This window comes from Streptomyces sp. NPDC007991 (assembly GCF_042958445.1).
Taxonomy (GTDB): Bacteria; Actinomycetota; Actinomycetes; order Streptomycetales; family Streptomycetaceae; genus Streptomyces.
In genome coordinates this window covers 115,344-332,278 of the sequence record NZ_JBIBJD010000013.1, presented here as the reverse complement: position 1 = coordinate 332,278, position 216,935 = coordinate 115,344, and the positions used below count along the sequence as shown (strand labels likewise).

The 216,935-nt window shown below is 71.4% G+C and carries 176 protein-coding genes, 5 tRNA genes, 3 pseudogenes and 1 riboswitch (1 of these 185 only partly in view); of the genes and pseudogenes, 57 read left to right on the top strand and 127 right to left on the bottom strand.

Annotated elements, in window-relative coordinates; genetic code table 11:
- Nucleotides 1-279: 279 nt before the first annotated feature.
- From ACFZDA_RS34045 to thyX, 3 genes are all read right to left on the bottom strand, one after another.
- Nucleotides 280-1,965 (bottom strand): RNase J family beta-CASP ribonuclease, encoded by a 1,686-nt coding sequence (locus ACFZDA_RS34045; RefSeq protein WP_391089077.1) that lies wholly within the window; start codon nucleotides 1,963-1,965, stop codon nucleotides 280-282.
- Between the two features lie 154 nt (nucleotides 1,966-2,119).
- Complete coding sequence (gene dapA, locus ACFZDA_RS34040) at nucleotides 2,120-3,019, bottom strand: 4-hydroxy-tetrahydrodipicolinate synthase (RefSeq protein ID WP_391089075.1); 900 nt, start codon at nucleotides 3,017-3,019, stop codon at nucleotides 2,120-2,122.
- A 211-nt stretch (nucleotides 3,020-3,230) separates the two neighbouring features.
- Nucleotides 3,231-3,971: an FAD-dependent thymidylate synthase gene (gene thyX / locus ACFZDA_RS34035; RefSeq protein WP_391089074.1), complete on the bottom strand. Its 741-nt coding sequence runs from the start codon at nucleotides 3,969-3,971 to the stop codon at nucleotides 3,231-3,233.
- A gap of 175 nt (nucleotides 3,972-4,146) precedes the next feature.
- Here thyX and ACFZDA_RS34030 point away from each other — a divergent pair, with 175 nt between their 5' ends.
- Complete coding sequence (locus ACFZDA_RS34030) at nucleotides 4,147-4,389, top strand: hypothetical protein (RefSeq protein ID WP_020273645.1); 243 nt, start codon at nucleotides 4,147-4,149, stop codon at nucleotides 4,387-4,389.
- A 112-nt stretch (nucleotides 4,390-4,501) separates the two neighbouring features.
- On the top strand, nucleotides 4,502-5,056 hold the full coding sequence (locus ACFZDA_RS34025; RefSeq protein ID WP_391089072.1) for a hypothetical protein: 555 nt from the start codon (nucleotides 4,502-4,504) through the stop codon (nucleotides 5,054-5,056).
- Between the two features lie 96 nt (nucleotides 5,057-5,152).
- Here the strand turns inward: ACFZDA_RS34025 and ACFZDA_RS34020 are convergent, their stop codons facing one another.
- From ACFZDA_RS34020 to rpsO, 5 genes are all read right to left on the bottom strand, one after another.
- On the bottom strand, nucleotides 5,153-5,608 hold the full coding sequence (locus ACFZDA_RS34020; RefSeq protein WP_391089070.1) for a hypothetical protein: 456 nt from the start codon (nucleotides 5,606-5,608) through the stop codon (nucleotides 5,153-5,155).
- A 13-nt stretch (nucleotides 5,609-5,621) separates the two neighbouring features.
- On the bottom strand, nucleotides 5,622-6,374 hold the full coding sequence (gene dapB / locus ACFZDA_RS34015) for a 4-hydroxy-tetrahydrodipicolinate reductase (protein ID WP_391089068.1): 753 nt from the start codon (nucleotides 6,372-6,374) through the stop codon (nucleotides 5,622-5,624).
- 27 nt (nucleotides 6,375-6,401) lie between these two features.
- The gene (locus ACFZDA_RS34010; protein WP_391089066.1) at nucleotides 6,402-7,781 is read right to left on the bottom strand and encodes an insulinase family protein; all 1,380 of its coding nucleotides are present in this window, start codon (nucleotides 7,779-7,781) and stop codon (nucleotides 6,402-6,404) included.
- On the bottom strand, nucleotides 7,778-9,994 hold the full coding sequence (locus ACFZDA_RS34005) for a polyribonucleotide nucleotidyltransferase (protein ID WP_086563210.1): 2,217 nt from the start codon (nucleotides 9,992-9,994) through the stop codon (nucleotides 7,778-7,780). Before ACFZDA_RS34005 ends, ACFZDA_RS34010 begins: the two co-directional genes overlap by 4 nt.
- 304 nt (nucleotides 9,995-10,298) lie before the next feature.
- Nucleotides 10,299-10,586, bottom strand: coding sequence for a 30S ribosomal protein S15 (gene rpsO, locus ACFZDA_RS34000; protein ID WP_010042739.1), 288 nt, complete (start codon nucleotides 10,584-10,586; stop codon nucleotides 10,299-10,301).
- Nucleotides 10,587-10,881: 295 nt separating this feature from the next.
- Between rpsO and ACFZDA_RS33995 the strand changes: the two genes are divergently transcribed.
- From ACFZDA_RS33995 to ACFZDA_RS33965, 7 genes are all read left to right on the top strand, one after another.
- Entirely contained in the window at nucleotides 10,882-11,184 is a 303-nt protein-coding gene (locus tag ACFZDA_RS33995) for a DUF397 domain-containing protein (RefSeq protein WP_391089065.1), read from the top strand.
- Between the two features lie 482 nt (nucleotides 11,185-11,666).
- A complete protein-coding gene (locus ACFZDA_RS33990) occupies nucleotides 11,667-15,281 on the top strand; it encodes an SCO5717 family growth-regulating ATPase (RefSeq protein WP_391089064.1) in 3,615 nt (1,204 codons plus the stop codon).
- Between the two features lie 295 nt (nucleotides 15,282-15,576).
- Nucleotides 15,577-17,430 (top strand): ABC transporter substrate-binding protein, encoded by a 1,854-nt coding sequence (locus ACFZDA_RS33985; protein ID WP_391089062.1) that lies wholly within the window; start codon nucleotides 15,577-15,579, stop codon nucleotides 17,428-17,430.
- A gap of 19 nt (nucleotides 17,431-17,449) precedes the next feature.
- Nucleotides 17,450-18,496: an ABC transporter permease subunit gene (locus ACFZDA_RS33980; RefSeq protein ID WP_391089060.1), complete on the top strand. Its 1,047-nt coding sequence runs from the start codon at nucleotides 17,450-17,452 to the stop codon at nucleotides 18,494-18,496.
- Entirely contained in the window at nucleotides 18,493-19,407 is a 915-nt protein-coding gene (locus ACFZDA_RS33975; protein WP_391089058.1) for an ABC transporter permease subunit, read from the top strand. The genes ACFZDA_RS33980 and ACFZDA_RS33975 overlap by 4 nt, the downstream gene beginning before the upstream one ends.
- The gene (locus tag ACFZDA_RS33970) at nucleotides 19,353-20,423 is read left to right on the top strand and encodes an oligopeptide/dipeptide ABC transporter ATP-binding protein (protein ID WP_391089056.1); all 1,071 of its coding nucleotides are present in this window, start codon (nucleotides 19,353-19,355) and stop codon (nucleotides 20,421-20,423) included. The genes ACFZDA_RS33975 and ACFZDA_RS33970 overlap by 55 nt, the downstream gene beginning before the upstream one ends.
- A complete protein-coding gene (locus ACFZDA_RS33965) occupies nucleotides 20,420-21,484 on the top strand; it encodes an oligopeptide/dipeptide ABC transporter ATP-binding protein (protein ID WP_391089054.1) in 1,065 nt (354 codons plus the stop codon). The genes ACFZDA_RS33970 and ACFZDA_RS33965 overlap by 4 nt, the downstream gene beginning before the upstream one ends.
- Here ACFZDA_RS33965 and ACFZDA_RS33960 read toward each other — a convergent pair.
- The 9 genes from ACFZDA_RS33960 to rimP form a co-directional block, all read right to left on the bottom strand.
- Nucleotides 21,481-22,434: a bifunctional riboflavin kinase/FAD synthetase gene (locus ACFZDA_RS33960; RefSeq protein ID WP_391089052.1), complete on the bottom strand. Its 954-nt coding sequence runs from the start codon at nucleotides 22,432-22,434 to the stop codon at nucleotides 21,481-21,483. The genes ACFZDA_RS33965 and ACFZDA_RS33960 overlap by 4 nt on opposite strands.
- A gap of 168 nt (nucleotides 22,435-22,602) precedes the next feature.
- Entirely contained in the window at nucleotides 22,603-26,085 is a 3,483-nt protein-coding gene (locus ACFZDA_RS33955) for a trypsin-like peptidase domain-containing protein (RefSeq protein ID WP_391089051.1), read from the bottom strand.
- A 255-nt stretch (nucleotides 26,086-26,340) separates the two neighbouring features.
- On the bottom strand, nucleotides 26,341-27,246 hold the full coding sequence (gene truB / locus ACFZDA_RS33950; protein ID WP_391089049.1) for a tRNA pseudouridine(55) synthase TruB: 906 nt from the start codon (nucleotides 27,244-27,246) through the stop codon (nucleotides 26,341-26,343).
- The gene (rbfA, locus tag ACFZDA_RS33945) at nucleotides 27,243-27,695 is read right to left on the bottom strand and encodes a 30S ribosome-binding factor RbfA (RefSeq protein ID WP_391089047.1); all 453 of its coding nucleotides are present in this window, start codon (nucleotides 27,693-27,695) and stop codon (nucleotides 27,243-27,245) included. The genes truB and rbfA overlap by 4 nt, the downstream gene beginning before the upstream one ends.
- 44 nt (nucleotides 27,696-27,739) lie before the next feature.
- The gene (locus ACFZDA_RS33940; RefSeq protein WP_391089046.1) at nucleotides 27,740-28,033 is read right to left on the bottom strand and encodes a DUF503 family protein; all 294 of its coding nucleotides are present in this window, start codon (nucleotides 28,031-28,033) and stop codon (nucleotides 27,740-27,742) included.
- A gap of 255 nt (nucleotides 28,034-28,288) precedes the next feature.
- Nucleotides 28,289-31,390, bottom strand: a complete 3,102-nt coding sequence (gene infB / locus ACFZDA_RS33935) for a translation initiation factor IF-2 (RefSeq protein ID WP_391089044.1) — start codon at nucleotides 31,388-31,390, stop codon at nucleotides 28,289-28,291.
- A gap of 146 nt (nucleotides 31,391-31,536) precedes the next feature.
- Nucleotides 31,537-31,833: a YlxR family protein gene (locus ACFZDA_RS33930; RefSeq protein WP_086561166.1), complete on the bottom strand. Its 297-nt coding sequence runs from the start codon at nucleotides 31,831-31,833 to the stop codon at nucleotides 31,537-31,539.
- Between the two features lie 102 nt (nucleotides 31,834-31,935).
- Nucleotides 31,936-32,946 (bottom strand): transcription termination factor NusA, encoded by a 1,011-nt coding sequence (gene nusA, locus ACFZDA_RS33925; protein ID WP_391089042.1) that lies wholly within the window; start codon nucleotides 32,944-32,946, stop codon nucleotides 31,936-31,938.
- Nucleotides 32,947-32,948: 2 nt separating this feature from the next.
- A complete protein-coding gene (gene rimP / locus ACFZDA_RS33920; RefSeq protein ID WP_306963062.1) occupies nucleotides 32,949-33,449 on the bottom strand; it encodes a ribosome maturation factor RimP in 501 nt (166 codons plus the stop codon).
- Nucleotides 33,450-33,811: 362 nt separating this feature from the next.
- Here rimP and ACFZDA_RS33915 point away from each other — a divergent pair, with 362 nt between their 5' ends.
- The 3 genes from ACFZDA_RS33915 to ACFZDA_RS33905 are packed head-to-tail and all read left to right on the top strand — an operon-like array spanning nucleotide 33,812 to nucleotide 35,739.
- Entirely contained in the window at nucleotides 33,812-34,330 is a 519-nt protein-coding gene (locus ACFZDA_RS33915) for a hypothetical protein (RefSeq protein WP_391089040.1), read from the top strand.
- Entirely contained in the window at nucleotides 34,327-34,791 is a 465-nt protein-coding gene (locus tag ACFZDA_RS33910) for a DUF4439 domain-containing protein (RefSeq protein WP_391089038.1), read from the top strand. The genes ACFZDA_RS33915 and ACFZDA_RS33910 overlap by 4 nt, the downstream gene beginning before the upstream one ends.
- 48 nt (nucleotides 34,792-34,839) lie before the next feature.
- Nucleotides 34,840-35,739, top strand: coding sequence for an aminoglycoside phosphotransferase family protein (locus ACFZDA_RS33905; RefSeq protein WP_391089036.1), 900 nt, complete (start codon nucleotides 34,840-34,842; stop codon nucleotides 35,737-35,739).
- Between the two features lie 40 nt (nucleotides 35,740-35,779).
- Here ACFZDA_RS33905 and ACFZDA_RS33900 read toward each other — a convergent pair whose 3' ends face one another.
- From ACFZDA_RS33900 to ACFZDA_RS33870, 7 genes are all read right to left on the bottom strand, one after another.
- Nucleotides 35,780-37,480: a proline--tRNA ligase gene (locus ACFZDA_RS33900; protein ID WP_391089034.1), complete on the bottom strand. Its 1,701-nt coding sequence runs from the start codon at nucleotides 37,478-37,480 to the stop codon at nucleotides 35,780-35,782.
- Between the two features lie 104 nt (nucleotides 37,481-37,584).
- Nucleotides 37,585-38,115 carry a GNAT family N-acetyltransferase gene (locus ACFZDA_RS33895; RefSeq protein ID WP_391089033.1) on the bottom strand — a complete coding sequence of 177 codons (531 nt, stop codon included), beginning with the start codon at nucleotides 38,113-38,115 and terminating at the stop codon, nucleotides 37,585-37,587.
- Between the two features lie 30 nt (nucleotides 38,116-38,145).
- Entirely contained in the window at nucleotides 38,146-38,994 is an 849-nt protein-coding gene (locus tag ACFZDA_RS33890; RefSeq protein WP_391089030.1) for a GNAT family N-acetyltransferase, read from the bottom strand.
- Nucleotides 38,995-39,175: 181 nt separating this feature from the next.
- A complete protein-coding gene (ispG, locus tag ACFZDA_RS33885) occupies nucleotides 39,176-40,333 on the bottom strand; it encodes a flavodoxin-dependent (E)-4-hydroxy-3-methylbut-2-enyl-diphosphate synthase (RefSeq protein WP_391089029.1) in 1,158 nt (385 codons plus the stop codon).
- A gap of 168 nt (nucleotides 40,334-40,501) precedes the next feature.
- Complete coding sequence (locus ACFZDA_RS33880) at nucleotides 40,502-41,794, bottom strand: site-2 protease family protein (protein ID WP_391089099.1); 1,293 nt, start codon at nucleotides 41,792-41,794, stop codon at nucleotides 40,502-40,504.
- Nucleotides 41,795-41,802: 8 nt separating this feature from the next.
- Nucleotides 41,803-42,984, bottom strand: coding sequence for a 1-deoxy-D-xylulose-5-phosphate reductoisomerase (dxr, locus tag ACFZDA_RS33875; RefSeq protein ID WP_391089097.1), 1,182 nt, complete (start codon nucleotides 42,982-42,984; stop codon nucleotides 41,803-41,805).
- Between the two features lie 345 nt (nucleotides 42,985-43,329).
- Nucleotides 43,330-45,270: an acyl-CoA dehydrogenase family protein gene (locus ACFZDA_RS33870; RefSeq protein ID WP_391089027.1), complete on the bottom strand. Its 1,941-nt coding sequence runs from the start codon at nucleotides 45,268-45,270 to the stop codon at nucleotides 43,330-43,332.
- A 344-nt stretch (nucleotides 45,271-45,614) separates the two neighbouring features.
- On the opposite strand from ACFZDA_RS33870, the gene ACFZDA_RS33865 reads away from it, so the two are divergent.
- The 3 genes from ACFZDA_RS33865 to ACFZDA_RS33855 all read left to right on the top strand — a co-directional run bounded on the left by ACFZDA_RS33865 (nucleotide 45,615) and on the right by ACFZDA_RS33855 (nucleotide 50,065).
- Nucleotides 45,615-46,628 (top strand): substrate-binding domain-containing protein, encoded by a 1,014-nt coding sequence (locus tag ACFZDA_RS33865; RefSeq protein WP_391089025.1) that lies wholly within the window; start codon nucleotides 45,615-45,617, stop codon nucleotides 46,626-46,628.
- 94 nt (nucleotides 46,629-46,722) lie between these two features.
- The gene (locus ACFZDA_RS33860; RefSeq protein WP_391089023.1) at nucleotides 46,723-48,765 is read left to right on the top strand and encodes a TIM-barrel domain-containing protein; all 2,043 of its coding nucleotides are present in this window, start codon (nucleotides 46,723-46,725) and stop codon (nucleotides 48,763-48,765) included.
- Nucleotides 48,766-48,877: 112 nt separating this feature from the next.
- Nucleotides 48,878-50,065: a sulfotransferase gene (locus tag ACFZDA_RS33855; protein WP_391089022.1), complete on the top strand. Its 1,188-nt coding sequence runs from the start codon at nucleotides 48,878-48,880 to the stop codon at nucleotides 50,063-50,065.
- Between the two features lie 32 nt (nucleotides 50,066-50,097).
- Here ACFZDA_RS33855 and ACFZDA_RS33850 read toward each other — a convergent pair whose 3' ends face one another.
- From ACFZDA_RS33850 to ACFZDA_RS33820, 7 genes are all read right to left on the bottom strand, one after another.
- Entirely contained in the window at nucleotides 50,098-50,811 is a 714-nt protein-coding gene (locus ACFZDA_RS33850) for a hypothetical protein (RefSeq protein WP_391089020.1), read from the bottom strand.
- Nucleotides 50,812-50,846: 35 nt separating this feature from the next.
- Nucleotides 50,847-53,036: a glycoside hydrolase N-terminal domain-containing protein gene (locus ACFZDA_RS33845; RefSeq protein WP_391089018.1), complete on the bottom strand. Its 2,190-nt coding sequence runs from the start codon at nucleotides 53,034-53,036 to the stop codon at nucleotides 50,847-50,849.
- Nucleotides 53,033-54,997 (bottom strand): beta-galactosidase, encoded by a 1,965-nt coding sequence (locus ACFZDA_RS33840; protein WP_391089016.1) that lies wholly within the window; start codon nucleotides 54,995-54,997, stop codon nucleotides 53,033-53,035. The genes ACFZDA_RS33845 and ACFZDA_RS33840 overlap by 4 nt, the downstream gene beginning before the upstream one ends.
- Nucleotides 54,997-57,195, bottom strand: a complete 2,199-nt coding sequence (locus ACFZDA_RS33835; protein WP_391089014.1) for a WD40/YVTN/BNR-like repeat-containing protein — start codon at nucleotides 57,193-57,195, stop codon at nucleotides 54,997-54,999. Before ACFZDA_RS33835 ends, ACFZDA_RS33840 begins: the two co-directional genes overlap by 1 nt.
- 125 nt (nucleotides 57,196-57,320) lie before the next feature.
- Entirely contained in the window at nucleotides 57,321-58,271 is a 951-nt protein-coding gene (locus ACFZDA_RS33830) for an ABC transporter permease subunit (RefSeq protein ID WP_391089012.1), read from the bottom strand.
- Nucleotides 58,268-59,317, bottom strand: a complete 1,050-nt coding sequence (locus ACFZDA_RS33825) for an ABC transporter permease subunit (RefSeq protein WP_391089011.1) — start codon at nucleotides 59,315-59,317, stop codon at nucleotides 58,268-58,270. Before ACFZDA_RS33825 ends, ACFZDA_RS33830 begins: the two co-directional genes overlap by 4 nt.
- Before the next feature lie 26 nt (nucleotides 59,318-59,343).
- Complete coding sequence (locus tag ACFZDA_RS33820; protein ID WP_391089009.1) at nucleotides 59,344-61,023, bottom strand: extracellular solute-binding protein; 1,680 nt, start codon at nucleotides 61,021-61,023, stop codon at nucleotides 59,344-59,346.
- Nucleotides 61,024-61,348: 325 nt separating this feature from the next.
- On the opposite strand from ACFZDA_RS33820, the gene ACFZDA_RS33815 reads away from it, so the two are divergent.
- Nucleotides 61,349-64,186 carry a glycoside hydrolase family 3 C-terminal domain-containing protein gene (locus ACFZDA_RS33815; RefSeq protein WP_391089008.1) on the top strand — a complete coding sequence of 946 codons (2,838 nt, stop codon included), beginning with the start codon at nucleotides 61,349-61,351 and terminating at the stop codon, nucleotides 64,184-64,186.
- A gap of 111 nt (nucleotides 64,187-64,297) precedes the next feature.
- On the opposite strand, the gene ACFZDA_RS33810 is transcribed toward ACFZDA_RS33815, so the two are convergent.
- From ACFZDA_RS33810 to ACFZDA_RS33800, 3 genes are all read right to left on the bottom strand, one after another.
- Entirely contained in the window at nucleotides 64,298-65,743 is a 1,446-nt protein-coding gene (locus tag ACFZDA_RS33810; protein ID WP_391089006.1) for an aldehyde dehydrogenase family protein, read from the bottom strand.
- Between the two features lie 122 nt (nucleotides 65,744-65,865).
- Nucleotides 65,866-67,539, bottom strand: a complete 1,674-nt coding sequence (locus ACFZDA_RS33805; protein ID WP_391089004.1) for a PucR family transcriptional regulator ligand-binding domain-containing protein — start codon at nucleotides 67,537-67,539, stop codon at nucleotides 65,866-65,868.
- A 152-nt stretch (nucleotides 67,540-67,691) separates the two neighbouring features.
- On the bottom strand, nucleotides 67,692-69,839 hold the full coding sequence (locus ACFZDA_RS33800) for an ATP-binding protein (RefSeq protein ID WP_391089002.1): 2,148 nt from the start codon (nucleotides 69,837-69,839) through the stop codon (nucleotides 67,692-67,694).
- Nucleotides 69,840-70,091: 252 nt separating this feature from the next.
- Between ACFZDA_RS33800 and gabT the strand changes: the two genes are divergently transcribed.
- Entirely contained in the window at nucleotides 70,092-71,426 is a 1,335-nt protein-coding gene (gabT, locus tag ACFZDA_RS33795) for a 4-aminobutyrate--2-oxoglutarate transaminase (RefSeq protein ID WP_391089000.1), read from the top strand.
- 103 nt (nucleotides 71,427-71,529) lie between these two features.
- Nucleotides 71,530-71,744: pseudogene (locus ACFZDA_RS33790) on the top strand (phosphoesterase); the annotation flags it as partial.
- A gap of 19 nt (nucleotides 71,745-71,763) precedes the next feature.
- On the opposite strand, the gene ACFZDA_RS33785 reads toward ACFZDA_RS33790, so the two are convergent.
- Nucleotides 71,764-73,536 carry a DapH/DapD/GlmU-related protein gene (locus ACFZDA_RS33785; RefSeq protein ID WP_391088999.1) on the bottom strand — a complete coding sequence of 591 codons (1,773 nt, stop codon included), beginning with the start codon at nucleotides 73,534-73,536 and terminating at the stop codon, nucleotides 71,764-71,766.
- A gap of 65 nt (nucleotides 73,537-73,601) precedes the next feature.
- On the opposite strand from ACFZDA_RS33785, the gene ACFZDA_RS33780 reads away from it, so the two are divergent.
- Nucleotides 73,602-74,270: a phosphatase PAP2 family protein gene (locus ACFZDA_RS33780; protein WP_391088997.1), complete on the top strand. Its 669-nt coding sequence runs from the start codon at nucleotides 73,602-73,604 to the stop codon at nucleotides 74,268-74,270.
- A 63-nt stretch (nucleotides 74,271-74,333) separates the two neighbouring features.
- Here ACFZDA_RS33780 and ACFZDA_RS33775 read toward each other — a convergent pair whose 3' ends face one another.
- Genes ACFZDA_RS33775 through ACFZDA_RS33750 form a run of 6 tightly spaced genes read right to left on the bottom strand, consistent with a single transcriptional unit; the run spans nucleotide 74,334 to nucleotide 81,499 of the window.
- The gene (locus ACFZDA_RS33775) at nucleotides 74,334-75,761 is read right to left on the bottom strand and encodes an FAD-dependent oxidoreductase (protein ID WP_391088996.1); all 1,428 of its coding nucleotides are present in this window, start codon (nucleotides 75,759-75,761) and stop codon (nucleotides 74,334-74,336) included.
- Nucleotides 75,762-75,779: 18 nt separating this feature from the next.
- A complete protein-coding gene (locus tag ACFZDA_RS33770; RefSeq protein WP_391088994.1) occupies nucleotides 75,780-76,580 on the bottom strand; it encodes an ABC transporter permease subunit in 801 nt (266 codons plus the stop codon).
- The gene (locus ACFZDA_RS33765; RefSeq protein ID WP_391088992.1) at nucleotides 76,581-77,510 is read right to left on the bottom strand and encodes an ABC transporter permease subunit; all 930 of its coding nucleotides are present in this window, start codon (nucleotides 77,508-77,510) and stop codon (nucleotides 76,581-76,583) included. It abuts the gene before it with no gap.
- Nucleotides 77,510-78,664: a polyamine ABC transporter ATP-binding protein gene (locus tag ACFZDA_RS33760; protein WP_391088990.1), complete on the bottom strand. Its 1,155-nt coding sequence runs from the start codon at nucleotides 78,662-78,664 to the stop codon at nucleotides 77,510-77,512. The genes ACFZDA_RS33765 and ACFZDA_RS33760 overlap by 1 nt, the downstream gene beginning before the upstream one ends.
- Complete coding sequence (locus tag ACFZDA_RS33755; RefSeq protein WP_391088988.1) at nucleotides 78,661-79,908, bottom strand: extracellular solute-binding protein; 1,248 nt, start codon at nucleotides 79,906-79,908, stop codon at nucleotides 78,661-78,663. The genes ACFZDA_RS33760 and ACFZDA_RS33755 overlap by 4 nt, the downstream gene beginning before the upstream one ends.
- Nucleotides 79,909-79,963: 55 nt before the next feature.
- Nucleotides 79,964-81,499 (bottom strand): aminobutyraldehyde dehydrogenase, encoded by a 1,536-nt coding sequence (locus ACFZDA_RS33750; RefSeq protein WP_391088986.1) that lies wholly within the window; start codon nucleotides 81,497-81,499, stop codon nucleotides 79,964-79,966.
- A 200-nt stretch (nucleotides 81,500-81,699) separates the two neighbouring features.
- Here ACFZDA_RS33750 and ACFZDA_RS33745 point away from each other — a divergent pair, with 200 nt between their 5' ends.
- Nucleotides 81,700-82,269: an NADAR domain-containing protein gene (locus ACFZDA_RS33745; RefSeq protein WP_391088985.1), complete on the top strand. Its 570-nt coding sequence runs from the start codon at nucleotides 81,700-81,702 to the stop codon at nucleotides 82,267-82,269.
- 42 nt (nucleotides 82,270-82,311) lie between these two features.
- Here ACFZDA_RS33745 and ACFZDA_RS33740 read toward each other — a convergent pair whose 3' ends face one another.
- Together ACFZDA_RS33740 and ACFZDA_RS33735 are read right to left on the bottom strand one after the other, a co-directional pair.
- Nucleotides 82,312-82,776: a DUF4190 domain-containing protein gene (locus ACFZDA_RS33740; RefSeq protein WP_391088983.1), complete on the bottom strand. Its 465-nt coding sequence runs from the start codon at nucleotides 82,774-82,776 to the stop codon at nucleotides 82,312-82,314.
- Nucleotides 82,777-82,845: 69 nt separating this feature from the next.
- A complete protein-coding gene (locus ACFZDA_RS33735) occupies nucleotides 82,846-83,460 on the bottom strand; it encodes a DUF4190 domain-containing protein (RefSeq protein ID WP_391088981.1) in 615 nt (204 codons plus the stop codon).
- A gap of 237 nt (nucleotides 83,461-83,697) precedes the next feature.
- On the opposite strand from ACFZDA_RS33735, the gene ACFZDA_RS33730 reads away from it, so the two are divergent.
- Both ACFZDA_RS33730 and ACFZDA_RS33725 read left to right on the top strand, forming a co-directional pair.
- Nucleotides 83,698-84,759, top strand: a complete 1,062-nt coding sequence (locus ACFZDA_RS33730; RefSeq protein ID WP_391088979.1) for an adenosine deaminase — start codon at nucleotides 83,698-83,700, stop codon at nucleotides 84,757-84,759.
- Between the two features lie 65 nt (nucleotides 84,760-84,824).
- Nucleotides 84,825-85,529: a glycerophosphodiester phosphodiesterase family protein gene (locus ACFZDA_RS33725; protein WP_391089096.1), complete on the top strand. Its 705-nt coding sequence runs from the start codon at nucleotides 84,825-84,827 to the stop codon at nucleotides 85,527-85,529.
- On the opposite strand, the gene ACFZDA_RS33720 is transcribed toward ACFZDA_RS33725, so the two are convergent.
- The 3 genes from ACFZDA_RS33720 to ACFZDA_RS33710 all read right to left on the bottom strand — a co-directional run bounded on the left by ACFZDA_RS33720 (nucleotide 85,474) and on the right by ACFZDA_RS33710 (nucleotide 89,314).
- Nucleotides 85,474-87,111, bottom strand: coding sequence for a sigma-70 family RNA polymerase sigma factor (locus ACFZDA_RS33720; protein ID WP_391088978.1), 1,638 nt, complete (start codon nucleotides 87,109-87,111; stop codon nucleotides 85,474-85,476). The two genes, ACFZDA_RS33725 and ACFZDA_RS33720, sit on opposite strands and share 56 nt — an antisense overlap.
- Before the next feature lie 127 nt (nucleotides 87,112-87,238).
- The gene (locus ACFZDA_RS33715; protein ID WP_391088976.1) at nucleotides 87,239-87,766 is read right to left on the bottom strand and encodes a hypothetical protein; all 528 of its coding nucleotides are present in this window, start codon (nucleotides 87,764-87,766) and stop codon (nucleotides 87,239-87,241) included.
- A 108-nt stretch (nucleotides 87,767-87,874) separates the two neighbouring features.
- A complete protein-coding gene (locus ACFZDA_RS33710) occupies nucleotides 87,875-89,314 on the bottom strand; it encodes an aminobutyraldehyde dehydrogenase (RefSeq protein ID WP_391088974.1) in 1,440 nt (479 codons plus the stop codon).
- Nucleotides 89,315-89,478: 164 nt separating this feature from the next.
- Here ACFZDA_RS33710 and ACFZDA_RS33705 point away from each other — a divergent pair, with 164 nt between their 5' ends.
- From ACFZDA_RS33705 to ACFZDA_RS33675, 7 genes are all read left to right on the top strand, one after another.
- On the top strand, nucleotides 89,479-89,994 hold the full coding sequence (locus tag ACFZDA_RS33705) for an Lrp/AsnC ligand binding domain-containing protein (protein WP_391088973.1): 516 nt from the start codon (nucleotides 89,479-89,481) through the stop codon (nucleotides 89,992-89,994).
- 19 nt (nucleotides 89,995-90,013) lie between these two features.
- On the top strand, nucleotides 90,014-91,375 hold the full coding sequence (locus ACFZDA_RS33700) for an aspartate aminotransferase family protein (RefSeq protein ID WP_391088972.1): 1,362 nt from the start codon (nucleotides 90,014-90,016) through the stop codon (nucleotides 91,373-91,375).
- Between the two features lie 208 nt (nucleotides 91,376-91,583).
- The gene (locus tag ACFZDA_RS33695; RefSeq protein ID WP_391088971.1) at nucleotides 91,584-92,333 is read left to right on the top strand and encodes an ATP-binding cassette domain-containing protein; all 750 of its coding nucleotides are present in this window, start codon (nucleotides 91,584-91,586) and stop codon (nucleotides 92,331-92,333) included.
- Complete coding sequence (locus ACFZDA_RS33690; RefSeq protein ID WP_391088970.1) at nucleotides 92,315-94,012, top strand: hypothetical protein; 1,698 nt, start codon at nucleotides 92,315-92,317, stop codon at nucleotides 94,010-94,012. The genes ACFZDA_RS33695 and ACFZDA_RS33690 overlap by 19 nt, the downstream gene beginning before the upstream one ends.
- Before the next feature lie 98 nt (nucleotides 94,013-94,110).
- Nucleotides 94,111-94,518 carry a VOC family protein gene (locus tag ACFZDA_RS33685; protein ID WP_391088969.1) on the top strand — a complete coding sequence of 136 codons (408 nt, stop codon included), beginning with the start codon at nucleotides 94,111-94,113 and terminating at the stop codon, nucleotides 94,516-94,518.
- A gap of 24 nt (nucleotides 94,519-94,542) precedes the next feature.
- Nucleotides 94,543-95,664, top strand: coding sequence for an LOG family protein (locus ACFZDA_RS33680; RefSeq protein WP_391088967.1), 1,122 nt, complete (start codon nucleotides 94,543-94,545; stop codon nucleotides 95,662-95,664).
- Between the two features lie 147 nt (nucleotides 95,665-95,811).
- Complete coding sequence (locus tag ACFZDA_RS33675; RefSeq protein ID WP_391088966.1) at nucleotides 95,812-96,528, top strand: LAETG motif-containing sortase-dependent surface protein; 717 nt, start codon at nucleotides 95,812-95,814, stop codon at nucleotides 96,526-96,528.
- A 72-nt stretch (nucleotides 96,529-96,600) separates the two neighbouring features.
- Here ACFZDA_RS33675 and ACFZDA_RS33670 read toward each other — a convergent pair.
- The 11 genes and pseudogenes from ACFZDA_RS33670 to rpsB all read right to left on the bottom strand — a co-directional run.
- Nucleotides 96,601-97,101: pseudogene (locus tag ACFZDA_RS33670) on the bottom strand (maleylpyruvate isomerase N-terminal domain-containing protein); the annotation flags it as partial.
- 55 nt (nucleotides 97,102-97,156) lie between these two features.
- Nucleotides 97,157-98,176: an ATP-binding cassette domain-containing protein gene (locus tag ACFZDA_RS33665; RefSeq protein ID WP_391088965.1), complete on the bottom strand. Its 1,020-nt coding sequence runs from the start codon at nucleotides 98,174-98,176 to the stop codon at nucleotides 97,157-97,159.
- Nucleotides 98,176-99,864 carry an ABC transporter permease subunit gene (locus ACFZDA_RS33660; RefSeq protein ID WP_391088964.1) on the bottom strand — a complete coding sequence of 563 codons (1,689 nt, stop codon included), beginning with the start codon at nucleotides 99,862-99,864 and terminating at the stop codon, nucleotides 98,176-98,178. The genes ACFZDA_RS33665 and ACFZDA_RS33660 overlap by 1 nt, the downstream gene beginning before the upstream one ends.
- Nucleotides 99,840-100,877, bottom strand: coding sequence for a thiamine ABC transporter substrate-binding protein (locus ACFZDA_RS33655; protein ID WP_391089095.1), 1,038 nt, complete (start codon nucleotides 100,875-100,877; stop codon nucleotides 99,840-99,842). Before ACFZDA_RS33655 ends, ACFZDA_RS33660 begins: the two co-directional genes overlap by 25 nt.
- A gap of 124 nt (nucleotides 100,878-101,001) precedes the next feature.
- A riboswitch (TPP riboswitch) is annotated at nucleotides 101,002-101,107 on the bottom strand.
- Nucleotides 101,108-101,147: 40 nt separating this feature from the next.
- Entirely contained in the window at nucleotides 101,148-102,254 is a 1,107-nt protein-coding gene (gene rlmN, locus ACFZDA_RS33650; RefSeq protein ID WP_391088963.1) for a 23S rRNA (adenine(2503)-C(2))-methyltransferase RlmN, read from the bottom strand.
- 300 nt (nucleotides 102,255-102,554) lie between these two features.
- Nucleotides 102,555-103,004 (bottom strand): SRPBCC family protein, encoded by a 450-nt coding sequence (locus tag ACFZDA_RS33645; RefSeq protein ID WP_391088961.1) that lies wholly within the window; start codon nucleotides 103,002-103,004, stop codon nucleotides 102,555-102,557.
- A gap of 159 nt (nucleotides 103,005-103,163) precedes the next feature.
- A complete protein-coding gene (locus tag ACFZDA_RS33640) occupies nucleotides 103,164-104,315 on the bottom strand; it encodes a phosphatidate cytidylyltransferase (RefSeq protein WP_391088960.1) in 1,152 nt (383 codons plus the stop codon).
- Nucleotides 104,315-104,872, bottom strand: coding sequence for a ribosome recycling factor (gene frr, locus ACFZDA_RS33635; protein WP_086560067.1), 558 nt, complete (start codon nucleotides 104,870-104,872; stop codon nucleotides 104,315-104,317). Before frr ends, ACFZDA_RS33640 begins: the two co-directional genes overlap by 1 nt.
- A 165-nt stretch (nucleotides 104,873-105,037) precedes the next feature.
- Nucleotides 105,038-105,796 (bottom strand): UMP kinase, encoded by a 759-nt coding sequence (gene pyrH, locus ACFZDA_RS33630; protein WP_010044452.1) that lies wholly within the window; start codon nucleotides 105,794-105,796, stop codon nucleotides 105,038-105,040.
- Nucleotides 105,797-105,980: 184 nt separating this feature from the next.
- Complete coding sequence (tsf, locus tag ACFZDA_RS33625; RefSeq protein WP_086560066.1) at nucleotides 105,981-106,817, bottom strand: translation elongation factor Ts; 837 nt, start codon at nucleotides 106,815-106,817, stop codon at nucleotides 105,981-105,983.
- A gap of 151 nt (nucleotides 106,818-106,968) precedes the next feature.
- Complete coding sequence (gene rpsB, locus ACFZDA_RS33620; RefSeq protein ID WP_391088958.1) at nucleotides 106,969-107,880, bottom strand: 30S ribosomal protein S2; 912 nt, start codon at nucleotides 107,878-107,880, stop codon at nucleotides 106,969-106,971.
- A gap of 273 nt (nucleotides 107,881-108,153) precedes the next feature.
- On the opposite strand from rpsB, the gene ACFZDA_RS33615 reads away from it, so the two are divergent.
- Nucleotides 108,154-108,729: a peptidoglycan DD-metalloendopeptidase family protein gene (locus ACFZDA_RS33615; RefSeq protein WP_391088956.1), complete on the top strand. Its 576-nt coding sequence runs from the start codon at nucleotides 108,154-108,156 to the stop codon at nucleotides 108,727-108,729.
- A gap of 89 nt (nucleotides 108,730-108,818) precedes the next feature.
- Here ACFZDA_RS33615 and ACFZDA_RS33610 read toward each other — a convergent pair whose 3' ends face one another.
- The 18 genes from ACFZDA_RS33610 to proS form a co-directional block, all read right to left on the bottom strand.
- Nucleotides 108,819-109,376: a TetR family transcriptional regulator gene (locus tag ACFZDA_RS33610; protein ID WP_391089093.1), complete on the bottom strand. Its 558-nt coding sequence runs from the start codon at nucleotides 109,374-109,376 to the stop codon at nucleotides 108,819-108,821.
- A 94-nt stretch (nucleotides 109,377-109,470) separates the two neighbouring features.
- Nucleotides 109,471-110,313: an RNA polymerase sigma factor WhiG gene (whiG, locus tag ACFZDA_RS33605; RefSeq protein WP_086560062.1), complete on the bottom strand. Its 843-nt coding sequence runs from the start codon at nucleotides 110,311-110,313 to the stop codon at nucleotides 109,471-109,473.
- A gap of 275 nt (nucleotides 110,314-110,588) precedes the next feature.
- Nucleotides 110,589-111,746, bottom strand: coding sequence for a DNA-processing protein DprA (gene dprA / locus ACFZDA_RS33600; protein WP_391088955.1), 1,158 nt, complete (start codon nucleotides 111,744-111,746; stop codon nucleotides 110,589-110,591).
- A complete protein-coding gene (locus ACFZDA_RS33595) occupies nucleotides 111,743-113,368 on the bottom strand; it encodes an ATP-binding protein (RefSeq protein WP_391088953.1) in 1,626 nt (541 codons plus the stop codon). Before ACFZDA_RS33595 ends, dprA begins: the two co-directional genes overlap by 4 nt.
- The gene (locus ACFZDA_RS33590) at nucleotides 113,368-113,760 is read right to left on the bottom strand and encodes a YraN family protein (RefSeq protein WP_391088951.1); all 393 of its coding nucleotides are present in this window, start codon (nucleotides 113,758-113,760) and stop codon (nucleotides 113,368-113,370) included. Before ACFZDA_RS33590 ends, ACFZDA_RS33595 begins: the two co-directional genes overlap by 1 nt.
- 96 nt (nucleotides 113,761-113,856) lie before the next feature.
- Nucleotides 113,857-114,165 carry a DUF2469 domain-containing protein gene (locus ACFZDA_RS33585; protein WP_003993268.1) on the bottom strand — a complete coding sequence of 103 codons (309 nt, stop codon included), beginning with the start codon at nucleotides 114,163-114,165 and terminating at the stop codon, nucleotides 113,857-113,859.
- A gap of 56 nt (nucleotides 114,166-114,221) precedes the next feature.
- Entirely contained in the window at nucleotides 114,222-114,746 is a 525-nt protein-coding gene (locus tag ACFZDA_RS33580) for an NUDIX domain-containing protein (protein ID WP_391088949.1), read from the bottom strand.
- Nucleotides 114,736-115,515: a signal peptidase I gene (gene lepB, locus ACFZDA_RS33575; protein ID WP_391088947.1), complete on the bottom strand. Its 780-nt coding sequence runs from the start codon at nucleotides 115,513-115,515 to the stop codon at nucleotides 114,736-114,738. Before lepB (ACFZDA_RS33575) ends, ACFZDA_RS33580 begins: the two co-directional genes overlap by 11 nt.
- Nucleotides 115,516-115,566: 51 nt before the next feature.
- Nucleotides 115,567-116,529: a signal peptidase I gene (lepB, locus tag ACFZDA_RS33570; protein WP_391088946.1), complete on the bottom strand. Its 963-nt coding sequence runs from the start codon at nucleotides 116,527-116,529 to the stop codon at nucleotides 115,567-115,569.
- A complete protein-coding gene (lepB, locus tag ACFZDA_RS33565) occupies nucleotides 116,417-117,508 on the bottom strand; it encodes a signal peptidase I (RefSeq protein WP_391088944.1) in 1,092 nt (363 codons plus the stop codon). The genes lepB (ACFZDA_RS33570) and lepB (ACFZDA_RS33565) overlap by 113 nt, the downstream gene beginning before the upstream one ends.
- Entirely contained in the window at nucleotides 117,501-118,226 is a 726-nt protein-coding gene (gene lepB / locus ACFZDA_RS33560) for a signal peptidase I (protein WP_391088943.1), read from the bottom strand. Before lepB (ACFZDA_RS33560) ends, lepB (ACFZDA_RS33565) begins: the two co-directional genes overlap by 8 nt.
- A gap of 45 nt (nucleotides 118,227-118,271) precedes the next feature.
- On the bottom strand, nucleotides 118,272-118,622 hold the full coding sequence (gene rplS / locus ACFZDA_RS33555; protein WP_010044485.1) for a 50S ribosomal protein L19: 351 nt from the start codon (nucleotides 118,620-118,622) through the stop codon (nucleotides 118,272-118,274).
- 135 nt (nucleotides 118,623-118,757) lie between these two features.
- On the bottom strand, nucleotides 118,758-119,591 hold the full coding sequence (gene trmD / locus ACFZDA_RS33550; protein WP_391088941.1) for a tRNA (guanosine(37)-N1)-methyltransferase TrmD: 834 nt from the start codon (nucleotides 119,589-119,591) through the stop codon (nucleotides 118,758-118,760).
- Nucleotides 119,591-120,187, bottom strand: a complete 597-nt coding sequence (gene rimM, locus ACFZDA_RS33545) for a ribosome maturation factor RimM (RefSeq protein ID WP_391088940.1) — start codon at nucleotides 120,185-120,187, stop codon at nucleotides 119,591-119,593. Before rimM ends, trmD begins: the two co-directional genes overlap by 1 nt.
- Nucleotides 120,188-120,268: 81 nt before the next feature.
- Nucleotides 120,269-120,508: an RNA-binding protein gene (locus tag ACFZDA_RS33540; protein WP_003973401.1), complete on the bottom strand. Its 240-nt coding sequence runs from the start codon at nucleotides 120,506-120,508 to the stop codon at nucleotides 120,269-120,271.
- A 2-nt stretch (nucleotides 120,509-120,510) separates the two neighbouring features.
- Nucleotides 120,511-120,930, bottom strand: coding sequence for a 30S ribosomal protein S16 (gene rpsP / locus ACFZDA_RS33535; protein ID WP_391088938.1), 420 nt, complete (start codon nucleotides 120,928-120,930; stop codon nucleotides 120,511-120,513).
- A 296-nt stretch (nucleotides 120,931-121,226) separates the two neighbouring features.
- Entirely contained in the window at nucleotides 121,227-121,829 is a 603-nt protein-coding gene (locus ACFZDA_RS33530; protein WP_020270731.1) for a hypothetical protein, read from the bottom strand.
- Between the two features lie 326 nt (nucleotides 121,830-122,155).
- Nucleotides 122,156-123,571: a proline--tRNA ligase gene (gene proS / locus ACFZDA_RS33525; protein WP_391088936.1), complete on the bottom strand. Its 1,416-nt coding sequence runs from the start codon at nucleotides 123,569-123,571 to the stop codon at nucleotides 122,156-122,158.
- A 199-nt stretch (nucleotides 123,572-123,770) separates the two neighbouring features.
- Between proS and ACFZDA_RS33520 the strand changes: the two genes are divergently transcribed.
- Complete coding sequence (locus ACFZDA_RS33520; RefSeq protein ID WP_391088934.1) at nucleotides 123,771-124,625, top strand: methyltransferase domain-containing protein; 855 nt, start codon at nucleotides 123,771-123,773, stop codon at nucleotides 124,623-124,625.
- Between the two features lie 88 nt (nucleotides 124,626-124,713).
- Here the strand turns inward: ACFZDA_RS33520 and ffh are convergent, their stop codons facing one another.
- The 5 genes from ffh to ACFZDA_RS33495 all read right to left on the bottom strand — a co-directional run bounded on the left by ffh (nucleotide 124,714) and on the right by ACFZDA_RS33495 (nucleotide 132,335).
- On the bottom strand, nucleotides 124,714-126,264 hold the full coding sequence (ffh, locus tag ACFZDA_RS33515; protein WP_391088932.1) for a signal recognition particle protein: 1,551 nt from the start codon (nucleotides 126,262-126,264) through the stop codon (nucleotides 124,714-124,716).
- A gap of 83 nt (nucleotides 126,265-126,347) precedes the next feature.
- Nucleotides 126,348-128,795, bottom strand: a complete 2,448-nt coding sequence (locus ACFZDA_RS33510; protein WP_391088930.1) for a [protein-PII] uridylyltransferase — start codon at nucleotides 128,793-128,795, stop codon at nucleotides 126,348-126,350.
- A 28-nt stretch (nucleotides 128,796-128,823) separates the two neighbouring features.
- Complete coding sequence (locus ACFZDA_RS33505) at nucleotides 128,824-129,162, bottom strand: P-II family nitrogen regulator (protein WP_086560046.1); 339 nt, start codon at nucleotides 129,160-129,162, stop codon at nucleotides 128,824-128,826.
- Nucleotides 129,159-130,502, bottom strand: coding sequence for an ammonium transporter (locus ACFZDA_RS33500; protein ID WP_391088928.1), 1,344 nt, complete (start codon nucleotides 130,500-130,502; stop codon nucleotides 129,159-129,161). The genes ACFZDA_RS33505 and ACFZDA_RS33500 overlap by 4 nt, the downstream gene beginning before the upstream one ends.
- A gap of 339 nt (nucleotides 130,503-130,841) precedes the next feature.
- Nucleotides 130,842-132,335, bottom strand: a complete 1,494-nt coding sequence (locus tag ACFZDA_RS33495; protein ID WP_391088926.1) for a hypothetical protein — start codon at nucleotides 132,333-132,335, stop codon at nucleotides 130,842-130,844.
- A gap of 445 nt (nucleotides 132,336-132,780) precedes the next feature.
- Here ACFZDA_RS33495 and ACFZDA_RS33490 point away from each other — a divergent pair, with 445 nt between their 5' ends.
- Complete coding sequence (locus ACFZDA_RS33490) at nucleotides 132,781-133,446, top strand: bifunctional DNA primase/polymerase (RefSeq protein ID WP_391088924.1); 666 nt, start codon at nucleotides 132,781-132,783, stop codon at nucleotides 133,444-133,446.
- A gap of 110 nt (nucleotides 133,447-133,556) precedes the next feature.
- Here ACFZDA_RS33490 and ftsY read toward each other — a convergent pair whose 3' ends face one another.
- Nucleotides 133,557-134,756, bottom strand: a complete 1,200-nt coding sequence (gene ftsY, locus ACFZDA_RS33485; RefSeq protein WP_391088922.1) for a signal recognition particle-docking protein FtsY — start codon at nucleotides 134,754-134,756, stop codon at nucleotides 133,557-133,559.
- Nucleotides 134,757-134,906: 150 nt separating this feature from the next.
- Here ftsY and ACFZDA_RS33480 point away from each other — a divergent pair, with 150 nt between their 5' ends.
- The gene (locus tag ACFZDA_RS33480; protein WP_391088920.1) at nucleotides 134,907-135,878 is read left to right on the top strand and encodes an LLM class flavin-dependent oxidoreductase; all 972 of its coding nucleotides are present in this window, start codon (nucleotides 134,907-134,909) and stop codon (nucleotides 135,876-135,878) included.
- A 317-nt stretch (nucleotides 135,879-136,195) separates the two neighbouring features.
- Here ACFZDA_RS33480 and ACFZDA_RS33475 read toward each other — a convergent pair whose 3' ends face one another.
- The 4 genes from ACFZDA_RS33475 to ACFZDA_RS33460 form a co-directional block, all read right to left on the bottom strand.
- Nucleotides 136,196-137,614 (bottom strand): sugar porter family MFS transporter, encoded by a 1,419-nt coding sequence (locus ACFZDA_RS33475; RefSeq protein ID WP_391088918.1) that lies wholly within the window; start codon nucleotides 137,612-137,614, stop codon nucleotides 136,196-136,198.
- A 222-nt stretch (nucleotides 137,615-137,836) separates the two neighbouring features.
- Nucleotides 137,837-141,415, bottom strand: a complete 3,579-nt coding sequence (gene smc / locus ACFZDA_RS33470; protein WP_391088917.1) for a chromosome segregation protein SMC — start codon at nucleotides 141,413-141,415, stop codon at nucleotides 137,837-137,839.
- A 212-nt stretch (nucleotides 141,416-141,627) separates the two neighbouring features.
- Entirely contained in the window at nucleotides 141,628-141,831 is a 204-nt protein-coding gene (locus ACFZDA_RS33465; protein WP_003993245.1) for a hypothetical protein, read from the bottom strand.
- 381 nt (nucleotides 141,832-142,212) lie between these two features.
- Nucleotides 142,213-142,494 (bottom strand): acylphosphatase, encoded by a 282-nt coding sequence (locus tag ACFZDA_RS33460; protein ID WP_391088914.1) that lies wholly within the window; start codon nucleotides 142,492-142,494, stop codon nucleotides 142,213-142,215.
- Between the two features lie 161 nt (nucleotides 142,495-142,655).
- On the opposite strand from ACFZDA_RS33460, the gene ACFZDA_RS33455 reads away from it, so the two are divergent.
- Nucleotides 142,656-143,756, top strand: coding sequence for a CAP domain-containing protein (locus ACFZDA_RS33455; protein ID WP_391088912.1), 1,101 nt, complete (start codon nucleotides 142,656-142,658; stop codon nucleotides 143,754-143,756).
- A gap of 71 nt (nucleotides 143,757-143,827) precedes the next feature.
- Entirely contained in the window at nucleotides 143,828-144,226 is a 399-nt protein-coding gene (locus ACFZDA_RS33450) for a winged helix-turn-helix transcriptional regulator (protein WP_391088910.1), read from the top strand.
- Here the strand turns inward: ACFZDA_RS33450 and mutM are convergent.
- The 8 genes from mutM to ACFZDA_RS33410 all read right to left on the bottom strand — a co-directional run bounded on the left by mutM (nucleotide 144,216) and on the right by ACFZDA_RS33410 (nucleotide 152,676).
- Entirely contained in the window at nucleotides 144,216-145,076 is an 861-nt protein-coding gene (gene mutM, locus ACFZDA_RS33445) for a bifunctional DNA-formamidopyrimidine glycosylase/DNA-(apurinic or apyrimidinic site) lyase (RefSeq protein ID WP_391088908.1), read from the bottom strand. The genes ACFZDA_RS33450 and mutM overlap by 11 nt on opposite strands.
- A gap of 108 nt (nucleotides 145,077-145,184) precedes the next feature.
- Nucleotides 145,185-146,036 (bottom strand): ribonuclease III, encoded by an 852-nt coding sequence (rnc, locus tag ACFZDA_RS33440; protein ID WP_391088906.1) that lies wholly within the window; start codon nucleotides 146,034-146,036, stop codon nucleotides 145,185-145,187.
- 7 nt (nucleotides 146,037-146,043) lie between these two features.
- A complete protein-coding gene (gene rpmF / locus ACFZDA_RS33435) occupies nucleotides 146,044-146,217 on the bottom strand; it encodes a 50S ribosomal protein L32 (RefSeq protein WP_003951102.1) in 174 nt (57 codons plus the stop codon).
- A gap of 2 nt (nucleotides 146,218-146,219) precedes the next feature.
- Nucleotides 146,220-146,864: a YceD family protein gene (locus ACFZDA_RS33430; RefSeq protein ID WP_391088904.1), complete on the bottom strand. Its 645-nt coding sequence runs from the start codon at nucleotides 146,862-146,864 to the stop codon at nucleotides 146,220-146,222.
- Nucleotides 146,865-146,993: 129 nt separating this feature from the next.
- Nucleotides 146,994-148,100, bottom strand: coding sequence for a cell division initiation protein (locus tag ACFZDA_RS33425; protein ID WP_391088902.1), 1,107 nt, complete (start codon nucleotides 148,098-148,100; stop codon nucleotides 146,994-146,996).
- Between the two features lie 121 nt (nucleotides 148,101-148,221).
- Nucleotides 148,222-148,701, bottom strand: a complete 480-nt coding sequence (gene coaD, locus ACFZDA_RS33420; protein WP_391089092.1) for a pantetheine-phosphate adenylyltransferase — start codon at nucleotides 148,699-148,701, stop codon at nucleotides 148,222-148,224.
- A gap of 26 nt (nucleotides 148,702-148,727) precedes the next feature.
- On the bottom strand, nucleotides 148,728-149,315 hold the full coding sequence (gene rsmD / locus ACFZDA_RS33415; protein WP_391088900.1) for a 16S rRNA (guanine(966)-N(2))-methyltransferase RsmD: 588 nt from the start codon (nucleotides 149,313-149,315) through the stop codon (nucleotides 148,728-148,730).
- A gap of 109 nt (nucleotides 149,316-149,424) precedes the next feature.
- Nucleotides 149,425-152,676: a helicase-related protein gene (locus tag ACFZDA_RS33410; protein WP_391088897.1), complete on the bottom strand. Its 3,252-nt coding sequence runs from the start codon at nucleotides 152,674-152,676 to the stop codon at nucleotides 149,425-149,427.
- Nucleotides 152,677-152,866: 190 nt separating this feature from the next.
- Between ACFZDA_RS33410 and ACFZDA_RS33405 the strand changes: the two genes are divergently transcribed.
- Together ACFZDA_RS33405 and ACFZDA_RS33400 are read left to right on the top strand one after the other, a co-directional pair.
- On the top strand, nucleotides 152,867-154,705 hold the full coding sequence (locus ACFZDA_RS33405) for an HSP90 family protein (RefSeq protein WP_391089090.1): 1,839 nt from the start codon (nucleotides 152,867-152,869) through the stop codon (nucleotides 154,703-154,705).
- Nucleotides 154,702-158,220, top strand: a complete 3,519-nt coding sequence (locus ACFZDA_RS33400; RefSeq protein ID WP_391088895.1) for a tetratricopeptide repeat protein — start codon at nucleotides 154,702-154,704, stop codon at nucleotides 158,218-158,220. The genes ACFZDA_RS33405 and ACFZDA_RS33400 overlap by 4 nt, the downstream gene beginning before the upstream one ends.
- A gap of 26 nt (nucleotides 158,221-158,246) precedes the next feature.
- Here ACFZDA_RS33400 and ACFZDA_RS33395 read toward each other — a convergent pair whose 3' ends face one another.
- The gene (locus ACFZDA_RS33395; RefSeq protein WP_391088893.1) at nucleotides 158,247-159,974 is read right to left on the bottom strand and encodes a DAK2 domain-containing protein; all 1,728 of its coding nucleotides are present in this window, start codon (nucleotides 159,972-159,974) and stop codon (nucleotides 158,247-158,249) included.
- A 247-nt stretch (nucleotides 159,975-160,221) separates the two neighbouring features.
- On the opposite strand from ACFZDA_RS33395, the gene rpmB reads away from it, so the two are divergent.
- Nucleotides 160,222-160,407 (top strand): 50S ribosomal protein L28, encoded by a 186-nt coding sequence (gene rpmB / locus ACFZDA_RS33390; protein WP_003993230.1) that lies wholly within the window; start codon nucleotides 160,222-160,224, stop codon nucleotides 160,405-160,407.
- 98 nt (nucleotides 160,408-160,505) lie between these two features.
- Here rpmB and thiD read toward each other — a convergent pair whose 3' ends face one another.
- Entirely contained in the window at nucleotides 160,506-161,297 is a 792-nt protein-coding gene (gene thiD / locus ACFZDA_RS33385) for a bifunctional hydroxymethylpyrimidine kinase/phosphomethylpyrimidine kinase (RefSeq protein ID WP_391088891.1), read from the bottom strand.
- On the bottom strand, nucleotides 161,294-162,259 hold the full coding sequence (locus ACFZDA_RS33380) for a thiamine-phosphate kinase (protein ID WP_391088888.1): 966 nt from the start codon (nucleotides 162,257-162,259) through the stop codon (nucleotides 161,294-161,296). Before ACFZDA_RS33380 ends, thiD begins: the two co-directional genes overlap by 4 nt.
- A 206-nt stretch (nucleotides 162,260-162,465) precedes the next feature.
- On the opposite strand from ACFZDA_RS33380, the gene ACFZDA_RS33375 reads away from it, so the two are divergent.
- Complete coding sequence (locus ACFZDA_RS33375) at nucleotides 162,466-162,699, top strand: Lrp/AsnC family transcriptional regulator (protein WP_003997603.1); 234 nt, start codon at nucleotides 162,466-162,468, stop codon at nucleotides 162,697-162,699.
- A 20-nt stretch (nucleotides 162,700-162,719) separates the two neighbouring features.
- Nucleotides 162,720-163,241, top strand: coding sequence for a DUF3515 family protein (locus ACFZDA_RS33370; protein WP_391089089.1), 522 nt, complete (start codon nucleotides 162,720-162,722; stop codon nucleotides 163,239-163,241).
- Between the two features lie 15 nt (nucleotides 163,242-163,256).
- Here the strand turns inward: ACFZDA_RS33370 and ACFZDA_RS33365 are convergent, their stop codons facing one another.
- Genes ACFZDA_RS33365 through ACFZDA_RS33355 form a run of 3 tightly spaced genes read right to left on the bottom strand, consistent with a single transcriptional unit; the run spans nucleotide 163,257 to nucleotide 166,311 of the window.
- On the bottom strand, nucleotides 163,257-164,414 hold the full coding sequence (locus tag ACFZDA_RS33365) for a D-alanine--D-alanine ligase (protein WP_391088886.1): 1,158 nt from the start codon (nucleotides 164,412-164,414) through the stop codon (nucleotides 163,257-163,259).
- A gap of 59 nt (nucleotides 164,415-164,473) precedes the next feature.
- Nucleotides 164,474-165,484, bottom strand: coding sequence for an NAD(P)H-dependent glycerol-3-phosphate dehydrogenase (locus tag ACFZDA_RS33360; RefSeq protein ID WP_391088884.1), 1,011 nt, complete (start codon nucleotides 165,482-165,484; stop codon nucleotides 164,474-164,476).
- Nucleotides 165,481-166,311, bottom strand: a complete 831-nt coding sequence (locus ACFZDA_RS33355) for a 1-acyl-sn-glycerol-3-phosphate acyltransferase (protein WP_391088882.1) — start codon at nucleotides 166,309-166,311, stop codon at nucleotides 165,481-165,483. The genes ACFZDA_RS33360 and ACFZDA_RS33355 overlap by 4 nt, the downstream gene beginning before the upstream one ends.
- A 158-nt stretch (nucleotides 166,312-166,469) precedes the next feature.
- Between ACFZDA_RS33355 and cofC the strand changes: the two genes are divergently transcribed.
- Entirely contained in the window at nucleotides 166,470-167,108 is a 639-nt protein-coding gene (cofC, locus tag ACFZDA_RS33350) for a 2-phospho-L-lactate guanylyltransferase (RefSeq protein WP_391088880.1), read from the top strand.
- Between the two features lie 9 nt (nucleotides 167,109-167,117).
- On the top strand, nucleotides 167,118-167,321 hold the full coding sequence (locus ACFZDA_RS33345; protein WP_307177677.1) for a hypothetical protein: 204 nt from the start codon (nucleotides 167,118-167,120) through the stop codon (nucleotides 167,319-167,321).
- Nucleotides 167,322-167,411: 90 nt separating this feature from the next.
- Here the strand turns inward: ACFZDA_RS33345 and ACFZDA_RS33340 are convergent, their stop codons facing one another.
- The 4 genes from ACFZDA_RS33340 to leuC all read right to left on the bottom strand — a co-directional run bounded on the left by ACFZDA_RS33340 (nucleotide 167,412) and on the right by leuC (nucleotide 170,724).
- On the bottom strand, nucleotides 167,412-168,050 hold the full coding sequence (locus ACFZDA_RS33340) for an HU family DNA-binding protein (RefSeq protein WP_059421949.1): 639 nt from the start codon (nucleotides 168,048-168,050) through the stop codon (nucleotides 167,412-167,414).
- Nucleotides 168,051-168,186: 136 nt separating this feature from the next.
- Nucleotides 168,187-168,417 (bottom strand): hypothetical protein, encoded by a 231-nt coding sequence (locus ACFZDA_RS33335; protein ID WP_356918316.1) that lies wholly within the window; start codon nucleotides 168,415-168,417, stop codon nucleotides 168,187-168,189.
- A gap of 277 nt (nucleotides 168,418-168,694) precedes the next feature.
- The gene (gene leuD, locus ACFZDA_RS33330) at nucleotides 168,695-169,288 is read right to left on the bottom strand and encodes a 3-isopropylmalate dehydratase small subunit (protein ID WP_391088877.1); all 594 of its coding nucleotides are present in this window, start codon (nucleotides 169,286-169,288) and stop codon (nucleotides 168,695-168,697) included.
- A 5-nt stretch (nucleotides 169,289-169,293) separates the two neighbouring features.
- Nucleotides 169,294-170,724 carry a 3-isopropylmalate dehydratase large subunit gene (leuC, locus tag ACFZDA_RS33325; protein WP_391088875.1) on the bottom strand — a complete coding sequence of 477 codons (1,431 nt, stop codon included), beginning with the start codon at nucleotides 170,722-170,724 and terminating at the stop codon, nucleotides 169,294-169,296.
- A gap of 197 nt (nucleotides 170,725-170,921) precedes the next feature.
- On the opposite strand from leuC, the gene ndgR reads away from it, so the two are divergent.
- Entirely contained in the window at nucleotides 170,922-171,638 is a 717-nt protein-coding gene (gene ndgR, locus ACFZDA_RS33320) for an IclR family transcriptional regulator NdgR (protein ID WP_010044585.1), read from the top strand.
- A gap of 176 nt (nucleotides 171,639-171,814) precedes the next feature.
- Here ndgR and ACFZDA_RS33315 read toward each other — a convergent pair.
- The 9 genes from ACFZDA_RS33315 to ACFZDA_RS33275 form a co-directional block, all read right to left on the bottom strand.
- A tRNA-Glu gene (locus tag ACFZDA_RS33315) sits at nucleotides 171,815-171,887 on the bottom strand.
- A 28-nt stretch (nucleotides 171,888-171,915) separates the two neighbouring features.
- Nucleotides 171,916-171,987 (bottom strand) — tRNA-Gln (locus ACFZDA_RS33310).
- Between the two features lie 20 nt (nucleotides 171,988-172,007).
- Nucleotides 172,008-172,080 (bottom strand) — tRNA-Glu (locus ACFZDA_RS33305).
- A 39-nt stretch (nucleotides 172,081-172,119) separates the two neighbouring features.
- Nucleotides 172,120-172,192 (bottom strand) — tRNA-Glu (locus tag ACFZDA_RS33300).
- 40 nt (nucleotides 172,193-172,232) lie between these two features.
- Nucleotides 172,233-172,304: transfer RNA gene (locus ACFZDA_RS33295), tRNA-Gln, on the bottom strand.
- A 91-nt stretch (nucleotides 172,305-172,395) separates the two neighbouring features.
- Nucleotides 172,396-173,127, bottom strand: coding sequence for an HAD-IA family hydrolase (locus ACFZDA_RS33290; protein WP_391088872.1), 732 nt, complete (start codon nucleotides 173,125-173,127; stop codon nucleotides 172,396-172,398).
- A 122-nt stretch (nucleotides 173,128-173,249) separates the two neighbouring features.
- Entirely contained in the window at nucleotides 173,250-174,734 is a 1,485-nt protein-coding gene (gene gltX, locus ACFZDA_RS33285) for a glutamate--tRNA ligase (protein ID WP_391088870.1), read from the bottom strand.
- Nucleotides 174,727-175,503, bottom strand: a complete 777-nt coding sequence (locus ACFZDA_RS33280) for a fumarylacetoacetate hydrolase family protein (RefSeq protein WP_391088868.1) — start codon at nucleotides 175,501-175,503, stop codon at nucleotides 174,727-174,729. Before ACFZDA_RS33280 ends, gltX begins: the two co-directional genes overlap by 8 nt.
- 173 nt (nucleotides 175,504-175,676) lie before the next feature.
- Nucleotides 175,677-175,868 (bottom strand): hypothetical protein, encoded by a 192-nt coding sequence (locus ACFZDA_RS33275; RefSeq protein ID WP_391089101.1) that lies wholly within the window; start codon nucleotides 175,866-175,868, stop codon nucleotides 175,677-175,679.
- A gap of 602 nt (nucleotides 175,869-176,470) precedes the next feature.
- Here ACFZDA_RS33275 and ACFZDA_RS33270 point away from each other — a divergent pair.
- The 8 genes from ACFZDA_RS33270 to ACFZDA_RS33235 all read left to right on the top strand — a co-directional run bounded on the left by ACFZDA_RS33270 (nucleotide 176,471) and on the right by ACFZDA_RS33235 (nucleotide 187,167).
- Nucleotides 176,471-180,316: a nitrate- and nitrite sensing domain-containing protein gene (locus ACFZDA_RS33270; protein WP_391088866.1), complete on the top strand. Its 3,846-nt coding sequence runs from the start codon at nucleotides 176,471-176,473 to the stop codon at nucleotides 180,314-180,316.
- Between the two features lie 9 nt (nucleotides 180,317-180,325).
- Entirely contained in the window at nucleotides 180,326-180,739 is a 414-nt protein-coding gene (locus ACFZDA_RS33265) for a roadblock/LC7 domain-containing protein (protein WP_020271453.1), read from the top strand.
- A 113-nt stretch (nucleotides 180,740-180,852) separates the two neighbouring features.
- Entirely contained in the window at nucleotides 180,853-181,248 is a 396-nt protein-coding gene (locus ACFZDA_RS33260; protein WP_010044602.1) for a DUF742 domain-containing protein, read from the top strand.
- Nucleotides 181,229-181,804, top strand: a complete 576-nt coding sequence (locus tag ACFZDA_RS33255; protein ID WP_020271455.1) for an ATP/GTP-binding protein — start codon at nucleotides 181,229-181,231, stop codon at nucleotides 181,802-181,804. The genes ACFZDA_RS33260 and ACFZDA_RS33255 overlap by 20 nt, the downstream gene beginning before the upstream one ends.
- A gap of 377 nt (nucleotides 181,805-182,181) precedes the next feature.
- Nucleotides 182,182-185,508, top strand: a complete 3,327-nt coding sequence (locus ACFZDA_RS33250; RefSeq protein WP_391088863.1) for a nitrate- and nitrite sensing domain-containing protein — start codon at nucleotides 182,182-182,184, stop codon at nucleotides 185,506-185,508.
- Nucleotides 185,509-185,518: 10 nt separating this feature from the next.
- Nucleotides 185,519-185,932: a roadblock/LC7 domain-containing protein gene (locus ACFZDA_RS33245; RefSeq protein WP_004983065.1), complete on the top strand. Its 414-nt coding sequence runs from the start codon at nucleotides 185,519-185,521 to the stop codon at nucleotides 185,930-185,932.
- A 94-nt stretch (nucleotides 185,933-186,026) separates the two neighbouring features.
- The gene (locus tag ACFZDA_RS33240; RefSeq protein WP_391088861.1) at nucleotides 186,027-186,605 is read left to right on the top strand and encodes a DUF742 domain-containing protein; all 579 of its coding nucleotides are present in this window, start codon (nucleotides 186,027-186,029) and stop codon (nucleotides 186,603-186,605) included.
- The gene (locus ACFZDA_RS33235) at nucleotides 186,586-187,167 is read left to right on the top strand and encodes an ATP/GTP-binding protein (protein ID WP_014675207.1); all 582 of its coding nucleotides are present in this window, start codon (nucleotides 186,586-186,588) and stop codon (nucleotides 187,165-187,167) included. The genes ACFZDA_RS33240 and ACFZDA_RS33235 overlap by 20 nt, the downstream gene beginning before the upstream one ends.
- A gap of 92 nt (nucleotides 187,168-187,259) precedes the next feature.
- Here the strand turns inward: ACFZDA_RS33235 and ACFZDA_RS33230 are convergent, their stop codons facing one another.
- The 5 genes and pseudogenes from ACFZDA_RS33230 to ACFZDA_RS33210 all read right to left on the bottom strand — a co-directional run bounded on the left by ACFZDA_RS33230 (nucleotide 187,260) and on the right by ACFZDA_RS33210 (nucleotide 197,498).
- Nucleotides 187,260-191,774, bottom strand: a complete 4,515-nt coding sequence (locus ACFZDA_RS33230) for an AAA family ATPase (protein ID WP_391088859.1) — start codon at nucleotides 191,772-191,774, stop codon at nucleotides 187,260-187,262.
- Between the two features lie 127 nt (nucleotides 191,775-191,901).
- Nucleotides 191,902-192,096, bottom strand: coding sequence for an acyl-CoA carboxylase epsilon subunit (locus ACFZDA_RS33225; protein ID WP_391088857.1), 195 nt, complete (start codon nucleotides 192,094-192,096; stop codon nucleotides 191,902-191,904).
- A gap of 35 nt (nucleotides 192,097-192,131) precedes the next feature.
- Entirely contained in the window at nucleotides 192,132-193,715 is a 1,584-nt protein-coding gene (locus ACFZDA_RS33220; RefSeq protein WP_391088854.1) for a carboxyl transferase domain-containing protein, read from the bottom strand.
- Nucleotides 193,716-193,869: 154 nt separating this feature from the next.
- A pseudogene (locus ACFZDA_RS33215) lies at nucleotides 193,870-196,294 on the bottom strand (polysaccharide lyase 8 family protein).
- 352 nt (nucleotides 196,295-196,646) lie between these two features.
- Nucleotides 196,647-197,498: an SDR family NAD(P)-dependent oxidoreductase gene (locus ACFZDA_RS33210; RefSeq protein ID WP_391088852.1), complete on the bottom strand. Its 852-nt coding sequence runs from the start codon at nucleotides 197,496-197,498 to the stop codon at nucleotides 196,647-196,649.
- Nucleotides 197,499-197,741: 243 nt separating this feature from the next.
- Between ACFZDA_RS33210 and ACFZDA_RS33205 the strand changes: the two genes are divergently transcribed.
- Both ACFZDA_RS33205 and ACFZDA_RS33200 read left to right on the top strand, forming a co-directional pair.
- Nucleotides 197,742-198,341 carry a YceI family protein gene (locus ACFZDA_RS33205; protein ID WP_391088850.1) on the top strand — a complete coding sequence of 200 codons (600 nt, stop codon included), beginning with the start codon at nucleotides 197,742-197,744 and terminating at the stop codon, nucleotides 198,339-198,341.
- Between the two features lie 136 nt (nucleotides 198,342-198,477).
- On the top strand, nucleotides 198,478-199,263 hold the full coding sequence (locus tag ACFZDA_RS33200) for a trypsin-like serine protease (protein WP_391088848.1): 786 nt from the start codon (nucleotides 198,478-198,480) through the stop codon (nucleotides 199,261-199,263).
- 206 nt (nucleotides 199,264-199,469) lie between these two features.
- Here ACFZDA_RS33200 and ACFZDA_RS33195 read toward each other — a convergent pair whose 3' ends face one another.
- The gene (locus ACFZDA_RS33195) at nucleotides 199,470-200,072 is read right to left on the bottom strand and encodes a TetR family transcriptional regulator (RefSeq protein WP_391088845.1); all 603 of its coding nucleotides are present in this window, start codon (nucleotides 200,070-200,072) and stop codon (nucleotides 199,470-199,472) included.
- A 73-nt stretch (nucleotides 200,073-200,145) separates the two neighbouring features.
- Between ACFZDA_RS33195 and ACFZDA_RS33190 the strand changes: the two genes are divergently transcribed.
- On the top strand, nucleotides 200,146-201,084 hold the full coding sequence (locus tag ACFZDA_RS33190; RefSeq protein ID WP_391089087.1) for an EamA family transporter: 939 nt from the start codon (nucleotides 200,146-200,148) through the stop codon (nucleotides 201,082-201,084).
- Between the two features lie 156 nt (nucleotides 201,085-201,240).
- Nucleotides 201,241-202,413 carry a Cmx/CmrA family chloramphenicol efflux MFS transporter gene (locus ACFZDA_RS33185; protein ID WP_391088843.1) on the top strand — a complete coding sequence of 391 codons (1,173 nt, stop codon included), beginning with the start codon at nucleotides 201,241-201,243 and terminating at the stop codon, nucleotides 202,411-202,413.
- 623 nt (nucleotides 202,414-203,036) lie between these two features.
- Here the strand turns inward: ACFZDA_RS33185 and ACFZDA_RS33180 are convergent.
- The 5 genes from ACFZDA_RS33180 to ACFZDA_RS33160 form a co-directional block, all read right to left on the bottom strand.
- Complete coding sequence (locus ACFZDA_RS33180) at nucleotides 203,037-204,362, bottom strand: hypothetical protein (protein WP_391088841.1); 1,326 nt, start codon at nucleotides 204,360-204,362, stop codon at nucleotides 203,037-203,039.
- A 131-nt stretch (nucleotides 204,363-204,493) separates the two neighbouring features.
- The gene (gene cimA, locus ACFZDA_RS33175; protein WP_391088839.1) at nucleotides 204,494-206,098 is read right to left on the bottom strand and encodes a citramalate synthase; all 1,605 of its coding nucleotides are present in this window, start codon (nucleotides 206,096-206,098) and stop codon (nucleotides 204,494-204,496) included.
- Between the two features lie 301 nt (nucleotides 206,099-206,399).
- The gene (locus ACFZDA_RS33170; RefSeq protein WP_391088837.1) at nucleotides 206,400-207,647 is read right to left on the bottom strand and encodes a TolB family protein; all 1,248 of its coding nucleotides are present in this window, start codon (nucleotides 207,645-207,647) and stop codon (nucleotides 206,400-206,402) included.
- A 165-nt stretch (nucleotides 207,648-207,812) separates the two neighbouring features.
- Nucleotides 207,813-208,901, bottom strand: coding sequence for a branched-chain amino acid aminotransferase (locus tag ACFZDA_RS33165; RefSeq protein WP_391088835.1), 1,089 nt, complete (start codon nucleotides 208,899-208,901; stop codon nucleotides 207,813-207,815).
- A 242-nt stretch (nucleotides 208,902-209,143) separates the two neighbouring features.
- Nucleotides 209,144-210,187 (bottom strand): 3-isopropylmalate dehydrogenase, encoded by a 1,044-nt coding sequence (locus ACFZDA_RS33160; RefSeq protein ID WP_391088833.1) that lies wholly within the window; start codon nucleotides 210,185-210,187, stop codon nucleotides 209,144-209,146.
- Nucleotides 210,188-210,343: 156 nt separating this feature from the next.
- On the opposite strand from ACFZDA_RS33160, the gene ACFZDA_RS33155 reads away from it, so the two are divergent.
- Nucleotides 210,344-211,912, top strand: coding sequence for a fibronectin type III domain-containing protein (locus ACFZDA_RS33155; protein WP_391088832.1), 1,569 nt, complete (start codon nucleotides 210,344-210,346; stop codon nucleotides 211,910-211,912).
- A gap of 80 nt (nucleotides 211,913-211,992) precedes the next feature.
- Here ACFZDA_RS33155 and ACFZDA_RS33150 read toward each other — a convergent pair whose 3' ends face one another.
- The 4 genes from ACFZDA_RS33150 to ACFZDA_RS33135 all read right to left on the bottom strand — a co-directional run bounded on the left by ACFZDA_RS33150 (nucleotide 211,993) and on the right by ACFZDA_RS33135 (nucleotide 215,620).
- Nucleotides 211,993-212,124 carry a hypothetical protein gene (locus ACFZDA_RS33150; RefSeq protein ID WP_010048656.1) on the bottom strand — a complete coding sequence of 44 codons (132 nt, stop codon included), beginning with the start codon at nucleotides 212,122-212,124 and terminating at the stop codon, nucleotides 211,993-211,995.
- Nucleotides 212,125-212,370: 246 nt separating this feature from the next.
- Nucleotides 212,371-212,913 carry a GNAT family N-acetyltransferase gene (locus tag ACFZDA_RS33145; protein WP_391088830.1) on the bottom strand — a complete coding sequence of 181 codons (543 nt, stop codon included), beginning with the start codon at nucleotides 212,911-212,913 and terminating at the stop codon, nucleotides 212,371-212,373.
- Nucleotides 212,914-212,987: 74 nt separating this feature from the next.
- Entirely contained in the window at nucleotides 212,988-214,619 is a 1,632-nt protein-coding gene (pruA, locus tag ACFZDA_RS33140) for an L-glutamate gamma-semialdehyde dehydrogenase (RefSeq protein WP_391088829.1), read from the bottom strand.
- Nucleotides 214,620-214,693: 74 nt separating this feature from the next.
- Complete coding sequence (locus ACFZDA_RS33135) at nucleotides 214,694-215,620, bottom strand: proline dehydrogenase family protein (RefSeq protein WP_391088827.1); 927 nt, start codon at nucleotides 215,618-215,620, stop codon at nucleotides 214,694-214,696.
- A gap of 190 nt (nucleotides 215,621-215,810) precedes the next feature.
- On the opposite strand from ACFZDA_RS33135, the gene ACFZDA_RS33130 reads away from it, so the two are divergent.
- Nucleotides 215,811-216,935, top strand: partial view of a helix-turn-helix domain-containing protein gene (locus ACFZDA_RS33130; RefSeq protein WP_391088825.1) — the 5' portion only. 639 nt of this gene lie beyond the right edge of the window; 1,125 of the gene's 1,764 nt are visible here — the first part of the coding sequence; its start codon is at nucleotides 215,811-215,813; its stop codon lies off the right edge, out of view.

The following is a 216,935-nucleotide window of genomic DNA, read 5'->3' as shown; positions in this document are numbered from 1 at the left end:
TTCCCTTCGGTCTTGCGTTTCCGACTCTATCAGATCTTTTCTCGATCCGATTTCCTCGGTGCTTTCCAGGTTCCCGCTTCCGCGTTTCCCTTTCCGGCGGTTCCGACTTTATCAGAAGATTCTGAGTCGGATTTCCCTTCGTCGGCCGGGCATGGTTCCCGTGCCTGAGTCGGCCGGGTGCCCCTTCGGAAGGAGTTGTAAACCTACTGGAGCGGGGCTCCTCGATGCAAATCGAGGAGCCCCGCTCCCAGTTGGCGCCTGCTCGGGCCCGACGGACCGTCAGACCTCGACCACCACAGGCAGGATCATCGGCCGGCGCCGGTAGGTGTCCGAGACCCACTTGCCCAGCGTGCGGCGAACGAGCTGCTGGAGCTGGTGGGGTTCGACCACCCCGTCCTGGGCGGAGCGCTCGAGGGACTCCGTGATCCTGGGGATCACATCACTGAAGGCGGAGTCCTCGATGCCGGAGCCGCGGGCCTGGATGTGCGGGCCACCGGTGATCTTCCCGGTGGACGAGTCCATGACCACGAAGACCGAGATGATGCCCTCGTCGCCGAGGATCTTGCGGTCCTTGAGGGCCGGCTCTCCCACGTCGCCGACCGAGAGCCCGTCGACGTAGACGTAGCCGGCCTGGACCTTGCCGGAGATCTTGGCCTTGCCCTCGACGAGGTCGACGGCGACGCCGTCCTCGGCGATGACGATGCGGTCGTGCGGGACACCGGTCAGGGCGCCCAGCTCGGCGTTGGCGCGCAGGTGGCGCCATTCGCCGTGCACCGGCATCAGGTTCTTCGGGCGGCAGATGTTGTAGAAGTACAGCAGCTCGCCCGCGGAGGCATGGCCGGAGACATGGACCTTGGCGTTGCCCTTGTGGACCACGTTGGCGCCCCAGCGGGTGAGGCCGTTGATCACGCGGTAGACCGCGTTCTCGTTGCCGGGGATCAGGGACGACGCCAGGATCACCGTGTCGCCCTGGACGATGCGGATCTGGTGGTCCCTGTTGGCCATCCTCGACAGCGCCGCCATGGGTTCGCCCTGGGAGCCCGTGCAGACGAGGACCACCTCGCTGTCCGGGAGGTCGTCGAGCGTCTTGACGTCCACCACCAGGCCCGGGGGGACCTTGAGGTAGCCGAGGTCGCGCGCGATGCCCATGTTGCGGACCATGGAGCGCCCGACGAAGGCGACGCGGCGGCCGTACTCGTGCGCCGCGTCCAGGATCTGCTGGATGCGGTGGACGTGGCTGGCGAAGCTCGCGACGATGATGCGCTTGCGGGCACCGCCGAAGACCTGGCGCAGGACGTTGGAGATCTCCCGCTCGGGCGGGACGAAGCCCGGGACCTCGGCGTTCGTCGAGTCCGAGAGCAGGAGGTCGATGCCCTCCTCGCTCAGGCGTGCGAATGCATGGAGGTCCGTGAGGCGGTTGTCCAGCGGGAGCTGGTCCATCTTGAAGTCGCCGGTGTGCACCACCATGCCTGCCGGGGTGCGGATGGCGACGGCCAGCGCGTCGGGGATGGAGTGGTTGACCGCGACGAACTCGCAGTCGAAGGGGCCGATGCGCTCGCGGTGCCCTTCCGCCACCTCGAGGGTGTAGGGGCGGATGCGGTGCTCCTGGAGCTTGGCCTCGATCAGGGCGAGGGTCAGCTTGGAGCCGATCAGCGGGATGTCCGGCTTCTCGCGCAGGAGGAAGGGAACGCCGCCGATGTGGTCCTCGTGGCCGTGCGTGAGGACGATGCCCTCGATGTCGTCGAGGCGGTCCCTGATGGACGAGAAGTCCGGCAGGATCAGGTCGATTCCGGGCTGCTCCTCCTCGGGGAAGAGCACTCCGCAGTCGACGATCAACAGGCGGCCGCCGTACTCGAAGACCGTCATGTTGCGGCCGATTTCGCCGAGGCCGCCGAGCGGGGTGACCCTCAGGCCGCCTTCGGGGAGCGGCGGGGGCGGGCTGAGTTCGGGATGCGGATGACTCAAAAGACTCTCCTCAACCACGCGCGCCACGTACCGGTGGGGCACGTGGCGCGCATGACGTTCGTGCAGAAGCAGTTGTCGTATGGGTGGTGCGGGCACCGGTGGCCCGCTTATTCAGTTGTGAAGCAGGTGCGCGGGGGCCGCGCGAAGTCTGATGTCAGAGCTGTACCCCGCCGGCGGCAAGATCGATCTTGAGTTGCTCGATCTCCTCGGGCGCGCACTCGACCATGGGGGCGCGCAGGGGCCCGCCGGGCAGGCCCTTCAGGGCGAGCGCCGCCTTGGTCGTCATCACGCCCTGGGTGCGGAACATGCCCGTGTAGACCGAGAGCAGCTTCTGGTGGATCTCGGTGGCCTTGTGGACGTCGCCCGAGGTGTACGCGTCGACCAGGGCGCGCAGCTCGGGGGTGACGACGTGGCCGACGACCGAGACGAAGCCCACCGCGCCCACGGAGAGCAGGGGCAGGTTCAGCATGTCGTCGCCGGAGTACCAGGCGAGGCCCGAGCGGGCGATGGCCCAGCTCGCTCGGCCCAGGTCGCCCTTGGCGTCCTTGTTGGCGACGATCCGGGGGTGCTCGGCGAGACGGACGAGCGTCTCCGTGTTGATCGGGACGCCGCTGCGGCCGGGGATGTCGTAGAGCATGACCGGCAGCTCGGTGGCGTCGGCGATGGCGGTGAAGTGCCGGTAGAGGCCCTCTTGCGGGGGCTTGTTGTAGTACGGGGTCACTACCAGCAGGCCGTGTGCGCCGGTGCGCTCCGCCGCGCGGGCGAGTTCGATGCTGTGGTGGGTGTCGTTGGTGCCGACACCGGCCACGACGTGGGCGCGGTCGCCGACCGCCTCCAGGACCGCCCGTACGAGATCCCTTTTCTCCGCATCGCTGGTGGTCGGCGACTCGCCCGTGGTGCCGTTGATGACCAGGCCGTCGTTGCCTGCGTCCACCAGGTGGGTGGCGAGCCGCTGCGCGCCGTCGAGGTCGAGTGCGCCGTCCGCCTTGAAGGGCGTGACCATGGCGGTGAGGACCCGCCCGAAGGGGGTCTGCGGAGTCGAGGTCGGAGCCATGGGTTACACGCTACTCGTTGCTCAGGACCGGGTCTGCCCTAGGGGGAGGCGACAAGTCATGACAAAGGTGGAGCCCGGCACTGCCTGCTCGGGGGTTCAAGCAGTGCCGGACCCGTTTGATCAGGCTAGATGAACTACTCGAAATGCCGCAATACGGACACTTCGTGCGGCTGAACCGTACATCTGTACCTGATCGGGGAACCGGGGCGCGTTACGGCGCCACGCGTCCGTTGGCGTTGAAGGCCGCGTAGGTGAGCGGCATGAGCCGGGCCCACTCGGCCTCCATCTTCTCCCCGACCATCTCGATCTCGCGCTGTGGGAAGGACGGGACCTTGGCCTGCTCGTGCTGGGTGCGCAGGCCGAGGAAGTGCATCAGCGAGCGGGCGTTGCAGGTGGCGTACATCGAGGAGTACAGGCCGACCGGGAGGACCGCGCGGGCGACCTCGCGGGCGACGCCGGCGGCGAGCATCTCCTGGTAGGCCTCGTACGCCTGCCGGTAGGAGTCCTCCATCACGCGGCCGACCAGTTCCTGCTGGGCCTGGGTGCCCTCGACGAAGACGTACTTGCCGGGGCGGCCCTCCTGGACGAGCTTGCGGGACTCGTCGGGGACGTAGAAGACCGGCTGGAGCTCCCGGTAGCGGCCGCTCTCCTCGTTGTACGACCAGCCGACGCGGTGCCGCATGAACTCGCGGAAGACGAAGATCGGGGCGCTGATGAAGAAGGTCATCGAGTTGTGCTCGAAGGGGCTGCCGTGCCGGTCCCGCATCAGGTAGTTGATCAGGCCCTTGGAGCGCTCGGGGTCCTTGTTCAGCTCGTCCAGGGACTGCTCGCCGATCGTCGAGACACGGGCGGCGAACAGGACGTCCGCGTCGGACGCGGTGTGCTTGACCAGCTCGACGGTCACATCGCTGCGGTAGCTGGGCTTGGGGTCGTCGGCGGGGGTGTCGGTCACGGTTGGCAGGGCCTTCCCATCTCGTCGTGTCGCGACGCCACTCTACGGCCCGGCGAAATGCGTGCGATCGGTGGCGTGCCGCAATGAAGTCGGTGAAACAGGGCACCACTGAGGGAGTTCGTTCGTCCTTACGGACGAGAGAGATTCGTTCCATCCCGAAGGAGAAGCACCCCTGATGTTCGGTCGGCGTGAACCCGTACCGTTTGCCTTCGTTGCCGAGGCCGACAGGTTCCGCAGTAATGTCACTCCCCCACCGCGTGAGCGGCTGTCCGTCGGCCAGATGGCCGGGCGCTGGCTGCTGGGTCTGACCATCGTGGCGGGGCTCGTGGGTTCCCTGGTCATCGGGACGCCCGCGCTGTCGACGGGCGACCACCCGGGCTCGCAGCCCCAGCAGTCGCAGGCGTCGCAGAAGAACTGAGCCGCCGCAGACCGGCGATGACTCCATCCGGCCCCCCGCCGGTGGTGACCGGGGACACAGATCGGTAGCCTCACCGGGCACAGCCCACGCATGGATCGAGTGAGGACCAGCCGTGCCCCTGCCCTTCCTGACGGCCGACCGCGTTTTCGAGGCGACGGACGACATTCCGCTGCCCTACGACGACCGTGACCGCTGGCGGCGGCCGTACCGGCCCGGGCCCTGGCGGGTGGGGGCGGCGGCGCTGGCGCTGCTGCTCGCCTCGTTCGTGCTGTTCGCGGCGGTCATCATCGCGGCGACGGCCGAACTGGCCTCGGCCGGTGTGGTCTTCGGGCTCGCGCTGCTGGTCATCGCCGGGGCGCTGCGGCTGCTGCGCGTCGGCGTGTGGGTGAGCGCGCGCGGGCTGCGGCACGTGGGCTTCCTCACGACCCGTACGGCGTCCTGGGAGCAGGTCGCGGCCGTGCGCACGGTGCAGCAGCCGGTGCGCTGGCTGGGGCTGCCACGGACGGTGCAGGGGCAGGCGCTGCTGGTCGTCCGGCAGGGACAGTCGCCCGACGGTGCGCCGGCGCTGCTGACCACGCACAACGCCGACTTCCTGGGCCGCGGGGAGGCGTTCGACCGGGCGGCGGACGCGGTGGAGGCATGGGCGGACGAGTACCGCCCGCACTGACGTTTCCGGGGTGACCCCGGATTCTCGTGCCGGAGGGGCCGGACCGCGAACGGTCCGGCCCCTCCGGCATGAGTTCCGGCCTGAGCGGGGTGCGGTTCAGGCCGTCTCGGGCTGCTTGCCGTCGTGCAGGGCGATCGCGCGTTGCATTGCCTTGCGGGCGCGCGGGGTGTCGCGGGCGTCGTGGTAGGCGACGGCGAGGCGGAACCAGGTGCGCCAGTCGTCGGGGGCGGCCTCCGTCTCGGCCTTGCGCCGGGCGAAGACCTCGTCGGCCGAGTCCCGGTCGATCCGTCCGCTGGGCGTGCGCCTCAGTTCGTCGACGGGCAGGCCGCCCTCGGCGTCGAGTTCGGCGGCGAGGGCGTTGGCCCTGCGGACGAACTGGGTGTTCTTCCACAGGAACCACAGGCCGATGCCCGGCAGGATCAGCACCGCGACACCGAAGGTGACGGTGAGGGGCGTGCCGGTCTCGATGAGCAGGACGCCGCGGCTGCCGACCAGGAGGAAGTAGACGACCAGGACGGCGGCCGTGAGGGCGTAGGTGAGCTTCGCGCGCATGACGGTCAGGGACTCAGCTCAGGTCCAGGAAGTGTTCCAGGCCGAAGGTCAGGCCCGGGACGCTCCCCACACGGCGGACGCCGAGCAGGATGCCCGGCATGAAGCTGCTGTGGTGCAGCGAGTCGTGCCGGACCGTCAGGGTCTCCCCTTCGGCACCGAGCAGGACCTCCTGGTGGGCGAGCAGGCCGCGCAGCCGGACGGCGTGCACCGGCACTCCGTCGACGTCGGCGCCGCGGGCACCGTCCAGGGCGGTGGCCGTGGCGTCGGGGGCCGGGGCGGAGCCGGCGGTGCGGCGGGCCTCGGCGATGAGCTGGGCGGTGCGCGTGGCGGTGCCGGAGGGGGCGTCGACCTTGTTCGGGTGGTGCAGCTCGACGACCTCGACGGACTCGAAGTACGGGGCGGCGATCTGCGCGAACTTCATGGTCAGGACGGCCCCGATGGAGAAGTTCGGCGCGATGAGCACGCCCGTCTCCGGGGACTGCTCCAGCCAGCCCTTCAGCTGCGCGAGGCGTTCGTCGGTCCAGCCGGTGGTGCCGACGACCGCGTGGATGCCGTGGCGAACGCAGTAGTCGAGGTTGGCCATGACCGAGTCGGGCGTCGTCAGTTCGACGGCGACCTGGGCGCCGGTCTCGGCCAGCGTCTCCAGCTTGTCGCCGCGGCTCAGCGCGGCGACCAGTTCCATGTCCTCGGCGGCCTCGATGGCTCGGACCGCTTCCGAACCGATCCGGCCCTTGGCGCCGAGGACCGCCACGCGCAGCTTGCTCATCTCTTGTGCTTCCTTCACCAGGGGTTGTCAGGCGACGGCGTCGTGCAGGCGGTCCGCCTGTTTGTCCTTCAGCGGGCCGATGACCGACAGGGAGGGCCGCCGTCCCAGGATCTCGCGGGCGACCGAGCGGACGTCGTCCGGGGTGACCGAGGCTATCCGGGCCAGCATGTCGTCGACGGACATCTGCTCGCCCCAGCACAGCTCGCTCTTGCCGATACGGTTCATCAGCGCGCCGGTGTCCTCCAGGCCGAGGACCGTGGAGCCCTGGAGCTGGCCGATCGCGCGTCCGATCTCGTCGTCCGAGAGGCCGTGCTCGGCGACGTGGTCGAGTTCGTCGCGGCAGATCTTCAGCACGTCGTGCACCTGCGACGGCCTGCACCCGGCGTACACGCCGAACAGGCCGCAGTCGGCGAAGCCCGAGGTGTACGAGTACACGCTGTAGGCCAGGCCGCGCTTCTCGCGGACCTCCTGGAAGAGGCGGGAGGACATGCCGCCGCCGAGGGCGGTGTTCAGCACGCCCAGGGCCCAGCGGCGCTCGTCCGTGCGCGACAGGCCCGGCATGCCGAGCACGACATGGGCCTGCTCGGTCTTGCGGTCGATCAGCTCGACCCGGCCGGCGGTGCGCAGGGCGCGCCGGCCGCTGCGCGGGGCGACGGGCTCGGCGACGGCCTCCTTGAAGGCACCGGCCTTCTCGAAGGCGGCACGGACCTGTCGTACGACCGTGGCGTGGTCGATGTTGCCGGCGCACGCGACCACGAGGTGGGTCGGGTCGTAGTGCTTCTTGTAGAAGCGGCGGATGCGGTCGGCGGTCAGGGCGTTGACCGTGGCGACCGTGCCGAGGACCGGGCGGCCGAGGGGGTTGTCGCCGAACATCGTGTGCGCGAACAGGTCGTGCACGCAGTCGCCCGGGTCGTCCTCGGTCATGGCGATCTCTTCGAGGATGGCGCCGCGCTCGACGTCGACGTCCTCTTCGAGGATGAGCGAGCCGGTCAGCATGTCGCTGACGACGTCGATGGCGAGCGGCAGGTCGGTGTCGAGTACGCGCGCGTAGTAGCACGTGTACTCCTTCGCCGTGAACGCGTTCATCTCGCCGCCGACCGCGTCGAGCGCGGAGGAGATGTCCAGGGCGGACCTGCGGCTCGTGCCCTTGAAGAGCAGGTGCTCCAGGTAGTGCGTGGCGCCGTTGAGCGCGGGCGTCTCGTCGCGGGAGCCGACGTGGGCCCAGATGCCGAAGGTGGCCGAGCGGACCGAGGGGAGGGTCTCGGTGACGATGCGCAGGCCACCGGGGAGGGTGGTCTTGCGGACGACGCCGATGCCGTTGGTGCCCTTGATCAGGGTTTGGGTACGGGCGACGGCCCGCGCCTCCGAGGAGGTGCGGGCCGTCGCCGTCGAGCGGGTCGACGTCACTGGTCGGTGTCGTCCTTCTTGTCGTCGTCGCCTTCGCCCTCGATCACGGGGATGAGGGAGAGCTTGCCGCGCGAGTCGATCTCGGCGATCTCCACCTGGACCTTCGCGCCGACGCCGAGGACGTCCTCGACGTTCTCCACGCGCTTGCCGCCGGCGAGCTTGCGGATCTGCGAGATGTGCAGCAGACCGTCCTTGCCCGGGAGCAGCGACACGAAGGCGCCGAAGGTGGTCGTCTTCACGACCGTGCCCAGGTAGCGCTCGCCGACCTCGGGCATCGTCGGGTTGGCGATGCCGTTGATCGTCGTACGGGCGGCCTCGGCGGACGGGCCGTCGACGGCGCCGATGTAGATCGTGCCGTCGTCCTCGATCGTGATGTCGGCGCCCGTGTCCTCCTGGATCTGGTTGATCATCTTGCCCTTGGGGCCGATGACCTCGCCGATCTTGTCCACGGGGATCTTGACGGTGATGATCCGCGGGGCGTTCGGGGACATCTCGTCCGGCGTGTCGATCGCTTCCATCATCACGTCGAGGATGTGGAGGCGGGCGTCACGGGCCTGCTTGAGGGCGGCGGCCAGGACGGAGGCGGGGATGCCGTCCAGCTTGGTGTCGAGCTGGAGGGCGGTGACGAACTCCTTGGTGCCGGCGACCTTGAAGTCCATGTCGCCGAAGGCGTCCTCCGCACCGAGGATGTCGGTGAGGGTGACGTAGTGCGTCTCGCCCTCGATCTCCTGGGAGATCAGGCCCATGGCGATACCGGCGACGGGGGCCTTCAGCGGCACACCGGCGTTCAGCAGCGACATGGTGGAGGCGCAGACCGAGCCCATGGAGGTCGAGCCGTTCGAGCTGAGCGCCTCGGAGACCTGGCGGATCGCGTAGGGGAACTCCTCGCGCGTCGGCAGGACCGGGATCAGGGCGCGCTCGGCGAGGGCGCCGTGACCGATCTCGCGGCGCTTCGGGGAGCCGACGCGGCCGGTCTCGCCGGTGGAGTACGGCGGGAAGTTGTAGTTGTGCATGTAGCGCTTGCGGGTCACCGGCGACAGCGTGTCCAGCTGCTGCTCCATGCGGAGCATGTTCAGGGTGGTGACGCCCAGGATCTGGGTCTCGCCACGCTCGAACACCGCGGAGCCGTGGACCCGCGGGATCGCCTCGACCTCGGCGGCCAGCGTGCGGATGTCGGTGACACCGCGGCCGTCGATGCGCTTCTTCTCCTTGATGACGCGCTCGCGGACCAGGGTCTTGGTCAGCGAGCGGTACGCGGCGGAGATCTCCTTCTCGCGGCCCTCGAACTCCGGCAGGAGCTTCTCGGCGGCGAGCTGCTTGACGCGGTCCAGCTCGGCCTCGCGCTCCTGCTTGCCGGCGATGGTGAGCGCCTGGGCGAGCTCCGGCTTGACGGCGGCGGTGAGCGCCTCCAGGACGTCGTCCTGGTAGTCCAGGAAGATCGGGAACTCGCCGGTCGGCTTGGCGGCCTTGGAGGCGAGGTCCGACTGCGCCTTGCACAGGACCTTGATGAAGGGCTTGGCGGCTTCCAGACCGGCGGCGACGACCTCCTCGGTCGGCGCCTCGGCACCGCCCTTGACCAGCTGGATGGTCTTCTCGGTGGCCTCGGCCTCGACCATCATGATCGCGACGTCGCCGTCCTCCAGGACACGGCCCGCGACGACCATGTCGAAGACGGCGTCCTCGAGCTCGGTGTGCGTCGGGAACGCGACCCACTGGCCGTTGATCAGCGCGACGCGGACGCCGCCGATCGGGCCGGAGAAGGGCAGGCCGGCCAGCTGCGTGGACGCGGAGGCGGCGTTGATCGCCACGACGTCGTACAGGTGGTCGGGGTTGAGCGCCATGATCGTGGCGACGACCTGGATCTCGTTACGCAGGCCCTTCTTGAAGGAGGGGCGCAGCGGGCGGTCGATCAGGCGGCAGGTGAGGATCGCGTCCTCGGAGGGGCGGCCCTCACGGCGGAAGAAGCTGCCGGGGATCTTGCCGGCGGCGTACATCCGCTCCTCGACGTCCACCGTGAGCGGGAAGAAGTCGAGCTGGTCCTTGGGGTTCTTGGAGGCGGTGGTGGCCGACAGCACCATGGTGTCGTCGTCCAGGTACGCCACGGCGGAGCCGGCGGCCTGCTTGGCCAGGCGGCCCGTCTCGAAGCGGATGGTGCGGGTGCCGAAGGTGCCGTTGTCGATGACGGCCTCGGCGTAGTGGGTCTCGTTCTCCACTAGCGTTTTCTCCGTTACTTTGTCGTCTTTCGTCCCTCGCTGCCCGTGTGGCAGGGGGACGGTGGCGGAGAAGCGCTCCGTGCGGTGCGGGCCGGTCTTCGATCGAAGCACCCGGGGCTCACTTCCCCCGGGGGCCACTACCGAGGACCGGCGGCGGCTAGGCGCGCTTCTCCTCTTCCTCTTGTCGTGCTGTGTCGTCCGTATTGCGTTGTGCTACCACACTACAAAGCAGCGGTGACACTCCGCACGTACAGCAAAGGGAGCGGTCCCCTTTCCTGCCGGGAACCGCTCCCCTCACGGCGTCTTACTTGGCGCCCGCCGCACCGCGGCGGATGCCGAGGCGGTCGACCAGCGCACGGAAGCGCTGGATGTCCTTCTTCGCCAGGTACTGCAGCAGCCGGCGGCGCTGACCGACGAGGATCAGCAGGCCACGGCGGGAGTGGTGGTCGTGCTTGTGGGTCTTGAGGTGCTCGGTCAGGTCGGAGATCCGACGCGACAGCAGAGCGACCTGGACCTCGGGGGAGCCGGTGTCGCCCTCCTTGGTACCGAACTCGGACATGATCTGCTTCTTCGTAGCGGCGTCGAGCGACACGCGTACTCCTCATAGTCTGTGATGGCCACCGAGTGCCCCCGGTCTGCTTCTCGGGGGAGCTTCCGTGACTCGGAAGGCAGGGATCCGCTGGGCGCGGCCTCCAGGGCGAGAGCTCGCTCCGGGGGTGCGTACACAAACGGCCGTCGACCAGGGTACCAGGCGGTCAGGGGCGTCTTTGCGCTGGTCTCCGAACCTGCCGGACGGGGCGGCCGGCGCCACTAGGGTGAACAGGTTCGGATCGTTCGTACGGCATCCGGACGTTCGCAACAGTACGTCGGGAAGGGGTCGCTACGGCATGGCGGAGACGGCTGAGGAGATCAAGGCACGCAAGGAGCGGGAGCGGGACGAGCTCTACGCCCTCGACATCTCCGGTGTCGAGTGGCACTGCGCGCCGGGCACCGAGGAGCACGAGGAGCGGGTCGAGATCGCCTACCTGCCCGAGGGGGCGGTGGCGATGCGGTCCTCGCTCGACCCGGACACGGTGTTGCGCTACACCGAGGCGGAGTGGCGGGCGTTCGTGCTGGGAGCGCGGGACGGGGAGTTCGATCTGGAGCCGCGGTCGCACGCCGGGGGCTCGCCGGCGGAGTCCGGGCAGTAGTCGCGGCAGTCTCGGTAGTCGCGGCAGTCTCGTTGGTTCCCGCGGAGCGCGACGAGGGGCGTGGCGGGCCGGTGGCCGGCCGTCCCTCGTCGCGCTTCTTCGTGCGCGGTCGCGCTCCTTCCTGTGCGGTCGCGCAAGGTGGTTCGCGGTTCTTCACCTTAATCGCCCTGATTGTTCACCAAAGTGTGTGCTGCGTACGTCACTTCCGGGCAGCTTCCGGGCAGGTTGTGACGTGGCGGACAGGTGCTCGGGGGTGGACGGGCCTGCCGAGGTGGTGCTTGTGGTGATTAGGCTGGGACGGGGCGCGCCGTCAGAACCCGTGAGCGGGCGTGGGCGTCCCAGGGGGAGAGCGGGGGAGCCTGGATTCGGACGACCTCGGACGACCCCTCTTACGCCTCAGAACGACTTCGTACGACGTCGGACGACAAGCAAGGGTCGCCCCAGCACGGCATGAGGGTGCTCGACCAACCAGGAGGAACACTGTGAGCAGCGATCGGGACGGGAACCGCGGGGGCTGGGCGACACCCGGCGATGACCAGCCCGACGCGGAGTCCGCGGCAGAGGTGACGGGCGAGTTCACCATCGACTACGCGCCGCCGGCCTGGTACACGCAGAACGCCTCCGCCGGCTCCGGCTCGGGGCAGGGGGCGGGTGCGTCCGAGGACTCCAGTGCTTCCGGGGCGCCCGGGGGCTCCTCGGGTTCCGGGGCGCGTGGGGGTTCCGGTGGGCCGAGCGGGCCGGTCCCGCCGCTGCCGGGGCTCACTCCGCCGCCGCATGCCAATCCTTCCGGTGCGGCGTCGTCCATTCCGAGGCAGGGGCAGGCGCCGGGACAGGGGCAGGCCTCCGGTTCGGCTCCGGCGCCGGCTCCTTCTCCGGCCCCGGGGGCGCCTTTCACGCCGCCCGCGCCGCCGCCTGCTCCAGGCGCTCCGTTCACGCCTCCCGCTCCTCCCGCGCCTGCGCCCGCGCCGGGAACACCGTTCACGCCGCCCGCGCCTGCTGCCGGGGGCCCGTCTGCCGGAGGGCCGGGAGCCGGAGGGCCGACCGCCGTGCCCAGGCTTCCGGTGGGGTTCGAGCCGCAGGGGGCGCAGTCGTCGGCGCCGCAGCCGCAGGGGCGGACCGAGGCGCCTTCGGCGGATCCGGCCTCTCCTACGGCCGTGCCGAACATGCCCGTCGGCGGGTATCAGGCGCAGTGGACGCCGGCCGCTCCGTCGGAGGCTCCGGCTGCTCCGGACGTTGCGGCCGCTCCCGAGGCTTCGGCTGCTCCGGAGGCTTCGGCTGCTCCGGCTCCCGAGGGTGCGGAGCCGGAGACCGGTGACCTGGAGAGCGGTGCCACGATGCGGTTCTCCGCCGTCGCCCTCAAGCGGGAGATCGAGGAGCGTGCCGCCGAGGTCGAGGCGCGGCTGTCGTCGGCCGACGACGGCCAGGACGAGGAGCAGGGCAGGGACGAGGACGGCGCGGCCGTTTCCGGCCCGAGCGACGGATCCGAGCCGGGAGGGGAGTCCGGCGGTGACGTCGAGGACGCTCCCAGCGGCACAGGGGCGGACGCCGACGCCGACGCCGATGAGGACGTCGCCTCCGACGCGGCCGTCGCGGTTGATGTGGCTGACGCGCCCGGCGCGGAGGGTCCTGCTTCCGGCGACGCCGACAGCAGGGACGCGGACGCTGCGGTGACCGCACAGGAGGAGGAAACTCCCGAGGACGTGGCTTCCGAGGAAGCGGCTCCGGAGGAAGGGACTTCGGTGGCGGAGACGGGCGAGGCCGTACCGCAGGATGCCGAGCCTGAGGACTCCGCACCTGCGGATGCGGTGCCTGCTGATGCGGTGCCCGCCGACGACGGCACGGCGGATGCGGTGCCCGCCGACGAGGACCCGGCCGACGCAGCGCCTGCGGACGAGGTCCCGGTTGCTCCCGAGCCCGCCGACGCCCCGCCCGTGGGCTCCGAGCCCGCCGACGCCGCTCCCGAGGACGGCGTTGCGCAGGACGCCGCCGTTCCGGGCGGGGCCGGCCCCCAGCCCGCCTGGACTCCCCCGGCACCGCAGGCCATGCCGCCGCTGCCGCCGTCGTATCAGCCGGCCGCCCCCGCGCCGGCCAGCCAGTGGCCCGCACAGCCGCAGGCCCAGCCACAGCAGCAGGCACAGCCTCAGCCACAGGCACAGCCCACGGACCCGAACGCTCCCGCGCAAGGGCAGCCGCCGTTCCAGCCGCAGGCGCCGCAGCCCGCGCCCGCCGCCTGGAACGCGCCGACCGCACCGACGACGCCGCCGAACCAGCCGCCCGCCCAGCCCGCACCGCAGCCCGGTGCCTACGGCTTCCCGCAGCCGGGGGCTCCGGCCTCGGCCGCACCCGACGCCCAGGGCGGCTACGGCTTCCCCTACCCGGGCACCCCCGCCCAGCCCCCGGCCGCACAACAGCCGCCGGCCCAGCACCCCAACACCCCGCCGATGCCCAACCCCCAAGACGGCTACGGCTTCCCCCACCCCGGCACCCCCGCCCAGCCCCCGGCCCCGGCCGCACAGCAGCCGCCGGTCGCGCAGCCCCCCAACACCCCGCCGATGCCCAACCCCCAAGACGGCTACGGCTTCCCCCACCCCGGCGCCCCCGCCCCGGCCGCACCCAACCCCCAGGGCGCCTACGGCTTCCCGCACCCCGGCGTGCCCCCGCAGGGCCAGCCGCAGCCCGAGGGGCAGGGGCAGCCTCCGCAGCCCGTGGATCCGCGGACCGGGGCCGCCTGGCCGCAGCCCATGCAGCACGACCAGCGGCAGCCGACCAATCCGGGTGCCGCGCCGCTCGGTTACACCGCTGCCGTGGAGTTGTCGTCCGACCGGCTGCTCAACAGCAAGAAGCAGAAGGCGAAGAGCAGCCGTCCGGTGGCCGGTGGCGGACGGTTCAAGATCGGTGGGAAGAAGGAGGAGGCCGAGCGGCAGCGGAAGCTGGAGCTGATCCGCACGCCCGTGCTCTCCTGCTACCGGATCGCCGTGATCAGCCTCAAGGGCGGTGTCGGCAAGACGACCACGACGACCGCGCTCGGCTCCACGCTCGCCACGGAGCGGCAGGACAAGATCCTCGCGATCGACGCCAACCCGGACGCGGGAACCCTGGGGCGTCGCGTGCGGCGCGAGACCGGGGCCACCATCCGTGACCTCGTCCAGGCGATCCCGTACCTCAACTCGTACATGGACATCCGGCGGTTCACGTCCCAGGCGCCGTCCGGGCTGGAGATCATCGCCAACGACGTCGACCCGGCCGTCTCCACGACGTTCAACGACGAGGACTACCGGCGCGCGATCGACGTGCTGGGCAAGCAGTACCCGGTGATCCTCACCGACTCCGGTACCGGTCTGCTCTACAGCGCCATGCGCGGCGTGCTGGACCTCGCCGACCAGCTCATCATCATCTCGACGCCGTCGGTGGACGGTGCGAGCAGCGCGAGTACGACGCTGGACTGGCTGTCGGCGCACGGCTACGCCGACCTCGTGTCGCGGTCCATCACCGTCATCTCGGGAGTGCGCGAGACCGGCAAGATGATCAAGGTCGAGGACATCGTGTCGCACTTCGAGACGCGCTGCCGGGGCGTCATCGTCGTGCCGTTCGACGAGCATCTCGCCGCCGGTGCCGAGGTCGACCTCGACATGATGCGGCCGAAGGTGCGGGAGGCGTACTTCAACCTCGCGGCGATGGTCGCCGAGGACTTCACGCGCCACCAGCAGGCGCACGGCCTGTGGACCTCGGACGGCAACCCGCCGCCGGTGGCCGCCCCGCCGCTGCCCGGCCAGCAGGTCCCCGGCCAGCCCCAGCAGCCGTATCCCGGCCAGCAGGTCCCGGGTCAGCCGGGCCCGTACCCCCAGCAGCCGCAGCCCGGACAGCCGTACCCCCAGCCCGGACAGCCGTACCCCCAGCCGGGCCAGCCGCCTGCCCAGCCCGGCCAGCCGTACCCGCAGGCCGCGGGCCAGCCGCCCTACCCGCAGCAGCCACAGCCCGGCCAGCCCCCGGCAGCGCCTCCGCAGCCGGGCTACGGCTACCCGCAGCCCGGTCAGCCGGGCTACCCGGCGCAACCCGACGGGCAGACCTCGCCGCCTCAGCCGCCGCCGTCGCAGTAATCGCCTCACCCGATCGGCCCCTTTCGAGGGGCCGATCCCCTTGTGACCCGCACCGTTCCCCCTCGGCGCGGGCCACGGCGCGTTCGGGGGCGAAATCCATCGCCAGGCCCTGGCCAGGGGCGCGTCAGTGGTCTCGACCAATGACCGCGAAAAGCTCGCCAATTCGTTATTTTCGCAGGCCACAAGGGGTGAACGCGCCGTTGACGGGTGGAGACGGCCGCTGATACACACTCAGCATCCACTGACAACTGATCAACCCGTCCTTCCCGTCCGAGCGATGACGCGAGGTCCGACCATGGGCACGAAAGATCAGACACGCAGCCTCCCGCGCGGCCTCAGGCTCGTCGCCGTGGCCGGTGCGGCGGCGCTCACCCTCACCGCCGGTCTCGCCACCCCGCTCGACCCGGCGCCCCGGCAGGCCCGGGCGGCCGACGACGGCAAGAAGGTGCTGACCGTCGCGGTGGCACAGAGCGTCGACTCGCTCAGCCCGTTCCTCGCGGTCCGGCTGCTCAGTACGAGCATCCACCGGCTCATGTACGAGTACCTGACGAACTACGACCCCAAGGACAACCACGCCATCCCGGGCCTGGCCACCAAGTGGGAACCGTCGCCGGACAAGCTGACCTGGACGTACACGATCCGCTCCAACTCCACGTGGTCGGACGGCAAGCAGGCCACCGCCGAGGACGCGGCGTGGACGTTCAGCAAGATGATGACGGACTCCGGCGCGGCCACGGCGAACGGCAGCTACGTCGGCAACTTCCGCAAGGTGACGGCGCCCAGCCCGACCAAGCTGGTCATCGAGCTGAAGAAGCCGCAGGCCACGATGACCGCGCTCGATGTGCCGATCGTGCCCAAGCACGTGTGGGAGAAGGTCTCGGACTTCTCCGAGTTCAACAACGACAAGACCTTCCCGGTGGTGGGCAACGGGCCCTTCGTGCTGACCGGGTACAAGGCCGACAGCTACGTACGGCTCAAGGCCAACAAGAGCTTCTGGCGCGGGGCGCCGAAATTCGACGAGCTGGTCTTCCGCTACTACAAGGACCAGGACGCGGCCGTGTCGGCGCTGCGCAAGGGCGAGGTGTCGTTCGTCGCCGGTTCCCCGTCACTGACCCCCGCGCAGGCGGCCTCCCTGGAGGGCGCGGAGAACATCAAGGTCAACGACGCCCCCGGCCGCCGTTTCTACGCCCTCGCCACCAACCCGGGCGCGAAGGCGAAGAACGGCAAGAAGTTCGGCGACGGCCATCCGTCCCTGCTGGACCAGCGTGTGCGCAACGCCCTGTTCAAGGCCGTCGACCGCAGGGCCGTCATCGACAAGGTGTTCCAGGGGCACGCCGTCGAGGGCGAGGGCTACATCCCGCCGCGCTTCTCCCAGTACTTCTGGAAGCCGTCCGGCAGCCAGAAGCTGACGTACGACCCGGCCGAGGCGGCCCGGATGCTCGACCAGGCGGGTTACAAGAAGAACGGCGACGGCAAGCGCGTCGGCAAGGACGGCAAGCCGATCACCTACCGCGTGCTGTGCCACGCCACCGACCCGAACGACAAGGCGGTCGGCAAGTACCTCCAGGAGTGGTGGGGCAAGCTCGGCATCGGCGTCCGGCTCAACTGCCTGGACAACGTGACCGACCCCTGGCTCGCCGGCACCTACGACCTGGCCTTCGACGGCTGGTCGGTCAATCCGGACCCGGACTTCGTGCTGTCCATCCACACCTGCGGCGCGCTCCCGGCGACCCCCGAGGAGACGGGCGCGACCGACAACTTCATCTGCGACAAGCAGTACGACGAGCTCTACGCCCGCCAGCTCGCCGAGTACGACCCCGCCAAACGGGCGGACATCGTCCAGCGGATGGAGTCGCGGCTGTACGACCTCGGGTACATGAACGTCATGGCGTATCCGAACGCGGTCGAGGCCTACCGGACGGACCAGATCAAGTCCATCACGACCATGCCGGCGAAGGCGGGGAACATCTACGGCCAGGACGGCTACTGGAGCTGGTGGTCGGCGGTCCCGGCGGAGTCGGGCAGCTCCTCGGACAACGCGTCGTCGACGGGGGTCGTGCTCGGGATCGTCGGAGCTGTCGTGGTCCTCGCCGGGCTGGGCGTCTTCGCGGCGGTGCGGCGGCGCTCCACCGCCGAGGACCGCGAGTAGAGCGGGCGACGGGACACTCATGACCGCTGACGCGACACCCGCGCTGGTCGAGGACAAGCACGCGGCGGACGGGCCGCGGGTACGCAAGGGTTCCGCGTACCCGCGCTACCTCGCGGGCAAGGTGGCGGGCGCGGCCGTCTCGCTGCTGGCCGTGCTCGTCACCAGCTTCTTCCTCTTCCGGCTGATCCCCGGCGACCCGGTGAAGACCATGACGGGCGGCCGTCAGATCTCGGCCGGGCAACTCGCCGCCTATCGCGAGGAGTTCGGCCTCGACCTGCCGCTGTGGCGGCAGTTCACGGACTACTGCGGCAAGGCGCTGACCGGCGACTTCGGGACGTCGTACCAGTTCCGGGCCCCGGTCGTCGACAAGATCACCGAGGCGCTGCCGAACACCCTGCTGCTGACCGGGACCGCCTTCGTCCTCTACACCGCGCTGGGCATCTTCCTCGGCACGCGCTCGGCATGGCGGCACGGCAAGCTGGGCGACCGGGTCCACACCGGCCTCGCGCTGACGCTGTACTCCATCCCGTCGTTCTGGCTCGGGCTGCTGCTGATCATCGTGCTGGCGGTGGGCATCGGACCGATCCCCGGGATGTTCCCGACCGGCGGCATGGAGTCGGGCGGCAAGGAGAGCTTCGCGTACGTCCTCGACGTGGCGCATCATCTGGTGCTGCCGGTGGTGACGCTGGTGGCCGTGGAGTACGGGCAGACGCTGCTGGTCACGCGGTCGGCGCTGCTGGACGAGATGGGCAGCGACTATCTGACGACCGCGCGGGCCAAGGGGCTGCGCGACGACCTCGTGCGGCGCCGGCACGCCGTACCCAACGCGCTGCTGCCGACCGTCACGCTGATCTTCATCAACCTCGGCCGGACGGTCGCGGGCGTGATCCTGGTGGAGACGGTGTTCTCCTGGCCGGGCCTCGGCGGGCTGTTCTACCAGGCGCTGAGCGTGCCCGACCTGCCGCTGGTGCAGGGGCTGTTCTTCGTGTTCGCCGCCGCGGTGATCGTGATGAACACCCTCGCCGACCTGGTGTATCCCCTGCTCGACCCCCGGGTGGCCCGATGACGACGACGACCGGCACGGGCCCGAGCCCGCGCGCCCTCGCCCGGCAGCGGCGCCGGGCCTCCGTCGCTCGCTTCTGGCGGCAGTACCGCTCCGAACGGGCGGGGCTGTACGGCCTGACCGCGCTCGCCCTGTGCGCGCTGCTGGCCCTGTTCGCGCCGCTGTTCGTGGGCTCCGACGTGAGCAGTGTGACCGACGCGCCGGGGCGTCCCATGCAGAGCCCGAGCACCGAGTTCCCGCTCGGCACGGACCAGTTCGGCCGGGACCTGCTGAGCCTGGTGATCTGGGGCTCGCGGGTGTCGCTGCTGGTCGGGCTGCTCGCGGCCGTGCTGTCGGTGGCGATCGGCACCCTGATCGGGGTCACGGCCGGGCACTTCAAGGGCTGGTACGCGACGGTGATGATGCGGATCACCGACTGGTTCCTGGTCATGCCGACACTGGTGCTGGCGATCGCCCTGGCGACCGTGATGTCCCGCTCGCTGACCACGACCGTGGTGGCGATCGGCGTCACCACCTGGCCGACCACGGCCCGGCTGGTGCGCGCGCAGACCCTCGCCGTGGAGACCCGGCCGTACATCGAGCGGGCGAGGGCGCTGGGCGGCGGGCACTGGCACGTCATGTCGAGGCATGTACTGCCCAATGTGATGCCGCTGGTGCTGGCCCAGACGACCCTGATCATCTCCTCGGCCATCCTCGCCGAGGCGACCCTCGCCTTCCTCGGGCTCGGCGACCCCACGGTCGTGTCGTGGGGCGGGCTGCTCCAGGACGCGCGGGAGGCGGGCGCGGTCAGTGCCGGGGACTGGTGGTACCTGGTGCCGCCGGGCATCGCCATCGCCGTGGTGGCCCTGGCGTTCACGCTGTGCGGGCGGGCCGTGGAGTCCGTCCTCAATCCCAGGCTGGGGGTGTCGCGGTGACGCTGCTCGACGTCAGGGACCTGACGGTGACGTACCCGGGCGGGGCCGCCGCCGTGCGCGGGGTGGACCTGCGCCTGGACGCCGGCCAGAAGCTCGGCCTCGCCGGGGAGTCCGGCTGCGGCAAGTCCACGCTGGCACTGGCCCTGCTGCGGCTGCTGCCCGCCGGGACCCGCATCACGGGTGAGGTCCTCCTCGACGGCGAGGACGTGCTGACGATGAAGTGGGGCCGGGTCCGGGCGGTCCGCTGGGCCGGCGCCTCGGTGGTGTTCCAGGGCGCGATGCACTCCCTCAACGCCGTGCACCGCATCGGCGACCAGATCGCCGAGCCGATCCTGCTGCACAAGAAGGCGACCCCGGCCGGGGCGAAGAAGAAGACCGGGGAACTGCTGGAGCACGTCGGCCTGCACGCCGCCCGCGCGGACGCCTACCCGCACGAGCTGTCCGGCGGCCAGCGCCAGCGCGTCATGATCGCCATGGCCCTGGCCTGCGATCCGCGGCTGATCATCGCCGACGAGCCGACCACCGCACTCGATGTGATGATCCAGGCGCAGATCCTCCGGCTCATCGAGCAGCTGGTCGCGGACCAGGACCTGGGCCTGATCATGATCAGCCACGACCTGGCGGTCCTCGCCGACACCTGCGACCGGCTCGCGGTGATGTACGCGGGCCGGGTGGTCGAGGAGGGCCCGGCCCGGCAGGTGTACGAGGACGCCCGGCACCCGTATGCCAAGGCCCTGTCGGCCGCGTTCCCGCGCATCGGCGACCCGTCCTCCCGGTTCGCGCCGCAGGGGCTGGCGGGCGACCCGCCCGACCCGGCCGCGCTGCCGTCCGGCTGTACGTTCCATCCGCGGTGCCCGGTGGCGCCGGCGTCCTGCTCGCAGGAAGACCCGGTGCTGCGAGAGGCGGGGCCGGGGCGCCGGGCGGCGTGCGTCCTGGTCGGACCGCCGGCTCAGGAGCCCCGTGCGGCCCGCGAGGATCCGGACGCCCTGGAAGAAGCGAGGCCCAGTACGCCATGACCACCTCCCCCACGGCCCTCGAGGTCACCACGGCACCTCTGCTGAGCGCCCAGGGCCTGCACGTCACCTTCCCCGGCCGGCACGGCGGCCCCCGGGCCCGCGCGGTGGACGGGGTCGATCTCGACATCCGGCCCGGCGAGATCGTCGCGCTGGTCGGCGAATCCGGCTGCGGCAAGACGACCCTGGCCCGCTGTCTGCTGGGCCTGGTCGAGCCGACCGCGGGCCGGGTCACCTTCGACGGCCGCCCGCTGGAGTACTCCGGCCGCTCCCTCAAGGCCTACCGCAAGCGCGTCCAGCTGGTCCTCCAGGACCCGAGCGGCTCGCTCAACCCGCGGCACACGGTGTACGACGCGGTCGCCGAGGGCCTGCGCATCCACGGGTACGGCGGTGACGAGCGGACGGCGGTCGCCGACGCCCTGTCCCGGGCCGGGCTGCGGCCCCCGGAGCGCTTCTTCCTGCGGTATCCGCACGAACTGTCCGGCGGGCAGCGCCAGCGCGTCGTCATCGCGGGCGCGCTCGTCCTGGAACCCGAACTCCTCGTCGCCGACGAGCCGGTGGCGTCCCTCGACGCCTCCGTGCGCGGCGAGATCCTCGCGCTGCTGCTGCGGCTGCGCACGGAGCTGGGCCTGTCGGCGCTGGTCGTCACGCACGACCTGGGGCTGGCCTGGAACATCGCCGACCGGGTCGCCGTGATGTATCTGGGCCGGATCGTGGAGACGGGCGCGGTGGAGCAGGTACTGACGGCACCGCGACATCCCTACACGCAGGCGCTCCTGTCCGTGCTCCCGGAGGCCCCGGGCGACCCGGTGGTCCTCACGGGCGAGCCCCCGGACCCGTCGCGCGTACCGTCCGGTTGCCGCTTCCACGCCCGCTGCCAAGTCCTGGCGAGCGGTGAGGCGGAGCGGGCGGGAGTGGCGGACGCATGCAGGGGCCGGGACTTGGGGATCCTGAGCGGGGGCGGGGAGTCGCAGGTCGCCTGCCACTGGGCGACGTCCCTCAGGGGCGCGGGGAACCGCGCGCCAAGCCCCCACACACCAGCAGACGGCCCACAAGCGAACTAGGCAGCCTCGTCAGCCGCCACCAACTCCCTGCACTTCTGAACGTCCCGCCCCATCTGCTGCAACAACTCGTCCAGCGTCTCGAACTTGGCCTGCCCCCGCACGAACGCCAAGAAGTCGACCGCGACATGCAACCCGTACAGATCAAGCCCGACCCGGTCGATGGCGTACGCCTCCACCGTGCGCTCGGTCCCCTCGAACTGCGGATTCGTGCCGACGGAGATCGCCGCCGGCATCGCTTCGCCCTGCGCGTGCAGCCAGCCGGCGTACACACCGTCGGCCGGGATGGCCGTGTGCGGCAGCGTCTCGACGTTGGCTGTCGGGAAGCCCAGTTCACGCCCTCGCTGGGCACCCCGGACGACGACGCCCTCCACCCGGTGCGGGCGCCCCAGGATCTCAGCCGCGCCCTGGACGTCGCCCTCGGCGACCAGACGCCGTGTCAGCGTGGAGGAGAACGGCTCCCCACCGCCCGCCTCACCCGTCACGTACAGGTCGACGACCTCGACCTCGAAGTCGTAGGTCTTGCCCTGCGTGGCCAGGAACTCCACATTGCCGGCGGCCTTGTGGCCGAAGCGGAAGTTGGGGCCCTCGACGACGGCCTTGGCGTGCAGCTTGTCGACGAGCACCTTGACGACGAAGTCGGCCGGGGACAGCGTCGAGAACTCGGTCGTGAAGGGCAGGATGAGCACCGCGTCCACGCCCAGGTCGGCCATCAGTTCGGCGCGGCGGTGGTGCGGGGCGAGCAGCGGCGGGTGGCTGCCGGGGCGGACGACCTCGCTGGGATGCGGGTCGAAGGTGACGACGACGGCGGGTACGCCCAGCTCGCGGGCGCGGTCCACGGCATGCCGGATGATCAGCTGGTGTCCGCGGTGGACTCCGTCGTAGGAGCCGATGGTGACGACGCTGCGCCCCCAGTCCTGGGGGATGTCCTCCAAGCCACGCCAGCGCTGCACTGTGCCTGCTCCTTGTCGAAAGCTCGTCGAACCCGTGTCCGTGGTTGTTCCTGGTTCCCTCGTACGCAGGTCTAAGGGTGCCATGCCGGGTGCCTGCGGCCCGCATCGGCATGGGAGCTGTGACCCGGTGCACGACACCTCCGTCCCTCCGGCCTGCGCGGGCTCCCGTCAGACCGGGACGCCTGCGCCCGCGAGGTTCTCGATCGTCCGGTGGGAGCTCGGCCCGACCAGCGCCGCCCACTCCTCGGGCGCGGCGGCCAGCCAGTGGGCCACGCGGGCGGCGAAGCCGGGCACCTGCCGGCCGAGGTCGACCAGGGCGCGGTCGAAGCGGTCGGCGCCCTCCGGGCTGCGCGCGAGGAGCAGTCCGATGCGGCGGACGAGGTCGCGCAGGTCCTCGCCGCCGTTCCGGGCCGCGGCGTGCAGCAGCGCGTCCAGGACGTCGGTGTCGTGCTCGCGGGCCAGGAGCGCGTCGCGCAGCTCGCGGCGCAGCGGGCGGGATGCGGGGACGCCGGGCGGGGCGAGGACCGCGGCGAGGGCGCACCGCAGCCGTACCGGGCCGGCCTCCAGCAGGGCGGTGACCAGTGGCAGGAGCACGGCCCGGGCGGCGGGGCCCCGGTTGAGCCGCTGGTCCACGTACACGGCCAGGGTCCCGGCGAGTTCCGGCCGCCGCTGTGCCGCCTGCCCGACCAGCGCGGCGACCCGCCGGGCCAGGCCGGTCGGGGTGGCGTCGGCGAGCGCCCGCAGCGCCTCCTCCGGGTCCGGCCGCTCCAGCCGCGCCGCGAAGGCGCCGAGGACCGGCTCGGGGTGGGCCGGGAGGGCGGCGGCCGGCACGTCCGGCGGGAGGTGTGGGTCGCCCGCCGCGAAGTGCTCCAGCGCCCTGGGGAGGTAACACTCCCGGGTGTGCGGATCCTGGACGAGGAGGGCGAGTGCCCCGCCGTGCAGGGCGCGGTCGGCGGGGCGGGCGAGGAGGGTGAGGGCCGCGTGGCGCAGGAGGGCGCGGTCACCCCCGGTGCTCACGCTCGACGCGACGCGCAGGCCGTGCGCCATCGCGGCGCTCCGTCGCGCCGGGCGGTCGTCGCGCGCCCACCGGTCGACGGCCCGGCACACCGCCGAGGGCTCCTCCTCGGCCAGCACGGCGAGCAGTTCGTCGGCCCTGCGGTGGGCACGGTCGACGAGCACGTCGGCCAAGTCGTCCAGGGCGCCACGCCGGTGGGTGTGCAGCAGCGCCTGCGCGGCCGTGGCCACGGTGGCGTGCGGGGTGGCGGGCAGCGGCTGCTCGTCGTCGAACCAGCGGGCCAGCAGCGGCTGTACGGCGGCGGGGTCGGCGGCCAGCAGATGGGCGACGGTGTCCAGGAACCGGGGACCGGCCTCGCACGGCGGGCCGTCGGCGTGCACCAGCCGCCTCAGCAGCGCGAAGAGCTCGGCCTCCGGCAGCCGTACACCGGCCCAGAACGCGGGCCCGACCTCCTCGGGCACGGGCCTGTCCTGTCGCCGCCAGGCCACGATCCGGTCGGCGAGCAGCCGTAGCACCTCCGTGTACGGCGTCGCCTCGGGCACGGCCGACAGGGTCCCGGTGAGCAGCCGGGCGGCCCACCAGGAGCGCGGATCGGCGTCCAGGGCGTGCACCAAGTCCGCCAGCCGGGAGGCCAGGGGGCCGGTGCCGTGCTGGCGCGCGAGGAACAGCAGGGCCTGGACGACAGGCCCGATGCGGTGGTGCGGGACGTGGTCGGGTGGACGGCGTCCGACACCCCCCAGGGCATGCAGGGCCTCGTCGAGGTCGAGGTGCATGCCCTGGAGCCAGTCGGCGAGCTCCTCGTGGGCGAAGCGGTAGCCGGCTCCGGCGGGCACGAGCAGGCCCTCGGCGAGGACGGCAGGCGCCCACCCGGTGCCGCCGCCGAGCCGCTCCGGGGCGGGCCCCCACGGGAACACCGTCTCGAACGCCTCCCGGTCCAGATCGCCCGTCCCGGGCCCGAGGCTGCGCCGGGCGGCCTCGTGCACCTGCCCGGCGACCTTGGCCGCCAGCCGGCGTACGGCCGTGCCGCGCAGGCCGGTCCCGGCGGCCAGCCGCCGGGCGACGCGCAGGGACATCAGGTCCAGGTAGGCCGTGAAGACGTCGTCGCGGTCGACGGTGGCGCCGGGGCCGTCGGGACTGGTGGGACTGTCGGGTGCGTCGGCGAGGGCCGCCCGGACCTCGGCGAGCAGCCGCAGGGTGAGAGGGTGCCGGGCGTCGGTGTCGACGAGGGCGCTCTCCGGGATGCCATGGCGCCGGCGGGCTTCCCGGGCCTCGTCCTCGCTGAGGTCGCCGAGGCGGACACACGCGGGCTCCCCTTCGGCACCGGCCGGCCGGTGCAGGACCTCCGCCGGGAAGCCGGCGCCCTCCCAGTACTCCGACCGGCACGCCACGACCAGCCGCACTCCCGTCTCACGCAGCCACCGCACCGTCCCGTCCGTCCAGTCGGCCAGGCGGCGGGCCAGCGCCGGGGGCATCTCCTCGGGGCCGTCGAGGAGCAGCAGCAGGGGCCGGCCGAGGGCGCCGGCGAGTCCGGCGAGGCGCTCGGGCGCGGTGTCGCCCGGCTCGGCCGGCAGGAGAGCGGACCGGGACGCGGCCAGGACAGGGGCGGCCCGGGTCAGCGTCCGGCGTGCCGCGTCGGCCACCGAGGCGTCGTCGCCCCGCAGTTCGCAGCCGCGCAGCCACAGCGTGGGATGCCCGTCGCGGGCGCGGCGGGCGGCGAGCGCCGCGAGTTCCGTCGTACGACCGCTGCCGGGCGGCCCGACGAGGCCGAGCACGGCCGCGGATCCTGCCGCGAACGCGCCGAACTCGGCCACCACAGCGGCCCGTTCGACCGGCTGGGGAAGTCCCGTGCCACCGGGCGGGCCGTCCAGCCCCACCGCCGTACCGGTCAGCTCCAGCACCCCGGCCGGATTGAGGTCGGCGCCGTACGCGGGGACCGTCGCCGCGTTCTCGGCGAGCAGCCCGGCGAGCGGGCCGGCCGCGCCGGGGATCCGGGGATGCAGCGGCACGGCGAACCCGACATCGCTGTGGTCGGAGCTGAGCGCGGTGCCGAGCACCCCGACGACAGCGCCGGTCGCGGCGTCGAGCACCGGGCCGCCGGCCGCTCCCCCGCCCAGCCGCAGCGCGTCCCGCCCCGCCGTACCGACCGCCAGCTCCAGCGCGCCGTCGAGGCGGTGACGGCGGTCCGTGGCCGTGTACGTCACGGCGGCCGGGCCCAGCACCCTGGCCTCGCGCCAGCCGCCGGCGGCGATCCGCACATAGGCGCCCGTCCCGGCCCCGCCCCGGACGGTGACGGGCAGCGGCGGCACACCGAGGCCCTCGGTCCGTACGAGGGCCAGGTCGAGCTCGGGCAGCGGGGTCACCGCGTCGGCGGACACGGTTCGGCGGCGGCCCCCTGCCCCGTGCAGGACGAGCCGGGGCAAGCCGTCGACCGCCTCGTGGCTGGTGACGAGCGTGCCGTGGTGGTCGGCCAGGAAGCCGGTGCCCCGGGGCCGGCCGGCGAGGTCGTGGATGCGGACGAGGGGCGGGCCGGATGTCCCGGCGCCGGTCGTCTCGGTCGCCTGCTCCGCTGCTTCGGGGCGGTCCTGGGATCCTGGTGCGCTGCCTCGTGTCTCCCCGGACCGGTTCCGCGACGTCATCGTCGAGCCTCCCCGCCGTACACCCGTGCCCTTGTGTTCGACGGTAGGGCCGAGATGATCAGCGGGACAGATCGCTCGGCGAACGCGCCCCCTTCCGCTCCCCCGGTTCACTCCGAGCGCCTGCACGGACGGGTGACTGGAGAGGGGCTGCTGGATACACCCTAGGGGTGGGGGAACCGAGGGGGGACCGTGGAGCGGCGGCAGTGGAGGTACCCCGTGGCCGCCGCTCCACGGGTGGACGGTCCCCGTGTGCCGTCAGCCGAAGACGGCCAGGCTCTTGGCCTTGCCCCGCTGCTCCTCGACGAGGGCGAGGAAGCGTCCCTCCGGGTCGAAGACGGCGACGGGCCCGGAGCCCGCGTACTCCTCGGGCATGTCCAGCCGTACGCCGTTGGTGAGCAGCTTGGCCCGCCGGGTGTCGACGTCCCAGCGCCGAAAGGCGGCTGCGGCGGCCTCGGCGACCGGCATCACGGTCAGCTCCTGCTGGAGCTGGTCGAGGGTGCGGGCCGCGTCCAGCTTGTAGGGGCCGACGCGGGTGCGGCGCAGGGCGGTGAGATGCCCGCCGACGCCGAGGTCGGCGCCCAGGTCGCGGGCCAGGGCCCGGATGTAGGTGCCGGAGGAGCAGACGACGGAGACGACCAGGTCGAGTACGGCCGTGCCGTCCTCGGCGACCGCCTCGCGCACGTCGTACACGCCGAAGGAGGAGACCGTGACGGGCCGGGCCGGGATGTCGAACTCCTCGCCGTCCCTGGCCCGCTTGTAGGAGCGCACGCCGTTGATCTTGATGGCGCTGACCTTGGACGGCACCTGCATGATGTCGCCGGTCAGCTTGGCGATACCGGCGTCGATGGCGTCGCGGGTGACCTGGGAGGCGTCCGTGGCGGAGGTGATCTCCCCCTCGGCGTCGTCGGTGAGGGTGTTCTGCCCGAGCCGGATGGTGCCCAGGTACTCCTTCTCGGTCAGCGCCAGGTGGCCGAGGAGCTTGGTGGCCTTCTCGACGCCGAGGACGAGGACACCCGTCGCCATCGGGTCGAGGGTGCCGGCGTGCCCGACGCGTCGCGTTCTGGCGATGCCGCGCATCTTGGCGACGACGTCGTGCGAAGTGAAGCCCGACGGCTTGTCGACGATGACGAGGCCGTCGGGCGTGGTGTGCTTCTGGGTCATTCGGCGGTGTCGTCCGTCTCGTCGTCCTCGTCCGGCTTGCGGTACGGGTCGGCGTCGCCGGCGTACTTCGCGCCCGCGGACGCCTCGCGCACCTTCGCGTCGGACTGGCGCGCCTTGTCGAGGAGGTCCTCGATGTTCCGGGCGGTGTCCGGGAGGGCGTCCATGACGAAGGTCAGCGTCGGCGTGAACTTCACGCCGGCGGCCCTGCCGACCTCGGAGCGCAGGATGCCCTTGGCGCTCTCCAGTCCGGCCGCGGCCGCGTTGCGCTCCTCGTCGTCCCCGTACACGGTGTAGAAGACGGTCGCCTCCCGCAGATCGCCCGTGACCCGCGTGTCCGTGATGGTGACGTTCGAGCCGAGCCGCGGGTCCTTGATCCCGCGTTGCAGCTTCTGGGCCACCACTTCCCGGATGAGGTCCGCCAGCCTCTTGGCCCGCGCGTTGTCGGCCACTGGTCCGTCTCCCGTTCTTTCCTGTCCGGTTCGTTCTCGGTTCGTCAGTCGTCTTCGCCGTGGAAGCGCCGCCTGACGGACAGCATCTCCACCTCGGGGCGGGCGGCGACCAGCCGTTCGCACCGGTCGAGGACCTCGCTCAGGTGCCCCGCGTCGCCGGACACCAGCGCGAGGCCGATGCCGGCCCTGCGGTGGAGGTCCATGTGATCCACCTCGGCCGCGCTCACCGCGTACTTGCGCTGGAGCTCGGCGACGATGGGGCGGACGACGGAGCGCTTCTCCTTCAGCGACCGTACGTCGCCGAGGAGCAGGTCGAAGGACAGCGTCCCCACGTACATGTGTGTATCCGGATGACCCGCCGGTACGGGATCGATGGCCCTGCGATCGGAGCAGGGACATCAAGAACGGTACCGCTTACCTGCCGGTGGCTCGACGGGGTTTTCCTTTGCCCGTCCACCCGCCCGGCACGGTTGGACAGCAGGCGCTGCCCGGCGCCCGGGCGGGCGCGCGTCGCTTTTGCTCCGCGGGCGAGGCAAACGGCCAGCCGGCCGACGCGGCGGTGCCGCGTCGGCCGACCAAGACGCCGTGGGGTGTTACACCCTCGGCTTCTCACGCATCTCGTACGTCGCGATGACGTCGTCGACCTTGATGTCGTTGAAGTTGCCGAGGTTGATACCGCCCTCGAACCCTTCGCGGATCTCGGTGACGTCGTCCTTGAAGCGACGCAGGCCCTCGATGTTGAGGTTCTCCGCGACCACCTTGCCGTCGCGGATGAGGCGCGCCTTGGTGTTGCGCTTGACCTCGCCGGAGCGGATGAGAACACCCGCGATGTTGCCCAGCTTGGACGACTTGAAGACCTCGCGGATCTCCGCCGTGCCGAGCTCGACCTCCTCGTACTCCGGCTTGAGCATGCCCTTGAGGGCCGCCTCGATCTCCTCGATCGCCTGGTAGATGACCGAGTAGTACCGGACGTCCACGCCCTCGCGCTCGGCCATCTGCTGCGCACGCCCGGCGGCGCGCACGTTGAAGCCGATCACGATGGCGTCCGAGCCCATCGCCAGGTCGATGTCGGACTCCGTGACCGCACCGACGCCGCGGTGCAGGACGCGGATGTCGACCTCTTCGCCGACGTCCAGCTGGAGCAGGGAGGACTCGAGAGCCTCGACGGAGCCGGAAGCGTCACCCTTGATGATCAGGTTCAGCTGCTGGACCTCGCCGGCCTTGAGCACCTTGTCCAGGTCCTCCAGCGACACACGGCGCGTGCGCTTCGCGAAGGCCGCGTTGCGCTCGCGCGCCGCACGCTTCTCCGCGATCTGACGGGCCGTACGGTCCTCGTCGACGACGAGGAAGTTGTCGCCCGCACCCGGGACGTTGGTCAGACCCAGGACCTGCACCGGCGTCGACGGGCCCGCCTCGGTGACGAGGTTGCCGTTGTCGTCGTGCATCGCCCGGACCCGGCCGTACGCGTCGCCGACCACCATGGTGTCGCCGACCCGCAGCGTGCCGCGCTGGACGAGGACCGTCGACACGGCACCACGGCCACGGTCGAGACGGGACTCGATCGCGATGCCCTGCGCGTCCTGGTTCGGGTTGGCCCGCAGGTCGAGCGAGGCGTCGGCCGTGAGGACCACGGCCTCCAGCAGGGAGTCGATGTTCAGACCCTGCTTGGCGGAGATGTCGACGAACATCGTGTCGCCGCCGTACTCCTCGGCCACCAGGCCGTACTCGGTCAGCTGACCGCGCACCTTGGTCGGGTCCGCACCCTCGACGTCGATCTTGTTGACCGCGACGACGATCGGGACGTCGGCCGCCTTGGCGTGGTTGAGCGCCTCGACCGTCTGCGGCATGACGCCGTCGTTGGCCGCGACGACCAGGATCGCGATGTCCGTCGACCGCGCACCACGGGCACGCATGGCGGTGAACGCCTCGTGACCCGGGGTGTCGATGAAGGTGATCTTGCGATCTTCGTCGTTGACCTCGGTCGCGACCTGGTAGGCACCGATGTGCTGGGTGATGCCGCCGGCCTCGCCCGCGATGACGTTCGTCTTGCGGATGGCGTCGAGGAGCCGGGTCTTACCGTGGTCGACGTGACCCATGACGGTGACGACCGGCGGGCGGACCATCAGGTCCTCCTCGTCGCCCTCGTCCTCGCCGAACTCGATGTCGAAGGACTCCAGGAGCTCGCGGTCCTCCTCCTCCGGGCTGACGATCTGAACCGTGTAGTTCATCTCGTCGGCGAGGAGCTGGAGCGTCTCGTCGGAGACGGACTGCGTGGCCGTGACCATCTCGCCGAGGTTCATCATGACCGCGACGAGCGACGCCGGGTTGGCGTTGATCTTCTCCGCGAAGTCGGTGAGCGAGGCACCGCGCGACAGGCGAACGGTCTCGCCGTTGCCGCGAGGCAGCATCACACCGCCGACCGACGGGGCCTGCATGGCCTCGTACTCCTGACGGCGCTGCCGCTTCGACTTGCGGCCACGACGCGCGGGACCGCCGGGACGGCCGAAGGCGCCCTGCGTGCCACCACGGCCACCGGGACCACCGGGACGACCGCCGAAGCCGGGACGGCCACCGCCGCCACCGGGACGGCCGGCGAAACCGCCACCGCCGCCACCGGGACCACCGGGACGGCCGGCGAAACCGCCACCGCCGCCACCGGGACGACCCGCGAAGCCGCCGCCACCCGGGCGACCGCCGCCGCCACCACCGGGACGACCGCCGCCTCCGGGACCGCGGCCGCCGGGGCCACCGCCACCGGGACGCGGACCGGCAGCCGGACGCTGCGGCATCATGCCGGGGTTGGGACGCGGACCGCCGGGACCGCCGCCGGGACGCGGACCGCCGCCCTGCGGACGGGGCATGCCGCCCGGAGTGGGGCGCGCACCGCCCGGAGCCTGCGGACGAGGACCGCCCCCCGCACCCTGAGGACGGGGGCCGCCCTGGCCCTGGCCCTGCGGACGCTGTGCGCCGCCGGGGGCACCGGGGCCGCCGGGACGCGGGGCACCGCCCGGACGGGGCGCCTGGGGGCGCGCCATGCCGGTGGAACCACCAGAGGTGAACGGGTTGTTGCCCGGACGGGGACCCGCCGGACGGGCACCGGGACGCGGGGCGCCGCCACCCGGACGCGAGGCGCCGGGACGCTCGCCGCGGTCACCGCGGTTCTGGCCGCCCTGGCCGGAACCACCCGGACGCGGAGCACCCGGACGCGGCGACTGGCCGGCCGGACGCGGGGCGCCCGGACGCGGACCGGAACCCTGCGAGGACCCGGACCCCTGCGAGGAGGGAGCCGCCGGGGGCGCCGTGAACTCCGGCGTGGTCGGAGCCGGGGACGCCGGGGCGGGCCGCGGCGCGGGCTTCGGGCCCGGAGTGGGACGGGGGCCGGGAGTGGCCGGTGCGGCCGGAGCCGCGGGCTTCTCGGCTGCCGGCTTGGGGGCCGGCGGGCGCGGGGCGGCCGGACGGGCAGCCTGCGCCGGGGAAGGGGCTGCCGGCTTAGCCGGGGCAGCCTTGCGGGCGGGGGCGGGCTTGCCGCCTCCGTTGCCCTGCTGGAGGGCGTCCGTCAGCTTGCGTACAACGGGCGCTTCGATCGTCGAAGACGCCGAACGGACGAATTCACCGAGCTCCTGGAGCTTGGCCATGACGACCTTGCTCTCGACACCGAACTCCTTGGCGAGTTCGTAGACCCGGACCTTAGCCACTTCGCTCCTTTGAGGTCCGGGTGAAGCCGGACCGTCGCTAGTTCATGGGCGTACTCATCGCGTACTCATCGAGTGCTCATCGCAATCTCGACCTGCTTTCGACTCGCGAGGTACCTCGACCGCACGGGGTTCCGTGCGGCGCTTTCTTACCGTGTTGCCTGATCGGCAACTGTCGTCTGCTCGACGTATTGGCGCAACGCCTTTGTGTCGGGCGCTCCCGGGGCGCGCAGTGCCCTCGTGAACGCCCGGCGGCGAACCGCCTGGTCGAGACAGACCGGTGTGGGATGCACATACGCACCCCGGCCGGGCAGCGTACCGCGTGGATCAGGGACGCATGCGCCCTCGGTCAACACGATCCGCAACAGATCGGCCTTGGCCACTCGCTCCCGACACCCCACACAAGTGCGTTCAGGGCATGCTCGGGTGCGCGTCCGGCCAGACACCGTTAAGTCTACCTCCCCGTAGGCGCCTCACCCCTTTGGGGCAGGATTCGAACAGTTGCCGCGCCCGAACCTGTCGTGATCTGAACGGCCCGCGGCTTGGATCTATTCCCCGGCTCGGTCCGCGGTCCGGTCGGCGGCCGGTTCCGTGTCCGGGCGGATGTCGATCCGCCAGCCGGTCAGCCGGGCCGCGAGGCGGGCGTTCTGCCCTTCCTTGCCGATGGCCAGGGACAGCTGGTAGTCGGGCACGGTCACCCGGGCCGACCGGGTCGCCATGTCCACGATCTCCACCTTGGAGACGCGGGCCGGGGACAGCGCGTTCGCCACCATCTCGGCCGGGTCCTCCGACCAGTCGACGATGTCGATCTTCTCACCGTTCAGCTCGCCCATCACATTGCGCACACGGCCGCCCATGGGGCCGATGCAGGCGCCCTTGGCGTTCAGGCCGGACCGGGTGGACCGTACGGCGATCTTCGTGCGGTGACCGGCCTCACGGGCGATCGCGGAGATCTCCACGGAGCCGTCGGCGATCTCCGGCACCTCCAGGGCGAAGAGTTTCTTCACCAGATTGGGGTGCGTCCGGGACAGCGTCACGGACGGGCCGCGGACGCCCTTGGCCACCCGGACGACGTAGCTGCGCAGCCGCATGCCGTGCGGGTACGTCTCGCCCGGCACCTGCTCCTGCACGGGCAGGATGGCCTCCAGCTTGCCGATGTCGACGAGCACGTTCTTCGGGTCGCGGCCCTGCTGGACGACGCCGGTGACGATGTCGCCCTCGCGGCCGGCGTACTCGCCGAGCGTCGCGTCGTCCTCGGCGTCGCGCAGGCGCTGCAGGATGACCTGCTTGGCCGTGGTGGCGGCGATGCGGCCGAAGCCGGTGGGGGTGTCGTCGAACTCGCGGGGCTCCTGGCCCTCCTCGAGGTCGTCGGGGTCCTCCTTCGCCCACACGGTCACATGGCCGGTCTCCCGGTTGAGCTCCACGCGCGCGTGACGGCGGCTTCCCTCGGTGCGGTGGTAGGCGATGAGGAGGGCCGATTCGATCGCCTCGACCAGCAGGTCGAAGGAGATCTCCTTCTCCCGAACCAAGCCCCGCAGGGCACTCATGTCGATGTCCACGGCTACGCCTCCTCTTCCTTCTTGTTGTCCTTGCGGCTGAACTCGACCTGGACTCGTGCGCGGACGATGTCGTCGAAGGCGAGTCTGCGCGCGGTGGCCTTGCGGCCCTTCACCCCGGGCACCTCGGTGTCGATCCCCTCGTCGTCGACCTTGAGGATCCTGGCGACCAGCTCGCCGCCCTCGGCCAGCTGGAACTTCACCAGACGGTCCGTGGCCCGGACGTAGTGCCGGTGTTCCGTGAGGAGGCGCTCCGCGCCCGGGGTGCCGACCTCGAGGGTGTACTCCCCCTCGCCCATCGCGTCCGTCTCGTCGAGCTTCGCCGAGAGCGCCCGGCTCACATCGGCGATCTGGTCCAGGTCGGCGCCCGTGTCCGAGTCGACGACGACGCGCAGCACACGTTTGCGCCCGACGGAGTCCACTTCGATCTCTTCGAGATCCAGGCCCTGGGATGTGACGAGCGGTTCCAGCAGTTCTCGCAGCCTCTCGCTCTGGGTGGTGCTCATCCGGGTGACTCCTCGGCCGCGTGTGCTGTTGTGGGTGGGTCGCGTGTCTGATCAAAGGGTATCGGGTCGCGGGGTGTGTTGCCGTCCACCCGGTGACGAACGGTGCCGCTGAGTGGTCCCGGGCGGGGGCCCGGGTACCGTGATCACGGGCGTTCAGCCCCAGGGCCCTTCTGATGGATCTCCGCAGGAGAAGGAGCGGCGTTCGGTGCGTGCGATCGGCGTGCGGTGCGGAGGTGGCGGAGCCACCTGGCCCTGCGCACCGTGCGGCGAGCGTGCCTGCCGGGCGTCGCGACGCTGCGGAGATCCATCAGAAGGGCCCTTGAGTCGCTTCTTTCTCGTTCGAGCCCCCGAGGACGTCTGACGTGCCGTTCCCCTCATCTCCGCGCGCCCGCTCGGGGCCGCGCAGAAGGACTCTGCTCGCCGTCGGCCCGGCGGCCCTCGCCCTGGCGGGCTGTACCGCCGGGGACGAGAATCCGGGTGCCCCGGAGGACGGCCCGTCGGCGGCCGAGCGCCGGACACGCGCGCGTGCGGCGCGGGACAGTGAGGGACTGGTGGAGCGGTACGACGCCGTGATCGCCGCCCGCCCCGGGCTCGCGGAGCGGCTGCGCCCGCTGCGGGAGGAGTCCGTGCGGCACGCGCGGGCCTTCGGAGGGGGCCCGGACCGGAAGGCGTCTCCTTCCCCCTCCCCCTCTTCCTCGTCCGCCGCCGTGCCGGGCAGCGACAAGGACGCGCTGGCCGCACTCGCCGCCGCGGAGCGGGAGCTCGCCGACCGGCGTGCCAAGGCGCTGCTCGACGCGCCGGGCGAGCTGGCGCGGCTGCTGGCCTCGGTGGCGGCGGCCGGGGCGGCGCACGTGTATCTGCTGACGGAGGGTGGCGCGTGAGCGAGGCGAAGGACCGGGAGCTGCGGGCCGTCCAGGCGGCGCTGGCGGCCGAGCACGCGGCGGTGTACGGCTACGGCGTGGTCGGCGGCCGGATCGGCGACGGGCAGCGGGCCGAGGCACGGACGGCGTACGACGCGCACCGGGCGCGCCGGGACGCGCTGGTGCGCGAGGTGAAGGACCTGGGCGGCAGGCCCGTGGCGGCGGCCGCCGGGTACGCCCTGCCGTTCCCGGTGCCGGACGCGGGGGCGGCCGTGCGGCTCGCCGCCGAGCTGGAGGACCGGGTGGCCGGGGTGTACTCGGACCTGGTGCGGGCGGCGGGAGGCGCCCGGCGGGCCCTGGCCGCCGAGGCGCTGCGGGAGGCGGCGGTGCGGGCGGTGCGCTGGCGCGGCGAGAGCGTAGCCTTCCCTGGGCTCGCCGAGCGGGCCGGCACGGCCCCGCCCCTGGCGGCGCCGACGGCGTGACCCGCGCGGGGCACGCACCGCGCACAGCACGAAGGGAACGACTCGCGCATGGTTTTCGAACCGCCGAAGCGTCTGGTCAGGGCGCTCGGTGAGACGGCACCGGACGGTGACGACTGGCTGGAGAAGCTGCCCGAGGCGGCGCAGCAGGCCGTCGCGCTACGCGAGTTGACCGTGGAGCGGGTGCAGGTGCCCGGCGGGCGCAGCAGCCTGGTGGTGCTGGTGCGGACGGCCGACGGGGCGCCCGCCGTGCTGAAGCTGGCGCCGGGCCGGTCCCGTCCGGAGGCGGAGCGGGCCGCGCTCGCGCACTGGGGCGGACGGGGTGCCGTGCAACTGCTCGAACCCGCAAGGACCGAGGGCGTGCTGCTGCTGGAGCGGCTGCATCCGGACGTGTCGGTGCGGTCGCTGCCGGAGGCGAAGGCGCTGCTGGAGGCGGCGGGGACGCTGCGGCGGCTGTGGGTGGAGCCGCCCGCCGGCTTCCCCTTCGAGACCGTGGCCGAGCGGACCGGGCGGCAGGCCGAGGCGATGCGGGCGCGTGCCCGGGTCGATCCCGAGGTGGCGCCGCTGGTCGACGTGGCGCTCGCGGCGCGTGCGGAGCTGCTGGCCGCGCCGCCCGAACACCGGTTGCTGCACGGCACGTTCCGGCAGAGCAAGGTGCTCGCCGGGGAGCGGATGCCGTGGCTGGCGGTGGGGCCCGATCCGGTGGTCGGCGAGTGCGCGTTCGATCTGGCCCGGCTGGTTCGCGACCGGGTGGAGGATCTGATCGCCCAGCCGTCCGGCGCGGCGACGACCCGGAGACGGGTGAAGCGGCTGGCCGAGTCCCTGGACGTCGACCAGGAGCGGCTGCGCGGCTGGACGCTGTTCCGGGCCGTGGAGTCGGGGGTGCGGGCGGGGCGGGTGGGCCGCCCCCGCGATGCGGAGCTGCTGCTGGAGTTCGCGGGCTGGCTGTGAGCGCCCCGGCGGGCCCGGAGCGCTCACAGCGCCAGGGCGCTCAGGCGGTGAGCCGGGCGACGGCCTCCTCGACCGTCAGCTCCTCGCGTTCGCCGGTGCGGCGGTCCTTCAGTTCCACCACGCCGTCGGCCGCGCGCCGCCCCGCCACCAGGATCTGCGGTACGCCGATCAGCTCGGAGTCGGTGAACTTGACGCCCGGGGAGACGCCGGCGCGGTCGTCGACCAGGACGCGGACACCGGCGGCGGCCAGCTTCTGGGAGATGTCGAGGGCCAGTTCGGTCTGGAGGGCCTTGCCGGCGGCGACCACGTGGACGTCGGCCGGCGCGACCTCCCTCGGCCAGCACAGACCCTTGTCGTCGGCGCTCTGCTCGGCGAGGGCGGCGACCGCGCGGGAGACGCCGATGCCGTAGGAACCCATGGTGACGCGGACCGGCTTGCCGTTCTGGCCGAGGACGTCGAGCTTGAGGGCGTCGGTGTACTTGCGGCCGAGCTGGAAGATGTGGCCGATCTCGATGGCCCGGTCGAGGACGAGGCCCGTGCCGCACTTCGGGCAGGGGTCGCCCTCCCGCACGACCACGACGTCGACGTACCGGTCGACCTCGAAGTCGCGGCCCGCGACGACGTTCTTGGTGTGCGTGCCGGCCTTGTTGGCGCCGGTGATCCAGGCCGTGCCCGGGGCGACGCGCGGGTCGGCGAGGTAGGTGACCTTGTCCAGGCCCTGCGGTCCGACGTAGCCGCGGACCAGGTCGGGGCGGGCAGCGAAGTCCGTCTCGGTGACCAGTTCGACGGCGGCCGGGGCGAAGTGCGCCTCGACCTTGTCCATGTCGACCTCGCGGTCGCCGGGGACGCCGACGGCGACGATCTCGCCGTCGACCTTGACGAGGAGGTTCTTCAGCGTGGCCGAGGCCGGGACGCCGAGGGAGGCGGCGAGGGTCTCGATGGTCGGGGTGTCGGGGGTGGGGATGTCCTCGGCGGCCGGGACGGCCGTGGCGTCGACGGGCTTCAGCTCGTATGTGATCGCCTCGGTGTTGGCGGCGAAGTCGCAGTTCGGGCAGTCGGCGAAGGTGTCCTCGCCGGCCTCGGCCGGGGCGAGGAACTCCTCGGACTTGGAGCCGCCCATCGCGCCGGCGGTGGCGGCGCAGATGCGGTAGTCGAGGCCGAGGCGCGCGAAGATCCTCTGGTAGGCCTCGCGGTGCAGGGCGTAGGAGCGGGCGAGGCCCTCGTCCTCGGTGTCGAAGGAGTAGGAGTCCTTCATCAGGAACTCGCGGCCGCGCAGGATGCCGGCGCGGGGCCGGGCCTCGTCGCGGTACTTGTTCTGGATCTGGTAGAGGATCACCGGCAGGTCCTTGTAGGAGGACACCTGGTCCTTCACCAGCAGGGTGAAGATCTCCTCGTGGGTGGGGCCGAGGAGGTAGTCGCCGCCCTTGCGGTCCTGGAGGCGGAACAGCTCGGGGCCGTACTCCTCCCAGCGGCCGGTGGCCTCGTAGGGCTCGCGCGGCAGGATGGCGGGGAGCAGCACCTCCTGGGCGCCGATGGCGTCCATCTCCTCGCGGACGATGCGCTCCACGTTGGCCAGGACCCGCTTGCCGAGCGGCAGCCAGCTCCAGATCCCGGCGGCGGTGCGGCGCACGTACCCGGCGCGGACGAGGAGTTTGTGGCTGAGGACCTCGGCGTCCGCCGGGTCGTCGCGCAACGTCTTCGCCATCAACTGGGACATGCGCTGGACCGGTGCGTTCGCCATGGTTCTGCTCCTGCTGCTGGGGGTCCCCCCGCTCGAGCGAAGCCGAGAGTGGGGGAAGGTGATGGCAGGAGGTTATCCGGGGGGTACCGGGCGGTGGAAATCGGTTAACGGCGCAGGAGCGGGAGCGGGGCGCCCATCACCGCGTACGGCTTCGGGGCGCTCGGGAAGAGGACCTGGCGGGCGAGGTCCCGGTAGCCGAGGGAGCGGTAGAGCGCGCGGGCGGGGCTTTCGGTGTCGATCGCGGAGAGGATCGAGCGGGGTTCGGCGGCGCCGTCGGTGATCGTGGTGATCAGGGAGCGTCCGATGCCGCGGTTCTGGTGGGCGGGGTGGACGTGCAGTTCGGTGATCACGAAGGCGTCGTCGAGCCAGTGGTCGTGGTGGTTCGCCCTGAGGTACGGCTCCACGACGGTGGACCACCAGTGGGTGCGGTCGTTGGGCATGCCGTAGACGAAGCCCACGAGGGTGCCGCCGACTGTCGCGCCGAGGGCGCGGGCGCCCGGGTAGGTCATGTGGCGCAGGACGATCTGGCGGCGGACTGCGACTTCGTCGGGGCCCAGCCCGAATGCCACGGCTTGGACTTCCAGGGCCTCGTCGACGTGGGCGGAGAGGTCGAGGGGGCCGATCACCAGGTCCATGGCGGGGAGCCTACAGGGGGCTTCGAGTTGTCAGAACAGCACGCTCATGAAGGCGCCGACCTCGTGGAAGCCCACCCTCTGGTAGGTCCTGCGGGCTGCCGTGTTGAAGTCGTTGACGTACAGGCTCGCCACCGGGGCCACGTCGGCCAGGGCGTAGCGCAGGACCGCTGCCATGCCGGGGGCCGCCAGGCCGGTGCCCCGGTGTTCGGGGGCGACCCAGACGCCCTGGATCTGGCAGGCGCGGTCGGTCGCGGCGCCGATCTCGGCCTTGAAGACGACCTTGCCGTCCGCGTCGAAACGGGCGAAGGCGCGGCCGGAGCCGACGAGTTCGGCGACGCGGGCCTGGTAGAGGAGGCCGCCGTCACCGGCCAGCGGGGAGACGCCGACCTCCTCGGTGAACATCGCCACGCACGCCGGCATGATCTTCTCCATCTCGTCCTTGCGGACGCGACGGACGTAGGGGTCCGGGGCGATGCCGTCCGGCAGGCGGTCGGTGACCATGAGCGGCTGGTGGCGGCGGACGTCGCGGGCCGGGCCCCACTGGGCTTCCAGCAGCCGCCACAGGTCGGCGGTGGAGCCGGACGGGCCGACGATGGAGGAGCAGCGGCGGCCGGCCCGGCGGGCGCGGTCGGCGAAGGCGCGGACGGCGCGCGGGGTGGCGCAGATGGGGACGAGGTTGGCGCCCGCGTAGCACAGGGACGTCAGCATGCCGTCCTCGTACCAGCCCCACATCTCTCCGCCGAGCCGCCATGGGTCGAGGCCGGCGATCTGCACGCGGGACGCCACGAAGGCGTTCGCGACCGGCTCGCGGTCGAGTATGGCGAGCGCGGCGTCCAGGTCGCTCGGTTCGAGGACCCGGGAGGTCGTCTGCGTCAACACGGGCGGGGCCTCACACACTCGGGTCTGCTGGTCTCCGCACTATAGCTGCGCTGCTTGGGTCGGGCGCCTTCGAGCCGGGGAGCCGGGTGCTGGTCGGCGGGTGCGGGTCTTCTGTGGCTGGGCGCGCAGTTCCCCGCGCCCCTTTCAGGGGCGCAGACCCGAACTGGCGGCTCTCCAAACGTCAGTCCGCTACCGCCACCGACGGTTCGCCCGAGGTGACGCCGTCCTTTTCCATCTGCTCGGCGAGCTTCATGGCCTCTTCGATGAGGGTCTCGACGATCTTGGACTCGGGGACGGTCTTGATGACCTCGCCCTTGACGAAGATCTGGCCCTTGCCGTTGCCGGAGGCGACGCCGAGGTCGGCCTCGCGGGCCTCGCCGGGGCCGTTGACGACGCAGCCCATGACGGCGACGCGGAGGGGGACCTCCATGCCGGTGAGGCCGGCCGTGACCTCTTCGGCCAGCTTGTAGACGTCGACCTGGGCGCGGCCGCAGGAGGGGCAGGAGACGATCTCCAGGCCGCGCTCCTTGAGGCCCAGGGACTCCAGGATCTGGAGGCCGACCTTCACTTCCTCGGCCGGGGGGGCGCTCAGCGAGACGCGGATCGTGTCGCCGATGCCCTGGCTCAGCAGCGCGCCGAAGGCGACCGCCGACTTGATCGTGCCCTGGAAGGCGGGACCGGCCTCCGTGACGCCGAGGTGCAGCGGGTAGTCGCAGCTCTCGGCGAGCTGCTTGTACGCCTCGATCATCACGACCGGGTCGTTGTGCTTGACGGAGATCTTGATGTCCCGGAAGTCGTGCTCCTCGAACAGGGACGCCTCCCACAGCGCCGACTCGACGAGGGCCTCGGGGGTCGCCTTGCCGTACTTCTGCAGGAGGCGCTTGTCGAGGGAGCCCGCGTTGACGCCGATGCGGATCGGGGTGCCGTGGTCCCGGGCCGCCTTGGCGATCTCCTTGACCTTGTCGTCGAACTGCTTGATGTTGCCGGGGTTGACGCGGACCGCCGCGCAGCCGGCCTCGATCGCGGCGAAGACGTACTTCGGCTGGAAGTGGATGTCGGCGATGACCGGGATCTGCGACTTGCGGGCGATGGTCGCGAGGGCGTCGGCGTCGTCCTGGGTCGGGCAGGCGACGCGGACGATCTGACAGCCGGAGGCGGTGAGTTCGGCGATCTGCTGGAGGGTCGAGCCGATGTCGGACGTACGCGTCGTCGTCATGGACTGGACCGAGACGGGGGCGTCTCCGCCGACGGCCACGGATCCGACCTGGATCTGCCGACTCTTCCGGCGCTCGGCGAGCTTGGTCGGAACGGACGGCATGCCGAGAGAAATCGCAGTCATCTGCTGTGCAACCCCAAGTCGTGGATCAAGGTCCGGTCCCGTGAGCAGCGGGCTCCGAGCTTCGAGATTACGGCACGGGCACGAGCGCGGGCACATCCCACCCGGGTTGCCACCCGATGAGAGGCGGCTCGGCACGCAGTATGCCGAGCCGCCGCGAATGCCGGATGACTAGGAGATTCTCACGGGGTTAACGACGTCGGCGATCAGCACCAGGATCGTGAAGCAGACGAAGATTCCGGCGACGACGTAGGCGACGGGCATGAGCTTCGCCACGTCGAAGGGGCCCGGGTCCGGCCGGCGCAGGACCTTGGCCGTGTTGCGGCGCAGCGACTCCCACAGGGCGCCCGCGATGTGCCCGCCGTCGAGCGGCAGCAGCGGGAGCATGTTGAACAGGAACAGGGAGAGGTTGAATCCCGCGACCAGCATGAGGGCCATGGCCAGCTGCTGGGTCGGCGGTATGTCGAGGGTGAAGATCTCGCCACCGACGCGGGCCGCGCCGACCACGCCCATCGGGGAGTCGGCCTCGCGCGGGGCGCCGTCGAAGGCCGCGTTCCACAGGGCCGGGACCTTGCCGGGGAGGTCGGCGAGGGAGTCGACGGCCTCGCCGATCCGGTCGCCCATCCAGGTCACGGACTCGCCGAAGTCCTGCTTGACCACGCCGGTGGCGGCGCTGAAGCCGAGGAATCCGGCCCGGACGTACTGGCCCTCGACGATCTGTCCCCCGGAGTCCTTCTTGGCGACCTGGTTGGTGGCGATCTTCGCGTGCAGGGTGACGTCCTGACCCTTGCGGTCGACGACGATCGGCACGTCCTTGCCGGGGTTGGCGCGGATGAGGTCGGACAGCTTGTTCCAGTCGTCGGTCCTGACGCCGCCGAAGGAGACGATCTTGTCGCCCGCCTTGAGGCCCGCGGCGGCGGCCGGGCTGGCCGGGTCGCCCTTCTCGCACTTGTCGCGGTTCTCGCTCTGCGCGATGACGCACTGGGAGACCGAGCTGACCGTGGTCGTCTGCTGGGTGATACCGAAGCCCATCAGGATGGTGAGGAACAGCGCCACGGCCAGGATCAGGTTCATGAAGGGGCCCGCGAACATCACGATCACGCGCTTCCAGGGCGCGCGCGTGTAGAACATGCGGCGCTCGTCGCCGGGCTTGAGCTCCTCGTACGCGGCCGAGCGGGCGTCCTCGATCATGCCGCGCCAGGGGGAGGTGGAGCGGACCTCCAGCCGGCCGTCGGGGCCGGGCGGGAACATGCCGATCATGCGGATGTAGCCGCCGAACGGGATGGCCTTGAGCCCGTACTCTGTCTCACCCTTCTTGCGCGACCAGACGGTCGGGCCGAAACCGACCATGTACTGCGGCACGCGGATGCCGAACAGCTTGGCGGTCGACAGGTGCCCCAGCTCGTGCCACGCGATCGAGAACAGCAGCCCGACCACGAAGAGGCCTATGCCGAGGATGAACATCAGGGTCGTCATGCACGGGCCTCCGCCGTCTGTGCCGCCAGTTCCCGGGCCCGGGTCCGCGCCCAGGTCTCCGCTTCGAGGACGTCCGACACGGTGAGTGAGGTTCCCGTACGCGGCGTGCCGTGCTCCTCGACGACCCGGGTGACGGTCTCCATGATCCCGTTGAAGGGCAGCGCGCCCTGGCGGAACGCCTCCACGCACTCCTCGTTGGCCGCATTGAACACCGCCGGGGCGGTGCCCGCGAGCTCGCCGACGTGCCGCGCGAGGTTCACCGAGGGGAAGGCCTCGTTGTCGAGTGGGAAGAACTCCCAGGTCGAGGCCTTGCTCCAGTCGAAGGTGGGCGCCGCGTCGGGCACGCGCTCGGGCCAGCCGAGGCCGATGGCGATGGGCCCGCGCATGTCGGGCGGGGTCGCCTGGGCCAGTGTCGATCCATCCGTGAACTCAACCATCGAGTGGACATACGACTGGGGATGCACGACGACCTCAATGCGGTCGAAGGGAATGTCGTAGAGCAGGTGCGCCTCGATGACTTCCAGGCCCTTGTTGACGAGGGTCGCGGAGTTGATCGTGATGACGGGGCCCATGGCCCAGGTGGGGTGCGCGAGGGCGTCGTCGACGGTGACGTGCGCCAGCTCCGCCTTCGTCCGGCCGCGGAAGGGGCCGCCGGAGGCGGTGACGACCAGCTTGCGGACGTCGGCGCGGGTGCCGGCGGCCAGGGCCTGGAAGAGGGCGGCGTGCTCGGAGTCGACCGGGATGATCTGCCCGGGCTTGGCGAGGGCCTTGACCAGCGGGCCGCCGACGATGAGCGACTCCTTGTTGGCGAGCGCGAGGGTGCGGCCCGCCTCCAGGGCGGCCAGGGTCGGGGCGAGACCGATGGAGCCGGTGATGCCGTTCAGGACGGTGTGGCAGTCGGACGCCGCGAGCTGGGTGGCCGCTTCCGGGCCGGCGAGGATCTCGGGGAGTGGCTCGCCCGTGCCGTACTGCGCGGTGAGCGCCTCGCGCAGGGCCGGTAGGGCATCCTCGCGGGCGACCGCGACCGTGCGCGCCCGCAGCCGGTGCGCCTGTTCGGCGAGGAGGGCGACCCGGCCGCCGTTGGCGGACAGGCCGGTGACCCGGAACCGGTCGGGGTTGCGCAGCACGAGGTCGATGGCCTGCGTGCCGATGGACCCGGTGGAGCCGAGGATCACCACGTCCTTCGGACCGTCGCCCGCTACGGGGTCGTAGACCAGATGGGGATCGGCGAGGGCGCGGGCCGTAAGTACCGTCGTCCGCCCGGAGGGCGGGCCCTGCGGCGTCAGGTGCGTGCTCTCGGCGTGCGGGGCGCCGTCCCGCGTACTGGATGTACTCGGGTCGGCGCCCGGTGCGGCGAGAGTGCGTGCATGGCGTCGCGGGGCAAACGGGGCTTGCGGCCCGCGCCCTGAGGGGGCTCGACTGTCGCTCATCCCTCCATTGTTGCCGTAAGCGTCGTGTGTGAGGACAGCACGTCCCCTTCCGGGGGGCGCGCACCGCACTCGCTCGCGCCCCCAGAGGGCCGGTCAGCGGATCGGCCGGTGCACGTTCTCCTTCTGGCTCGGTCCCGGTGTCGCGTCCGCGATCCAGGGCCCGTCGCCCGACGGGTCGACGATGCCGCGCTCCAGCCACTCGTAGGTGCCCGACAGGACGCCCTTGACGACCTTGCGGTCGAGGTCGTCGGTGTTGGTCCACAGGCGGTTGAAGAGTTCCTCGATCCGGATGCGGGACTGGCGGCAGAAGACGTCGGCGAGCTGGTAGGCCTCGCGGCCGTGGTCGCCCTGGCTGCGCAGCAGTTCGGCGCGGACGCAGGCCGCGCTCATGGCGAACAGTTCGGCACCGATGTCGACGATCCGGCCGAGGAAGCCCTGCTTGGACTCCATCCGGCCCTGCCAGCGGGACATGGCGTAGAAGGTGGAGCGGGCGAGCTTGCGGGCGGTGCGCTCGACGTAGCGCAGGTGCCCGGAGAGGTCCACGCCGTGTTTGAACTCGCCGTACGTGGCCGGAAGCTGCCCGGGGCCCGCGATCAGCCTGGGCAGCCACTTGGCGTAGAAGACGCCCGCGCCGGCGCCCGCGCGGGCCTTCTCGCCCAGGGACTTCTCCGGGTCGATGAGGTCGCCGGCGACCGAGAGGTGGGCGTCGACGGCCTCACGGGCGATGAGGAGGTGCATGATCTCCGTCGAGCCCTCGAAGATGCGGTTGATGCGCAGGTCGCGCAGGAGCTGCTCGGCGGGGACGCCGCGCTCGCCGCGGGCCCGGAGGGACTCGGCCGTCTCGAAGCCGCGGCCGCCGCGGATCTGGACGAGTTCGTCGGCCATCGTCCAGGCCATCTCGGAGGCGTAGAGCTTGGCGAGGGCGCCTTCGATGCGGATGTCGTTGCGGTCCTCGTCGGCCATCTGCGAGGCCAGGTCCGTCACGGCCTCCAGGGCGAAGGTGGTGGCCGCGATGAAGGAGATCTTGGAGCCGACCGCCTCGTGGTGCGCGACGGGCTTGCCCCACTGCTCGCGGGCCGCCGACCACTCCCGGGCGATCTTCAGGCACCACTTGCCGGCCGCGACGCAGGAGGCGGGCAGGGAGAGCCGTCCGGTGTTCAGCGTGGTCAGGGCGATCTTCAGGCCCTGGCCCTCCTCGCCGACGCGGTTGGCGGCGGGGACGCGCACCTGGTGGAAGCGGGTGACGCCGTTCTCGATGCCGCGCAGGCCCATGAAGGCGTTGCGGTTCTCGACGGTGACGCCGGGTGAGTTGGTCTCCACGACGAAGGCCGTGATGCCGCCCTTGTGGCCCTCGCTCCTCGGCACCCGGGCCATGACGACCAGCAGGTCGGCGACGACGCCGTTGGTGGTCCACAGCTTCACGCCGTCGAGGACGTAGTCGTCCCCGTCGGGCACGGCGCTGGTGGCGAGGCGGGCCGGGTCGGAGCCGACGTCGGGCTCGGTGAGCAGGAAGGCGCTGATGTCCGTGCGCGCGCAGCGCGGCAGGAAGCGCTCCTTCTGCTCCTGGGTGCCGAACAGCTTCAGCGGCTGCGGCACGCCGATCGACTGGTGCGCGGAGAGCAGCACGCCGATCGCCGGGCTGGCGGAGCCGGCCAGGGAGAGCGCCTTGTTGTAGTACACCTGGGTGAGGCCGAGACCGCCGTACTTGGTGTCGATCTTCATGCCGAAGGCGCCGAGCTCCTTCAGCCCGTCGATCACCTCGTCGGGGATACGGGCCTCGCGCTCGATGAGGGCCGCGTCGACCTTCGTCTCGACGAAGTCGCGGAGCTTGGCGAGGAACTCCTCGCCACGCTGGGCCGCCTCGTCGGCCGGGAGGGGGTGGGGGTGGATGAGGTCGAGCCGGAAGCGGCCGAGGAACAGCTCCTTGGCGAAGCTGGGCTTGCGCCAGTGCTGTTCCCGGGCGGCCTCCGCCACCTCACGGGCCTCCCGCTCGGTGACGGCGGGACGGGAAGAGGGGGTGGTGGAAGCGGACATGAGGGCCACCTCGCCGCATATAGGAATGTTGAGGACGGTACGTTACCGATCAGTGCTACTGGATCGTTGGTACCCGAAACCGGACGCTCCCACCAGTCCTCGCGCATCCGTTCAGCCGATGGGGCGGCACGCTCCCGGACTTGTCGGGGGCCTGAGGAGGGTGTTGCATCGGGGTGTCTTCCCGGGAACGGGCCGCCCTTCCGGCGCCGTTCCGGAATTCGGTATCGAAGCGCTTCGACAACCTATGGACACGTCCTCCCGCTGGGGCTACTGTCGAACCACCCTCACACACCCATATCAGCAACGCGCATCGTCGAAGCGCTTCACAAAGCTTGGAGAGCTGGATGGTCACCCTCGCCGAGGTCGCCCAGCACGCCGGAGTCTCGGCGAGCACGGTGAGCTATGTCCTCAGCGGCAAGCGGTCCATCTCCGCGAACACCCGGCAGCGGGTCGAGCGGAGCATCCGCGAGCTCGGGTACCACCCGAACGCCGGGGCCCGTGCCCTGGCCAGCAGCAGGTCGAACATCATCGCGCTGATGATCCCACTGCGCACGGACATGTACGTGCCCGTGATGATGGAGATCGCCATCGCGGTGGCGACCGCCGCGCGGACGCACGGGTACGACGTGCTGCTGCTCACCGGCGAGGAGGGCCCGGACGCGGTGCGCCGCGTCACCGGGAGCGGGCTCGCCGACGGGATGATCCTTATGGACGTCGAACTCGACGACGAGCGGCTGCCGTTGCTGCGCGCGACCGACCAGCCGTCCGTGCTGATCGGACTGCCCGCCGACACCACCGGCCTGACCTGCGTCGATCTGGACTTCCGGGCGACGGGCGCACTGTGCGTGGAGCACCTGGCGAAGCAGGGGCATCACGACATCGCTGTCATCGGCGAGGCCCCGGCCGTCTATGAGCGGCACACCGGTTTCGCCGAGCGCACCCTCGACGGGCTCCGGACCCGTTCCCGGGAGCTGGGCGTGCGGCTTTTGCACCGGCCGTGCGAGGGCGGGTACGACGCGATGGCCGTGACGCTCGCCCGGATCCTCGACGAACGCCCGGACACCTCGGGGATCATCGTGCAGAACGAGTCGGCGGTCGAGCCGCTGCTCGCGCTGCTGCGGCAGCAGGGCCGGGCCGTGCCGGAGGACGTGTCGGTGGTCGCGATCTGCCCCGACCAGGTCGCGACGCAGGCCTCGGTGCGGCTCACGTCGGTCGCCATCCCCGCGCAGGAGATGGGCCGGCACGCCGTGGAACAGCTGTTCGCCAAGTTCGAGGGGCGCGGCAGCGACGAGGTCGTGCTGCTCGCGCCCGAGCTGACGGTCCGGGGCAGCACGGGGCCGGCGCCCACCCGGCCGTAAGGCACAGCACACCCCACTTCTCCCGCCCTCCCAGGGCACCCCCATGTCCGCACACCTCTGTCTGCACTCCCTCAGGAGCACAGGAGCCCGCCACGTGAATCAGCCTGCTGAAACCCAGCCCCAGGTGAGTCTGGCGCAGTCCTCCCCCACCGTCGGCACGTTCCGCGAGCGGGGCGGCGCGCTGGAGTGGAGCGGCCGTCAGGAGACGCTACGGATCGAGCCGTGGGGTCCGGACGCGGTCCGGGTGCGGGCCCGGCTCGGCGGCCCGGTGCTCGAAGGGCTCCCGGGCGCGCTCCTCGACGAGGCCCCCGCGACGCCGTCCACGGTGAAGATCGAGGACGGGCGCGGGCAGCTGACCGTCGGCACGCTCACCGTCGAGGTGAACGCCGAGGGCCTCATCCGCTTCCTGCGGACGGAGGACTCCGCCGAGCTGCTCGCCGAGGACCGCGCCCACTTCTGGTGGCCCGGCTCCCGCCTCTACACGGCCGTCGGCAACGGCCACCACCGCCTGGAGCAGCGTTTCGCCGCGTACGACGACGAGAAGCTGTACGGCCTCGGGCAGCACCAGCACGGCCGCCTGGACCAGAAGGGCCTGGTCCTCGACCTGGTCCAGCGCAACGCCGAGGTCGGCATCCCGGTGCTGACCTCCAGCCGCGGCTACACCCTGCTGTGGAACAACCCGGCGATCGGCCGCGTGGAGCTGGCGCACAACGGCACGCGGTGGGTCGCCGACTCGGCCCGGCAGATCGACTACTGGATCACGGCGGGCGATCCGGCCGCCGGCCAGCGCCGCTACAGCGCGGTGACCGGCCGGACCCCGATGCTGCCGGAGTGGGCGGCGGGCTTCTGGCAGTGCAAGCTGCGCTACCGCACCCAGGACGAACTCATGGCGGTGGCCCGCGAGTACAAGCGGCGGGGCCTGCCGATCTCGGCGATCGTCTGCGACTTCTTCCACTGGACCCACCTCGGCGAGTGGAAGTTCGACCCTAAGGAGTGGCCGGACCCGGCGGCGATGGTGCGCGAGCTGGAGGAGCTCGGCATCAAGCTGGTGGTGAGCGTCTGGCCCTCGGTGTCGCCGCTCAGCGAGAACCACCCGGTCATGGAGCAGCGCGGCTACTTCATCGGCACCCAGTACGGCCCGATGGCGCACGCCGACTGGCCCGACAAGGAGGTCGCCTCCACGGTCCAGGTGGCCTTCTACGACGCCACCAACCCGGAGGCCCGGGAGTTCGTGTGGTCGAAGGTGAAGGAGAACTACCTCGACCCGTACGGCATCACGGCGTTCTGGCTGGACGCCTGCGAGCCGGAGCTGAAGCCGGGCTTCCAGGAGAACCTGCGCTACTGGGCGGGCCCGGGCCTGGAGGTCGGCAACATCTACCCGGCCGAGAACGCCCGCACGTTCTACGAGGGCCTCGTCGCCACGGGCGAGGAGGAGGTCGTCAGCCTCAACCGCTCCGCCTGGGCGGGCAGTCAGCGCTACGGCGCCGCCCTGTGGTCCGGGGACATCGGCACGGACTTCCCGACCCTGCGCCGCCAGATCGCGGCCGGCCTCAACACCGCGCTGTCGGGCATCCCGTGGTGGAACACCGACATCGGCGGCTTCCACGGCGGCGACCCGGACGACCCGGCGTACCGGGAGGTGATGGTCCGCTGGTTCCAGTTCGGCGCGCTGTCCCCGCTGATGCGTCTGCACGGCTTCCGCGACCCGGGCATGCCGCTCGGCCCCGCGATGACCGGCGGTCCGAACGAGGTGTGGTCCTACGGCGAGGAGGCCCTGGGCGTCCTGGAGAAGTACCTGCGGCTGCGCGAGCGCCTGAAGCCGTACGTGCTGCGCGTCATGCGGGAGGCACACGAGGAGGGCCTGCCGGTGATGCGGCCGCTGTTCCTTCAGTTCCCGGACGACCAGGCGACCTGGTCGGTCGACGACTCCTACCTCTTCGGCCCGGACCTGCTGGTCGCCCCGGTGCTCACCGCCGGCGCCACCGCCCGCACCGCCTACCTCCCGGCGGGGGCCACCTGGACGGACGCGTGGACGGGTGAGACGTACGAGGGCGGTCGGTCGGTGACGGTCGACGCCCCGCTGGACCGCATCCCGCTGTTTCTGCGGGACGGGGCGCGGCTGCCCGTAGCGGAGTAGCCGCGTCGGCGGAAGGGGTGGCCGGTTCGATGGAGGTCATCCGGCCACCCTTTCCGCCTGTTCGGCCAACTTCCGTCCCCCGCAAGCCGGTTCGAGGCGGTAGGTTCCCTGCGTGTCCACGTCTCCGCTCGCCCTCACGCTGGCGAATCTGTTGCTGCGGCCGGGCTTCGGCTCCCGCCGTGCCCCGGACCGGGTTTTCGACCGCATCGTGGTGGAGGCCGGTGAGACGCCCGGGGACCGGGAGTTCGTCGACGGTTTCCGGTCACTGCTGGGCTGGTGGGCGAAGGCCGAGCGGCTGACCCCGGTCGGCTGGCAGTCGGCGCAGGCGCACGTGCGCCGGCACCTCGGCAACCGGGCCCGTGTGCTGCGGCTGATCGCCGAGCATCCGGAGATCGAGCGGGAGCCGATCGAGAAGCCGGTGTTCGTCGTGGGGCTGCCGCGCACCGCCACCACGGTCACGCACGCGGTGCTGTCGATCTCGGACGGGCACCGGTGCCCCCTGCTGTGGGAACTGCTCGGGCCCGACCTGGAGTTGCCGCCCCGGCAGCGGCGCAGGGCGATCACGGCCGGGCGCCGGCTGGTGCAGGGCACGGACCTCTTCGCGCCGCGTTTCCGGGACATCCACGCGATGGCCGCCGAGGGCCCCGAGGAGTGCACGTTCGCGCTCCCGCACGCCCTGATGCCGTTCTCACAGGCCCGTATCCCCGAGTACCTGGACTGGCACTGCGAGCGGGACTTCGTCGCCGACTACCGGTACCTCAAGCAGGTCTACCAGGTGCTCCAGTACGGCCGTCCGCGGCGGCGCTGGGTGCTGAAGTCCCCCATGCACCTGGAGAACCTGGACGCGCTGCGCACGGTGTTCCCCGACGCCACGATCGTGTGGTGCCACCGGGATCCGGTCACCGTCGTGGCGTCGTTCTGCTCGCTGATCGAGCACGGCATGGCCGTCAGCACCCGCCCGCTGGACCTCGCCGGCATCGGCGCCACCTGGCTGGGCCTGCTCAGCCGTGCCATGACACGCGCTCTCGCGGCCCGGGCCGCGATCCCCGCGGAGCAGCTGGTGGACGCCCCGTACTCCTGGCTCGGCTCCGATCCGGCCAGCGGCGCCCCGAAGCTCTACGCGGCCGTCGGCACCCCCTGGACCGAGGCCGACGCGGCCCGGCTCCCGGCGGCCGTCGCCCGCCCGAAGGGAACCCGCAAGCACACCTACGACCTGACCCGCTACGGCCTGACCCGCGCCGAGGTCGAGTCGGCGTTCGCGGACTACAACGCGCTGCGGGCCGAGGTCGACCGCGCCTGAACGGCACGGCCGGCCCCGGCCCCGGTACGGCGTCAGCTGCTGCTGACGGACAGGCTGTTGGTGCGGAAGTCCAGGCCGCCGGACGACGAGGTGATCTCGTAGCCGAACTGGACGTCACCGATGGTCTCGTTGCCCATCCAGCGCTTGGTGTCCTTGATCCACTTCAGGATCGGCAGGATGTCCACGGTGCCGGAGCTGGAGTTGGAGGTGCGGATGAACGAGAACACCTCGTTGGAGCCGTTCGTGCCCTTGAAGACGTTCCAGGAGTGGCCGCCGAGACTGACGCTGCCCTGCGAGCTGCCGATCGGGCCGACCGGTCCGGTCTTGTTGACCCAGAGCATGATCTCGTAGTCGTGGTCCGTGTCCCAGATGTCGTACGACGTGTTGTACGCGCCGGACGACGGAACGCTGACGTTGTAGCTGCTGGACAGCGAGCCCAGCGAGGTGATCGACTTGTTGATCGCCTTCGTCTGGTTCGGGTAGGACTTGATGCCGCCGGTGTTGGGGTGGTTGGCCCAGACGCCCCAGTTGGTGCCGGAGTTGGCCCAGATGCACTGGCTGCCCGCGCCGCCGCCCCAGATGTTGTTGTAGAGCGTGTAGCCGTTCAGGTTCGTGCTGGCCCACTGGTCGCAGGAGTTCCAGACGGCGGCCGAGGCGGGGGCGGAGGCGAGGCCGACGGTGGCGCCGAGTGCCAGGGCGGGAGCCAGCAGGGCCTTGGTGACCCTGTTCAGCGTGCGTGATGCCATGGTGTCCCTTCCATGGGGTGGGGGGATGGGGGGAACTACCACGCCCTCAGGGTGAGGACGTGGTCTTCTCCGGCGATCAGGTGGAGGGATTGCGCGCCGGAGGAAGTCCGCAGTTCGACGCGTTGGGTGCGACCCGGCCTGATGACCACGGTGGCGCCGTCGCGCGTCCAGGTGAGGTCGAGCTCCGCCCCGAACCGGGTGCGCACCCCGTGCAGGGCGCCTGTGGCGTACGCCGCAGGCAGCGCGGGCAGCAGCACCAGCCGGTCGGGGGCCGACTGCACGAGCATCTCGATCAGCACGGCGGGCAGGGTGTGCGCGGCGTCGGCGTTGTAGACGTGCCGGTTCGGGTAGTGGGCGCTCATCAGGGAGGCGTGGAAGAAGTCGCCGTCCAGGACCTGGCGGAGGGCGTGGGCGACGCGTTCGCCGTCCCTGAGCCGGGCCGCGATGAGGGCGTGGTGCAGGTGGCCGTGCGCGGAGTCGTTCTCGGCGCCGCGCAGTTCCAGGGCGCGGTGCGCGGCGGCCGCGAGTTCGGGGGTGTCGTAGGGAGTGATCTCGTCGAGCGGCCAGACGCCGTAGAGGTGGCTGAGGTGGCGGTGGTCGTAGGAGTCCTCCAGGCCCGGCCAGGCCCATTCGGCCAGGGCCCCGTCGTCGTTGACGCGGTGCGGTGGGAGCCGGTCGGCGAGGGCGCGCCAGCGGTCGGCGTCGGGGCCCGGGTGGTAGGCGGCGGCGGTCAGCAGGGCGTGGCGGGCCGCGGAGAGGTCCATGGCCGCGTTGAGGGTGCCCCAGCTCGCGCCCGCCGGCCGGTTCTCCGGTGAGTAGGAGGGGACGACGACGAGCCGGCCGTCCTCGTCGGTGCGGGTGAGGAAGTCCTCGTAGAACAGGGCGACTTCGGCGAGGGCGGCGGCGGTGCGCGGATCGCGGGTGCCGTGCGTCTCGTCGTGGTCGACGAGCGGTTTGAGCAGCCAGTCGGCGCCGGCGGTCCACAGGTGCAGTGGGTATTCGCGGTTGAAGTGGTACGAGTGGCCGGACTCGCCGTCGGTGTGGGCGGGTGCGACGGCGCCCCGGGCGCCGAAGACCGCGCGGGCGTTGTCGCGCCAGTCGGGCAACTGGCGGTGGATCAACGAGGCGTGGGCCTGCGTGACCTCGGGGAGGGCGGCGGCAGCGGCCGAGGCGGTCTGGAGGTTGAGGTTGGCGTCGTTGGTGAACGCGCCCGACCAGGCCGTGTCCCAGTCGCCGGTCCACAGCCCGGTCAGGCGGGGCGGGAAGAGGCCGCTCGCGGACAGCAGGTGGTAGCGGCCGGCCGCGAACAGGCGCTCCAGCAGCGCGGCGCTGCGCGGCCGTTTCAGCAACTCCGAGCCCGGCAGCGCCCGTTCGGCGGGGTCGGCGGCCAGGTCGAGGGTGACGCGCTCGTAGGCGGTGCCGTGCAGGGCGGCATGGCGGTCGAGGAGCTCGTCGTAGCCGGTGAGCAGGTCCCGCAGGGCACGACCCTGCGCGAGAACGCCCAGTTCGCCGGTGTGCCGGTGCACCCGGGTGAGGAGCAGCACCGACCGGGCTCCCTCGATGTGCGCGCCGGGGGGCGTGAGGGTGCTCGTGCCGCCGGTGACGGCGAGCAGGGTGACGCCGGTGCAGGCCAGGTCGCTGTCCGGGTAGCGGGCGCGCAGGCTCAGCAGGGCACCCTCGGGGGTGAGGACGGCTCCGTGGCCGACGCCCAGTCCCACCGGGGCGCCGGGCAGCCGGTGGTCCAGGTCGATGTCGAGGGTGAGGCCGGGGCCGCTGACCTGCTGGACGATCACGTCGTCGGCGCGGGAGACGAAGACGCGACTGGTCCAGCCGGTGCAGGCCGCCCGCACGACACCGGTGGCGAAGTCGACGTCGCGCCGGTAGTCGGGGATCTCGCCCGGCGGGCGGCGAAGCCGGACCTGGAAGGCGGGGTGGAAGGGCTGCACCCACTGGAGCGGCCGGCCGTCCGTGAAGCTCTCTGCCGCTGTCGTGTCGCCCGCCAGGAGGCGGTCCTGGAGGGCGGGGAGGTCCGCGGCGAGCTGCGGGGGCCGGGGGTCCCTGCCACCCGGCCGGACCAGGGTGTGGTGGGTGACGACGACCCGCTCGTCGTTCGGGTCGCCGAACACAAGGGCGCCGTGGTGGCCGTTGCCGCTCAGGAAGCCGTCCTCCCAGCGAGCGGCGGGGTGCGGCTCCCACGTGCCGTGGACGGGTGCGGAGTCGGTCATGGCCGCAGCACCGCCGCCCCGTAGCGGCCGAGGGTGACCCGGTCGGTGACGGCCGTCCCGGTCAGCAGGTCGTGGTGGGTGCCGGGGACCTCGACGGTCACCGGCTCGCGGCCGTGGTTGAGCACGAACAGCACCTCGCCCCTCAGGACGGCCTCGACCTGCTCGGGCAGGCCGTCGAGCACCGGCCGGACGCCCGCGTCGGCGGCGATCCGGGCCAGCAGCCCGCGCAGGGCCCCGGGCTCCGGGAGCGTGGAGACGTACCAGGCCCGGCCCTTGCGCAGGACGGCGGGCATGCCGTCCAGTTCGCCGCCCTTGTAGCAGGTCGTGTGGTCGGGGTCGGCGGGCTCGATCTCCTCGGACCACAGGGTGCCCCGGAAGTCCTCGCACACGACGGTCTCGTCCGCGTCCAGCGGCCACCACTCGTGCAGCGTGCGGATGCCGAACAGCTCCCGCAGCCGGGCGTCCATGCCGCCGGGGCGCACCCGGTCGTCCTCGTCGGCGACGCCGGTCAGGAAGCCGCAGACGAGGGTGCCGCCGCCGCGGACGTAGGCGAGGAGGTTGTCGATCGCCGCGTCGGTGAGCGCGTACAGCTGGGGCACGACGACGACCCCGTACGGCGTCAGATCGTGCTCGGGGTGGGCGAAGTCGCTGGTGAGGTGCGCCTGCCAGAGGGCCCGGTGCCAGGCGCGCAGGACGTCCGGGTACTCCACCCGGCTGGACAGGCGGCCGTCCTGGGCGCCCGCCCACCAGGCGTTCCAGTCGTGCAGGACGGCGACGTCCGCGGTGATGTGCCGGCCGGTCACCTGCGGGGCGATCCTCGCCAGGTCGGCGCCGAGCTGCTTGACCTCCTGGTAGGTACGGCCCTCCTCCCCCGCGTGGCTGACCATGCCGGAGTGGAACTTCTCGGCGCCCTGCCGGGACTGCCGCCACTGGAAGTAGCAGACGGCGTCGGCGCCCCGGGCCACGGCCTGGAGGGACCACAGCCGGTTGAGGCCGCGCGGCTTGGGGTGGTTCACGCCGCGCCAGTTGACCGGCCCGGCCGCCTGCTCCATGAGCATCCAGGGCCCGCGTGCCTGGGAGCGGGTCATGTCCTGCACGAGGGCACCGCTCTGGGCGCCGAGCGGGTCGCGCGGGTCCGGGTAGAGGTCGACGGAGACGACGTCCTCCTCCGCCGCCCAGCGCCACGCGTCCTGCCCGAACCACAGCGGCATGAAGTTGCTGGTGACCGGGATGTGCGGGGTGTGCCGCCGGACGATGTCCCGCTCGGCGGTGTAACACTCCAGGAGCATGTCGGAGGTGAAGCGCCGGAAGTCCAGGACCTGGGCGGGGTTGCGCATGTAGTGGGGCAGGCGGGGCGGCAGGATGCCGTCCCAGGTGTCGTAGCCCTGGCTCCAGAAGGCGGTGCCCCAGGCCTCGTTGAGGGCGCCGAGGGTGCCGTACTTCTGCCGCAGCCAGCGGCGGAAGGCGGCCGCGGCCTCGTCGCCGTAGTCGAAGGTGCAGTACTCGTTGTTGATGTGCCACATGGTGAGGGCCGGGTGGCCGCCGTAGCGGGCGGCCAGGTCCTCGGTGATGGCGGCGGCGTAGCGCCGGTAGGTGGCGCTGGAGTGCGAGAAGTGCTGCCGGCCGCCCCACCACTCGGTGCGGCCCTCCTCGGTGACGGGCAGGGTGTCGGGGTGCAGCCGGCCCATCCAGGGCGGGGGCGAGGAGGTGGGGGTGGCGAGGACGACACCGATGCCGTTGTCGTGCATCAGGTCCATCAGGGTGTCCAGCCAGCCGAACTCCCGTGCGCCGGGCTCCGGTTCCAGCGTCGACCACGAGAACACCCCGAGGGTGACGGAGTTGACGCCGGCGTCCTTCATCAGCCGGACGTCCTCGTGCCAGGTCTCCTCGGGCCACTGCTCCGGGTTGTAGTCGCCGCCGAAGAGGAGACGGCCTCGGGTCGCGTCGCTCAGCTCGGGCATCAGACGGGCTCCCCGTACTGCACGCCACGCCCGTTGGTGGCGATGTAGACCCGGCCGTAGACGCGCGGATCCCCGGTGATGGCGGCGCCGATCCAGCCCCACTGGTGCTGGTCGTCGTTGACCCTGGTCCAGGTCTTCGCCTCGTCGTCGGAGCGGTACACGGCGGTGATGCTCTCGGTGGAGCCGACCATGTAGAGCGCCGGGTAGGAGGCGCCCCCGGCGGCCTTGCCGAAGCCGAGGGTGTACGACGCCCGGCAGCTGCCGACCTTGGTGAAGCTCGCGCCGCCGTCGGTGGAGCGGTACAGCCCGTTCCCCTTCAGGCTCAGCCACAGGTCGCCGGAGCGGCCCGGCGCCACGGCCAGCTGGAACTCGGTGTCGCCCGAGTTCAGCCCGGTGGCCCGCGCGGTGAAGGTCCGGCCGCTGTCGGTGCTGGCGAACAGGGTGCCGGTGGTGGTGTCGAAGGCGTAGAACCGCGCCGGATCCACCGGGTCCGCCACCGGGACGGCGCCCTTCGGGAAGGAGGCCACCTCGGACCAGGTGCCGCCGTTGTCCGCCGAGCGGTATCCCGGGTTGCCCGTGCCGAAGGACCACAGCAGCACGCTGCCGTCGGCGTTGGTGGCGATCGGCCCCGGCGCGGACTTGGCCACGTCCGGCTGGGCCTCGAAGGGGGTCCAGGTCTTGCCGCCGTCGTTCGACCAGGCCCCGTTGCCGTGGTCGCCCCAGCCGGCGCGCACGACGTACGACGGTTCGGCGGCGGCCAGTGCCAGCCCCGTCGCCGTGGCGAACACCGGGTTCGACGCCATGCCGCGCGAAGGGGACGCCGTGAGCCGCTCGTGGTACATCACGCCGATGTCCCCGGAGCCGCTGATCAGGTGCGCCTCCCCGGCCGGAGGAGAGATCAGCTGCCGGATGGACGCCTCCTCCAGACCGCGGATCTCCGGGGCCCAGTGCTTGAGGTCGCGGGTGCCGTAGAGGGTCGCGCCGGTGCCGTAGACGATGTGCCGGGAGTCGAACGGGTCGAGGCCGACGGCCTGGATCCACCAGCCGAACTTGGGCTTGTCGGCGCCCCACTTGAGGTACGGCGTCTCGGAGACGTCGAGGACGGCCCGGTCCTTCAGGGACGTCCAGGTGCGGCCGCCGTCGGTGCTCCGGTACAGGGTGTCGACCAGCGACCAGCGGTTGTTGGTGGAGACGACGACGGTTCCCGGGCGACAGGCGTCGACGGCGACACCGCCGTAGCCGAAGGAGTCGGTCCCGCCGTCCTCCGTCGCCCCGCCGGGCTTCACCGGCGTGACCTCGGTCCATTTCCCGCTGGTGGTGCGCAGCTTGTGCACACTGCCGTCCAACTGGCCGTTGGGACCGGGGGCGTTGGCGTACGTCACGTACAGCTCGCGCGTGTGCCGGTCGTAGGCGGCCCGGACCGGGACCTTGGCGGCGGTGCCCCTGGGCTGCCCGGGGACGGCCTCCCAGGTGGTGCCGTCGGCGGTCCGGTAGAGGTTCGCGGAGGTGCCGTCGGAGTCGCCCCAGCCGGCGTAGACACTGCGGCCCGCGGCGACGAGGAGGGTGATGCCCTGGCCGGTGGCGCCGGGGGCGGCCGGGAAGCTCACGGCCTTCCAGGTGGCGCCCCGGTCGGTCGACTTGAGCAGCCCGTCGTGCCGGGTGCCGAGCCACAGGGTGTCGCTGTCGCGCGGGTCGACGAGCAGCCGTTCCCCGCAGCCACGCCCGTCCTCGTTGCCACCGAGCTTCACGGTGAGGTCGGTGCGCTTCCAGGTCGCGCCGCGGTCCTCGGAACGCAGCACGGCCCCGTTGCCGGCCCAGGGCTGGGTGTACGTGCCGAGGGCGAGGTACAGCCGGTCCGGATGGGCCGGGTCGACGGCCATCGCCTCCACACCGAGCAGGTTCCAGTCGTCCCAGCCGAGGTGGTCGGTCAGCGGGATCCACCGGTCGGTCCGGTCGTCCCAGCGGTAGGCGCCGCCGATGTCGGTCCGGGCGTAGGCGAGACCGCGGACGGCGGGGTGGAACAGGACACCGGTCACGAATCCGGTGCCGCCCTGGACGACGTTGCGCCAGCGGTAGGCACCGCCTGCGGCGGGGACGGCGGCCCGGGCATGCCCCTGGAGGACCGGGAGGGTGGCGACCGCGGCGGTGGCGGCGGTCCCGGCGAGCACCGCGCGTCTGCTGAGGTGGAACGTGCTCATGACATACCTCGGTTCGTGCGAACGGGGAGTTGGGGAGCTGTCCTGGGGGCGCGGGGAACCGCGCGATCGACCACGACGCGGCCGCAGCCGCCGATGACCGACAGCCCTGCGGCAAGAGGGCGTTCTCAGCCCTTGACCGCCCCCGTCAGCATCCCCTTCTTGAAGTGCTTCTGGACGAAGGGCGACAGCACGGCGACGGGAAGCAGAGCCATGACCATCACCGCCATCTGGATGGCGAGGGCCGAAATCTGGCCGGTGTTGATCTGCGCGGCGAGTCCGACCGGACGCTCCTGCTTCTGCACGAGCTGGATCATGACGTTCTGCAGCGGCATCATGTCCTGGTCGGTGAGGTAGATGGAGGCGTTGAACCAGGCGCTCCAGTAGCCCACCGCGTAGAACAGGGAGATCACCGCGATCACGGCACGGGAGAGCGGCATGACGATCTGCCACAGGATCCGGAAGTCCCCGGCCCCATCGATCCGTGCGCTGTCGGTGAGTTCCTGCGAGATGTTCATGAAGAACGCCCGCAGGACCAGGATGTTGAAGACGCTGACCGCGCTGGGCAGGATCAGCGCCAGATAGGTGTCGGTCAGCCCGAGCGCCTGCACCAGCAGGTAGGTCGGGATCAGCCCGGCGCCGAAGAACATCGTCGCGAGCAAGGTCATCAGGATCCAGCGGTGGCCGAGCGAGCCGGAGCGCGAGAGCCCGTAGGCGCACAGCACCGACACCGTCATGCTGAACAGCGTGCCGACGAGCGTGACGCCGAGACTGACAAGCGCCGCGCGCTGGACCTGGCCACCGCTGAGCAGTTCCTGGTAGGCGATGAAGGTGATGTCCTTGGGGATCACCACCAGCCCGCCGGCCGCGTCGATGGTCTTCTTCGATGACAGGCTGGTGACGATCACGATCCACAGGGGGAACAGGATCGCGAAGCAGGCGAAGGCGAGGACGATGCCCTTGGCCGCGAGTCCGGCCTTGGCGGGCTCCTCCTCCCAGGACGGGCGGGGCGGGGCGGTCCAGGGGCTGGGCTTCTTGGCCACCTCGGTCAGCGACGGCCGGTCGACGACTGTGCTCACTTCTTGTACACCCCCTGCTCGCCCATGAGGTGGGCGACCTTGTTCGCCACCAGGACGAGGGTCAGGCCGACGATGCCCTTGATCAGTCCGGCGGCGGCCGCGTAACTGAAGTCCTGGTTACGGATGCCGTTCCACCACACGTACGTGTCGAGTACGTCCGACGCCTCCGGCCCGACCGCGTCGCGTTGCAGCAGCAGCTGCTCGAAGCCGACGGTGAGGGCGTCGCCGACCCGCAGGACCAGCAGCAGGGCGATGACCGGCCGCAGCGCGGGGAGCGTGATGTGCCACATGCGGCGCCAGCGCCCGGCACCGTCCATCGCGGAGGCTTCGTACAGATCGTTGCTGACGGAGGAGAGGGCCGCGAGGAAGACGATGACGCCCCAGCCCGCGTCCTTCCAGATGCCCTCGACCGTGACCAGGTACTTGAAGATCTCCGGGTCGGTCATGATGTCGAACCCGCCACGCCCGTGTTCGCGCAGGGTCTGCGCGATGATGCCCGCGCCGCCGAAGATCTGCTGGAAGACCGTGACCACCAGGACCCACGAGAAGAAGTGGGGGAGGTACAGGACCGCCTGGGCGACAGCCCGGACCCGGGGCCTGATCACGCTGTTGATGAGCAGCGCGAGCAGGATCGGCACCGGGAAGAAGAGCACGAGCTGGAGGAAGAACAACACGAAGGTGTTCTGCACCGCGTGCCAGAACTCGGAGTCGGAGAAGACCCGTTCGAACTGCTCCAGGCCGACCCATGGACTCTCGAACATGGCGACGAAGCCGTTTTCGCTGAGGTACGGGTCGTAGTCCTGGAAGGCGACGACGTTGCCGAGGATCGGCACGTAGTTGAAGACGAGCACCAGCAGCACGGCCGGTACGGTCATCAGGACGAGCGTCCGGTCACGCCGGAAGCGGATCCGCAGGCCCAGCTTTCCCGCGGGTCTCCCCTTGCGCTTCCCGGCCGGCCGGCCCCGACCGGAGGGCCCCTCCGCCTTCGTCGTACCGTCCGTCGTCTGCGCCTCGGCCCTGCTGCGAGGCACCGTGCTGTGGGACACGGCCTTCTCCTTGCCTCAGCCTCGGGTCACTTCGCGGGACCGTTGTCGTCGAGCAGTTTCCTGTACCAGGCCCGCAGGTCGTCGCCGCCCTGCTTCTTCCAGTCCGAGACCGCCTGCTGCATGTCGCTGATCTTCTTGCGCCCGCGCACGACGTCGTCCTCGAGCTGCTCGAAGTCGTCGGCCAGGTTGGTCCACCGGTTGGGCTCGGTGATGGTCATGCCCTGGAAGGAGGACTTCTTGGTGAAGGCGCCCATCCGCTGCTGCCACTCGACCTGCTGCTTGGCTATCTCGGGCAGGTCCGGGTGGGCGATGTAGGCGGCCGGGTCGCCGGTGTAGTCGAAGGCGCCGTTGACCTCGTTGACACCCCTGGTCGTCTTCGTCGGCGCCCCGTCCTTCACCGTGTAGTCGGTGCCCTCGACTCCGTAGACGGTGAGCATGTACTCCTTGGTGCCGTACGGCGAGGCACAGTAGTTGGCCAGGGCGAGGAAGTCCTGGACGACCTGCTTGGACGCCTTCTTGTTGACAAAGGTGAAGATGTTCGCGGGCTGGACCGCCCACAGGGTCGGGTCACCACCGTCGTGACCGAAGATGTCCATCACACCCATCTCGAAGTCCTCGTTCTGGGTGCGCTGTTCGGTCGTCTTGCCCCACAGGGCGGAGAGGTCGTCGTTGTAGACGAGGGACTGGCCGGCGGTGAACCGGTTGCCCGCGACGCCCTGGTTGGCCGCCTTGGCGTCGGGGTGGACCACGCCGGCCGCGTAGAGCTTGCGGGTCCACTCCAGGGCTTCGAGATACGCCTCGGTCTCGATCCGGTTGATCAGCTTGTCGCCCTCGAGGTTCCACCACAGCGCCTTGTCGGCCCCGCTCAGCGCGCCGAACACGCTGAACGAGAGCCACTTCATGTCGTCGCAGGCCCACACCTTCGCCTTGGCGTTGGTGGCCTCCTTCGCCCAGGCCAGGAACTCGTCCGCCGACGTGGGGAGCGTGTAACCCTCCTTGTCGAAGACGTCCTTGCGGTAGAAGGGGGCGATGTTCACGACGGGCGAGGCCGGCATCGGGATCGCGCGCAGCTGACCGCCGAAGATGGAGCGCTGCCAGGCGTCGGTGGGGACGGCCGCGAGGTTCGGGTAGTCCTTGACCTTGTCGCCGGAGAGGTACTCGCCGAGGTCCGCGAACTTGGCGTTGATGGCGCTCGGTATCTTGCCGTTCAGGTTCCAGCCCGGGACGACCACCACGTCCGGGATGTCACTCGAGGCGAGAATGGCGCCCAGCTTCTCGTCGTAGGTGTTGCCGTCCTGGTTCTGCCAGCTGACCTCGACCCCGATGGCCTCGTTCATGGCCTTGTAGTACGGGTTGTTGTTCGACGGGGGCGTGCCCCAGAACGGGGCCATGATCTTGATCTTGCTGCCCTTGCCGAGCTTCTCCGGCACGGCGGTCTTCAGGGTGCTGAGGTCCAGCGGCCGGGTGAACCCCACGGCCGAGCCGTTCTTCGAGGGGATGTCGGGGCTGACGACGTTCCGCGCCACGAACGCCGGAAGGAGCTTCTTGGCGTCCTTCCCGGAGGTGGTTCCCTCCTTGCGCCCTTCTTGCGCCCCCCCGCAGGCGGCGAGCAGCGGCATCCCCCCGGCCACCGCTGCGGTGGCGACCGCCGTGGAGGCGAGGAAGCTTCTCCGGCTGGGTCCGGAGGAGGCGGCGTTCGGCGTCATTGCGTCAACCCTTCATGGCGCACCAGGACACCCGGCGGTGGGCCGTCGGCTGCGGTGTCTCGAGTGGAACTGGCTGAGCCGAAGCGAGCCTTCGACCCGGAGGCGGGCTTCCGTGTCGAAGCGCTTCGATGTTGCTGTGAGGTTAAGTGAACGCCCAGGGGTGCACAAGGGTCGTCCCCAAACTTCCTCAAAGGCACGAGAAGGGACCGTTCCTCATGCACGGCTTGAAGGGACGGCACCGGTCTCTTGACACCCGGCCCTTCGCCGACCCAGCATCGAAGCGCTTCGAAAGGGTCTTGCCGCTCCACCACAAAGGGATTCCCACGTGACCGCACACCCGCCGCCCGGTCCGCCGTTCCGCGATCCGCGCCTGCCGTTCGCCAAGCGGATCGACGACCTCCTGTCGCGGCTCACGCCGGCGGAGAAGATCGCCTTCCTGCACCAGTTCGCGCCCGCCGTCGAACGGCTCGGCATCGCCGCCTTCCGCACCGGCCAGGAGGCCCTGCACGGCGTGGCCTGGATGGGCCCGGCGACGGTCTTCCCACAGGCGGTGGGCCTCGGCGCCACCTGGAACCCGGAGCTGGTGCGGCGCGTCGGCGACGCGGTGTCCAAGGAGACCCGCGCGATGCGCGCCAAGGACCACCGGGTCGGCCTCAACGTCTGGGCGCCGACCGTCAACCTGCTGCGCCACCCCCTGTGGGGCCGCAACGAGGAGGGCTACTCGGAGGACCCGAAGCTCACCTCGGCGATCGCCACCGCCTATACGCACGGCCTGCGCGGCGACCACCCCACCTACTGGCGCACCGCGCCCGTGCTCAAGCACTGGCTCGCCCACAACAACGAGACGGACCGCTCCACGACGTCGAGCTCCGCGCGCCCGCGCGTGCTGCACGAGTACGACCTGAAGGCCTTCCGCGAGACCGTCGAGGCGGGCGCGGTGGCCGGGGTGATGCCGGCGTACAACCTGGTCAACGGCCGCCCCAACCACGTCTCCCCCCATCTGAGAGAGCACCTGCGCACCTGGACCGACGAGGACCTGCTGGTCTGCTCCGACGCGGGCGCGCCGAGCAACCTGGTCGACTCCGAGCACTACTTCGACACGCACGAGGAGGCGACGGCGGCCTCCCTGGTGGCGGGCGTCGACAGCTTCACGGACCACGGCACGGACTCCTCGCAGATGATCGGCCGCCTGCGAGGCGCCCTGGAGCGCGGGCTGCTGACCGAGGCCGACGTCGACACCGCCGTCCGCCGGCAGCTCTCGGTCCGCTTCCGGCTGGGCGAGTTCGACCCGGAGTACGACCCGCACGGCGCCACCAGCGAGTTCGACACCCCGGCGCACCGGGCCCTGGCGCGGGAGGCCGCCGAGCAGGCGATCGTGCTGCTGAAGAACGACGGGGTGCTGCCGCTCGCCCCGGAGAGCCGGGTCGCGGTGGTCGGCCTGCTCGCCGACGAGTGCAAGCTCGACTGGTACAGCGGCACGCTCCTGCACCGCTCGACCCCGCTGGAGGGTCTGTACGAGCGGTTCGGCACGGAGCGGGTGGAGTTCGCCGAAGGTGTGGACCGGGTCCGGCTGAAGACCTCCGCGGGCGCCTTCCTGCACGTGCCGGTGGCCGAGGACGCCGCCGACGAGGTGCGCGGCGCCGAGGGCGCGCTCGACCCGGCGCTGCTCACGGGCCGCACCGACCTGCCCCCGCTCACCACCGACGCGACCGGCACCGAGCTGGCGCTGGTCGACTGGGGCGAGGACGTGCTGACGCTGCGCGCGCCCGACGGCCGCTATCTCTCGGTCGCCGGCGACGGCTTCCTCCGCGCCTCCGCCGACCAGCCGGGGGGCTGGGTCGTCCAGGAGACGTTCCGCCTGGAACCGCACGGGGACGGGCACCTCCTGAAGCACCTGGGAACGGGTCGTCACGTGTGTGTCTCCGCCGACGGCGTGAAGGTTGCCGCCGAAGATCCCGAGGTGTTCGAGCTGGTCGTCGCCGAGCGCGGCGAGGAGGCGGTGGCGCGTGCCGCCGCGGCGGCCGACGTGGTCGTGGTGGTGGCGGGCAACGACCCGCACATCAACGGCCGCGAGACCGAGGACCGTACGACCCTGCGGCTGCCCGGGCACCAGGAGCGGCTGCTGCGGGCCGCCCGCGCGGCGAACCCGGCGACCGTGCTGGCGCTGGTCTCCGCCTACCCCTACGCGGTCGACCCGGCGGACCTGCCGGCCGTGCTGTGGACCGCGCACGGCGGTCAGGCGGCCGGCACCGCCCTGGCCCGTGTGCTGGCCGGTGACGTCTCCCCCGCCGGCCGCCTCCCGCAGACCTGGTACGCCGACGACGCCGACCTGCCCGGCCTCCTCGACTACGACGTGATCGGGAGCCGGCAGACGTACCTGTACTTCGAGGGCACGCCCCTGTTCCCCTTCGGGCACGGCCTGTCGTACACGTCGTTCGCGTACGAGGGGCTGACGGCCCGGGTGGCGGACGGGTCGGTGCACGTCTCCTTCACGGTCACCAACACCGGTGAGGTCACGTCCGACGAGGTCGCCCAGCTCTACACCCGGGCCGCCGACCCGTCCGTGCCGCGCCCCCGCCGCGAGCTGCTGGACCACCGCCGCGTCACCCTCGCCCCGGGGGCGGCGGCCGGCTTGAGCTTCGAGGTCCCGCTGTCCGCCTTCGCCTTCTGGGACGTGGCCCAGGACCGGTGGCGTCTGGAGCCGGGCGCGTACGAGCTGCTGGCCGGGGCCTCCAGTGAGGACGTCCGGCTGCGGACCACCGTCACGCTCGACGGCGAGCCCGCCCTGCCGCGCGCGGTCGTCGCGGGCGGGCTGGCGGCGGCCGGCTTCGACGAGCACAGCGGCATCGAGATCGTCGACCGTACGAAGGTGTCGGGCGACGCGGTGACACCGGCGGACGGGGCGAGGGGCGAACTGGTCTACCGGCGCTGCGACTTCGGGCGCGGCATCGCCGCAGTGACGGTGGAGGTGGCCGGCGAGGGCACGGTCGAGCTGTCCCTCGACGGCGGTCCTGTGCTCGCGGTGCTGTCGACCGCGACGCCCACGTCAGGCCCGTACGACTATGTCTCGCTCGGCGCTTCCGTCGCCGCCGCGGGCGTGCACGACGTGCACCTGAGACTGCGCGGCCCGCTGCGGCTCGCGCACGTCGGCTTCTCCGGTTGAGGGTCCGGAGCAGGCCGGCGTAAAGGAGGGGCCCGGCACCGGAAGGCAGCGGTGCCGGGCCTCTCCGCCGAGCCTATATGAAAATGGTTCCCATGAGCTAGTGTCGGGGCGTCAGAGAGCGAGGCCGGTGAGGACCATCACGCGCTCGTACGTGTAGTCCTCCATCGCGAACCGCACACCCTCCCGGCCCACGCCGGACTGCTTGACGCCGCCGTACGGCATCTGGTCGGCGCGGTAGGAGGGCACGTCGCCGACGACGACGCCGCCGACCTCCAGGGCGCGGTGGGCCCGGAAGGCGGTCTGCAGGTCGTGGGTGAACACGCCCGCCTGGAGGCCGTACTTGGAGTCGTTCACGGCGGCGAAGGCCTCGGCCTCGCCGTTCACCTTCTGCACGGTGAGGACCGGCCCGAAGACCTCCTCGCAGGAGATCGTCACGCCGGCCGGTACGCCGGCCAGGACGGTCGGCGCGTACGAGGCGCCGTCGCGCTTGCCGCCGGTGAGCAGCGCGGCACCCGCGTCGACCGCCTCCCGGACCCACGTCTCGACGCGCTTGGCGGCGTCCTCGCTGACCAGCGGCCCGACGTCGGTCGCCTCGTCGCTCGGGTCGCCCGTGACCTGGGCCTCGACGGCCGCGACGATGCGCGGCAGCAGCCGGTCGTACACGGAGGCGTCCGCGATGACGCGCTGGACGGAGATGCAGGACTGGCCGCCCTGGTAGTTGGAGAAGGTGGCGATGCGGTTCGCCGCCCGGTCCAGGTCCTCGTCGCTGGCCCAGTCGGCGAGCACGACGGCCGCGCCGTTGCCGCCCAGCTCCAAGGTGCAGTGCTTGCGCGGCACCGAGTCCATGATCGCGTAGCCGACCTTCTCGGAGCCGGTGAAGGAGATCACGGGCAGGCGCTCGTCCCGCACGAGGGCGGGCATCTTGTCGTTGGCGACCGGCAGAATGCTCCAGGAGCCCGCGAGGAGCTCGGTCTCGGCGAGCAGCTCGCCGATGACCAGGCCGGACAGCGGGGTCGCCGGGGCCGGCTTCAGGATGATCGGCGCTCCGGCGGCGATGGCCGGGGCGACCTTGTGGGCACAGAGGTTGAGCGGGAAGTTGAAGGGCGCGATACCGAGCACCACGCCCTTCGGGAAGCGGCGGGTGAGGGCGAGCCGGCCCTGGCCGCCGGGGTCGGTGTCGAGCCGCTGGGCCTCGCCGCCGTTGAACCGCCGGGCCTCCTCGGCCGCGAACCGGAACACGGACACGGCCCGGCCGACCTCGCCGCGCGCCCACTTCAGCGGCTTGCCGTTCTCGGCGGAGATCAGCCGGGCGATCTCCTCGGTGCGCTCGACGAGGCGCTTGCCGACGTGGTCGAGGGCGGCGGCCCGCACATGGGCCGGGGTGGCGGCGAACTCGTCCCGCACGGCGTGCGCGGCGGCCACGGCCTCCTCGACCTGCGCGTCCGTCGGCACACTCACCTTGCCGACGAGCCGCCCGTCCCACGGGGAGGTGACGTCGAAGGTGTCCTCGCCGGTGGCCTCGCGGCCGGCGAGCCAGAAGGCGTGGGTGGAAGTCATGTGGTCTCCGGCCCTTCGGCGTTGGGGTGGTCCTGGTGCTGCGGGTTCCACGGTAGGCGCGGGGTGGCCGGAGGTCGTTTGTCCGGGCCGTAGCAATAGCGGGCGGGGACACTACGGTTTGGCTACTCGGAGCTGGTGGCCTTCAGGGCGAGCCAGAGTTCCATCCGGGCGTCGGCGTCGTCCAGGGAGCGGCCGAGGATCTCCTCGACCCGGCGCATGCGGTAGCGCAGGGTGTGGCGGTGGACGCCGAGGTCGGCCGCCGCCGCGTCCCACTGGCCGTGCCGGGACAGCCAGGCGCGCAGGGAGGCGACCAGGTCACCGCGGCCCGTGGCGTCGTGCTCGTACAGCGGCCGCAGCATCCCGTCGGCGAAGGCCCGTACCGCGTCGTCCGCGAGCAGCGGCAGTACGGATCCGGCCGCCATCTGCTCGTGCTCCACGAGGACGCGCCCGCGCCGCCGCGCCACCGACAGCGCCTGCTCGGCCTGCTTGTACGCGGCGGACGCGGCGATGGGCCCGGCCGGCGCCGACAGACCCACCACCAGCTCGTCCTGCTCGCCGCCCGGCACCTTCTCGCGTACGCCGGCCCGGGCCGACTCCAGTGCTGCCGCGTACTCCCCGCAGGCCGCGGCGGCGGCACCGCCGTCCGCGGCCAGCACCACCAGCCGCTCCCCCTCCGGTACGACGAGCAGGGCCTCGCCGGCGCGGGCCGCAGCGGACTCCATGACGTCGGCGATCGCCGCGAGGGGGTCGCCGCCCGTGTCGGCCGCGGCGAGCACGGCGGCGGAGTGCCGGTCGGCGGCCGGGGCACCCGAGCGGGCCTCGGCACGGGCCAGCGCGGCCGAGGCCGACACCGGCACCCGCTCCGCGACCAGCATCCGGAACGGCGCGTCCAGCAGCCCGCCGTACAGGTCCCCGGCGACCGTGCGCGCGTGGTCCGGCTCCCCGGCCAGCAGCATGCGCAGTACGGCCGCGCCGACCCGCTGCTCGGCCGCCTGGAGGGACCGGGAGCGTTCCGTGGTCAGGGTCAGCAGCGCGATGGCCGAGTGGACGGCGTAGCGCTCGGCGGTGCCGAGGGCGGCCGCCGTGCCCACGGCGAGGGCCGCCCGGGGGCGCCTTCCCGTGCCGATGGTGTGCAGTTCGACCCGGTCCTCGTTCTCCGGTCCGCCGACCACCGAGGAAGCTGGCGCCGGCCGGTCCCGCAGCCGCTGTACGTCGCCGGTGAGGCGCGCGGCCCGTCGCCCGGCCCACTCCGGCGCCGTGGCGACGACGGCGCCCGAGGCGTCGTACAGCGCGGCCCAGCCGTCCACCTGCGAGGCCAGCGCGCCCAACAGCCCCTCGGGACCGCCGGTCTGGGCCTGCCGGGTCAGCTCCCGCTGGGCGGCGAACCCGGCGGTGACGGCCCGGTACTGGTCGGCGGCTATCGCGGCGGACACCGCCTTGCTGATGGCGAGGAACGGGGTCCTGCGCGGCACCTCCAGCAGCGGCAGGCCCTCCTCCTCGGCCGCGTCGACCAAGGCCTTGGGGATCTCCTCGTAGTTGACGCCGACGGCGAAGCCGAGCCCGACCACACCGGCGGCGACCAGCCGCCGTACGTAGCGGCGCATGACCTCCGGGTCCTCGGCGTCCAGCTTGAGGGCGGTGATAAGCAGCAGTTCCCCGCCCTCCATGTAGGGGACGGGGTCGGCGAGCTCGCTGACGTGCGCCCAGCGGACCGGCACGTCCAGGCGGTCTTCGCCCGCCCGCACGGTGAGTTTCAGCGCGGAGTGGTGGACGAGCGAGGCGAGCGTCGGGGGCATGAGGCCTTCAGATCTGCGTCAGGGCGGTGTGATCTTTGTGTTCTTTTGGCCGCCACGTATGAACGACCTGTGACGATTCTGCCTCACCGTACGGTCCCCGCGTACCCGTACCCGGCGGGAAGACGTCAGCCCTGCGGGTTCTGTAGCCCCCGTCAGCCCCGGAGATCCACGAGCAGCGGGGGTGCGTGCTCGCCCTTGACGTCGGTCAGCGACAGCACCGCGTGCCCGGCCGGCACCCCGTGCGCCAGCTCGGAGGCGGACCAGCGCTCCCGTTCGACCTGCCGCACGGTCACCGCCCGCGCGGTCGGGGCCTTGCCGGTGATGACCCTCCGCAGCATGTGCGCGGCCTTGCCCGCGGGCGTCTCCGCGATGATCTGCCGGTCGGTGACGTCCCGGGCCTCGGTCCACTCCTTGCCCCACACCTCGGCGAAGTCCTGCCCGTCCCACGGGGTGAGGCCCGACAGCGCCATTCGGCACCCGGTGGCCCCCAGCAGGGGCCCGCGCAGGGGCCGGGGCACGTCGTCCAGCGTCCGCAGGGTCAGCACGACACCGGCGTTGCCCGACCGCAGCCGCTGGATGCCGCGCACGGCCTCGGGCGTCACCACGCCGGTCGCGTCGTCGAGCAGCAGACAGGCGAACAGCGACCGGTCCTCCCGTACGGCGACACTCGCCGTGAACTGCGCGAGCACCAGCCGCGCCAGCATCCGGGAGGCGTCGGCGTGCCCGCGCTCGGGCAGGTCGATCCGCACGCGTACGGGATGGTCCAGGGCCTTGAGGGTGAAGGGACGAGTGGCCCCCGAGGTGTCGAAGAAGGGGGCGAACGCGGGCCGGTCCAGCAAGGCGACCCGATCGGCGAGCACTCCGCCGACGTCACCCGGCTGCCCCATCTGCCGCTCGCGGGCATCCAGTTCCCGCAGCAGCGACTCCTGTCCGGCGTCCTGCAGCCCCTGCCGCAGCGCGGCCAGCGGCCCCGGCGCCCCGTCCAGCAGCTGCCGCAGCTCCGGCACGGACGGAAAACGCCCGTGCACGGCCCGGAACGGCCCCAGCAACTGCGCGAGGACGGTCGTGGAACGCCGGGTGTCACTGCCCGGATGCGGATCGGCCAGATCCCCGACGAGCGCCTCGGCGAGCACGGCCGCGGCCTCGTCCGGGTCGCCGGTCCCCCCGTACAGGTCCAGGTCGTACTCGGACTCCTGGTTCCCGATCCGCACGACGACGTCATACGCGTCGGCCGGCCCGAGCCCGGCCCCCGCCGCCCCGACCACGACGACAGCGGCCCGCCCGGCGAGAGCGTGCAGACACAACGACTCGGCGAGCGGCCGCACGACGGCCCCGGTCTTACCGGAGCCGGCGGGGCCGACGGCGAGCAGAGAGGTACCGAGCAGTTCCGGGCCGAGGGCAAGGCCCGTGCCGCGGTAGGCATACGGATTGCGCGGGTCGTCGGCGCTGGTACCGAGCCTCACCTGCCCGGTGAGCAGGTCATGCCGGGCCAGCCGGGTGGGCAGGTCACGGGCGCCGGAGGGGTGCAGGCAGGCGGCGGCGCCGTGCTGGAGCACCGCACCGCTGAACGTGGCCAGACTGTGCCGCCCGCTGCGGACGCCCTGCCAGGCGCGGGCGATCCGGGCGTGATCGACGTCCCTCATGAGCCCGGCCCGCGCATCGGCGGCAAGCCGCTCGGCGGCGTCGACGGCTCCTGCGGCGCGCAGGGCGGGCCATTCGGCGGGGTCGGTTTCAGGAGTGGGCTGCGGCGTGGCACTCGGTTCGGTGCGGACCCAGGCGGCGGGGCCGAACCGGCGCCACAGTTCGGGCCAATGCCCGATCCTTCCGAAGACCGCGAAGATCGCGACGAACACCAGGCCTTCGTAGATGTACGAAGCCACGCCTCCCACGGCCCCTGCTTTGCCGAGGGCCCAGGCGTCCGGTGCCAGCACGAACCATGGCCAGAGCCAGAATCCGCCGAGATAGCCGTTGTACAGCAGCGAGCACAGCAGCCAACCGCACAGGAACGCGATCACCGCACCGCCGACCAGTTGCCGCGTCGGGATCCGCTCCGGCTCCTCCGCCGCCCGCGGCCGATGCCCGAACCGCCACACGCCGGGCGGCGCCTCGGGCCGGGGCGTACGCAGCCACGTCAGAAAGGAGGATCCGTCCGGCATCTGAGGCACCCCGGGCGCCCGGGTCGGCCGGGGCGGCACGGTGGACCCGTCCGCCGGCCTCGCCGGCACCTCCGGCGGCCCCGCCGGACGCGGCACCGGGTTCGCGTGCGTACCCCGCGCCTCCTGGGTCCCGTCGCTGTCCATCGCCCTTGCCCCCTGACCAGCCGCTCCGTCCACCATCAGCGAGCCAATCTAACGCCCTGCCCTGGGGAGTTCACCGCTTACACGGCCGGGGCGTGGGCACCAGCCCAGGAGAGCGCCATGTCCACCCCGGACAAACCGCCCCTTCGACAACGCCCACATGGAACATGCCCACCCCCCTCCCCCCGCCCTAGCCTGCGAGAAAAGAAGCGAAGTGGCTGTGTCCATTCGTCCGCACCACCCCAGGAGCCCCGCATGACCGCACTTCCGCAGGAGCGTCGCGTCGTCACCGCCATTCCCGGACCGAAGTCGCAGGAGTTGCAGGCCCGCCGTACCGCCGCGGTCGCGCAGGGTGTGGGGTCCGTGCTGCCCGTGTTCGCGGCGCGGGCCGGTGGCGGGATCATCGAGGACGTCGACGGGAACCGGCTGATCGACTTCGGGTCGGGCATCGCCGTGACCTCCGTCGGCGCCTCCGCCGAGGCCGTCGTGCGCCGGGCGTCCGCGCAGCTCGCCGACTTCACCCACACCTGTTTCATGGTCACGCCGTACGAGGGGTACGTCGAGGTCGCCGAGGCGCTCGCCGAGCTGACCCCGGGTGACCACGCCAAGAAGAGCGCGCTGTTCAACTCCGGCGCCGAGGCCGTCGAGAACGCCGTGAAGATCGCGCGGTCGTACACCAAGCGGCAGGCCGTCGTGGTGTTCGACCACGGCTACCACGGCCGGACCAACCTGACCATGGCGCTGACCTCCAAGAACATGCCGTACAAGCACGGCTTCGGGCCGTTCGCGCCCGAGGTGTACCGCGTGCCCGTGGCGTACGGCTACCGCTGGCCGACCGGCCCCGAGAACGCCGGCCCCGAGGCCGCCGCGCAGGCCATCGACCAGATCAGCAAGCAGGTCGGCGCGGAGAACGTCGCCGCGATCATCATCGAGCCGGTGCTCGGCGAGGGCGGTTTCATCGAGCCGGCCAAGGGCTTCCTGCCGGCGCTCCGCCGGTTCGCCTCCGACCACGGCATCGTCTTCGTCGCCGACGAGATCCAGTCCGGCTTCTGCCGTACGGGGCAGTGGTTCGCGTGTGAGGACGAGGGGGTCGTCCCCGACCTGATCACCACCGCCAAGGGCATCGCCGGCGGTCTGCCCCTCGCAGCCGTGACCGGGCGCGCCGAGATCATGGACGCCGCGCACGCCGGCGGTCTGGGCGGCACCTACGGCGGCAACCCGGTCGCCTGCGCCGGCGCCCTGGGCGCGATCGAGACCATGAAGGAACTCGACCTCAACGCCCGGGCCAAGCACATCGAGGCCGTGATGAAGGCGCGCCTGTCCGCCATGCGGGACAAGTTCGAGGTGATCGGCGACGTCCGCGGCCGGGGCGCGATGATCGCCATCGAGCTGGTCAAGGACCGTACGACGAAGGAGCCGCACCCGGAGGCGACCGCCGCGCTCGCCAAGGCCTGCCACGCCGAGGGCCTGCTGGTCCTGACCTGTGGCACCTACGGCAACGTCCTCCGCTTCCTGCCCCCGCTGGTGATCGGCGAGGACCTGCTGAACGAGGGCCTCGACATCATCGAGCAGGCCTTTTCCCGCATCTGACGTCGGCAGCGCACGCAGAGCGTGTGAAGAAGGTGTGCGAGGTGGATGACAGCGGCCCCTACGGCCTGTCCTGCGCTCGGCCCCTGTCGTAGGTTCTACCCAGATGAGAGATACACCCCGCCCACAGGGGACTGTGGGTGACATCAGGCCGAGGCCTCCCCAGCTTCGACCTGGTCGTGCCCTCGCGCACACAACCGGAGCCTGAGGCTCTGGATCTCCTCACCGATCGGACAGTCGCCCGCCCCAAACCCCCCGGGGCGCGCGACGTTCCGGTCCCACGGCCGCCTCGGAACCATCCCCCCGGTTCCGGGGCGGCCGACCTCCGTTTCCGGGCCTCTCACAGAGGTCCGGGCCCGACGGGCAGCGCCGGCTCCGGGCGGTGTATCCCGCGCGGGCGGTATCCCAGCTCGTCCGCGAGCCCGACGAGGTCCGCGAGCAGCCAGACGATGGCGAGCCACATCTCGGTGCCCTGGAGGCCGGGCTCACGGCCCGGACCGGTGCCGTCGGGGGTGGGGCCGAAGGGGAAGCCGCGGCCCGGCTGCCAGCGGCGCAGGGCCGCGGTGAGCTGCGCCGACGCCCAGGAACGGGCCTCCTCGGCGCGGTGGGTGGTCTGCCGGGCGCAGAGCCACAAGGGGTGGATCACGTCCAGGACGTTGCAGGCGTTCTCCCGGCCGGGTGCGAAGTGCCGGGGGTCGCGCGCGTGGTCGAGAACCGTGTCGATCACCCGCTCCGCGTACGGCACGGGCAGGCCGAACTGGGCGAAGGAGCCGCGGGTGAGCCGGTAGTAGCCGTTGACCATCTGGAGCCGCCCGGACTCGGACGTGGGTGACCCCCACATGCCCGTCCAGGGGTCGGCATGGGTGTGCAGCCAGCCGAACAGCGCCTCCGGCGCCCCGGGCGCGGCGGCCTCCGCACCGAGGCGCCGGTTCCAGTGCGCGGCGGTGGCCCAGGAGTCGACCCACGCCCCGGCGTGCCAGGCACGGTCGTGCCAGGGCAGCTCGGCCAGGTGCGCGACCAGTCGGTCCGCCGTGGTGGTGCGCACCGAGTGGACCGGGTGGGCGAAGGAACTGCCGAGCAGGTCCAGCGCGTAGCCCACGCACAGCACGTGATAGGCCGAGGCCCCGTCCTGCGGCAGCCCGGCCGGCCCGGGGACCGGCGGTGCCGCGCCGAACTCGGGGACCAGTCCGGTGCCGGGGTCCTGGAGCGCACGCAGCCGGGCCGCGTGCTCGGCGGCGGGCAGATGGGGCGGCGCTTGACCGAGCAGCAGCGCGGCGATCTCGACGGCGTCGCAGTGCGCCCGCACGGTCGGCTCGGCACCGGGCCGGTCGACGTACCGGCCGGTGCCGGGCTGCCAACAGCGGTCGAGCAGACCGGCGGCCTGAGCGCGGGCGTCGTCGGCGAATGCGGACAGTTCAGACGCAACACCCCCTGACGCGACGCCCCCTGACCCGACGCCTCCTGACGCGACGCCTCCTGCCGCGACACCCCCCGGCACCACCGCGCGCTGCCCCGCCCCACGCGGCTCCCGGCGGTCGCGTATCCGGCGGGCCGGGTTGCCGGCCGCCACCGTCCACGCGGGCAGGTCCTTCGTGACGACCGCGCCGGCGCCGATGACACAGTGGTCGCCGATGGTGACGCCGTCCACGACGACCACGTGGGAGCCGATCCACACATCGTCGCCGACCGTGATCCCGGCGCTGGTGACCGGCTGCTGATGGACCGGCAGATCGGGCGAGAATCCGTGGTTGAAGGCGAGCAACGAGCTGTGGGCGCCGATGCGCACCCCGTTCCCGAGGGTGACGGTGCCGCGCACCACGGTGAAGGGGTTGATCGTGCAGTCGGCGCCGGTGCGTATCTCGCCGGTGACGTAGGCGTGGGCCGCGATGTACGAGCGGTCGCCCAGGGACAGATGCTCCGGGTACACGGCGGCCGTCTCCGCGACGAAGCAGCCCTCACCGAGCCGCACGGACGCCGCCCCCGCCCCCGCTCCCCCGAGCAGCCGCTTCTGCCGCCGCTCCTGTGCCGCCCGCTGCTCCGCCGTCGCCTGCTGGGCGTAGAGCCATGGGCAATGGTCGAAGAGGCCGTCGTCGTCGCTCTCCGGCTGGTTCACGTGATCCTCCACTGGGGTCGCGCGGGTGGACAGTGAACATCCGAGCCCGTGCCAAGCTGGGTCTCATGCCGATCTCCGGGGACCAGGATCTCGACAGATCCGCCACCGCGCAGCACCCTCGCTTCCTCGTTGTCCTGCTCGGCATCCCGGCGTTCCTCTTCGCCCTGATCACGTGGCAGGTCGTCGCGGACGGTCCGCTCGTCCGTCTCGACGAGCGCGTGAGCCGCGGCCTCCTCCACCCGGACGGTCTCGCCGAGTTCCTCTCCGACCTCGGCAACGTCCAGGTCGCGCTCCCGGTCCTCGCGGTCGCCCTCGGTTACGTCGCGCTACGGACCCGCGGTACGGACCGCTGGTGGCTGCCCGTCACCGCCGCGGCCCTCCTCATGGCGCTGGTTCCGGTGCTGATCGTCCCGCTCAAGGAACTCACGGACCGCCCGGGCACCCCGGCCGTCCCACCCGGCACCGGCTACTACCCCTCGGGCCACACCGCCACGGCCGCCATCGCCTACGGCAGCGCGACCCTGCTCCTGCTCCCCCGGCTCCGCACGCCCCTCGCCCGCCGCGCCCTCGTCACCGCCTGCCTCGCCCTCATACTCGGCGTGAGCTACGGCCTGGTCCGCCATGGCTACCACTGGCCCCTGGACGTGGTGGCCAGTTGGTGCGTGTGCGCGGTGCCGCTGTCGTCGCTGTGGCTGTTCCTCGGGCGGACGGCACCACGGGAGGAGCCCCGGTAGGCCCTCATCTCCGTCCCGGGTCGCCGGCCCCGCCGCCGCCTCTCGACGAGCACGTCGCCCGGTTCAGCTGTCGAAGCCCAGCCCCAGCCGGTCCATCGTGCGCAGCCACAGGTTGCGGCGGCCGCCCCGGGCGTCCGCGCGGGCCAGGGACCACTTGGTGAGGGCGATGCCCGTCCAGGCGAAGGGTTCCGGCGGGAACGGCAGCGGCTTCTTGCGGACCATCTGCAGCTCGGTGCGCTCCGTGCGCTCGCCCGCCAGCAGGTCCAGCATCACCTCGGCGCCGAAGCGCGTCGCCCCGACGCCCAGGCCCGTGTAGCCCGCCGCGTACGCGACCTTGCCCTGGTGCGCGGTGCCGAAGAACGCCGAGAAGCGGGAGCAGGTGTCGATCGCGCCGCCCCAGGCGTGGGTGAAGCGGACGCCCTCCAGTTGCGGGAAGCAGGTGAAGAAGTGCCCGGCGAGCTTGGCGTAGGTCTCGGGGCGGTCGTCGTACTCGGCGCGGACACGGCCCCCGTAGGGGTAGACCGCGTCGTAGCCGCCCCAGAGGATCCGGTTGTCGGCGGACAGGCGGAAGTAGTGGAACTGGTTGGCGCTGTCCCCGAGGCCCTGGCGGTTCTTCCAGCCGATCGAGGCCAGTCGGTCGGGGCTGAGCGGCTCGGTCATCAGGGCGTAGTCGTAGACCGGGACGGTGTACGAGCGGACCCGTCGGACCAGGTTCGGGAAGATGTTCGTGCCGAGGGCGACCTGGCGGGCGCGGACCCTGCCGTAGGGGGTGCGTACGGCCATGCCGGCGCCGTACGGCTTCAGGGTGAGGGCGGGGGTGTGCTCGTAGAAGCGGACGCCCAGCTCGGCGCAGGCCCGTTTCAGGCCCCAGGCGAGCTTCGCGGGGTGCAGCATGGCCACGCCCCGGCGGTCCCACAGGCCCGCCTGGAAGGTAGGTGAGTTCACCTGTTCCCGGACGGCCTCGGCGTCCAGGAACTCGATGTCCTCGGCGAGGCCCCGGCGGGCCGTCTCCTCGTGCCAGGCGCGTAGTTCCGCCGTCTGGTAGGGCTCGGTGGCGACGTCGATCTCGCCGGTGCGTTCGAAGTCGCAGCCGATGGAGTGCCGGGCGACCGCCGCCTCGATCGCGTCGAGGTTGCGGGCGCCCAGCTCCTGGAGCTTGTGGATCTCGTCGGGCCAGCGGGCGAGGCCGTTGGGCAGGCCGTGGGTGAGGGAGGCGGCGCAGAATCCGCCGTTGCGACCGGAGGCGGCCCAGCCCGCCTCGCGGCCCTCCACCAGCACCACGTCCCGGCGCGGGTCGCGTTCCTTGGCGATCAGGGCCGTCCACAGTCCGCTGTAGCCGCCGCCGACGACCAGCAGATCGCAGGTCTCGGAGGTGGTGAGGGCGGGTTCGGGGCGGGGCCTGCCGGGATCGTCCAGCCAGTACGGGAGGGGCTGGGCTTCGGAAAGCGAACGGATCCATTCGCTGCGCTGGTTCATGGCGCTCGGGGCCATGATGTCAACTCCCTACGGTCAGGCCTTTTGTCTGTTGCGGCGATTGCCGACGGCCATGGAGGCCAGGACGAGCAGGACGGCGACGACGAACATGGTCGTGCCGATGACATTGATCTGAACGGGCGTGCCGCGCTGCGCCGAGCCCCAGACGAACATGGGGAAGGTGACGGTCGACCCGGCGTTGAAGTTGGTGATGATGAAGTCGTCGAAGGAGAGGGCGAAGGCGAGCAGGGCGCCCGCCGCTATGCCCGGCGCCGCGATCGGCAGGGTGATCCGGACGAAGGTCTGGAACGGGCCCGCGTACAGGTCCCGCGCCGCCTCCTCCAGTTTTGGGTCCATCGACATCACGCGCGCCTTGACGGCCGTGACCACGAAACTCAGGCAGAACATGATGTGCGCGATGAGGATCGTCCAGAAGCCGAGCTGGGCGCCCATGTTGAGGAACAGGGTGAGCAGCGAGGCGGCCATGACGACCTCGGGCATCGCCATCGGCAGGAAGATCAGCGAGTTCACGGCGCCGCGGGCACGGAACCGGTAGCGGACCAGTGCGAAGGCGATGAGCGTGCCGAGGAGGGTGGCGCCGATCGTCGCCCAGAACGCGATCTGGAGGCTGACCGACAGTGAGCCGCACAGATCGGAGACGCCGCACGGGTCCTTCCAGGCGTCCAGGGAGAACTGCTGCCACTGGTAGTTGAAGCGCCCCTTCGGTTTGTTGAAGGAGAACACCGTGACGATGACGTTCGGCAGGAGCAGATAGCCGAGCGTGAGCAGTCCCGCGATGACGACGAGATTTCTTTTCAGCCAGTTGACGAGGGGCATTCAGACCAGATCCTCCGTGCCGGACCTGCGGATGTAGAGGGTGACCATGAGGAGGATGGCCGCCATGAGGATGAAGGAGAGTGCCGCGGCGGTCGGATAGTCGAGCACTCTGAGGAACTGCGTCTGGATGACGTTGCCGACCATGCGGGTGTCCGTGGAGCCGAGCAGGTCGGCGTTGACGTAGTCGCCGGCCGCCGGGATGAAGGTCAGCAGCGTGCCGGAGACGACACCCGGCATCGACAGCGGGAAGGTGACCTTGCGGAAGGTCGTCCAGGGCCGGGCGTACAGATCACCGGCGGCCTCGTGGAGCCGGCCGTCGATGCGCTCCAGCGAGGTGTAGAGCGGCAGGACCATGAACGGCAGGAAGTTGTACGTCAGTCCGCACACCACCGCGAGCGGCGTGGCCAGGACTCGGTCGCCGGCGGTCCAGCCGAGCCAGTCGGTCACGTCCAGGACGTGCAGCGTGTCGAGCGCGCCGACGAGCGGGCCGCCGTCCGCGAGGATCGTCTTCCAGGCCAGGGTGCGGATCAGGAAGCTGGTGAAGAACGGCGCGATCACCAGGATCATGATCAGGTTCCGCCAGCGGCCCGCCCGGAAGGCGATGAGATACGCGAGCGGGTAGCCGAGCAGAAGGCACAGGACCGTGGCGGTGCCCGCGTAGAGCACGGAGCGGACGAACTGCGGCCAGTACGCGGACAGTGCGTCCCAGTACGTGGCGACGTGCCAGGTGACCTTGTAGCCCTCCTCCAGCGATCCCGTCTGCACGGACGTGGAGGCCTGGTAGATCATCGGCAGGGCGAAGAAGACCAGCAGCCAGAGGATGCCGGGGAGCAGCAGCACGTACGGCGTCCAGCGGCCCCTGCGCTTTTGCGGCTTCGGCTCGGGCGCCTCGGGAGCGAGCGGGGGTGGTGCCTCGGTGAGAGTCGACATCAGGCCGCCTCTTCCACTCCGGCGTCGGCGTCCTGGGCGGCGTCCAGGCCGAAGGTGTGGGCCGGGTTCCAGTGCAGGACGACCTCCGCGCCGGGCACGAGCCGGGGGTCGCGGTCGATGTTCTGGGCGTAGACCTCGAAGTCCGGGCAGACCGGGCTGTCGACGACGTACTGCGTCGAGACGCCGATGAAGCTGGAGTCGGCGATCTTCCCGGTGATGCGGTTGCGGCCCTCGGGTATCTCGCCGGCGTCGTCCGCGTGGGTGAGGGAGATCTTCTCCGGGCGGACGCCGACCAGGACCTTGCCGCCGGTGGCCGCGGGGGCGGAGCAGCGCGCCTCGGGCAGGACGAGCTTGCCGCCGCCCGCCTTCAGCACGATCTCGCCGCCGCTCTTGGAGTCGACCTCGGCCTCGATGAAGTTGGAGGTGCCGAGGAAGTTGGCGACGAAGGTGGTGTCCGGGTGCTCGTAGAGGCCGGCCGGCGAGCCGAGCTGCTCGACGCGGCCCGCGTTCATCACGGCGACCGTGTCGGCCATGGTCATGGCCTCCTCCTGGTCGTGCGTGACGTGGATGAAGGTGATGCCGACCTCGGTCTGGATGCGCTTGAGTTCGAGCTGCATCTGGCGGCGCAGCTTGAGGTCGAGGGCGCCGAGCGGCTCGTCGAGGAGGAGCACCTTGGGGTGGTTGATCAGCGCGCGGGCCACGGCGACGCGCTGCTGCTGGCCGCCGGAGAGCTGGTGCGGCTTCTTGCGGGCCTGCTCGCCGAGCTGGACGAGGTCGAGCATCTCCTCGACCTGCTTCTTCACCGATCTCAGTCCGCGCCGGCGAAGGCCGAAGGCGACGTTCTCGAAGATGTCGAGGTGCGGGAAGAGGGCGTAGGACTGGAACACCGTGTTCACGGGCCGCTTGTACGGCGGGAGCGCGGTCACGTCCTGGCCGCCCAGCGACACGGTCCCGGCGGACGGTTCCTCCAGGCCGGCGATCATGCGCAGGGTGGTGGTCTTGCCGCAGCCGGAGGCGCCGAGCAGGGCGAAGAAGGAGCCCTGCGGCACGGTCAGGTCGAGCGGATGGACGGCGGTGAAGGCGCCGTAGGTCTTGGATATGCCCGTGAGGCGGACGTCGCCGGTGGGGTCTGTCTGGTTCGTCATGGTGGTCACGCCCCCGTCAGCTTCGCGAACTTCTCTTCGAACTCGGTCTCTTCCTTCGAGCTCAGCGAGCGGAAGGCGTGCGACTTGGCGGCCATGGCCTTGTCGGGGATGATCAGCGGGTTGTTCGCCGCGTCCTCGTCGATCTTCGCCAGTTCGGCCTTCACGCCGTCGACGGGGCACACGTAGTTGATGTACGCGGCGAGTTCGGCGGCCGGTTTCGGCTCGTAGTAGTAGTCGATGAGCCGCTCGGCGTTCGTCTTGTGACGGGCCTTGTTGGGGATCAGCAGGTTGTCGGTCGAGGTCATGTAGCCGCTGTCGGGGATGAGGAAGTCGATGTCGGGGCTGTCCGCCTTGAGCTGGACGACGTCGCCGGCCCAGGCGACGCAGGCCGCGAAGTCTCCGCTGGTCAGGTCCGAGGTGTAGTCGTTGCCGGTGAAGCGGCGGATCTGGCCCTTGTCGACGGCCTTCTGCAGCCGGGCGATCGCCGCGTCGTAGTCGTCGGCGGTGAAGTGCGCCGGGTCCTTGCCCATGTCGAGCAGCGTCATGCCGACGCTGTCGCGCATCTCCGACAGGAACCCGACCCTGCCTTTGAGCTTGGGGTTGTCCAGCAGGTCGGACAGCGACGTCACCTCGACGCCGTCGAGGGCCTTCTTGTTGTACGCGATGACGGTCGAGATGCCCTGCCAGACGTACGAGTAGGCGCGGCCCGGGTCCCAGTCGGGGCTGCGGAACTGGGCCGAGAGGTTGGCGTAGGCGTGCGGCAGGTTGGCCGGGTCGAGCTTCTGCACCCAGCCCAGGCGGATGAGGCGTCCGGCCAGCCAGTCGGTGAGGACGATCAGGTCCCGTCCGGTGTCCTGGCCCGCGGCGAGCTGCGGCTTGATCTTGCCGAAGAACTCGTTGTTGTCGTTGATGTCCTCGGTGTACTTGACCGTGATGCCGGTGCGTTTCGTGAACTGCTCCAACGTCGGATGGTGCTTGCCGCTGTCGTCGACGTCCATGTACTCGGTCCAGTTGGAGAAGCTCACGGTCTTCTCCTTGGCCGAGTGGTCCTCTGCGGAGACGCCGCCCTGCGACCGACCCGCCGCCGGGATGCCGCAGGCGCTCAGCGTCCCGATGCCGCCGGCCGCCAGCGCCCCGCCCGCGGAGGCGCGCAGCAGCGACCGCCGGGTGAGGGCGGCCCTGCCGTTGGTGAAACTGCGCCGCATGGCGGCCACTTGGGCCGGGGACAGGCGGTCGGGCTCGTACTGCTCCATGCGCGTGGTGCCCTTTCGGAGGGTGGACGGCCGTTGGTCAGGCGGCCTGATACGGCTAGCGATCCCCGAAGACGGTGCGGTGCCAGTCCTTCGCCGCTACCGCGGTGTTGTCGAACATGACGTGTTTGATCTGGGTGTACTCCTCGAACGAGTACGCGGACATGTCCTTGCCGTAGCCGGAGGACTTGTAGCCGCCGTGCGGCATCTCGCTGATGATCGGGATGTGGTCGTTGACCCACACACAGCCTGCCTTGATCTCACGCGTGGCCCGGTTCGCCCGGTACACGTCCCGGCTCCAGGCGGAGGCGGCCAGCCCGTACGGGGTGTCGTTGGCGAGCGCGATGCCCTCGTCGTCGGTGTCGAACGGCAGCACGACCAGGACCGGTCCGAAGATCTCGGACTGGACGACCTCGCTGTCCTGGGCGGCGTCGGCGATGAGGGTGGGCCGGTAGTAGGCGCCCTTGGCCAGCTCGCCCCCTGGTACCGCTCCGCCCGTCACCACGCGCGCGTAGGAACGCGCCCGGTCGACGAAACCGGCGACCCGGTCCCGCTGGACGTGCGAGATCAGCGGACCGAGGTCGGTGCCGGCGGCGAAGGGGTCACCGAGCCGGACGGTCTCCATGAGCGCCGCCGTCCGCTCCACGAAGGCGTCGTACAGCGGTCGCTGCACGTACGCGCGCGTGGCGGCCGTGCAGTCCTGCCCGGTGTTGATGAGCGCGCCGGCGACCGCGCCGTGGGCGGCGGCCTGAAGGTCGGCGTCGTCGAAGACCACGAAGGGCGCCTTGCCGCCGAGCTCCAGGTGGAGGCGCTTGACGGTGGCCGTGGCGATCTCGGCGACGCGCCGGCCGACGGCGGTGGAGCCGGTGAAGGAGGTCATGGCCACGCCGGGGTGGCCGACGAGGTGCTCACCGGCCTCCCCGCCGGTGCCGGTGACGATGTTGATCACGCCGTCCGGGATCCCGGCGTCCGTGGCGGCCTGGGCGAAGAGCAGCGAGGTCAGCGGGGTGAGCTCGGCGGGCTTGAGGACGATGGTGTTGCCCGCCGCGATCGCCGGCAGGACCTTCCAGGCGGCCATCTGGAGGGGGTAGTTCCAGGGCGCGACGGAGCCGACGACCCCGATGGGCTCGCGCCGGACGTACGAGGTGTGGTCCCCGGAGTACTCACCGGCGGACTGGCCCTGGAGCAGCCGCGCGGCACCGGCGAAGAAGGCGGTGTTGTCGATCGTTCCCGGGACGTCGAACTCCCGGCTCAGTTTCAGCGGCTTGCCGCACTGGAGGGACTCTGCACGGGCGAAGTCCTCGGCGCGGTCGGCCAGGACCGCGGCGAACCGGTGCAGGGCGTCGGAACGCTCGCCGGGCGTGGCCGCGGCCCAGGCCGGGAAGGCCTCGCGGGCGGCTGCGACGGCCCGGTCGACATCGGCCGTGCCCGCCAGGTCGTAACGGAGCACCTCCTCGCCCGACGCCGGGTCGACGACCGCGTGCGTGCGGCCGGAGGTGCCCCGGGTCAGGCGCCCGGCGATGTACTGCGCGCCCTGCGCGAAGCGCTCCTCGGCCGGGAATCGGTCCGCGGTGGCGTTGCCCGGGTTGTGCATGTCGCTCTCCTCCGTGTCCCCGTGGTGGGGCCGGCGTGGCTCAGGCTCGATTTGAGTGCCGATCCTGACAGAGGTATGGCATGCCAACAAGGGATTCCGTTGTTGATTTTTGGTTACGCGACGGAATCTGTCGACCAGGTGTCGAGTCCGCCGTGCCGGGACAGGACGGTGTGTCAGTGGTGCGTGCCAGACTCGGGTGCATGGAGAAGATCACGGGGGTGGTCCACTCCCGGGACGCCCTGCTCAGGGCGGTCCGCGCGGGGGCAAGGATCAGGTATCTGTACTTCTGGGGGCACCGGCCCCGGCCGGACGGCCGGATCGGGGCGAGCTGCCTGAGCCAGTGGTGGCCGGCACCGTTCACGGTGGACGGCGTGGAGTACGCGACGGCCGAGCACTGGATGATGGCGGGCAAGGCCCGGCTGTTCGAGGACGCGGCGGCGGAGCGTGCCGTGCTGGCCGCCGGGCATCCCGCCGAGGCGAAGAAGGCCGGGCGGCTGGTGCGCGGGTTCGACGAGGCGATATGGGAGCGGGAGCGGTTCCGGATCGTCGTGGAGGGCAGCGTCCACAAGTTCGGGGCGCATCCGGAGCTGAGGGAGTTTCTGCTGGCCACGGCTGATCGGGTGCTGGTCGAGGCGAGTCCGGTGGACCGCGTGTGGGGCATCGGGCTGGCCGCACAGGACGAGGCGGCGGCGGATCCGGAGCGGTGGCGGGGGCCGAACCTGCTGGGCTTCGCGCTGATGGAGGCGCGGGAGCGGCTGCGCCGGGCATGAGCGAGGGCCGGCCCAAGGACCGGCCCCCGTGACACAGCGGCTTCAGGCAGCCGCACCGATCCCGCCCATGATGCTGGCGAAGAGCAGGAAGCCCAGCAGCGGAAGGATCACGGTGGCGATGATGCCGCAGACCAGTCCGGCGGTCGCCGCGCCCTTGTTGGTGGCCTCGCCGCGGGTGGCCCTGCCCCGGCCGATGGCGCCGAAGATGATCGCCAGGATGCCCAGGATCACGCCGAAGAACCACAGCAGGAAGGTCAGGCTGCACACCACGCCGATGATGCCCAGCACCAGACCCGTGGTTCCCATGCCGTTGCTCGGCTGCGCGGGCATCGCGTAGCCGGGCGCCTGGGGGTAGCCCGCGGGGGGCGTGGCCGGGTAACCGGGGGTGCCCTGGGGGTAGCCGTAGCCAGGGCCGCCCTGCTGCGGATAGCCGTAGCCGGGGGGCGGCTGCTGGGGCGGCTGGGACGGCGGACCGAACCCACCGGGCGTGGGGTTGGTGTTGGACATGGACGATCTCCCCTCCGTTGTCAGACCAGGGAATCGTAATGGCCAAATCCGCCGCGTAGTACGGCTGTTTCAGCGGAGGGACGCGGCGGTGGCCACGGAGCCCTGGGCGCCGTAGTACGGATCGTCGTCGAAGTCGTCGCTGTTGATCGCGGCCGTGATGCCGACGGCGATCAGGACGATGATGGTGATGCCGAGGACGATCCCGATGATGCCCATGATCAGACCCGCCTGCGCCTGACCGTGGTTGGTGGCCACGCCGGCCTCGGCGCGCTTGCGGCCCTTGATGCCGAAGACGACGGCGAGGATGCCGGTGACCAGGGAGACCACGCCGTACAGGCAGAAGAGCGTGCAGGAGATGATGCCGAGCACCATCGCGGCGATGCCCATGCCGTTCTGAGGGGCCATGGGCATGCCCGGCCAGCCGTAACCCGACTGCGGATAGCCGGGGTAGCCGTATCCGCCGGGGGCGACGGGCGGGGGCGGGACAGCGCCGGAGTGGGAGGTGTCGGACTGGGGCGTGCCGGTGGGTGGGGTGAAACCCACGCCGGGCATCGAGGTGACCGTGGCCTGGTCGTGCACGGAGGGCGACGGCGGTGTCTGGTCCTTGTCGAGCGAGGTCTTGTTCTCCGGGGGCGCCCACGGGTCGTGGCCGCCGCCTCCGTCTGGTTGCGTCGCGTCCGTCATGGTGCATCCCCCCTGGGTCGATCGTGCCGCCATGCTACGGGGCCGTTCGGTGCGTGCCGAAGTGCGGGTGCGTGGAGGTTGTTCGGGCCCACGCGGCGCAGCCGCACATCGATACGGCCCCGCGCCCCCAGAGGGGCGCTGAACCACGGCCTACGATGAGTCCGAGTCATCCGATCAGCCGATCACCCGCGCCCGCCCGCCACGCGCCGGCCAGGGCGCCGTTCCGGGGAGGAACCCTTGACCGAGCATCTCGTCGACCCCCACGCCCCGCGCGACCTGAAGGCGTTCGTCGCCGGACTGCCCAAGGCCGAACTGCATGTGCACCACGTGGGCTCCGCCTCCCCCCGGATCGTGTCCGAGCTGGCCGCCCGCCACCCCGACTCGAAGGTCCCGGCCGATCCCGCCGCCCTGGTCGACTACTTCTCCTTCACCGACTTCGCCCACTTCATCGAGGTGTACCTGTCGGTCGTCGACCTGATCCGCACGCCGGAGGACGTCCGGCTGCTGACCTTCGAGGTGGCCCGTGACCTGGCCCGGCAGCAGGTGCGGTACGCCGAGCTGACCATCACCCCGTTCTCCTCCACCCGCCGCGGCATCGACGAGCGCGCCTTCATGGACGCGATCGAGGACGCCCGCAAGGCCGCGGAGGCCGATTTCGGGACCGTGCTGCGCTGGTGCTTCGACATCCCCGGCGAGGCGGGGCTCGAAGCCGCCGAGGAGACGACCCGGCTCGCCACCGACGACCGGCTGCGCCCCGAGGGCCTGGTCTCCTTCGGTCTGGGCGGGCCCGAAGTCGGCGTGCCGCGCCCGCAGTTCAAGCCGTACTTCGACCGGGCCATCGCCGCCGGGCTGCACTCCGTACCGCACGCCGGCGAGACCACCGGCCCCCAGACGGTGTGGGACGCCCTCACGCATCTGCGGGCCGAGCGCATCGGGCACGGGACCAGCTCCGCGCAGGACCCGAAGCTGCTCGCGCACCTCGCCGAGCACCGGATTCCGCTGGAGGTGTGCCCGACGTCCAACATCGCCACGCGCGCGGTCCGCACGCTCGACGAGCACCCGCTCAAGGAGTTCGCCGAGGCCGGGGTCCTCGTCACGATCAACTCCGACGACCCGCCGATGTTCGGCACCGACCTCGACAACGAGTACGCGGTCGCCGCCCGGCTGCTCGACCTCGACGAGCGGGGCCTGGCAGACCTGGCGAAGAACGCCGTGGAGGCGTCCTTCCTGGACGCGGCGGGCAAGGCCGGGATCAAGGAGGAGATCGACACGTACACCGCGGGATGGCTCGACCGGTGACGTCCACCCCCGAGAGCCCCCAGCCTCCCGAGCACCCCGGGTATCCCGCGCGGCGCGTGACCGCCGTGGCCCACCGGGGCGACCCCTACCGCCACCGCGAGAACACCGTCGCCTCGCTGCGTTCCGCGCTCGACCGGGGCGCGGACGCGGTGGAGATCGACGTACGGCTCACCCGGGACGGCGTGCCGGTGCTGCTGCACGACGACACGCTGAAGCGGCTCTGGGAGCACGAGCGGCCGGTGCTCGCGCTGTCCTGGGAGGAGGTGCGCGGGCTGACCGGCGGCGGGGTCCCGGCCCTCACGGAGGCGCTGGCCGCGACCGCCGGCCACCGGGTGATGATCGACCTGCCCGGCTCGCCCGACGTGCGCGCGGTGCGGCGGGTGACGGACGCCGTACGGGAGGCCGGGGCGGCGGACCGCGTCTACTACTGCGCGGGCGCCGACGCCATGCTCGCCGTGCGCGCGGCGGACCCGGCCGCCGAGATCGCCCTCACCTGGACGACGCTGGCCCCGCCCCGGCCCGTCCTGCTGGAGGCGATCCGCCCGCGCTGGCTCAACTACCGTTTCGGCCTGGTGGACCGGCCCCTCGCCGAGCGGGTCCACCGCGAGGGCTATCTGCTGTCCGTCTGGACGCCCGACACACGCCGCTCCATGCGGCGGCTGCTGCACGCCGGGGTGGACTCGATCACGACCAACCGCGTCGACGTGCTGTGCGCTACACGCGCGAGCGCTGCGGGACCGTCGCCGGATCGGCCGGGGTCGCCCGCGTGACGTACTGCGGCACCGGCGCGCTGTCCGTGCCGGTGTCGCGGACGAGGCCGTAGCGGATGGCGCCCTGCGCGGGGCCCGTGTTGACGTCCCTGTCCACGGCCGCCCAGCCGGAGGGGAAGACGGCGATGCCGTAGTCGCAGCCGCGTTCGTTCAGTGTGAGGGTGACGCTGCCGTCGACGTAGAAGTACTCGTTCTGCCACATCTGCTGGGTGCCGGGCGGCAGCACCGCGTATCCGATGTCCGGGCCGCCCATACCGGTGACGTAGCCGTTCGGAGCGCCGGGCAGCGGGTCGTCCATACGGCGCGAGCCGCCGGAGGCCACGTGGAACAGTTTGCCCTTCAGGCCGGTCCAGGTCGGCATGACCACCCCGCCGGGCCGGGAGTGCGGAGAGATCTGCCAGCGGACCAGGACATAGCCCCGGCCGCTCAGCGTCACGCTGTCGCCGCGGTGTTGCATGACGGCCCTCGGGCCGCCGGTGCTGGTGACGCCGGACTCGGGGCGGCGGGGCAGGGCGGCGGGCCGGGCGTCCGGGTCGGGGGCGCGGTCGACGGCGTCGACGACCGTGCCGTACAGGTCGGCCTTCTTCGTCGCCGTCGGGGAGGGCGTGGGGGTAGGGGTGGGCGTGGCGGAGGGCGGCGGTGCGGACGTGGCCGTCGCGGTGGGGGTGACCGGGGCCCGGGGAGGCGGGGCGTGAGGCGGCTGGGTGACGACGTACGCGCCGCCCGCCACGATCGTCGCCCCCGCGGTCATCGCGACGGCCGGCTTGGTGAGCGCGCCCAGCAGCTTGGCGGACCACCCGGCGGAGCCGGCGGCCACGGCCGTCTTGCCGCCGAAGGCGAGCGACAGGGTGAACCCGACGGGCAGCGGGACGAGCGCGATACCGACCAGGAGGCGTTCGGCCGGTACGACCCTCTCGCGCGGGTCGCCGCAGTAGCCGCAGCCGCGGATGTGCCGGGCCAGCCGCTTGCGCCACACCGAGTCGGGCCGGCCGTCCCAGCGGCCGGTCAGTTCGCGCAGGTCCGGGCAGGCGCCGTCCAGGGCGCGGACGATGCCGCGCGAGGTCTCCAGGCGCTCCTTCATCCGCTGCACGCGCACGGCGGCGTGCTGCCGGGTGATGCCGACGGCCGCGGCGAGTTCGCGCCGGGTGAGTTCACCCGCGACCTCCAGCCACCACAGCGACAGCAGGTGCCGGTCCTCGTCGTCGAGCCAGCGCACGGCCTCGGCGACCTCGCGTCGCTGCCCCTCCAACTGCAGGCGCAGCACGGTCAGTTCGGCGAAGTCGGAGGCCGCCGCCTCCTCCAGCCGCTCCGGCGTGCGGCGCCGGGCGCGGTCGCGTATCTGGCGCATGGCGATCGCCACGAGCCAGGACCGGAAGCTGTCCGGGTCGCGCAGCGAACCGAGGTTGCCGACCGCGCGCAGCATGGTCTCCTGGACGACGTCGTCGACGTCGGCGTGGCCGTTCAGGGCCCGGCCCACGATGTTGTAGACCAGCGGCAGCCAGCCCGCGACCAGCTCGTCCAGCGCCTGCCGGTCGCCGGACTGCGCCGCCGTGATCACGGCGTGCCAGTGCTGACTGTCCACGGTGGCCTCTCGCCGGCTGAGATCAGTACTTTTCCGCACGCACCCTCTCAGTCAGGACGGGGGTCTTGGCTATGTGGGGGATCACATGCGGGGAGACGGCGTGAAGGTTCTCGGGATAACAGTTTTCTCAGCCGCCCAGCACCGGGGCGGCGGCCGCCGGCGCGGTCAACGCCTCCAGTCGCTTGATCCGCTGCCGTATGACGTACAGCGGGATCACCCCGAGCACTCCGAAGGCCATGTCGATCACCGACCACCAGAAGGGGATCCCGCGCAGCGGTCCGCAGATCAGGGCGAGGGGGATGATCCCCGCGCAGGCGATCATCGCGAACTCGACGACCCAGATGTTGCGGACCGGGTCGCGGTAGGGCCCGTAGAAGGCGACCGCGATCACCAGGTGCGCGAAGGCCAGCCAGTCCGTGCCGTAGAGGAGGAAGGGGTAGTCGGCGTCGGCCTCGTCGAGCCCGGCCCGGACCCGCTCGATCCAGTCCGTCAGGCCGGGCAGGTAGTCGCCCGCGGACAGCGCGCGCAGCAGGTCCTCGGTCCAGCGCAGTTCGTGCACCAGGGGGAAGGCCGTGGCGCCACTGAGCACGAGGCACACGACGAAGAAGACCAACCACGCGCGAATGCCCTTCAGCAGGGCGGCTCTGTCGCTCATGACGGCACTCTACGCCTGTGTTGAACATGTTCAAAAACAGTTCCGCGCACAGACGAACGGCCCCGGGCGGCAGCAGCGCCCGGGGCCGTTCACGACCGAACGGAGTGGCTACGCGTCCAGCGACGTCATCACGTGCTTGATACGCGTGTAGTCGTCGAAGCCGTACGCCGACAGGTCCTTGCCGTAGCCGGACTTCTTGAAGCCGCCGTGCGGCATCTCGGCGACCAGCGGGATGTGGGTGTTGATCCAGACGCAGCCGAAGTCGAGCTTCTTGGACATCCGCATGGCGCGGCCGTGGTCCTTGGTCCACACGGAGGAGGCGAGCGCGTACTCGACGCCGTTGGCCCACTCCACCGCCTGGTCCTCGTCGCGGAAGGACTGCACGGTGATGACCGGGCCGAAGACCTCCTTCTGGATGATCTCGTCGTCCTGCTTGAGGCCCGAGACGACGGTCGGCGCGTAGAAGTAGCCCTTGTCGCCGACCCGCTTGCCGCCGGCCTCCACGCGCGCGTGCGCGGGCAGCCGCTCGATGAAGCCCTCGACCTGCCTGAGCTGGTTGGGGTTGTTGAGCGGACCGAACAGCACGTCCTCGTCGTCCGGCTGCCCGGTCTTCGTCTCGGACGCGGCCTTCGACAGCGCGGAGACGAACTCGTCGTGGATGGACTCGTGGACGAGGACGCGCGTGGCCGCCGTACAGTCCTGGCCGGCGTTGAAGTAGCCCGCGACCGAGATGTCCTCGACGGCCTTGGCGATGTCGGTGTCCTCGAAGACCACCACCGGCGCCTTGCCGCCCAGCTCCAGGTGGACGCGCTTGACGTCCTTGGCCGCGGACTCGGCGACCTGCATGCCGGCGCGTACCGAGCCGGTGATGGAGGCCATCGCCGGGATCTCGTGCTCGACCATCATGCGGCCGGTCTCGCGGTCGCCGCAGATGACGTTGAAGACGCCCTTCGGCAGGATCCCGCCGAGGATCTCCGCGATCAGCACCGTGGACGCCGGGGTGGTGTCGGACGGCTTCAGCACGACCGTGTTGCCCGCCGCGATCGCCGGGGCGAACTTCCACACGGCCATCATCATCGGGTAGTTCCACGGCGCGACCTGCGCGCAGACGCCGACCGGCTCCCGGCGGACGATGGAGGTCAGGCCCTCCATGTACTCACCGGCCGAGCGGCCCTCCAGCATCCGCGCCGCACCCGCGAAGAAGCGGATCTGGTCGACCATCGGCGGGATCTCCTCGGAGCGGGTCAGCCCGACCGGCTTGCCCGTGTTCTCCACCTCGGCCGCGATCAGTTCCTCGGCGCGCTCCTCGAAGGCGTCCGCGATCTTCAGCAGGGCCTTCTGACGCTCGGCGGGCGTGGTGTCGCGCCAGCCGGGGAAGGCCTCGGCGGCCGCCGCCATCGCGGCGTCCACGTCCGCCTGCCCGGACAGCGGAGCGGTCGCGTACGCCTCGCCCGTCGCGGGATTGACCACCTCGGTGGTCCGTCCGTCGGCGGCGTCCCGGAACTCACCGCCGATGTAGTTGCGCAGACGACGCAGCTCGGTGCTCACTGCCGGCCCTCCAGTTCGGATGTCCAGTACTTGAGACACCCACCCTAGTCGGCCGGTCCACGTTTTCAACACCCCCACTCCCTTCGATCGTGCGGAATCCGCAGATGCGAGCTACATAAACAACGGATTTCATCGATCAGACCTTGCGGAAGTGTCGATACCTCGTGCACAGTGACCCGGTGGCCAGTCGAAGCGCAGACCAGAAGGACTCCCGCGAGTCCAGGAGCGGCGGTCCCCAGCTGGACGCCGTCTCCCTCGCCATCATCGAGCAGCTCCAGGAGGACGGCCGCCGGCCCTACGCCGCCATCGGCAAGGCCGTGGGCCTGTCCGAGGCGGCCGTGCGCCAGCGCGTCCAGAAGCTGCTCGACCAGGGCGTGATGCAGATCGTCGCCGTCACGGACCCGCTCACCGTGGGCTTCCGCAGACAGGCGATGGTCGGCGTCAACGTCGAGGGCGACGTGGAGTCGGTGGCGGACGCGCTCGCGGCCATGTCCGAGTGCGAGTACGTGGTGATGACCGCGGGCTCCTTCGACCTGATGGTGGAGATCGTCTGCGAGGACGACGACCACTTCCTGGAGGTCATCAACAAACGCATCCGTGCCGTCCCCGGAGTGCGCTCCACCGAGAGCTTCGTCTACCTCAAGCTCAAGAAGCAGACCTACATGTGGGGAACCCGATAACCGTGAGGACCCGATAGCCGTGAGCAAGGACCTCTCCCAGACCGCGTACGACCACCTGTGGATGCACTTCACGCGCATGGCGTCGTACGAGAAAGCGCCCGTCCCCACCATCGTCCGGGGCGAGGGCACGTACATCTACGACGACCAGGGCAAGCGCTACCTCGACGGCCTCGCCGGCCTGTTCGTGGTGCAGGCCGGGCACGGCCGCGTAGAACTCGCCGAGACCGCCTCCAAGCAGGCGCAGGAACTGGCGTTCTTCCCGGTGTGGTCCTACGCCCACCCCAAGGCCGTCGAGCTGGCCGAGCGCCTCGCGCACCACGCCCCGGGCGACCTGAACAAGGTCTTCTTCACCACCGGCGGCGGTGAGGCCGTCGAGACCGCCTGGAAGCTCGCCAAGCAGTACTTCAAGCTGGTCGGCAAGCCCACCAAGCACAAGGTCATCTCCCGTGCGGTCGCCTACCACGGCACCCCACAGGGCGCCCTGTCCATCACCGGACTGCCCGCGCTGAAGGCGCCCTTCGAGCCCCTCGTACCGGGCGCCCACAAGGTCGCGAACACGAACATCTACCGGGCGCCCATCCACGGCGACGACCCCGAGGCCTTCGGCCGATGGGCCGCCGACCAGATCGAGCAGCAGATCCTCTTCGAGGGCCCGGACACCGTCGCCGCGGTCTTCCTGGAGCCGGTGCAGAACGCGGGCGGCTGCTTCCCGCCCCCGCCCGGCTACTTCCGTCGGGTGCGCGAGATCTGCGACCAGTACGACGTGCTGCTCGTCTCCGACGAGGTCATCTGCGCCTTCGGCCGCCTGGGCACGATGTTCGCCTGCGACAAGTTCGGCTACGTGCCGGACATGATCACCTGCGCCAAGGGCATGACCTCCGGCTACTCCCCCATAGGCGCGTGTGTCGTCTCCGACCGCCTGGCCGAGCCGTTCTACCAGGGCGACAACGTCTTCCTGCACGGCTACACCTTCGGCGGCCACCCGGTCTCCGCGGCCGTGGGCCTGGCCAACCTCGACCTGTTCGAGCGCGAGAACCTCAACCAGCACGTCCTCGACAACGAGGGCAACTTCCGCTCCACCCTGGACAAGCTCCACGACCTGCCGATCGTCGGCGACGTCCGCGGCAACGGCTTCTTCTACGGCATCGAGCTGGTCAAGGACAAGAACACCAAGGAGTCCTTCGACGCGGACGAGACCGAGCGCGTCCTGTACGGCTTCCTCTCCAAGAAGCTGTACGAGAACGGCCTGTACTGCCGTGCCGACGACCGCGGCGACCCGGTCGTCCAGCTCGCCCCGCCGCTGATCTCCGACCAGTCGACGTTCGACGAGATCGAGCAGATCCTGCGCGCCACGCTGTCGGAGGCGTGGACCAAGCTCTGACCCGGCGATCGCTCCGATCGTCTGCATGGATGATCAACACCGGCCCCGGTGCCGCCCGTTCGAGTGAGAAACGGCGGCCCGGGGCCGCGTGCTGTCCGGCGTCCCGGCGCCTTCTGCCTAGCGTGCCAGTGACCGATCGGCCCTGCCTTCGTTCCCCCGCACGGGGGATTGGCAAGGGAACTACGGATCTGAACCGAGGTGTACGCCCATGGAGGCCCCGCCGGACAACGACGTGCTCTGGGCACGTGCCCTGCACTTCCAGCACGACGACGGCTCCCCCGCGCTCAGCGGTGTCTCGCTCGGCGTCCGGGAGGGCGAGATCCTCGCCGTCAGCGGCCCGCGCGGCAGCGGCAAGACCACCCTGCTGCGGTGCCTGTCCGGCCTGGTGCCCGTCCGGCGCGGCGAGGTCTGGTTCAACAGCGTGCCCGTGCACACCATGGGCCCCCTCACCCGCGAGCGGCTGCGCCGCGACCGCTTCGGCTGGATCGACCCGGCTCCCTCGCTGGTCCCGGAGCTCAACGCCTGGGAGAACACCGCCCTGCCGCTGATGCTGCGCGGCACCAGCCGGCGCCGCGCCAAGACCGCGGCCCTGGAGTGGCTGGAGCGCCTGGACATCGGCGAGGGCGCCCGCAAGCGGCCGCACCAGCTGGTGCAGGCCGAGCGGCAGCGGGTGTGCATCGCCCGAGCCCTCGCCCCCGCCCCGTCGGTCCTGTTCGCCGACGAGCCCACGGCGCCCCTGCACCGCGCCGACCGCGCCCATGTGCTGCGCACCCTCACCACGGCGGCCCGCTCCCACGGCATCACGGTCGTCCTGGCCACGCACGAGTCGGAGACCGCGGCGCTCGCCGACCGCACGGTGTCCCTGCTCGACGGGCGGCGCGTGCAGACGGTGCACCTGCCGCCGGTCGGGGGGCCCGCCGAGACGGAAGGCCGGGCCGCGTGCTCGCTCTCCGTCTGACCCGCGGCGCCCACCCCGCCGTCCAGCTGCGCCGCCTCCTGGTCACGGCGGCCTCGGCGGGCACGGGATTCCTGATGCTCTGCGCCCTCGGCTACGCGCTGGGCCACCCCGGCTCCACCGGGGCCGCCCTGCTGCGGCTCGCCTGGTGCCTGCCTCCCCTGGCCGCCACGGTGTACTTCGCGGTCGCGGTGGCCCGCACCGACCCCGCCACGAAGCCCCGCTCGGGCCTCTCCGCGATCGGACTCGGCCCGCTGCGCCTCATGGCCGTCTCGGCGACGACGACGGCCCTGTCCTGCACCCTGGGCTCGATGCTGGCCCTGCTGTTCTTCCTGCACCTGCGCGGCGATCTGACGGGCCTGCCGTTCGACGGCGCGGCCGCCGAGGCCCTCGCGGCGGACCGGCCGCTCCCCCTGCCGGGAACGCTGACACTGCTCGCGCTCCTGCCCGCAGCGGCCTCGGTGGTGGTGGCGCTGGCGCTGCGGCCGAGAGAGGCGCGCCCGGCCCCGGCCCGGCCGGCCGGGGTGCCCGGCCGTTTCGGCGCGTACCGGCCTACCGCCGCACGCGAGACCTTCGGGGCGTACGGCCGCTTCGGCAGGCAGATCATCCGGCCCGCGGACGGCCGCGCCACCGAACCCGCCGCGGCGGCCGGGGCCGGGCAGAACCCGCAGCACGGCGGGCCGCCCGCGGCGCGGACGGGCGGGTCCGTCCCGGCATCGGCCACGGGCCCGACCGCGCGGGGCGCCGCGAGCACGGTGAGCGCGGTCGAGGACCCGGCCGAGCCGTCCGCCTCCCGGACGGCGGCACAGGGCACGGTGAGCGCCGTGATCCCGGCCGGCAGCGCCGCACACGCGGCCGGCAGCCGCACGCCTGCGGCCGAGGATGCCGCGCAGGAGGCCAGGGACACCGCCGCGCATACCGGAACAGCGGCCGCGGACAGCTCCCCGCACGAGGCCGGGGACACCGCCCGCCAGTCGGCCCGGCGTCCGGCGGCACCGGGCGGCGACGGCGATCCCACCGCTTCCGAGGCGGCCCTGCCGGACACCGCCCTGCCGGAAGCCGCCCTGCCCGGCAACGCCCCCACCACCGCCCCCTCGGGTCTCCCCTGGGGCATCACCGTCCTGGCCGCGGGTCTCGCCGTGGAGGCGTACACGAGCCGCACCTCCCCCACACCCCCCGGCCTCTCCTTCCCGGGCGCCTCCCCCGGCGTCCTGGCGGGCTGGGTGCTGGCCGCCGTCGGCCTGGCGCTGGCGGGTCCGGGCCTGGCCCATCTGTGCGGATGGCTGCTCCAGTCGGCCCGCCCCGGCGCCCTCCGCCTCCTGGCCGGCCGGATCCTCATGGCGGAGGCCACCCGGATCGGCCGCCCCCTGGGCGTGGTCTGCGCGGTGCTGGCGACGGCGTACGCCATGGCGCTGCTGCACGCGCAGGACCCACTGTCGCTCGGTCCGCTCACCACGCTCGGCGCGCTGCTGGTGAGCGGCTGCACCGTGGGGACGCTCCTCACCGCCGCCGTCGAGGCCCGGCAGGCCCGCGCCGAGACCACCGCCGCGCTGCTGCGGCTCGGCGCCCCCGCGACGATGCTGCGCACCGCCGCCGCCCTTCGCGCGGGCGCGCTGCTCGCCCTGTTCGGCCCGCTGACCCTGACGGTCGCCGAACTGGCGGCGCTGCCGCTGGCCCGCTGAAAACTCGTACGGAAGAAATCTCCGGACGGCGATGAGTTCCGCTCCGGCCCCCGGTCTATCCCCGCGTAACGACCCGGAACCGTTGGGAGAGACCTCGCATGTACCAGCAGATGATCTTCGTGAACCTGTGCGTCAGCGACCTCGACGCCTCGAAGAAGTTCTTCACCGAGCTCGGCTACTCGATCAACGAGCAGTTCAGCGACGACACCACCGCCTCGGTCGTGATCAGCGAGACCATCGTGGTGATGGTGCACACCAAGGAGAAGTACGCCCAGTTCACCCAGAAGGAGATCGCGGACGTGAAGAAGACCAGCGAGGTGCTGATCGCGCTCAGCTCCGAGAGCCGCGAGAAGGTCGACGAGCTGGTCGAGAAGGCGGTCGCGGCGGGCGGTTCCGTCTCCGGCGAGACCCAGGACCACGGGTTCATGTACGGCCGCGCCTTCGACGACCCGGACGGCCACACCTTCGAGGTCGTGTGGATGGACCCGGCGGCCGTCCAGGGCTGAGACGCGCTGTGCCAGCATGGGCGCGTGCAGACGATGCCCGCCCATGCGGCCCACCATGACGACCGTGAGATCGAGACGCTGGAGGAGTTCGACGCGACCGTCGCGGCGCGCGGCACACTCGCCGGCCACCGCGTCCAGGCCGTCGACCTGACGGACCGTACGCGCGAACTGCTCGGCACGGACACGGCCGGTGCCGTCTTCCTCGGCTGCGCGATGCGCGAGGAGGCCGCCGCGAAGATCCGCACGGACGGCGCCCTGGTCTTCCCGCCGGTCCCGGGCCTGCCCTTCGACCCGTACCGCGGCCATGTCTACGCGCCGGACGAGCTGTTCGAGTCGCTGGCGGACGGCTACGAGGCCACCCCCGACGCCCGGGCCTACGCCTGGTTCCAGCGCACGAAGGCGGACCGGGACATCTACGCCTCGATGCTGCGCGCGGTCCACGACGACTCCGTCTCGGACGCGCTCGACGAACTCCTCTCCGGCGCCCGGGTCGTGGGGGTGATGGGCGGTCATGCGATGGCCCGTGGCACCCAGGAGTACGCGGGGGCGGCGCGGCTCGGCCGGGAGCTGGCCCGTGCCGGTCTCACGGTGGCCACGGGCGGCGGCCCGGGCGCGATGGAGGCCGCGAACCTCGGCGCGTACGCCGCACCGTTCGACGACGAGATGCTCACCGAGTCGCTCGAACTGCTCGCCAAGGCACCGCACTTCACACCGTCGATCACCCAGTGGGCGACGGCCGCCTTCGAGATACGCGCGCGCTGGCCGCAGGGCGGGCGTTCCGTGGGGATCCCGACCTGGTTCTACGGCCACGAGCCGCCGAACGCCTTCGCGTCGCACATCGCCAAGTACTTCGCCAACGCCACCCGCGAGGACGGCCTGCTGGCCCGGTCCAACGCGGGCGTGGTGTTCCTGCCGGGCGCCGCCGGGACCGTACAGGAGATCTTCGACAACGCGACGCCCAACTACTACGAGTCGCGGGGCGAGCCGACGCCGATGGTGCTCGTGGACCGGGCGCACTGGACGGAGAAGCTGCCGGCGTGGCCGCTGCTCCGGTCGCTGGCCAGGGGCCGTTCGATGGAGGTGCGGATCGCGCTCGTGGAGCGGATCGAGGAGGTACCGGAGGCGTTGAAACGCCTCGGCGGTTAATAAGCTGGCAAAGCAAGTGCTTGCACCCTGCATATGCGTTGACACTACTTATGCGGCGCTTATAGACCTGAGAGCCTCCTGGTAGTGCTGATGTTCAGTCAACACTGCCTCCACCCCCCGCATTTGCGCATCCTGTAAAGGACAAACGTGGCAGTTCTGTCCGTATCACGCCGTACGGCATCGCGCCGTACCGTCGCACGCTCCGTGCGGATCCTCGGTGTCGTCTCCGCGTCGGCCGCGCTCGCACTCGGTGCCGCCGGCAACGCGCTCGCCTGCAACATCAAGGAGTTCTCGGCGGAGGCGAAGTGCGATGGCGACAAGGGCGTCATCACCGTCACCGATGTGGACCCCACCGGTGTCCCGGCGACGATCACCGTGTACCTGGAGAACAACGGCGCCGACGTGAAGAAGGTCGGCGAGCAGGTGGTCAAGGGCTCGCGCGAAGGCACCACCATCACCTTCGCCGAGGACTGGAAGCCGAACGCGGAGTACCGCATCCACGTCAAGGCCGCTCAATACGTCGACGAGGACATCAAGCCGAGCCTCGTCACCCCGGCCACGGCCTGCAAGAAGGAAGAGGAGAAGCCGCCGGCGACCCCGCCGGCCACGCCAACCCCGTCGGCCTCCCCGTCGAAGCCGGCCGAGGAGACCGACACCCCGGCTCCGTCGCCGTCTCAGAGCGAGAGCACCGCTCCGGCGGGCAACGCGCCCGCGCCCGCGGCCGGTGAGTCCAACCTCGCCGAGACCGGTGCCGACTCCAACACCGGCATCATCGCCGGCATCGCGGCGGCCCTGGTCGTCGTCGGTGGCGGCGCGGTGTTCTTCGGCATGCGCCGCCGTGGGGCGAACAGCAGCGACAGCTGACGCCCGCACTTCAGCGCCCGGTAGTGGCCCGTCCCCCTCTCCGGGGGCGGGCCATCGCCTGTTCCCGGCCTGACCGAAGGTCGCCCGCTCCAGCCAGAAATCCAGCAGTTCCCGCTCCCCCAGCACCTCCGACTCCGGGGTGTCCAGCGGCAGTCGACGGTAGAACGCGAGCAGAACGGCGGTGAGCGGCCCGCGCAGGGCGACGGTGGCCTTCTCATGGCCCCGGCGCCAGGTGACGCCGGCTTCGGCGAGTTCGATGAACCACTCGGCGTTCAGGCCGGCGCCGGTGTCGGTGTCGGTGGCGTGCAGGTGGATGCTGCGGCCCGGGCCGCGCAGTTCCCGCGCCGCGTCGTGCGGTGCCGTCCGCTGTACGAACTCCACGATCTGGAGCCACTCGTCGATCGCGTCGGCGGCCACGTCGGGCGCGACCTCGTAGGGCAGTCCGGCGGCGAGCGCGGCGTCGGCGCGGTGCACGGTGATCTCGTGGGTCATCCGGCGGGCCCGGAACCCCGAGTTGAGGATCCCCGCCCAGCTCCACACCTTCGTGTCCGGCCCGGCCTCCCGCAGCGCTGCGCAGTAGCGCTCGTGCGCGAGTGACGTCATGCCTCGCACCCCAGGCGGCAGCCGATCAGTCGAGCACCACGATTTCGGCCGCGTCGAAGTCCACCCCGACCTCGTCCCCGGGCTCCGGCGCCGCCCGCAGCGCGCAGGCCGCCTCCAGGCGCGGGGCGTCCTCCGGCTGGAGGTGGACGGCGACGTGGGTGCCCTTGAAGGTGCGCGCGGTCACCGTGCAGCGCAGGCCCGAGCCGGCCGGCACCAGGCGCACACCGGCGGGCCGCACGAGCAGGGTCCGCGTGCCCTGCGGGGCACCCTCCGGCACCGGCACCTTGCCCCACGGCGTGTCCGCGGCCTCCGCCCCGACCGTCGCCTCGACCACGTTCTCGAAGCCGAGGAAGCGGGCCACGAACGCGTCGGCCGGCCGCTGCCACACCTGAAGCGGCGTACCGGACTGGGCGATCCGTCCGTCCCGCATCACCACGACCCGGTCGGCCAGCGCGAAGGCCTCCCCCTGGTCGTGCGTCACGGCGAGTACGGTCGTGCCCAACCGGCCGAACAGCTCCTTCAGTTCGACGACCAGCCGCTCCCTGAGCGACCGGTCGAGCTGCCCCAGCGGCTCGTCCAGCATCAGCAGCCGGGGGCTCGGCGCGAGGGCCCGGGCCAGCGCCACCCGCTGCTGTTCCCCGCCGGACAGCGCCGCGACGGCCCGGCGTGAGGCGCCCGGCAGGCCGACCAGGTCCAGCAACTCCTGTACGCGGTCGACCTGGTGCCGCTTCGACGTCCCGCGCATCCGCAGGCCGAAGGCGACGTTGCCGCCCACGTCCCGCTGCGGGAACAGCTGGTGGTCCTGGAACATCAGCCCGACGCCGCGCCGGTGCGCGGGCATGCCCCTCTGGTCGCGCCCGTCGAGCACCACCCGCCCGGAGTCGAGCGGCTGAAGCCCCGCCACGACCCGCAGCAGCGTCGACTTGCCGCTGCCGCTCGGCCCGAGCACGCACACGACCTCGTGCTCGGCGACCTCCAGATCGACGGCGTCCAGCACGGCACGCCCACCGAAACGGACCGTCGCGCCCTCCAGGGCCAGCAGCATCAGAACTCCCCGCTCCGGTCCGTGCGAAGCCTCTCCAGCACCAGCAGGGCCACCGCGCACACCACCATCAGAATCGTCGAAAGGGCCATCGCCTGGCCGTAGTTCAGCTCCCCGGGCCGCCCCAGCAGCCGCGCCACCGCCACCGGCAGCGTCGGGTTGTCGGGCCGCGCGATGAACACCGTCGCCCCGAACTCCCCGAGCGACACCGCGAAGGCGAACCCGGCCGCGATCAGCAGCGCCCGCCGCACCATCGGCAGATCCACCTCACGCCACACCCGCCAGGGCGAGGCCCCCAGCACCGAGGCGGCCTCCCGCAGCCGCACGTCCACCGCCCGCAGCACGGGCAGCATCGTCCGCACGACGAACGGCACCCCGACCAGCGCCTGCGCGAGCGGCACCAGGATCCACGAGGACCTCAGATCCAGCGGCGGCTCGTCGAGGGCGATCAGGAACCCGAAGCCGACGGTCACCGCGGACACCCCGAGCGGCAGCATCAGCAGCGCGTCGAAGCCGCGCACGAACCGCCCGGCGTCCCGGCGGGTGAGCGCGACGGCGGCGAGGCCGCCGATCACCACGGCGATGAGGGTGGCGGCGACGGCGTACGACAGCGAGTTGCCGATCGCCTCGATCGGCGCCACCAGGAACACCCCGCCGTCGTCCCTGGTCAGCGCCCGGTAATAGCCGAAGCCGGGCGCGCCAAGAGACCGCTGCACCAGCACGGCGAGCGGCAGCAGGAGCAGCACGACGACGGTGCCGAGCACCGCGCCCAGCAGCGCCCACTGCCCGGCGCCGCGCGGCCGGCGCGCGGTACCGGCCGGGTCCACCAGCCGCAGCGCGGTCTCCCGCCGCCGTACGGTCCAGGCGTGCAGGACGAGGATCGCGCCCACCGCGACGAACTGGATCAACGTCAGCACGGCTGCCGTGGACAGGTCGAAGATCTCCGACGTCTGCCGGTAGATCTCCACCTCCAGCGTCGAGAAGGTGGGGCCGCCGAGGATCTGGACGACACCGAAGGAGGTGAAGGTGAACAGGAAGACCATCAGCGCGGCGGCGGCCACGGCGGGCGCCAGCGCCGGCAGCGTCACCTGCCGCCAGGCCCTCAGCGGCGACGCCCCGAGCATCCGCGCGGCCTCCTCCTGCCGCGGGTCGAGCTGCGCCCAGAGCCCGCCGACGGTCCGTACGACGACCGCGTAGTTGAAGAAGACGTGTGCGAGCAGGATCGCCCACACGGTGGTGTCCAGCCGTACGCCCCACAGCTGGTCGAGCAGCCCGCCGCGCCCCACCAGCGCCAGGAACGCCGTACCGACGACGACCGTCGGCAGCACGAACGGCACGGTCACGAACGCCCGCAGGACCTGCTTGCCCGGGAAGTCGAAGCGCGCGAAGACATACGCGCCGGGGAGCGCGACCAGCAGCGTGAGCGCGGTGGAGACGACCGCCTGCCAGGTGGTGAACCACAGGACGTGCCGGACGTCGGACTGCGCCAGCACCTCCCCGATCCGCCCGAACCGCCAGACCCCGTCGACCTTCAGGCCGCGCGCGACGATCGCGGCGACCGGGTAGGCGAAGAAAACCGCGAAGAACGCGACGGGCACGGCGATGAGCCCGAGCCGCGCCGCGCTCCCGCGCCGGTCCTTGCGGACGGCCGCGTCGGTCGCTCCGGTTACTTCAGTACGAGCGAGGTCCACGACTTGACCCACTGATCACGGTTGTCGGCGATCTTCGCCGGGTCCATGGTCTCCGGGTCCTTGGCCTGCGGCCCGTACTTCACGAACTCCGGCGGCACCTGGGCGCCCTGACGCACCGGGTACACGTACATGTTGAGCGGCATGTCCTCCTGGAACCGCTCGCTGATCAGGAAGTCGAGGAGCGCCTTGCCGCCCTTGGTGTTCTTCGCGTTGCTCAGCAGCCCGGCGTACTCGACCTGCCGGAAACAGGTGCCCTCGGCGACCCCGGTCGGGGCGGTGCCCGGCTTCGGGTCGGCGAAGACGACCTCGGCGGGCGGCGAGGAGGCGTACGACACGACGAGCGGCCGGTCGCCCTTGGCCTTCTTGCCGCCGGCCGAGCCGGAGAACTCCTCGTTGTAGGCCTGCTCCCAGCCGTCGACGACCTTCACGCCGTTGGCCTTCAGCTTCTTCCAGTAGCCCTCCCAGCCGCCGTCGCCGTACTTCGCGGCGGTGCCGAGCAGGAAGCCGAGGCCGGGCGAGGAGGCGGAGGCGTTCTCGGTCACGAGCAGGTTCTTGTACTGGGGCTTGACCAGGTCGTCGAAGCTGCGCGGCGGCCGCAGCCCGTGGTCGGCGAAGTACTTCTTGTCGTAGTTGACGCAGATGTCGCCGGTGTCGATGGGCGTGACCCGGTGCTTGTCCTGGTCGGCCCGGTACTCCGGCGCGATCCGGTCCGATCCCTTCGGCTCGTACGGCTGGAAGAGGCCGTTGTCGAGGGCGCGGGACAGCAGCGTGTTGTCGACGCCGAAGAAGACGTCGCCCTGCGGGTTGTCCTTGGTCAGGATGGCCTTGTTCACGGCCTGACCGGCGTCGCCGTCCTTGAGGACCTTCACCTTGTAGCCGGACTGCTTCTCGAAGGCCGCGATGACGTCCTTCGAGGCGGCCCACGAGTCGTGGCTGACGAGGGTCACGGTCTTGGAGTCGCCGGCCCCCTGGCCGCCGTCGGACGACCCGCACGCGGCGAGCGCGCCGGCCATGCCGAGCCCGACGACCACCGCCGTCAGTCGCTTGATGGTGTTGCTCACTGGATTCCTCCTGGAGGACCAGGAGAAGACGCGGCCCTGCCCGGGATCTCTGGGAGTCCCGGGCAGGGCGCAACAGCTCGAGTGATGACCGATCTCCCTACCCAGAATGACCTGGGCCAGGTTCGGAGGGTCTGCGGCCGGTGCCGCACTCTCAGCGCTGTGGCGCTCCCCTGTCGGAATATGAAGGTGTCGGAAAATACGGTGGTGCTTACGCCGGTCAGACTACCGTTCGGTGGCCGCGAGCTGACCACACGCCCCGTCGATCTCCTGACCACGGGTGTCCCGGATCGTCACCGGCACACCATGCGCCGCGATCGCCTCCACGAACGCCTTCTCGTCCTCCGGCCGGGAAGCCGTCCACTTCGACCCGGGCGTCGGGTTGAGCGGGATCAGGTTCACGTGCACGGGCCTGCCCTTGAGCATGCGCCCGAGCCGGTCACCGCGCCAGGCCTGGTCGTTGATGTCCCGGATCAGCGCGTACTCGATGGACAGCCGGCGCCCGGACTTGGCGCTGTACTCGAAGCCGGCGTCCAGCACCTCCCTGACCTTCCACCGCGTGTTCACGGGGACGAGGGTGTCGCGCAGCTCGTCGTCGGGGGCGTGCAGTGAGATCGCGAGCCGGCACTTGAGGCCCTCGTCGGCGAGCCGGTGGATGGCCGGGACGAGACCGACCGTCGAGACGGTGATCCCGCGCTGCGAAAGCCCCAGCCCGTCGGGCTCGGGGTCGGTGAGCCGCCGGATGGCGCCGAGGACGCGGTTGTAGTTGGCGAGCGGCTCGCCCATGCCCATGAACACGATGTTGCTGAGCCGCGCGGGCCCGCCCGGCACCTCGCCGTCCCTGAGCGCCCGCATACCGTCGACGATCTGATGCACGATCTCGGCGGTGGACAGGTTCCGGTCGAGCCCCGCCTGCCCGGTCGCACAGAACGGGCAGTTCATCCCGCACCCGGCCTGCGAGCTGATGCACATGGTCACCCGGTCCGGGTAGCGCATCAGCACGGACTCGACGAGCGTCCCGTCGAACAGCCGCCACAGCGTCTTGCGCGTGGTGCCCTGGTCGGTCGACAGATGCCGCACGACGGACATCAACTCGGGAAGCAGCGCCTCCCGGAGCCGGCCGCGGGAGCCGGCCGGAATATCGGTCCACTGCTCCGGATCGTGCGCGTACCGCGCGAAGTAGTGCTGCGAGAGCTGCTTGGCACGAAACGGCTTCTCCCCGACGGCGGCAACGGCCTCCTTGCGCTCGGCAGGAGTCAGGTCGGCGAGATGCCGCGGCGGCTTCTTGGCTCCGCGCGGGGCGACGAAAGTGAGTTCTCCGGGCTTCGGCATAACCCACCCAGTGTCGCAGATCGACTCCGGTCGTCGGGCGGTAGCCTTCCGGCCCTGGCTCGGGAAGGCACATGGTGGGGGTTGGGCAGAGGTCGCGAACGGCCGGCCTGGGTGCTGGGCCCGGTGGACCTTGGCAGATCCACCTCCGGCGGATCCATCCGGGTGCGGTACGGCGGTCGGCTGCCGGACCGCTACCGGGATGCGGTAGTGCTGCGGCGTGTGATCGGCCTGGGCGGCGACTTGTGCTTCTGCCTCAGCGAGCAGTCGGGCTCGGTCGCCGCCACCTCTGACCCGGACGCCCTACTCTCCCGTGTGCTCCAGCCGGTCCTTCAGGAGCTGCTCGTTGCGGGGCAGTTCCTTGCGTACCTGGGGGCGTACGACGAGCGGGACGAGGACCTTGCCGACACCGTGGCCCTCGAAGTCGACCTCGATCGTCACGTGGGAGCGCTGCCCCTCGTCGAACGGCTCGACCTCGCCGTGCACCCGTGCCCGGACCGGGCCGTCGACACCTCGCATGCCCCAGCTGTGCGGCGGGTCGAACTCCGTGACCTCCATGGTCATCGGCATGACCCGGCGGCCGACGTGCCGGGTGACCCGCATCCGGGAGCCGACACCGACCGGCCCCTCGTCGAGTCGTTCCGCGGACACGGCGCTCAGCTGCCACTCCGGCAGCCGCGGGGTGTCCATGAGGTAGTCGTAGACGTCCTCGGGACGCCGGTCGACATCGATGGTCTGTCGAATGCTGGACATGTTGTTCCCCTTTGCGACGTACACCTGAATCGTCCCACTTGGTGACGTCGCAGGCACCCCCGCACCACGACAGCGAGCCCCCGCCGACCATCGGACGGGAGCTCGCCACCACAAACAGCGGAAGACACAAAGCGGCGATAACCGCGAAAGCTCTCTCGCTCAGCCGGACCCGACGAAGAGCACGAGCAACAGCCACACCACCGGAGCCGTGGGCAGCAGCGAGTCCAGCCGGTCCATGATGCCGCCGTGCCCCGGCAGCAGCGTGCCCATGTCCTTGATGCCGAGGTCCCGCTTGATCATGGACTCGCCGAGGTCGCCCAGCGTGGCGCTGACGGCGACCGCGAGGCCGAGCACCAGGCCCTGCCACCAGGCACCGTCGTCGATGAGGAACTGCATGCACAGCGCGCCCACGACCATGGCGAAGGAGACCGCGCCGAGCAGGCCCTCGCGGGTCTTGCCGGGGCTGATGCGCGGGGCGAGCTTGTGCCGGCCGAAGCGCCAGCCGACCGCGTAGGCACCGGTGTCACTGACGACCGTGAGCAGCAGGAACGTGAGCACCCGCTGCGCCCCGTCGTCCGCCGTCAGCATCAGCGCGACGAACGTCGCCAGGAACGGCACGTAGAACACCGCGAAGACGCCCGCCGTGACGTCCCTGAGGTAGTTCTCGGGTGGTTCCGTCATGCGCCACACCAGTACGGCCAGTGCCGTGAGCGCCATGGCGACCCACGCGCCCTCGGCGCCCCGGACGTACCCGGCGACGACCATCGCGGCACCGCCGAGCGCGAGCGGCACGAGGGGCGCCCGGATGCCCTTGCGTTCCTCAAGCCGCCTGGTCAGCTCCCACAGGCCCACCACGACGGCGACCGCGATCACGCCGACGAACACGGCCTTGACGACGAACAGCGACGCGACGATCACCGCGCCGAGCCCGACGCCGACCCCTATCGCAGCACTCAGGTCGCGACCCGCGCTCTTCTTCTGCGGCTTGGGTGCCGGCTCTGCGGCGTGGGGCATGGGCTCCGGATTCGTCTCGTTCCGGACCGGAGAGCCGCTCAGCGGAGCAGCCCCCCGGTCGTCATCCTGGTTTCCGCCGTAATCGGCTACGTCGGGCACGATGGGCATGGGGCGAGTCTGAGGCGCGTCATGCGCATCGTATGCGGGACCCGCCGGAGCGGCTCCCCGGACGTACCCGTGGCCAGGGCTGTGGGCGTGCCCATGGCCAGGGACGGGGTCCTGCCCATGGCCATGCCCTTGGTCGGTGGGCCCCCAGTACCCGGCCTGTGGCGGCGCCCCCCAGGAAGAGTCGTTCATCAGACCTCGAGCAGCTCCGCTTCCTTGTGCTTCAGGAGCTCGTCCACCTGCGCGACGTACTTCGACGTCGTGTCGTCGAGCTCCTTCTCCGCACGGCGGCCCTCGTCCTCGCCGACCTCGCCGTCCTTGATCAGCTTGTCGATGGCGTCCTTGGCCTTGCGGCGCACGGAGCGGATGGAGACCTTGGCGTCCTCACCCTTGCTCTTGGCGACCTTGATGTACTCGCGGCGGCGCTCCTCGGTCAGCTCGGGGAACACCACCCGGATGATGTTGCCGTCGTTGCTCGGGTTGACGCCCAGGTCGGAGTCGCGGATGGCCTGCTCGATGTTGCGCAGCGCGCTCTTGTCGAACGGGGTCACGACGGCCATGCGCGGCTCGGGCACCGAGAACGAGGCCAGCTGGTTGATCGGGGTCGGCGCACCGTAGTAGTCGGCCACGATCTTGTTGAACATCGCCGGGTGCGCACGGCCGGTGCGGATCGCGGCGAAGTCCTCCTTGGCGACCACGACGGCCTTCTCCATCTTCTCCTCGGCCTCGAGGAGGGTCTCTTCGATCACCACTTGCTCCTGCGTGTCTTGAGTAGGCCCGGCTGCGGTTCCATGTGGGGCGGCGGCCGGCTGCGTCGCGTCTTCTTCCTGCACGGTTCCCGACCGGCGGAACATTGTCCATCCCCCGGCCCGGCTCCGTCCCGTCCGTCCCCCGGACGGGGTTGTTCTCGGGTCTCAGTCCCGGCTGCCGGGGTCCCCCACCAGCGTGCCGATCTTCTCACCCTTGACGGCGCGCCCGATGTTGCCCTCCGCCAGCAGCTCGAAGACCACGATCGGGAGCTTGTTGTCGCGGCACAGCGTCACGGCCGTGGCGTCGGCGACCTTCAGATCGCGCGTGATGACCTCGCCGTAGCCGAGGTGGTCGAACTTCACCGCGTCCGGGTTGGTCTTCGGGTCGGAGTCGTAGACCCCGTCCACGCCGTTCTTGCCCATCAGCAGCGCCTCCGCGTCGATCTCCAGGGCGCGCTGGGCGGCGGTGGTGTCGGTGGAGAAGTACGGCATGCCCATACCGGCACCGAAGATGACCACACGGCCCTTCTCCAGGTGCCGCACGGCGCGCAGCGGGATGTACGGCTCGGCGACCTGGCCCATGGTGATGGCGGTCTGCACCCGGCAGTCCACCCCCACCTTCTCCAGGAAGTCCTGGAGGGCCAGGCAGTTCATGACCGTGCCGAGCATGCCCATGTAGTCGGAGCGGGCCCGGTCCATGCCGCGCTGCTGGAGCTCGGCGCCGCGGAAGAAGTTGCCGCCGCCGATGACGACCGCGATCTGCGCACCGTCACGTACGACGGCCGCGATCTCGCGGGCGATCTTGTGCACCACGTCGGGGTCGACGCCCAGGCCCCCACCGCCGGAGAAGGCCTCTCCGGACAGCTTCAGCAGAAACCGGCCGCGCACTTTGCCGTCGTCGCTCTTCTGGGCCTTGGTGGTCATGGGGGATCCCGCCTCTTTCACATGTCGCACATACGAAGAAGGCCATTGCCGGTGGGGCGTGTTTCGCATCCCATACGGCAATGGCCTCCTCGTCAGATCTGCTGTCGTCCGCCACCCCTGTGACGGCGTACCGGGACGACTGCTGCCGACCCTATCGGGGTCGGGCGTCGATCGCGGTACGGACTCAGATGCCGACCTTGATGCGCGAGAAGCGCTTCAGGGTGACACCGGCCTCGTCCAGGACCTTCTGGACGGACTTCTTGTTGTCGAGCGCGTAGGGCTGGCCGAGCAGGGTGGCGTCCTTGAAGAAGCCGTTGAGGCGACCCTCGACGATCTTCGGCAGGGCGGCCTCGGGCTTGCCCTCGGCGCGGGTGGTCTCCTCGGCGACGCGGCGCTCGGACTCGACGACCTCGGCCGGGACGTCGTCCTTGGAGAGGTACTTCGGCGCGAAGGCGGCGATGTGCTGGGCGACGCCCTTGGCGATCTCCGCGTTCGGCTTGTCCAGCTCGACGAGGACACCGATCTGCGGGGGCAGGTCGGGCATCGTGCGGTGCATGTACGCCGTCACGTAGCCGTCGGCGAACTGTGCGAAGCGGTCCAGGACGATCTTCTCGCCCAGGTTGGCGTTGGCCTCGTCCACGAACGCCTGGACGGTCTTGCCGGCCTCGATCTCGGAGGCGAGCAGGGCCTCCAGGTCGGCCGGGGAGGTCTTGGCGACGTGCTCGGCGATGGCCGTGGCCACGGCCTGGAACTTCTCGCCCTTGGCGACGAAGTCCGTCTCGCACTTCAGCTCGACGATGACACCGGAGGAGTTGTCGTCGGCGATGATCGAGACGACGGCACCGTTCTCGGCGGAACGGCCCTCGCGCTTGGCGACGCCCTTCTGGCCCTTGATGCGGAGCGCCTCGACGGCCTTCTCGACGTTGCCCTCGGCCTCGTCCAGCGCCTTCTTGCAGTCCATCATGCCGGCGCCCGTGAGCTCACGGAGCTTCTTGACGTCGGCGGCGGTGTAGTTCGCCATGAGTCTGTGAATCTCTCTCGAAGTCTGGAAGATCGAAGATCTGCGGATGGGCCCCATGGAGCCGGGGGACGCTGTCCTTCCGCTGACCTACGGGTGAACGGCGGGAGCGGACTTCATGTCAGCGCTCCCGCCGTCACCTCGGACTGACGGGTCAGGCCTGCTCGGCCTCGGCGGCCTTCTCGCCCTCGGCCGGCTTCTCGGCCTCGGCCTCGGCGGCGGGGGCGGCCTCGGCGGCGGGGGCCTCGGCGGCCGGAGCGGCCTCAGCGGCGGGGGCAGCCTCGTCGGCCTTCTTCTCGCCCTCGAGCAGGTCGCGCTCCCACTCGGCCAGCGGCTCGCCCGCGGCCTTCTCGCCCTTGCCCTCGGTGGCGACACCGCTGCGGGCGATGAGGCCCTCGGCGACGGCGTCGGCGATGACGCGGGTGAGCAGGGTGACGGAGCGGATCGCGTCGTCGTTGCCCGGGATCTTGTAGTCGACCTCGTCGGGGTCGCAGTTGGTGTCGAGGATCGCGACGACCGGGATGTTCAGCTTCCGGGCCTCACCAACGGCGATGTGCTCCTTCTTGGTGTCCACGATCCAGACGGCGCTGGGCACCTTCTGCATCTCGCGGATACCGCCGAGGGTCTTCTCCAGCTTGGCCTTCTCGCGCGAGAGCACGAGAAGCTCCTTCTTGGTCAGACCGGACGCGGCGACGTCCTCGAAGTCGATCTGCTCGAGCTCCTTGAGGCGCTGCAGACGCTTGTAGACGGTCGAGAAGTTGGTGAGCATGCCGCCCAGCCAGCGCTGGTTGACGTAGGGCATGCCGACGCGGGTGGCCTGCTCGGCGATGGCCTCCTGCGCCTGCTTCTTCGTGCCGACGAACATGACCGTGCCGCCGTGGGCGACGGTCTCCTTGACGAACTCGTAGGCGCGGTCGATGTACGACAGCGACTGGAGCAGGTCGATGATGTAGATGCCGTTGCGCTCCGTGAAGATGAAGCGCTTCATCTTCGGGTTCCAACGACGGGTCTGGTGACCGAAGTGGACGCCGCTCTCCAGCAGCTCCCGCATCGTGACGACGGCCATGGCCGTATCTCCTTGTGCTTCTCGGTTGTGCCGCGGATGCCGGATGGCCTCCGCGCCTGACGCCCGCTGCGCGCCGTGCCACGAGGGACCGAGGGGCGCTGATACGGCCCGTTTCCGGGGTGCGTATCGGGGCGTGCGAAGTCGACCCGGTGACCCGGATCGCCACCAGAAGTGTACGGGACCCGCGGGGCACCGGGTGACGCCGTTGTCCACAACCGGGCGGCGGTCCACAGCCGCGGTCGGTGACGGGCGGCGGTCCGGAACCCTGTCGGCATGCGAGTGAAGCGATGTGTGCGCGTGTGGACGCGGCTGATCCTGCTGACGGTCGTGACGGTGACGGCCCTGCTGGCCCCGCCGCCGCCCCTGTTCGCGGCCGGTGCCGCCCCGCCCGTCCCGGACGCCATCGTCCCGGCGGTGGGGCGCGCGTGGCCCGTGGGGTTACGCCCCCGGGTCGCGCGCGGCTGGGAACCCCCGGCGTCGGCCTACGGCCCCGGCCATCGAGGCGTGGACCTGGCGGCACCCCCGGGGACGCCGGTACGGGCGGTGGCGGCGGGCCGGGTGTCCTTCGCGGGCCGGGTGGCCGGAAAGGGAGTGATCTCGCTGGAACTCCCGGGAACGGGCGACCCACCCCTGCGCACGACCTACGAGCCGGTGACCGCGACGGTGGAGGAGGACGAGGAGGTCGAACCGGGCGAGGTGATCGGCACGGTGGACGCGACGGGCTCCCACTGCGCGACTCCGTGCGTGCACTGGGGCCTGCGCAGAGGTGACACCTACTTGAACCCCCTGTCGCTCCTGCCCCCATGGCTCCTGCACAGGGGCCCGTCGAGACTCCTGCCGGTCTATTGACTGAGCTGCGGGCATTCGTGCCTCCCCCAGTGCCTTAAGGGCCTGGGAGGTACCCCCCAGGGCGGCACGGGTGGGCGCAGCGACGCCGCTCAGCCCCGCACACCCCGCAGGGCCATACTCACCGCGGCATCGGCAATCTCCCCCGGCTCCTCCGCGGCCCCCAGCTCGATCCGCCGCACCGCCGCGTCCACAACCCCCTGCACCAGCATCGCCGCCAGCCGAGGCTGCTCATGCCCCATCTCGTCCAGCGCCTCGACGATCATCGCGACCAGTCCGCCGTGCGCCGCCCGGATCTTCTCCCGGGCCCCGGCGTCCAGCTCACTCGCCGAGATCGCCACCACGGCCCGGTGCCGCCGGTCCCCCACCAGCTCCAGCTGCTGCCGCACATACGCCTCGACCTTGGCCTCGGCCGTCCCCGCCCGCTCCATCGCCGCCGACACGTCCGCCGCCCAGACGGGGAAGTCGACCTCGCACAGCTCCTCGACCACGGCCGCCCGCGACCGGAAGTACTCGTAGACGGACGACCGCGCGAGACCCGTCCGCTCGGCGAGGGCCGGGAAGGTCAGCGCCTCCGTACCACCCTCGGACAACAAGGCGCGAGCCGCGTCCAGCAGGGCGGCTCGCTGCATCGACCGGTGCTCGGCCACGGAGGCCGCTCGAATCCTTGGCACGTCAACCACTGTACGGACGCGCCGCGCCCGGCGGGAGTGGCTCCCGCCGACCCGTCGCCGTCCGGCCGGGTCAGCGTCCGAAGCTCGCCAGTTTCGCCCTCAGCTGGAGCACCGACTTGGTGTGGATCTGGCTGACCCGGCTCTCGGTCACACCCAGCACGTTCCCGATCTCGGCCAGAGTGAGCCCCTCGTAGTAGTAGAGCGTGACCACGGTCTTCTCCCGCTCGGGCAGCGTGTTGATCGCCCGCGCGAGGAACCTGCGGAGCTCCCGGTCCTCGGCGACCTCGACCGGGTTGTCGGCGGCGGTGTCCTCCAGCGTGTCCATGACGCTCAGGCCGTCGCCGCCCTCGGCCCCGCCGTGCAGCAGCTCCTCCAGGGCCACCACGTTGGCCAGCGACAACTGGCTGAACACCGCGTGGAGTTCCTCGACCGCGATGCCCATCTCGGCGGCGACCTCGCCCTCGGTCGGCGTGCGCCGCAGCCGCGCCTCCAGCGTGGCGTACGCGCGCTCCACGTTGCGTGCCTTCTGCCGTACCGACCGGGGGATCCAGTCCAGGGCCCGCAGCTCGTCGATCATCGCGCCCCGGATCCGGGTGATCGCGTACGTCTCGAACTTGATCTCGCGGTCGATGTCGAACTTCTCGATCGCGTCGATCAGCCCGAACACCCCGGACGAGACGAAGTCCGCCTGTTCGACGTTGGACGGCAGGCCGACGCTGACCCGGCCGGCGACGTATTTCACGAGCGGCGAGTAGTGCAGGATCAGCTGCTCCCGCAGCCGCTCGTCCCCCGTCGCCTTGTACGACCGCCACAGCTCGTCGAGCGTCGAGGGAGCGGGCGGTCGCACGCTGCCACCGTCACGGGCGGCTGGGGGGATCGCCGCCCGGTCGGACCCGGAGGTGTGCTGGGGCATTCGTCGCCTTGTGCCGTTCTGCTGCGGAGTGGTGCTGCTGGGGTGGGCTGTCTGTCTGATGTCGAGTTGCCTGTCCGTGTCGTGATCCTCGTGAGCGTAGCGTGACTGTGGTGTCGCGGTGCGCGAAGGGCGGAGGTCAAGAAGGGCGCAGATACGTTCCTCAGGGCATCCGACCGGGTCGGCGAGCTCGCTCCGTGTGATCCCCGGAGGACCCCAACTGGGGGAATTTCCAAGGGATGTCGGGGTTCCCCCGGACGGCCGAACAGGCGCGGCCGTCATGGCCCCGGACCGCCGCGGACCGACATCACCGCCTGGCGTGTCAACTTCCAGCCGTCGCCGTGTCGTTCGACGTAACCGAGTGCCCGCAGTTCGTACAGTCTCGCGATCGCGTCGTCCTGTGCGGTCTGTGCGCGGCGCGCGATCTCGTCCGGCCGGGCCGCGCGGCCGCCCGGCAGCGCGGCGAGCACCTGCCGGGTGGCCGGTGCCAGCAGGTCCCGGGGCAGGACGGGTCCGTGCCGGTCGGGGGCCAGCTGTCCGATGTCGCCGACCAGTTCGACGACGTCCGCGGCGTCGGTGACCAGGGCCGCCTCGCCGCGCAGCAGCTCGTGCACCCCCGCGGACAGTCCGCTGGTGGCCGGGCCCGGTACGCCCATGGTGTACCGGCCGAGGCGCTGTGCCGCCCGTGCGGTGACCAGGGAGCCGCTGCGGTGGGCGGCCTCGACGACCACGGTGCCGCGGGTGAGTGCCGCGATCACCCGGTTGCGCAGGATGAACCGGCTGGGTGTCGGGTGATCGCCGGGCGGCAACTCGCCGATGACCAGGCCCTGTTCGGCGATTCTGCTGATCAGCCGGGTGTGTCCGCGCGGGTAGGGGCGGTCGACGCCGCAGGCGAGGACGGCGACGGTGGCGCCGCCCGCGCCGAGGGCGCCGCGGTGGGCGGCCCCGTCGACTCCGTAGGCTCCGCCGGACACCACGACCCAGCCCTGCTCGGCGAGGCCGGCGGCGAGGGTGGCCGCCATGTGCGCCCCGTACTCGGTGCAGGCGCGGGCGCCGACGACGGCCACCGACCTCAGCGCCCACATCCGCAGACTGGCCCGCCCCCGCACCCACAGCCCGAGCGGCCGGGCATCCCCGAGATCGTCGAGCTGCCCCGGCCACTCCGCGTCCCCGGGGGCGACGAACCGCACTCCGGCCTCCCGGGCGACGGCGAGGTCCGCGCGCGGCCGGGCCACCTCGGCCCGGGACAGCAGCCCCTCCCACCGCTTCCCGCTCACCCCGGCCGGCGGCCGTCCGCCCTCCGCCAGCCGCCGGGCGACCTCCCGCACCCCGGACTCCCGCACCCACCGCCCGGCGATCTCGTCACCGGGCTCGATGACGCGGGTGAGAAAGACCCGGGCGAGCAGCTCGTCGTCCGGTTCACCGGCGACGCTCACGTCAGCGCTCCGATGGCCATGGGGACGCCCCTCGGGACACCGGTGCGCAACTGGAGCGCGAGGGCGACGTCCGTCGCGTCGGGCCGGTCGTGGCCGACGAGATCGGCGACGGTCCAGGCCACGCGCAGGACGCGGTCGAGGCCGCGGGCGGTCAGGACGCCGCGCTCCAGGTTCCGCTCGGCCTCGTCCATCGCCCCGGACATGGCGTACCAGCGGCTGCGCAGCTCGCGGCCGGGTACCTCGCTGTTCGTGCGCCACGGAGTGCCGGCGAGGCGCTCCAGGGCTCGCTCCCGCGCTGCCCGGACCCGGTCGGCGACCGACGCGGTGGACTCGCCCCGGGCGCCGGAGGAGGTCAGCTCGGTGCGGGTGACGCGGTCGACCTCCACGCGCAGGTCGACCCGGTCGAGCAGCGGGCCGGAGAGCCTGGCCTGATAGCGGCGGATCGCCGAGGGCGGGCACTCGCACAGGTCGTCCCGCTGCGAGAACCGGCCGCACGGACAGGGGTTGGCCGCGAGCACCATCAGGAACTTCGCCGGGAAGCGCACCACTCCCGCGCTGCGCGCGATGACGACATGCCCCGCCTCCAGCGGCTGGCGCAGGGCGTCCAGGGCCTGGCCGCTGAACTCGGGCGTCTCGTCCAGGAAGAGGACTCCGCGGTGGGACAGCGACACCGCGCCGGGCCGCGCGATGCCCGGGCCGCCGCCGACGAGCGCCTGCATGGTGGCCGAGTGGTGCGGGGCGCAGTAGGGGGCGACGTCGATCAGGGGCTTGCCCGGGGGCAGCAGGCCCGCCACGGAGTGGACCGCGGTGACCTCCAGTGACTCCTGCCGGCCGAGCCGGGGCAGGATGGCGGGCAGCCGCTCCGCGAGCATCGTCTTGCCGGCACCGGGAGGCCCTTCCAGGAACAGGTGGTGTCCGCCCGCGGCGGCCACCTCCACCGCCGTGCGCGCCGAGGTCTGCCCGACGACGTCCGCCAGGTCGTGGCCGGGTTCGTGCTGGGCCGCGCCGACGCTGTGCATGCCCGTGGCGGCGCCCGTGCCCGGCATGCGCAGGCCGGCGAGGAGCGGATCCGGGCGGCCCTGCTCGTCGGGATCCTCGTCGGGCACGGGTTCGTCGGCCAGGATGGCGATCAGCTGGCGCAGGCTCCGCACGCCCAGGACGGAGATCCCGGGCACGAGGGACGCCTCGGCGGCGGCGCACTCGGGCACCACCACCTGCTCGTAGCCCGCATCAGCCGCCGCCAGCACCGCCGGCAGGACACCCCGCACCGGCCGCACCCGCCCGTCCAGCCCCAGCTCGCCGATCATCACGATGTCGGCGAGGACCCGGGGGTCGATGCGCTCCGCCGCGCCCAGAACGGCTGCCGCGACGGCCAGGTCGAAGCCGCTGCCGGACTTGGGGACGGAGGCGGGGCTCAGGCCGACCGTGAGCTTCTTCTGGGGCCAGGCCGCGCCCGAGTTGACGACCGCGGCCCGCACCCGGTCCCGGCTCTCCGTCAGACTCTTGTCGGGCAGTCCCACCAGCGTGAACGCCGCGACGCCCGGCTCCAGGTCGGCCTGGACCTCGACGACCACGCCCTCGACGCCCACCAGCGCCACCGAACACGTACGGGCGAATGCCATCAGGCCACCCCCCGCACATGCTCGACCACGGCCGCGCCGCGGGCCGGCAGGAGCACCCCGACCACGTCGATGCGGACTCCGCCGGGCGGCGCGCCCCCGTGCGTCTGGATCCACCGCTCGGCGAGATCCCGCAGCCGCTTGGCCTTATACGGGGTCACGGCGGCCATCGGATGCTGGAAGGGACCCTCCCTGCGGGTCTTCACCTCGCAGACGACCAGGACGTCCCCGTCCCTGGCCACGATGTCGATCTCGCCGGCGCGGCCCGAGCGCCAGTTGCGCTCCAGGACCGTCAGTCCGCTCTCTGCCAGCCGCCGGGCCGCCAGCGTCTCTCCGTACCTGCCCATCGCACTGCGTGCGTTCATGTCGGCACCACCTCCGGCGCCAACGATCACGCACCCGTCCCCACGAAGTGGATCTTGGTGGACAGCTCAGCGGCTGTGGAAAACTCCGTCACCCTTCCGGGTGAACGTCACCCTCCTGATCGCATCTCACCCACTCGGCAGTTCGAGGTCGCTCTTGTTCAGCTCCTCGATGTTCACGTCCTTGAACGTGAGGACGCGGACCTGCTTCACGAACCGCGCCGGCCGGTACATGTCCCACACCCAGGCGTCCGCCATGGACACCTCGAAGAACACCTCACCCTGGACCGAGTGCACCTGCATCTCGTAGTCGTTGGTCAGGTAGAAGCGCCGCTCGGTCTCGATCACGTATTTGAACAGACCGACGACATCGCGGTACTCCCGGTAGAGCTTCAGCTCCATCTCGGTCTCGTACTTCTCGAGGTCCTCGGCGCTCATGGCATGTTCCCCTTCAGCCGTGCGATCCCACCATTGTGCGCCAGTCCCGTGCGCCCCTAGACGATTTCCGCGTCAAGGATCACGGGCCTGGCCGGGGGACCTTCGTCGAGCAGCGTGCGCAGCAGCCCGGCGAGTCTGGTCGGATACACCGTCTCATGTGCCCGGGAAAGTTCCGGACACGTCCACCAGCGCGCTCCCGCGACACTGCGCCGTTCCAGTTCGGTCAGCCCCGCGGCTTCGACCACCGTACGGTCCGTCCGAGCCAGGTAGTACCACTCGTCCTGGTCCCAGCGGCGGCCCGCGAACGGGAAGGAGCAGATCCGCCGCCACAGCACCGGGCCCAGCTCGACCTCGGTGATGCCCGTCTCCTCCGCGAGTTCCCGCAGAGCGGCCTCCTCACGGGTCTCCTCGCCCTCCACACCGCCGCCGGGGGTGAACCACCAGTCGTCGGCCGGATCATCCGGCTCGTGCCCGTGCAGCAGCAGGATGCGGTCCTGCGGGTCGAGCAGCACGACCCGGGCGACCTTGCGCAGCCCGCCCCCGGAGCCGTCCTGGCCCGCCCCCACGGCCTCAGCGGACACCGGCGGTCTCCGCGCTCGCCCGCCGGGCCCGGGACGCGCCCGTGCGCTTGGCGACGGGACCGTAGGCGCCCCCGCCCAGGACGAGCACGGCGCCGGCGATCACCAGGGCGATGATCGTCCGCAGCGGTCCTGGCGAGGACAGGGTGCCGAGCGCCTCGAAGCCGGTGGGGCGCTCCAGCATGCCCTTCATGGGCCAGACGACGGAGTCGACGCGGGCGTCCACGGCGGAGCGGGCCACCGTGCCGCTGGCGGCGTCGGTCAGATGGGCGGTGGAGTCCACCGAGTTGCCCCGCTCGTCACCGAGCAGGAAGAGACGGCCCTTGGGGACGGTCACGGTCGGGAAGTTGCTCATCTCGGCCGGTGTGCCCTTGGGCAGGTACGTCTCGTCGATCTCCTTGCCGTTGACCTTGAGCTTGCCGTCCTGGCAGCAGGCGACCGTGTCGCCGCCGACGGCGACCACGCGCTTGACCATCGGGGCGTTGGCCCAGGTGGCGTCCTTGAAGACGACGACGTCACCGCGGCGCACCTCGCCGCCGTCGACGCGCTGCGCCAGGATCCGGTCGCCCGCGTCGATCGTCGGCGTCATCGAACTGGTGGGCACCGTGTACGGCCGGTAGACCACCGCCCCCCAGGCGAAACCCCCGAGGAACAGCACAAGGCCCAGTGCGACGGCCAGCCCGGACAACCGCTGTCCGGTCCGGCTGCCCACCGGGCCCGGGCCTGTGGCACCGCCGCGCGGGGCCGTGTGCGTCATGCTCTCGCCACCCATGGGTCCGCACCCTACCCGGGGGTACCGACCGGGGTCAGCCCACCGTCGGGATCACTGCTTCCTGCGGCGCCACAGCACCACCGGCACCACACCCAGCAGCGCCAGACCCTGCGGCGCGACCGCCGGACCGGCCGTGGCCGGCTGGGCGTTCAGACCGGTCTGGTCGAAGGTGTCCGGCACCGGCAGGTTGTCCCAGCGGTTGATCGGCCAGGCGATGACGACGGCCCGGCCGACGACGTCCTTCACCGGGACCATGCCGTGGTGCTCGTCCGACTGGTTGTAGCGGGAGTCCCGGGAGTTCTGCCGGTGGTCGCCCATGACCCAGATGTAGCCCTTGGGAACCTTTACCTTGAATTGACCGCCCTGGTCGTCGACGCTGCACGGCGTGTTGCCCGCGTAGACGTACGACCGCTCGTCCAGCGCCTTGCCGTTGACCTTCAGCGGGCCGGTGCCCTTGCACTCGACCGTGTCGCCGCCGACGCCGACGACCCGCTTGATGAGGTCCTTCTCCTCCGCGGACGGCATGAGGCCGATCCAGCTGAGGAACGTCTGCAGTGCGTTCGGATCCGTCGTCGGCTCGCCCGCCAGCCAGTTGTCCGGGTCGTGGAAGACGACGACCTCGCCGCGCTCGGGCTCGGAGCCGAACCAGGGGGTCAGCTTGTCGACCAGGACGCGGTCGCCCTGCTGGAGGGTGTTCTGCATCGAGTCGGAGGGGATGGAGAACGCCTGCACCAGGAACGTCTTGATCAGCAGCGCGAGCACCAGCGCGATGCCGATCAGGATGGGCAGCTCCTTCCAGAAGGAGCGTTGCTTCTTCGGTGTCCTGGCCGTGCCTCCCGGCCCTTCGCCCTCGGCTGTGCCGTACTCGTCTGTCACCCTGTCGCCTTCGGCTGCTCCGGAGTCATTCCCGGAGGTCACGGCGCTGTCCGCGGCCGGGACGGCGGATTGCGCGGGGCGTCCGCGGTGCTCCTCGCCGTCGTGTCCGGACCGTGCGCCGACCGCCACATCCCCCACGCCAACTCCTCACTCTGTGCCGCCGCCTGCCCCACACACGACGCAGGCCCACCACTCCCATAACGAGCGGGAGTTCCGCAGGGGTCGGGAGCTGGATCGTTCCGTTCGAATCGTCGGATGCAACCCTATGCGACAGTTCGGCGGCAGCGGTCGACCCGGTGGCCGAGTCGGACACGGAAGCATATGTGTTCGGTTCCTCCAGACTGGTCCAATGCCCGAACGGCCAGGCGATAACCATGGCCCGGCCGACGACCCCTTCCTCGGAGACCGTGCCGCCGTAGTCGGTGTCCTGGTGGGCGCGGGAGTCCGCGGAGTTGTTCCGGTGGTCGCCCATGACCCACAGCCGGCCCTGAGGGACGGTGATGTCGAACGGCGTGTCGGACGGGGCGGCGCCGGGGTACAGGTAGTCCTCGTTCAACGGGATGCCGTTGACGGTCACGCGCCCCTGGGTGTCGCAGCACTTGACGCGGTCTCCGCCGACACCGACGACCCGCTTGATCAGGTCCTTCTCGTTGTCGGACGGCAGCAGGCCGATGAAGGTGAGCCCTTCCTTGACCTGCTTGACGACGATGGGGTCGTCCTTCGGAAGGGTGGTCTGCTCGTCCTGCAGCCAGCCGCCGGGGTCCTTGAAGACGACGACGTCCCCGCGCTGCGGCTTGGAGCCGAACCACGGGGTGAGCTTGTCGACCAGGACGCGGTCGCCGATCTGGATCGTCTGCTCCATGGAGCCGGACGGGATGACGAAGGCCTGGACGAGGAACGTCTTCAGCACGAGAGCTATCAGGACGGCGACGCCGACGAGGAGAGGGATCTCCTTCACGGCACCGCGCCTGCGGCGTCGCTTGACCTTCTTCTGGAGCTTGCGCCGCTCGGCGCGCGTACGGCCGCCGGACGGGCCGGCGGCGCGCCGGGCGCCGGTGGGCAGCAGGTTGTCGGCGGGGCTGGCGGGGGCGCCGCGCGGCTTGCCGCGGTTACCCATGGGCGCCCGCCCTTCCGGCGGCGGCAGCGGGCACGCGCGCGTAGGCGCCGGGGCGGTGCAGCCGGGTGGCGTGGCCGAAGGGCCAGACGATCCAGTCGGCGCGGCCGATCACCTCGCCGACCGGGACCATGCCGCCGCCGGGCGAGCCGAGGTGGTCACGGGAGTCGCTGGAGTCGCCGCGGTGATCGCCGAGGAGGAACAGGGTGCCGGCGGGCACGGCGACGTCGAAGGGAACGGTGGAGGGGCTGTCGCCGGGGTACAGGAAGCCCGACTCGTCGACCGGCCGGCCGTTCACCTGGATCCTCCCCTCCTTGTCGCAGCAGACGACGTGGTCTCCCCCCACGCCGACAACGCGTTTGATGTAGTCCGCGTGCCCGAAGTACCCGGTCCCGTCGAACACGACGATGTCTCCCCGCTGCGGCTCGGCTCCGAAACGGTATGCCAACTTATTTACGAGAACCCGGTCCCCGATCCTCAATCCCTGTTCCATGGATCCGCTGGGGATCTGGAACGGCCGCAGCACGAACGTGCTGAGCAGCAGCAGGAAGAGCAGGCAGGCCAGCAGCGTCAGAGTGATCCGGCCGCCCGGGAGCCACTCGGTGACACGCGACAACGCGAAACGCGACCGGTCCTCCGGCCCTCCGGGATCCGAGGTGTCCTCGGAGTCGGAAGGGCGGGAGGAGCGGTCGCGCTCCGTCGGCTGAGCTTCGGTGTCCATCGGAGCCAGATGCTATCCGGCTCCGCTGTGAACCCCTCAGAGCGCTCAGTTCTCGCGCTTCTCCTTGATCTTCGCGGCCTTGCCGCGCAGCTCGCGCAGGTAGTACAGCTTGGCGCGACGGACGTCACCCTTGGTGACGAGCTCGATCTTCTCCACGATCGGGGTGTGCACCGGGAAGGTGCGCTCGACGCCGACGGAGAAGGAGACCTTGCGGACCGTGAAGGTCTCGCGGACGCCGGCACCCTGGCGGCGGATCACCACACCCTTGAACTGCTGCACACGGGAGCGGTTGCCCTCGATGACGCGGACGTGCACGTTGACCGTGTCGCCCGGGCGGAAGGCGGGGACGTCGCTGCGCAGCGACGCGGAGTCGACGGTGTCGAGCAGGTGAGACATTTCGTCTGCTTTCCTCGCTGATGCCACAGGTCATCAACGGAAACTAGGTGTTCTGGATCAGGGGTGTGCGGGTCGGGGCGGGCGTCGTCTCCCCCTGTGGCAGGGGCGCGCGCCGGACGGACGCACAACAGCTCGCTATTCTTCCACGCTCTCGGTCCTGCGCCAAAATCGGCCGTACGGCTCCCCCTCGGGGTCCGGTGCCCAGCCCAGGATGGACAGCATCTCGCGGTCCTTCTTGTCGAAGGCCTTGGGGTCGCACCGCTCGATGAGGTCGGGCCGGTGGGCCGTCGTGCGCTTCAGGGCCTCGTCCCGCCGCCAGCGGGCGATCTTCCCGTGGTGGCCGCTGAGCAGCACGTCGGGGATGTCCCGGCCGCGCCACTCGGGCGGCTTGGTGTAGACGGGCCCCTCCAGCAGGCTCGCCATGGCGCCGGGCGCGAAGGAGTCGTCCCGGTGGGACTCGGCGTTGCCCAGGACGCCGGGCAGCAGCCGCGCCACGGCCTCCGTGACGACGAGGACGGCCGCCTCGCCGCCGGCCAGGACGTAGTCGCCGATGGACACCTCGTACACCGGCATCCGCGTCGCGTACTCCTCGACGACGCGCCGGTCGATGCCCTCGTAGCGGGCCGGCGTGAAGATCAGCCAGGGCCGCTCGGAGAGGTGGACGGCGAGCTCCTGGGTGAAGGGGCGGCCGCTGGGCGTGGGCACGATGAGGGCGGGCGCGTGGGAGCCGGTCTCGTAGCCGTCGGCCAGGACGGAGTCCAGCGCCTCGCCCCAGGGCTCGGTCTTCATGACCATGCCGGGACCGCCGCCGTAGGGCGTGTCGTCGACGGTGTTGTGGCGGTCATGGGTCCAGGAGCGCAGGTCGTGGACGTGCACGTTCAGCTGTCCACGCGCGCGTGCCTTGCCGACGAGGGAGACGTTGAGCGGTTCCAGGTACTCGGGGAAGATCGTGACGACGTCGAGGCGCATTACGGCTCTTCCCCGCGGGCGGTCTCTTCCCCGCCGGCGGTCTCTTCCCCGCGGGCGGTCTCTTCGCGGCTGGACGCGATCTCCGCGCGGTCGTCGATCAGGCCCGGCGGCGGGGTGATGACGGCCTTCTGCTCCGCCAGGTCGATCTCGGCGACGATCTCCTCGACGAAGGGGATCAGCACCTCGCTGCCGTCGGGGCGCTCAACGATGAACAGGTCCTGGGTGGGCAGGTGCGAGATCTCCGTGATCCGCCCGACCTCCGTGCCGTCCGCGGTGACCACGTCGAGGTCGATGAGCTGGTGGTCGTAGTACTCGTCCTCGCCCTCGGGCAGTTCCTCCGGGTCGATCTCGGCGATCAGGAGGGTGTTGCGCAGGGCTTCGGCGCCGGTGCGGTCGCTGACGCCCTCGAAGCGCAGCAGGAGACGGCCGCTGTGGACGCGGCCCGTCTCGATGGTGAGCGGTCCCGCGGTGGCGGGATCGGTGGCGAGTACGGCGCCGGGGGCGAGCCTGAGCTCAGGCTCGTCCGTCCGCACCTCGACGGTGACCTCGCCCTTGATGCCATGGGCGCGGCCGATCCGTGCGACTACCAACTGCACGTGTCCAGTCTCCTGTCATACGACTGCGGGCCGGGGACGGCCCGCAGGCCGTCCCCGGCCCGAGCCGGTTGCATTGCAGCGTCAGCGGACGTGGTCCACGTCGACGAGGTCGACGCGGACACCGCGACCGCCGATGGCGCCCACGACGGTACGCAGGGCGCGAGCGGTGCGGCCGTTGCGGCCGATCACCTTGCCGAGGTCGTCCGGGTGGACCCGGACCTCGAGCACCCGCCCGCGGCGCAGGTTGCGCGAGGCGACCTGCACATCGTCAGGGTTGTCGACGATGCCCTTCACGAGGTGCTCGAGAGCCTCCTCGAGCATGCTCAGGCCTCGGTCGAAGCGGACTCGGCGGCGGCCTCGTCCTTCTTCTCAGCCTTCTTCTTCTGGGTGATCGCCTCACCCTTACCCTCGTCGTCACCGCCGAGAGCCTCGAACGACGGGCGCGCGGCCTTCTCGGGCGCCGTCAGCAGCGGAGCCGGGGCGGGCTCGCCCTTGAACTTCTGCCAGTCGCCGGTCTTCTTGAGGATGGCCATCACGGGCTCGGTCGGCTGGGCGCCGACACCGAGCCAGTACGCCACACGCTCGGCGTCGACCTCGATCACCGACGGGTTGTACGTCGGGTGGTACTTGCCGATCTCCTCGATCGCACGACCGTCACGACGGGTACGGGAGTCGGCGACGACGATGCGGTAGTGAGGCGAACGGATCTTGCCCAGACGCTTCAGCTTGATCTTGACTGCCACGGGAGTGGGTTCTCCTGGTTTTGACGTGGTTGGGCACGGCGAGAGAAGCCGCGTGGGGTTGCGGTACCCGAGTGCCCGATGGACGCGTCAGCCGGAGGAGAGAGGGGTCCTGTGCGGCTGTCGAGTACAGCTAGCCATTGTGCCACACCCTGCCGGGCGGCTTTGACCGCGGGGTTCGCCACCGTGCGGGCAGGCCGAGGGGGCACCCGGCGTGGAGGTGAGGTACGTCGGGTGCCCTGTCCGGCGGTGGCGGGGTGCTGTCCCGACCGGCAGCCACGAGATGCCGGTGGTGGACGTCAGCCGGCCACGGCCCCCACCACGTCCGGGATGCGGAACGGCTTGCCGCAGCCGCCGCAGACGATCGGCGCCTGGGCGAGGACCGACGGCACGACGCGTACGTTGCGGCCGCAGTCGCAGACCGCCTTGACGCGGACGCCGCCGCCGGAGGAGCCGTGCCGGGCGGCCGGGCCCCGGAAGGTGCGGGAGGTGTCGGAGGAGGTCGCGGCCGTGTGGGCCTTGAGGGCGCGCTGGAGGCGCTCCATCGTCGGGCGGTAGCGGCGCTTCGCCTCGGGGGTGAGCGTGACCAGGGAGAAGCCGCTGCTGGGGTGCGGTTCCTCGGGGTGGTCCAGGCCCAGCTCCTCGGCGATCGCGAGGAATCTGCGGTTGTGGTAGCGGCCGGCGCGGGAGGTGTCGCGGACGCCGCGGGCGGCGGCGATGCCATGGACTGCCTCATGGAGCAGTCGCTCGAAGGAGAGTTCGTGCCCGCACGCGGACGACGACTCCCCGATCAGGGACTCTGGCGCGGCAAGGTCGGGCAGCTCGGGGTGGTACCGCTGAATATCGGCCCACGCCTGTGCCAGCTCTGCGGCGAGAACAGGTGGTGTCTGTGTCGTGCTCACGTAATGACAACGAGCCGGAGTGCCCCGGTGTTCCGATTCCGGGGCATCCCAAATAATTTGCACGTACCCGTCAGTTGCCTCTGATGCGTCCCGACGAGGGCGGGTGCGCTGATCTGTGGAGAAGCCTCACAGCTCACCACAAGGTGGTGCGTAGTCCCGCGTACGCCCGCCCGTCTCCCGCCACCACCCTCGGCCGAGGCCCTTCGGGCCGCCCCTCCCGTTCGGCGCGTAGAGCATGTCTGCACGCCGGGGCAACAGGGGTCCGCGGTTGCGCAAGAGGCGTTTCGGTCGCCTTGCGCCCCACTCGGTGAGCGCGTGGGCCCCACTCAGTAAGCGCGCGCGACGATCGCGACGTTACCGGGTGCGTCGTCGGCGTCCGGCACCGACCCGTCCTCGGCGACCAGACACCGTACGGTCACCGCGTGATCGGCCAGCTTGGCCTCGCCCTCCTCGCCGAGCACCGCCCACGGGATGCGCGCCCAGCCGCCGGCGCCCGTGACCTCGACCGCCTCGTCGATCGTCGAGACCTCGGTGGTACGGGACTCGCGGCGCTCCCGGGACTGCGTCAGCAGCAGGGCCTGGTCTTCTTCGAGGACCTGCGGCAGCAGCGACGCCAGGGCGTCCAGCACGACCGGCTCCTTGCCGCCCGGGATGCGGCGGGCCAGCATCGCGGTGCCGTTCTCCAGGTCGCGCGGGCCGATCTCGATCCGGACCGGCACGCCCTTGAGCTCCCAGTCGACGGCGCGGCGGCCGAAGGGGGTGTCGGTACGGTCGTCCACCTGGACGCGGACCCCGGCCGCCTTCAGCCGGTCGCCGAGCTCGCGGACCTTGGCCAGAACCGCCTCGTCGCCCTTGATCGCGAGCACCACGGCCTGGGTCTGCGCCAGCCGCGGCGGGACGCGCAGGCCGTTGTCGTCGCCGTGCATCATCACCAGGGCGCCGATCATGCGGGTGGTGGAACCCCAGGAGGTCTGCCAGACCAGCTCCTGCTTGCCGTCCTTCGACAGGTACTGCGTGTTGAAGGCCCTGGCGAAGTTCTGGCCCAGTTCGTGGCTGGTGGCCATCTGGAGGGCCTTGCCGTCGCCCATCATGCCTTCGAGCGTGAGGGTGTTGACGGCGCCGGCGAACCGCTCCCTGACGGTCTTGCGGCCGGGGACGACGTCCATCGCGAGGACGTTCACCATGAAGTCCTCGTAGACCCGCCGGTGAATGTGCGCGGCGAAATCACGCGCCTCCTCGTAGGTGGCGTGCGCGGTGTGGCCCTCCTGCCAGAGGAACTCGGTGGTGCGCAGGAACAGACGGGGCCGCAGCTCCCAGCGCACGACATTCGCCCACTGGTTGATGAGGAGAGGCAGGTCGCGGTAGCTCTGCACCCACTTCGAGAAGGAGGCGTTGATGATCATCTCGGAGGTGGGCCGGACCACGGCGGGCTCTTCGAGTTCCTTGCCGCCGCCGTGCGTGACCACGGCCAGCTCGGGCGCGAAGCCCTCGACGTGGTCCGCCTCGCGCGTGAGGTACGACTGCGGGATCAGGAGCGGGAAGTACGCGTTCTGGGTGCCCGTCTCCTTGATGCGGGCGTCCATCTCGGCCTGCATCCGCTCCCACAGCCCGTATCCGTACGGTCGGATGACCATGGTGCCGCGCACCGGACCGTTGTCCGCGAGCTCCGCCTTGGTGATCAAGTCCTGGTACCAGCGCGGGAAATCGTCCGCCTGGGGCGTGAGAACGGGTGCCTTGGCCATGCCGGGATCGTACGGGCTCACGTTGCCGGAATGTGAAATCTCGCCATAGGCACATGACAACTCATATGCCGGGGCGCATTCCACTGGACGACAGGTCGAGGGGGGAGTTTCCTGGCATACGGGGGTAGTGCGAGCGCACTGTCACGGGGGCCATGGAATCGGGCAAGAGGCAACTCTCGGCGGATTGGGGCGCTTACTTATGACACCTACGCTCGTGCGGCAGCACCTGCCTCACGCGGGGTCCGCACCCCGCGTGGACCTGCGTGCACGCGCGCGTGACTGGTCCGAAATCCAGGAGCGGATGCTCGTGCCGCTCTACGAGGCCGTCTACGAGCGACTGGACGTGGGTCCTGCGACGCGGCTGCTCGGCCTCGGCTGCGGTTCCGGACTCGCCCTGCTGATGGCCGCCGCCCGGGGAGCGGCGGTCACCGGTGTCGACGCTTCCCCCGAAAGAATGGCCCTCGCACGGGAGCGGCTGCTGCCCGAGGGCGGGGCCACGCAGGCGCGTGCGGGCAACCGGCTGGTCGACGGCTCCCCCCGGGACACGGCGGAGCCGGGCGCTCCGGCGTACACCCTGGTGACCGCCTTCGAGCCGATCGGGTGCCTGGCGGGCGACCCGGAGGGGCTGGGCGGGCTGCTCGCGGAGGCGACGCCGCTGGCGGCGCGCGGAGCGGCCGTGGTGCTGGCCGGCTGGGGCCCGCCGGAGCGGTGCGCCACGACGTCCGTGCTGCGGGTCGCCACCAAGCTGGCGGAGCCGCTGCGCAGCACGGGCAGCTGGCGCCCCGCTCTCCGTGACGACCTGGAGGACGTCGCCCAGCGGGCCGGTCTCAGGCCGGACGGGTCCGGGCGGGTGGCGTGCCCCTTCGGATACGCCGATGTGGACAGCGCGGTACGCGGGCTCAAGTCGACGGGGCTGTTCGACGCGGCGATCACGGCGACGGACCAGGTGCAGGTGGACAAGGAGCTGACCGAGGCGCTGCATCCGCACCGGCGGCCGGACGGGACGGTGTGGATGCCGAACGTGTTCCGGTATCTGATCGCCCGGACGCCGTGACGAACAGATCTTGAGTGCAGGTGTGCACACGTCTGAGGGCGCCCCCTTGTCTCAAAGGGGCGCCCTCAGTGTCGTGCGGTACGGGTCGTCAGCCCATGAACTTCTTGAACTCGTCGGGGAGTTCGAAGTCCTTGGCGCCCTGCTGCGGCAGCCCGAAGGCGTTGCCGCCCTCGGCGGCGGCCGCGCGCCGGGCCGCGGCCTCCTGCTCCTGCTGCTTGCGCTTCATCGGGTTGCCGGAGCGCTGCTTGCCCTTGGCCTGCTTCTGCTTCTTCTTCGTCCGGCCGGGTCCGCCGCCCATGCCCGGCATCCCGGGCATCCCCGGCATACCGCCGCCCTGGGCCATGCGGGACATCATCTTGCGGGCCTCGAAGAACCGCTCGACCAGGTTCTTCACCGCGCTGACGTCGACCCCGGAACCCCGCGCGATACGGGCGCGGCGCGAGCCGTTGATGATCGTCGGCTCCTGGCGCTCGGCCGGGGTCATCGACTTGATGATGGCGGCCGTGCGGTCGACGTCCCGCTCGTCCAGGTTGTTGATCTGGTCCTTCATCTGGCCCATGCCCGGCAGCATGCCGAGCAGCTTGGAGATGGAGCCCATCTTCCTGACCTGCTCCATCTGGGCCAGGAAGTCGTCGAGGGTGAAGTCCTGGCCCTTCTTGGAGGCCAGCTTCTCGGCCATCTTCTGGGCTTCGGCCTGGTCGAAGGTCTTCTCCGCCTGCTCGATCAGGGTGAGCAGGTCACCCATGTCGAGGATGCGGGAGGCCATCCGGTCCGGGTGGAAGGCGTCGAAGTCGTCGAGCTTCTCGCCGTTCGACGCGAACATGATCGGCTTGCCGGTGATCTGCCGGATCGACAGGGCCGCACCACCGCGGGCGTCGCCATCGAGCTTGGAGAGCACCACGCCGTCGAAGCCGACGCCGTCACGGAAGGCCTCGGCGGTGTTGACGGCGTCCTGACCGATCATCGCGTCGACGACGAACAGGATCTCGTCGGGGCTGACCGCGTCCCGGATGTCCGCGGCCTGCTGCATCATCTCCTGATCGATGCCCAGGCGGCCGGCGGTGTCCACGATCACGATGTCGTGAACCTTGGACTTGGCGAACTCGATGGAGTCCTTGGCGACCTTGACCGGGTCACCGACGCCGTTGCCGGGCTCCGGCGCGTAGACGCTGACGCCCGCGCGCTCGGCGACGACGCTGAGCTGGTTCACGGCGTTCGGGCGCTGGAGGTCACAGGCGACCAGCAGCGGCGAGTGGCCCTGCTCCTTCAGCCAGCGGCCGAGCTTGCCCGCGAGGGTGGTCTTACCGGCACCCTGCAGACCCGCCAGCATGATCACGGTGGGCGGCTGCTTGGCGAACCGCAGACGCCGGGTCTCGCCGCCGAGGATGGTGACCAGTTCGTCGTTGACGATCTTGAGCACCTGCTGGGCCGGGTTCAGCGCCCGGGAGACCTCGGCGCCGAGCGCGCGCTCCTTGACGTTCTTGATGAACGTACGGACGACCGGCAGCGCCACGTCCGCCTCGAGGAGCGCGATCCGGATCTCGCGCGCCGTGGCGTCGATGTCCGCCTCGGAGAGCCGTCCCTTGCCGCGCAGGTTCTTGAAGGTCGCTGAGAGGCGATCGGAAAGAGTATCGAACACGGCGCTCGCGGTCCTCGGGGTCGGAGACAGACTGGGGAATCGCCCTCCAGGGTATCCCGGCGTGACAAGTCGCCGGGTCGCCCTCACCCACGCAGTGTCTCCTCCAGCTTCCGCGCCACCGACTCGGCCTCGTCACCGGGCAGCGGCGCGCCCTGCGGACCGGTCACGTAGAAGGCGTCGACGGCGTTCGCGCCGAGCGTCGAGACGTGCGCGCTGCGCACCAGCACGCTCGCGTCCTCCAGGGCCCGGCCGATGCGGAACAGCAGGCCCGGGGCGTCCTGGGACCGGACCTCGATGACGGTGGCCAGCCGGGAGGCGGCCGGGTGGACCGACACCCGGGGTGGCGGGGCCACCACGCCCCGGCGGCGCGGATAGGCCGCGTCCCGTTCGGCGAGGCGGCCGGCGATGTCCAGGGAGCCGTCCAGCGCCCGCACGAGGTCGGCGCGCAGGCGGGCGGCCTGCGGCAGGGATCCGTACTCGGCGGCGACCCGCCAGTCCAGCAGCAGGACGGAGCCGTCGACGCCGTCCGGCAGGGTCAGGGACCGCAGTTCCGCCGTCCGTACGGTCAGCCGGTGCATGGCGAGAACACCGGCCACCGCGGGCAGCACACCCGGCTGGTCGGGGACGGCGATGAGCAGTTCCACGCCGAGCGGCTCGGGGTCGCCGGAGGGTTCCTGCCCGGCGGGCGGTTCGGTCTGGGCCCGCAGGGAGAGGACCGGGCTGCCCGTCGCGACCGCCTCGATGGCGAGCCGCTCCTGCTCGGCGGTGGGCGCGGCGTCCTCCGGATCGTCCGGGGCGTCCCCGGCGAGCACCGCCGAGACCCGCTCGACCAGGTCGGCGACGAGCGAACCGCGCCAGGACGACCACGCGGCCGGACCGGTGGCCAGGGCGTCGGCCTCGGTGAGCGCGTGCAGCAGTTCCAGGGTGCTCTGTGAGCCGACGGCCTCGGCGACCGAGCGCACGGTGGCCGGGTCCTCCAGGTCGCGCCGGGTGGCCGTCTCGACGAGCAGCAGGTGGTGCCGCACGAGGGTGGCGACGACCGTCACGTCGTGGCGGTCGAAGCCGATGCGGGCGGCCACGTCCTTGGCGATGATCTCGCCCGCCACCGAGTGGTCGCCGGGCCAGCCCTTGCCGATGTCGTGCAGCAGCGCGGCGACCAGCAGCAGGTCGGGGCGGCTGACGCGGCGGGTGAACTCGGAGGCGCGCACGGCGGTCTCGATGAGGTGCCGGTCGACGGTCCACAGATGCACGGCGTTGCGCTGCGGGCGGCAGCGCACCCGCTCCCAGTCGGGCAGCAGCCGGGTGATCAGCCCCTCGGCCTCCAGTGCCTCCCAGACCTCGATGGTCGGGCGGCCGGAGCCGAGCAGGGTGACGAGCTGCTCGCGGGCCTCGGCGGGCCAGGGCGTGGGCACCGGGCGCGTGGTGGCCGCCATGCGCCGTACGGCGTGCAGGGAGAGCGGGAGTCCGGCCTGGGCGGCGGCCGCCGCGGCGCGCAGCGGCAGCACGGGGTCGCGCTCGGGGCGTGCGGCGCGGGCGAGCACCACCTCGCCGTCCTGCTCCACCACGCCTTCGGCCAGCGGGGACCGCTCGGCGGTCGGCTTTCCGCCGCCCAGCATGGCGCGCAGCCGGGGCCGCACGGCGCGCGACCGCAGCACGCGCCCCACCTCACGCCAGGTGACATCACTGGCGTACGAGATGAGCCGCGCCGCCTCGTACACCTGCCGCAGCAGCGTGTCCGCGTCGAGCAGGCCGAGCTCGGCGGCCACCTGGTCCTGCTCCTGGAGGGCGAGCCGGTCGGTGGCCCGCCCGGTGACCAGATGCAGCGCGTCCCGTACGTCGAGGAGCCGGCGCCGGGCGTCGGCGAGGCCCTCCCGCGGGGCGTCGGCCAGCCAGGAGGCGGCGACGGCGCGCAGCGCGGTGGCGTCGCGCAGCCCGCCGCGGGCCTCCTTCAGGTCGGGTTCCAGGAGGTACTGCAACTCGCCCTGGCGCTCGGCGCGTTCGGCGCACAGTTCCTGGAGTTCGGGGAGGCGTTTGGGTGCCTGGTTGCGCCAGTCGGCCAGCACGGCCGTACGCAGCCCGGCGGTGAGGCCGAGGTCACCGGCGATGTGCCGGGCGTCCAGCAGGCCGAGCTGGACCTTGAGGTCCTCCCCGGCGGTCTTGCGGGCCTCGGCGGGCGTGCGGACGGAGTGGTCGAGGGCCAGGCCCAGGTCCCACACCGGGTACCAGAGCCGGTCGGCGAGGGCGGCGACCGCCTTGGCGTCGCTGCCGTCGTGCAGCAGGAGCAGGTCGAGGTCGCTGCGCGGGGAGAGCTCGCCGCGTCCGTAGCCGCCGACGGCGATCAGGGAGGCCCCGCGCAGCCCTTCCGCGCCCGCGGCGAACAGGCCGGTGAGCCAGTCGTCCGTGAGGTCGGCCAGGGCCGCACGGCGCGGCGGCCCGGACCGCGCCTCCTCGGTGAGGAGACGCAGCCGGGCCGCCGCGTAGCCGCTGGGTCCCGAGTCCTCTGCTTCCTTCTGCACGTCCGTACCCGTCACCCAGCGACTCCTGTTCTGTTTGCCTGCCTCAGAGCGCGTCGGGGCCGCGCTCGCCGGTCCGGACCCGTACGGCCGTGTCGACGGGGATGGACCAGACCTTGCCGTCACCGATCTTGCCGGTACGGGCCGCCTTGACCACGACGTCGATCAGCTGCTCGGCGTCGTCGTCCTCGACCAGGACCTCGATGCGGATCTTGGGGACCAGGTCGACCGTGTACTCGGCCCCACGGTAGACCTCGGTGTGGCCCCGCTGACGACCGTAGCCGCTGGCCTCGGTGACCGTCAGGCCGTGCACTCCGAAGCTCTGGAGGGCTTCCTTGATCTCGTCGAGCCGGTGCGGCTTCACGACGGCGGTGATGAGCTTCATGCGTCCACCTTCTTGCTCTCGGCTCCGGCCACGGCGGCCGCGACGGCGGCGGTCTTGGCGGCACCGCCACCGGCGCCGCTGAAGTCGTATGCGGTCTCGGCGTGCTCGGCCTGGTCGATGCCGGCGATCTCGTCGTCCTCGGGGACCCGCATACCCATGGTCTTGTCGAGGATGAAGGCGAGGATCGCGGAGACGATCAGCGAGTAGGCGAGCACCGCGAAGACACCGGCGCACTGCTTCCAGAACTGGGTCAGGCCGCCGCCGTAGAAGAGGCCCGCGACGTCGGACTGGCCGTGGCCGCTGGCGAAGAAGCCGATCAGCAGGGAGCCGACGACACCGCCGACCAGGTGGACGCCGACGACGTCGAGCGAGTCGTCGTAGCCGAACTTGTACTTCAGGCCGACGGCCATGGCACACAGCACACCGGCGATGACGCCGACGGCGATCGCGCCGAGCGGGCTGACCGCACCGCCGGACGGGGTGATGGCGACCAGACCGGCGACCGCGCCCGAGGCGGCGCCCAGCGTGGTGAACGTGCCGTGGCGGATCTTCTCGTAGGCGAGCCAGGCCAGCATGGCGGCGGCGGTGGCGACCTGCGTGTTGACGAACATCAGCGCGCCGACGCCGTCGTCGTTGCCGAGCCACGAGCCGGCGTTGAAGCCGAACCAGCCGAACCACAGCAGACCGGAACCGAGCATGACCAGCGGCAGGCTGTGCGGGCGCATCGGGTCCCGCTTGAAGCCGACGCGCTTGCCGATGACCAGGATCACGCCGAGCGCGGCGGCACCGGCGTTGATGTGGACCGCCGTTCCACCGGCGAAGTCGATCACACCCAGCTCGAAGGCCCAGCCGCCGGCGCCCCAGACCCAGTGCGCGACCGGGAAGTAGACGACCGTGGCCCACAGGGTGATGAACAGCGCCCACGCGCTGAACTTCACGCGGTCGGCGAGGGCACCGCTGATCAGGGCGGGCGTGATGATCGCGAACATCAGCTGGAAGACCATGAACACGAAGATCGGGATGGTGTAGCCGTCCCACAGCTGGGTCAGGCCGATGTTGCTGAGGCCGAGCCAGTCGGAGTTCCAGCCGATGAGGCTGCCGGAGTCGGTGCCGAACGCCATGGAGAAGCCGTACAGCACCCACAGGATGGTGACGATCCCGAGGCTGATGAAACTCATCATCAGCATGTTCAGGGTGCTCTTGACGCGGACCATGCCTCCGTAGAAGAAGGCCAGGCCCGGAGTCATGAGCATCACCAGGGCGGAACAGATGAGCATGAACCCTGTGTTGGCGGCAGACAGCTTGGGAGCTTCTGCGGCAAGGGTGATGGCTGGTGCCATCGGCGTCTCCTCGTCATTGGTACGGCCCCGTGCGGGCGAAGCCTCGAGCGGAATGAGGGGTGGGCCGGTTATGCGCCACGAGATTGGCGCAGCGCGGTTTCGGTGGAAGCCCCTCGTTGTTTCGCCGCCGTGACGAAGGCGCTCTGTGTGTTACGCCTCGATGAACTGCCGGATTGCGGGCGCGTCGATCGTTATCGTGACGCAATCTTCCGCGAGGAAGCAGGTCCGGCCGCGGTCGGCCTTCCGATGACCTGGCATGGGGGAGCCGAGTCGGGCGGTTCGGGAGGGCCGGCCGCGGCCGGGGTTCAAGGGTGGGACGGGTTTTCGCGGGATCGCAGCTCAGACCGCCTCGGCCGTCTCGGGCAGCTCGGCTGCGAGCCGCTCCGTGAGGTCGACGACCTCGCCGAGGTCACCGAAGTCGCGGGCGGCCGTGTCGACCGTCTTTCGGATACGAGTGTTGACCCGCTCGGAGCGGACCTTCTTGGCGACCTGCATGGCCTGGGAGGCGTGGACCGTGCACTGCTCGGGCTCGCGCTGGAGGAGGTTCACCGTGGCCATGCCGATCAGGTTCAGCGCGTACGACCGCTGGTGCTCGGCGTCCTCGGTGAAGAGCTCCACGGCCCGCTTCATCAGGGGCTCGGCCAGCGAGGCGTACGTCGGGCTGCGGCCGGCGACATAGGCCAGGTCGCGGTACGAGTGCGAGTTCTCGCCGTAGAGCTCGGCCTCGGAGAAGAAGCGGATCCAGTCGGGGTCGGGCTCGTCCCACTCGTCGGCCTCGGCGAAGGTGTCCTCGGCCATCCGCACCGCCCGCTTGCACTTGCCGGGCTGGCCCATGTTGGCGTAGGCGCGGGCCTCCATCGCATACAGCATCGACTGGGTGCGCGGGCTCGCGCAGTCCCGGCTGCCGTACTGCGCGAGGTGGATCAGCTCCAGGGCATCGTCGGGCCGGCCGAGGTGGATCATCTGCCGGCTCATGCTGGAGAGCACATACGAGCCGAGGGGCCGGTCACCGGCCTCCTTCGCGGCGTGCAGCGCGAGGACGAAGTACTTCTGGGCGGTCGGCTGGAGTCCGATGTCGTACGACATCCAGCCGGCCAGCTCGGCGAGTTCGGCGGCGACCTTGAACAGGCGCCGGGTGGTGGCCTCGGGCTGGGGTTCCTGGAGGAGGTCCGTCACCTCGTGGAGCTGGCCGACGACCGCCTTGCGGCGCAGGCCGCCGCCGCACTGGGCGTCCCACTGCCGGAACATCACGGTCGTGGACTCCAGGAGGTCCAGCTCCGGCTTGGAGAGCCGGCCGCGGGCCCGCCCCCCGGAGGCGCCGGCCGCGGGCTCCGGCTCGGAGCGCGGGGCCGGGGACGAGGGGACGAGCCAGCGCTGCATGGGCTCGATGAGGGCCGGGCCCGCGGACAGGACCAGCGAGCTCCCGAGGAAGCCGCGCCGCGCCAGCATCAGGTCGCTGCGCGAGAACTCGCTGAGCAGGGCCACGGTCTGCGGGCCCGTCCAGGGCAGGTCGACGCCGGTCGCGGAGGGTGACTGGCGCGCGGTGCGCAGCCCCAGGTCCTCGACGGAGACGACGACGCCGAAGCGCTCCGAGAACAACTCGGACAGGATCCTGGGGATCGGCTCGCGGGGGTTCTCTCCGTCGAGCCAGCGGCGCACGCGCGAGGTGTCCGTGGAGATGTGGTTGGCGCCCAGCTGGCGGGCCCGGCGGTTGACCTGGCGGGCGAGCTCGCCCTTGGACCAGCCGCTGCGCACGAACCAGGAGGTGAGCAGCTCGTTCGGGCGCTTGTCAGCGTGTGCAGCGTTTGTCCCGCTTCCGCCGTTGCCGCTCACTGGAACGCCCCCATCCCTGAGACCACTTGTCGCCGAGTGCGCCAAGCTCTATCAGCATGCCGGTTCGTACGGCCGTCCGTCCGGTTCTTGTCACCCTTCGAACGGAGTACCGACTTGCCTCCGGCATACCTACGAGCGCATATGCCCCCAGGACTCGTGCACACAAAGTAATCCTACGATCACCCGTCCAGCCACGGCTCACACGGAAACGCCACCATTCGCCACCCCTTCGAATGAACTCCCCTCCACACCACCGCGATTCACTTGACACAGCACAACCGGGAGCGGGGGCAGCGATGCACTCAGGGGCGCGTGTCGCCGGGCGCACCACCCTGGGCACTTCCGAGCGCGGCGTGAACCGGTCACCGCCGGGAAGGTGGAAACAGAGAGTCACGCATCGCGTCCGCAGCGTAACCACCGGCGCGTCGGACCCGTTGGAGGGGGCATGGGCTTCACGATCGGCATCAGCCGGGGTATGCGCGACATCCGGACCGGCTCCCGCCGCCGCAGCCGCACATCGGACGGCACGGCCGTGGCCGAGTACACCGGCCTGTGGGGCTGGGACGTGGTGCCCGGCGCCCGGGCCGCCGCGGGCGCCTGCTCCTGCGGCCGCCGTGACTGCCCGGCACCCGGCGCGCACCCGCTGGACTTCGGACCGGTGATCCCCGCCGGCGCGCCGCTGGACGACGTGACCGCGACCTGGGGCGAGTTCCCCGGCGCCTCGGTGATGCTGCCGGTCGGCCGGGCCTTCGACATCATCGAGGTGGCCGAACCCGCCGGCTGCCGCGCCCTCGCCCGGCTGGAGCGCATGGGCCTGCCCGTCGGCCCGGTCGCGGCCACTCCGGACGGCCGCGCCCACTTCTTCGTCGCCCCCGGCGCCGCCGCCGACCTGCCCGGCCTGCTCTACCGCATGGGCTGGGACGACCCGGCCGCCCTCGACCTGCGCGGCCTCGGCCCCGGCGCGCACATCACGGCACCGCCCTCCGACCGCGGCGGCCTCGGCCCGGTGCGCTGGCTGCGCTCCCCCGCCCTGGACTCGGCCTCCCGGCCGCCGGAGGCCCGCCTGGTGCTGGGCACGCTGGCGTATGTGGCACACCGTTCACGCGCCTAGGCGCGTCTCGGACGGACACGGCGAAGCGCCCGACCCGACGGTGTATCGGGGCGGGCGCTTCGTCACCGCATACGAGAGGCCAGATGCGGCTGCAGGGCAGATGCCGCAGCTCACTCTCCGATAAGAGCGTCAACGAACGCCTCCGGCTCGAACGGCGCCAGGTCGTCCGCGCCCTCGCCGAGCCCGACCAGCTTGACCGGGACGCCCAGCTCGCGCTGGACCGCGACCACGATGCCGCCCTTGGCCGTGCCGTCCAGCTTGGTGAGGACGATGCCGGTGATGTCGACGACCTCGGCGAAGACCCGGGCCTGGACCAGGCCGTTCTGGCCGGTGGTGGCGTCCAGGACGAGCAGCACCTCGTCCACCGGGGCCTGCTTCTCCACGACCCGCTTGACCTTGCCGAGCTCGTCCATGAGGCCGGTCTTGGTGTGCAGCCGGCCGGCGGTGTCGATGAGCACGACGTTCGCGCCCATCTCCTTGCCCTCCTTGACCGCGTCGAAGGCGACGGAGGCCGGGTCGCCGCCCTCCGGTCCGCGCACGGTGTGGGCGCCGACGCGCTCGCCCCAGGTCTGGAGCTGGTCGGCGGCGGCGGCCCGGAAGGTGTCGGCGGCGCCGAGCACGACGCTCTGGCCGTCGGCGACCAGGACACGGGCGAGCTTGCCGGTGGTGGTGGTCTTGCCGGTGCCGTTGACGCCGACGACCATCACGATGCCCGGCTTGCGGTCCTCCGGCTCGGTCTTGACCGCGCGGTCCATGTCCGGGCCGACCAGCGTGATCAGTTCCTCGCGCAGCAGGGTGCGCAGTTCGTCGGGGGTGCGGGTGCCGAGCACCTTCACGCGCTCGCGCAGGCGCTCGACCAGTTCCTGGGTGGGCTGCACGCCGACGTCGGCGGTGAGCAGCGTGTCCTCGATCTCCTCCCAGGTGTCCTCGTCGAGGTGCTCGCGCGACAGCAGGGTCAGCAGGCCCTTGCCGAGAGCGTTCTGCGAGCGGGAGAGCCGGGCCCGCAGCCGGACCAGACGGCCCGCGGTGGGCTCCGGGATCTCGATCTCGGGAGCCTCGGCGGGCGGCTCCTCGACGACGACCGGAGCCGAGCCGTCCGGGAGATCCACCTCCTCTATCGTGCGCCGCGGTTCCTCCCGCGGCGTCTCGGCCTCGTCGCCGACGTGCGGCTCGGCCGGTGGGGCGGTGATGTCGGGCGCTGCGGGCGGGGGCGGGGGCAGCTGCTTCTTGCGCCGGCTGCCGACGATGAGCCCGCCGAGCGCGCCGAGCACGACCACGGCGATGACTACAGCAAGGATGACGATGTCCATAACGCGTCCAGTATCAGTCATGGGGCCCCGGGTCACGCGGCTTGTGCCGCCCTCCCGGCTCCAGGGCCGCCGGATCTCCACACCCCTGGATGTCTGACGCCCCGTCAGCTAACGTCCTCCGGACACCCGCCCGGTGGAGGGAGACGCCCCATGCCCGTCTCGGTCGTACGCTTCAACCTCGTCGCTCCCGGGGCCGCCCCCGCCGAGCTCGGCGCCCGTTACCGGGCGGCCCTGGAGATGGCCTCGTACGCCGACGACCGGGGCGTGACCACCGTGCAGACCGAGGAGCACCACGGGGCCGGCAACAACTGGCTGCCGTCGCCGTTCGCCTTCGCGGGGGCGGTCTTCGGCGCGACCCGGCGTGTCGCGGTTACGGTCTCGGCGGTCATCGGCCCGCTGCACGACCCGCTGCGGCTCGCCGAGGAGATCGCCGTGCTGGACCTGCTGAGCGGCGGCCGGCTCGTGACGGTCGCCGGGATCGGATACCGCCCCGAGGAGTACGAGCTGTTCGGGGTGGACTTCGCCCGGCGCGGGCGGCTCCAGGACGAGCTGCTGGAGACGTTGCTGAAGGCGTGGACGGGCGAGCCCTTCGCGTTCCGGGGCCGCACGGTCCGCATCACCCCGCGTCCGTCCACCGAACCGCACCCGCTGCTCCTGGTCGGCGGCTCCTCCAAGGCGGCCGCCCGCCGGGCCGCCCGGCTCGGCCTGCCCTTCTTCCCGAGCGCGCATCTGCCTCAGCTGGAGGCGTACTACAAGGAGCGGCTCGTCGAGTACGGCACCGAGGGCTGGGTGATGATGCCCGCCGCCCAGACGCCGCTGCTGCATGTGGCCGAGGATCCGGACCGGGCGTGGGCTCAGTACGGGGAGCACTTCCTGCACGAGGCGCGGACGTACGCCTCCTGGCAGTCGGGCGGGGTGCGGTCCGCGGTGAAGTCGGCCGCGGTGACGGTTCAGGAGCTGCGGGCCGAGGGCGTGTACAGGATCCTGACGCCGGACGCCTGTGTGGCGCTGGGCCTGGACTCCTATGTGCTGCATCCGCTGGCGGGCGGGATGCCGGTGGACGAGGGGTGGCGCAGTCTGCACCTGTTCTGCGAGCAGGTGCTGCCCGGGCTGGCGGGCTGACGCCGCCGGTTTCCGCCCCCGGGGGGTGCTGCGACTCAGCCGGCTTCGAGGCCTGGCGCCGGACGGGGTGGGGTTCTCAGGCAGTGCGCTCGCTGGGCGCCCGGCACCTTCCGGTCCTGGCCGAGGACAACAGACTCACTGCCGCGGAACATCGAGGCGACCGCCCCGCGCGCCCCGGAGAGCGGTGCCGGTGTCCTGATCCGGTGAACGACGGACCGCCGCCCCGGCTCGGGCAGTGGCCGAACCGGGGCGGCGGCGGGTCACGGGGAGGGGGCAGCGGGGACCTTGGCCCTCCTCCCCGAGTGTGCGGGACGGGCTCAGCCCATCTCCTCCAGTGCCTTGCCCTTCGTCTCCTTGACGAACTTCAGGACGAACGGGATGGAGAGCGCGGCGAAGGCCGTGTAGATCACGTAGGTCGCGGAGAGATTCCAGTCGGCCAGCGACGGGAAGCTCGCGGTGATCGCCCAGTTGGCGATCCACTGCGCGGCCGCGGCCACACCCAGGGCGGCGGCACGGATCCTGTTGGGGAACATCTCGCCGAGGAAGACCCAGACGACGACACCCCAGGACAGGGCGAAGAAGAGGACGAAGACGTGCGCCGCGATCAGGGCGATCCAGCCCTGCGTGGCGGGCAGCTTGCCGTCGACCAGGTGGTACGAGAACGCCCAGGCCTCCAGCGCCAGGCCGACGACCATGCCGACCGAGCCGATGATCGCGAGGGGCCGGCGGCCGATGCGGTCGACGAAGATCATCGCGATGACGGTGCCGACGATGTTGATGATCGACGTGGTGAAGGAGTAGAAGAACGAGTCCGTCGGGTCGACGCCGACCGACTGCCACAGCGTCGAGGAGTAGTAGAACGCGACGTTGATGCCGACGAACTGCTGGAAGACCGACAGGCCGATGCCGACCCAGACGATCGGCTTGAACAGGAAGCCGCCGCCGAGCAGGTCCTTGAAGCTGGACTTGTGCTCGCTCTTCATGGCGTGCTCGATCTCGGTGACCCGGGCGTCCAGGTCGACGCCCTTGCCCTCGACCTCGGTGAGGATCTCCCGGGCGCGCTCGTGCTTGCCGACGGAGATCAGGAAGCGCGGGGACTCCGGGATGACGAAGGAGAGCAGCCCGTAGAGGACGGCCGGGACGACCATGACGCCGAGCATGACCTGCCAGGCCTCAAGGCCCATCAGCTTGCCGCGCTGGTCGCCGTCGGCGGCGTTCAGTACACCCCAGTTGACCAGCTGCGACACGGCGATGCCGATGACGATCGCGGCCTGCTGGAAGGAGCCGAGCCGGCCGCGGTAGGCGGGCGGGGCGACCTCGGCGATGTAGGCCGGGCCGATCACCGAGGCCATGCCGATGGCGAAGCCGCCGACGACGCGCCAGAAGGCGAGGTCGTACAGGGCGAAGGGCAGGGCCGAGCCGACGGCGCTGATCGTGAAGAGGACCGCGGCGATCTGCATGCAGCGGATGCGGCCGATGCGGTCGGCTATGCGGCCGGCGGTCGCGGCGCCGATGGCGCAGCCGATGAGGGCGATGGCGATGACCTGGGCGAGGGCTGCGGAGCCGACGTCGTAGCGGTCCCGGATGGCCTCGACGGCGCCGTTGATCACGGAACTGTCGTAGCCGAAGAGGAAACCGCCCATCGCGGCCGCCGCCGCGATGAAGATGACATGCCCGAGATGCTCGGGATGAGCCGCCCTGGCTCCTGACTTGGCCGCCTGCGCTGTGCTGGTCACGTGTACTCCTCGGGCCACCGGCAACGCTGCCGGAGCGAATCAGCCTTCGAGGTGCCACCTGAAGGTACCTGAAGGTAAAAGGAACGTTGCCGAGACTATTCGTTCAAGTTTCGAAGTCAATAGATCAGTGGCTCTGAATCTGAGGCAGGATTGTGACGGTGATGTGTTCAAGTATTGAAGTCATCGAGAGCCGCAGGTGAGACCGGTGTAGAGCACACACACCTAGCGGAGACGCTGGCTGATGACCTTCGACACACCGTCGCCCTGCATGGAGACGCCGTACAGCGCGTCGGCGACCTCCATCGTGCGCTTCTGGTGGGTGATCACGATCAGCTGGGAGGCTTCCTGGAGCTCCTGCATGATCCGGATGAGCCGCTGGAGGTTGGTGTCGTCGAGGGCGGCCTCGACCTCGTCCATGACGTAGAACGGGCTGGGCCGTGCCTTGAAGATCGACACGAGCAGCGCCACGGCGGTCAGCGACCGCTCCCCGCCGGAGAGCAGCGACAGCCGCTTGACCTTCTTGCCCGGCGGACGGGCCTCGACGTCCACGCCCGTGGTGAGCATGTTGTCGGGGTCGGTCAGCACCAGCCGCCCCTCACCGCCCGGGAACAGCCGGCTGAAGACGCCCTCGAACTCCCGGGCCGTGTCCCGGTAGGCCTCGGTGAAGACCTGCTCGACACGCTCGTCGACCTCCTTCACCACCTGGAGGAGATCCGCCCGCGTCTTCTTGAGGTCCTCCAGCTGCTCGCTGAGGAACTGGTGGCGTTCCTCCAGCGCCGCGAACTCCTCCAGGGCGAGCGGGTTCACCTTGCCGAGCTGCTGGTAGGCACGCTCGGCGGCCTTCAGGCGCTTCTCCTGCTCGGACCGGAGATACGGCCTGGGCCGGTTGCGCGGGTGCTCCGGGTCCTCCGGCAGCTCCTCGCCCTCGGCGGGGGGCGAGGGCGGCACCAGCTGATGCGGTCCGTACTCCGCCACCAGTCCGGCCGGTTCGACACCCAGCTCCTCCAGCGCCTTGGTCTCCAGCTGCTCGATCCGCAGCCGCTTCTCGGCGCCGAGTACCTCGCCGCGGTGGACCGAATCCGTCAACTTGTCGAGTTCGGCCTTGAGATCGCGTCCCTCGGTGCGGGCGCGGGCGAGTTCCTGTTCGCGGCGGGCCTTGGCGGCCTCGGCGGCGGTGCGCTCCTCGTCGGCGCGGGCCAGGGAGACCTCGACGTGTGCGAGCAGCTGCCGGGCGCCCGATCCGACGGCCTCGGCGACCGCCGCCTCGTGCCGCAACCGGGCCCGTCGCTGCTCGGCACGCGCGCGTGCCTCGCGCTCCGCCCGGGCCGCCCGGTCCAGGGAGTCGGCCCGTCCGGCCAGGCCCTTGACCCGTTCCTCGTGCGTACGGACCTGGAGACGGGCCTCCATCTCCGTCTGGCGCGCGTTGGCACCGTCGGCGGCGAGCCGGTCCCGTACGGAGGTGTCGGGCTCCTCCTCGATCGGCATCTCCTCGGCGACGGCGAGCCGCTCGGCGAGTTCCTCGACCTCGTGCAGCGCCTTGTCGAGGGCTTCCTGGGCGCGGGCCGCGGCGGCGGTGGAGCGCTCGGCCTCCCCCGCCGCACCCCGTGCCTGCCCGGCGAGCCGGCCGAGCTGCTGGGCGACGGCGGACTTCTCCCGGTCGGCGGCCCGGCGCCGCTCCCCCAGCTCCTCGACCAGCGCGGCGCACTCCCTGCGGCGTTCCACCGCAGCCTGCTGGGCCTCGGTCAGCTCCTCGCAGCGGACGGCCAGCTCTTCCAGCTCCGCGGCCGCCTCGTCGACGGAGGCCTGGACTTCGAGGAGGCTGGGGGCGCCTGCGGAGCCGCCGTGGGCGAAGTGGGCGCCGAGGAGGTCGCCTTCGGCCGTTACGGCGGTGAGGTCGGGGTGGGCGTATACGAGGTCTTCGGCGTCTTCGAGGGTGTCGACGACGACGATTCCTTGCAGGAGGCGGCGTACGGCGGGCATGAGGTCGGCGGGGCAGCGGACCAGGTCTGCGGCGAAGGTGTGTCGTGCGTCTGCGGGTCCCTGCGGGCTGGTCGCGCAGTTCCCCGCGCCCCCAGGGTGAGCATCTCCTGCCAGGAGCAGAGATGCCCGGCCGCCGTCCTGTTTGCGCAGGAGTCTGATCGCGTCTGCTGCCGAGGCCGGCGTAGTGACCGCGATCGCGTCCGCCGCCGCCCCGAAGGCAGCGGCGACAGCGACCTCGTGGCCGGGGGTCACCGTCAGGAGTTCCGCCGCCGGGCCGAGGACGCCGGACAGGCGGTCCTTCGCCGCGAGCAGTATCCCGGTGCCGTCCTTGCGGCGCAGGCCGAGTGCCAGGGCCTCATGGCGGGCCTGGGTCGCGGCGCGCTCGCGTTCCGCCGCCGTGGTCGCCTCGCGGGCAGCCGTGAGGGCGGCCTCGGCCTCGGTGAGCCGCTGCTTGGCGACCTCGTGCTGCCCGGCGAGTTCCGCGTCGCCGGCGTCGAGGCCGTCGACCTCGGCCTTGAGGGCCTCGTACTCCTCCTGGGCGGCGACGGCACGTTCCTGTGCCTCGTCGCGGGCGGCGGCCAGGCGTTCGATCTCGGCCTGGGCGGAGGCGGCGCGGGAGCGGGCCGCGTTGACCTGGCCGCTGAGCCGGGCCAGGCCCTCGCGCCGGTCGGCGATGGCGCGGGCGGCGTCCCTCAGGCGCCGTTCCTCCTCGGTCAGGGCGCGCTCCAGCTCGGCGCGGTGGGCGACCGTGTCCTCCAGGGCGCGTTCGGCCGCCTCCAGGGCCGCTTCCAGCTCGGCCTCCTGCTCGCGGATACGGGCGGCCTCGCGCTCCAGATCCTCCGGGTCCCGGCCGCGCCGTTCCTCGGGGGGCGCGGAGGTGGCACTCTTCACCCGGGCGTCGGCCAGCGAGATCGTGCCGCGCACCCGCTCGGCGAGCTGGGAGAGTTCGTACCAGGTCTGCTGCGCGCGCTGGAGGCGGGGCGTGAGCTGCCGTACCTCGTCCTCCAGGAGCGCCTCGCGCTGGAGCGCCCTGCGCAGCTCGCGCTCGGCGGCCTCCTTGCGCTCCTTCAGGGCGGCCTCGTCGGCGACCTCGGCCTTGAGGGCTTCACGCAGCCGTACGAGGTCGTCGGCCAGCAGGCGCAGCCGGGCGTCGCGCAGGTCGGCCTGGATGACGGCGGCCCGGCGCGCGACGGCGGCCTGGCGGCCGAGGGGCTTGAGCTGCCGTCTCAGTTCGTCGGTGAGGTCCTGCACGCGCGCGAGGTTGGCCTGCATCGCGTCCAGCTTGCGCAGCGCCTTCTCCTTGCGCTTGCGGTGCTTGAGGACGCCGGCGGCCTCCTCGATGAAGGCGCGGCGGCCCATGGGGTCGGCGTGCAGCACGGAGTCGAGCTGGCCCTGTCCGACGATGACGTGCATCTCGCGGCCGATGCCGGAGTCGGAGAGGAGTTCCTGGATGTCGAGGAGGCGGCAGGTGTCGCCGTTGATCTGATACTCGCTGCCGCCGTTGCGGAACATGATCCGCGTGATGGTGACCTCGGCGTACTCGATGGGCAGGGCCCCGTCGGAGTTGTCGATGGTCAGGGACACCTCGGCGCGGCCCAGCGGGGGGCGGCCGGTGGTGCCGGCGAAGATGACGTCCTCCATCTTGCCGCCGCGCAGCGACTTGGCGCCCTGCTCGCCCATGACCCAGCTGAGCGCGTCGACGACGTTGGACTTGCCCGAGCCGTTCGGTCCGACGACGCACGTGATGCCCGGCTCGAACCGGAGTGTGGTCGCCGATGCGAACGACTTGAACCCGCGGAGGGTCAGGGCCTTGAGGTGCACGCCGCTGGACTCTACCGCCCGGGTTCGTCTCACTCCATGAACCCACGGTTTCGCCGCTGAACGCGCAGGGCACACCAGACGTTAAAGACAGTGAAAGGATGCGCGGGGGAAAGAAAGAAGGGACGCCAGCGGCGTCCCTTGCACTTCTGACAACTCAGCGGTTGTGACGGGCGGCCCAACCACTGCGGTGCTGTTGTGGAGCGGTGCAGTGATCAGGTGAGCGCAGGCTCCGCCTGGTGTGCGTCAACGCTCTCCATGATCCTGTCGTGAGAAGCGGCAGCCGTCAGCGCTTCGTTCTCAGCCTGGATCCGTACGAGCTCGGATTCCAGGTCCTGGACACGCTGCTGGAGCCGTCGCATCTCGGCGAGGAGTCGAGGGTCGGAGCCGCCGACGTAACCGAGAAGCGCCTTTGCCATGATGGATGGTCCTCCACAATGAGTGACCGACCGATGCGGTGTGGGTCGTGAGGGATTCCGCACCCGCAGTCTTGGCAGGGCCTGGAGTTGTGCTGCCGTTCAGCCATGCCAAACAGCTAGGTGCGCGGGGTGCTTTCAGCGTCTCACCAAAAAGTTTGACGGTCAACACGATCACGCCCCGTATTGGCGGCGACCCGGGCGCGCACGGCCTGGAACGGCGGTGCCAGCGCTTCTGCGGGGCCTTCGGGGCGTGGCGATCATCCTTGCGGGTGCGGCCTGCCAAGGCAAGTGATTCTCGGCAATCACCAGCAAGTTTCCGTTCGGGGAGGCCCTCGGCGAGCGGTCCGCGGACGGGCCCGGGGGCCTCCCGGCGGTGTGGGGTCAGCGGATGGCGAAGCCCTCGTAGCCCCCGCGAGGTGTGTCCCAGATCTCGGTGACGCCCACCACGCGGCCGGGCGTGTCGTCACTCTGGAGCCACTCCAGCAGACCTTCGCAGCCCTCTCTCGCGCCTTCCGCGACCACTTGGACGCGTCCGTCGCCCAAATTGAGAGCAAAACCACTCAGGCCGCCGATCTCCAGGGCCTTGGCCCGCGTGAACCAGCGGAAACCCACACCTTGGACGCGTCCACGCACCCAGGCGACCAGTCGCACATCCTCACTCATGACTGCAACCTAACCGCGCGAACCCTCTGTGGGCACTTCCTCCTCTTGCGCCATGCGGTACCGTCCCCACCCAACGAATCTCATATGAAACTCACACGATCGAGTGAGTTTGGTGTTGATCTCGAGGACGAGTCGACCGCCAGGACGAGGAAGGCCAGGACATGGGACGCCACCGACGCTCCGCCGCCGGCCGTGCCGCGACGGGTCGCGCCACGGGGATCACGCAGGCCGACGGCTCCGTGGCAGGCCACGACCCGCTGCACTCCCCCTCGACGGACGGCGCGGAGATGGGCATCGCGCCCTACCTGAACCCCGAGGCGTACGCCGGCAGCTACGCGAAGAGCGAGGCCTACCTGTTCGACACGGCCGCCTTCGCCAGTGACGGCTTCACACCCGACGGTGGCGCCCGGCGCTCCGGCTCGCACCGCCGCCGCAAGAAGGCCGCTCGGCCGATGCGCACCGGGTTGCTCGGCGTGTCCGCGGCGGTCGCCCTCGGCACGGTCGCGGTGGCGACGGGTGCGGTGCCCGGCCTCGAGAACTTCCAGCTCGGTGGTGGCGGCGGCGCCGACAAGGTGCAGGCCGGGGACACCCCGACGAACAGCCCGATCGAGCAGGGCGGCACCACCGGCAGCGCCGACGACCGGGACGGTGCCCCCACGAGCCGGGACGCCGAGCGCTCACTGTCGCCGTCGCCGTCCGCCTCGAAGTCGTCGGCCGCGCCGACGAAGACACCTCAGAAGACGGAGAAACCGGAGAAGACGCCGGAAAAGGCGCCCGAGAAGAAGGCGCCGGCGGCCACTCCCCGTGAGAAGCCGGACACCACCCCCTCCCGTACGGCCACGAAGGCGCCGGTGAAGCCCAGCGCGCCCGCCGCCCTGTCCAAGGAGTCCGCCGCCGCGGCCCAGGTGCTCAAGCTCGTGAACGAGGAGCGGGCCAAGGTGGGGTGCAGCGCGGTCGCCGCGAACAGCGCGCTCACCGAGCTGGCGCAGGACTACAGCGAGGCCATGGCCGCGCGGGGTTTCTTCGACCACACCGACCCGGACGGCAGGACGCCGTGGGACCGGGCCGGGAAGGCCGGGATATCCAACCTCGGCGGGGAGAACATAGCCCGCGGCCAGGCCGACGCCGCGGCCGTGATGGATGCCTGGATGAACAGCCCCGGCCACCGCGCCAACATCCTGAACTGCGACTTCAAGACGCTGGGCGTCGGTGTCGAGTTCGGGTCGGGCGGCCCGTGGTGGACGCAGGACTTCGGGTACTGAGCCCCGGCGTTGCACTAACCAATGCTTAGCGCAATCTGATGGTCAGCGCTGCGCTGGCGTACGCTGGGAATATGACCACCACCCAGGAGCCCACTGCGGGCCTGGACGAGCTCGCGTACAACGTGTTCGCCAAGGCCTGCCCCTCGCGCGGCACGCTGGAGCACGTGACGGGCCGCTGGGGCGCACTGACGCTGGGCGCCCTGTACGAGGGTTCGCTCCGCTTCAACGAACTGCGCCGCCGCGTCGACGGCGTCAGCGAGAAGATGCTCTCCCAGACGCTGCACGCGCTGGAGCGCGACGGCCTGGTGCACCGCGAGGCGCAGCCGACCAACCCGCCCCGCGTGGACTACGAGCTGACGTCGCTGGGACGCGGCGTGGCCGAGCGGCTGCTCGCCCTGATCCACTTCGTGGAGGGCAGCATGGACGAGGTCATCGCCGCGCGCGAGCGGTACGACTCCGCTAAGGCGTGATCCGCGGCGGGCGCTGGCACTTCGGGCAGTAGTAGCTCGACCGGTTCATCCAGGGCCGGCGGCGTATCGGGGTGCCGCAGCGTCGGCAGGGCAGTCCCTCCCGGCCGTACGCGTCGAGCGACCGGTCGAAGTAGCCCGACTCGCCGTTGACGTTGACGTACAGGCTGTCGAAGCTGGTGCCGCCCACCGCGAGGGCCGCGTTCATCACGTCCCGCACATGGCCCAGGAGCAGCAGACTGCGCGGGCGGGTGAAGGTCGTGGTCGGGCGCTCGTAGTGGAGGCGGGCGCGCCACAGCGCCTCGTCCGCGTAGATGTTGCCGACACCGCTGATCAGCGACTGGTCGAGCAGGGCCCGCTTGATCGTGGACCGCTTGCGGCGCAGCGCCCGGTGGAAGGCCTCGTCGTCGAAGAGCGGATCGAGCGGGTCGCGGGCGATGTGCGCGATGACGTCGGGCAGGCCGTCGGAGGTGTTGTCGTGCAGCGACAGGCCGCCGAAGGTGCGCTGGTCGACGAAGCGGAGTTCGGTGTCCAGGGCGTCGGTGAAGCGGACGCGGATGCGCAGGTGCTTCTCGTCCGGGGCGGTCTGCGGCTGGACCAGCAGCTGGCCGCTCATGCCGAGGTGGGCCAGGATCGACTGGTCCGTGTCCTCCAGGGGCAGCCACAGGTACTTGCCGCGGCGGCTCGGGGTGCCGATGCGGTGCCCCTTCAGGCGGTGCGCGAAGTCGTCGGCGCCCGCGAGGTGGCGGCGCACCGCGCGCGGGTGCAGCACCTCGGCCTCGGCGACGGTCCGGTGGGCGACCCACCGCTCAAGACCGCGCCGTACGACCTCGACCTCGGGCAACTCGGGCATGGGGATCCCCCGTCACAAACCTGCGGACGATCCGAGCGCCCGCCCCCGGGCAGGGGCGGGCGCTCGGGTGCGCTGTGCTGCGGCCGCCGGGTGCGGGCGGCCGGCTCGTCAGCCGTCGACGCTGCTGCCGTCGACGACCGTCTGGGCGGTCTGAGCCGCCGCCGTCTGCGTCGCCTCGGCGTCCTTCGCCGCCTTGGCGCGCTCGTCCGCCGCGGCCCGGATGGACCGCCACGCGGACTCGGCGGCCTGCTGCTCCGCCTCCTTCTTGCTGCGGCCGGTGCCGGTGCCGTACGAGACGCCTCCGACGCGGGCGGCAGCAGTGAAGGTCTTCTCGTGGTCGGGGCCGGTCTCCGTGACCAGGTACTCGGGCACGCCGAGCCCCTCGGTCGCGGTGAGCTCCTGGAGGCTGGTCTTCCAGTCCAGGCCGGCTCCGAGGTTCGACGACTTCTCGATCAGGGGGTCGAACAGGCGGTGCACCAGCTCCGCCGCCGAGTCCAGGCCCTGGTCGAGGTAGACCGCGCCGATCACCGCTTCCAGGGTGTCGGCGAGGATGGACGCCTTGTCCCGGCCGCCCGTGCCCTCTTCACCCCGGCCGAGCCGGATGAAGGAGCCCAGGTCGAGCCCGCGGCCCACCTCGGCGAGCGCACGCGAGTTCACCACCGCGGCCCGCAGCTTGGCCAGCTGGCCTTCGGGCAGGTCGGGGTGGGTGCGGTACAGCGTGTCCGTGACGACCAGGCCGAGCACGGAGTCCCCGAGGAACTCCAGACGCTCGTTGGTCGGCAGACCGCCGTTCTCGTATGCGTACGACCGGTGGGTCAGTGCTCGCACCAGAAGGGCGGACTCGAGCTTGTAGCCGAGCCGCCCTTCCAGAAGCGTGTGGGACGAGGCCTGGTTGTCCGCCGTTGCGCTTCCGCTCACGCGGGAAGACTTGTTCTTAGGCGTGGACACAGTGCCTCTCACCAGCCGCTCAGACCTCGAGGACCTGGCGCTTGTTGTAAGTGCCGCACGAGGGGCACGCGATGTGCTGCTGCTTGGGCTCGTGGCAGCGCTCGCACGCAACCAGGGTGGGGACCGCAGCCTTCCACTGCGACCGGCGGTGGCGCGTGTTGCTGCGCGACATCTTCCGCTTCGGAACAGCCACGGCTACTTCTCCTGCTTCTCGTCGACGCCAGGTTCGGCGCCGCTCATCTCGTCCTTCTCGCCGTCCTTCATGGTGCCGGCGAGTCCCTGCAATGCCGCCCAACGGATGTCGACGGCGTCGTGGTGGTGGTCCGGGTCGTCTGCCAGCCGTGCGCCGCACTCGGCACACAGACCAGGGCAGTCTTCCTGGCACACCGGCTGCATCGGCAGTGCGAGCACCACCGCATCACGCAGCACGGGCTCGAGGTCGAACAGGCCGTCCTCGAGGAAAAGCCTGTCCTCGTCGTCCTCGGCGTCGTCGCCCGGTTCCGCGATCACACGGCCCCGGTCGTCGGCGTCAGGGTACGAGAACATCTCCTGGAACTCCGCTTCGACGTCGAGCTGAAGCGGCTCCAGACACCTTACGCACTCCCCCTCGGCGGCGGCACGGGCGGTGCCTGTGACGAGCACCCCTTCCATGACCGACTCCAGGCGGAGTTCGAGCTCCACCGGGGCGCCTTCCGGCACTCCGATGACTCCCTTGATACCGAGGTCCTTGGGACCGTCGACCGTGCGGGTCAGGCGCTGTAGCGCACCGGGCCGCCGGCCCAGCTCGTGTGTGTCGAACACGAGGGGGTTGCGGTGGTCGAGGCGGGCGTTCAGGGCCATTCCTGCTTTCGGTCTGCTGAGCTGAGGGAGACGCCGCCCTTCGGTGTTCCCGGGCAGCGGTGATCGCGGACGTACGCGCGACCGAAGAGCCAGGATACTGGACCTTTGCCCGTCGGCCCAATCCGGTGCTCAGCCGTTGCCGCGGCCCTGCTCGTAGGCCCGGAGCTGCTCGGCGCTGATCATGCCCGTGTCGAACAGGCTGGTCTCGTCCAGGGCGTATTCCTGGTGGCTCTGATGCCCGTGCTGGGGCTGCTGGGCCTGCTGTGCCTGGTTCGGGTCGTAGGCGGCCTGCTGGGGGTCGTAGCCCGGGTAGGCGTAGGGATCCGCGTGCTGGTAGCCGTACGGGTCCTGCTGGGCGGCGTACGCCTGCTGCGGGTAGCCGCCGTAGGGGTCCGGCTGCTGCTGGATGGGGGCACCTCCCGCCGGAGCGTAGCCGGAGGTGGGGGAATAGGCCGGCTGCGGCCGGCCGTAGTCCTGCTGCTGGGCGGGCTGCTCGGCCGGGGGCTTCTGGTCCGAGAGCGCGGCCAGGTCGGCGAGGTAGTCGGCGTCGCTGGAGTGCTGGACGGTGCTGGTGTCGTCGGCGAGAGAGCCGAGGTCGTCGGTGGCGATCCGGCCGTGCAGCTTCTGCCGGCCGCGGCCGACGGCGTCCAGGGTCTTGGCGAGGACCGCCTCGAAGGCGCCGAGCTTGACGTCGACGTACTCGTCGGCGCTGCGGCGCTGGGTCTGCGGGTCGTGGCTGCGCTCGGGGGCGTCCTCGTCCTCGTAGCCCTGCTCGTCGGTGCCGGGGCCGGTGCCGGTGCCGAGGAGCTTCTCGCGGCCGCGGCCGACGGAGCCGAGGGTCTTGGTGAGGACGACCTCGAAGTTGGCGAGCTTGGAGTCGACGTACTCGTCGGCCTCGGCGCGGATCTCCTCGGCCTCCTGGCGGGCCTCGGCGAGGATCCGGTCGGCCTCGGCCTGGGAACGGCGGGCGACCTCGGTGTCGGAGATCAGTGAACCGCGCTCGGCGTGCGCGGCCTGGATGATCCGCTCGGCCTCCTGGCGGGCCTGTTCGACCATCTGCTCGCGGTCGCCGATCAGCTCCCGGGCCTGGGCGAGGGAGCCGGGCAGCGCCGTGCGCAGCTCTTCCAGCATGGAGAGCAGTTCGGCGCGGTTGACCACGCACGAGGCCGACATGGGCATGGACCGGGCGCCGGACACCGCGGCGACGATCTCGTCGAGCTTCTTCTGCACGTCCACCGTGTGCTCGCCACTCTCTACAGATGCGTTGGAGACGGACGGGACGACTGTACGGCCAGGGGGACGCCGGGGAACACCGGGTGACGGCCTGTCAGGGCCCGGTGGGGCGCCGGGGGCGGGTTCAGTCCTGCCGCAGGCGCTCGGCGAGGGCCTGGAGGACCTCCGCCGGAACCAGGTGCGACACGTCGCCGCCCCAGGTCGCGACCTCCTTGACCAGGGAGGACGACAGGAAGCTGTAGGTGGGGTTGGTGGGGATGAAGAGGGTCTCCACGCCCGAGAGGCCGTTGTTCATCTGGGCCATCTGGAGCTCGTAGTCGAAGTCGCTGACCGCGCGCAGGCCCTTGACGATGGCGGGGATGTCGCGCTGCTTGCAGAAGTCGACGAGCAGGCCGTGGAAGGCCTCGACGCGGACGTTGCCGTACTCGGCGGTGACCCGGCGGATCAGGTCGATCCGCTCGTCGATCTCGAACAGGCCCTTCTTCGACTGGTTGATCATCACCGCGACGTAGACCTCGTCGTACAGCCTGGAGGCGCGGGAGATGATGTCGAGGTGTCCGTTGGTGATCGGGTCGAACGACCCGGGACATACGGCGCGGCGCACTTGTGATCCCTCGCTCTCCGGTCCGGTCATCGTGCGTCTTCGCACGTAGAGGCGGCGCGACCGTACCAAAACGTTCCCTCGCCGTAGCGACGGGCCCGGAGGGCTTCGAAACCCTCGGGCCACCGGAATTCACCGCCTCTGGTGCTGCGCTCCACGGTGACGAGGGCTTCTTCGGCGAGCCAGCCTTCCGTGCGGAGTGTGAGGAGGATCTCGCGAAGATCGTCGTCCGTGACGGCGTACGGCGGATCGAGGAAGACGAGGTCGTAGGGCTCGCCGGGGGGTGGTGTGCGGATGATCTGTTCCGCTTTGCCTGATCTGACCTCGGCGCCGGGGAGGCGGAGGTTCTTCACGTTCTCGCGGACCGTGCGGGTCGCTCGCGCGTCGGCCTCGACGAGGAGGGCGTGGCCTGCGCCTCGTGAGAGGGCCTCCAGGCCTACTGCGCCGGAGCCGGCGTAGAGGTCGAGGACGCGTTCGCCTTCCAGGGGGCCGCCGAGGAGGGATTGCCAGGTGGAGAAGAGACCTTCGCGTGCGCGGTCCGAGGTGGGGCGGGTGCCGGTGCCTGGGGGTACTGCCAGGCGACGCCCGCCGGCTGTGCCGGCGATCACGCGGGTCATCTGTGGTCCTTGGGTGTGGGCGGCTTCAGGTATCAGTGTGGCTGGTCGTGCCCGCGCGGCGGTAGCCGCATATGGACTACGGCCCCGTGCCCCTCGGGGGCCATGCCTGTCACCCCTTTTCCAGGTACTGCTCCCTCTCCTCGTCCAGGAGGGCGTCCAGTGCCGTCCGCAGGGCCGGCAGGTGGGTCAGCTCCGGGTCCTTCGCCACGACGGCCACCGCCTCCTGTCTGGCCTCGGCGATGATCTCCTCGTCGTCGATGACGGCGAGCATCCTCAGGGAGGAGCGGGTGCCCGACTGGGCCTGGCCGAGGACGTCGCCCTCGCGGCGTTGTTCCAGGTCGATGCGGGAGAGTTCGAAGCCGTCGAGGGTCGCGGCGACGGCGTTCAGGCGCTGGCGGGCCGGGCTCGCCTCGGGCATCTCGGTGACCAGGAGGCACAGGCCGGGGGCCGAGCCACGGCCCACGCGGCCGCGCAGCTGGTGGAGCTGGGAGACGCCGAAGCGGTCCGCGTCCATGATCACCATGACCGTGGCGTTGGGGACGTTGACGCCGACCTCGATGACCGTCGTGGCGACCAGGACGTCCGTCTCCCCGGCGGCGAAGCGGCGCATGACCGCGTCCTTGTCGTCGGGCTGCATACGGCCGTGCAGCACCTCGACGCGGAGGCCCTGCAGGGGGCCCTTGGCGAGCTGGTCGGCCACATCCAGGACGGCGAGGGGCGGGCGCTTCTCCGCGGCGTCCTCGGGGGACCCGGGGGGCTCGGAGGGCTTCTTCTTGCCGGCCTTCTTCGGGTCGTCCTCCTCGTCGCCGATGCGGGGGCAGACCACGTACGCCTGATGGCCGTTGCCCACCTCCTCGCGGACCCGTTCCCAGGCGCGGGACAGGAAGTGGGGCTTGTCGGCGGCCGGGACGACATGGCTGGCGATCGGCGAGCGGCCGGCCGGGAGCTGGTCCAGGACGGAGGTCTCCAGGTCGCCGAAGACCGTCATGGCGACCGTGCGCGGAATGGGCGTGGCCGTCATGACCAGGAGGTGCGGGGGCTGTTTGCCCTTGCCGCGCAGGGCGTCGCGCTGCTCGACGCCGAAGCGGTGCTGTTCGTCGACCACGACCAGGCCCAGGTCGTGGAACTGCACCTTGTCCTCGATCAGCGCGTGTGTGCCGATGACGATGCCGGCCTCGCCGGTGGTGAGGTCGAGCAGGGCCTGACGGCGGGCGGCCGCGCCCATGGAGCCGGTGAGCAGCACCACCTTGGTGGCCTGGTCGGCCCCGCCCAGCATGCCGCCCTCGGCCAGCTCGCCCATCATCTCGACGATCGACCGGTGGTGCTGCTGGGCGAGCACTTCGGTGGGCGCGAGCATGGCGGCCTGGCCGCCGGCGTCGACCACGGCGAGCATGGCGCGCAGGGCGACCATGGTGTTGTGGGTGACGGTGAAGTTGTCGGTGACGTAGGCATGGCTCGGGTGGGCGACGCTGATGCACTGGACGGGCTTTCGCCCCACGTACTCGACCGCCCGGATGCCGCGTCGGAACGTGTTGTCCTTCGGCCTCGGACGCACACGTTCCGCTTTGCGGTTCAGCCGGAACGGGGCGTAAGCGTCCGGCAGGGACACCTGCACGTGGTACGCGGCCTGCTTCGGCAGCACGCGCGCCCGGCCGCCCAGAGAACGCACGAGCCATGCGACGTCCTCCGCGAGGCGGCGCGAAGCCGAGCAGAGGGAGATACCCATGCCGTCGGCCTGGACAGTGCCGCCGGTGTCCAGAAGTCCCTGCAACACGGCGAGACGGTCCTTGATCGGAGCGTTCTTGAAATCCTGAGGGACGAACGTGTCGTGGGACGTCGTCCCCCAGAGGCGCAACTCGCGCAGGACCTGGATCACCGGGTTGCGTACGCCTCCGGCACGCTGCTTGAGCTGGATCGTGCAGTCACGGTGTGATCCCTTCACCGGTACCAGCCGGCATTCGGGCGCTACCGCCGCCGACACCGCGTCACGGATCTCGTCGTCGACGGTGGAAAGACGGAGATCGCGCCGGAATGAACCGGCCCCCAGGAGCAGCCCGATCAGGTATGGGTCGAGGGGAAGCCCGGCGTCGCCGCCGAGATCGACCGGCTTCGCCGGCGGGATGTACCACTTCGAGGACCCGTCGGCCCCGAACGTGTCGAGACGGATCTCCCGGGTCGTCATGACCTTGGGAGCCTGACCACGGTGCCAACCGGAGCTCGTGCCGACGATCCAGAGATGCTCGTCGTCGCACTCGACGGAACTGCCGTCGGACAGAACCAGGCGCCAGACATCGCGCTCCCCCTGAGGAAAGACGCCATCGATCAGCGCGATGCCCCCCTCCGGCACCACCACCTCGTCGCCCACCCGCAGATCCCCCATGGCACGGAAGCCCGTGGGTGTGAGCACCAGCGAGTCGAGGGGCTGGGCCTTGCCCGATCCGACCTCCCCCTGCAGCAGCCGGTGCATCGGGTGGTCCGTGGCCAGGTCGTGGAAGATCTCCCGGGAGACGCGCTGCTGGCCCTCGGTGAGGGTGAAGGGGAGGCGGGCGTCGAAGGCCGTGAGGAGGCCGTCGGGGGTGGGCTTGCGGGGGACCGCGGGGAGCTGGGCGTCCGCGTGGCGGCGGCGGGCGAGGGCGACCTGGAGGACGAAGGCCTCGTCCCACTTGAGGCGGGCGCGGGCGTCCTCGATGTCCGCCTTGGTGTGCGGGCGGTGGATCTTGAGGAGGGCCTCGGGGAGCGGGATCAGGCCGCGGCCCCGGCGCAGGCTCTCCGGGAGCGGGTCGACGGCCTCCTGGGCCGTGGGCAGGACCGTCTGGAGCGCCTTGCCGATCTTCCAGGACTCCAGTTTGGCGGTGGCCGGGTAGATCGGGATCAGGGCGCCGGCCCATGTCTCGACGGACTCCTCCGGGTCGCCTCGGAGCAACTCATAGGCCGGGTGGGCGAGTTGGAGGCGGCGGTTGAAGACGGAGACCTTGCCCGCGAACATCGCGCGCGTGCCCGGCAGGAGCTCCTTGTGGGGCTTGTGAACGCCGTTGCCGAAGAAGACCAGTTGGAGGCGGCCGCTGCCGTCCGTGATCGTGACCTCCAGGCGCTGGCCCTTGCCGCGCGGGGCCCTGGCGGAGGCGAAGGTGTGCAGGCGGGCGTCGGCGACCTGGGCGACCACCGTGACGTGCTCGTCCATGGGCAGGTCGGCGAGGTGCGTGAGCTGGCCGCGCTCCTCGTATCTGCGCGGGTAGTGGTGGAGCAGGTCGCCGACGCTGCGCAGGCCGAGGTGCTCGGCCATCACCTTCGCGGTGGCGGGGCCGAGCACCGACTTCAGTGGTTGTTGCAGCGGTTCGTGAAGTGCGGGCACGAGATCCATTGCACACCACACCACTGACAATGCCGTAGAGGCCGCGGCGGACGGTGCCGTATACGTCTCGGAAACCCCTGGTCAGGCGGCTGGCTCGGGCCTTAGGATGACGCGCTCCCGGCCACCTTTTCGCGGTCACCGCCTCACCGGGACCGCCCGACCCCGCGCCGTCGCGAGTCCCCCCACCGGCGCCGTGATGATGGACTCCCAGATCTCACAGCCATCCCAGGCCTCCCGTTCGCCCCAGTCACCTCATACGTTCCAGGTCGACCTGCGTGGTCTGGTGGACCTGCTCTCCCACCACCTCTACTCCAGTCCGAGGGTGTATCTGCGCGAGCTGTTGCAGAACGCCGTGGACGCCATCACCGCCCGACGCGCGACGGAACCCGGCGCTCCGGCCCGGGTGCGGCTGTCCGCGGAGGGCGGCACCCTGCGCGTCGAGGACACCGGTGTCGGGCTCACCGAGGCGGACGTGCACGACCTGCTCGCCACGATCGGGCGCAGTTCCAAGCGCGCCGAGGGCCTTCAGGAGGCGCGTTCCGACTTTCTCGGGCAGTTCGGCATCGGCCTGCTGGCCTGTTTCGTCGTCGCCGAGCGGATCCGGGTGGTCAGCCGCAGCGCCCGTACGCCCGGCGCGCCGCCCGTGGAGTGGACGGCGTCCGACGACGGTTCGTACACCGTGCGGACGCTGCCGGACGCCGAGCGCCCCGAACCGGGCACCACCGTGCATCTGGTGGCCCGGCCGGGTGCCGCGGAGTGGCTCGCGCCCGAGCGGGTCGAGGCGCTGGCCCGGGACTTCGGGTCGCTGCTGCCGTACGACGTCCGGGTGGGCGACGAGCCGGTCACCGACCTCCCGGCGCCCTGGGACCGGTCGTATCCGGGCCCGGCCGCCCGCCGCGTCGCCCTCGCCCGGCACTGCCACGAGCTGTTCGGCTTCACCCCGCTCGACACGGTCGACCTGTCCGTGCCGCTGGCCGGCGTCCGCGGGGTGGCGTATGTGCTGCCGTCGGCCGTCAGCCCGGCCCAGCGCGCGGGTCACCGCGTCCATCTCAAGGGCATGCTGCTGACCGAGCGGGCCGAACAGCTGCTGCCCGACTGGGCGTTCTTCGTGCGCTGCGTGCTCGACACGGACAGCCTGCGGCCGACGGCGTCGCGCGAGGCGCTGTACGAGGACGAGACGCTGGCCGCCGTACGGGAAGCGCTGGGCGAGCGGATCCGGGCCTGGCTGACCGGTCTGGCCGCCGGTGATCCTGAGCGGCTGGCCGCGTTCCTGTCGGTGCACCACCTGGGCGTGAAGTCCCTGGCCCGGCACGACCGGGAGATGCTGCGCACGATGCTGCCGTGGCTGCCCTTCGAGACGACCGACGGGCGGCTGTCCCTGGAGGAGTTCGCGCAGCGGCACCCGGTGGTGCACTTCACGCGGACCGTCGAGGAGTACCGGCAGGTCGCGCCGATCGCGTCCGCGCAGGGCATCGGCGTGGTCAACGGCGGCTACACCTACGACAGCGAGCTGGTGGAGGCGCTGCCGTCGGTGCGGCCCGGGGCCGTGGTCGCCGAACTCGACGCCGAGACGGTGACCGCGCATCTGGACGCGGTCGACCCGGCCGAGGAGCTGGCCCTGTCGGGCTTCCTGGGGGCGGCGCGGGCCCGGCTCGACCCGCTGGGCTGCGACGTGGTGCTGCGGGCCTTCCACCCGCTCTCGGTGCCCGCGCTGCACCTCGACGACCGGGACGCCCGGCACGAACAGGCCCGGGCAGACGCCGAGGCGCGGGCCGACGACCTCTGGGCGGGCATCCTCGGCTCCCTGCGCGGCAGCGCTCCCCGCGCGCGTCTGGTGCTCAACCATCTCAACCCGCTGGTGAGGCGGATCAGTTCGCTGCACGACCCGGAGCTGATCGGCACGGCCACGGAGTCGCTGTACGGGCAGGCGCTGCTGATGGCGCAGCGGCCGCTCAGGCCCGCCGACTCGGCGCTGCTCAACCGCGCGTTCATCGGCCTCCTGGAGTGGGCCACGCACAGCGAGGACGGTCAGGCATGAGCGAGATCACGGACTTCGACGCCCTGCGCCGGGCGATCGCGGAGAACTCCGAGCAGCCGGAGGGCCCGGCCCGCAACGCGCGCGCGGAGGAGCTGCTGACGGCGGCCGAGAAGCTGAACATCCCGCTCGCCGTGATCGAGGCGCTCGGACACCAGCTGAAGGTCTACAACTACAGCTCCGAGAAGGGGAAGATGTTCGTCCCCTTCGCGCGTCTGCTGCGCATGTGGGACGAACGGCCCGAGGACTTCGACGAGTACGAGACCCACTCGCTGCACTGGGTCTTCAAGTGGGTGTCGTCCGGCATGCTCGACCAGCCGCACATCCCGCTCGCGTCGATCGAGAAGTGGCTCGGCGAGATGGAGCACCGCTACCGGCTCGCCGGGCACTCCGAGCGGGCCGTGCGCAGCGCCGAGCACAGCGTGGCCGCGCATGTCGGGGACCTGGCGCGGGCCGAGCGGGCGTATGCCGCGTGGCTGGCCGCCGACCGGGACGCCATGGCCGACTGCCACGCCTGCGAACTGCACGGGCAGGGCTGGTGGCAGGCGGAGCGGGGCAGGGACGCGGAGGCGCTGGAGCTGTGGCGGCCGGTGCTGGAGGGCGAGTACGCCTGCGCCCACGAGCCGCACACGGCCCTCGCCTCCTCCCTGGTGCCGCTGCTGCGGCTGGGCCGCCTGGACGAGGCCCGCGCGAACCATCTGCGGGGCTTCCGGCTCGTACGGGCCATGGAGAGCATGCGCGGCGCGTACGCGGAGCACGTGGAGTTCTGCGCGCTGACCGGCAACGAGGCCCGAGGTCTGGAGCTGCTCGCGGAGCGGCCGGCGTACTTCACGGATGAGGGGCAGCCGCAGAGCAGGCTGGAGTTCATGAGCGTGGTGGCCCTGCTCATGGACCGTCTGACCGGGCTGGGGCTGGGTGACCGGCGGGTGCCCGGTCCGGCCGGCCGCGCGTGGACCGCCCGGGAACTGGCCGCGCACGCGCGTACGGAGGCCCTCGCCCTGGCGGCGCGCTTCGACGAGCGCAACGGCACGTCGTACGTCTCCGAGCGGGCCCGCGCGCGGATGGAGCGGCGCCCGCTGGCGGAGCGGCTGCCGCTGGGGGTGCGGTCGGTACGGCCGGTGCCCGCGCCCGCTCCCCCGGTGGTCACGTCCGCCGCGACCGAGAGGCCGGATCTGCCCGCCCTGCTGGCCGAGGCACGCCGGCTGTCCGACAACCTGCGGCCGGGCGCCGTGGAGGCGTGGGCGGCGGTCGCCGAGGCCGCGCAGGGCGTGGAGCTGGACCCGCGCGACCGCGCCGAGATCGCCGACCACGAGGCGATGGGCCTCGGCCCGGAGGGCACCGCGCTCTTCGAACGGGCCGCGGAGCTGTACGCGGCGGCGGGCGACCCCGGGGAGGCCCTGGCGGCACGCGCGCGTGCGGCGTACGTACGCGCTCTCGCGGGTGAGGTGGACGCGGCGCTCGCGGCCGTGTCCGGCCCCTACGACGAGATCCTCGCGCTGTACGCCGCCGGCGATACCGGGATACGGCAGACGGCGTCCGTCCTGATGGCCCGGGCCCGGATCCTGATGCGCCGGGCACACGCGGCCGGGGCCGAGGCGGCCCGGGACAGTGACGCCGAGGACCACGGCCCGGAGCCGACTGCGGCCCACGCCGAGAGCCGGGGGCCGGATGCGGTTCCCGGGGAGGGCACGGAAGCGGCCGGCGACGAAGCCGCGGGCCCGGCTCAGGAAACGGCCCTCGACGACCACACGGACCCGAGACCGAAAACGGATCCGGGCCAAGACACAGGCCCGAGGCCGGAAACAGACCTCGGCCGGGACACGGGCCCCAGGCCCCAGACGGTTCCCGGCGACGGCAGGGGCGCCAGGCCGGAAGCGGCCGGCGACGAAGCCGCGGGCTCGGCGGCCCTCGACGACCACACGGGCCCGAGGCCGGAAACGGATTTCAGCCAAGACACTGGCAAGCCCGAGACAGTCCTCGGCGAAGGCACGGGCGCCAGGCCGGAAGCGGCCGGCGACGAAGCCGCGGGCCCGGCTCAGGAAACGGCCCTCGACGACCACACGGGCCCGAGGCCGAAAACGGATCCCGGCCAAGACACAGGCCCGAGGCCGGAAGCGGACCTCGGCCGGGACACGGGCCCCAGGCCCCAGACGGTTCCCGGCGGCGGCGCGTGCTCCGAGCCCGGCTCGGTGCTCGCCATGGCCGAAGCCGCCGTGCGGGAAGTCGTCGCGCTCGTCGACGGGCGGGCCGGTCAGGACGTGCGGCTGGCCGCGCGGGGTGCCGAGGCGCAGGCGATGCTCGCCGAGCTGGCCGGACTGGGCGGGGATCTGGAGAAGGCCGCGGGGCTGTTCGCGCGGGGCGCGGCGGCGTTCGTCGCGGCGGGGCTGCCGTGGTACGCGGTGGAGTACGAGGCCCGGCTGGCCTCCCTGGCCCACCACCTCGGCGACCTGGCGGAGGCGGAACGGGCACTGCGCGCGGCCCTGGAGCACGGCGGCGCCCACCTGGAGGCTCCCGGACGGGCCCAGCTGCACCTCCAGCTCGCCGAGTTGACCGGCGGCCGGGGCGAGGTCGTCGAGGCCGCCCGGCACGCCCTGGAAGCCGCCCACTGGGCCGACGAGGCGGGCGAGGGCGCGACGCTGGGCGCCTGGGCCCGGCAGCAGCTCGGCGGGTTCCTGCTGCGGCAGAGACGGTGGGCCGAGGCCGCGGAGGTCCTGGAATCGGCGCTGCCCGACCTGACCGCCGAGACGCACGGCGACGGGGCGGTCGTGCAGACACAGTGGTGGCTCGGTGACTGCCTGAGCGAACTCGGCGAGCACCGCGCTGCCGCCGAACGGCGTCTGCAGGCCGCCGAGATCGCCCGGCACTGGCCCGAACAGCACGACCACGCGACCCTCGCCCATCTGGCCGGGGAATCCCTCGGGCAGGCCGGACTGACCGACGAGGCGGACCGGGCCTACGTACGCGCGGGCGACCTGTGGCGCGAACTCGGCAACGTCCACGGGCTGATCCGGGCCCTGCGCGCCCGCGCCTGGCTGGCGTTGCGCGAGCGGGACGGCCTCGACGAGGCGCGCGCCCTGATGGCGGAGGCGGTCCGGGAGTGCGAGGCGGCACGGAACACGGCGGCCGACGCGGAGCCCCGGCAGCGGCTCGTCGCCGAACTCGGCCACACCCACCGGCAGTTCGGCGACCTGCTGGCCCGGTCCGGCTCCGAGAGCGACGCGGAGGGCTCGCCCCCGGCCGTGTTCGAGGAGGCGCTGCCCCAACTGCTGCGGGCGGCCGAGGTGTTCGCCTCCCTCGGGGACGCCGCCGCCCTGCACAGCCGCACCGGCGCCGAACTCGCCGCGGGGTGGCTGGAGATCGAGCTGGGCCGTCTCACCGACGCGAGGGCACGCGCGCGTGCGGTGCTGTCGGCGTACGACGGACCCCACTGGGCGCAGGACGGCGACGGCGAGGCGGTGCGGGCCCGGCGGGCGGAGGCCGAGCACCTGCTCCGCGTCGCGGCGCAGGACCAGGACTGAACCACCCGGCACCCGCCCTGCTCCTCCTACTCCACGCCGATGAGCAGCACGGCCCCCTGCCGCCCGCCCCGGTACACGACCGTGTCGACGGCGAGGTACCCCTCGCGCACCCGGCCCTGAAGGTGCTCGGCGATGGTGTCGGGAGCCTCGTCGCCGAGCACCAGGGTGACCATCTCGCCCCCGGCCGCGAGCATGCGGTCCAGGACGGCCCGGGCGGTGGCCGTGACGTCCGAGCCGATCACGGCGACATCACCGTCGATCAGGCCGAGGACGTCGCCGGCCTGGCAGATGCCGGCCATCGTCCAGGCCTGGCGCTCGGCGACGGTGACCTCGGCGTAGCGGGTCGCGCCGGCCGCCGAGGTCATCGACACCACGTCCTCGTCGAAACGGCGCTCCGGCTCGTGCACGGCCAGCGCCGCGATGCCCTGGACCGCCGAGCGGGTCGGGATGAGGGCCACGCGGATGCCCTCGGTCCGGGCCTGCTCGACCGCCGCCGCGGCGGTGTGGCGCAGCTCGGCGTCATTGGGCAGCAGCACGACCTCGCGCGCGTGGGCCCGTCGTACGGCCTGCACGAGCTCGCCGCTCGCGGGCGGCTCCCCCGGGCGTGCGAGCACGGTGGTCGCGCCGGCCTCGGCGTACAACCCGGCCAGGCCCTCCCCGGGCACCACGGCCACGACGGCACGCTGGGCACGCTCGCGGGGAGGCCGCTCGGCGCCGGTGGTGTGCACGTCGCCGGCGCCGAAGTGGGTGATGCGGATCCGGTAGGGCCGCCCGGCCTCGATACCGGCCTCGACGGCGGCGCCCGCGTCGTCGACATGGACGTGGACGTTCCACAGCCCGTCGCCGCCGACCACGACGAGTGAGTCCCCGAGCGCGTCGAGCCGCTCCCGCAACCGCGCCACGGCCGTGTCCTCGGCCTCCAGGAGGTAGATCACCTCGAAGGCGGGGCCGTCCTGGCCGGCCACGGCGGCGGTGTCGGCGCACTCGCCGTGCGGGCTCGTGTCCTCGCCCACCCGGGACGCACCCGCCACGACCGTCGCCGTCATCGTCGCCGCCCCGTCCCGCGGCCGCTCCCCCGTGAACGTCTCTGCCAGCGCCCCGAGCACCGCCACCAGCCCCCGGCCGCCGGCGTCGACCACCCCGGCGCGTTCCAGGACGGGCAGCTGTCCGGGGGTCGCGGCCAGGGCCGCGCGCGCTCCCTCGTAGGCCGCCCTGGCCACCGTCCCGCAGTCGCTCCCGGCGTCGCAGGCCGCGTCGGCGGCGTCGGCGGCGGCCGAGGCGACCGTGAGGACCGTGCCCTCGACGGGGTGGGCCACGGCCTGCCGGGCGGAGTCGGCCGCGTGCCGCAGGGCCAGCCGCAGGCCCTGGCCGTCGGCGTGCGCGGTCGTGCCGTCGGCGTGCCCGGTCTCACAGCCGGCCAGCACCTGGGACATGCCGCGCAGCAGCTGGGCGAGGATCGTCCCGGAGTTCCCACGGGCACCGATGAGCGCCCCGTGCGCCATCGCCCGGGCCGCGTCGGCCAGCGTCGGCCCCTCGGGGCCCGACCTCGCCGCATGCCCGGCGAACACGGCCTCGACCGCCGCGACGGCGGACTCCACGGTCAGGTACAGATTCGTACCGGTGTCCCCGTCCGCCACGGGATAGACGTTGATCGCGTCGATCTCCTCACGCGCCCGCCCCAGCGTCTCGAGTGCGAGACCGCACCAGGTGCGCACCGCGAGAGCATCGAAGAATGTCTGCGGCACCTGCGCCACCGCGCCTCCCTGAGCTGCTGGACGTGGCACGCAGCGTAGACCCCGGGGCGGTGTCCGCCGGAAGCGGGCCGGGAGAGCACCCGGCCTGACCATGGTAGTTTCATGGCACGGGCGCAGTCGTTGTATGCTGCTCCGGTTGCCCGATCGAATCGGGCCATTCCCCTGGCAGCGCCACTCAGATCCTCTGATCCGGATCCCGGCATGCCGGGATCAACCGTAAGTGCATCTGAAGTCTTTGGAGTGACCCGTGGCTGCCAACTGCGACGTCTGCGGCAAGGGGCCGGGCTTCGGCAACAACATCTCGCACTCGCACCGCCGTACGTCCCGCCGCTGGAACCCGAACATCCAGCGTGTGCGTACCGTGGTGGGCGGGACGCCGAAGCGCGTGAACGCTTGCACCTCGTGCATCAAGGCCGGCAAGGTCTCGCGCTGACGCTCAGCTAGCGCGCGGCCACTGCTGGTTCGCTTACAGAGCCGGTCCACCTCTGGTGGACCGGCTCTTTGCCATGCCCGGAGGACGAACCCGGACGCTCAGGACCCGGCCCGGAACCGCCAGCCATGATCCACCGGCCCGATGCCCCCGCCGAGCGCGAACCCGGCCGCGATCGCCCCGGTGACGTACTCCTTGGCCGCCGCCACCGCCTCGGGCACGGAGTGTCCCTTGGCCAGCTGTGACGCGATCGCCGAGGCCAGCGTGCAGCCCGTGCCGTGGGTGTGCCGGTTGTCGTGGCGCGGCGCCCGCAGCCAGTGCTCCTCAGAGCCGTCCGTGAGCAGGTCCACGGCGTCCCCGGACAGATGGCCGCCCTTGATCAGCACCCACCGCGGCCCGTAGCCGAGCACGGCAGCCGCGGCCCGCCGCAGCTGCTCCTCCGACGCGACGCGGACGCCCGTCAGCTGGGCCACCTCGTCGAGGTTCGGAGTGGCGACCGTGGCCACCGGCAGCAGCTTCGTACGGACGGAGTCCAGTGCGGACGCGGCGAGCAGGGAGTCGCCGTGCTTGGAGACGCCCACCGGGTCGACGACCGCCGGGGCATCCGTGCCCGCGATCAACTCGGCGACCGCCTCCACGAGTTCGGCGGAGGCCAGCATCCCGGTCTTGACCGCCTGGACGCCGATGTCGTCGACGACGCTGCGGTACTGCGCCCGCACCGCCTCCACCGGCAGTTCCCAAGCCCCCTGCACACCCAGGGAGTTCTGCGCGGTCACCGCCGTGAGGACGCTCATGCCGTGCACGCCGAGCGCGAGCATCGTCTTCAGGTCGGCCTGGATGCCGGCGCCGCCGCCCGAGTCGGAGCCCGCCACCGTGAGGACGTTGGGGATCATGACTCCAGGTCCCCGAAGTGGTCCCAGCCGCCCTTGTTGGTCCACGGCGCCCCGTCGACCGTCACCTGGGGCAGCGCCGAGGGGTTGAGGACCTCGCCGATGACCTTCCAGCGGGCGGGCAGTTTCACGTCCGGCGGGAAGGTCGCCACGATCGCGTGGTCCTCTCCCCCGGTCAGCACCCACTGCATCGGGTCGACGCCGACGGCCTGCCCGATGTCGTTCATCTGGGAGGGGATGTCGATCGCCCCGGAGCGGATGTCGATCCGCACCTTGCTGGCCTCGGCGATGTGCCCCAGGTCGGCGATCAGCCCGTCGCTCACGTCGCACATCGCGGTCGCCCCGAGCCCGGCGGCGGCCGGACCCGCGTGGTACGGCGGCTCGGGCCGCCGGTGGGCCTCCACGAAGGCGCGCGGCGAGCGGAACCCGCGCGACAGCACCGCGTACCCGGCCGCCGACCAGCCCAGCCAGCCGGTCACCGCGACCAGGTCGCCGGGCTGCGCGCCCGCCCGCGTCACCGGCTCCTGGTTGCGCAGATCGCCGAGCGCGGTGATCGACACCATGATCGAGTCGCCGCGTACGACGTCACCGCCGACCACGGCGGCGCCGGCCACCTGGCACTCGTCGCGCAGGCCGTCCATCAACTCGCTCGCCCACGTCACCGGCAGCTCGGCCGGAACGACCAGACCGAGCAGCAGCGCGGTCGGTACGGCGCCCATGGCGGCGATGTCGGCGAGGTTCTGCGCCGCCGCCTTGCGGCCCACGTCATAGGCCGTCGACCAGTCCCGGCGGAAGTGCCGGCCCTCCACCAGGATGTCCGTACTGGCCACGACCCGGCGGTCGGGCGCGGCCACCACGGCGGCGTCGTCGCCGGGGCCGACCCGGACCGCCGGGGTGGTGGTCAGACGGGAGGTGAGCTCCCTGATGAGCCCGAACTCACCGAGCTCACCAACAGTGCCCTTCATTGCCCTTTCTCCCCTTCTGTACCTGTTCGTGCCCGGTCGCGAGGCCTCTCGGTCCTCGTTACGGTCGAAGTGACCGTCAAGTTCTGCCGGACCTGCACCCCGGCGCGCAAGACCCGGTCCCCGCAGGTCTCCCCGCGGCGAGCGGCGACGCGATACCGTGGCGTTCCTTTTCCCCACATGATCCTCGTGGCCGCCCTGGAGGTTCCGTGGTACAGGCGTACATCCTGATCCAGACGGAGGTCGGCAAGGCGTCGACCGTCGCAGAGACGATCAGCAAGATTCCTGGGGTCATCCAGGCCGAGGACGTCACAGGACCGTACGACGTGATCGTGCGGGCCCAGGCCGACACCGTCGACGACCTCGGACGCATGGTGGTCGCCAAGGTCCAGCAAGTGGACGGCATCACCCGCACTCTGACCTGCCCGGTCGTCCATCTGTAGCCCCCGTCTACCCTGTGCCGGTGAACTCTTTCCGTCACCGGCACTGTTCTGTGTTCCGCGTTTTCTTCCGCCTGCCCGCTCTCGCGCTGTTGATCACTGCCGCAGGCTGCTCCTCGGCAGACGACAGCGCGTCGGCGGCGGTTCCCAGTCCGGACGCGAAGGCCACGGAACTGTGCCGGAACCTGGACAAGGTACTGCCCGCGAAGGTGGACGGAGAGCGTCGCGAGGATCCCGAGCCCGCGTCGGCACTGACGGCGGCCTGGGGCAGCCCGGCGATCATACTTCGCTGCGGTGTGCCGCAACCGCCCGAGATGGTCGATCCGAAGGTGGCGTCCGGACGCGATCCGGACGCGGTCGCCGGCGGTGTGAACGGGGTCGACTGGCTGATGGAGAAGCAGGACGGCGGGGGGTACCGGTTCACCTCGGCGAACCGTGAGGTCTATGTCGAGGTGGCGGTGCCGGAGGGGGTGGACAGCTCGGGGGTTCTCATCGACCTGGCTCCGGCTGTGAAAAAGGCGATCCCCGAGGGGATCGCCTCCTGAGACCTCCTGGGCCGGTCAGCGCAGACCTGTCGAACGGCGCAGGGCCGCCTGCACCAGACGGTCCACCAGCTCCGGGTAGCTCACCCCGCTCGCCTGCCACATCTGCGGATACATCGAGATGGGCGTGAAGCCGGGCATCGTGTTGATCTCGTTGATCACGAACTCGCCGTCCTCGGTGAGGAAGAAGTCCGCGCGGACCAGGCCCTCGCAGGACGCCGCTTCGAAGGCGTCGACCGCCAGGCGCCGCACCTGAGCCGTCTCCTCCGGCGTCAGGGGCGCCGGCACGATCCCCGGCGTCGAGTCGATGTACTTGGCCTCGAAGTCGTAGTACGCGTGCGTCTCGGGAGAGGGGATCTCGGCGGGGACGGAGGCCCGCGGGCCGTCCTCGAACTCCAGGACGCCGCACTCGATCTCGCGGCCCCGCAGCGCGGCCTCCACGAGGATCTTCGGGTCGTGCCGCTGTGCCTCGGCGATCGCCTCGTCGAGGCCGGAGAGGTCGTCGACCTTGGTGATGCCGATCGACGAACCGGCGCGCGCGGGCTTCACGAACAGCGGCCAGCCGTGCTCGCCGGCGAAGTCGACGATCTTCTTGCGGGCGGCGGCCTCCTCGCGCTCCCACTCGCGCGGCCGGACCACCACGTACGGGCCCACCTTCAGCCCGAACGAGGTGAACACCCGCTTCATGTACTCCTTGTCCTGGCCCACGGCCGAGGCGAGCACACCCGAACCGACGTACGGGACGCCGGAGAGTTCCAGGAGGCCCTGGAGGGTGCCGTCCTCGCCGTAGGGGCCGTGCAGCACCGGGAAGACCACGTCGACCTCGCCGAGCGCCTTGGGGACCGATCCCGGCTCGCTGTAGACGACTTCGCGGCTGGCCGGGTCGACCGGGAGGATCACTCCGCCCTCGGCGGACTCGGCGAGCAGGTCGACGCTCGGCTGGCGCCGGTCGACGATCGCCATCCGCTCCGGTTCGTCCGCCGTGAGCGCCCAACGGCCGTCCTGGGTGATGCCGATCGGCAGCACGTCGTACTTCGTCCGGTCGATGGCCTTGAGGACGGCGCCGGCCGTGACCACGGAGATCCCGTGTTCGGAGCTGCGCCCGCCGAACACGACGGCCACACGCGGCTTGCGAGGCGGCTGCTCAGGGCTCTGGGGGAGGTTCTCGGTGCTCATATCGCGTTGAGAGTACCCGTTGGTAAGGCCGGGATACAGCGCCCGCGAGGCCGCGTCGCTCAGCGTCGTTCCGGCTTCGCGCTGCGCGACATCAGCTCCTTGAGAGCCACCACCGGAGGCTTGCCCTCGTGCACGATGCCGACGACCGTCTCCGTGATGGGCATGTCGACGCCGTGCCGGCGGGCCAGATCCAGCACCGATTCGCAGGACTTGACGCCCTCGGCGGTCTGCTTGGTGACCGCGATGGTCTCCTGGAGGGTCATGCCCTTGCCGAGGTTGGTGCCGAAGGTGTGGTTGCGGGACAGGGGCGAGGAGCAGGTGGCCACCAGGTCGCCCAGGCCCGCGAGTCCGGAGAAGGTCAGCGGGTCGGCGCCGAGGGCGATGCCGAGCCGGGTGGTCTCGGCGAGGCCGCGCGTGATGAGCGAGCCCTTGGCGTTGTCGCCGAGGCCCATGCCGTCCGCGATGCCGACGGCCAGGCCGATGACGTTCTTGACCGCGCCGCCGAGTTCACAGCCGACGACGTCGGTGTTGGTGTACGGGCGGAAGTACGGCGTGTGGCAGGCGGCCTGCAGCCGCTGGGCGACGGCCTCGTCGGTGCAGGCGACCACGGCGGCGGCCGGCATCCGCGCGGCGATCTCACGGGCCAGGTTGGGTCCGGTCACCACGGCGATGCGGTCCGGGCCGACCTTGGCGACGTCGTCGATGACCTCGCTCATCCGCATCGCGGAGCCGAGTTCGACGCCCTTCATCAGCGACACGAGGACGGTGCCGGGGGCGAGCAGCGGCGCCCAGTCGGCGAGGTTGCCGCGCAGGGTCTGCGAGGGGACCGAGAGGACCGTGAAGTCGGCGTCCGCGGCCGCCTCCGCGGGATCCGTGGTGGCGCGGACGTTCTCCGGGAGCTCGACGCCCGGGAAGTAGTCGGGGTTGGTGCGGGTGGAGTTGATCGCCTTCACGACCTCCGGGCGGCGCCCCCACAGCGTGACCTCGCACCCGGCGTCGGCGAGCACCATGCCGAAGGCCGTGCCCCACGAACCGGCGCTCAGGACCGCCGCCTTGACCGGCTTGCTCACTTGCCCAGCCCCTCTTCCTGTCCCGACTGTCCCGACTGTGCCGATGGCGCCGACTGCACCGGCGACGCCGCCTGCTGCTCGCCCCGCTGTGTCTGCGCCTGGGTACGGCGCCGCTGTTCGATGCGCTCCCGGCGCGGGTCGTAGGGCGTCTCGGGCGCCTTCTCGCCGCGGATCTCCTCCAGCTGGCGGGTGATGGCGGCCATGATGACCTCGGTGGCCTCCTTCAGGAGGTCCGCGGTCATCTCCCGGTCGTAGAACCGCGTGAGGTCCACCGGCGGTCCGGCGAGCACGCGGTGCGTCTTGCGCGGCAGGAGGTGCGGCTTCTTCGCGTACGGCGGCAGCAACTCGTTGCAGCCCCACTGGGCGACGGGGATCACCGGGCACTTGGTCTGGAGGGCGACGCGCGCGGCCCCGGTCTTGCCGGTCATGGGCCAGCCCGCCGGGTCGCGGGTGAGGGTGCCCTCGGGATAGAAGGCGACGCATTCCCCGCGGTCCACGGCGTCGATAGCGGCCCGGAAGGCGCTCAGCGCGTCCGTGCTCTCGCGGTAGACGGGGATCTGCCCGGTGCCGCGCATCGCGGCGCCGACGAATCCTTTGCTGAAAAGCCCGCTCTTCGCGAGGAATCGCGGGACGCGCCCGGTGTTGTACTGAAAGTGCGCGTAAGCGAAGGGGTCGATGTGCGAATTGTGGTTCACCGCGGTGATAAATCCACCCTCGGCCGGAATGTGCTCCATTCCGCGCCAGTCCCGCCTGAGCAGAACCACCAGCGGTGGTTTGCAGATCACCGCGGCGAAGCGGTACCAGAAGCCGATTCTGCGGCGGGGCACGCGGACACCTTCCTCTAGGACCTGAAGCGGGGGCCACGGGGGGCCGCACAAGTGTCGCCCCAGGCCGCCGGTCTGTCGAGAACACCGTACGCCCCGACACGCCGGGCACCGGCGGCCCCGGGTGACAATGAGCGCGACAAGAGAGGGACGGAACAGCTGTGCAGTGGACCTTGGTCGTACCCCTGAAGCCCCTGGCCCGGGCCAAGAGCAGGCTCGCGGACACCGCGGACGACGGGCTGCGGCCGGACCTGGCGCTGGCCTTCGCCCAGGACACGGTGGCGGCCGCGCTGGCCTGCCCGGCGGTGGGGGATGTGGCAGTCGTCACGGACGACGCCCGGGCGGGCCGTGAGCTGGCCGCACTGGGCGCGGCGATCATCCCGGACGAGCCGGGAAGCGGCCTCAACGCCGCCCTCGCACACGGGGCGGGGGCCGTCCGGTCCGCACGTCCCGGAAGTCCGGTGGCCGCGCTGAACGCCGATCTGCCGGCGCTGCGTCCGCCGGAATTGGCCCGGGTACTCGACGTCGCGGCTGAATTCCCGCGCGCTTTTCTCCCGGACGCGGCCGGAATCGGTACGACCCTGTTGGCCGCCGCCCCCGGCCGGCAATTGTTTCCGGCATTCGGTTTCGATTCCCGCGCCCGGCACCGCGCGTCCGGGGCCGTGGAACTGTCCCTGGCCGACGTGGATTCCGTACGCCAGGACGTGGACACCGGCGACGACCTGCGCACCGCGCTCGCCCTGGGGGTCGGCCCCCATACGGCCGCTGCCGCCGCGCGGTTGCTGATTCCCGGGCAGTAGGCTGCGGCCATGCAGGCGACCGCGTACACGTACGACCCCGAAAGCCGCAGCGGGCAGGTGCTGCTGGACGACGGCACCCCGGTGCCCTTCGACGCGGCGGCGTTCGACGCCGGGGGCCTGAGGCTGCTGCGCCCGGGGCAGCGGGTGCGGATCGAGGTGGAGGGCGCGCAGGAGGACCTGCGGATCACCCTGGTGACCCTCCAGACCCTCTGAACCCCCTGAACACCTGCGCCCACTCCATGAACACACCGCGGGCCGGACTCCGTACGGAGTCCGGCCCGGCGCGTGAGTGCCCCAGCGCCCCTACTTCTTGCGGGCGGTGGTCTTCTTCGCGGTGGTCTTGCGCGCCGTCGACTTCTTGGCGGGCGCCTTCTTGGCGGTCGCCTTCTTCGCCGGTGCCTTCTTGGCGGTGGTCTTCTTCGCGGCGGTGGTCTTGGCCGTCGTGGTCTTCTTGGCCGGGGCCTTCTTCGCCGTGGTCTTCTTCGCGGCCGCCGTCTTGGTGGTGGCCTTCTTCGCAGGGGCCTTCTTCGCCGTGGTCTTCTTCGCGGCCGCCGTCTTGGCGGTCGCCTTCTTCGCGGCGGCCTTCTTGACCGTCGCGCCGGCGCCGCCGGTCAGGCTGCCCTTCGGGGCCTTCTTGACGGAGACCTCGCCACCGCGCGGCAGCTTCTTCGAGCCGCTGACCAGGTCCTTGAAGCCCTGGCCCGCGCGGAAGCGCGGAACGGAGGTCTTCTTGACCCGAACCCGCTCGCCCGTCTGCGGGTTACGGGCGTAGCGGGCCGGACGGTCGACCTTTTCGAAGGAACCGAAGCCGGTGACGGAAACCCTCTCACCAGCGACGACCGCGCGGACGATGGCGTCCAGTACATGGTCGACAGCATCGGCGGCCTGCTGTCGGCCGCCCATCTTGTCGGCAATCGCTTCTACGAGCTGCGCCTTGTTCACGTCTTCCCCTTCGGAGACATCGCCAGAACGAAAGTGTTCAAGCTTTTTCGCACGTTAGGCAGATATATACCGCAAATCAAACACGAAACGGGCTTATCACCCTTGTGCCGCAACGAACTCGGCGGTGCCGTCCGGTTCAGCGTTCCTCGTCGGGGAGACGTCCCTCGTCGAGGTCCGTTGTGAACCGATCCAGCCGCCTTGCCGCGTCGGCGAGATCGTGCTTGGCCGCGGCCGTAATGACCAGCAGCTTCCGGGTCAGCGCCATCCGTACGCCCTCCGGGACTTGCAGTGCGCGCACTCTTGCGTGCGCTTCCTTGAGTTGGCCCGCGACTGCCGTATAGAGCTCGAGTTGGCCGTCGTGTTCCATGCACAGATTGTGCCATCTGGGGCGAGTTGTCGCCTGCGCAGGGGACAACTACCGCCTCAAACGGCCTTCCGGGCGCACACGGAGGTCACGGCTGTACAGCTCGCGTACCCCAACAACCACCGGCATAACGTGGGAAGTTGAGTGGCCGGCTCGGGAGGGACAGGGCCGTTCGGGTGCAGAAACAGCTGTACCCCCGATCGGGCTGATCGGGGGTACAGAGGGGGTGTTGCGGTGGCCGAAAGTCGCCTTGCTCCAGGGCGGCCGGCCGTGCTCCGGGTCAGACCGGGAGCGTCCGCGGCTTGAACGACGGGCGCTTCGCCTCGTACGCGGCGATGTCCGCCTCGTTCTGGAGGGTGATCGAGATGTCGTCGAGGCCGTTCAGCAGCCGCCAGCGGGCATTCTCGTCCAGCTCGAAGGAGGCGGTGATGCCCGCGGCGCGCACCTCGCGGGCGACCAGGTCGACGGTGATCTCGGCCTGCGGGTCCTTCTCCGTGAGCTCCCACAGCGCGTCCACGGTCTTCTGCTCCAGGACGACCGTGAGCAGGCCGTTCTTGAGCGAGTTGCCGCGGAAGATGTCGGCGAAGCGGGAGGAGATCACGGCCTTGAAGCCGAAGTTCTGCAGCGCCCAGACGGCGTGCTCACGGGAGGAGCCGGTGCCGAAGTCGGGTCCGGCGACCAGGACGGTCGCGCCCTGCCGCTCGGGCTGGTTGAGCACGAACGACGCGTCCTTGCGCCAGGCCTCGAACAGCCCGTCCTCGAACCCGTCCCGCGTGACCTTCTTGAGCCAGTGGGCGGGGATGATCTGGTCGGTGTCGACGTTGCTGCGGCGCAGCGGGACGGCCCGGCCGGTGTGGGTGGTGAAGGCTTCCATGATTCTCAGACTCCAGCGGGCGCAGGGGTGTCGGCGGCGGACAGGTCGGCCGGGGAGGCCAGGTGACCGAGGACGGCGGTGGCGGCCGCGACCTGCGGCGACACCAGGTGCGTCCGGCCGCCCTTGCCCTGCCGGCCCTCGAAGTTGCGGTTGGAGGTGGACGCGGAGCGCTCGCCCGGGGCCAGCTGGTCGGGGTTCATGCCCAGGCACATCGAACAGCCCGCGTGCCGCCACTCGGCGCCGGCCTCCTTGAAGACGACGTCCAGACCCTCGGAGACGGCCTGGAGACCGACCCGAGCGGAGCCCGGGACGACCAGCATCCGTACGCCGTCAGCGACTTTGCGGCCCTTGAGCAGCTCGGCCGCGGCGCGCAGGTCCTCGATGCGGCCGTTGGTGCAGGAGCCTACGAAGACGGTGTCCACCTTGATGGAGCGCAGCGGCTGACCGGCCTCCAACCCCATGTATTCCAGGGCCTTTTCGGCGGCGTAGCGCTCCGATGCGTCTTCGTACGAAGCAGGGTCGGGGACGGACGCCGAAAGCGGTGCGCCCTGGCCGGGGTTGGTGCCCCAGGTGACGAACGGCGCCAGTTCGGCGGCGTCGATGACGACCTCGGCGTCGAACTCGGCGTCCTCGTCCGTCCTGAGCGTCTTCCAGTACTCGACGGCCGCGTCCCAGTCCGCGCCCTCGGGCGCGTGCGGGCGGCCCTTGAGGTACGCGAAGGTGGTCTCGTCCGGGGCGATCATGCCCGCGCGGGCGCCGGCCTCGATCGACATGTTGCAGATGGTCATGCGCGCTTCCATCGAGAGCTTCTCGATGGCCTCGCCGCGGTACTCCAGGACGTAGCCCTGGCCGCCGCCGGTGCCGATCTTGGCGATGATCGCCAGGATCAGGTCCTTGGCGGTGACGCCGTCGGGGAGTTCGCCGTTGACCGTGATCGCCATGGTCTTCGGGCGGGACATCGGCAGCGTCTGGGTGGCCAGCACGTGCTCCACCTGGGAGGTGCCGATGCCGAACGCCAGCGCGCCGAAGGCGCCGTGCGTGGAGGTGTGGGAGTCGCCGCAGACGACGGTGGTGCCCGGCTGGGTCAGGCCCAGCTGCGGGCCGACGACGTGCACGACGCCCTGCTCGACGTCGCCCAGCGGGTGCAGCCGCACACCGAAGTCGGCGGCGTTCTTGCGCAGCGTCTCCAGCTGGATCCGGGAGACCGGGTCCGCGATCGGCTTGTCGATGTCGAGCGTGGGGGTGTTGTGGTCCTCGGTCGCGATGGTGAGGTCGAGGCGCCGGACCTTGCGGCCGGTCTTGCGCAGGCCGTCGAAGGCCTGCGGGCTGGTCACCTCGTGCAGCAGGTGCAGATCGATGAAGAGAAGGTCGGGCTCGCCCTCCGCGCGCCGGACGACATGGTCGTCCCAGACTTTCTCCGCGAGTGTCCTACCCATCGCTGTTCCCTCCGGCCGACGACGATCCGCCGGCCCAACTAGAGATCTTGAAGAGGCGGGCCCGCGCCCCTGCGTTTCCGGGCAACCGCCGCCAGGCCCGTACGTCACGGGCCGCTGTGACTTCGTGTCTTCCAGAGTGGCGCGTTCCACGAGAATTTGAACTTGCGTTTCACAGAGTGAGACGCGAGTATCGTTTCATGGACAACAGTAGCGGCGTCGGCGTTCTGGACAAGGCGGCCCTCGTCCTGAGCGCTCTGGAGTCCGGTCCGGCCACCCTCGCGGGCCTGGTCGGCGCCACCGGACTGGCACGACCCACGGCCCACCGCCTGGCCGTGGCGCTGGAACACCACCGCATGGTGGCGCGCGACATGCAGGGCCGTTTCATTCTCGGTCCTCGCCTGGCAGAACTGGCCGCGGCCGCGGGTGAGGACCGTCTCCTCGCCACCGCGGGCCCGGTGCTCACCCACCTCCGTGATGTCACGGGCGAGAGCGCGCAGCTCTACCGCCGCCAGGGCGACATGCGTATCTGTGTCGCGGCGGCGGAGCGGCTGTCCGGACTGCGGGACACCGTCCCCGTCGGTTCGACGCTCACGATGAAGGCCGGCTCGTCGGCACAGATCCTGCTGGCCTGGGAGGAGCCGGAGCGGCTGCACCGCGGCCTCCAGGGCGCGCGCTTCACGGCGACGGCCCTGTCGGGCGTACGGCGGCGGGGCTGGGCCCAGTCGATCGGTGAGCGCGAGCCGGGGGTGGCGTCCGTGTCCGCGCCGGTGCGCGGCCCTTCCAACCGCGTGGTGGCCGCCGTGTCGGTGTCCGGCCCCATCGAGCGGTTGACACGTCACCCTGGCCGGATGCACGCGCAGGCTGTGATCGATGCGGCCGGGCGCCTTTCCGAGGCTCTTCGGCGCACTGGCTGAGCATTTCGGGGAAGGTCGGCCTCAACGCCGCGGCAGGCTTTCCCCGACCAGGCGCGGTGGCGGCCTGGGGTTTCGTGTCGGGTGCCGGCCGTCGGTGGTTGATCGCGCAGTTCGCCGCGCCCCTGCGGTGCGTACGAGAAAGGCCCCCCACCGAAGTGGAGGGCCTTCCCTGTGCGTACCCCCGACCGGATTCGAACCGGCGCTACCGCCTTGAGAGGGCGGCGTGCTAGGCCGCTACACAACGGGGGCGTGGACTCTGCGTTTCCGCAGGTCCGAGCTGGTCTACCTGGACTCGAACCAAGACTAACTGAACCAGAATCAGTCGTGCTGCCAATTACACCATAGACCAATGTGGTTTAGACCAGTCAGTACCCCCGACCGGATTCGAACCGGCGCTACCGCCTTGAGAGGGCGGCGTGCTAGGCCGCTACACAACGGGGGCCCTAGCAGTCCCGAGCTGATCGTCGATCTTTCGGAACCGTACCCCCGACCGGATTCGAACCGGCGCTACTGCCTTGAGAGGGCAGCGTGCTAGGCCGCTACACAACGGGGGCTTGCGGATCGGAATCCGCTGGCGCAGATGAGCTCTGCGAGCTGGCCTACCTGGACTCGAACCAAGACTAACTGAACCAGAATCAGTCGTGCTGCCAATTACACCATAGGCCACTGGAACGCAAGCCCCCTGGGGGGATTTTGTTCTAGTAGTGCGCCTGGGGTTCCTGCCTTCCGGCCCGCTCCCCGCGGCGCAGGAAGAACATTACCCGAAGGTGGACGGGGCTCCAAAACGAGTATCCGCGCCGAGCAGGGACGGCAGTTCGGCGAGGGAGGCGATGCGGTGCGGCCCGACCGGCGGGTCGATCGTGGCGTACACGCCCCCGCGGTCGATCCACACCGACAGCAGCCCGGCGTCGGCGGCGCCCCGTCCGTCGATCTCCGGGTGGTCCCCGACGTAGGCGACCTGGTGCGGCGGAAGGGCGAGGGCCTCGCAGGCCGCCAGGAAGGCTCCGGCCTCGGGTTTGGAGACGCCGAGCTCGGCCGCGCACAGGATGCTCTCGAAGCGGTCGTGGACGCCGAGGACGCGCAGTTTGCGGTCCTGGACGTGGATGCTGGAGTTGGACAGCACGGCGTGCCGGTGGCTGGCGGCGAGGGCGTCGAGGACGGGCAGGACGTCCGGGAAGAGGGCCCAGACCGCCTCGTAGTGGGCGCGGTACCGCTTGAACCACGCGTCGGCCTCGGTATCGGTGAGGTCCTGGCCGAGGAACACCCGTACGCGGTCGCGCCGCTGGTCCTCGAAGGTGGCCTCTCCGGCCGCGTAGCGCGCCCATTGCAGGTCGGTGATCTCCCGCCAGCGGGTGATGGCCTGCTCGACGGTGTCGTAGTCGTCGAGCAGGCCCTCGGCCGCCAGGTGGGCCCGCATGCCGAGGCGGTCGGCGGTGGTGTAGTCGAAGAGGGTGTCGTCGACGTCCCAGACCACGGCGTGGATGCTCATGGTCCGACCGTACCCACCGCCCGGTGTTCGCAGCCCCGTGCCCCGTCCCCGGTGGCGTGAGCGCGGAAAGCGGAGAGCGGCGCCCGGACCGGACGCCGCCCTCGCCATGCGGGTGTTTCGTGTTACGCGGCCAGCTTCGCCAGCGCCGCGTCGATGCGGGCCAGGGTCTTCTCCTTGCCCAGGACCTCCAGCGACTCGAACAGCGGCAGGCCGACCGTGCGGCCGGTGACGGCGACGCGGACCGGGGCCTGGGCCTTGCCGAGCTTGAGGCCGTGGGCCTCTCCGGCGGCCAGGACGGCCTCCTTGAGCGACTCGGCGGAGGTCCAGTCGGCCGCCTCCAGCTTCTCGCGGGCGGTGCGCAACAGGGCGTCCGAGCCCTCCTTCATGGCCTTCGTCCAGCTGGCCTCGTCCGCGACCGGCTCCGTCAGGAACAGGAAGTCGACGTTGTCGGTGATCTCGGAGAGCACCTTCAGGCGGGTCTGGGCGTGCGGGGCGATGGCCTGCCACTTGGCCTCGTCGAAGGCCTCCGGGGCCCACGGGGCGAACGGCGCCTGGAGCCACGGGCGGCAGCGCTCGGTGAAGTCCTTCACGTCCAGCATGCGGATGTGGTCGCCGTTGATGGCCTCGCACTTCTTCAGGTCGAAGCGGGCCGGGTTGGGGTTCACGTCGGAGATGTCGAACGCCGCGATCATCTCGTCGATCGTGAAGACGTCCTGGTCGGCCGAGAGGGACCAGCCGAGCAGCGAGAGGTAGTTGAGCAGGCCCTCGGGGAGGAAGCCGCGCTCCCGGTAGAGGTTGAGGGACGACTGCGGGTCGCGCTTGGAGAGCTTCTTGTTGCCCTCGCCCATCACGTACGGCAGGTGGCCGAAGGCGGGGATCCCCTTGGCGATGCCCAGCTCGGTCAGCGCCTTGTACAGGGCGATCTGGCGCGGGGTGGAGGAGAGCAGGTCCTCGCCGCGCAGGACGTGGGTGATCTCCATCAGGGCGTCGTCGACCGGGTTGACCAGCGTGTAGAGCGGGGCGCCGTTGGCGCGGACGATGCCGTAGTCGGGGACGTTCTCCGGGGTGAAGGTCAGCTCGCCGCGGACCAGGTCCGTGAAGGTGATCGTCTCGTCGGGCATCCGGAAGCGGACGATCGGCTCCCGGCCCTGGGCCTCGTACCCGGCGACCTGCTCGGCGGTGAGGTTGCGGCAGTGGCCGTCGTAGCCGGACGGCTTGCCGGCGGCGCGGGCGGCCTCGCGGCGGGTGTCCAGCTCCTCCTGGGAGCAGTAGCAGCGGTAGGCGTGGCCGGCGTCCAGGAGCTTGGCCGCGACGTCCTTGTACAGGTCCATGCGCTGCGACTGGCGGTACGGCGCGTGCGGGCCGCCGACCTCGGGGCCCTCGTCCCAGTCGAAGCCCAGCCAGCGCATCGCGTCGAGCAGCTGGGTGTACGACTCCTCGGAGTCGCGGGCCGCGTCGGTGTCCTCGATGCGGAAGACCAGGGTGCCCTGGTGGTGCTTGGCGAACGCCCAGTTGAACAGGGCGGTGCGCACCAGGCCCACGTGGGGGTTACCGGTGGGCGAGGGACAGAAACGGACGCGTACGGGAGTGCCGGGTGCGCTAGCCACGCTTGACAACCTTGTTGGTGAGAGTGCCGATGCCTTCGATGGTGACGGCGACCTCGTCGCCGACGTTGAGGGGGCCCACCCCAGCCGGGGTGCCGGTGAGGATCACGTCGCCGGGGAGCAGCGTCATGGCCTCGGAGATGTTGACGATCAGGTCCTCGATGGAGTGGATCATCTCGCTGGTGCGGCCCAGCTGGCGCTGCTGGCCGTTGACCGTGAGCTGGATGGTGAGGTCGCTCGCGTCCAGGTCCGTCTCCACCCAGGGGCCGAGCGGGCAGGAGGTGTCGAAGCCCTTGGCCCGGGCCCACTGCTTCTCGCGCTTCTGGACGTCGCGGGCCGTGATGTCGTTGGCGCAGGTGTAACCGAAGATCACGTCCTTGACGCGCTCGCGCGGGACCTCGCGGCACATCCGGCCGATGACCACGGCCAGCTCGGCCTCGTGGTGCACCTCGGCCGAGAAGGAGGGGTACTGGATCTCGTCGCCGGGGCCGATCACCGCAGTGGACGGCTTGAAGAAGGCGAAGGGGGCCTGCGGGACCTCGTTGCCCAGTTCCTTCGCGTGCTCGGCGTAGTTGCGGCCGAAGGCCACGACCTTGTTGGGGAGCACCGGCGGCAGCAGCCTGACCTTGCCGACCGGCACCTTCGTGCCGGAGAGCTCGAAGTCCGCGAACGGGATGCCCTTGATGATGTCCAGGACGAGCTCGTCCTGCTTGTCGCCCTCGATGGCGCCGAAGGCGACGTTCCCGTCGATGGAGAATCTGGCGATGCGCACGGGATGCTTGGCCCCTTGACTGAAGCGGCTGGAGTCTGACGCTCCAGGCTAACGCGGGGAGGGGTCCGCGCCGCGCGCAATACCAAGGGGCGCCGCCGTCGTCGGGGGCGCCCCTCGATGTTCTTGTCCCGCCGCCTTGAGCATCCGGCGGCCGGTGCGCGTATTACCCGGTGTCACTCGGCGGCAGCGGCGGCCGCGACGGGGACCTGGGTGAGGATGGTGCGCTTGGGGTTGGCGGTCTGAGTGGGGAGTTCGACGGGGTGCTCCGGCTGTTCCGGCGTCTGCAGTTCGTCGGCGTCGTCCAGGTGCGCCAGCGTCGTGCGTCGCGGGTTGGCGATCTTGTGGAACATCGTCGTCGTCTTCACTGTTTACTTGACCCTGTTCTGTGACGGGCGCCGGGAGGGCACGCAGGACCCTCGCCCGGGCGCGGGTTGTCGGTTTTGCCATCTCTGTAAAGCGTCAGGCTAAACACGGGATTCCCGGCGCAATCGCGGGGTGGCCATGATCGGCGTGTGAGTTTCCTCACGACTCAGGGGGCGAATCGGTCAATCCGGACTCACCTTCCATCGCGTCGAAACGGACATTGAGCCACTGAAGCACTCATTCCGCTGCTGATCATGGCGACTGGGACACCCGTCACGCCTCGGCGACTCGCGGGCATACGTCCGGAATGGACGAACTCACCTTCCACATCGGGTGATTCGGCACTCACGTGGTGTCACCTATGTCACGGCCTGGCCTACGAGCCTTGTTGGAGATCCTGTGCTGTGCTGGAATGCCACGGACCGCCGCAGGATCGAGCCGGCGCACAGGGGGCGCACAGACGCGCCGAGTGGCGGCCAGAAGGGGGAGCCAGCGCCGGTCACTCAAGACCACCACGGGGGCGTACTCAGGGCGTCCCCAGAACGCCGACACCGTGCCCCGCCGTTCACTCGATGGGGCGCCTGGTCCAGAGGTTGCGACGCTAGTGCAGGGACGTTTCAAGAGGGATGGCAGCGCTTCGGCGGAGCCGGAGCCGCACGGCGGGACCGACCGAGGTCCCTCGGCCCAGCACGCCCGGAACCAGGGCCCGGCGGGTGACGGCGGGGAGCGCCCCGGACGCCCCGGCGCGTCGGCCTCCACGGGCCCCGCGGGCCCAGCTCCGGCCCTGAAGCCGCCGACGGGCCCGGCAGGCCCCGGCCCGCGAATAGCCCTGCGTAACTGGCGCATCTCGACCCGTCTGGTGTCGCTGCTCGCCCTGCCGGTGGTCGCGGCCACCTCGCTCGGCGCGCTGCGTATCAACCAGTCCATGGACGACATCCAGCAGCTCGACAACATGAAGCTGCTGACGGACATGACCAAGCAGGCCACCGAGCTGTCCGCCGCCCTCCAGGAGGAGCGCGACCAGTCGGCCGGCCCGCTGGCGCACGGCGGCAAGGCGAGCGACTTCACGGTCCGGGGTCTGCGCGAGAAGACCGACCGGGCGATGAAGAACTTCCTCGACAGTTCCGAGGAGATCGACAGCGCCAGCAAGGACGGCAACCTCAAGGGCGTCCGCGAGTACCTCATCCAGCTCGCCGGCGAGCTGGGCGACCTGGCGCAGATCCGCAAGAGCGCCTACGCCTCCGAGGGCAACTCCACGCAGACGATCGAGGCGTACCACCGCCTGATCGAGAACCTGGTCTCCCTCTCCCAGGACATGGCCGAGGCGACCAGCAACCCGGACATGATCCAGCGCACGCGTGCGCTCGCGGCGTTCTCCTCCGCCAAGGAGTACTCCTCGATCCAGCGCGCGGCCCTGGCGGCGGCGCTGCCCGCGAGCAACACCACGACCGGCAAGCTCTCGCCGAACGACCGGCTCTACGCCGAGTCGGCCCTGGAGAGCCAGAAGTCCGAGATCCGCAGCTTCAAGAGCATCTACGGCGAGGACGCCGCCGCCGAGCTGCTCAAGCCCATCGAGGACGGCGGCAACTCCACGATCAAGGCCACCGACACCTACGCGGGCCGGGCCCTGGTCTCCGCGAGCGGACTCGCCCAGCAGGACAAGCGGTCCTACCGCGACTGGCTGGACGACAGCTCCACCAAGATCCAGCAGATGAAGAACATCGAGCACACCCTGCTCGAGGAGATGGAACAGAAGGCCCGCGAGCTGCGCAGCGCCACCGAGCGCGACGCGATCATCTCCGGTGCGCTGATCCTCATCGTGCTCGGTGTGTCGCTGGTCGGCGCCTTCGTCGTGGCCCGCTCCATGATCCGCTCGCTGCGCCGCCTGGAGGAGACCGCGACCAAGGTCGCCTCCGACCGGCTGCCCGAGCTGGTCAAGCAGCTGTCCGAGTCGGACCCGCAGGACGTCGACACGTCCGTGGAGTCGGTCGGTGTGCACTCCCGGGACGAGATCGGCCGGGTGGCCGCGGCCTTCGACGACGTGCACCGCGAGGCGGTCCGCCTCGCCGCCGAGCAGGCCCTGCTGCGGGGCAACGTCAACGCGATGTTCACCAACCTCTCGCGCCGCTCCCAGGGTCTGATCCAGCGCCAGCTGTCGCTGATCTCCGAACTGGAGTCCCGCGAGGCCGACCCGGACCAGCTGTCCTCGCTGTTCAAGCTGGACCACCTCGCCACGCGTATGCGCCGTAACGGTGAGAACCTGCTGGTTCTCGCGGGTGAGGAGCCCGGCCGCCGGTGGACCCGCCCGGTCCCGCTGGTCGACGTGCTGCGTGCCGCCGCGTCCGAGGTGGAGCAGTACGAGCGCATCGAGCTGGCCTCCGTGCCGACCACCGAGGTGGCCGGCCGGGTCGTCAACGACCTCGTGCACCTGCTCGCCGAGCTGCTGGAGAACGCGACCTCGTTCTCCTCGCCGCAGACCAAGGTCAAGGTCACCGGTCACGCCCTGCCCGACGGCCGGGTGCTGATCGAGATCCACGACACCGGTATCGGTCTGTCGCCAGAGGACCTCGCCGCGATCAACGAGCGGCTCGCCTCTCCCCCGACGGTGGACGTCTCCGTCTCCCGCCGCATGGGTCTGTTCGTGGTCGGCCGGCTCTCGCAGCGGCACGGCATCCGCATCCAGCTGCGCCCGTCCGACTCCGGCGGTACGACCGCGCTGGTCATGCTGCCCGTCGATGTCGCCCAGGGCGGCAAGAAGCCCCAGCCCAAGCAGCCCGGCCAGCCGGCCGTCGGCGGTGGCGGTCCGGCCGCCGCGCAGGCCGCCGCCGGTGCGGCCGCGGCTCGGCGGGCCGCCGGTGCCGGCCAGGCGGGCGGCGGTGCCCTCGCGGCCGGCGGGCCCGGTGGTGGCTTCGGCGGCGGTGCGTCGTCCGGCGGTGGCCGGCTCGGTGCCGGCCAGGGTCCGCGGGCCGCGCTGCCCGGGCGGGACGCGGACGGTGGCCGTCCGGGTGGCGGGCGCGGGCCGCAGGGTCCCGACAAGTCCCCGTCGCTGTTCGAGCAGAGTGGTCCCCCCGCGCCGCCGCAGGGCCGTCCGGCTCCCGCCGGTGCCGGGTTCGGGCAGGCGCCCGGTGCTCCGCAGGGTCTGCAGGCCGCGGGGACGAACGGGCCGCAGGGCCGGGATGGCTACGACGGTGGCCGGGGCTCGCAGCGCCCGGGCAACTCCGAGCAGGGCCAGGGCCGTCGGCCGCAGCTGCCGCCGCGCGGCGGTCCGCGGGCCGAGCTGCCCGGCGGCGGTGACGCGCAGCCCCGCGTGCCGAGCTGGAGCGACGACAACGCCCAGCCGCCGGTGCCGCGTGCCTCCCTGGACACCCCGCGCGGGCACGAGGAGCCGGATGTCTCCCGGACCTCGTCGATGCCGCGGATCGACGACCGGCAGGGCCCGGGCTCGACGGCGGAGATCCCCGCCGTCCCGCGCGACGACGACCGGCAGGGCCCCGGCTCGCCGGCCGACTTCGGCGCGCGCGGCCCCCAGCACTCGGACCGGTTCGGCCTTCCCGGCGCGGACGACGCGCAGGGTCCGGGCCAGTTCGTCCGCCCGGACGTCTTCGGCGCCCCGGGCGGCCGCCGCGACCCGTCGTCCCCGGCGGGCCAGTACCCGGCGCCGCAGTCCTACGACAACGGCTCGACGGGCCAGTACCCCGCGCCGCGCCAGGACAGCGGCTCGACCGGGCAGTACCCGGCGCCGCAGTCCTACGACAGCGGCTCCACCGGCCAGTACGACAACGGCTCCACCGGCCAGTACCCCGCGCCGCGCCAGGACACCGGCTCCGGCCGGCCCACCCTCCCCGGTCCGGCCACCCCGGCCGACCCGGCGGGCACGGGCCGGTTCGAGCGGCCGCAGGTCAACGGCGCCCAGGGCGCGGCCGACTTCGGCGCCCCGCGTCCGCCCGCCCCGCAGGCCCGGCCCGCGCGTCAGGAGCCCGAGGCCCTGCCGCCGGCGACCGGCCCCGGTGACGGTCGTACGCCGCTGTACGACACGCTCGAGACCAACTGGTTCCACGGCCAGCAGGAGCAGCGGGAGCAGCAGCCGTCGCAGAGCAACGGCTCGGCTCCGGCCCCGCAGCCGCAGGAAACCGGCGGTCCTCAGCGGGCGGCCTCCGCAGGCTGGCGCAGCTCGCCGAACGACGACCTCGTCCGCCAGGCCGAGCGCGTCCGCCAGCCCGCCGCCGGCGGGGTCACCACCTCCGGCCTGCCGCGCCGGGTGCCCCGGGCGAACCTCGTCCCGGGCACGGCTCAGCAGCAGCCCCAGCAGAGCGGTCCGCAGATCTCGCGTGCCCCCGATGACGTACGCGGTCGGCTGACCAATCTCCGCCGCGGTATTGCACAGGGTCGTCAGGCCGGGTCCACCCAGACCGGCAGCTTCCCTCGGCCCTCTCACCAGCAGGAGCGTTAGTTGAGTCCGATGAGCCAGGCGGCACAGAATCTCAACTGGTTGATCACCAACTTCGTGGACAACACCCCAGGGGTGTCCCACACCGTCGTCGTGTCCGCCGACGGCCTCCTCCTGGCGATGTCGGAGGGCTTCCCGCGCGACCGCGCGGATCAGCTCGCGGCCGTCGCCTCCGGTCTGACGTCCCTGACGGCAGGCGCCTCCCGGATCTTCGAGGGCGGCGACGTGGCTCAGACGGTCGTGGAGATGGAGCGGGGATTCGTCTTCCTCATGTCCGTCTCGGACGGCTCGTCGCTCGCCGTTCTCGCTCACCCCGAATGCGACATCGGCCTGGTCGGCTACGAGATGGCGCTCCTGGTCGACCGCGCGGGCGCGGTCCTCACCCCCGACCTGCGAGCTGAGCTCCAAGGCAGTCTGCTCCATTGATCGGCACCGGCACCACCCGTCTCACCACATCACCGTCCTGCGGCCACACACCCCACACAGGCCTCGTCAGACGGCTCGACTGACACCGACTTGCTGTCCCGCCCGGAGGACCCATGACCCCGCCCCCCGCCTCTCATGATCCGTACGCGGAGCCGTACGAGGACGAGGGCGACCAGCCGCTGGTCCGGCCGTACGCCATGACCGGCGGCCGGACCCGGCCGCGTTACCAGCTCGCCATCGAGGCACTGATCAGCACGACCGCCGATCCCGCGGCGCTCATGGGGCTGCTCCCGGAGCACCAGCGCATCTGCCACCTGTGCCGTGAGGTGAAGTCGGTCGCCGAGGTCTCGGCGCTGCTCAACATGCCGCTCGGTGTGGCCCGGATCCTGGTCGCGGACCTCGCGGAGGCCGGTCTCGTCGCGATCCACCAGCCGGGCGGCGACGAGGCCACCGGCGCGCCGGACGTGACACTGCTCGAAAGGGTGCTCAGTGGACTTCGCAAGCTCTGACGCGGGTCGTTCCACCACTTCCGCGAAGATCGTGGTGGCGGGTGGCTTCGGCGTGGGCAAGACCACGTTCGTCGGGGCCGTCTCGGAGATCAACCCGCTGCGTACCGAGGCCGTCATGACGTCAGCTTCGGCCGGCATCGACGACCTCACCCACACCGGGGACAAGACCACCACGACCGTCGCCATGGACTTCGGCCGTATCACCCTGGACCAGGACCTGATCCTGTACCTCTTCGGTACACCGGGCCAGGACCGCTTCTGGTTCATGTGGGACGACCTGGTGCGCGGCGCCATCGGCGCGGTGGTGCTCGTGGACACCCGGCGCCTGGCCGACTGCTTCCCGGCCGTCGACTACTTCGAGAACAGCGGACTGCCGTTCGTCATCGCCCTCAACGGCTTCGACGGCCAGCAGCCGTACACCCCGGACGAGGTGCGGGAAGCCCTCCAGATCGGCCCCGACACCCCCATCATCACGACCGACGCCCGGCACCGGGCGGACGCGAAGAGTGCGCTGATCACGCTGGTCGAGCACGCTCTGATGGCACGGTTGAGGTAGCACCCAATTCAGAAGCGCCATACGGCAGTTGTCGTAGATACACCGGAGCCGACTGTGTCCTTTGACACGGTCGGCCAAGGTGTTCATAACGTTTCGGCAGAGGAATCAGATGGTACGGCCACGCGTCGCGCACATCCGGTCTCGCTGCGCGCACAACCGCCCCGCCTTTTGGCGGGGCTCGCTCTTTATGACCGTTTTATCTGGGGCTTACATCCCTCGGAATCCTCACCTCGGACTGTTTGGAAGAGCGCAGGTCGTCGTGCTGGAATGCCTGAACTGCCCAATAGTCAATGGCGTACACGTCAGTCGATGGCGTACCGGGCTCTGAGAAACTGCGGCACAACGTTGGTGCCGACCGCCGAGAGGTTGTTGGTCGAGTGAGGCGAAGCAAGAACAGTCCCGAGCCGTCGGCCCGGGGCAACTTCACCCCGCCGCCGCGCACAGCGGCGCCCGCCCCCGTGCCCGGTTCGGAGCCGACGGCCGCGCCCGCCCAGAGCGCCGGCCGTTTCTCCCCGCGCAACTGGCGTGTGGCGACCAGGCTCAACGCGATCCTGCTCATACCCGTGCTGGTCGGCCTCGTCATGGGCGGCATCCAGGTGAAGAGCTCGATCGACACCTGGCAGGAGGCCGAGGACGCGGAGAACACCGCGCGCCTGGTGCGAGCCTCCCTCCTGTATGCCAATGCCCTCTACAACGAGCGTGACACCTCCGCCGCGCCCCTGCTGAAGGGCAGCTCCCAGACCGCCCAGGACAAGGCCACCGTCGCCCAGGTCCGCAAGACCACCGACGAGGCGGCCGACGCCTTCGACGCCGCGGCCCAGAACATGCCGGCCAAGCCCGGCCTGGAACGCCGTCTGAAGCTGTTCCGCCAGGCGGAGCCGAAGCTCCAGACGCTGCGCCAGGTCGCGTACACCTCCAAGCTGAAGGGCGTGCAGACCGAGGAGGGCTACGTCGAGGTCGCCCACCCGCTGACGGAGTTCGCCAACGAGCTGGGCCTGGGCACCGGCAACATCACCAGCTACGGCCGGACCGTCTACGCCATCGAGCTCACCAAGGCGGCCCTGTCGCTGCAGCGCTCCATCGGCATGCACATCCTGACCAAGCCGGGCCCTGACGAGGGCAACCTCGCCAGCCAGCGCATCGCCCTGTCCTCGTACGCGTACCTCGAGCGCATCGCCGTGCAGGAGTACGTCGGCGGTGGCACCGAGGAGGACGCGGCCAAGCTCAGGGCCGCCGAGGCGAAGATGAAGACCGACGGTGCCGCGATGGCCCGGGAGGCCAAGGCCAAGAACCCGGACTACGTCGCCCCGCCGTCCAACCCGACGACCATGGTCTCGGCCGTCGCGACGCTCCAGACCACCGACCCGAGCGCCCGCGCCGCCCTCGCCGAGCAGGGCATCACCGCCGAGAACTGGTGGGCGGTCAACACGCTCCGGTTCAACGCGTACGAGAAGATCGAGACGGACCTGGCCGACAAGGCCGTGAGCGAAGCCTCCGACATCGCCGACGGCGCCCAGCGCGACGCCTACATCACCGGTGCCGCCGTCGTCGTCGCCCTGCTCCTGGCCTTCATCCTGGCCGGAGCGGTGGCCCGCCAGATGAGCCGCTCGATGCGCCAGCTGCGCAACGCCGCCTTCGGTATCGCCGAGCAGCGCCTGCCGATGCTCGTCGACCAGCTCTCGCGCACCGACCCCGGACGCGTCGACACCCGCGTGCAGGCCATCCCGATCACCACCACGGACGAGATCGGCGAGGTCGCCCGCGCCTTCGACCAGGTCCACCGCGAGGCGGTCCGGCTCGCCGCCGAGCAGGCCCTGCTGCGGGGCAACATCAACGCGATCTTCACCAACCTCTCGCGCCGCAACCAGTCGCTGATCGAGGGCCAGCTGACCCTGATCACCGACCTGGAGAACAACGAGGCCGACCCGGACCAGCTGGAGAACCTCTTCAAGCTGGACCACCTCGCGACCCGTATGCGCCGCAACGGCGAGAACCTCCTGGTCCTCGCCGGCGAGGAGCCCGGCCGCCGCTGGGACCAGCCGGTCCCGCTGGTCGACGTGCTGCGCGCCGCCTCCTCCGAGGTGGAGCAGTACGAGCGCATCGAGCTGTCCGGCGTCCCCGAGGCCGAGATCCACGGCCGGGCCGTGACCGACCTCGTGCACCTGCTGGCCGAGCTGCTGGAGAACGCGACCACGTTCTCCTCCCCGCAGACCAAGGTCCGCGTCACCGCGACCCGGCTCCCCGACGGCCGCGTGATGATCGAGATCCACGACAAGGGCATCGGCCTGACCGCCGAGGACTTCGCGGACATCAACCACAAGCTGGCCAACCCACCGACCGTGGACGCCGCGATCTCGCAGCGCATGGGCCTGTTCGTGGTCGGCCGGCTGTCCGACCGGCACGGCATCCGCGTCCAGCTGCGCCCCTCGGGCGAGCAGGCCGGCACCACCTCGCTGGTCATGCTGCCCGACGCGATCACCCACGGTGGCGGCGGCGAGCAGCACGTGGACCGCGACGAGTTCACCGTCTCGCAGATCATCCCGGAGCAGAACTTCGGCGGCGGCGAGAACTTCAACCAGCCGGCCATGCGCACGGCGGCCGAGCTCGGCTTCGACGACAGCCGGTACGCCGACGTCCCCGACGACATACGCGAGCTGGACCCCGTCGGCCGCTCCCTGATGCGCGAGGAGCGCCGGGCGGCCCTGGAGGCCCAGTCGCACGAACAGCCCGCCCTGCCCGGCCGGACCGGCCAGAACGCCCAGGAGCAGGCCGAGGCATCCGGATACGCCGAGGGGTTCCCCGGGCGGCAGGGCTACGACGGCGGCCAGGGCTACGACACGGGCCAGACCGGCTACCCGGAGCAGCCCGCCGCGTACGACCGTCAGGCACCGTACGAGGAGCAGCAGCAGGCGTCATACGAGGAGCAGCGGCGGACGGCATACGAGGAGCCGCAGCGGGCCGCGTACGACGAGCAGTACTACGCGCCGAACAGCGGTCTGCCGCAGAACGACACCTTCTCGCCCAACGGCGGCTACCCGGACCCGTCCTCCTATGCGGAGCCGGCCCAGGAGGAGCACCAGGCGCAGGGCGCGGGCGGCCCCGGCGGCTTCCCCGCCTTCGAGCAGCGGCGTTACCAGGACGACTGGCCCCAGCAGGACGGTTACCAGAACGGCTACCCGAACCAGTACCCTTCTCAGGCCCAGGAAACGGAATCCGCGCAGGCCGCTGACGCGAGTGAGCAGGACCGCGTAGGCTTCGACCGTTCGGGACCGGCCCAATCCGCCGCACCCTCGCTGACCGACGCCGGGCTTCCCCGCCGCGGGTCCGCCGCGAACGGTGCGAACGGCGCGGGCGGTGCCCGGCACGCGAGCCAGGAGCCCCCGGCCTCCACTCCGGAGAGCAACGGCGACAGCGACTGGCGCTCGGCGAACGACGAGCGGTGGCAGCAGGCCTCGCAGCTCCGGAAGCCGAAGGCGGGCGGGGTCACCTCCTCCGGCCTGCCGAGGCGGGTGCCCAAGGCCAACCTGATCGAGGGTTCCGCCGAGAGCACTCCCCAGGGGGGCCCACAGGTCTCCCGCGCCCCGGAGGACGTCCGGGGCAGGCTGAGCAACCTGCGTCGCGGCGTCCAGCGCGGACGCAACGCAGGCAGTGAAACGAACGGCCAGGGCTTCGGTCCTGACAGCACCTACAACCAGGAGCGTTAGTGTGAGCCCGATGAGCCAGGCGGCACAGAACCTGAACTGGTTGATCACCAACTTCGTGGACAACACCCCGGGGGTGTCCCACACGGTGGTGGTCTCCGCCGACGGACTCCTTCTGGCGATGTCCGAAGGCTTCCCCCGCGACCGCGCCGACCAGCTCGCGGCCGTCGCCTCCGGTCTGACGTCTCTGACGGCAGGCGCCTCCCGCATCTTCGAGGGCGGAAGCGTCAATCAGACGGTTGTGGAGATGGAGCGGGGATTCCTCTTCATCATGTCCATCTCCGACGGCTCGTCGCTCGCGGTTCTCGCACATCCGGAGGCGGACATCGGTCTCATCGGATACGAGATGGCGCTGCTCGTCGACCGAGCCGGTACGGTCCTGACACCGGACCTTCGTGCGGAGCTCCAGGGGAGCCTGCTCAACTAACAGACGGACGGTGCGTTTTGGCGTCCCGGGGCCGTAAGGTTTCGGGACGCGGCTCCACAGCGATGGGTGCCCGGCACAGTCGGAGGAGGAGAAAGTGGCAACACCCCCAGGCGGTTCGTCTTCGGGCAACTGGTCGTACGGCCCTGCCCAGGGCCAGGGCGACGGTGGACAGAACCCGAACCGTTACAACTTCCCCTCCGCACCGAGCCACCGGCAGCCGTACACGCCACAGGGCCCCGGCCCGTCGCCGTACGACCAGCCGCCGGCCCCGCGCATCCAGCCCGTGCAGCCGCAGCGCCGCACCCCAGAGCCGGCGCCCGCGGGGGCGTCGAACAACCCGCTGGTGCGTCCGTACGCCATGACCGGTGGCCGGACCCGCCCGCGTTACCAGCTCGCCATCGAGGCGCTGGTGCACACCACTGCGCAGCCGCACCAGATGCAGGGCCAGTTGCCCGAGCATCAGCGGATCTGCAACCTCTGCCGGGAAATCAAGTCGGTCGCCGAGATCTCGGCGCTCCTCACGATCCCTCTCGGCGTGGCCAGGATCCTCGTCGCCGACTTGGCGGAGGCGGGACTGGTCGCCATCCATCAGCCCGGCGGCGACGAGAACGCCGGCGGCCAGCCAGACGTGACACTGCTCGAAAGGGTGCTCAGTGGACTTCGCAAGCTCTAGCGGCGGTCCTTCCCGCTCCACCACCTCGGCGAAGATCGTGGTGGCGGGTGGCTTCGGCGTGGGCAAGACCACGTTCGTCGGGGCCGTCTCGGAGATCAACCCGCTGCGTACCGAGGCCGTCATGACGTCAGCTTCGGCCGGCATCGACGACCTCACCCACACCGGGGACAAGACCACCACGACCGTCGCCATGGACTTCGGCCGTATCACCCTGGACCAGGACCTGATCCTGTACCTCTTCGGTACACCGGGCCAGGACCGCTTCTGGTTCATGTGGGACGACCTGGTGCGCGGCGCCATCGGCGCGATCGTGCTGGTCGACACGAGGCGGCTCGCCGACTGCTTCCCCGCCGTCGACTACTTCGAGAACAGCGGACTGCCGTTCGTCATCGCCCTCAACGGCTTCGACGGACAGCAGCCGTACACCCCGGACGAGGTGCGGGAAGCCCTCCAGATCGGCCCCGACACCCCCATCATCACGACCGACGCCCGGCACCGGGCGGACGCGAAGAGTGCGCTGATCACGCTGGTCGAGCACGCTCTGATGGCACGGCTTCGGTAGGTACCGCCGGAGGTTCCCGGCGTGGCCCCCGCCCCTCTTCGGTGAGGGGCGGGGGCCTTTGTCATGGGCCCGGTCACGTGCCTGTTGAGGGCTCAGCTCCAGCCCACCTCCACCGCCAGGACACCGCGGTCGAGGGCGATCACCAGGCACCCCGCGTCGACCAGTTTCCTGGGCTCGCTCCCCACCGGGATCTGCACCACGAGTGCCCCCTCGCCGTCCCACAGCCGCACCGTGCGGTCATGGGACGCCGAGGCGAGCAGCCTCCGGCCATCGCCGGCCGGGGCCGTGCACAGGGCGGTGAGGGGGCCGGTGTGCCCCTCCAGCACATGACGCCGCGCACCGGACGCCGGATCCCACAGACGCACCGTCCCGTCCTGCGACGCGGAGGCCAGCAGCACGCGGCCGTCGCCGAAGTCCACCGCGCACAGCGCGACCACCGGCCCGGTGTGGCCCTCCAGGCGCCTTCCCGGGGTGCCGGACACCGGATCCCACAGACGCACCGTCCCGTCCTGCGACCCGGAGGCCAGCAGCACACGGCCGTCGCCGAAGTCCACCGCACACAGCGCGACCACCGGCCCCGCGTGCCCCTCCAGCACATGACACCGCGCACCGGACACCGGATCCCACAGACGCACCGACCCGTCCTCCGACGCCGAAGCCAGCAGCACACGGCCGTCGCCGAAATCCACCGCACACAACGCGACCACCGGCCCCGCGTGCCCCTCCAGCACATGACACCGCGCACCGGACACCGGATCCCACAAGCACACCGACCCGTCCTCCGACGCCGAAGCCAGCAGCACACGACCGTCGGCAGACCTCACCACACACAAGGCGACCACCGGCCCGGTGTGCCCCTTCAGACGGCGGCCGCGGGTACCGGTGGCCGGGTCCCACAGGCGCACCGTGCCATCCAGGGACGCCGAGCCGAGGAGCACCTCACCCCCGGGCGACTCGATCAGGCAGAGGGCGCTGACCGAATCGCTGTGGCCTTTCAGCAGTCGCATGTGGCTGCCCGTGGCGGGGTCCCACAGGCGCAGCGTGCCGTCGTGGGACGCGGAACCGAGGAGCGTCTCCCCCTCGGCCGACGTGAACGCGCACAGCGCGCTGACCGGACCGATGAGGCGTTCGAAGAGCTGGTCCCGGGCGCTCGACGTGGGGTTCCACAGTCGTACGGTCCGGTCGTGCGAAGCGGACGCCAACAGGACCCGGCCGTCCGCGGTCGCCACGGAGCACAGGGCACTGACCGGGCCGGTGTGATCTTTCAGCAGATGATGCTGGGCGCCGGTGTAGGGGTCCCAGACGCGCACCGTGCCGTCGTGGGACGCGGAGCCCAGCAGAGAGGCGCTGTCGGAGGACTCCACGACGCACAGCTCGCTGACGGCGTCCGCATGGCCTTCGAGGACCTGCTTCGCGAAACTGACGGGAAGCTTCAGTCGCCGCGCGCCGCCACGACGGGACGCGGATGTGGGCGCCGTCTCTCCCCCGGACACGATCGCGTTCTGTCGCTCGTTCCGCCCGAAGCCGAAGATGCGGGTCATGAGACGTGGTGGGGGCGGCGGGTCCGGGTCCCACAGTCGTACGGTGCGGTCGTCGGAGGCGGAGGCGATCAGGAGTTGGCCGTTGGAGGTTTCGACCGAGCACATCGCGCCGACCGGCCCGCGATGGCCTCGGAAGAGCCTTTCGCAGCGTCCCGTCCCGGGGTCCCACATTCTGAGCGTGCCGTCGGCGGACGCGGAGATCACAACGGTCGGACCGCTCGCGAGACGAGCCGTGTACAGCGTCCGCACGCCGCCGTGCGTGAAGCCCCGTCTCAGCCGCCGTTCGTGGGTGCCCGCGACGGGGTTCCACAGCCTCACCGTGCCGTCGTCGGACGCCGAGGCGAGGAGCGGGCTGCCGTCGGGCATCCCCACCGCGCACAGCGCTCTCACCGGTCCGGCGTGGCCCTCCAGCACGTGGTGCCGGGTGCCCGTCGTGGGGTCCCACAGCCTGACCGACCCGTCGTCCGACGCCGAGGCCAGCACCACACGCCCGTCCGCACATCCGAGGGCGCACAACGCGTTGACCGGCCCGGCATGCCCCTCGAAGACATGGTGCCGGGTGCCCGCCATGGGGTCCCACAGCCTCACCGACCCGTCGTCCGACGCCGAGGCCAGCACCACACGCCCGTCCGCACACCCGAGGGCACACAACGCGTTGACCGGCCCGGCATGCCCCTCGAAGACATGGCGTTGGGTACCTGTCGTGGGATCCCACACGCGCACGGTGTGGTCGTGTGACCCCGAGGCGAGGAAGGTACGCCCACCCGGGCTGCTCACCGGGCACAGTGCGCTGACCGGTCCGGTATGCCCTTCCAGCAGCGCTTCGTCGTCTCCTCGCTGGGTGGCCGCCCATCGGGCGCGGTACGGGCTGTCGTGTGCGAGGTCGCGGTAGGCCGAGCCGAGGTCGTGCAGGACTTCGCTGATGGTGTAGAGGGCGGCGCGTTCGGCAGGCGGGGCGTCGATCGCGCGAGGGGTCTTGCGGAGCAGCCGGGCGCGCCGGCGTGCGGTGGGCGTGGTGGCGGCCGCGGCGGCGGGGATGAGCCGGCGCAGATCCGCGTACAGGGGGTAGGCGTCGTCGTCGAGGAGTTCGTCCACGGCGTGGCCGCGCTGCGCGTGAGCGGGCAGGGAGCGCAGGAGGTAGGCGGGGGCTTGTGACCATCCGCTCTCCCGGCCCAGGCCCAGGAAGGCGGCCGTGATGGCCTTTTCGTCGGCGGGGGCTTCACGGTGGCGCAGCAGAGCGTCGTTGAGGGCTTGGTGGAACAGCCGGTAGACGGGTGTGGCGAGTTCACCGACGCTCGTTTCGACGAGGAAGTTGGCTGCCGAGGATCTGGCGAAGGCCTCCAGGTCTTCCGCACCGGGGGCCGCGTATCCGAGGGCGCCGATGGTGGCCCGCCACAAGTCGATGGGAACGCCGGATGCCTTGGCGTAGGCGAGTGCCGTCATCAGCGCCGCGGCGGGGACGCCCGCGACGCGTGGCAGCAGGAGGAGGTAGGAGTTGAGGGCCGAGTCGACGGTCGGGGTGAACGTGAGCTCCGCGATGGCCACGGGCGTCCGGTCGTACTTGCCCCGGGCCCGGGCGACGAGACCGGCGACGAGGAAGTTGCCGTCGGCCAGCTCCGCGATCCGTTCGGCGACGGGCTCTGCGACGCGATCGTCGTTGTAGGGGTTTCCGGCGCGTTCTTCGCCGTGGAGCTGGAGTGTGGCCAGGGCATAGGCCGCCAGGTCCGCCCGGGCGAAGTACTCCGGGGTGTCGAGGTCGATCACGGACGGGTTGGCGAACGCCTCGACGAGGGAGCCGTCGTCGTCCTGCCGGCGGGTGCCCACCACCACGCGTACGCCGAGGTGGTGCAGGTCCTCGGCCAGCGGTCGGGCGATGTGGTGGATGATCTGGCGGGTCTGCTGGGTGCTGGCCGCCTCGTCGAGGGCATCGATGATCACGGTGAAGCCGGTGCGGCGGGTGCGCTCCAGCGCGTCGGCCAGCACGGTCGCCAGATCTCTGACGTCCATCGGAAGCCTGGCGGAAGCGGCGCGGGCGATTTCCCCGGCCACTTCGAGAGCCGTCTTGCCCTTGGCGTGCACGGCGCAGGCCACGGAGCGTTCCACCGCCCGCACCGCGTCGTCGCCCCGTGGGAGGGCTGCGGCGATGGCGGGGTCGGCGGTGGTGACGACCCGCCCCAGCACGGCCGACTTGCCCACCCCGGGGGACCCGGTCACGACGAGCGCCTGTGCCTGGGGGTGCACTCCCACGAGCCAGTCGCGAATCCTGGTGAGCGCGGCCGTGCGCCCGCGGAAGCGGAAACCGCGGTCGCTGTCCTTGTAGACACCGCGTGCCCGGGGCCGCCAGTGCAGACCCGCCTCCGGGTCCCTGTCCAGGCTCCAGCCCCAGGCGGCCAGGGCGCCTTCCCCGGCGGCTTCCGCCGACCAGCCGGTCAGCAGGTGGAGCTTCTGGTCGGGTAAGCAGTCGACGACGGCGCTCAAGGTGATGGCGCGCGCGTCACCGTTCGCGCTCTGCGCCTGCCCCACCATGCCGACGACCGCCTCGTAGTCGGCGGACCACAGCGCGGCGCCGGCGTAACCGGACTTGACCGGATAACGGGAGCCCGTGTCCAGGCGGATCCACCCGTAACCGAGGACTTCCCCCACCACGCCGTCGGACGAATTGCCCAGCATTCCGTCGGGAAACCCGAACGTCCACCATCTTCGGCGCACCAGACTGTCGATCTCCGGCTGCCGCAGACGCGCCGCGTACCCTTCCGGCACGGGCTGCGCCAGGGTCAGCACGGCGACATCCCGCACGTCACGTTCGTCGAACGGCGGAGCCGCGACGTCCTTCACGGGGATGCGCTGATAGCCCATGCCGTGTGCCTTGGGGAACGCCACCCACAGCTCGGGCCTGCGCACCCTTCCGTCGAAGACCACGGACGCACAGGTCAGCACCCGCCGGCCGTCGATCAGGAAACCGGAACCAAGAGGACGTCGGTCGCCCTGCGACGCGTGGACGGCCGCGACCCACGAGTCCGACCCGGGTCGCGGGCTGTTGTCAGCCGCGCTCGTGTTCGCCCCCACGGCTTCCCCCCTGGTCACAAACGGGCCATCAGCGTAGCCGCCGAGAGCTGGAGCGTGACCGGTATGGAGCAAACTCGCGGCCCCGCCCTCCCGGGGGGAGAACGGGGCCGTGAGCGCGATGCGGAACTCAGCGCCAGCTGTGCGGCGCCCTGAAGCCGGGCTCTCGCTCCAGCCGGCGCCAGCCGGCCTTCACGCGGCCGCGGTGCGTCGGGGCCGGGTCCGTGGGGCGGGCGGCGGCGCGGGCCAGGAGGATCGCCGTGATGGCGGCGACTTCCTCGGGCTCGGCGTGGCCCTTCTCGACGCGGATGTCAGGGATGTCCATGGGTCTCAGTCTCCAGGAGAGAGATGTCCGCCAGGTTACTGCGGAGGGTTGCCGTGCTTGCGGGAGGGCAGGTCGGCGTGCTTGGTCTGGAGCATCGCGAGGGACTTGATCAGCACCTCGCGGGTTTCCGCGGGGTCGATGACGTCGTCGACCAGTCCGCGCTCGGCCGCGTAGTAGGGGTGCATCAGCTCGGACTTGTACTCCTTGACCATGCGGGCCCGCATGGCATCGGGGTCCTCGGCGTCAGCGATCTGGCGGCGGAAGATGACGTTGGCCGCACCCTCCGCGCCCATGACGGCGATCTCGTTGGTCGGCCAGGCGTACGTGAGGTCGGCACCGATGGACTGGCTGTCCATGACGATGTACGCACCTCCGTAGGCCTTGCGCAGGATCAGCGAGATCCTCGGCACGGTCGCGTTGCAGTAGGCGTAGAGGAGCTTCGCGCCGTGGCGGATGATGCCACCGTGCTCCTGGTCGACGCCCGGGAGGAAGCCGGGGACGTCCAGAAGGGTGACGATCGGGATGTTGAAGGCATCGCACATCTGGACGAAGCGGGCCGCCTTCTCGGAGGCCTCGATGTCCAGGACACCGGCGAGCACCTGCGGCTGGTTGGCGATGATGCCGACGACCTGGCCGTCCATCCGGCCCAGCGCGCAGAGGATGTTGCGGGCCCAGCGCTCGTGGACCTCCAGGTAGTCGCCGTCGTCGACGATCTCCTCGATGACCTTGGCCATGTCGTACGGCCGGTTGCCGTCCGCCGGGACCAGGTCGAGGAGGACGTCCGAGCGGCGGTCGGCCGGGTCGGAGGCCTCCGTGCGGGGCGGGTTCTCGCGGTTGTTCTGCGGGAGCAGGGAGAGGAGGTAGCGCACCTCGGCGATGCACGTCTCCTCGTCGTCGTAGGCGAAGTGGCAGACACCGGACGTCTCGGCGTGCACGTCCGCGCCGCCCAGGCCGTTCTGCGTGATCTCCTCGCCGGTGACGGCCTTGACGACGTCCGGGCCGGTGATGAACATCTGCGAGGTGTCGCGGACCATGAACACGAAGTCCGTGAGGGCCGGGCTGTAGGCCGCGCCGCCCGCGCACGGGCCGAGCATGACGCTGATCTGCGGGATGACGCCCGAGGCCTTGGTGTTGCGCTGGAAGATGCCGCCGTAGCCGGCGAGCGCCGAGACGCCCTCCTGGATGCGGGCGCCCGCGCCGTCGTTCAGGGAGACCAGGGGTGCGCCGGCCGCGATGGCCATGTCCATGATCTTGTGGATCTTCGTGGCGTGGGCCTCGCCCAGCGCGCCGCCGAAGATGCGGAAGTCGTGGGCGTAGACGAAGACCGTCCGGCCCTCCACCGTGCCCCAGCCGGTGATCACACCGTCGGTGTACGGCTTCTTGGCCTCCAGGCCGAAGCCGGTCGCCCGGTGCCGGCGCAGCTGCTCGACCTCGCGGAAGGACCCCGGGTCGAGGAGAAGTTCGATGCGCTCGCGCGCGGTCAGCTTGCCCTTGGCGTGCTGCGCCTCGGTCGCCTTCTCGCTCGGGCCGGCCACCGCCTGCGCACGGATCTCGTGCAGTTCGGCCACACGTCCACGCGCGTCGGTCGGCTCACCCGGCGCCTCATCCAAAACGGTCATGTAGCGACCTTACGAAGCCAACCAAGGATTGCGGGCCGTCGACTCCTCACAGTCTCCGGCGTGTTTTCCTGGTACCCCTGAACAGAACCATGGCGGAGTGCAGCCGTTCTGACTGCTCAGGGGGCGTTCGGCTTGTGGGGGTCGAACAAAGCCGTCAGCCGAGAGTCACCTCACAGACGTGGGTGGCGCAGTCCTTCGCGGGGGTGACGCGCACGCGCAGTCGGCGGCCTGTGGAGAGCACCTCGACCGTCTCGTCCGCATGGGTGACCCGGCGGACCGGGCGGTTCCAGGTGATCTCCAGCGGTTCGCCCGTGCGGGGCGGTTCGCTCAGGCAGAGGGTAGCGGTACGGCCCCGGCGGACGGTCAGCACGCTCGCGCCGGCGGAGGCGGTGAGCGGGCCCGCCGTGCCGGCCTGCCAGAAGTTCGCGGCCGTCAGGCCGAGGGAGGGCAGGCTGACCGCCTGGCGGCCGGCGTCGTTGGCGAGGATCGACAGCCAGTGGCGGTCGGCGGCGCGGCGCGCGACCGCGCGGCGGGAGGCGCCGGGCATGAGGACGTAGGCGTAGGTGGCGTCCTGCGGGTCGGTGCCGTGGTCGAGCCACAGGGTCTGCCAGCGGCGGGTGCGCCGCTCCGGCGTGCTGCCGGTGTTGATGTCGGACCAGGCGCCGGTGCGGTCCTCGCGCAGCGCCCGCGGCTCGCCGTCGAGCAGGACCCAGCCGCCGTGGCCCTCCAGATGGGCCCAGCCGGGGCCCGCTGCGAAGGTCGGGCTGCCGGACTCGCCGAGGTTGCGGTTGTCGACGACGGTCTCCACCGGGACGCCGTCGGCGCAACTGATCCCGGCGCCCAGGCAGATCACCGCGTCCGCGGCGCAGAACCAGGACTTGCGGGCCTGGAGGGTGGAGCCGAGGCCCTTGAGGTGCTGGCCGAGCGCGGCGTACTCGCCGTCGGTGGTGCCGCCGACCCAGCGCGCGTCCGGGCGGGCCGTGCCCCACTCGCCGCCTTCCCGGTCGGCGAGGCGCTTGGTGGAGACGGTGGTTCCGGGCAGGCGGTACCAGTCCACGGTGGGCCAGAACCAGTCCGTGTACTGGTCGCCCCCGCCGGCCCACCAGCAGACCATTCCGGCACCGGTGTGCCAGCCGCGCGGGTTCTCGCCGTTGCCGCACTCGTAGTGGGCGATGCGGTCGCTGGCCATGGCGATGTTCACGGTGAAGCCGGGGCGGCGGTGGACGGCGCGGTCCATGGCGGCGAAGAGGCGGTGGCCGGTGGGTTCGGGGGCGGCCGGCAGGGGCGAGGCGGTGATCGCGTGCAGCCGGGCCAGGTCGGCGACGCCGAACTGGCGTGCCGTCAGGATCGGGGCGACCGTGTCCCGTTCGATCCAGCCCTTGATGCGGGCGTGCCAGCGGTCGCGTTCCGCCGGGCTCGCACCGGCCGCGAGGAGCGCGATGGCCGCGATGAGCTGCTGTCCGTGGAAGTGGTCGCCGCGCATGACCTTGCGGTCGTCGGCGCTGAGGAGACCGCGGCTGATGGCCCGGCCGTTGACGCTGTCCATGACGAGTCCGTCGTGGATGAGCGGTGCGTAGGCGTGCTCGACGCTGTCCAGGACGATCTGCCGGTTCGGGTCGGTGACCTCCCAGCCGGATCCGGCGAGCAGGGCGAAGAGGCGGCCGAGGCCGTCCCAGCATGACCTGGCCGTACGTGCCCGAGTAGGCGACCCAGGTGTGCTGGACGAAGGAGCCGTCGGCGTAGAGGCCGTCGCCCCTTGTGACGTACGGGAAGACCGGGGAGAGCGCGTCACGGGCGAGGGCGATCTTGTCCGGGTCGCGGCCGAGGATGCCGCGCAGGGCGACGGAGCGGCACAGGTCGACCCGGTTGGCCCCGGTGGACGTGCCGGAGTAGTCGCCGAGGGCCGAGTCGGGCACGAAGTGGTCGACAGCGGCGCAGGCCGCCTGGATCCGGGCGTCGCCGAGCCGGTCATGGAGAGCGGCCGTGATGTCCATGAGCAGGCGCGGGCTGCCGATCTGCCATTCCCACCAGTTGCCGTAGCGAGTGGTGGCGGGGTGGTAGACGGTGGCGGAGAGGTGGTCGAGGCCGCGCAGGACGGCGGCGAGGAGGTCCGGGTCGGCGGTCGAGCCGGTGCCCTGCTGGACGTAGGCCTGGGTCATGGTCCACAGGCGGCCGTAGCTCATGGTGATGCCGGCCGGTGGGTCGAAGGGGTGGCCGGGCCAGAGCGAGTCCGCCGCCGGGGCCATGGCCGAGTGCAGGGCACGGGCGAGTTCACCGGTCTCGGCGAGGCGTGAGGCGTACGGCTGCGCGGACGGGTCGTATCCGGTGCCGAGGGTGATGCCGAGCCAGCGTCGGCGGAGGGTGTCGTACGGGTCGGAGCCGGGGTCCTGGGCGTCGGGTCCCTGCGCGTCCTGGCCCTGAGCCCCAGCGTCCCGCGCGGCGGCGCGGCGGGGCGTGGGCCTCGCGCCGCCGGTCGCCGCCAGGGCCGCGGCCGCGAGCAGCAGGGCACGGCGGCCGGGGCGGAGCAGAGCGGCGGCCTCGGCCGTACGGCGGGAGAAGACGCGACGCTGGGGAGTCATGCCCATGCCTTACCACGGGGAGACGGTCACCTGAACGGAGGATCCGGCCGGAGTGACCGGAACGGGGGAACGGGCCCGAGGGGTAAGGCCGGCTGGGGCAGCCGAGGCGTGGGCGGCTATCGGGAGGCGGCCGGAGCAGCCGCAGCGGCGGAGCGGCACAGCCGTGACACGGCCCGAGCAACACCGGCCGCGGAGAGCAGCACGCCCGTGACACGGCCGCGGGGCAGCCGCAGCCGGCAGCACAACCGGGACGCCGCCGGAGCCGACGAGCAGCACACCCCGGACACGGACCGAGCAGCCCGGGCCACCGACAGCGCAACCGCGACACGGCCCCAGCAGCCCCAGCCACCGATCAGCCGAGGCGGTTCAGCAGGTGTCCGGACATCCTCGGGGCCAGGGCGCGGAGGCGGTCCGCGAGGGCCAGCCAGGCGGGGACGTAGACCTGGTCGCGGCCCTCGCGTACGGCCTCCCAGACGGCGCCGGCGACCCGGCCGGGCGGGATCCGCCGGGGGCGGGAGTGCTCGTACGGCCTGCCGCGGCGGGCGTGGAAGGGCGTGTCGACGGGGCCGGCCACCACGAAGGTCACGCCCACGCCCGTGCCCCGCAGTTCCCGGCGCAGCGCTTGGGAGAACGCGGCCAGAGCGGCCTTGGCGGCGGAGTACACCGCTTCCTCCCGTACGCCCACGCAGCCCGCGACGGAGCCGAGCAGCACCACCCGGCCCCGCCCGGCCGCGATCATCGTGGGCAGCACCTCGCGCACGAGGTGGAGCGTGGCGTTGAGGTCCAGGGCGAGCACGCGGTCGATGTCGGTGTGCGGCATGGCGGCGAACGGGCCCGCCCAGCCGATGCCCGCCCCGGCGACGAGGACGTCGACCCGGCCGGTCGTGTGCAGCGCGGACTGGGCCAGCAGGCGCGGGCCGTCCGGGGCGGCGAGGTCGGCGGGCAGCACGTCGGCCGTGGTGCCGGACGCCGTCCGCTCCAGGCGGCGCCGGTCGCGGCCGCTGAGGAGCAGGTGCCAGCCGTCCATGGCGAAGCGCCGCGCCGTGGCCGCCCCGATGCCCGAGGAGGCCCCGGTGACGAGGGCCACGCGCCGGTCCAGACGCCGTGGCGGCCCGTGCTCGCGCGCCGGTGCGGGGGCGGCCAGGCGGCGTGGGGCGGCGCCCGTCGGTGGGTCGTGGGCCGAGCCGGAGCCGGTGAGTGTCATCGGTCGGTCTCCCTGCGCTGTAAACGTCCGCCGTGGTCTCGGCTGTCTCCGTTCCAAGCTCTGCGCACAGGATGCGACAGGACCATCCCTGCGTGCCGCTCGATGCCGCCAGGCGGCGGTATGGGCACCACAGCGCGACATACCCGCCAAAAAGATTGAACATTGAACTGGAATAGGTCTACGGTGGGTCGCGTTACATAGTTCAACGTTCAACATTCCAGCGGAACGCAGGAGGAGTACCCCATGAGCATCTTCAGCCGCAAGGGCACCGAGACCGCCACGACCGACGCCGTGGGCCCGGAGCTGGCCGCCCTGACCGGCGACTACACGATCGACCCCGCGCACTCGACGATCGGCTTCGTCGCCCGGCACGCCATGGTCACCAACGTCAAGGGCGGCTTCCAGGACTTCACGGGCACGCTCCACCTCGACGGCACCGACCCCTCGCGGTCCACGGCCTCCCTGGACGTCGTGATGGACAGCATCGAGACGGGCAACGCCGACCGCGACGGCCACCTCAAGAGCTCGGACTTCTTCAAGGCGGACGAGTTCCCGGCCATGACGTTCCGCTCCACCGAGGCGGAGGCCCTCGGCGGCGACGACTACCGCATCACCGGCGACCTGACGATCCTCGGCACGACCCGCCCCCTCACCATCGACCTCGAGTTCAACGGTGCCGCGAAGGACCCCTTCGGCAACGAGCGCGTCGGCTTCGAGGGCAAGGCGGAGATCCTGCGCTCCGAGTGGGGCCTGACCTGGAACGCCGCCCTGGAGACCGGCGGCGTCCTGGTCTCCGACAAGATCAAGCTCACCTTCGACATCTCGGCGATCAGGAACGCGTGAGCCCCGTTCGGCCGGCCCGGTGAAAGGTCACCGGGCCGGTTCTGGCCGGATCACGCCTTTCACTGCTGACATGCACTCGACAATCTGATGCTTCCGGTTGCACCTCCCCGGTCAACCCCCCACGGAAGGCATCACGTTGAAGAGACTGCTCACGGCCCTCAAGAGATGTGCGGTCCTCGGGGCCGCCGCCCTCGCGATCGCCAGCCTTCAGCCCGTCACCGCCGCCCAGGCCGCCCCCACGCCCGTCGTCGGCGGGACGCGGGCCGCGCAGGGCGAGTTCCCGTTCATGGTCCGGCTCTCCATGGGCTGCGGCGGGGCGCTCTACACCCAGCAGATCGTGCTCACGGCCGCGCACTGCGTGGGCGCCTCCGGCAACAACACGAGCATCACCGCCACCGCGGGGGTCGTCGACCTCCAGTCCACCAGCGGCCGGGTCCAGGTCCGCTCCACCAAGGTGCTCCGCGCCCCCGGCTACAACGGCACCGGCAAGGACTGGGCGCTCATCAAGCTCGCCCAGCCCATCAACCTGCCGACCCTGAAGATCGCCACCACCACGCAGTACAACACCGGTGACTTCACCGTCGCCGGCTGGGGCGCGAACCGTGAGGGCGGCTCCCAGCAGCGCTACCTGCTGAAGGCGACCGTGCCGTTCGTCAGCGACGCCGCCTGCAAGGCCTACGGCGGTCTCTACAGCGGCCTCGTCGCGGGCGAGGAGATCTGCGCCGGCTTCGACGCGGGCGGTGTCGACACCTGCCAGGGCGACTCCGGCGGCCCCATGTTCCGCAAGGACAACGCCGGCGCCTGGATCCAGGTCGGCATCGTCAGCTGGGGTGACGGCTGCGCCCGGCCCGATGCCCCCGGCGTCTACACGGAGGTCTCGACGTTCGCCTCCGCCATCGCCTCGGCGGCGTCGACGCTCTGACCCGCCTCCCCGACGGCTTGCGGGCCCGGTGCCGTACGGTGCCGGGCCCTGCCGTGTCCTGGGCCCTGCCGTCACATTCCCGTCGCCCGCCTGAAGGGCGGGCCCCGCGGCGTCAGGTGCGGCGAGTGGGGGCACCTCCCACGCCCTTAAGGCAGTGGGGGAGCGTGCATGGCGTCGCCGGGCAGGCGGGAATGTGACGACAGGGCCTAGCGGCCTTCCGTCCGCTGTACGAGGAGCGCGCGGGCCTGTTCGCGGGCGTGGGCGATGGCGTCCGGGAAGATGCCGAGGCCGTGCGCGACGAGCGCCCCCTCGTGCAGCAGCATCAGCGCCCGGGCCAGGGCGCCGGCCCGCTCCGGGGCGATGTCCGAGGCGAGGCGGGTGAAGAGAGCGAGCATCCACTGCTTCTGCCCGGTGATGACCGGGTGGGCGGGATGGGCGGGGTCGCTGATCTCCGCGTGGGCGTTGACCATGCTGCACCCCTTGGGGCTGAGCTCCGCCGCCCACGCGCGCGAGGCGTCGAAGACCGCGAGGACCTGCTCCCCGGGCTCGGACGGGGCCGCGTCGAGGCGTGCGGCGAGGAAGGCCCGCCAGCGCTCGTCGCGGTCCGCGAGGTACTCCACGACGATCTGCTCCTTGGAACCGAACCGGTCGTAGAGGGTCTTCTTCGTCACCCCGGCCTCGGCGGCGATGAGGTCGACGCCGACGGCGTGGATGCCGCGTTCGTAGAACAGCCGGGCGGCCGCCGCCAGGACGCGGCGGGCGGCGGGGGTCAGCGTGATCCGGCGCGGGTTCTCGGCGGTGGTACCCATGACACCCGAGTATACCGATCTGTATAGTGAGCGGAGAACGGGTATACCGATCTGTCTACTGGTTGTGGTGTCCGTGAACATCCTGCTCTCCGTCGCCTTCGTCCTCTGCTGGAGCTCCGGGTTCATCGGGGCCAAGCTCGGCGCGGGCAGCGCGTCCGCGATCACGGTCCTGATGTGGCGGTTCCTGCCGCTGGCCGTCGTCCTCGTCGCCGTCGCCGTGATCACGCGCCCTGCCTGGCGGGGACTCACCGCCCGGGACGTGACCCGGCAGGCCGTCATCGGCGTGCTGTCGCAGAGCGGCTATCTGCTCAGCGTCTACTACGCCATCCAGCTCGGGGTCTCCAGCGGCACGACGGCCCTGATCGACGGGGTCCAGCCGCTCGTCGCCGGGGCCCTCGCGGGACCGCTGCTGGGGAGTTACGTCTCGGGCCGGCAGTGGGCCGGCCTGGGGCTGGGGCTGGGCGGCGTCTCGGTGGTCACGCTGGCCGACGCCGCGGCCGGGAGCGGCGTGCCCTGGTGGGCGTACGCCGTCCCGCTGCTCGGCATGCTGTCGCTGGTCGCGGCCACCTTTCTGGAGAGCCGGTCCCGTTCGCGGGTGGCTCCCTCGGTGTCGCTGACCGTCCACTGCGCGACCAGCGCCGTCCTCTTCTCCGTGCTGGCGCTGGGTACGGGGGCCGCCGTGCCGCCCGCCGAGGGCGAGTTCTGGTTGGCCGTCGCCTGGCTCGTGGTGCTGTCCACGTTCGGCGGGTACGGGCTGTACTGGCTCATCCTGAAGCGGTCCGGGGTGACGAAGGTGAACACGCTGATGTTCCTCATGGCGCCGGTCACGGCCGTCTGGGGCGCCCTCGTGTTCGGTGAGCCGTTCGGCGTGCAGACCGCGCTCGGCCTGGCCGTCTGCCTCGCGGCCGTGGTGGTCGTGCACCGCGGTGGCGGCCGGAAGGACACGGCCGTGACCGCGGCCCGGGGCGAGCCGGAGGAAAACCTGTGGACCCGGGCCCCCGGGTCCGCCTAGCGTCTCCCCCATGTCCAGCCCCGAGGCGTCCAGAGTGCGGCCACCGGCTCTCCGGTGGCTGTTCGTGATGCCGGGCCGCTGAGCCCGCTCGCTCCGCTGCCGGAAGCCGTCCGACCTGTCGTGTCCGACGTCGACTTCGGGGTGCGGAGTTTCTTCATGCCGTTCGCTCTTGTCTTGCTGGGCCTTGCCGTCTTCGCGCAGGGAACGTCCGAATTCATGCTGTCCGGTCTGGTGCCGGACATCGCGCGGGATCTGGGAGTGTCCGTTCCCGCGGCGGGGGCGCTGACCTCCGCCTTCGCGGTGGGGATGGTCGTGGGGGCGCCGCTGGTGGCGGGGCTCGCCCGGCGCTGGCCGCGGCGGGGTGCGCTGCTGGCGTTCCTCGTGGTGTTTCTCGCCGTCCATGTCGCCGGTGCTCTCACCGGCAGTTTCGAGGTACTGCTCGCCACCCGGGTCGTGGGGGCGCTCGCCAACGCCGGGTTCCTCGCGGTCGCCCTCGTGGCCGCCGTGGACATGGTCCCGGCGGACGCCAAGGGGCGGGCCACGTCCATGCTGCTGGGCGGGGTGACGCTGGCGTGCGTGGCCGGGGTGCCCGCCGGGGCCGTGCTGGGCGGACTGTGGGGCTGGCGCGCGGCGTTCTGGGCCGTGGCGCTGGTGTCGCTGCCCGCGCTGGTGGCGGTGGCGAGGTCGGTGCCGGGCGGTTCGGCGGGAGGTGCGCCGCCCGCGCTGTGCGGTGAACTGCGGTCGCTGCGCAGCCCCCGGCTGGTCGTCACGCTGGCGCTGGGCGCCCTCGTGAACGCTGCGACGTTCAGCACCTTCACCTATCTCGCGCCCCTGGTCACCGAGGTGACGGGGCTCGGCAGCGTCTGGGTCCCCGGGGTGCTCGCGCTGTTCGGGGCCGGGTCGTTCGCCGGGGTGACCGCCGCCGGGCGGTTCGCCGACCGCCACCCCGTCCGGGTCCTGGCCGGCGGGGCGGTCGCGGTGTGCCTGGGGTGGTGCGTCCTGGCGCTCGGGGCCGGGCATCCGGTCCTGGCACTCGCGCTCGTCTTCGCCCAGGGGGCCCTGTCGTTCGGCGTCGGCTCCACGCTGATCTCCCAGGTGCTCTACGCGGCACCGGGCGCACCCACCCTGGCCGGCGGCTTCGCCACGGCCGCGTTCAACGTGGGCGCCGCGCTGGGCCCTTGGGCCGGCGGCCTCGCGATCGGCGCGGGCTTCGGCTACCGCTCCCCCGTGTGGGTCAGCGCGGCCCTGGTCGCCCTGGCGGGCACGGTGGCCGGGGTCGCGTGGGGACAGAGGGAGCGGGTTCCGGTGCGGGAAGGGGTGGGGCATTGAGCCCCGGCTCGGGTTTCGGGGGCCTGGCCCAGGAAAGGACGGGACATTGATCCCCGGCTCTGGTTCCAGAGACCTGGCCCGGGAAGTGGCCAGGCCCTGAATCCCGGCTCTCCCGGCTCGGGCGCTGTTGGGTCTCTGGGCCGAAAAGCGAGCGGGCGCTGATCGCGGGCTGGGACGCAGGGGCTGAGCGCGGCGACCGAGGCCGGGCCTGGCGACCACGGCAGCGGGCCCTGGGCCGGGGAAACGGCCGGGCACCGCCCTCGGCTCGGGCGCCGCCCGGCGCATCGGCAGCGGGCACGGCCCTTGGACCGGGAAGGACCCATCGACACGGCCTCTGGCCCGGGGCCCCCGGGCCGGAGGCCGTCAGGCACCACTCCGGCCCGGGCGCCGAGCACCCAGGGCGACGGACCAGGGTCGAGGCTGGCCGTGGCGCGCTCGGCCTGGTCCCGCACGGGGGACGGACGCGGGCCTCGGGGCCGACGCCGCACAGGACAAACGCGGGCTTCGGCCCGACACCCCACAGAACAAACACAGACCCGGAGCCCAACACCGCACAGAACAAACACAGCCCCGGAGCCCGACACCCCACAGGACGAGCGCGGCCCGGTACCCGGCGCGGTCGGTCAGAAGCCGCCGCCGAAGTCCCCTCCCCCGCCGAAGCCGCCCCCGAAGTCGCCCGTGTCGAAGTCCGCGCCGGAGACGTCGCCGCCGCCGAAGTCGCCGTAGCCGGAGCCGTAGTCGGACGCGTAGGCGGGGCCGGCCATCATGCTGCCGAGCATCGTGCCGACGAGGAGGCCGGGCAGGAGGCCGCCGCCGAAGTAGCCGCCGGCCCAGGGGCCGTACGCCGGGCCGGCCTCCCAGTACGGGCGGCGGCCGAGTTCGGTGTCGACCTCGCGGATCACGGGGTCCCGGCCCTCCGTGAGCCGGGTCCGGTCGGCCGCGCAGACAGGGACGTCGCGCGTGGCACCGCCCGGGGGCGTCCAGCTGGCGTCGGCGACCGAGGGGCCGTGACGGGGGTCGAAGAAGCAGGGCGGGCGGCGCTCCGGCAGCGGGGCGCCCTCGCGGCGGGCCGCGAGTCGCGCCAGGGAGAACCGGCCGTCCTCCACGGCCTCGGTGACGGCCCGCACGTCCTCCGGCCTGGTCGCGGCGGCCATCAGGGACTTCGCCTGCTCGTAGGCGTCCAGGGCGCGTTCGTAGTCGGCGCGCATCGCGTCGTCGGCGCCGGGTTCGCCGGGGTGGAAGTCGAGGCGGTCGAGCTCCTCGCCGAAGGCGGTGATGTCCTCGTCGACGACCACGCGCAGCTTCTCCAGCGCGGCCCGCTGCTCCTCCTCGTGGCGGCGGCGGTTGCGACGGGCCAGCGCGTAGGCGCCCGCGCCGCCGGCCGCGACCAGTGCGCCGACCGTGACCAGGCTGCCGACCGGCACGCCACTGCCCGAGCCGTCGCTCCAGCTGCTGGGCGCCGAGCCGCCCACGTTGCGCAGGGCGGCGTCGACGAAGTCGTTCAGCTGCGCCTTGGCGTCGCCCGCGCCCTGTACGGACGTGACCAGGTTGGACACCGCCTGGCGGCTCATCACCGAGCTGTCCGCGCGGGCGTCGAACCGGTCTCCGAGGCGAATGCCGTACAGGCCGGTGATGCCGGTCTCGGTGCGCAGGTTCCGGAAGAGGTCCTGCGTGGGGAAGCCGGCCGGGAGGACCGCCACGAAGACAGGCTTGTCCGCGTCCTTGATCTTCTTGGCGAGCGCATCGGCGTCCGACGCGGCCAGCTGGCCGCGAGCGGCCGGATCGACGTAGACAGGGCTCTGCCGCAGTTCCGCTGCGATCCCAGAGACACCGGTGGCCGCCCGCGCACCGGGCGCACCCGCCGTCAGCACCGCCATCAGCACCGCCAGGACGGCGACGACCGGCACGATCAACACACGTACGACGGTATGCACCAACGCGGCCTTCATACGTTCGAAGCTACCCGAATCGGCACGGAAAGGGTGATCGGGCGGAGTCCGCATTTCAGGACACCGCCGGCGGTGACGGCACTGACGGCGACGGCACGGAAAGCACCGTCGCCGCCGGCCGCCCGGCCCGCCTACTCGGCCGGGCTCACTCCCGCCCGCAGCAGCCCGTAGGTGTACGCGTCCTCCAGGGCCTGCCAGCTCGCGGCGATGACGTTGTCGGCCACGCCCACCGTCGCCCACTCCCCCGTGCCGTCGGACGTGGAGATCAGCACGCGGGTCGTCGAGTTGGTGCCGTGCTTGCCCTCCAGGATGCGGACCTTGTAGTCCACCAGCTCCAGCTTGGCGAGCTGCGGGTAGATCTTCTCCAGGCCCACGCGCAGGGCCCGGTCCAGCGCGTTGACCGGGCCGTTGCCCTCGGCCGTGGCGACGATGCGCTCACCCTTGGCCCAGAGCTTGACCGTGGCCTCGTTGGCGTGGGAGCCGTCGGGCCGGTCCTCGACGATGGCGCGCCAGGACTCGACCTCGAAGTAGCGCAGCGGCTTGCCCTGGACCTCGGTGCGCAGGAGGATCTCGAAGCTCGCGTCGGCCGCCTCGTACGTGTAGCCCCGCAGTTCGCGTTCCTTCACCCGCTCGACCACCCGGCCGACCAGCTCGCGGTCGCCGCCGAGGTCGATGCCGAGTTCCTTGCCCTTGAGCTCGATGGAGGCGCGGCCGGCCATGTCGGAGACCAGCATCCGCATGGTGTTGCCGACCTGCTCGGGGTCGATGTGCTGGTACAGGTCCGGGTCGACCTTGATGGCCGAGGCGTGCAGGCCGGCCTTGTGCGCGAAGGCCGAGAGGCCCACGTAGGGCTGGTGCGTGGAGGGCGTGAGGTTGACGACCTCGGCGATCGCGTGGGAGATGCGCGTCATCTCGCGCAGCCGGCCCTCGGGCAGGACCCGCTTGCCGTACTTCAGCTCCAGGGCCGCCACGACCGGGAAGAGGTTGGCGTTGCCGACGCGTTCGCCGTAGCCGTTGGCCGTGCACTGGACGTGCGTCGCGCCGGCGTCGACGGCGGCCAGCGTGTTCGCCACCGCGCAGCCCGTGTCGTCCTGGGCGTGGATGCCGAGCCGGGCGCCGGTGTCGGCCAGGACGGTGCCGACGACCGCCTGGATCTGCGCCGGGAGCATGCCGCCGTTGGTGTCGCAGAGGACCACCACGTCCGCGCCGGCCTCCGAGGCGGTACGGACGACCGACTTCGCGTACTCGGGGTTCGCGCGGTAGCCGTCGAAGAAGTGCTCGCAGTCGACGAAGACCCGGCGGCCCTGCTCCCTGAGGAACGACACCGTGTCGCGGACCATCTCCAGGTTCTCGTCCAGGGTGGTGCGCAGGGCGAGCTCGACATGCCGGTCGTGGGACTTGGCGACCAGTGTGATCACCTCGGCACCCGACTCCAGCAGCGCCTTGACCTGCGGGTCCTCGGCCGCCTTCGCTCCCGCGCGGCGGGTAGCCCCGAACGCGACCAGCTGCGCGTGCCGGAAGTCGATCTCCTGCCGGGCGCGGGCGAAGAACTCGGTGTCCCGGGGGTTCGCGCCCGGCCAGCCGCCCTCGATGAAGCCGACGCCGAAGTCGTCCAGGTGCCGCGCGATGGCCAGCTTGTCCGCGACGGTGAGGTTGATGCCCTCCCGCTGGGCGCCGTCGCGCAGGGTGGTGTCGAAGACGTGGAAGGAATCGTCGAGCTCGCTGGTAGCGGTCATGGTGTCAAGGCTCCTGAGGATTTGGACTCGGTCGTACCGGAATGACCGGCTCCACCGCCCCCACATACTCCCTCGCGCTCTCGCTCCTGACTGCGGGTGGGCCAGAAATGCGAAAAACCCCTCGCGGGTGCGAGAGGTCTGCGCGCGGGTCGAGGACGACGGTGTCCGCCCGTACCTGGTCGTACGTGGCGGTCACTGCGGACCGGCGCGCCTGCTGCCAATAATCATGGCGAACGAGAGCACGGGGGCAGTCTGGCACAACCCCCGTGCCCGGCTCACGCCTGTCTCAGGATGCGGTCGGTCACTTCAGGTGACGGACGTAGATGTGCGAGCTGTCGTAGGTGTCGCCCGGGACGAGGTCGGGCGCGGAGCTGCCGAAGGCGACCCGTCGGCCGTGCCGGTCGATGACCGGGGCGGACACGCCCTGGTCGTTCGGCCCGCCCTGGGCGTCCGGGCTGGCGAGGACCGTGCGCCCGGTGCGCAGATCGCGGACGTAGGCGCGGGTGGTGTAGCTCGTGTCGCCCGGGTCGGCCGAGACGAAGGCCAGGTAGCGGTTGTCGGCGCTGAGCTGCGGATTCGCGGTGAAGGCGGCCGGGTCGACGGCGTCGATCCGGCGCAGCTCGCCCGTCTTCAGGTCGCGGATGAAGACGTTGTGTCCCTCGTTGGTGTCGCCCGGCGTGAGCCGCGAGTCGATCGAGTTGAACAGGGCGTACCGCCCGTCGGCGCTGACCTGCGGGAACTCGCTCTGCCCGGTGGACTTCACCCCGTCCGGCGCCCGGTCGGCCTGGAACAGCTCGCCGCTCGGCACGTCACGGACGTAGGCATCGCTCCAGTCGCCCGGGGCCGGGTGCGGGACGAAGAACTGGTAGGCGACGCGCTTGCCGTCGGCGCTGATGGACGGGTTGGTCGCGGCCGTCTTCCCGTCGCCGGCGGCGGGCACCTGGCTGACGCGGACGGCCTCGCCGCTGGTGCGGTCGACCCGGTAGACGCGCCCCCAGCCGTCGTCGGACGGCGTGAGATCCGAGCGCTGGGCGATGAAGGCGACGTAGCGGCCGTCGGCGCTGAGGGCGGGCTGCAGGCCGGAGTCGTAGCCCGTGTCGACGGTGTCCCTGATGCGCTGGAGCGCGCCGGTCCTCAGGTCCTTGACCCAGATGTGGCTGCGGCCGTCGTCGCCGCCGGCGGCGGCGAACGCCAGGTAGCGGCCGTCGCCGCTGAGGGCGACGTCGCCGACCGGGCCGACGTCCACCCCGGTACTGGCCGACCGGGTCGTGCCGGTCTTCAGGTCGCGTACGAAGGCGTCTGCGGCGCCGTCGGTGTCACCGGCGACGAGGTTGTCGGCGCTGGAGACGAAGGCCAGACGGCGGCCGTCGGCGCTGAGGCTCGGCCCGCCGGAGTCGCCGTTGCCCTCGGTGCCGTCCGGGGCGACGCTCGCCTTCTCGGTCCACGGCACCGCCTCGGCGGCGCTCGCGGGCGGTGCGGCGACGCCGCCGAGCGCGACGGCCAGGGCCACGCCGAGCGCGCCGGACGTGGCCCTCCTGGTGCTGGTCATGTGCTGCTCCCCCTGTGTCCCCGTTGAGGCTGCTCCCCCGGCCCCGCGCCGAGGGCGCCCCCCGAGCCAACAGCACCACGAGCCACAGGGTCAATCCGCCGTTTCGAGTACAACCCGGACAGGCGTTCAGGCGTCCGCGAGACACCCCCGGAGGGGGTGTGGAGCTCAGCCCAGCTGGTGCATCCAGCCGTGCTTGTCCTCCGCCGTGCCGCGCTGGATGTCGAGCAGGGCCCGGCGGAGCCGGAGGGTGACCTCGCCCGGCTCTCCCCCGCTCTGCTGCCACTGCGTCCCGGCCCGCTTCACCGTTCCGACCGGCGTGATCACCGCGGCCGTACCGCAGGCGAACACCTCCGTGAGCGACCCGTTCTCCGAGTCCCGCTGCCACTGGTCGACCGAGATCCGGCCCTCCTCGGCCTCGTACCCGAGGTCACGGGCGACGGCGAGCAGGGAGTCCCGGGTGACGCCCTCCAGGATGGAACCCGTGAGGGACGGTGTGACGATCTTGTCGCCGTACACGAAGTACAGGTTCATGCCGCCCAGTTCCTCGACCCATGTGTGCTCGACCGCGTCGAGGTAGCAGACCTGGTCGCAGCCCTTGGCCGCGGCCTCGGCCTGCGCCAGCAGGGAGGCCGCGTAGTTGCCGCCGGTCTTCGCGTCGCCCATGCCGCCGGGGACGGCGCGGACGCGGTCCTCGGAGACCCAAATGGAGACCGGCTTGACGCCGCCCGGGAAGTACGCGCCGGCCGGGGAGGCGATCACCAGGAACAGGTACTCGTTGGCCGGCTTCACACCCAGTCCGACCTCGGTCGCGATCATGAACGGGCGCAGATAGAGGGACTCCTCCCCGCCGTGCGCCGGCACCCACGCCTTGTCCTGCTTCACCAGCGCGTCGCACGCCTCGATGAACGTCTCGACCGGCAGCTCGGGCATCGCCAGCCGGCGCGCGGAGCTCTGGAAGCGCTCGGCGTTCTTCTCCGGACGGAACGTGGCGACCGAGCCATCGGGGCGGCGGTAGGCCTTCAGCCCCTCGAAGATCTCCTGCGCGTAGTGCAGGACCGTGGTGGCGGGGTCCAGGGAGATCGGCGCGTACGGCACAAGCTGGCCGTCGTGCCAGCCGCGGCCCTCCGTCCACTTGATCGTCACCATGTGGTCGGTGAAGTGGCGGCCGAACCCGGGGTTGGCCAGGATCGCTTCCCGGTCTGCGGCGGAGAGCGGGTTGGCGGACGGCTTGAGCTCGATCGTGGGCGTCGTCATGGGTGGAAGTCCTTCACCGGTTGTAGTGACGGGCCGCGCTCGGAACAGCTCTGACGGTGACCAGTGCTAGGACGTCCGAGCATTCCCGCGTTCCGCGGCCTCGCGTTCGATTATCGCCCGGGGGCGACGGCGGACGGAACGGGGTGAATGCGGCCGGTGGTCGATGGTGACACCCCGGCGGGAACATGCGGAAGCCGCCGGGTGCGGATGCGACCCGGCGGCTTGGGGCAAGCGGCGGCGGGTCAGCCGGCTACGCGTACGGCGAGCGCGTCGCCGATCTCCGCGGTGGAGCGGGCGGGCTTGCCGGTGCGCTCGGAGAGGTCGGCGGAGACCGCCTCGTCGATCCGGGCGGCCTCGGCCTCGTAGCCGAGGTGGCGCAGGAGCAGGGCGACGGACAGCACCGTGGCGGTCGGGTCGGCCTTGCCCTGGCCGGCGATGTCCGGGGCCGAGCCGTGCACGGGCTCGAACATCGAGGGGAACTCTCCGGACGGGTTGATGTTGCCGGAGGCCGCCACGCCGATGCCGCCGGAGACGGCCGCGGCGAGGTCGGTGATGATGTCGCCGAAGAGGTTGTCGGTGACGATCACGTCGAAGCGCTCGGGCTGGGTGACCAGGTAGATGGTCGCCGCGTCGACGTGCATGTACTCGGTGGTGACCTCGGGGAACTCCTCGGCCACCTTGTTGAAGATGTTCGTCCACAGGTGACCCGCGAAGGTCAGCACGTTGTTCTTGTGGATCAGCGCCAGTTTCTTGCGCGGGCGGGCCTGGGCACGCGCGAAGGCGTCGCGGACCACGCGCTCGACACCGAAGGCCGTGTTCACGGACACCTCGGTGGCGACCTCGTGCTCGGTGCCCTTGCGGATCGTGCCGCCGTTGCCGGTGTACGGACCCTCGGTGCCCTCGCGGACCACGACGAAGTCGATCTGCGGCTCGCCGGCGAGCGGGGTGGCGACACCCGACAGCAGCTTCGACGGGCGCAGGTTGACGTGGTGGTCGAAGGCGAAGCGGAGCTTGAGCAGGAAGCCGCGCTCCAGCACGCCGGACGGCACGCTCGGGTCGCCGATCGCGCCCAGCAGGATGGCGTCGTGCTTCTTCAGGGCGTCGAGGTCGGCGTCGGTGAGGGTCTCACCGGTGGCGTGGTAGCGCTTGGCGCCGAAGTCGTACTCCTTGGTCTCCAGCTTCACATCCTGCGGAAGGACGGCGGAGAGGACCTTCAGGCCTTCGGCCGCGACTTCCTGGCCGATGCCGTCACCGGGAATCACTGCGAGATTGATGCTGCGAGACATGCGGGCACCCTACTCCTCGTCCCATGGGATGACACAGGGTGTCCGAGATGCGGACAGGTGATACGGTCACCCGTCCGGGGGACCGCACTCGGCCGACGGTTTCCGTTCACCCGTACGTGGGACGGGCGTTGGCCTTCGCTGGGAAGTTGACCCGACATGGAGATCCCCCACTTCGGCATCCCGCCCGAGCTCGCACGCCGGATGAGCATGGCGGAACAGCACGAGTACCTGCGTACGCGACTGTCGCGGCGCCGCACGCTGGTGACGGCCGGCGCGGTCGCGGGCGGCCTGCTGACCGGCTGTTCCGGCTCCGGCCCGGGGAGCGGCACGGCGACCGGGAGCCCCGCGCCGGGCACGTCGAAGGCGCCCGGCTCCTACATCACCCCCTTCGGCCGCCATCTCGCCTTCGGCGCCGACCCGAAGACCCAGATGCGGATCTCCTGGCAGGTGCCGCTCGCGGTGAAGAAGCCGTACGTCCGGGTGGGTCTGCGCCCCGACGACCTCGGCCGCAGGATCGAGGCGGAGCTGCGCGACCTGCACACCCCGGAGCTGAAGGGCGTACGGCCGGCGGTCGACCAGTACTACCTGCACGCGGCGCTGGACGGCCTGCGCCCGGGCACGACGTACTACTACGGCGTCGGCCACGAGGGCTTCGACCCGGCGTCCCCGCGGCACCGGCCGACCGTCACGTCCTTCCGCACGGCCCCGGCGACCCCGCCCGAGCGGTTCGTGTTCACCGCGTTCGGCGACCAGGGCGTCGGCGAGGAGGCGGCCCTCAACGACCGTCTGCTGCTGCGCCGGAGTCCCGCCTTCCACCTGCACGCAGGCGACATCTGCTACGCCGACCCGACCGGCAAGGGCAAGGAGTCGGACGTCTTCGACGCCGGGCAGTGGGACCGGTTCCTGAAGCAGACCGAGCCGGTGGCCAGGTCGGTGCCGTGGATGGTGACGACCGGCAACCACGACATGGAGGCCTGGTACTCGCCGGACGGCTACGGCGGCCAACTCGCCCGGTTCTCCCTGCCGGACAGCGGCTTCGACGCGCGCACGGCACCGGGGGTGTACGCCTTCACGTACGGCAACGTCGGCGTGGTCGCGCTGGACGCGAACGACGTGTCGTACGAGATCCCGGCCAACTTCGGCTACACGGAGGGCAGGCAGACGAAGTGGCTGGACCGGAAGCTCGGCGAGTTGAGGTCCTCGAAGGACGTCGACTTCATCGTCGTCTTCTTCCACCACTGCGCGTACTCGACGTCCACACACGCCTCCGACGGCGGGGTGCGCGCCGAGTGGCTGCCGCTGTTCGCCGAGCACCAGGTGGACCTGGTGATCAACGGGCACAACCACGTCTACGAGCGGACCGACGCCATCCGGGGCGGCGAGGTGGGCAGGCCGGTGCCGGTCGGCGCGACGACGGATCCACGGCGGGACGGGATCGTCTACGTCACGGCCGGTGGCGGCGGCAAGGAGCTGTACGGCTTCCCCGACGGCGTGAAGGAGAGCTACGAGGGCAACACCGCCGACCACGAGTCGGTCAGCACCTTCCGGTGGACGAAGTCCCAGCACACCAAGGCGGAGTCGGCGCAGTGGTCGCGGGTGCGCTACCGCGGCTTCTCGTTCCTCTCCGTGGAGGCCGTGAGCGGCGCCGCGCCGACGCTGAAGGTGTCGGCGCTGGCGTCGAGCGGTGAGCGGATCGACCATTTCGAGGTGCGGCGCGGGGCGTGAGCCCCGCACCGCGCCTCGTCGGGTGCGGCTCCCGGACCAGGGGTGGTGCGGCTCGGTGACCGGTGAACTCGCTCGGTGACTCAGTGACCGGTGGATCCGCCGTTGTCCCTGCGGTCGAGGGCGCGCTGGAGCGCTGCGGCGGCGTTCTTGCGGTCGGACTCGCTCGTGCGGGACACGTGACGGACTCGGCGGCGGACGGTCGTCTCGGCCATGGGAAATCGACTCCTTCGACAGCGTGGAGCGCAACAGGGGATGCGAGACGCCGGATGGGGCGGGGAGCGGTGCCGCAGGGGTTGCCTGCACGGGGCCCGGCTCACGACCGCCATTCGCTTGGTCGAGCGAGACGTTCGGCTCCTACAAAACTAAGGGAGGCCGGAGCGTCTGTCTCCACAATTACTCGGACTTCCTACTATCTGAGACGGCGACCTCGGTCACACCGCGCTGACCTGCGGTGATTCCTAGAGCACATCTCCGTCGCGCCAGTCGAAGAGCAGTTCGTGCGCGGGGTCGAGCGGGCCGGCGAGGGCGGGCCGGACAAAGGTGCTGTCCTCTTCCTCCGGCAGCCTGACGACGCCGTCGCGCGGGCTGAGGGCATGCACCTGGCCGCGCCACGGCCGCCAGCCGCGCGAGGTGTAGAGCAGGGCGCCGTCGTCGCTGGCGGAGAGGGCGCCCAGGTCATACGCGCGGTCGATGACGCGTTCCAGCTCCGCCATGACCTGCCCGCCGAGGCCGGTGCGGCGGGCGTCGGCGCGGACGGCGACGTTCTCGACGTACCCGGCGCGCAGCCACCGGCCGCGGTGCCGCACCCGGCGCATCACGACCGCCCCGTGCGCGGCGAGCCCGGAGCCGTCGTGCACGAGGACGTGCAGGCCGCCGAGGCCGTGGTCCCAGTCCTCGTCGCCGAAGTCGCCGTCGAAGGCGGCGTCCAGCAGGGCCCGTACGGCGGCGAGTTCGGCGGGGGTGAGGTCGGCGGTGTGGGCGGTGCGCGCGCGGGTGGTCACCGCCCCAGTCTTCCCTGCGGACATGCCGACGGGCCAGGTCGTTTTCGTGACCCGGCCCGTCGGTGCCGCGGGGGTCAGCCCATGTGCGGGTAGGTGTAGTCGGTCGGCGGGACCAGCGTCTCCTTGATGGCGCGGGTCAGGGTCCAGCGCATCAGGTTCTGCGGGGCACCGGCCTTGTCGTTGGTGCCGGAGCCACGGCCGCCGCCGAAGGGCTGCTGGCCGACGACGGCGCCGGTCGACTTGTCGTTGATGTAGAAGTTGCCGGCCGCGTAGCGGAGCCTGTCCGCCGTGTAGGCCGCCGCCGCGCGGTCGTTCGCGATGACCGAGCCGGTCAGGGCGTAGTCGGAGACGGACTCCATCTGCGTCAGCATCTCGTCGTACTTGTCGTCCTCGTAGACGTGCACGGCGATGACCGGGCCGAAGTACTCGGTGCGGAAGACCTCGTTCTCCGGGTCGGTGCACTCGATGACGGTCGGGCGGACGAAGTAGCCGACCGAGTCGTCGTAGGAGCCGCCCGCCACGATCGTGCAGGAGGGGTCCTCCTGGGCGCGGTCGATGGCGGCCTTGTTCTTGGCGAAGGCGCGCTCGTCGATGACGGCGCCGATGAAGTTCGACAGGTCGGTGACGTCGCCCATCGCGATGCCGTCGACCTCGGCGGCCCACTCCTCCTTGAAGCCGGAGTTCCAGATCGAGGCGGGGATGTACGCCCGGGACGTGGCGCTGCACTTCTGGCCCTGGTACTCGAAGGCACCCCGGGTGAGCGCCGTCTTCAGGACGGCCGGGTCGGCGGACGGGTGGGCGACGAGGAAGTCCTTGCCGCCGGTCTCGCCGACCAGACGCGGGTAGGTGCGGTACTTCTCGATGTTGTTGCCGACCGTCTTCCACAGGTACTGGAAGGTCTTGGTCGAGCCGGTGAAGTGGATACCGGCGAGGTCGCGGTGCTCCAGGGCGACCTTGGAGACCTCGATGCCGTCACCGGTGACGAGGTTGATGACGCCCTTGGGCAGACCGGCCTCCTCCAGGAGCTGCATGAGCAGCACGGCGGCGTGGGTCTGCGTCGGGGACGGCTTCCAGACGACGACGTTGCCCATCAGGGCCGGGGCGGTCGGCAGGTTGCCCGCGATCGCGGTGAAGTTGAACGGCGTCACCGCGTAGACGAAGCCCTCCAGCGGGCGGTGGTCCAGACGGTTCCACACACCCGGGGAGTTGGCCGGGGGCTGCTCGGCCAGGAGCCTCCTGGCATAGGAGACGTTGAACCGCCAGAAGTCGATCAGCTCACAGGGCGTGTCGATCTCGGCCTGCTGGGCGGTCTTGGACTGGCCGAGCATCGTGGAGGCGGCGAGCGTCTCGCGCCAGGGGCCGGAGAGCAGTTCGGCGGCGCGCAGGATGATCGCCGCGCGGTCGTCGAAGGACATCGCGCGCCAGGCGGGCGCGGCGGCCAGGGCCGCGTCGACGGCGTCCCGGGCGTCCGCCTGCGTGGCGTTGCGGTACGTGCCGAGCACGGCCTGGTGGTTGTGCGGCTGGACGACCTTGAAGGCCTCACCGCCACCCATCCGCTTCTCGCCGCCGATGGTGCAGGGCAGGTCGACGGGGTTGTCGGCCAGCTCCTTCAGCCTGGCCTCCAGCCGGGCGCGCTCCGGCGAGCCGGGGGCGTAGCCGTGCACCGGCTCGTTGACGGGGGTGGGGACCTGGGTCACAGCGTCCATGTTTTCCGTAACTCCTTACTGAGCGGTGTTTCGGTCTCAGCCCTTGGCGGGCTGTCAGCCCTCGATGGGGGCTCTCAGCCCTTGGTGAGCATCGAGCGGGCGAAGAAGCGCAGGTTGGCCGGCTTCTCCGCGAGTCGGCGCATGAAGTAGCCGTACCAGTCGGTGCCGTACGCGGTGTACACGCGCATCCGGTGGCCCTCGCGGGCCAGCCGCAGGTGCTCCTCGGTGCGGATGCCGTAGAGCATCTGGAACTCGTACTCGTCGAGCTTTCGCCCGGCGCGGTGGGCGAGCTCCTGGCCGATGGCGATCAGGCGCGGGTCGTGGGACCCGATCATCGGGTACCCCTCCCCCTCCATCAACGTCCTGAGAATCCGAACGTATGCCCGATCAATCTCGTGTTGGCCCAGATACGCGACCGAGCCCGGCTCCTTGTACGCGCCCTTGACCAGGCGCACCCGGCTGCCGTTCGCGGCGAGGCGGCGGGCGTCGGACTCGGTGCGGAAGAGGTAGGCCTGGATGACGCAGCCGGTCTGCGGGAAGTCCTTCCGCAGTTCCTCGTGGATGGCGAACATCGAGTCGAGCGTGGTGTGGTCCTCGGCGTCCAGGGTGACGGTGGTGCCGATCTCGGCGGCGGCCTCGACGACCGGGCGGACGTTGGCGAGGGCCAGTTCGTGGCCGCCGTCCAGGGCCTGCCCGAACATCGACAGTTTCACGGACATCTCGGCGCGGGTGCCGAGCTCCAGCGGTTTCAGGCGGTCGATCAGCTCCAGGTAGGAGTCCCGCGCGGCGGCGGCCTGGGCGGGGTTGGTGATGTCCTCGCCGACGACGTCCATCGTCAGTTCCAGGCCCTGCTCGGTGAGCTCGCGGATGACCGGCACGACGTCGTCGACGTCCTCGCCCGCGATGAATCGGTCGACGACCTGTTTGGTCACCGGGGCCGCCGAAACCAGGTGTCGCATCCGGTCGCTGCGCGACGCGGCGAGAATCACGGGACCCAGCACGGGGCACCTCCAGAGCACAACCAACGGATGGCCGGACACCGGGCGGATGACGCTTCGGGTACGGCGCGGAGAACCACCGTGAAACCTAAGGATCCCCCCGATCGTCGGCCATCGACAGCTGTCACGCATCCGTGCCGCAGATCTCAGACAGATGTATGAAGGCGGGCCTGGAGTGCGGGACAATGCCTGGATGACGTCGGAACACAGGGATGACTACGAGGAGCTGGTCGACGAGATCTCGGAGCTGCTCGGGGCGCCCGCGACGCTGGAGAACCGGGACTTCGAGCTGATCGCCTTCGGCGCGTACGACAGTGAGGGCGACCTCGATCCGTCGGCCCTGGACCCCGTGCGCACCCGCTCGATCCTCACCCGCCGCTCGACGGCCGCCGTCCGGGCGTGGTTCGAGGGCTTCGGGATCACTCGCGCGACCGGCCCGGTCCGTATCCCGCCGACGCCGGAGGCCGGGGTGTACCGGGGCCGGATCTGCCTGCCCGTCCGCCACCGGGGCGTGGTGCACGGCTATGTCTGGCTGCTGGACGACGATCCCGGCCCGAGCGAACGCCAACTGTCCGCCGCCATGCAGGTCACGACCCGGATCGGGGCGCTGCTCGCGGACGAGGCGCAGCACGGCGCCGACCTCAGTCGCGAGCTGCGGGCCGTCCTCACGGCCGACCGCGACTGGCAGCGCGACATGGCGATCGCGGAACTGCGCACCGCCCTCGGCCCGCGCGCCGACGGCCTGCACACGGTGCTCTGCGTCGCCCCCTGGCCCACGGCCGACCCCGACGACGCCCCCTCGGTCCGCACGATGCCGGGCGCGACAGCCCTGTGCACCCTGCCGTGGGGGACCTCGTCCCAGTGCGTGGCCGTCCTGATCCGCCTGCGCTCGCCGGACGTACTGACCCCGGCGACGACAGCGGCGTCCCGCCTGCTGGAACGAGCATCCGGGGCGAGCACGCCGGGCGGCAGCACCGGGCGGGGCCCGACCGGCACGGCGCCGCGCGGAGCGGCGGGCGCGCCTTCGGGCGGGGCGGCGGGCGCGCCTTCGGGCGGGGCGGCGGGCGCGCCTTCGGGCGGAGCGGCCGGCACGGCATCGCGCGGAGCGGCCGGCACGGCATCGCGCGGACCAAGCGGCACGGCATCGCGCGGAGCGGCGGGCACTTGCCCGCCCGGAGCGACCGGCACGTCGGGCGCGGCGGCCGACACCACCTCCGGCGGACCGACCAGCGCCTCGTCCGGAGCCAGCGGCACCACCTCTGCCGGATCGGCCGGCGCCCCGGACGCAACGGCCGACACCACCCCCCGTGGACCGGCC

Bases quoted from the DNA above. Each gene is read 5' to 3' on its own strand.
- rplS (WP_010044485.1), bottom strand. From the start codon at position 118,622: ATGTCTCACCTGCTCGACACCGTCGACTCCGCGTCGCTGCGCAGCGAC.
- ACFZDA_RS33755 (WP_391088988.1), bottom strand. From the start codon at position 79,908: ATGGAGCAGTACGAGCCCGACCGCCTGTCCCCGGCCCAAGTGGCCGCC.
- dapB (WP_391089068.1), bottom strand. From the start codon at position 6,374: ATGAGCAAGCTGCGCGTGGCGGTCCTCGGCGCCAAGGGCCGGATCGGT.
- ACFZDA_RS33775 (WP_391088996.1), bottom strand. From the start codon at position 75,761: ATGGCCCCGAGCGCCATGAACCAGCGCAGCGAATGGATCCGTTCGCTT.
- proS (WP_391088936.1), bottom strand. From the start codon at position 123,571: ATGGCCAAGGCACCCGTTCTCACGCCCCAGGCGGACGATTTCCCGCGC.
- ACFZDA_RS33345 (WP_307177677.1), top strand. From the start codon at position 167,118: ATGCAGGCGACCGCGTACACGTACGACCCCGAAAGCCGCAGCGGGCAG.
- ACFZDA_RS33260 (WP_010044602.1), top strand. From the start codon at position 180,853: ATGACCCCGCCCCCCGCCTCTCATGATCCGTACGCGGAGCCGTACGAG.
- ACFZDA_RS33770 (WP_391088994.1), bottom strand. From the start codon at position 76,580: ATGCCCCTCGTCAACTGGCTGAAAAGAAATCTCGTCGTCATCGCGGGA.
- ACFZDA_RS33640 (WP_391088960.1), bottom strand. From the start codon at position 104,315: ATGAACGACTCTTCCTGGGGGGCGCCGCCACAGGCCGGGTACTGGGGG.
- ACFZDA_RS33810 (WP_391089006.1), bottom strand. From the start codon at position 65,743: ATGACTTCCACCCACGCCTTCTGGCTCGCCGGCCGCGAGGCCACCGGC.
- ACFZDA_RS33490 (WP_391088924.1), top strand. From the start codon at position 132,781: ATGGGCTTCACGATCGGCATCAGCCGGGGTATGCGCGACATCCGGACC.
- lepB (WP_391088944.1), bottom strand. From the start codon at position 117,508: ATGGGTAACCGCGGCAAGCCGCGCGGCGCCCCCGCCAGCCCCGCCGAC.
- ACFZDA_RS33455 (WP_391088912.1), top strand. From the start codon at position 142,656: ATGGGACGCCACCGACGCTCCGCCGCCGGCCGTGCCGCGACGGGTCGC.
- ACFZDA_RS33955 (WP_391089051.1), bottom strand. From the start codon at position 26,085: ATGACGTCGCGGAACCGGTCCGGGGAGACACGAGGCAGCGCACCAGGA.
- ACFZDA_RS33480 (WP_391088920.1), top strand. From the start codon at position 134,907: ATGCCCGTCTCGGTCGTACGCTTCAACCTCGTCGCTCCCGGGGCCGCC.
- ACFZDA_RS33980 (WP_391089060.1), top strand. From the start codon at position 17,450: ATGACCGCTGACGCGACACCCGCGCTGGTCGAGGACAAGCACGCGGCG.
- ACFZDA_RS33450 (WP_391088910.1), top strand. From the start codon at position 143,828: ATGACCACCACCCAGGAGCCCACTGCGGGCCTGGACGAGCTCGCGTAC.
- ACFZDA_RS33780 (WP_391088997.1), top strand. From the start codon at position 73,602: ATGCCGATCTCCGGGGACCAGGATCTCGACAGATCCGCCACCGCGCAG.
- ACFZDA_RS33850 (WP_391089020.1), bottom strand. From the start codon at position 50,811: ATGGCATCACGCACGCTGAACAGGGTCACCAAGGCCCTGCTGGCTCCC.
- ACFZDA_RS33870 (WP_391089027.1), bottom strand. From the start codon at position 45,270: ATGTCCGCTTCCACCACCCCCTCTTCCCGTCCCGCCGTCACCGAGCGG.
- ACFZDA_RS33735 (WP_391088981.1), bottom strand. From the start codon at position 83,460: ATGACGGACGCGACGCAACCAGACGGAGGCGGCGGCCACGACCCGTGG.
- thiD (WP_391088891.1), bottom strand. From the start codon at position 161,297: ATGATCCCCAACGTCCTCACGGTGGCGGGCTCCGACTCGGGCGGCGGC.
- ACFZDA_RS33645 (WP_391088961.1), bottom strand. From the start codon at position 103,004: ATGTCCAGCATTCGACAGACCATCGATGTCGACCGGCGTCCCGAGGAC.
- ACFZDA_RS33500 (WP_391088928.1), bottom strand. From the start codon at position 130,502: ATGGCACCAGCCATCACCCTTGCCGCAGAAGCTCCCAAGCTGTCTGCC.
- ACFZDA_RS33540 (WP_003973401.1), bottom strand. From the start codon at position 120,508: ATGCTCGAGGAGGCTCTCGAGCACCTCGTGAAGGGCATCGTCGACAAC.
- ACFZDA_RS33995 (WP_391089065.1), top strand. From the start codon at position 10,882: ATGGCGGAGACGGCTGAGGAGATCAAGGCACGCAAGGAGCGGGAGCGG.
- ACFZDA_RS33985 (WP_391089062.1), top strand. From the start codon at position 15,577: ATGGGCACGAAAGATCAGACACGCAGCCTCCCGCGCGGCCTCAGGCTC.
- ACFZDA_RS34030 (WP_020273645.1), top strand. From the start codon at position 4,147: ATGTTCGGTCGGCGTGAACCCGTACCGTTTGCCTTCGTTGCCGAGGCC.
- ACFZDA_RS33505 (WP_086560046.1), bottom strand. From the start codon at position 129,162: ATGAAGCTCATCACCGCCGTCGTGAAGCCGCACCGGCTCGACGAGATC.
- ACFZDA_RS33900 (WP_391089034.1), bottom strand. From the start codon at position 37,480: ATGGCGAACGCACCGGTCCAGCGCATGTCCCAGTTGATGGCGAAGACG.
- pruA (WP_391088829.1), bottom strand. From the start codon at position 214,619: ATGGACGCTGTGACCCAGGTCCCCACCCCCGTCAACGAGCCGGTGCAC.
- rpsB (WP_391088958.1), bottom strand. From the start codon at position 107,880: ATGGCCGTCGTCACGATGCGGGAGCTGCTGGAGAGCGGCGTCCACTTC.
- ACFZDA_RS33805 (WP_391089004.1), bottom strand. From the start codon at position 67,539: ATGCCCCCGACGCTCGCCTCGCTCGTCCACCACTCCGCGCTGAAACTC.
- ispG (WP_391089029.1), bottom strand. From the start codon at position 40,333: ATGACTGCGATTTCTCTCGGCATGCCGTCCGTTCCGACCAAGCTCGCC.
- ACFZDA_RS33745 (WP_391088985.1), top strand. From the start codon at position 81,700: ATGGAGAAGATCACGGGGGTGGTCCACTCCCGGGACGCCCTGCTCAGG.
- ACFZDA_RS33400 (WP_391088895.1), top strand. From the start codon at position 154,702: ATGAGCGAGATCACGGACTTCGACGCCCTGCGCCGGGCGATCGCGGAG.
- ACFZDA_RS33615 (WP_391088956.1), top strand. From the start codon at position 108,154: ATGCGAGTGAAGCGATGTGTGCGCGTGTGGACGCGGCTGATCCTGCTG.
- ACFZDA_RS33195 (WP_391088845.1), bottom strand. From the start codon at position 200,072: ATGGGTACCACCGCCGAGAACCCGCGCCGGATCACGCTGACCCCCGCC.
- ACFZDA_RS33840 (WP_391089016.1), bottom strand. From the start codon at position 54,997: ATGCCCGAGCTGAGCGACGCGACCCGAGGCCGTCTCCTCTTCGGCGGC.
- ACFZDA_RS33820 (WP_391089009.1), bottom strand. From the start codon at position 61,023: ATGACGCCGAACGCCGCCTCCTCCGGACCCAGCCGGAGAAGCTTCCTC.
- ACFZDA_RS33460 (WP_391088914.1), bottom strand. From the start codon at position 142,494: ATGAGTGAGGATGTGCGACTGGTCGCCTGGGTGCGTGGACGCGTCCAA.
- lepB (WP_391088943.1), bottom strand. From the start codon at position 118,226: ATGGACACCGAAGCTCAGCCGACGGAGCGCGACCGCTCCTCCCGCCCT.
- ftsY (WP_391088922.1), bottom strand. From the start codon at position 134,756: ATGGACATCGTCATCCTTGCTGTAGTCATCGCCGTGGTCGTGCTCGGC.
- ACFZDA_RS33210 (WP_391088852.1), bottom strand. From the start codon at position 197,498: ATGACACTCACCGGCTCCGGCTCGGCCCACGACCCACCGACGGGCGCC.
- ACFZDA_RS33245 (WP_004983065.1), top strand. From the start codon at position 185,519: ATGAGCCAGGCGGCACAGAACCTGAACTGGTTGATCACCAACTTCGTG.
- ACFZDA_RS33800 (WP_391089002.1), bottom strand. From the start codon at position 69,839: ATGGACAGCGACGGGACCCAGGAGGCGCGGGGTACGCACGCGAACCCG.
- pyrH (WP_010044452.1), bottom strand. From the start codon at position 105,796: ATGACCACCAAGGCCCAGAAGAGCGACGACGGCAAAGTGCGCGGCCGG.
- ACFZDA_RS33585 (WP_003993268.1), bottom strand. From the start codon at position 114,165: ATGAGCGCCGAGGACCTCGAGAAGTACGAGACCGAGATGGAGCTGAAG.
- ACFZDA_RS33520 (WP_391088934.1), top strand. From the start codon at position 123,771: ATGACACCTACGCTCGTGCGGCAGCACCTGCCTCACGCGGGGTCCGCA.
- tsf (WP_086560066.1), bottom strand. From the start codon at position 106,817: ATGGCGAACTACACCGCCGCCGACGTCAAGAAGCTCCGTGAGCTCACG.
- ACFZDA_RS33180 (WP_391088841.1), bottom strand. From the start codon at position 204,362: ATGAAGGCCGCGTTGGTGCATACCGTCGTACGTGTGTTGATCGTGCCG.
- rimP (WP_306963062.1), bottom strand. From the start codon at position 33,449: ATGAGCACCACCCAGAGCGAGAGGCTGCGAGAACTGCTGGAACCGCTC.
- whiG (WP_086560062.1), bottom strand. From the start codon at position 110,313: ATGCCCCAGCACACCTCCGGGTCCGACCGGGCGGCGATCCCCCCAGCC.
- ACFZDA_RS33155 (WP_391088832.1), top strand. From the start codon at position 210,344: ATGGAGATCCCCCACTTCGGCATCCCGCCCGAGCTCGCACGCCGGATG.
- lepB (WP_391088947.1), bottom strand. From the start codon at position 115,515: ATGGGTGGCGAGAGCATGACGCACACGGCCCCGCGCGGCGGTGCCACA.
- ACFZDA_RS33685 (WP_391088969.1), top strand. From the start codon at position 94,111: ATGTACCAGCAGATGATCTTCGTGAACCTGTGCGTCAGCGACCTCGAC.
- trmD (WP_391088941.1), bottom strand. From the start codon at position 119,591: ATGCGCCTCGACGTCGTCACGATCTTCCCCGAGTACCTGGAACCGCTC.
- ACFZDA_RS33740 (WP_391088983.1), bottom strand. From the start codon at position 82,776: ATGTCCAACACCAACCCCACGCCCGGTGGGTTCGGTCCGCCGTCCCAG.
- ACFZDA_RS33335 (WP_356918316.1), bottom strand. From the start codon at position 168,417: ATGGAACACGACGGCCAACTCGAGCTCTATACGGCAGTCGCGGGCCAA.
- ACFZDA_RS33665 (WP_391088965.1), bottom strand. From the start codon at position 98,176: ATGCTGCTGGCCCTGGAGGGCGCGACGGTCCGTTTCGGTGGGCGTGCC.
- leuC (WP_391088875.1), bottom strand. From the start codon at position 170,724: ATGGGTAGGACACTCGCGGAGAAAGTCTGGGACGACCATGTCGTCCGG.
- ACFZDA_RS33880 (WP_391089099.1), bottom strand. From the start codon at position 41,794: ATGTTCATCCTCGGCATAGGCCTCTTCGTGGTCGGGCTGCTGTTCTCG.
- ACFZDA_RS33715 (WP_391088976.1), bottom strand. From the start codon at position 87,766: ATGAGCGACAGAGCCGCCCTGCTGAAGGGCATTCGCGCGTGGTTGGTC.
- ACFZDA_RS33185 (WP_391088843.1), top strand. From the start codon at position 201,241: ATGCCGTTCGCTCTTGTCTTGCTGGGCCTTGCCGTCTTCGCGCAGGGA.
- gabT (WP_391089000.1), top strand. From the start codon at position 70,092: ATGACCGCACTTCCGCAGGAGCGTCGCGTCGTCACCGCCATTCCCGGA.
- ACFZDA_RS33845 (WP_391089018.1), bottom strand. From the start codon at position 53,036: ATGACCGACTCCGCACCCGTCCACGGCACGTGGGAGCCGCACCCCGCC.
- leuD (WP_391088877.1), bottom strand. From the start codon at position 169,288: ATGGAAGCCTTCACCACCCACACCGGCCGGGCCGTCCCGCTGCGCCGC.
- ACFZDA_RS33695 (WP_391088971.1), top strand. From the start codon at position 91,584: ATGGAGGCCCCGCCGGACAACGACGTGCTCTGGGCACGTGCCCTGCAC.
- ACFZDA_RS33220 (WP_391088854.1), bottom strand. From the start codon at position 193,715: ATGACCGTTTTGGATGAGGCGCCGGGTGAGCCGACCGACGCGCGTGGA.
- truB (WP_391089049.1), bottom strand. From the start codon at position 27,246: ATGACCCAGAAGCACACCACGCCCGACGGCCTCGTCATCGTCGACAAG.
- ACFZDA_RS33365 (WP_391088886.1), bottom strand. From the start codon at position 164,414: ATGAGCACCGAGAACCTCCCCCAGAGCCCTGAGCAGCCGCCTCGCAAG.
- ACFZDA_RS33205 (WP_391088850.1), top strand. From the start codon at position 197,742: ATGAGCATCTTCAGCCGCAAGGGCACCGAGACCGCCACGACCGACGCC.
- ACFZDA_RS33380 (WP_391088888.1), bottom strand. From the start codon at position 162,259: ATGAAGGGCACTGTTGGTGAGCTCGGTGAGTTCGGGCTCATCAGGGAG.
- ACFZDA_RS33655 (WP_391089095.1), bottom strand. From the start codon at position 100,877: ATGGCCGGCGCGCTCGCCGCGTGCGGGTCGTCCGACGGCGGCCAGGGG.
- ACFZDA_RS33410 (WP_391088897.1), bottom strand. From the start codon at position 152,676: ATGGATCTCGTGCCCGCACTTCACGAACCGCTGCAACAACCACTGAAG.
- ACFZDA_RS33160 (WP_391088833.1), bottom strand. From the start codon at position 210,187: ATGTCTCGCAGCATCAATCTCGCAGTGATTCCCGGTGACGGCATCGGC.
- ACFZDA_RS33170 (WP_391088837.1), bottom strand. From the start codon at position 207,647: ATGACCAGCACCAGGAGGGCCACGTCCGGCGCGCTCGGCGTGGCCCTG.
- ACFZDA_RS33225 (WP_391088857.1), bottom strand. From the start codon at position 192,096: ATGGACATCCCTGACATCCGCGTCGAGAAGGGCCACGCCGAGCCCGAG.
- ACFZDA_RS33765 (WP_391088992.1), bottom strand. From the start codon at position 77,510: ATGTCGACTCTCACCGAGGCACCACCCCCGCTCGCTCCCGAGGCGCCC.
- ACFZDA_RS33895 (WP_391089033.1), bottom strand. From the start codon at position 38,115: ATGGACCTGGTGATCGGCCCCCTCGACCTCTCCGCCCACGTCGACGAG.
- ACFZDA_RS34020 (WP_391089070.1), bottom strand. From the start codon at position 5,608: ATGCGCGCGAAGCTCACCTACGCCCTCACGGCCGCCGTCCTGGTCGTC.
- ACFZDA_RS33965 (WP_391089054.1), top strand. From the start codon at position 20,420: ATGACCACCTCCCCCACGGCCCTCGAGGTCACCACGGCACCTCTGCTG.
- ACFZDA_RS33290 (WP_391088872.1), bottom strand. From the start codon at position 173,127: ATGAGCATCCACGCCGTGGTCTGGGACGTCGACGACACCCTCTTCGAC.
- ACFZDA_RS33595 (WP_391088953.1), bottom strand. From the start codon at position 113,368: ATGGCATTCGCCCGTACGTGTTCGGTGGCGCTGGTGGGCGTCGAGGGC.
- ACFZDA_RS33865 (WP_391089025.1), top strand. From the start codon at position 45,615: ATGGTCACCCTCGCCGAGGTCGCCCAGCACGCCGGAGTCTCGGCGAGC.
- cimA (WP_391088839.1), bottom strand. From the start codon at position 206,098: ATGACCGCTACCAGCGAGCTCGACGATTCCTTCCACGTCTTCGACACC.
- ACFZDA_RS33975 (WP_391089058.1), top strand. From the start codon at position 18,493: ATGACGACGACGACCGGCACGGGCCCGAGCCCGCGCGCCCTCGCCCGG.
- ACFZDA_RS33430 (WP_391088904.1), bottom strand. From the start codon at position 146,864: ATGGCCCTGAACGCCCGCCTCGACCACCGCAACCCCCTCGTGTTCGAC.
- ACFZDA_RS33940 (WP_391089046.1), bottom strand. From the start codon at position 28,033: ATGTACGTGGGGACGCTGTCCTTCGACCTGCTCCTCGGCGACGTACGG.
- ACFZDA_RS33150 (WP_010048656.1), bottom strand. From the start codon at position 212,124: ATGGCCGAGACGACCGTCCGCCGCCGAGTCCGTCACGTGTCCCGCACG.
- rsmD (WP_391088900.1), bottom strand. From the start codon at position 149,315: ATGACCCGCGTGATCGCCGGCACAGCCGGCGGGCGTCGCCTGGCAGTA.
- ACFZDA_RS33750 (WP_391088986.1), bottom strand. From the start codon at position 81,499: ATGCACAACCCGGGCAACGCCACCGCGGACCGATTCCCGGCCGAGGAG.
- ACFZDA_RS33835 (WP_391089014.1), bottom strand. From the start codon at position 57,195: ATGAGCACGTTCCACCTCAGCAGACGCGCGGTGCTCGCCGGGACCGCC.
- mutM (WP_391088908.1), bottom strand. From the start codon at position 145,076: ATGCCCGAGTTGCCCGAGGTCGAGGTCGTACGGCGCGGTCTTGAGCGG.
- ACFZDA_RS33465 (WP_003993245.1), bottom strand. From the start codon at position 141,831: ATGGCAAAGGCGCTTCTCGGTTACGTCGGCGGCTCCGACCCTCGACTC.
- dapA (WP_391089075.1), bottom strand. From the start codon at position 3,019: ATGGCTCCGACCTCGACTCCGCAGACCCCCTTCGGGCGGGTCCTCACC.
- ACFZDA_RS33405 (WP_391089090.1), top strand. From the start codon at position 152,867: ATGGACTCCCAGATCTCACAGCCATCCCAGGCCTCCCGTTCGCCCCAG.
- rlmN (WP_391088963.1), bottom strand. From the start codon at position 102,254: ATGCCGAAGCCCGGAGAACTCACTTTCGTCGCCCCGCGCGGAGCCAAG.
- ndgR (WP_010044585.1), top strand. From the start codon at position 170,922: ATGGACAACAGTAGCGGCGTCGGCGTTCTGGACAAGGCGGCCCTCGTC.
- ACFZDA_RS33905 (WP_391089036.1), top strand. From the start codon at position 34,840: ATGGTTTTCGAACCGCCGAAGCGTCTGGTCAGGGCGCTCGGTGAGACG.
- ACFZDA_RS33265 (WP_020271453.1), top strand. From the start codon at position 180,326: ATGAGCCAGGCGGCACAGAATCTCAACTGGTTGATCACCAACTTCGTG.
- ACFZDA_RS33165 (WP_391088835.1), bottom strand. From the start codon at position 208,901: ATGACGACGCCCACGATCGAGCTCAAGCCGTCCGCCAACCCGCTCTCC.